Below are 221,945 nucleotides of genomic sequence, written 5' to 3' on the forward strand. Positions count from 1 at the left end.
GTCGGCGTGTTGCGGCCGGTCGCGACATTCACCGTCGAGAGCACCACCGGCAAGCCGTAGAGCTTCGCCGTCCTGGCGACCGCCACGACATTGGCGATCAGCTCACGCCGTTCCATCGAGACGATGGAGGCGACTTGTACCGGCTGGAAGTCGATGATCACCAGCGCCGCGTTCTGGGGCGTCAGCAGTTCGTCGGCGAGCGGATCGCGAATGGTAGCGGGCGAAGTCATGGCACATCCTTTCTTCGAGCCGCGCCGCTGTGGGGCTTCGGACGAGAAACGCTGGAAACGTAGGTGTCAGGGCTTGGCGGTGTACCGCGTGTCGGTTGGGCCCCAGCCGCTGATATAGACGATCGCCGGCTGGTCGCGGGTGAGCGCGAAATGAGGGTCGTCGGCGGGCTCGGTATAGAAGCTGCCCGGCGGCAGCGCCTTTACCCGCGCTTCGCCGGCCGTCGCGCCATAGCCGAAATACCAGGTCCCGCTGACCACGACCGCGCTACGCGCGTCACGATGGGCATGCGCCGCGATCCGGGTGTTCGCCGGCACGCGGATCTCGATCGTATAGGGGCCCGAGACGGTCGGGTCGCCAAGCAGCACGGTGGTCTTGATACCGGCGACCCCGGACGTGCCCGGGCCCGCGCCGCCCTTGGCCAGGGCTTCGATCTCCGTCGGAGTCAGCCGTGCCTGCTGGGCATGCGCGGAGACGGCGAACAGCAATGCGCAAGGCGCGAGGGCGGCTGCGAGGTACCGCTTCCTCACTTGCCGGACTCCAGGAAGGGCTTCACCAGCGCGACGACCGCGGCGGGATTCTCCTCCATGATCCAGTGCCCGGAATCGGGGACGATACCCTCGGTCACGTTCGTCGCCGCCGCGCGCATCACCGCGGCCATGGTCAGCCCGAACGACTTTTCCCCGCCCAGCGCCAGCATCGGCATGGTCAGCTTCTTGCCGGTCGCGAGCCAGGCGCGGTTGTCGATCGCATCCTGGTCGAAGGCGGCGAACTGGGCGAAGCCCGAATGCATGCCGCCGGGCCGCGCATAGAGTGCCGCATAATGCTGGCGCGACAGCTCGTCGAAGCGCGCCGGGTGTGCCGAGAATTCGTTCCAGAAGCGGTCGAGATAGATCCGCTCGCGCCCGGCGACCAGGCGCTCCATGTCCGGCCCGCCGAAGCGGAAATGCCAGAGCAGCGGGTTCTTGAGGATCTCCTCCCACGGTCCGACGCCCGGCACCGGCGCATCGATCAGCACGAAGTGGCCGACCCGGTCGGGCACCTGGGTGGCCAGCGCGAACCCGACCATGTTGCCGATGTCATGCGTGACGAGATCGAACTTCTGGACGCCCAGCGCGGCGAGCACGCCCTGCATGTCGCGGCCCTGGGTCATCTTGTCGAAGCCGCCTGCGGGATGATCGGAGAGCCCCATGCCACGCAGGTCGGGGACAATGACCGTATGATCATCGTCGAGCGCGTCGGCCAGCGGCGCCCACATGTCCCCGGTCTCGCCATAGCCGTGGAGCAGCAGCACCGCCGGTCCATGCCCACCCACGCGCACATGGATGGTCGTGCCGTTGGTCTTGATCTCCTGCGTCTTGAACGCGGCAGGAAATGGCGCCACTTGCGCGACTGCGGGCGCGGCGAAGCATAGCGCCGTTGCCAAGAGAAGAGATTTGAACATCGGCCCTCCTTGAGCCCTTGAGGGCCGGGTGATTGCCGGATGACAGTGTTCTCTTCGCTGGACAGGCTCAATGCTAGCCCGGGCGCGAAGACGTACCCGGTCGGGTAAAGCCGATCGCAGGCTGGCCGGCAGGCCCCGGCACCTCGGATAAGCAGCACGCAGGGCCGGGCATCGGCGATCGCAGGCCCGCCGCCGGCAGCTCGACCGGCCGGGAACCCATGGCCCGAGTTTTTCCGGCCGGCACCCCGACCGCGACCGAGACCGCGTGGCACGCGATCGCGGCGTCGAACGCGATACGATGTCGGGCCGCGTCTTCGATCGACCCGGCGCCTCCCGCCAGGGGCTCGACCACGGCTCCTATGGCGGCGGTTTCTCCGGGCAGGGGGCGCGGTGGCGGTGGCGTCATGCGCGGTGGCTGGGGTATGCGCGGCGGGCGGATTCCGACGTCGGGGCCCCGGCAAGTCGATATGCGGATTAAAGCCGCACCCCGGCCGTACGCCGGTCACCAGGAAATCGCCAATGCCGTGGAAATGTGATCGTGCCGCCCACAGGACTCGAACCTGTGACCCCCGCATTACGAAGGCACGAGCTCGGCTCTGACGAATTCAGATTTGCGATAGATTTTCGGGGTCCAACCGATTTGACAAACTTCAGGCTCGGCTTTGCGCGTTGCCCAGATTCCGGATGATGGGGAGCGTCCCGATCCAATCAAGAACCGGCAGGCTGCGGGAGCAGTTCGGGCCGGGCTTCACCGCTGACTTCCAGCAGATTGCCGTCGACGATCATGGCCACGCGATCCGCTGCCGAAATCGATTGCGAGCGATGGGCGATCACGATCCGGGTGATGTCGAGTCTCGAAAGAGCTTCGAGCACTTTCGCTTCATTGGCCGGGTCGAGATGGGCCGTGCCCTCGTCCATGATCAGCAGCCGGGGCCGCGGATATAGCGCCCGCGCCAGAAGCACGCGCTGCTTCTGGCCTCCCGACAGCACCGAACCCATGTCGCCAATCAGCGAATTGTAGCGCAGCGGCAGCTTCTCGATCTCGTCGTGGATCGCCGCCAGCCGCGCGGCTTCCTCGACTTGGGCCATGTCGATATCCGGATCGAAGAACGCGATGTTCTCCGCCAGCGTGCCCGCATAGAGCGTATCGTCCTGCGCCACGGAACCGATGCTCTGGCGAAAGCCGCGCTTGCCGAAGGACGAGATCGACCTTCCACCGATCAGCACGTCCCCCCGGCTCGGCTCGAACAATCCCATCATCACTTTCACCAGCGTCGTCTTGCCGCCCCCGCTCGGGCCGACCAGCGCGATCATTTCGCCAGGCCGGATCGTCAGCGAAATGCCCTTCAGCACGTCGGCCTCGCCCATGGCGTAACGATAGAAGACCCCGCGCAACTCGATCGGCTGGGTAAAGTCGGGCCGGTCGGCAGAGGCGAGCTCCCCTGCATCTTCCGGCCTGCTCACCGCGATGTCCGCAATCCGGGCCAGGTGAACCTTGACGAGGTTGAAGTTGATCGCCTGCTCGATCAGCCGCATGCTCGCGTCCAGGAATTGCTGCTTATAGGCCTGGAACGCGAAGATCATGCCGATCGTGATATATGCATCCAAAGCGAGCCTGACGGCGACATAGACGAACAGGACCCGTTCGACCGCGATCACCAACTGGCCGGCAGCGTCGAAACCGGCACCGAGCCGGCCCAGGCGGATCTGCGAATTGACCGCATCGGCCTTGGCCTTTTGCCAAAGGCGCTGGCGGTTTCCTTCCTGCCCGAACGCCTTGATCGCCGAAATGCCCCGCACCGATTCGATGAACGCGCTGTGCTCGCGCGCGGCCGTCGTGATCGCATCGATATTGCGATAGCGCAGCGTCTGGATGAACAGCAGGCGGACAACCGCATAGCTCGACAATGCCGCGACGGCGACGCCGGCCAGGATCGGTGAATACAGGAACATCATGGCCAGGGTCAGGATCACCATCGCGCCGTCGATGAATCCTGCGATCATCCCCTGGCTCAGCAGCTGGGTGATCGGCTGGGTCGATCCGAAGCGCGAGATCACGTCGCCGACATGGCGCTTCTCGAACCAGGCAAGCGGCAAGCGCATCAGGTGGCGGAAGAGGTTGACCACCACCTGGTAAGACAGCGAATTGTTGAGCGTGACGAGCACCAGCGCGCGCAACCAGCTCGCCAGCATGCTGATGATCGCCAGTCCGCCAAATCCCAGCGCCAGCATCAGCAGCAGATCGCGATCGAAGCTCGGCGCGACTGTATCGATCGATATCTGAAGGAAGAAGGGCGCGGCCAGGGCGGTGAACTGCAGCACCAGCGACAATAGCAGGACCTCGCGAAGCGCCTGCCAAAAGCCGGACATGGACGACCAGAGCTGGGTAATTCCAAGCTTGGTCTGCTCCGTCCTTGGGCGGAACGCCTCCGATTTCAGCAGGTCGAGCGCGACACCGGTGAAACTGCGCGAAACTTCCTGACGGGTGAGGCTGAGCGCACCTCGCGCAGGATCATGGACATGATAGCGCTTGCCTCCCAGGCCATGGCTGATCCCCACCAGCACCACGAAATGGTTGAGGTTCCAATGCAGGATGGCCGGCAGCGACAGATGCGGCAGATCGTCGATCTCGCCGCGCAGGGGTCGCGCGTTGAAGCCGATGTCCTCCGCAACCTGGATGACCTGTTTCAACGTCGCGCCCTTGAGCGAAAGGCCATAGCGCTGGCGCAACGCCGTCAGATCGGTCTTGTAGCCATGATAGCCGGCGACCATCGCCAGGCAGGCAAGCGCGCATTCGCTGGCTTCGCTTTGCGGGATATAGGGCGCGCGCCGCCGGCCGCGAAGCTCGATAATGTCGGCCACGCTGCTCATGCGACACCGCTCCGCACGGCCTTGAGCGGCCTGAGCAACCAGTCGAGAAAGCTCTGCCGTTCGAGGATGATGTTCGCATCCAGCGTCATGCCGGGCTGGAGCGGGGTCCTTTCGCCATAGGCATCCACCACCTGCTGGTCGAGCACGACGGTGACGCGGTAGACCGGCTCTTCCAACTTCAGGGGAACATCCGTCTCACGCGGATCGATCACGATCCTGGAGACCGATTGGATCCGGCCGCCGAATGAGCCGAAGCGCTGATAGGGAAATGCATCGAACAGCACGCGCGTTTCCTGCCCGGGATGCACGAAGCCGACTGCGCGGCTCGGGGCATATAACTCGGCCTTCACCGTGCCTTCGGGCACGATCACCATCATCGGAACATTGGCAGTCGCGGTGCGCCCGTTCGCTACCTGCAGCGCCGTGACACGCCCGGAAATCGGGGCGGTGACGATATAGGCGCGCTGTCCCTCGAGTTGCGCGCTTTGCTGGGCAAGGGCCTGCTGCCCGGCACGCAGATCCCCCAGATCCCGTGCCGACTGAACCGTCAGGCTGGCAAGTTGCGCCCGTGCCTCGCCGACATCCTCGGCTTTGGCGGCGAGCTGCTGCTGCAGTCCCGCCAGTGTCTGCCGGGCAGCGATGAGCGCCTGGCGCTTGCGTTCATAATCGACCTTCGAGACGATGCCGCGATCGACCAGCGCACGGCTCTGGTCGAACAGCATCTCGTTCGACGCGACCATTTCCTTCTGGAGCGCGAGCTGGATCCGCAAGCTCGCCCGCTGGTCTTCCCCGGCGCGGATCGCGTTTGCGAGCCTGGCGCGTTCATTGCCATCCCGCGCCTTGCTTAGCGCGATCTGCTCGGCGCCGATCTGGCGCCGCGCTGCAAGCGCAGCGAGCCCCTCTTCCGCGACCATGCCTCCGGAAGCGACCGCGCGATCAAGGCTGACAACGGCGATCCTGTCGCCCTTGCGCGCCAGGCTGCCCTCCTTGACCAGCAATTTGGTCACCACCCCGGCGACGGGAGCGTAGACCTTCGCGCTCGGTTGCTCGGTGACCAGGATGCCCCGCACATTCTCGATCCGGGCATAGGAACCGTTGAACAGCCAGACCATCGTGGCGCCAACGATCCCGACAAGCACCAGGACGAGCATGCGGATCGATAATGGCTGCGTGAGCACCACCTCGCCGTGCAGGCGCGTCTTGAGATGCTCCGCAACTTCCTCGCGAAACAAGGACATGCATGATCCCCGGAAAAGTGTCGAAAAATGAATGAATTGAGAGAAGGCGCGCGTGGCGGATTCAATGTCCCCCAGGGCGCCCGGCCGGCCCTCGCGGCTCCGGCCAGGCCATCTTCCTTGCGATGTCACGCTCCACTTCCGCCAGATTGGCGACCATGCCGTGAGTCGAAGCGACGACCATCACCGAGGGGTCACCGCCAAACGACGCCGGAAGATCGCCCGGTTGCGATGTCCCGTCCTTGCTGCCAAAATAGAAGGACATGCGCGGCGACGGTCGCAACTGGCTCACCTCGGCGCGGAGATCGGCAACGAAGCGCGCCCGCCCGGCATCGCCGCCATATATCGACGCTTCGAACTCGCGCTGGCTTTCCGGCGACACCTTGTTCCCCGCGAACCCTTCGCGATTCCGTATCGTGTCTTCCGCGGCATGCAGCGTCAGCGCCGGCGCACGGAAGAACATGTGGTCAAACAACGCGGCGTGGTGCCGGGCAGCCAGCACGCCCGGCACGCCGCCAAAGCTGTCCACCAGCAGATAGCGCCGCCGGAACGCGCTGCGTTGCACCCAGCGCATCACCTGATCGACGTCCTGGCGATAGGCGGCGATGCCGAGCCGGGGTAATCGTTCCGAAAGCGCGGCGCCTGCCCCCTGCATGCCCGAATATTCGACGACGAGGAGCGAGATCCCGTCCGCAGCCGCATCGCGGACCGCCCGGGGCACCGCATCGAGCGAATAGGGAATGGTCGGGCCGCCATGGAAATAGACGATCAGCCTCCCATCGGCATGGACAGGGCGATAGAGGGTCGCGAAGGCGCCCGCCGTGCCCGGCCCGAAGCGCACCTCGCTGCGGACAGTCGGCGTTTCGACGGGTAGCGCGTTCTCGATCGGCAACGCGATGGGGAGCGGCAATTGCTTCTTCTCGCAAAGCCTCCAGCTGCTGATCCGGCCGCGCTTCACCCGAACGATGCGGCGCTCCCGCTCGAGATCGACGAGCGCAAACAGGGTTTCGCCGTTTGCGGCGACGTCGGTGATCACCGTGAGCTGACCGAAATGCCTGCCCAGATCGATGGCCGCGCCGCGCAGCGGCTCGATCCGGGTGAAGCCGAACCGGCCGGCGATGCTTCCCCGCGCCCGATCGAGAAATGGCTGCGCATAGGGCAGGAACGAACGGCCCGCCTCCTGCTCGCCAAGCTGCCGCACCTTCGTCGTTCCCGGCATCAGGAGCGGTGCCGATGTGAAGGCGATGTTCTTGCCGGTGTCCCACCGCTTCGCGCCGGCATAGGCGGTCAGCCGGAACCGGTTGCCCCAGTGAAAGGCAAGCAAGGTTGCCGATGTCGCCCCCTGGGCGAACAGCGCCCGCCTCGGCGCGCCGTCGGCATTGGCATTGCGAAGCAGCGTCAAGGCTTCGGGCTGCTGGTGGAAGCCAAGGTCACCATTCGCCACGGCCTCGATCTTCACCTGCTCCCATAGCGGGTCCATGCGTGGCCCCGCTTCCACGACCTGCCGGTCCGCGGAATAAAAACCCGTGCCGCGGCTATCGACGCGGAAGAGCAGCCGGTCCCCGCCTTCGCTCCAGCGCAACGGCTCAACCCGCGCGTTGGTGCCTATCGTGATCGCGGACGCCGCCGCCGCCCCGCTTTCCGGCAGGCTCGTGACGACGAAGGAAGATGGTTCGGTGGCATCGAAGTCGCGCAGATCGCGCGGCGAGACCCAGGTCGCTACCCGGCTCGACGTGGGATCGACCATCAACCGGTTCGCGTAGCATTGCGGGTCGGGCTTCGCGATGACGTGGACCGCGAAGCCCTCGATCTCGACAGGGGCATCCTGCCCCGCCGGCATAGCGGCCAGCGGCGTCAGCAGTGCCGAAAGAAGCAAGCGCATTCGCTGTTCCTTGTGCAGGGGCGAGCACTAGGCCCGCCCCTGCCCGCGCGGATCAATGGAAGTTCGGCGGCGTGATGATGAAGATGGTCGGGCCGCCCGGATCATTGTCATGGGTCCAGTGCGTGCCGTCACCGGTCATGTCCCAACCGCCGTTGGCGGAAGGGCGCCATCCCATGTCGTAGACGTGATCACCATCGAAATCGACCAGCACAAAGCCATTCGTCTGAATGACTGCGCCGTTCGGCGACAGGTTCTGAACGCTGCTCGGATTGATCAGCGAGTTCACGCCCGAATCACCGCCGGGATTGGGATCAAGCTGGTTGGGTTCTTCGGTTCCACCGACGACGACCGAAAGCTCGTCATCGGTAAGCGTGCGCAGAGTCGATGCAACTTGCATGAAATCTCCTGAATATTGAAGAATTGAGAAATTTTAGCGCGATGATCGATTTTTTGCTTCCCCGATGCGGCAATAGATCTTTTCGCTTCCCGGGTTGTAAAGGCGCGATAGCACGATAGTGGTTGTTTCAACGCTCAGGACGATCGCAAGCATTCCGAGTTCGGCGCGCTTGGGATCTCCGCGTACGGAGTGGATCCGACCTCCTGGCGAAAGTCGCCCCCCGCGCGGTCGAGCAACCAGGCGCTTACCGCCATGGGTGAGATCAGCGGCGGCGCTATTGCCGAGTAGCATATCTTGCAGCCAGGTCACCGCAGACACCCTTGCTACGGTGGCGGCAGTGATCGCGGTAGGGCAAGCGGCCCGCTAGCCGTCAAGCCCGCGTCTCCCGACAGCCGAAAGCGCCTTCCGCGAACCCTCCGCCAGCCAGCCCAAAGCGCCACCCACGCGGTACCGAAGCCACGACCCAGCCGAACGCCCGCCCGCAAGGGAGCGCCCGCAGGTCCTTGTTTCAACGCTGGAAAGGTGATGGCGCCGCCTACAGGACTCGAACCTGTAACCTCCGCATTACGAAGGCCTGTGACGCGGAGGCACAAAAGACATTATTATCAATGCACTAGGTGCATATTTCGGTCGCCCTAACAACTAGACCCACACGATCCCCAAACGTGCGCGAGATCGCCGCTGACCAACATCCTATCGAACGTACTTTGGCTGGACGAAAGTTCGATAGGCGACCTGCGCTATACCCGTAAACGCAGTGCGACGATCAGCGGCGACGTTGGAGGTTTGATATTAAGGCATGGTCGCTGCCGGGCGGCTGCCGAAACGCGCGTAGAGCGTCGGCAGCACGAACAGCGTCAGCAGCGTCGCGGTTACGAGTCCACCGATCACTACGGTGGCGAGCGGCTTTTGCACCTCTGCGCCAGCCCCATGCCCTAGCGCCATCGGGATAAAGCCTAGGCTCGCGACCAATGCGGTCATCGCCACCGGGCGCAGACGCGCGAGGGCGCCCTCTCTCGCTGCCGTCGCGCGGGCGCGGCCCTCGGCAACTAGCTGGCGAATCGAGGTTAGCATGACCAGGCCGTTGAGCACCGCGATGCCCGATAGCGCGATGAAGCCCACGGCGGCCGAGATCGAGAAAGGCATGCCCCTGAGCAGCAGCGCCAGTACGCCGCCGACCAGCGCGAGCGGCACACCGGTGAACACGATCGCGGCATCGCGAACATTGCCCAGCGCTCCGTAGAGCAGCAGCAGGATCAGCACGAAACAAGCTGGCACGACGATCGCCAGCCGATCGCGCGCGGAGGCGAGGTTCTGAAACTGGCCGCCCCATTCGAGCCAGGTGCCGGCCGGCAACGCGACGTTGCGTGCAATGCCCGCCTGTGCCGCCGCCACCACGCTTGCCACGTCTCGCCCGCGCACATTGGCCTGAACGACGACGCGGCGCTTCCCGTTCTCGCGACTGATCTGGTTTGGGCCATCGAGCAAACGGATGTCCGCGACCGAAGATAGCGGTACAAAGGCGCCCGAGGGCGTTGGCACCGGCACTTGGCCCAGCGCTTCCAGATCAGCGCGCGCGGCGTCATCGAGGCGGATGACAACCGGAAAGCGCCGATCGCCTTCAAAGATCATACCGGCTTCGCGCCCACCGACTGCGGCAGAGACAGTATCGGCCACGTCCTGGGCACGCACACCAAGCCGGGCAGCTGCATCATGGTTGAAGGCGATGTCGAGCATCGGCAGGCCTTCGGTTTGCTCGACCTTCACATCCTCGGCGCCCGGCACCTTGCGCAACACCGCGGCGATCTTCGTCGCAGTGGCGTTGAGCTCGCCGAAATCCTCGCCGAAGACCTTTACCGCCACGTCCGAGCGGACACCGGCGATCAGCTCATTGAAGCGCATCTGGATCGGCTGGGTCACTTCATAGGCATGGCCCGGCACCTGGGCGAGCCGCGCCTCGATCCGCTCGACCACCGCCGCCTTGTCCTCGGACGGGTTGGGCCAGTCCTTGCGGTCCTTGAGCATGATAAAGGTATCGGTGGCGTTCGGCGGCATCGGGTCGGATGCGACCTCAGCGGTGCCAGTGCGCGAGAAGACGGTGCGGATCTCGGGCATGCCCGCCAGCGCCTTCTCGATCTGCGCCTGCATCTTCTGGCTCTGCTCCACCGAGGTACCGGGCACGCGGAAGGCCGAGACAAGCACATCGCCCTCATCGAGCTGCGGCAGAAATTCCTGGCCAAGCGTGGTGTAGACGGCGCCCGCCAGCGCGAGTGCGCCAACCGCAACCCCGATAGTCAGCTTCGGGCGCTTCATTGCCCGATCCAGCCCCGGCTCGTAGCGGCGGCGAAGCCAAGCGACGATGCGCCCTTCCTTCTCCTCCACCGGCTTCGACAGCGCGATCGCCACTGCGGCAGGCACGAAGGTGAGCGACAGGACGAAGGCGAAAGCGAGCGCGATGATCACGGTCAGCGCCATCGGTTCGAAGGTCTTGCCTTCGACGCCGGTCAGTGTGAGCAGCGGCAGGTAGACGAGCATGATAATCGCCTGGCCATAGACCGAGGGGCGGATCATCTCGCGTGCCGCGGCCGATACGGTGGCAAGGCGCTCGGAGAGGTCGAGTGTGCGACCCTCTTTGTGCTGGCGCCCAGCGATGCGGCGCAGCGCGTTCTCGACAATGATCACCGCGCCATCGACGATCAACCCGAAGTCGAGCGCGCCGAGGCTCATCAGGTTCGCCGACACGCCCGCCCGGAGCATCCCGAAGCCGGTAAGCACCATGGTGATGGGGATGACTAGCGCCGCGATCAGCGCCGCACGGAAATTGCCGAGCAGCAGGAACAGCACGACGATGACGAGCAAAGCGCCCTCGGCGAGGTTCTTGGACACGGTCGTGATCGTGGCGTTGACCAGCTTGGTGCGGTCCAGCACCGGCTCAATCACGATGTCGCGCGGCAGCGAGGGCGCGATCGCCTTGAGCTTGGCATCGACGCCGGTGGAAACCGTGCGGCTGTTCTCGCCAATCCGCATGATCGCCGTGCCGGTGATCACTTCGCGGCCGTTCTCCGATCCGGCACCCATGCGGATACCCTGGCCGAGTCTCACGTCAGCGACCTGACCGAGCGTGATCGGCACGTTCTCGCGGGTGGCAACCACAGTGCCCCGCAGCTGCGCCAGGCTGCGGATGCGGGCATCGGCACGGACCGACAGGCCCTCGCCATTGCGGTTCACCGTGCCGCCCCCGGTGGCGACGTTGTTGCGCTCGAGCGCTTCCGAAAGATCTGCGAGCGACAACCGCAAGCCGGCGAGCCGCTGAACGTCCGGGACAACCAGATATTCCTTCTCGAACCCGCCCAGCGAGTCGATGCCGGCGACGCCATCTACGGTCTTCACCTGCGGCGCGACGATCCAGTCCTGCACGGTATGGAGATAGGTTGCCTTGTCCGCCTCGCTGGCGAGCCGGTCGCCTTCGGGGGTGATGTAGCTGCCGTCGGGCTGAAGGCCGGGCTCGCCGGGGCGATGGCCATCGTGCCCGCGCTCGGCATAGCGGAGCGTCCAGATATAGACCTCGCCCAAGCCCGTCGCGATCGGACCCATCTCCGGGCGAGCGCCGGCGGGAAGATCTTCCTGCGCCTGCGTCAATCTCTCCTGTACCTGCGCCCGCGCGAAATAGATGTCGGTCGAATCCGAGAAGATCGCAGTGACCTGGACGAAGCCGTTGCGGCTGAGGGAACGCGTGCTCTCCAGGCCCTTGATCCCAGCCAGCGCAGTCTCGATCGGGAAGGCGACCTGTTTCTCGATCAATTCGGGTGAGAGCGCAGGCGCGAGGACGTTCACCTGCACTTGGTTGTTGGTGATGTCCGGTACGGCATCGATGGGGAGCCGCCAGAGCGCGGCGGCGCCGACGACGGCGGCGATGAGGGTGAGCAGGAGGACGAGCCAGCGCTTGTCCACCGCCCAGGCGACGATGCGATCGATCACGGCCTCAGTCCTCGTCCGCTACCGCGCCGAGCGCGGACTTGAGCGTGAAGCTGTTCGCGGCGGCAATCGTCTCACGACCAGCGAGGCCGGAGGCGACGATCACCATCCCACCGTCCTGATGACCGAGCGTGACCGGTGTGGCGCGAAATCCCTTGTCAGTGCGCACAAATACCACCGCGCGTCCTTCGACGGTCTGCACCGCCGTTGAAGGAACGCGGATCGAGCTATCGCCATCGCCGGAAAGCGACACCGATGCCGTAACCGGCTCTCCCGCGCGCCACTGGCCGGCACGGTTGTCGAGATCGGCAAGTACCGGAACTAGGCGCGTCTTGTCGTCGAGAACCGGGGAGACGAAGCGGATATGCGCCTGCCCGGCGCGCGCCCCGGCGTTCACCTGTACCGCGGCGCCGACATGCACGCGCGCAGCATCAGCCGGATTGAGCGAGAGCGACACGCTGAGCCTGTCGAGCCGGGCCACGCGGAACAGCTCGGTATCGGCTGCGTCTGCTGCGAAATTCTGCCCGAGTACGGCGGTGCGCGCGATCACCTGGCCCGAGATGGGCGCGGCGATGACGATGCGATTATAGCGCCCGCCGCGCGCCCCGCTGGCGGCCACCTGCTCGCGGGCAAGACGAAACGCCACGTCCGCCTGCCTGGCGGCGGCACGCGAGATCTCGACTTCGCGCACGGGGCGGAAGCCCTTGGCGTATAGCGCCTCATCGCGCGCCAACGTGGAGCGGGCCAGCTCTGCGCCGGCCGCGGCGCGCTGAACCTCGGCTTGCAGCCCGGCAGCCTCGCGGCTCTCCAGCACCGCGAGCGTTTCGCCCTGGCGCACATGGTCGCCCAGGTTACGGCGCAGCTCGACGATGCGGCCCGGCACGGTCGCGGCGACGATCCGCGTCGCCTGGGGATCGCTTTCCAGCAGCGCGGGCAACTCGATCGCACCGCCGCTGCCGCCGAGCGTCGGATGCGTAACCTCGATACCGGCCGTGGCGATTTGCTGCGGGGTCAACTCCACCACACCTTCGGCATGCGTAGCGGCGGCAGGCTCTGCCTGATTGGCCGGTGGTTTCTCGTTTCCGCCACAAGCGGCGAGCGTCAGGGTGAGCGGCAGTGCCGCGAGCATCATTCTCATCGATCAATTCCTCAGCCGGCAAGGCGGCAAGTGCGTCAGGGTGCAATGGCGCGTGGATGCGCGATTCAGCCCCTGGGAGGCCTTAAGGCGGGATCGATGGGCACGGAGGGCAGGTTGGCGGTGCACTGAGCGAAGTCGCCCTCGCTCGGCAACGGGCGGCGCGCTGGAGCCGTCGGATGGGCTTCGAGCGCCATGACATGCCCGTGGCAGCCTCCATGATGGTGCGGCACGCCCTGATCGGCATCAGCGGGGACTTGGTCGCGGTCGCCTTCCAAATGGATTTCGCCGCCGCAGGAGATCGCCGCACCGCCCAGTGTCTCACGAGCATGCACCGTCACGCTCGCCGTCAACGCAACGGCAAACAGAAGGAGCAGCAGGAGCCAGCCATGGCGCAGCATGATTCGTTTCCTACGGGATGACATGACACCTGTCATCGCAGCATCTCCGGAGGCACGGGCCGCGCTTCACGCCATGCCGGCAAGGCCGCAGCGAGCACGCGCCACGCTGATCGGAGCAGGATCAATGCGATTACACCGCCGACGACGATATCGGGCCACCCCGCCCCGGTCGCCGCGACGAGCCCTGCGGCAATCAGCACCCCACAGTTCGATGCGACATCGTTGCGCGAACACTCAAAGGTGCTGCTCATGTTCACGTTGGCATGACGGAAGCGCCAAAGCATCGCTAGACAGGCAAGGTTCGCCACCAGCGCGGCGCCGCCAAAGCCGAGCATGAGACCACTCGAAGGCGGCACACCGTTCGCCACCTTGTCCCGGATCTCGACCACCACCGCGATCGCCAGTGCCAGGATCAAGCCGCCCTTGGCGAGGGCAGTGCCTGCCTCCCAGCGCGGGCCGCGATGCAGCGCGTAGAGGCTCAGCGCATAAACAACGCCATCGCCGAGCATATCGACTGAATCGGCCATCAGTGCAGAGGACCGCGCCCACAGCCCGCCCCCAAACTCCGCTGTGAACATGCCGAGATTGATGAGCATCACGATCACGAGTATCCGCCGCTGGCCGGCCTTTTCCGCCAGCCGCGAGAGCGTCTCGCCCTTTTTCGAGCAGCAATCCTCTGCCATGCCGAACCTTCATTTCATCGTGTCCGGCTGGCCCATGCACCCTGAAGCCACTATAGGGTCAAGCCATGAAGATCGGCGATCTCGCACGCGCCACCGGCACGAAGGTGGAAACGATCCGCTACTATGAGGCGGAGGGGCTGATCCCCAAGCCTGCGCGGTCAGCCGGCAATTACCGGGTCTATGAGCAGGCGCATCTCGATCGGCTATCGTTCATCCGCCGTTCGCGCGATCTCGGCTTCACCGTGGAGCAGGTCCGCACGCTGCTGCGCCTGGCCGACGATCGCGATGCACCCTGCGGCGAAGTGGATGCAATCACCACCACGCATGTTATCGAGATCGATCGCAAGCTCGCCGACCTTCAGGCGCTGCGAAATGAACTGGTTCGAAGGTTGGATAGCTGTCGCGGATCAACGATCGCACACTGTCGCATCATCGAAGCATTGGCGCCGAACGCGCACGCGTAGATGGTGAGCATTGCCACCACCCGCTCAATGTCTGTTTTCGGCCGCTAAGTTGAGCGGCTAGATCACTGCTAATGGGGCGCAAAGCCGCCTGGAAGCTCAACGGACGTCGATATTTAGGCAAGCCGCCCGTGTTGAGTTGGTCACTGATGAGGTTCCCGGCCCGATCGCACACGTAGAAGCGCGACCGGGCCGGTGAGTTCAGGCCGCGTCGAGCAGATGATAGCGCCCGTCTGCATCGCACCGCCAAAGATGGATTCCCGCTACGTCGCCTGTGTTGTCGTCTAGCCGCGCGATAACGTTGCTCGCACTCAGACCCGCGACGCGGGTGCCCTTGAGGATTTTGTATCGCGTATCGAAGCCCTTTTCGATGCATGCGGCGATCAGCAGGATCGCGCGATCATGCCGATTGTAGTCCTCGCCAAGACTCCTCTTCAGGACCAGGAGATGATGGTAGACCGGTGAATCGGGATACGGTGAATACATGTTTCCTATGCTTTCGATAAAATAAACGGGACGTTGCCCCCACCCCGCGAACCGGATGAGGGCGAGTTTGATCAGGCAGCGAGATTGAGCTTGGCGGCGCCGGCCTCGACAGCAGCCATCAGCGTGTCGTCAGCGAGATGGCTATATCTGGCGCTGGAGGCGAGACTTGCATGACAAAGAAGCCTTCCAACTGTTGCAAGCCCAACACCATTGTTGATCCAGGCCGAGGCTGCCGAGTGCCGTAGGTCGTGGATGCGCAGGTCCGGCAGTCTTCCCCAAGGGCCTCCCCAACCCCCAGCCCAAAGCACCACCCACGCGGTACCCAAGCCACGACCCAGCCGAACGCCCGTTCGCAAGGCAACGCCCGCAGCTCCATATTTCAACGCTATAAAGTGGGTGGTGCCGCCTACAGGACTCGAACCTGTGACCCCCGCATTACGAATGCGATGCTCTACCAGCTGAGCTAAGGCGGCCAATTCGGGGCACGAAGCCTCGAAGGAGCGGCGCGCTTACCAGCAAGATTCCTGGCTGACAAGCGCCCCCAAAATCGTTGTGGCAGAAACCCCGTAAAACCACCGCCTTTACGCGACGTTTACCACATGGCGGGCACAAGGCGTTCTACAAATACAAAGGGGCGCGTTGGCCCCGAGTGGAGCATTTGGCATGGACATGGCGCGCGGCATAAACCACCCGCTCGACTCGCACCCCGAGGTCGGAGCGGACGACGCCGTCAACGACCGGGCGCTGGAAATCGGCACCGATGAGCGCCGCATGCACGTGCGCGCGTACAACCACTGGGTCTCGCTGCTCCACGGCCGCGCCTATCCGGCGATCGAGGACCTCGATCCCGATAACATCATCGATTTCGGGGCGCACAGCGTGCTGCTCGATTTCTCCAAAGGCGTCGACGATCCCGCGATTCGCTTCCTCGGCCGCGCGCTGCGCGAGGAGACCGGGCTCGACACCTCGATCACCCATGTCGCCCAGGTGCCCAGCCGCTCGCTGCTCTCGCGCCTGACCGACCACTATCTCCAGATCATCGCCAATCGCGCGCCGATCGGCTTCGAGGCCGAGTTCGTCAGCTCGCGCGGGCACAACACGCTCTATCGCGGCATCCTGATGCCCTTCTCGTCCGATGCAGATGCCGAGGGCAACACGATCGACTTCATCTATGGCGTGATCAACTGGAAGGAGCTGGTCGACGCCGAGACCCAGTCCAGGCTCGAGGCCGAAGTCGAGGAAGCCCGCCGCACCGCGCCGCGCAGCCTCGTCGCCGCACCCGTCTGGGCCGATGGCCCCAGCGCCGGCTTGGCGCCCACCCCGCCGGTCGAGGCCAAGGAGCCGCTGGTCCTCGATTCGCCGATCGCCAATGATGCCAGCCTGGGCGACAAGCTGCTGCTCGCCCGCGAATCGGCTGCCGCTGCCCGCGCTTCGGACACGCGCAGCCGCTCGGCGCTCTACCGCGCGCTTGCCCGCGCCTATGATTTCGCGCTCGCATCGGACGACGATGCCGAGACCTATGCCGAGCTGCTCGAAGATGCCGGGCTGACCGTCCAGGCGCGCGCGCCGATGACGCCGGCGGTGAAGCTCGTCTTCGGCGCCGATTACGACAAGACCCGCGTCACCGAATTCGCCGCGGTGCTCAGCCATGCCAAGCGCGCGAACGTGCCGCAGGGTGGGCTCGATGCGTTCCTCGATGGCGCCGAAGGCGGCATCAAGGGCGTGGTCAAGGCCGAGCGCGACTTCCGCCGCCCGGCGCCCAAGCCCGACCTGTTCGCCCAGATCGCCGCCGAGCTACGCAGCCGCCCGCCGCTGGCGCATGTCGATATCGAGATGCCGGCGCACGGCGAGTTCGTCGTGCTGCTCGCCCGTGCCGGCAAACAGGGCCTCGATATCGTCGCCCGGGTCGAGGACGAGCCGCTCACCGAGCGCGCGGTCCGCAAGGCCGCCGCATAAGATCCTGACCCCAGGGTCATCTCGCTTCCGACTGCCGACACTTTCGTGCGCGGCGCCTATAATGTCGGCACGATTGTAATTTTCGTGCGCGACGGTCTTGAGCCCGTCACGGCACAGGCGTAGGCGGTACTGCCATGAAGAACATGATGACGTCGCTGACGCAGGCGTTCGAGGCGCGGTTGCTCGAAGGGGCACTGCCGGGAGAGTTGGAAGACTTCGGAGAGGCCGAGCGGGCCGAGGCCGCGACGTTCGTCGCGGAAGCCGCCGCGATCCGCCCCCCCGATACCGCCAAGGTCGCGCTGGAGAGTGTCCAGGGCGAAGAGAGCCGGCGGATGCGGCTCGCGGTCGTCAATGACGACATGCCCTTTCTCGTCGATTCGATCTCGGGCGCGATCGCCGCGCACGACATCGCCGTCCACCGCATCATCCACCCGGTGATCGCTGTCGAGCGCGATCAAGCAGGCAAGCTCGAATCGATCGGCGCCGGCAAGCGCGAATCGATGATCTACATCGAGATGGAGCGCGCCGATGCGCGCACCCGCCGCAGCCTCGCCATGGAGCTCGAGCGCACGCTCGCCCAGGTGCGCGACGCGGTGCATGACTGGCGCGCGCTGCAGAGCGCGATCGGCGCCGATGCCGCCACGGTCGGCGCGCGCGAAGGCGCCAAGCTGCTGCGCTGGTTCCAGGAAGGCGCGATGACGCTGCTCGCGCATGAGAGCTGGACGCCGGCGAGCGGTTCGGAGGGTCAGCTCGGCATCGCCAGGCACGAGCTCGACACGCCGATCCTGGCAGAGGCCTCGCGCAAGGCCGCGATCGCCTATTTCAAGCAGGGCGGCGAAGTGCCGTTGCTGCTCAAGTCCAACTCGATCTCGCCGATCCACCGCCGCGTGCCGCTCGACATCGTCGTCGTGCCGATCCTCACCGGCAGCGAAGTCACCGGCCTGTCGATCCATGCGGGCCTGTGGACCAGCGCCTCGCTGTTCGCCAATCCCGAGGACGTGCCCGTGCTGCGCGCCCGCCTCGAAGGACTGGAGCGCAAGTTCGGCTTCGATCCCAAGGGCCATACCGGCAAGGCGATGGCGCACGCGCTGACCGCGCTGCCGCACGACCTGACCACCGCGTTCGATGCCGATTCGCTCGAGCATCTCGTGCTCACCTCGATGTCGGTCGCCGATCGGCCGCGCTCCAAGCTGGCGCTGGTCAAGAGCCCGCTCGGCCGGCACCTGTTCGCCTTCGTCTGGCTGCCGCGCGACGAAGTCGCCACCACCAGGCGCGAGGCGATCGGCGAGATGCTCGCCGAGGCCGCCAACGCCAAGATCATCAACTGGACGATCGCGCTGGAAGACGGCGAAGTCGCGATGCTGCGCTACACGCTCGACCTGCGCGCCGGCGGCACCATGCCCGATGCCGATGCGCTCGACCTGCAGCTCGAGCGGATGATGCGCGGCTGGGTGCCCGCCGTCGAGGCGGCGCTCGTCGATGAGGCCGGCAGCGGCGCGACGCGGCTGGCGCTGCGCTATGCCGCCGCCTTCCCGCCCGCCTATCGCACCACTGCCAGCCCCGAAGAGGCGGCGCGCGACATCCTGCGCTTCGCCAAGCTCGAAGGCCCCGGCGACCGCTCGGCGCGGATCACGCCCGTCGAGGGCAAGGCCGGCGAATATCGCGTGAAGCTCTATGCCCAGGGCGGCGCGATGGCGCTGTCCGACGCGGTCCCCGCCTTCGAGAATTTCGGCTTCCGCGTGATCGAGGAAGTGCCGACCGCGCTGGCCAGCGGCGCCTTCGTCCATGATTTCGCGGTCTCCGCCGCCGCGCTCAAGGGCGACGTCGCCGTGATCGAGGAAGCGCTCGCCGCCGTCCTCGAAGGCAATGCCGAGAATGACGCGTTCAACCGGCTGATCGTCGAGGCGGGGATGAAGCCCGCATCGGTGGTGCTGTTCCGCGCCTGGTTCCGCTATCTGCGCCAGACCGGCATGAACTTCGGCATGGCCACGGTAGTCGACGCGCTGCGCCGCGCACCCGCCGTCGCCACTGCGCTGATCGAGCGCTTCGATGCCGCGCACAACCCGGCCCGCGCCGGCGACGCCGCTGCCATCGAGGCCGCCACCGCCGCGATCGAGACTGGTCTCGCCCAGGTCCAGGCGATCGACGACGACCGCATCCTGCGCACGATCCGCGGCGTCGTCCTCGCGACGCTGCGCACCAATGCATACGCGCCCGCCGCCAAGGAAGCGCTGGCGTTCAAGCTCGACTCCAAGCTCGTCCCCGGCCTGCCCGCCCCGCTGCCCTGGCGCGAGATCTGGGTCTATTCACCGCGCGTCGAGGGCATCCACCTGCGCGCCGGCCCGGTCGCCCGTGGTGGCCTGCGCTGGTCCGACCGGCGCGACGACTTCCGCACGGAGATCCTCGGCCTGATGAAGGCGCAGCGCGTCAAGAACGCAGTGATCGTGCCGACCGGCGCCAAGGGCGGCTTCTATCCGAAGCACCTCCCCTCGCCCGCGACCGACCGCGACGCCTGGTTCGCCGAAGGGACCGAGAGCTACCGCATCTTCATCCGCACGCTGCTGTCGATCACCGACAACATCGTGTCCAACAAGGTCGTCCACCCCGAGGGCGTGACCATCCTCGACGGCGAGGACCCCTATTTCGTCGTCGCCGCCGACAAGGGCACCGCGACCTTCTCCGACGTCGCCAATGCCATCGCGATCGAGCGCAACTTCTGGCTGGGCGACGCCTTCGCTTCCGGTGGCAGCCACGGCTATGACCACAAGGCGATGGGCATCACCGCCAAGGGCGCCTGGGTATCGGTGCGCCGCCACTTCCTCGAGATGGGCACCGACATCCAGTCCGAGCCCGTCACCGTCGCCGGCTGCGGCGACATGTCGGGCGACGTGTTCGGCAACGGCATGCTGCTGTCCAAGGCGATCAAGCTGGTCGCCGCCTTCGATCACCGCCACATCTTCCTCGACCCCGATCCCGATCCGGCCGCTTCGTGGCAGGAGCGCGACCGCATGTTCGCCCTGCCCCGCTCCAGCTGGGCGGATTATAATCCGTCGCTGATCTCGAAGGGCGGCGGCGTCTTCCCGCGCACCGAGAAGTCGATCCCGCTCAGCCCCGAAGTCCAGGCATTGCTCGGCCTCCAGGTCACCGAGCTCGACCCGACTTCGCTGATCACCGCGATCCTCAAGATGCAGGTCGGCCTGCTCTGGTTCGGCGGCATCGGCACCTACATCAAGGCTGCCTCGGAGAGCCACGGCGATGTCGGCGATCCCGCCAATGACCGCCTCCGCGTCAATGCCGAGCATCTGCGCTGCAAGGCGATCGGCGAAGGTGCGAACCTGGGCGTGACACAAGCCGCGCGCATCGCCTTCGCGTCGCTCGGCGGCCGCATCAACACCGACTTCATCGACAATTCGGCTGGCGTCGATTGCTCGGATAACGAAGTCAACATCAAGATCGCGCTCAACCGCGAGATGATCGAGGGCCGCCTCGAATTCGAGGACCGCAACACGCTGCTCGTGTCGATGACCGACGACGTCGCGCACCTGGTGCTCGAGGACAACCGCCTGCAGACGCTCGCGCTCTCCTTCATGGAGAATGACGGCTATGTCGCGCTGCCCAGCTATGTCCGCGTCATCGAGATCCTCGAAGGCAGCGGCCGCCTTGACCGCGCGGTCGAGGGCCTCGCGCCCAACGAGGAGCTGCTCCGCCGCGCGCAGGACAAGAACGGCCTCACCCGCCCCGAGCTCGCCGTCCTGCTCGCCTCGACCAAGCTCGCGCTGCAGGACGCGATCGAGCACGCCAGGCTCGGCCACGACCCCGCCCTGGAAGCGGACCTCTGCAACGCCTTCCCCAAGGCGATGCAGGAGAAGTTCGGCAAGGCGATCGAGGAGCACCGCCTGCGTGGCGAGATCGTCGCGACCAAGCTCGCCAACCGCGTGATCAACCGCCTCGGCGTTCTCCACCCCTTCGAGCTTGCCGAAGAGGAAGGCGCCGCGATGGCCGACATTGCCGCGATGTACGTCGTCGCCGAGCGGCTGTTCTGCCTGCCCGCGCTGTGGGAAGCGGTCGAGACGGCCGATATCTCCGAGGGCGCGCGCATCGCTTTGCTCGACGAGATGGCAGTCGCCGTGCGCGGCCAGGTCGCCGATCTGCTCCGCGTCTCGCCGCCGGGCGCCAGCCCCGCCGAAGTGATCGCCCGCCTCAAGCCCGGCATCGACGCGCTCGACAAGGCCGCCAAGGGTCTCTTGCTCGACGAGGTCAAGGCGCAGTCGAACCGCATCGCCTCGAAGCTCGAGGCCGCCGGCGCGCCGAGCGAACTGGTCGCCAAGGTGGTCAAGCTCTTCGAGCTGGACGGCGCGGTCGGCCTGGCCGATCTCAGCGTCCGCATGGGCCTGGAAGTGACGCCGCTCACCAGGGCCTTCACCTCGCTCGGCCAGGCGCTCGGCCTCGACTGGGCTCAGTCGACCGCCGCGCGCATCACCACCGGCGATGTGTGGGAGCGCCTGCTGATCGCCGGTCTCGCCCGCGATTTCCAGCAGATCCGCCTCGACTTCCTCGGCCGCGGCCAGGGCGAGGATCCGCAGGCGTCGGTCGATTCCTGGGTCCAGGCCAATGCCGGCCGGGTCGATCAGTTCGCCGCGTTGGTCCGCCGCGCGCGCCAGTCGGCGGTGCCCAATGCCGCGATGCTTGCCCAGATCGCCGGCCAGGCGCGCGTGCTGCTGGGGCGCTGACATGAGAAACCCGGCCGATCGCCAGACCGGCCGGGTTCTCGCATTTCAACGCTGAAGCATCAGGCTTCCGGATCGGTGCTCCGGGCCGGCGTGGCCCGCAGGATCAGATACATGCCGCCCAGGCTGGCGATCACGCCAAGGCCACAAATCACCGCCAGGTCGATATAAAGTCCCGACATCCAGTCCTCCCCCAAGTCTTTTCTGAAAGAGAAGCTGCGTAATTTCTTGGAAGTCGGCAAGAAACATTCGTAGCTGCACTGCAACGCAACTTTGCTGCATGTGCGAGAAGATGTGTAGGCGCGGGACGCATTTTTCGGTGGTTCCTTGCAGCCAGGCCAGCAGGGCTGGGCCGCGCAGAATCTATCACCCAAATCGGCCGTGCGGGTTTGCAATTGCGAATCGTTCGCGTTATCGCGCCGTAACGAATCATACCCCGGAATCGCTCACCCAACATGCACGCCCCCACCGCCCAGGCAGAACAGGCCAAGGCCAAAGCCAAGCGCGCTCGCAAGAGCTTCTGGCTTAAGCAGCTGCACACCTGGCATTGGATGAGCTCGGCGATCAGCCTGGTCGGGCTGCTGCTCTTCGCGATCACCGGCTTCACGCTCAATCACGCCGCCGATATCGAAGGCGCGCCTACGTCGCTCGACCGCGCCGCCCAGCTGCCACCGCCGCTCTTCGCCAAGGTGAAGAGCGACGACCAGCCCGACAGCAAGAAGCCGATCCCGGCCGATGTCGCCAAATGGATCGAGGGCCAGGTCAAGATCAAGGCGAGCGGGACCGCTGAATGGTCCGCCGACGAGATTTATCTCGCCAAGCCGCGCCCAGGCGGGGACGCCTGGATCGCGATCGACCGCGCCACCGGCGCCGTCACGAGCGAGACCACCAATCGCGGCTGGATCGCGTACCTGAACGACCTCCACAAGGGCCGCAATTCCGGTGCCTGGTGGAAGCTGTTCATCGACGTCTTCGTCTTCGCCTGCCTCGTCTTCACGCTCACCGGCCTGGTGCTGCTCTGGATGCACTCAAAGCATCGCAAGAGCACCTGGCCGATCGTCGTCGCCGGGCTCGTCATCCCGGCACTCATCGCCATTTTCCTGATCCATTGAGGAAGGACCGTCCCATGCAGTTCCGTATTACCGGCCTGACCCTTGCCGCGATCGGCGGTGCCTTCCCGGCCGCCGCGGGCGCGCAGACGCTCGACGTCACGCTCACCCTGCCGCGCATCACCGTGGCCGAATATCACAAACCCTATGTCGCGGTGTGGCTGGAAAAGGCCGGTTCGCCCGCTACCACGCTCACCGTCTGGTACGACGTCAACAAGCGCAACGACGCCGGCAAGAAGTGGCTGTCGGACGTGCGCATGTGGTGGCGCGCCTCGGGCCGCACGCTGACACTGCCGGCCGATGGCGTCTCGGGCGCCACCCGTGCACCGGGCACCCACAAGCTCAGCTTCGTCGGCGGCCGCGGCAACGTCCCGGCACTCGGCGCGGGCGCTTACACGCTGGTGATCGAAGCGGCGCGCGAAGGCGGCGGCCGTGAGATGGTCCGCGTGCCGGTCACGATCGGCGCGAACGGCGCCGGCTCGGGCAAGGGCGCCGGCAAGGGCGAACTGGGCGCGGTCACCGTCGCCGCGCATCGCTAAGGAAGGGACAGCCATGCAGTTCTTCCGCCATCCGCTCACCACCATCGTCGCGATTGCCGCGATGATCGTGCCCCAGGTCGCCATGGCCGCCCCGCGCAGCTGGCTGCTGCCCTCGGGCACCAATTTCGGCGGGGATGCCTGGGTCACCGTCGATGCCGCGCTGTCGACCGACCTTTATTACCCCGATCATCCCGGCCAGCCCTGGGCGCCGATCGCCACTGCGCCCGACGGCACGACGGTCGAGGTCGAGAACCTCAGCAAGGGCAAGCTGCGCCTGACCTTCGATCTGCACCTCACGCAGAAGGGCACCTACAAGCTCGCCGTGATCAATAACGGCGTGATGGGCAGCTACATGCTGGACGGCGAGCGCAAGATGCTGCCGCGCGGCACCACCACCGATACGCTGGCCCAGGCGATCCCGGCCGGCGCCACCGAGGTATGGACCGCGGAGAACAACAGCCGCATCGAGACCTTCGTCACTTCGGGCGTGCCGAGCGACACGGTGTTCAAGCCGACGGGCAAGGGCCTGGAGATGGTCCCGGTTTCGCACCCGACCGATCTCTCGGTCCAGGATGCCGCGACCTTCCAGTTCCTGCTCGACGGCAAGCCGGCAGCGAACATCGATGTCAGCGCGATCAATGGCGGCGTGCGCTACACGCCCAGCCTGCAGCAGCTCGAACTCAAGACCGATGCCCAGGGCAAGGTCACGATCAAATGGCCGACCCCCGGCATGTGGTGGGTGAGCGCCGGCATCGGCGGCGGCCGCGGTGAAGGCGGCCCGGGTGGTCCTGGCGGCCCCGGTGGTCCGGGCGGTGAAGGCCGCCCCGCGGGCGCGGGCGCTCCCGGCGCAGGCGGCCCCGGCGCACAGGGCGAAGGCGGTCCCCGCCGCCCGATGGGCCCGCCCCAGCGCCGGGCGACCTATGCGATGACGGTCGAAGTGCTCGGCTGATCCAGCCTTTCCTTTCTTCGTCATCCCTCTACCTCGTCATCCCGGCGAAAGCCGGGCCCCAGAGCCAAGCAGGACAGCACTTGCCACCCTGGGCCCCGGCTTTTCGCCGGGGTGACGATTGAAAGATGAGCACGATACTCAGAATAGCCATTCCACAGGGGCTCTCGCCCGCGGCGTTCCATCGCCGCCAGGCGGGAGCCCCTGTCGTTTCCTGCGCCGGCGAGACGATGGGCACCAGCTGGTCCGCCCGCATCGTCGCCGCACCGGGCGACATCGCCGCCAGCATCCAGGCGGAGCTCGACCGCGTCGTCGCCGAAATGAGCCATTGGGATCCGGCCTCCGACCTTTCCCGCTTCAACCGCAGCGAACCCGGCCGCTGGCAACCCCTGCCCTCCGGCTTCGCGCATGTGCTCGCCGCCGCGCTCGACGTCGCCGCGAAGAGCGAAGGCGCCTTCGATCCGGCAATGGGCGCGCTGGTCGACCTATGGGGCTTCGGCCCGCAGGGGCCCCGCGCCGGTGTCCCCAGCGAGGAAGAGATCGCCGCCGCCATCGCGGGCCGCTCGCATATCGAGCAGGACGATCGCCGCGCCCGCCGTACCGCCCTCGCCACGCTCGATTTCTCCGGCATCGCCAAGGGCCACGGCGTCGACCGCGTTGCCGAAATGCTGCGCAGCATGGAACTGCCCGATTTCCTGGTCGAGGTCGGCGGCGAGCTGCGCGGCGAAGGGATCAAGCCCGACGGCCAGCCATGGTGGATCGATATCGAGCCCGTCCCCGGCAGCCGCCTCGCGCCCTTGCGCGTCGCGCTCCACGCCCTGTCGGTGGCGACCTCGGGCGACTATCGCCGCAGCTTCAGCCATGCCGGCCGCGACTATGCCCACACCATCGACCCGCGTACCGCCCGCCCGCTGGAAAACCGCGTCGCCTCGGTCACGCTGCTGCATCCCTGCTGCATGCTGGCCGACGCCTGGGCGACCGCGCTGAGCGTGCTGGGGCCCGACGGAATGGCGTTGGCCGAACACGAGAGGCTGGCCGCGCACATGGTGGTGCGCACCGAGACGGGCTTTGCGGAGCACCTTTCGCCAGAGCTGCGCGAGATGCTCGGCTAAGCCGCTATTGCAAAATAGGATTTCGTCTGCTGCCATCGCGCCGCGGCCTCGCGCCGCCGCTCTTTGAAAGGTCGAACTTTCGTCTTTTATTTCCCTCACAAGCGCGAGCTTTGTGAAGTTTGGGAAGATCAGGCGTCCGCCCAGCGACGCAGGAGGTTATGGTACACCCCGGTCAGCTCGATCACCGAGCGATCGGTGCCGCCCAGCTGCCCGGTCAGCCGCTGCACGCTCTGGTCGAGGTCGAACAGGATGCGTCGCGCCCCGTCGTCGCGCACCATCGACTGCATCCAGAAGAAGCTCGCCACCCGGCGCCCGCGCGTGACCGGCGTCACATGGTGCAGGCTCGACGAAGGGTAGAGCACCGCATGCCCCGCCGGCAGCTTCACCTGCTGCACGCCGAAATGATCCTCGATCACCAGCGCGCCACCGTCATAGGCCGCGGGATCCTCGAGGAAGACGGTCATCGACAGGTCGCTGCGGATGCGGAACTCGGTGCCGCGCTGGATGCGGATCGCATTGTCGACATGCGTGCCGAAGGTCTGGCCCTCGCCATACCGGTTGAACAGCGGCGGAAACACCTTGAGCGGCAGTGCTGCGGCAAAGAACAGGGGCGAGCGGCCCAGCGCGTCGAGCACCATCGCCCCGGCCCGGCGATGCGCATCGCCGCCTTCGGGAAGCTGCTCATTCTGCTTCGCCAGCGCCGACTGGCTTCCCGAGGTGACGTTGCCGTCCACCCATTCCGCCGCATCGATAACGGCCCGCACCGCCGCCACTTCTTGCGGCGAGAACAGGTCGGGAATGGCAATCAGCATCGGTTCTACCTCTTTCGCAGCGCGGCCGTGCCTTCGGTGCGCAGTCGCATGTCCGGGACGTGGGCCAGCCAGGCAAGCGCCTTGTCGCGAAACGCCGGCGTCGCCGCTTCGCCGCACCGCGCGATCCACAGCAGCGCCGCGTCCATGTCGCCGGCTTCGGCACGCATCCGGGCATGGTTGAACATGCCGCGGAAATCCCCGCCCTCGGCCGCCTGGGCGTAGCAATCCGCCGCCGCCGCCATGTCGCGCGGGAGGAGGTCGCCGTCCTCGTGGAAGCTGCCGACGAAGTTCCTGGATTTGGCGTGGCCCATTGCGGCCGCCTTCTCAAACCAGGCGAGCGCGGCCGCCTTGTCTTGGGTCAAACCCTGGCCCAGCGCCAGGGCCGAGCCGTAATTGTACATCCCCCAGTCGAGCCCGCCCTCGGCGGCGACGCGGAAGCACTCCGCCGCGCGCACCTTGTCCACGCGCGTGCCCCAGCCGAGATCGTAGCAGCGGCCCAGCATGTTGAGCCCCATCGGATGCCCCTGCTGCGCCGCCTTCCAGAACCAGCCGAACGCCTCCGCGGGCTTCTGCGCGTCGAGCAGCATCTGGCCATGGACAGCCTGCGCCTCGGCCAGGCCGGCCTCCGCCCCTTCGCGAATCAACGCCGCCCGCTCCTCCGGAGAACCGGAGAGGCGGGCGGCGATATCTTCGCTCGACAATGGATCGAGCTGCGTCATGTCGTGGCTATATCAGAACTTGTAGCTCAGCGTCAGGATCGCCGAGCGCGCATCGCCCGGCGTGGCCCAGCCATTATTGGCGCGGATGCGGGTGTAGTACAGCTTGTCGCCGATATTCTTGACGTTGAGCTGCGCCGACAGGTCGTGCGTGATGTTGTACGCAACCGTCAGGTTGTGGACGATATAGTCCTTCGAATAGAGCACCGTGCGGTTTGTGGCCGTGGGCAGATTGATCGCGAACTTGCCCTGATAGGTGGCGCCGTAACCGACCGTCAGGCCGAACGGGAAGGTATAGGCCGTGTAGATGCTGCCCGAATGCTCCGGGGTCTGCTGGAGCGCGGCGCCGCCAACCGGATCGGGATAGGCCACGCTGTTGGCGCAGCCGGTCGCACCCGGATGTGCGATGCAATAGTCGGACACCGACTGGATCAGCTTGCTCTTGAGATAGGTGTAGTTCGCGGTGATCTGCCAGGCCGAAGTGATGTGGCCGGTGGCACCCAGGGCGATGCCATCGACGCGCGAGTGGCCGTCGAGCTGCTGGTCCGGAATGGTCGGATCGTTCGAGGCGACCTTGTAGCTGTCGCGGTCGGTGCGGAACAGCGCCGCGGTCAGCAGCAGGCCCTTGTTGAACAGCTCGGCCTTGCCGCCGATCTCGTAGTTCTTGGCGTTTTCCGGCTTCACGTTGCAGGTCGCTGTCGAGCAGCTGCCATTGACCGTGCTCTGCGACGGCGTCTTCGAGTTGCCATAAGCGGCGTAGAGGCTGACCGCTTCGACCGGCTTGTAGACCGCACCGAAGCGGTAGGAGAACAGGGTGTCGCGGTTGCCCGAACGGGTCACCGCGGTGATCTGGCCCAGCGTCGCCGCAGCGGTCGAGATCGTATAGGCGGCGAACTCGCCGATATTGCGCTCCAGGCGCACGCCGCCGTTGAGCTCGAAATGGTTCGACAGCTTCATCGTGTCGAACAGGTAGACTGCCTGGTTCGCGACTTCGCTGTGGCTCTTCGCGCTGACGATGAAGTTCACCGGCCCGGTATAGACGTTCCGGCCGTTGAGGTTCGGATCGTTCCACGCATAGTTCGGGATGGCGACGGTGGTGCCATTGGCGTTGCGCTGCGAATTGCCCGAGCGCACGTCATAGAATTCGCGCGACAGCGAGAAACCCAGGTCGAAGCTGTGCTCGATCCCGAAGGTGTCGACCGTGCCCTTGAGGTCGGTCTGGTTGTAGATGACCTGATTGCGGGTATCGCGGGTATTGCCGCGCGAGCCGCCGCTCGGGACGAAGAGGCCCGGGGTGGCGCAGGCCACGCCGGCAGCGGTCAGGCTGGTCGGCAGGCAGAAAGTACCCTCCGGGCCATCCGCAATCGAATATTGCTCGACGTCCTGATAGCGGGTGAGGTTGCGCAGCGTGATCCGGCTGGTCACCTCCTGCTCGAAGATCGCCGTCGCCTGATCGACATTGCTGTCCTGCTTGTCGAGGTTGCGGAAGCCGTAATAGCCGCTGCGGCTGGTGCCCGGCACCTGGCCGGTGAACCCGTTGGTCACGCTGGTGACATAGGGCACGCCGAACTGCGGTATGTTGTTGTCTTCCTGGTGGAGATACAGGAGGCTCAGCTTGGTCGGCCCGTTCAGGCCGAAGGTGACCGAGGGCATCACGCCCCAGCGCTTGGCGTTCTCCACCTCGCGGCCGGGAACGTCGTTGCGGTGGAACATTCCGTTGAGGCGGACGCCGACGTTGTCGCTCAGCTTCTGGTCGATATCGACGGTGGCGCGGTAATAGTCATCGGTGCCGACACCGCCCTGCACCACGGTCTGGCTCCGGCCGGTCGGACGCTTGCTGACCAGGTTGATGTTGCCCGCGACCGAGCCGCCGCCCGAATAGACCGAGTTCGAGCCGTTGGTGACTTCGATCTGCTCGATGTTGAAGTTGTCGGAGCGCGTGTACTGCGCGCTGTCGCGGACATTATCGATCGTGATGTCGTTGTTCGCGCTGAAGCCGCGCAGGTTGATGCTGTCGCCATAGCCGCTGCCGCCTTCGCCGGCGCCGAAGGTGATGCCGGGCACCGTCGCCAGCGCGTCGCGCAGCGACAGGATGTTCTGCTGCTGCATGACTTCGGCGGTGATCACCGTCACCGTCTGGGGGGTATCGCGCAGCGGGCGCGTGTTCTTCGGGCTCTCCTGCTTGGGCTGATAGACCTGACCGTTGACGGTGATCTGGTCCTTGTCCTGCCCGTCTTCCGAGGTCGCGGCGCCCTTCTTGTCGTCGTCCGGACCGTTCGCGGCGTGAACCGGAGCGCTGGCGACGAAGCCGACACAGGCGAGCGCGAGGAAAGCAGGCGCAGCGGCGCCGGTTGAACGAGTCACGGTGGAACCCCCCATTAGGTTTGTTTCGCCGCCAGCTATTGAGAGTCAGTCGCAGTGTCAACGCTAATGCGAGTTGCTCGCAACTTTGTCGCGAAATTGTTGCGAAACGTTACTGAGCAGTCTGCGTGCGAAGCGATCCGCGGCGCGCCTGGGTGAGCAACCAGGTGCGGATCGCGCTGGCGAGGTTGGGCGGATCCTCCCCGGTGATTCGGGCGTGGTCGATCGCGGCGACCAGTGCGTTGAGAGGTAGTGCGCGCGCGTCGGCGGCGGCTTCCAGCGCGTCCCAGAACAGCGGTTCGAGGCTGATCGATGTCTGGTGCCCGGCAATGGTGACGGACCGCTTGATCGGCCCGCTAAAACCACCCTCGGGCGGGTCGAGCTTCATTCGGTATCGAACAAGGCCGCCAGCTGCTCGACCATCGTGCCGGCGAGCTGCTCGGCGTCCATGATCGTCACCGCGCGGCTGTAATAACGCGTCACGTCATGGCCGATGCCGATCGCGACCAGCTCGACCGGCGAGCGCGCCTCGATCCAGCCGATGACCTGGCGGAGATGCCGCTCCAGATAGGAGCCCGAGTTCACCGACAAAGTGGAATCATCCACCGGCGCGCCGTCCGAGATCACCATCAGGATCTTTCGGTCTTCAGGCCGGCCGATCAGCCGCTGATGCGCCCAGAGCAGCGCCTCACCGTCGATATTCTCCTTGAGCAACCCCTCGCGCATCATCAGCCCGAGCGCCTTCTTGGCGCGGCGCCACGGCTCGTCGGCCTGCTTGTAGACGATGTGGCGCACGTCGTTGAGGCGGCCGGGCTGGGCCGGGCGGCCATCGGCCAGCCACTTCTCGCGACTCTGCCCGCCCTTCCATGCTCGCGTGGTGAAACCGAGTATCTCGGTCTTCACCCCGACGCGCTCCAGCGTGCGCGCCATGATGTCGGCGCTGATCGCCGCGATCGAGATCGGCCGCCCGCGCATCGAGCCGGAATTGTCGATCAGCAGCGTGACCACCGTGTCCTTGAACTCGGTGTCCTTCTCCGCCTTGTAGGAGAGCGACAGCATCGGGTTGACGACAATGCGCGCCAGCCGGGCAGCATCGAGGATGCCTTCTTCCTGGTCGAAGTCCCAGCTGCGGTTCTGCTGCGCCATCAGCCGGCGCTGCAGCCGGTTGGCGAGCTTGGTCACGGCGCCCTGAAGATGGAGCAACTGCTGGTCGAGATAGGAGCGGAGGCGGTCCAGCTCCTCGGTATCGCACAAATCGGTGGCGGCAATCACCTCGTCGAACTGATTGGTGTAGGCGCGATATTCGAACTGGGGCGGCAGATCGCTCCACGGACGATTCGGCCGCACGGGCAGCATGCCCTCATCGCCTTCGTCGCCGGGCTCGCCGTCGCCATCCTCCATCGCGTCGGACTGCTGCTGCTCGCCATCCTCGCCCTCGTCCGACTCGCGCTGTTCGCCGCGCGCCTCGGCCTGGCCCTCGCTCTGGCTCGACTCGTCCTCGCCCTCCTCGTCGCCGGGCTGGTCCTGGTCGTCGGTACCTTCGTCCTCGCCGCCGCCGTCATCGGCTTCGTCGGGCAGCAGGTCGCCTTCGGTGAGTTCAAGATCCTGCAGCAGCTTCGACGTCAACGACGCGAACGCCTGCTGGTTGTCGATCGCCAGCGCCAGCGCGTCGAGATCCGAGCCGGCGCGCTCCTCCACCCAATCACGGATCAGCGCCATGCCGAGCGCCGCGGCGGCAGGCGATTCGCGGCCGGTCAGCCGCTCGCGGACCATCAGGCCGATCGCCGTCGAGAGCGGCACTTCCTCGCGGTTGCGCGCCCGGTTGATCGGGTCGGAACGCAGCTTCACCTCGAGCGCGGAATCGAGATTGGCGGCGATGCCGGCATAGCCGCGCGAGCCCAGCGCCTCGATCCGCGCCGTCTCCACCGCGTCGAACACCGCGCGCGCCACCGGCTCCCGGGGCGCGCTCTTCAAGTGCAGCGCATTGTCGTGATGGCGCAGGCGCAGCGCGAAGCCGTCGGCAAAGCCGCGCGCCTCGGCAACTTCCTCGGCCGGCAAGGTGCGCGACGGCGTCGGCACCTTGATCTGGCGACCGTCCTGACGCGGCGCCTCGCCGGTGAAGCTCAGCTCCGCCTCGCGCTCGCCGGAAAGCGCACGCGCGGCACCGCCCAGCACGTTGCGGAATTTCTCCAGGGGCGTGTCGGCGGCCATCAGCCCTCAGGCCTTGCCGACCACGCTCTCGGGCAGGTCCTTGCCGAATACGCGCTGGTAATATTCCGCCACCTGCGGCCGCTCCGCCTCGTCGCACTTGTTGAGGAAGCTCAACCGGAACGCGAACCCAACATCCTTGAAGATCTCGGCATTCTGCGCCCAGGTGATCACCGTGCGGGGCGACATCACGGTCGAGATGTCGCCGTTGACGAAGCCCTTGCGGGTCAGGTCCGCCACGCGGACCATGTTCTCGACCAGTTCCTTGCCGCCCGGCTTGTCGAAATCGCCCGACTTGGCGAGCACGATCTGCGCCTCGACCGCGGCGGGGAGATAGTTGAGCGTCACCACGATGTTCCAGCGGTCCATCTGGCCCTGGTTGATCTGCTGGGTGCCGTGATAGAGGCCGCTGGTGTCGCCCAGGCCCACCGTGTTCGCCGTGGCGAACAGGCGGAAATAGGGGTTCGGGCGGATCACGCGGTTCTGGTCGAGCAGCGTCAGCTTGCCCTCGGTCTCGAGCACGCGCTGGATCACGAACATCACGTCCGGCCGGCCAGCGTCATATTCGTCGAACACCAGAGCGGTCGGGGTCTGCAGCGCCCAGGGGAGCAGGCCTTCGCGGAACTCGGTGACCTGCTGGCCGTCGCGCAGCACGATCGCGTCGCGGCCGATCAGGTCGATACGGCTGATATGCGCGTCGAGGTTGATGCGGATGCACGGCCAGTTCAGGCGCGCCGCCACCTGCTCGATATGCGTCGACTTGCCGGTGCCGTGATAGCCCTGGACCATCACGCGGCGATTATGCGCGAAGCCCGCCAGGATCGCGAGGGTGGTGTCCGCGTCGAACACGTATGCGGGGTCCATGTCGGGCACGCGCTCGTCGGCCTCGCTGAACGCGGGCACTTCCAGGTCGCTGTCGATCCCGAACAGGTCGCGCACTTTCACCATCTTGTCCGGCGCGTCGAGGATCGTGGTTTCCCGGCTGTCGGGCTGGGTGTTGGGGATATCGGCCATCGTCTTCGGATCCTTGTGTCGCGAGAGCGACTAGAAGCTCCCGTGCCGCACTGCAACGGGGATCGCGCAAAACGCGCGACGGGCGGGTTCCGTCGCAGGCCCTTTCCTCGAATCGGCTTTCATGGGATCATGACGCCAAAGCAACGGTCGCGCGTGAACACCGATTCTGTCCTTTGGGGAAGACGATGAACAGGAAGCTGTTGTTCCTGGCGCTGCTCGCGCCGCTTGCGGCATGCGACTGGGGCCAGCAGCCTCCCCCACCCCCGCGCCGCCCCCCGCCGGTAGTCCGCCCGGTCGATCGCGAGCCCGACTGGCTGGTCGCAACACCCTATTGCGAGGGCGCGCTGCGCCGCGGCCAGTGGCTGATCTGCGACAACAAGGGCCTGAACTGGCTGCACCGCACGCTGGCCACCCAATGGGCGGAAGACCGGCAGGGTGCGAGCCGCCAGCAGCTCTGGGTGCAGCGCCAGCAGCTTCAGGCGCTGGCTAGCGAGCGCGACGCCTGCGAGACCGCGGATTGCGTCGCGACGGCCTATCGTCGCTACTTGCGGGCGCCGGTACGCTATTCGGAACCGTCGGAATGGACGCCGCGCCCCAGGCCGCGCCCGGTCTATCACCGGCCGCGAGAGAAGCGCTGGAACTGGCGCGACGACGGCGCGACCTGCGCCTCGAAGATCGGCTGGCAGAAGGCGGCGCTGCTCGCGCGGCAATGCTCGGTGGTCAATCCCGACGGCCAGTGCGGACCGCAGCGGACCTGCGGCACGCTCAAGACCATGATCCTCGACGGCTGCTGGGACATGGGCGAGCGCAAGCCTGGGTTCTGCGGGCGGGTCTAGCCCTGCCACCCGGGCGATTCGGGCCCGACGCGGCGCGCGGAAGTTTACGAAGTATACGCTACGGGGGCCCCCATTTCCCCTTCTCGGGCTCGCGCCCGTAGCCGGCGCGATCGGTGCGGAAAGGGAAGTCAGCTTGCATCCACCAGTATGAAGCAGGCGAAATCCTACATTGCAAGGCCGAACCCCACCCCCTTCGCGGGGATGACGGTATTGGGTTCGCGGGGCTGGCTGTGATTGTGAGGCGGACCTAGTCGTTCTCGAACCGCGGCAATCCGAACAGGTCGACGAAGCGCTGGCCGAGTGCGGCATCGCCGGTGACCGCCACCCGTCCCTCGCGGATCGACTCGGCCAGCAGCAGCGGGCCGTAGAAGGTCGCGGCGAGCAGGGTCGGCACGCCCTCGAAGGTCACGTCAGCCCCCGCTGGATCGCGGCGCTCGATCGCGAGCCGCCCATCGACGATCGCCGCGCGGAACGGCTCGCCGCCGACGCGGAAGCCCAGGTCGATCGACAAGCCGCGCGCCGGATCGCGCGCCATCATCGTCTTGAGCGAGAGCATGAAGGCACCGTTGCTGAGCGGCAGCGTCACGTCGTGCGCGGGCGACCCCGCCGCCCAGCGGCTGAGCGCGAAGATCGGCTCCTCGAGCTCGGCACCCCAGCGGGTGAGCGCATAGACCTGGGCGTTGACCGGCGAAGGCAGCTGCTTGCGGCGGATGATCCCCGCCTTCTCCAGGCCTTCGAGCCGCTGGGTGAGGACGTTCGCGCTGAGCCCTTCGAGCGCGCCGCGGATCTCGCCGAAGCGGCGCGGGCCCAGGAGCAATTCGCGCACGATCAGCAGCGACCAGCGCTCGCCGATCAGATCCATCGCCAGCGCCGTGCCGCACGCATCCTGATACCAGCGCCGCGCCTTCGCAAAATCCACGTTAGTTACTTTTTGTGACTCCATAGTTGCTTTTAATAACCACATCGGGCATCAGGATCAAGCAAGCGATTCGCAGACCGACCAAAGCGGAGGTTTATTCCGATGGCACTGGTTCCCGCCGAAGACCTGGCCGCGCGTGAGACGGTGCGCTGGCCGAATGAGAGCCCGGAATATCGGGCAGCGCGCACCGCTTTGCTCGCGCGGGAGATCGCGCTGCGCCGGCAGATCGAGGCCGTCGCCGAGCAGCGCCGCGCATTGCCGCCGGGTCCGGAAGTGACCGGCGACTATGTCTTCCAGGGCGAGGACGGGCAGGTCCGCTTCGCCGATCTGTTCGGCAAGCACGATACGCTGGTGGTCTACACCTATATGTTCGGCCCGCAGCGCGAGCGCCCTTGCCCGATGTGCACTTCGCTTCTCTCGGCTTGGGACGGCGAAGTCCCCGATATCCTACAGCGTGCGGGACTGGCGGTGGTCGCACGCTCTTCGATCGACAAGCTCAAGGCCTTCAAGGCCGAGCGCGGCTGGCAGCACCTCCCGCTCTATTCGGACACGAGCCAGGATTTCAGCCGCGACTATCAGTCGATCGCACCCGATGGCGGCGACATCCCGCAATTCATGATCTTCACCCGCAGGGACGGCGCGATCCGCCTGTTCTGGGCAGGCGAGATGGGCGGAGAGACCGCGGATCCCGGCCAGGATCCGCGCGGTGCGCCCGACCTGATGCCGCTGTGGACCATTCTCGATTCAACCCCGAAGGCCGGGCGGCCGACTGGTACCCGTCCCTCACCTACTGAACGATACCCAGGAGAGAAAACGATGCCCCAGATGATCTTCGTCAACCTGCCCGTCAGCGACGTGGCCAAGTCGACTGCCTTCTACGAGGCGATCGGCTGCACCAAGGATGCGCGCTTCAGCAACGAGCAGGCCTCGGCGATGCAGCTGAGCGAAGAGATCGTGTTCATGATCCTGAGTCGCGACTTCTTCCAGACCTTCACGCCCAAGCCCATCGCCGATGCGCATGCGGTGACCGAGGCGCTGATCTGCATCTCGCGCGACAGCCGCGGGGCGGTGGACGCGATCGTCGAGGCGGCGGGCAAGGCCGGCGGAAAGGCCGATATCCGCGAGAAGCAGGACATGGGCTTCATGTACGGCCGCAGCTTCGAGGATCCGGACGGCCATATCTTCGAGCCGATGTTCATGGACCTGGAAGCCGCGATGGCTGCCTTCCCCGAAGGCCCCGCGCATGAGCCGGCCTGAGCCCGTGAAGCGGGATCGCATCATCGGCTGGGTGCTGAGCGGCCTGGTCCTCCTGTTCCTGGCAATGGACGCCGGCGGCAAGCTGCTCGCGCCGGCGATGATGATCGCCAACAGCCCGCCGCTCGGCATTCCCGCCGAAGTCGGGCTCTACCAGCAGCTGGGCGTGATCCTGGCGGTCTGCGCGCTGCTCTATGCAGTCCCGCGCACCGCGGTGCTCGGCGCGATCCTGCTCACCGGGTATCTGGGTGGCGCCGTCGCAATGCACTTCCGCGTCGGCAGCCCGTTGTTCAGCCATACGCTGTTCGGCGTTTATCTGGGCGTGATCGCCTGGGGCGGAGTGTGGTTCCGCGATCCCCGCGTCCGCGCGCTGATCCCGATCGCCGCGTAATTCAGAGTCCAAAGGAGAGGACCGATGGCAGACAAGATCACGACCGTACTCTGGTTCGACCATGTCGCGGAGGAAGCGGCGAACTTCTACGTCTCGCTGCTGCCCGACAGCCATGTCGGCAAGGTGTACCGCGCGCCGGGCGACAATCCGAGTGGCAAGGAAGGCGCGGCTTTGGTCGTCGAGTTCACCCTGGCCGGGCGGAGCTATGCCGGGCTCAACGGCGGCCCCAATTTCAAACCGAACGAGAGCGTCTCCTTCCAGATCCTGACCGAGGACCAGGAAGAGACCGACCGGCTGTGGAACGCCATCGTCGGCAATGGCGGCGCGGAGTCCATGTGCGGCTGGTGCAAGGACAAATGGGGCTTCAACTGGCAGATCACCCCGCGCCGGCTGATCGAGATCAACTTCGGTGACGATCCCGAAGCCGCGCGTCGCGGCTTCGAGGCGATGATGACGATGAAGAAGATCGACATCGCGGCAATCGAAGCCGCGGCCAAGGGCTGAGGAGACAGAGCATGCGCTATATCGACGGTTTCGTGGCACCCGCGCCCGATCGGGAAGCCTATCGCAAAATGGCGGCCAAGGCCGCGCCCATCTTCATCGAGCATGGCGCGATCCGCGTGGTCGAGGGCTGGGGCCATGACGTGCCCCGCGGCAAGACCACCGACTTCTATATGGCGGTGAAGGCCGAGGAGGGCGAGAATGTCGTCTTCTCCTGGATCGAATGGCCATCGAAGGAGGCGCGCGACGCCGGCTGGGAGAAGGTGATGGCCGACGAGCGGATGAAGCCGGGCGAGGACATGGCGTTCGACGGCAAGCGGATGTTCTGGGGCGGCTTCGAGCCGATTGTCGACACTGCGGGAGACGGCAAGTGAACGCGCATGGAAGCTTCATCTGGTACGAGCTGCTGACAAAGGACGCGGCCAAGGCCAAGGCGTTCTATGACTCGGTGGTCGGCTGGAACATCGACGCCCAGCCCGCGCCGGGCGGCATGGACTATCGCATGATCAACGCCGCCGACGGCGCGGCGGGCGGGGTGATGCAGCTCAATGCCGACATGCTGGCGGGCGGCGCCAAGCCGACCTGGCTGGGCTATATCGGCGTCGATGACGTCGATGCCTCGGTCGCGGCGGTGGTCGAGGCTGGCGGGCAGGTCCATCTGCCTGCCTTCGACATCCCCGGCATCGGCCGGCTCGCCATGGTCACCGATCCGCAGGGCAATCCCTTCTATGTGATGCGCGGAGCGACCGAGGGTGCGAGCAGCACGGCCTATCAGCGCACCGGCCTCGGCCATGTCAGCTGGAACGAGCTGCGCACGTCGGACGACGCCGCGGCGCTCGATTTCTACGGGAAGCTGTTCAACATCACCGCGGCCGGCTCGATGCCGATGGGCGAGCTGGGCGACTACACCTTCATCGCCAATGGCGACAGCAAGGGCGAGGCGGTCGGCGCGGTGATGAAGGCGCCCCCCGGCGCACCTGCCGGCTGGGGCTTCTATTTCCGCGTGCCCGACATCACCGAGGCCCGGGCCAAGGTCGAGGCAGGCGGCGGCAAGGTGGTGATGGGCCCGCACCAAGTGCCCGGCGGCGAATGGACGCTCCACATCGTCGATCCCGAAGGCGTGATCTGCGGCCTCGTCTCGCCGGAAAAGCGCGGATGACGATCACGATCACCGCCTTCGAGCGCTCGCCCGACGGCGGCAAGGGGCTGGCGCGCGACACGCGGGTGCGCTGGGCGCTGGAGGAAGTGGGCCAGCCTTATGACGTCCGGCTGGTCTCCTTCGCGGCGATGAAGCAGCCGGCGCATCTGGCGGTGCATCCCTTCGGCCAGATCCCGACCTATGAGGAAGGCGATCTCGCGCTGTTCGAGACGGGCGCGATCGTCTTCCACATCGCCGATCGCCATGCCGGGCTGCTGCCGGACGACCCCGATGCGCGGGCGCGGGCGATCACCTGGATGTTCGCCGCGCTGAGCACGGTCGAGCCGCCGATCCTCGAGCTGGTGACCGTCCGATTCGTCGAGGGCGACAGGCCCTGGGCCGAGGAACGCCTGCCGCTGGTCCAGGCGCGCATCCGCGACCGGCTGATGCAACTCGCCGCGCGGCTCGGCGATAGCGAATGGCTCGATGGCGACTTCAGCGCGGGCGACCTGATGATGGCCTCGGTGCTGCTGCGGACACGACCCTCGGGCATTCTCGACGAATTCCCGACCCTTGCCGCATACGTGGCCCGCGCCGAGGCGCGGCCCGCCTATCGGCGGGCGTTCGCCGACCAGCTGGCGGTGAACACGCGCTAGGCGAAGGCCGGTGAGCCCTTCAGCGCCTGATACGCCTCGATCACCCGCTGGAGCCGGCCTTCATGGCTGCGGTCGCCGCCATTGCGGTCGGGGTGGTACCTCCGCACCAACTCCGAATAGCGCTTGCGCAGCGTGGTGCGGTCGGTGTCGATCTCGAGGTCGAGCACCTTGAGCGCCTCGCGCTCCTGGCCCGTAAGCGGCCTGCCGTCCTTGCGCTCGGCGCGGTCCTTCATCCGGTCGCGGAACCGCGCGCCGATCGCATCGAGCGGGTCGGCGAAGTCGGCCCAGCGCGGCGGGCGGTCGGCGCCGCCATTGCCGGAAAAGGCACGCGTCTCGCGCTCCCATCCGGCATAGGGCCGCTGGGCGTCGTGGATCTCGTCCGGGCTCATTCCCTTGAAGAAATTATACCCCGAATTGAACGCGCGGACGTGATCGAGGCACAGCCAGCGAAACTCGCCCGGCCCGTCATATCCGCCCCGCGTATGCCCCATCGGCGCACGGAATTCGCCCGGCTCGCCGCACCCCGGCTCGGCACAAAGCCGACCCGGCGCCTCGACCCGGCCATGGAACCGCGCATTGGGCCTGTCTTTCTTCTGCTGGCCGTCGGCCAACGCTACCTCCCTCGAGCAAACCGCCTATATAGGCGCGATGAACGACCCTGCCAGCGGCGGACTCGCCGAGATTATCACCGCCCGTCTGATCGCCGCGCTCTCCCCGGCGCATCTCGAAGTGATCAACGACAGCCACCACCATAGCGGCCATCTCGGCGACGACGGGACGGGCGAATCGCACTGGACCGTGGTGGTCGAGAGCGGGGCCTTTCAAGGACTTTCGCGCGTTCAGCGGCAGCGGATGATCAACGCCGCGCTCGCCGACCTGCTCGCCTCGCGCATCCACGCGCTTGCGATCAAGGCCCGCGCACCGGGAGAATAAGCATGGCGTACAAGCTCTGGTACTGGGCCGAAATCCAGGGTCGGGGCGAGTTCGTCCGGCTGGCGATGGAGGCGGCGGGCATCGCCTATCAGGATGTCGCCCGCGAGCAAGGCAGCGACAAGCTGATCGCCGACCTGAAGGCGCGGACGGACCGCCCGCCCTTCGCACCGCCCTATCTCGACACTGGCGACCAGGTGATCGCGCAGGTCGCCAACATCCTGCTGTGGCTGGGCGAGCGGCATGGGCTGGCACCCGAGGACGCGACGACGCGTACCTGGCTGCACGAGGTCCAGCTCACCATCGCCGATTTCGTCGCCGAGGTGCACCAGGTCCACCACCCGGTGGGCGTCGCGCTCTACTACGAGGACCAGAAGGCCGAGGCGGCGCGCTTCGCCGAGGAATTCCGCGGGGAGCGCATGCCCAAGTTCCTCGGCTGGTTCGAGCGCTCGGTCGAAGGCGAATGGCTGGCAGGCGATCGCTGGAGCTATGGCGACACCTCGATCTTCCAGTTGATCGAGGGGCTGCGTTACATGTTTCCGAGGCGCATGGCGGCGATCGAGGGCGATTACTCCAAGCTGATCGCTATCCATGACCGGGTCGCCGACCTTCCGGGCATCGCTGCCTATCTCGCCAGCGATCGCCGCATCGCCTTCAACACCCAGGGCATCTTCCGCCATTATCCAGAGCTCGACGCCGGCTGACTCGCCATCAACCCGAAAGGGTAGGTTTCCAAACTGGTGCTGTCCGTCCCACACGCCCCGAGCTATGCATTCGGGGACGAGAGGGCCACCATGACCGACGAGCTTTTCACCCAGATCATCACGCCGACCACCCATGATTTGGGCGGCTTCAAGGTTCACCGCACGCTGCCGTCCAAGCCGCGGACGATGGTCGGGCCGTTCATCTTCTTCGACCAGATGGGACCGGCGCGGCTGACGGTCGGCACCGGCATCGACGTGCGCCCGCACCCGCACATCAACCTGGCCACAGTCACCTATCTCTACGCCGGCGCGATCGATCATCGCGACTCGCTCGGCACCTTCGCGACGATCGAGCCGGGGGCGGTGAACCTGATGACCGCCGGCCACGGCATCGTCCATTCCGAGCGCTCGCCCAGCGCCGAGCGCGCGAAGGGGCCGGAGCTTTCGGGCATCCAGACCTGGCTGGCGCTCCCCGAGGCGCAGGAGGAAATCAACTCGGCCTTCGAACATGTCGGTGCCGCGGACCTGCCGATCGTCGAGGATATGGGCGCGCGCTGCCGGGTGATCATGGGCGAGCTCTGGGGCGTGAAGGCGCCGACGACGACCTATGCCCAGACCATCTATGCCGACATCGCGCTGGAAGCGGGCGGCGCGGTGCCGATCGACCCTTCGGCGGACGAGCGGGCAATCTACCTGGCATATGGCGATGCCAGCATCGACGGCATCGAGATGGAAGTCGCCACGCTCTACGTCCTGCGCCCCGGCATCACTGCGATCCTGCGCTCCGGCGGCGGCGGCCGCATCGCGCTGTGCGGCGGCGAGGATTTCGCCACGCCGCGCCACGTCTGGTGGAACTTCGTCTCGTCGAGCCGCGACCGGATCAACCAGGCCAAGGAAGACTGGAAGGCAGGCAACTTCCCCAAGGTGCCGGGCGACGACAAGGAATTCATCCCGATCCCCGAAGTGCCCAAGACGGTGAGCTATCCCTAGCACGAAGCTCAGCGTCTGCCGGCGCAAGGCGCGCTACCCTTCGCGCGAGGAAGCGCTGGCGGCGATCGCGAAGAGCGGCTGGGAGCTGCGCCCCTATCGCTGCGACCGGTGCTTTCAGTACCACCTCACCAGCCGGACCAAGGGCAAGCGGCCGCTCACTTCCCGATGACGCGCATGCGGAGCAGGGGCAGCACCTTGTCGATAGTGCCGCGCGCGGTGGCGGCGTCGTTGGCGACCGAGCGGATCGTCAGCAGGTCGCCGTTCCGGATCAGGATCGCCGTCGCGCCTTTGCTGCGCCCAAGGCCGTAGCTGCTTACCCAGCCAACCGCCGGCGCGACATCGAGCGGTTTCAGCCGGCATTCGGGGCTGCGCGCCTGGCACTGTTTCTCCAGGTCTGCGATCTTCGTCTGGCCGGAGCGGACGCGCTGCTCGGTGCCGTCCGCCTGGCGACCGATCTCGATACCCAGGATCGGCTCGCTCGCGCATTTCGGGCAACTATAGGCCAGCTTCCCCGGCCGCGGCGCGCCGATGAAACCGGGACCGAGCAGCTCCAGCACCGCGCCGTCCACGCCGTTCAGATCGGTGGAGACGAACCCGTCCGCCGGCATGGCGAGCCCGAGCATCCATGGCAGCAAGGCAAGCATGTCTCTCTCCTTCTCGCCCGGTCAACGTGCGCCCCGGCGATCGGCTCCGCTTGCGGGACGGCCCATGATCGCTAGGCTCCGCCAAAACAGGAGAGGCGCCATGGCCGAGTTCGAACTCCAGCGTATCGCACTGCCCACCGGGGTGGAGCTGAACGTCGCCATTGCCGGCGACCCTGCCAATCCGCCGATCGTGCTGCTCCACGGCTTTCCCGAGTCGCACCGGACCTGGCGCCACCAGATCCCGGCGCTGGCCCGCGACCATTACGTCATCGCGCCCGACCAGCGCGGCTTCGGCGGCTCCTCCAGGCCCAAGGGCGTGGCAAGCTACACGCCCGACAAGCCGGTGGCGGACCTGCTCGCGCTCGCCGATCATCTCGGCATCGGGCCGTTCACGTTGGTGGGGCATGACTGGGGCGGCGCCATCGCCTGGATGGCGGCGCTCCAGAACCCGCAGCGCATCGCTCGGCTGATCATCGTCAACGCGCCGCACCCGCTCGCCTTCCAGCGCAGCCTGTTCGACGATCGCGCCCAGCGCGCGGCGAGCCAGTACATCACCGCCTTCCGCAACCCGGATTTCGAGAAGTTCATCGATCGGATGGGCCTGGAGGCATTCTTCGACACCAGCTTCGCCAAGCATGCCGATACCGAACTGCTCGCGCCGGAAAAGCCAGCCTATCTCGCCGACTGGAGCGAGCCCGGCGCGATGACCGCGATGCTCAACTGGTACCGCGCCAGCGCGATCCTGGTGCCCGGCCTCGACGAGACGCCGGCGCGACCGCCCTGGCTCGACGCGCCCTTCCCACCCGTCACCCAGCCGACCCTGGTGATCTGGGCGATGCAGGACACGGCGCTGCTGCCTTGCCAGCTCGAAGGGCTGGACGCGCTGGTGCCGGACCTGACGCTGGTCCGCATCGCAAATGCCGGGCATTTCGTGCCCTGGCAGAAGCCCGAGCTGGTGACCGAGGCGATCCTGGAGTGGCTGGCCTGACGCGGGCGCCGGCGGCAAAGTGAAGGGAGTCGAGGCAAATCGTTCACTTTGCCGGCTTGCCTGGCGCTGCGATCCGAGAGGGGCCGGAATCGCGCTGCCTGTGGCATGGCCATGGGGCTACAGCAACAGACGAAATCCTACATTGCAAGGATTGTCTGTCCGGCACCCCAGCGATGGAGGATCAGGCCGGAAACGCATAGCCGTCAATGGCTGAGATTCGGTGGAAAGCCGCCATTCCAAGACGAGCGCCCTATCCGGGACAAATTCCATTCCGCACGGGCTTCTTCGCTCGCAACCCTGCCCTGAGGGAATTTGACTTCCCGGCACGCTGGGCAAATGGTGGCGCTCATGTTCATTGACGACGAAGGCACTGCCCAGCCTGTCACCCCGGCCTCGCTGCTGGCACACCTTGAAGCCGTCCGCGATAGTTCGGGAAGCGAGCTCCTGTTCACCCCGTTCGTGGCGATCCACAAAGACACGCCGGCGATGATCACCGTGCTCGGATCCTCCATCGCCCAAGACCGTGCAGACTGAACCCGCGCCGTCCCACCTCGCGGAAGATGTCGATCGCGGGCATCGCAATCGCGGGCTGGATCAGGTCCGCGGCGTGGCCATCCTGTTCGTTCTCGCGGTCCATACATACGATCCGTGGTTCCCGGGAGGCGGTGCGGGGGTTGGCGTGTTTCTCGCGCTATCGGGTTACCTGACCGCCTCGAAGCTGCTCCAGGCCGACCATCTATCGTACCGCGCGGCTGCGGCATTCCTGCTTCGGCGCGCGCTTCGACTTTATCCCGCTTTCGTCGTGACCATGGCAGCTATAGCCGCCATCATTGCAATTTGGGTACCGAGCCGCCTGCCATTATTTGTGGATGCGATACCCGGTCTTATGTTGTTCTGGCGACCGGAGCATTGGGAGCCACTGGGCATTGGAATCGGCATCCTATGGTCCGTGCACGTCGAGGTACAATTTTATCTGTTACTCCCGATCGGTATGCTGTTGCTTGGAGCGAAGCGAGGCATGCTCTTAATCGCCGCCTGTGTCGTTCTTTCCTCTCTCGTCCTCGCGCTACTTGGCATCGACATTAACAATGGGATGAGCATTTTCTATTGCGGGACCAGCATGGGGTTGGGTAGCTTGCTCGCATATGCCGAACGGCATCGGCTAGAATGGTTCAGCAGCAGGCATTGGAATTGGGGCTGGTATATCGGTTGGCTCGTCATCGCGGCGCTGCTGTTTATCCCGCAGATGAGTTCGATAATTTGGTGGTGGGAATTGACCGCCGCGGGGCTTGCGACCTGCGGGATCATCGCCGCCCTCATATTCCGCCCGCGGCGCATGGTTATTCCCGGGCTGCCTGCCGTCGGTCTGCTCGCCTATTCACTGTACCTCGTCCACGGCCCGGTGATCGATTGGATGCGGCCAGTCCTTGGCGTGTCGATGTTGGGAAAGATCGTGCTGTTCTTCCCACTCACCTTCGGCTTCTCGTGGTTGCTATATCATTTCGTTGAACTGCCGATGATGCACCTGGGGAGCCGCTGGGCGAAGCGTCTCGACCGCTCGCCTGATCCGCGCTGACTCAAATAAGCGAACGGCCGCAATTGGGGCGGGAACGACCATTCGGGTTTGTCGGTCTACGGCCTAGCGCTTACGCCGCATCCCCGGCGTCTTCTTGACCGCCGGATCGTCGAGCAGCTGGCGATATGCCGCGCTCTCCATCCCGAGCAGCGCAATGCGGCCCTCGGCATCGTGATGCACGCCCCAGCCATATTGCTTCACCAGCGGCGAAGCGCGGAGACACGCTTGCGGCTTGGCGAAGAATTCGTCGCGGCTCTTCTCCCCGCCGCGCGCCGAGTGCGCCGCATGGAGCAGGTCGTCGCTGGTCATCGCATAGGGCCTGGCGAGCAGCGCGTGCTGGACCGCCGCCACCGCGCCGGCCTTTTCAGGGATGGTACCCGCCGACACCGGGCTGTCCGACGAAGCGGTGATCAGCGTGTCGCGATAATTGGTCGATTTCATAGCCGCACCTCGGCCGCCGCATCGAGGAGGATGCCCTGCTCGCTCGAGCGTTCCTCGCCCGGGCGGACCCAGGCGGCATGGGCGTGGGCGGTGGCGACCACCACGCGCGGGCCGCCATCGGGCCAGGTTCGGACGCTCACCACCTGTTCGCCGAGCGCGCGGTCGGGCTCCATCGCCACCCAGGCGAGCGGGCGCTCGGCACTGGCCTGCGCACCGGCAGCTTCCATCGCTGCGCGGATGCGGGCGGTGCTGGCGTCGGGGACATACTGCCAGACGACCGAGTGCATCAGCACCCGCGTCACGCCCTCCGCCTGCGGCTCGGCAAGACGCGCCTCGACCCAATCGGCGGCATCGGCGCACTCCAGGTCGACGCCCTTCCCGCGGATCATCGCGATCGCGCGCTTCAGCCGTTCGAGCCGCATCGGCGTCTCGGCCCAGACATAGGCGGAGAGCCGCGCTTCGACGGCGGGATCGGTTACGTCGAGCGGCGCCACGTCGCAGCCGCGGGTGGAAACGATCTCCAGCGGCGGCAGCTCGGGCGGATCGCCGAGCCAGGCAGGCGCGATAGTGACGGGAGAATCTGCCGGGCCGAGCATCGCCCCGCCCAGATCGAAGCGATAGCGGTCGATCAGCAGGTTGAGCCCGCCGCTCGATCCGATCTCGAGGATCTCCAGTCTGGGCCCGAGCCGCCGCGCGACTTCGATCAGGCCGACGATCAGCGCACCCGAGCGACCCGGCTCGTTGGTCTGGGGCGGCCCATCGAGCCAGGGGAGCAAGGCCGCGTCGTTGCGCGCCAGCACGCGGTTGAGCGCCTCCGCGCGCACCTGCCCGGCAAAGACCTCGGCCAGCTCCGCGTCCGCATTTGCCAGCACAAGCGCGTGCAGTCCGCCGATCAGCCGCAGCGGCAGCGCGTCGCGGGTCGGCTCGCCCGGCCAGTCGAGCACGCGGCGGCCGGTTGCGCTGCCACGATCCAGCCCCTCGGCCAGCGCCGCGCAGATATCGGCATAGATCGGCGCCTCCATCTTGCGGCAATAGAATTCCTGGATCTTGAACGCGCCCCGGTTGGTCTCTTCACTGGCCACAAGAAATACCTCCGCGGCGGGTCTGTTGCGCCTTGAAGGTGCCCCGAGTAAAGCCCCGGCTTCCATGGCCGAACCGCTGATCCTTGCCGTCCCCAAGGGGCGCATCCTCGAAGAGGCGCTGCCGCTGCTCGCGCGCGTCGGCATCATCCCCGAGCCCGACTTCGCGAACGAGAGCTCGCGCGCGCTGCGCTTCAAGACCAACACACCCGCGATCGACCTGATCCGCGTGCGCGCCTTCGACGTGGCGACCTTCGTCGCGCATGGCGCCGCGCAGCTGGGCATCGTCGGGTCGGACGTGCTCGCCGAGTTCGATTATTCGGAGCTCTACGCCCCGGTGGACCTGGGCATCGGCCATTGCCGCATCTCGGTCGCCGAGCCGGCCGACCTGGCCGAGAAGGACGATCCGCGCGGATGGAGCCATGTCCGCGTCGCCACCAAATACCCGCACATCACCCGCGCCCATTTCGAGGCGCGTGGCGTGCAGGCCGAGTGCGTGAAGCTCAACGGCGCTATGGAGCTGGCGCCGGTGCTGGGGCTGGCGCCGCGCATCGTCGACCTTGTCTCCTCGGGACGGACGCTCAAGGAGAATGGGCTGGTCGAAGTCGAGGTGATCGCCGAGGTGACATCGCGGCTGGTGGTCAACCGCGCGGCGTTCAAGATGCGCGCCACCGAAGTCGTCCCGCTGGTCGACAAGTTCCGCAAGGCGGTGGCGCAATGATCCGCCTTACCTTCACCGACGCGCGGTTCGCCGCGGCGTTCACCGAGCTGGTCAACGCGCGGCGCGAAGCCGACGAGGATGTCGCCCGTGACGTGACCGCGATGATCACGCGCGTCCGCACCGAAGGCGATGCCGCGCTGCGCGACCTGACCCAGCGCTTCGACAAGTTCGACCTGGATACCCAGGGCTGGAAGATCGACCGCGCCGATTGCCTCGTCGCCTGGGAGGGGCTCACCCCCGAGCTGCGCGACGCGCTCGAGCTCGCGGCCGAGCGGATCGCGACCTATCACGCCAAGCAGAAGCCCGAGGATCGCGACGAGATCGACAACGTCGGCATCCGTCTGGGTGCGCGCTGGCGGGCAGTCGATGCCGCGGGGATCTATGTCCCCGGCGGGCGGGCGGCCTATCCGAGCTCGGTGCTGATGAATGCGCTGCCGGCGCGGGCAGCGGGTGTCGGCAGGCTGGTGATGGTGACGCCCACGCCCAATGGCGAGATCAACCCGCTGGTGCTGGCTGCCGCGCATCTCGCCGGCGTCGACGAGATCTGGCGCGTCGGCGGAGCGCAGGCGATCGCCGCGCTCGCGTACGGGACTGACAAGATCGCGCCGGTGGACGTGATCACCGGCCCCGGCAATGCTTGGGTCGCCGAGGCCAAGCGCCAGCTCTACGGCGTGGTCGGCATCGACATGGTCGCCGGGCCGAGCGAGATCGTGGTGGTCGCCGACGCGAGGAACGATGCCGACTGGATCGCCGCCGACCTGCTCAGCCAGGCGGAGCATGACCCGACCAGCCAGTCGATCCTGTTCACCGACGATGCGGGCTTCGCCGACCGGGTTGCCGAAGCGGTCGAGCGCGCGCTGACGCAGCTCGCCACCGAGAAGACCGCGCGCGCCAGCTGGGATGCCAATGGCGCTATCATCGTCGTGCCCGACCTCGTCGCCGCGATGCCGCTGGTCGATCGCCTGGCGCCGGAGCATCTAGAGCTTGCCTGCGAGCAGGCCGAGGGACTGTTCGAAATGGTCCGCCACGCGGGATCGGTGTTCATCGGCCGCTACACGCCCGAGGCGGTGGGCGATTATGTCGCGGGGCCGAACCATGTGCTGCCCACCGGCCGCCGGGCGCGCTTCGCCTCGGGCCTGTCGGTGCTCGACTTCATGAAGCGGACCAGCTTCCTGTCGCTCGACAAGGAAGGGCTGGAAGCGATCGGCCCTGCCGCCGTCGCGCTCGCCCATGCCGAAGGCCTGCCGGCGCATGCCGAGTCGGTCGCCATTCGCCTGAGGAGCAATTGATGCGCGCACCCGATCTGGACGAGGATGGCTGGGCACTCGAGAGCGCGGTCGATTATCACCAGCTCGAAGCGGAGACCTTCGACATTCCCGACGAAGCGGCGCGGCGCGGGCTGGAGCCCGGCGACTTCGCCAAGCTGATCTTCGTCATCGCGGTCGAGGAGAACGAGGAGCCGATCGTCGACCGGATGTGGGTGGTGGTGCGCGAAGTGGCGGGCGACAGCTATTTCGGGCTGCTCGATAATGAACCCGACATCGACGAGAATGACGAGTTCTGGCTCGGCACAGAGCTTCCGTTCGGCCCGGAGCATGTCATCGAGGTGCAGGCGGGCAATGCCGAGAGCCGCGAATATGCCGCGCGGACGCCGCTCAGGCGCTGGCCGCGGGGTTAAATACCCCGTCACCCTGACCTTGTTTCAGGGTCCAACGTGCCGCAGGCGATATCGCTGGTGGAGGGTTGGATGCTGAAACAAGTTCAGCATGACTAAGGAGTAGATGCAGGGCTTTCGGCCTAGTTGATCGCACCCCTTTGCCTTTGGCGCCGCACGCGCCTATCTGCGCGCCATGCCTAGCCCTACCGCAAAGTCCCGTTCCAAGGCCCGCGCCGCCGCGCGCCTCGCTGCCGTGCAGGCGCTCTATCAGCATGAGATGGAAGCGACCTCGATTCCCGCGCTGCTCCACGAATTCCACCAGCACCGGCTGGGCGCGACGATCGAGGACGTGGAATATGCCGAGGCGGACATTCCTTTCTTCGACGATATCGTCGTCGGCGTGCACGAGCGCCGGGAGGAGATCGACCGGATCATCGCCGCCAAGCTGACCGCCGACTGGACGCTCGACCGGCTCGACAAGCCGATGCGCCAGATCCTGCGCGCCGGCACCTATGAGCTGATGGCGCGCAAGGACGTGCCGGTCGGCGCCGCGATCAGCGAGTATCTCGACGTGACCGACGCCTTCTACGACCGCCGCGAAAAGGGCTTCGTCAACGGCATCCTCGACGCCGTCGCCAAGGAAGTCCGGGGTTGATCCCATTCCTCCCTCGCGAAGCGGGGGAGGTGGCGCGCGCAGCGCGACGGAGGGGGCTTAACCCTGAGCCGCGTCGCTTGCGGAGCGCCCCCCTCCACCACGCTCCGCATGGTCCCCCTCCCCCGCTTCGCGAGGGGGGATTCGAGAGTTGAACGAAGCCGCGTTCATTGCCGCGCTGCGCACCTTGCCGCTCCATCCCGGAGCGGAAGGCCTGCGCGACGATACCGCGACGTTGCGGATCGGCGGCGAGACCCTGGTCCTGACGCACGACGCGATCGCCGAGGGGGTCCATTACCGTCCCGGCACCGATCCGTTCGACATCGCCTGGAAGCTGGTGGCGGTGAACCTGTCGGACCTCGCCGCCAAGGGCGCCGAGCCGCTGGGCGTGCTGATCGGCGCGGTGCTGGTCGAGCGTGCCGAGCGCTTCGTCGAGGGGCTGCGCGCGGTCCTCACCGAATATGACGTGCCCCTGCTTGGCGGCGACACCATCTCGGTGAGCCCCGCCACCTTTGGCTGCACTGCGATCGGCCGCGCCACCACGCCGCAGGTTCCGCGCCGCGACGGCGGGCGGCCCGGTGACGGGCTGTGGATCACCGGCCCGGTCGGCGCCGCGATGCTGGGCTTCGAGAGCGGCAGCGGCACCGCCTATCTGCGCCCCCGCCCCCGGCTCACCGACGGACGCGCGCTCGCCCCGCACGTCCATGCGATGATGGACGTGTCGGACGGGCTGCTGCTCGATGCCAGCCGCATGGCCGAAGCGAGCGGCTGCACCGCCGAGATCGTGCTCGCCCGGGTGCCGCTGGCGGCCGGGGCCGACCCGCTGCGCGCGGTCACCTGGGGCGATGATTACGAGCTGCTCTTCGCCGCGCCCGCGGACTTCGCGCCGCCCGTGCCGGCCGCCCGGATCGGCAGCCTGGCGGCGCGCGGCGGTGCCGCGCTGCTGCTCGATGGCAAGGCCCCGGAAATCCCGCTTGGCTACCAGCATCGCTGAGCGGCTTGCGCTGAAGCCAAGCGCTCGATAGCCTCCCCCATACCGGGCCCTTTAACTAATCCGGCACACAGACCGGCGCGGCTCGATATCCAATAGGGGAAGGGCTTGAACGCATGACGATTGTGTACATCGCCATAGCCTGCGGCGTGCTCGCAGTGCTTTATGGCTTGTTGACGAGCCAGCAGGTGCTGAAGGCGCCGGCGGGCAACGAGAAGATGCAGAGCATCGCCGCTGCCATCCAGGAAGGCGCCAAGGCCTATCTCGGCCGGCAATATATGACGATCGCCATCGTGGGCGTGATCGTTGCCGTGATCATGTTCTTCACGCTGGGCACGCTTTCGACGATCGGTTTCGTCGTCGGCGCGGTGCTTTCGGGCGTGGCGGGCTTTGTCGGCATGAACATCTCGGTGCGCGCGAACGTCCGCACCGCGGAAGCCGCACGCGGTTCGCTCCAGGGCGGTCTCACGCTTGCGTTCCGCTCGGGCGCGATCACCGGCATGCTGGTGGCGGGCCTCGGCCTGCTCGCGATCTCCGTGCTGTTCTGGTATCTGGTCGGCGTCGCCGGCGAAGCGCCGAACAGCCGCAAGGTGATCGAAGTGCTCACCGCGCTCGCGTTCGGCGCCTCGCTGATCTCGATCTTCGCGCGTCTCGGCGGCGGCATCTTCACCAAGGCCGCCGACGTCGGCGCCGACCTGGTCGGCAAGGTCGAGGCCGGCATCCCCGAGGATGACCCCCGCAACCCCGCCGTGATCGCCGACAATGTCGGCGACAATGTCGGCGACTGCGCCGGCATGGCCGCAGATCTGTTCGAGACCTATGTCGTGACGATCGGCCTGACCATGGTCACGCTCGCGCTGCTGGTGAAGAACCTGGCGTCCGAGCAGCTGCTCAAGCTGATGGCGCTCCCCCTCATCGTGGGCGGCGTGTGCATCATCACCTCGATCATCGGCACCTATATGGTCCGCCTGGGCAAGAGCCAGTCGATCATGGGCGCGCTGTACAAGGGCTTCTGGACCACGGTGATCCTGTCGATCCCGGCGATCTGGTTCGCCACCCAGTACACGCTGGGCGACATGCACGCCGTGATCGGCGCGCTGCCGGTCGATCCGAGCGCCTTCCTCGACGCAGGCGACACCGTCTCCGCCGAAGCCGCGCTCGGCCTGGCCGCCGGCCCGCAGTTCACCGGCATGAGCCTGTTCTACTGCATGATGATCGGCCTGGCGGTCACCGGCCTGCTGGTGTGGATCACCGAATATTACACCGGCACCAACTATCGCCCGGTCAAGTCGATCGCCAAGGCATCGGTGACCGGCCATGGCACCAACGTGATCCAGGGTCTCGCCATCTCGCTGGAATCGACCGCGCTGCCGACGCTCGTCATCGTCGTCGCGGTGATCGCGGCGTTCCAGATCGCGGGCATCATCGGCGTGGCCTTTGCCGCGACCTCGCTGCTGGCGCTGGCCGGCATGGTCGTCGCGCTCGACGCCTATGGCCCGGTGACGGACAATGCCGGCGGCATTGCCGAGATGGCCGGCCTGCCCGACGAAGTCCGCCACAAGACCGACGCGCTCGACGCGGTGGGCAACACCACCAAGGCAGTGACCAAGGGCTATGCGATCGGCTCGGCCGCACTCGCCGCGCTGGTGCTGTTCGGCGCCTACACCACCGACCTCAAGGAGTTCTTCCCGACCGTCATCGTCGATTTCAGCCTGAACAATCCCTACGTGATCGTCGGCCTGCTGCTCGGCGCCTTGCTGCCCTATCTGTTCGGCGCCTTCGGCATGACTGCCGTCGGTCGTGCGGCGGGTTCGGTCGTCGAGGACGTCCGCGCGCAGTTCCGCGACGATCCGGGCATCATGGCAGGCACCAGCCGTCCGAACTATGCCCGCACCGTGGACATCGTCACCAAGGCGGCGATCAAGGAAATGATCATCCCGTCGCTGCTGCCGGTGCTGTCACCCATCGCGATCTACTTCATCATCACCGCGGTGGCGGGGCAGGCCCAGGGCTTCGCCTGTGTCGGCGCGATGCTGCTCGGCGTGATCGTCTCCGGACTGTTCGTGGCCATCTCGATGACCTCGGGCGGCGGCGCCTGGGACAATGCCAAGAAGTATATCGAAGACGGCAATTACGGCGGCAAGGGATCGGAAGCACATAAGGCAGCCGTGACCGGCGACACCGTGGGCGATCCCTACAAGGACACCGCGGGGCCGGCCGTGAACCCGATGATCAAGATCACCAACATCGTGGCGCTGCTGCTGCTCGCGGCACTGGCGGCCCACGCCGCCGGCTGACCAGCGCCGAAACGAAGCAAAAATACCCCGCCCGGAGCCTATCCGGGCGGGTTTTTGTTGCGCGATCGCAATAGTTGCCCGGGCCCGACTTGTCTCGGAAACACCATCTTCATAGAAACCCCGTTCGAAACGTGAATTGGGGGAATTCGATGATTTCGCGCAGCCTGTGCGCCGCGGCGCTGGCGTCCGCTTGCCTGTCCTGTCCGGCCGTAGCCCTGGCCCAGACGGATGCCGACACCACGCCGACCCAGGCTCCGGCCACCGGCCCGGCCAAGCCTTCCCAGCAACGGGCGCCGCACACGACCGAAGCCTTTGCCGAACTCCCCTTCATCGATCGCCCATCGATCTCGCCCGACGGCAAGCTCGTCGCGGCCAAGGTCGCGTCGAACGGCAAGCAATTCTTCGCGATCGTACCGCTCAATGGCGACAAGACCCGCTTTATCGGGCTGGGCAAGTCCGAGCTGAACTGGTGGCGCTGGGTCAACAATGACTGGCTCGTCATCGGCTATGGCGCTTCGGTGCCGATCGAAGGCGGCGAGGAATGGTATCTCCAGCGCGCCGCCGGGGTAAAGGCGGACGGGAGCAAGCTGGTCACGCTGGCGCGCGACGCGGCGCAGGACGCCGACGACGTGATCTGGATCGCGCATGACGGAACGCCCCGCATCCTGCTCGCCGCCCAGCATTCGATCTATTCCAGCGATGCCCGTTTCTATCCCAACGTCGCCGAGATCGATGTGTCGACGGGCAAGTCCAGGACCGCGGTTCCGGAACGCGACGGCGTGATGCGCTGGGTGGCCGACGGCAAGGGCATGGTGCGCATGGGCTTCGCCACCTCGCTCGACGGGCGCGAGTCCCGCGTATTCTATCGGGGGCCGGCCGGCGGGAGCTTTCGCGAGATCGTTCGGCAGAAACGCGGCGATTCCTCCGATCGCGTGCTCCCCGCGCTGTTCCTCGCCGATCCCGGAAAGGCAATCGCCTATGCCGACGATGCCAAGGGCTATGGCGGCATCTACGAATATGATCTCGCCTCGCTGAGCATCGGCAAGCTGCTCTATGCCAGCAAGGGGTTCGACATCGGCGCGATCACCCCCACCCGCGAGGGCGATGCCATCGCCGCGATCGACTATGACGAGGTTTCGTCGCGCACCGAATGGATCGATCCCGATCTCGCCAGGCTCCAGGTCCAGGTGTCGGGCATGATCAAGGGCGGGCGGGCGTCGATCACCTCGTACAGCGACGATCACAGCCGCGCGATCGTCCAGGTCGGCGGCGCGGACTCGCCCGGTGCCTATTTTCTGTTCGACCGCGCCGATGGCTCGATGACGATGCTGTCGCTGCGCAATCCGGCGATCAAGATGTCACGCCTCCACCCGGTGAAGACGATCACCTACCGGGCGCGCGACGGACTCGAGATCGCCGCGGTACTCACCCTTCCACGCGATCGCCCAGCGAAGGACTTGCCGCTGATCGTCTATCCCCATGGCGGCCCGGGCGCGCGCGACGACGAGAGCTGGGATTGGTGGGCGCAGTTCCTCGCCGATCGCGGCTATGCGGTGGTCCAGCCCAATTATCGCGGCTCGACAGGCTATGGCACCGAGTTCAATCGCAAGGGCTATGGCGAGTGGGGCCTAAAGATGCAGGACGACCTCAACGATGCCGTGACCGCACTCGCCCAACAGGGGATCGCCGATCCCAAGCGGGTGTGCATCACCGGCGGCTCCTATGGCGGCTATGCGGCGCTCCGCGCGGCGCAGCGCGACGGCAAGCTCTATCGTTGCGCGGTCTCTTTCGCGGGCGTCTCCGATCTCGGTGCAATGAAGCGCTATGACGGCCGCTTCCTCGGCGGCGAGGCCACCGGCGACTGGCTCAGGAAGCAGGCACCGGACTTCAAGGCGGTGTCGCCGATAAGCGCGCCCGATCAGTTCTCGATCCCCGTGCTGCTCATCCATGGCAAGGAAGACGTCGTCGTCCCCTATGCGCAGTCGCGCGAAATGGCCGAAAAACTGCGTCAGGCCGGCAAGCCCGTGCTGTTCATCACCCAACCGCAAGGCGACCATCATTTCACCCGTGGCGAGGATCGGCTGCAGTTCCTCAAGGCGATGGAGGACTTCCTGAAGCAGCATAACCCGGCGGACCCGGCACCAGCGGCGAAGTAAAGGTGCTTGCCGCAACCGCGCCGGCCGCCCATATCGCAAAAATGGGCGCATGCGTTGCCGCGCGCCTCAACTCCTTCCCTTTTGCCGCGCGTCGCTGTAAAGGCACCGCCACTTTAGGCGCGCGCTGATCCACGAGGTATTTTTTGGCCAAAGAAGAACTGCTTGAAATGCGCGGACAGGTCGTTGAGCTTTTGCCCAACGCCATGTTCCGCGTTCGGCTCGAGAATGATCATGAGATCCTCGGCCATACTGCCGGCAAGATGCGCAAGAATCGCATCCGCGTGCTGGTCGGCGACGAAGTGCTCGTCGAGCTCACGCCCTACGACCTGACCAAGGGCCGTATCACCTACCGCTTCAAGTGATCCGGGGCCCAGCCACGGATCATCCCGGCGCAGGCCGGGATCCAGAAGCCTGAGGCTCCCGCTGCGTGCGGCTCGTGCTTGCTTCCACATCGCCTCGCCGGCTCGATCTGCTCAAGCGGATCGGCGCGGAGCCGACGCGTGTGTCCGCTCCCGATGTGGATGAGGACGTCCGCCCGGGCGAGAGCCCGCGCGCCTATGTGCTGCGCGTCGCGATCGACAAGGCGCATGCGGTGGCGCGCGGCGAGGACGAGATCATCCTCGCCGGCGACACCACCATCGCCGTCGGCACGCGCATCCTCGCCAAGCCCGAGGACGAGGCGGATCTGCGCCGCATGCTCGCCTTGCTCTCCGGCCGGCGCCACCATTGCCTGTCCGCGGTCTGCCTGATCGGGCTGGACGGCAAGGCCCGTACCCGCCTTTCCGACACGGTTGTCACCTTCAAGCGGCTGAGCCATGCCGAGATCGACTGGTACGTCGCCAGCGGCGAAGGCATGGGCAAGGCGGGTGGCTATGCCATCCAGGGCAAGGCCGAGGCGTTCGTCCGCGCGCTCTCCGGCAGCCATTCGGGCGTGGTCGGCCTGCCCGTGTTCGAGACGCGCGCTTTGCTCGAAAGCGCCGGCTACGCGCTTGGCTGAGTGGCTCTACGAAGCCGGGATCGGCGAGAACCGCGCCGCGCTGGTTTCGCGCGGTGGCATCTGGAAAGCACGGATCGAGCTTGAGGGCACCCGCCCTCGCGTCGACGCGGTGCTCGAAGCGCGGCTGATCGACAAGGCCACCAAGCTGATCGCGCTCGACGGCGGCGGCGAGGCGCTGTGCGACCATCTCCCGAAGGCGCTGACGCAAGGCGCGAAGCTGCGCGTGAAGATCGTCCGCGAGGCGATCCCCGAGCCCGGCCGCGCCAAGCTGCCCAAGGCCGTGCCGAGCGACGAAGCGCTGTCCGACGGGCCCACCCTGCTCGACCGGATCACCTCCACCGGCCTGCCCGTTCGCGTGATGCGCGCACATGAGCCGGACCTGCTCGAGGAAGCCGGCTGGTCCGAAGTCCTCGACGAGGCGATCACCGGCGAGATCGTCTTTGCCGGCGGCGCGCTGCGCCTGTCGCCCACGCCGGCGATGGCGCTATTCGATGTCGATGGTTCCGGCCCGATCGAGCCGCTTGCCGTCGCCGCGGCGCATGCGGTAGCCCGCGCCATCGAACGGCACGGCATCGCCGGCTCGATCGGCATCGACTTCCCTACCCTCACCGGCAAGGGCGCGCGCAACGCCGTGGCGGAGGCGATCGACGCCGCCCTGCCCCAGCCCTTCGAGCGGACCGCAGTCAACGGCTTCGGCTTCCTCCAGATCGTGCGCCGCCGCACCCGGCCCTCGCTGCCCGAGCTGCTGCGCGCGGACCTTATCGCCGCGGCGACGCGCGCGGAGTTGCGGCGCATGGAGCGACTTCCCCCGCCGCCGCCGACTACCCATATGGTGACCAGGAACATCGCCCGCCGCCTCGCCCAGCAGCCGAACTGGACCGTGGAGCTGGCGCGGCGAATCGGCGGCGTGACCGAATTCACGTCTGCTAAGGACTGAAATGACCAAACAGCATAGCTGCCCCGTGTGCGGGCAGTCGACGAGCCCCGAAGACAAGCCTTTCTGCAGCCGCGGCTGCAAGGACCGCGACTTGCTGCAATGGCTGGGTGAGGGCTATCGCATTCCCGGCGAGGCAGTTGATCCCAACGCACATTCAGGGGTGGACAGCCCCGATTCGCGCGACTAAGACGCGCGCTCCCCGGCACTCGCCGGGCATGCCCGGGTAGCTCAGTTGGTAGAGCATGCGACTGAAAATCGCAGTGTCGGCGGTTCGACTCCGTCCCCGGGCACCACTTTCTCCCAGCATCCGTGAACGCAACGCCTAGCTGGCAACGCGCGCCGCTCAGCGGTTGTCGGGGCCTGCGACATTGGCGCTGTTGCCGACGGGCTCGCCTTCCTTCAGCTGCTTGTAGTGGCTGAGGTTCATGCCGACGAAGATCACCACCACCAGCGCGAGGATGGCGATCACGACGACGAGCAGCCCACGCCGCTTGCGGGGCGTGAGGGGCGGCGATTCTTCAGGCGGTTCCATGCAGGTTGATACCCGCAACCCGGTCCTCCGGTTCCGCGCCTAGCGGGCGAGCAGGGTCATCCATTCGATCGGCCGACGCTTGCTGCGCTCGGCGAGCTTGACCGCGAAGTCGCGGTAGCCGGGGTCGAGCAGCGCGGCGAGGGCATAGGTGTTGACCGCGTTGCCCGGATCCCAGTCGTGCGGCGCATATTCCTTCTGTCCCGCCGCTGCCCGCTCGCGATCGAAGGCGATCTGCGAGTTGGCGAACTCCACATGCGTCTTCTCGCCCGTGGCATAGGGCTCGAGCCACTTCAGCGCGCCGGCCAAGCTGGATCCGCTCGGGCTCTTCCAGCCAAACCAGTCCTCGCCATGCGCCTTGGCCGCAAGCGCCGCCATCATCATCGGATCGACATTGTAGGTGACGTAATGCAGCGCATCGCGCTCATGAAAGTCGAATACGGACCCGTCCGCCTGGATGTTCGAACCGACATGCTTGCGGAACGCCCCGCGCGCCCTCGCGATCAGCTTCGCATCGCCGGTCTGGAAGGCAGCCATGGTGGCGAGCTTGATGCGGTGGCTCTGCCAGTTGGTGTGTCCGTTCTTGGGCTTGCCGTCCATTGCATCAAGGTAGCCGCTCGCCATCTTCCACCAGAAGCCGGTGAGCTTGATGCGCAGCGCCGGCGAGAGATCCGCCTCGGCCAGATCGGTGGCGAGCAGCAGCGTGTCGAAGCCGGTCTCGTCGATCGGGTTGAACGACATCTGATAGATGTCGGCCCAATTCTCCAGGTAGCGCGCTGCCTGGTCGAGATAGCGCCGGTCGCCGGTGAGGCGCCAGGCAAGCGCCAGCGCGATGACCACGGCCTGGTCTTCCTTGGCCTTCAGGCTGATCTCGCGGATGCCCTTGCCCGGCAGCGTGCCTTCGGTGTGGAGCTGCGGGATCGCCCCCGGAACGCGGGTGAGCGCCGCATCGGCGCGCGCCAGCACGCGCCGCACCTCGGGATCGGTGCGCGCGACGTCCCTGGCGAAGCCGGCCCCCAGGATCGCATGTTCCTGCGCCGACGCGGGAACGACGCCGAACGCCAGAAGGGCGGCGGCGCTGCACAGGAATAGCTTCATCGGGGCAGACTCATCGAAAAGGATACGGGACGGCCGGAAGATAGCCGCCCCGCACCGAGTTACGCTAGAAGTTGCTGCGGACCGTCAGCGTATAGGTCCGCCCGTCATAATCGATACGCCGCGGCAGCATCGGGTCGTTCTCATATTCCGATCGAGTCGCATTGGTCAGGTTGAACGCGTCGAGCGAGATCGAGAAGTTCTTCATGATGTTGAGCGAGGCCGAGGCATCCAGCTGGCTGCGCGCCTTCACCGTGCGGGCATCGCCGACGAAGCTGTTGCCGGCGGCCAGGTCGTATTTTCCGCGATGGTTGAACACCACGCGCAGGCCGAACAGTTTGGTCTCGTAATAGCCGATCAGGTTGATGTTGTGCTTGGCGACGCTCGGAAGGGTGATCGCGTTGCCCTGGGCGTCCTTCCCGTCGATGTTGGTATAGGTATAGTTCGCAGCACCGCCGAGATACTTCAGGAAGCCCGGCAGGAAATCGAGGTTCTGCTGCACCGAAACCTCGACGCCGCGCACGCGCATCGGCTTCTGGTTGGTGATGCCGCTCGCCTGCACCCGCGCTGCCGGATTGCTGCCGACGATGTTGCAGTTGACGCCGTCGTCCTGGAGCGTGCCAAGGCCGAAATCGATGCCGTTATATTGGCCGCTGGTAGGGCACAGAATCCGGCGATCGGTGATCGGCCCGACATAGCCGTCAATGTCCTTCTGATAGACCGCCACCGCGAACGCGCCGCCCGGGCGGTTATACCATTCCAGCGATACGTCGTACGAGTTGGATGTGTAGGGGCTCAAGCTGGTGGCGCCGATGATCACGTTATAGGTCGGCGTGCCGGCAACGGCGGGATCGGGGATCTGCAGCGACGTGGTGGGCACGTTGTCGCGCGGCTGCGGGCGGACATAGGTTTTGTAATAGGCGCCGCGCAGGACGAGGTTCTTGGCCAGATCCGCCGCGAACATCGCCGAGGGCAGCCAATAATCGTAATCGTCCTTGTAGGTGCGCGTCGCCATGCTGTGGTTCACCGGCAGCGGCAGCACCGAGAGCCCGGCGGCGCAGTTGCGGCAATCGAGCGCGTCGATCCTGAGCGTCGTGCCTTCGTAGCGCACGCCGGCATTGCCGCGGACGCGGATGCCGAACAGGTCGCCGTCGAACTTCGTCATCGCATAGGCCGACATCACCTTGCGGGTGTTGGTGAAGTTGTTGTTCCAGTAATTCGGATCCCAATAATTGTTGGTCAGCCCATAGGGGGTGAGGAACACGCCGCCGCTGCCATAGACGAACTGGTTCGGCAGGCCATTCGGATTGGCGGTGGTGCGCGGCGCGGTGTTCACCGGGGTGATCGCCGCCAGCACCTGGTTCACGTCCAGGTTGCGCCAGTTGCCGGTATAGCCGCCCGCCGTGCCGCCGAAGAAGTCGCCGACATAGGGGTTCACCTGCGACATCGCCGGGGTGACGTTGACGGTGTTCGCGCCCAGCGAGGTGTTGCGCGAGCCGATCGAGGTGTACTTGTTCGCTTCGTAGCGCAGGCCGACCTGCACCCCGGACACGAAACTGTCGGCGAAGCTGCGCTCGAAATCGAGCTGGATCGCATCGAGCGCATTCCACGACTGGCCGTTGGTGCCGGTCACGCCGAAGCGGTCGCCCTGGGTGTTCGCCGGCGCGCCCGGCATCTGCGCACCCGCCTGGGTGGCCTGGCTCGCCGCCGAGGGCAGGCCATAGCCGCCGGTCGGGATGTGCGAGGCGTTGGGCGTGTTGAGCACGAACACCGCGTCCTGCAGGCTGGTGCCGCCGGTATAGACCGAGGCGGTGATGCCGTTCAGCCCCGCCGAGCCCAGGTTTCGATACGGGTTCTCGATGATGTCGAGCTCGATCTGGTTGGCGAGCACCTGCGCGCGCGAGATCGTCGCCTGCGCGGTGGCGCGCCACTGATCGTCCTTGAACTCGACCGTCGGGTTGATCGCCCAGGTCTTCTGCTTGGCCGGCTCCGAGCGGATCGAGTCGTAGGTCTGCAGATTCTCGGCGCTGAACTTGTTGATATAGGCGCGCGGCCCGCTCGGCGTCTGGACGACATAGGGGGTGCCCAGGCTGGTGAAATGCGCCACCGCCGAAGTCGCCGCGAGCGCGCCGGTGCCGTTATTGCCGGCCGAGGTATCGATATAGAGCAGGTGGTTGGTGCCCTGATCGAGGTTGCGTTCGGTGTAGAAGCCGGTGGCGCCGAACTTGATCGTGTCGGTCGCCTGCCATTCATAGCCGGCGGCGCCGGTGAGCAGATGGCCCTTGTTCAGGCGGACGAACTGGCGGACCTGGGTAGGATAGTACACGCCGCCCGGATATTGCGTCATCAGCGCCTGATAGGTCGGGTTCGAAGCCGGAACCGCCTGGTTGCCGACCTGGATCGAGCCGAGCTTGTTGGCCCAGCTATTGACCGAGATCGAGTCGCGGCGGAACTTCTCGTCTTTCCAGGCGACCACGCCGAACACTGCGAAATTGTCCGTGATGTGCGCGTTGTAGCCGGCCGAGATCGCCGGGCTGCCCAGGTCGCCCAAGTCGTTATATTCATACGATGCCTTGGCCCAGCCGCCTTGCTTGCGGCCCAGCGCCGGCGCGATCTTCAGGTCGACATTGCCCGAAAGGCCGCCAGCCAGGTTCGCCGCATTGGGCGACTTGATCACGGTGATGGCCGTGAAGATGTCGGAGTTGAACGCGCCGAGCGGGGTCGATGAGGTGTTGGTCGCGCTGCCCAGGATCGGATCCGCGAAGCCGCCGCCGTTCAGCGTGGTGCGTGCGAACGAGCCGGGCAGGCCGCGCAGCGAGATCGTCGCGTTGCGCGAATCCGCCTCCCGGTTGATCTGCACGCCCGGAATACGCTGCACTGCCTCGCCAACGTTCAGGTCGGGAAAGCGGCCAAGGCCGTCAGACGAGATCGAATCGGTGATCTGATCGGACTCGCGCTTGATGTTGAGCGCGTCGGCATAGGCCCGGCGGAAACCGGTGACCACGATCTGGTCCCCCGGTGCAGGTGCCGGCTCCTCGGTCTGCGGCGTCGTGCTATGCGTATCGTTGTTGCTGGTCTGCGCGAGCGCAGGCGTAACCATCAGGACGGCGCAAAGCGCCGAGCCGGCATAAAGAGCAGTCTTCATGACTCTCCCTCCCCATCTGTTTTACCCGGCTTGTTATGTTGCCAGTCACGCTGGCACCGGTGTCAGGCCAATAAGGCCTATACCTGCGCGACTGTCAATAGAATGGTCAGGCCACATTGTATTATTGGTCGGGCACTCGGCGCACGCACAGGCGCAGGCTGCCTTGGCAGCGCGCAGGCACAGTTGGTCACGCCCACAGGTGGCCTGTCCAGCTACCCTTTCGAGTGAGGGATGGAGTAGAATCAACCGCGCCCCCGCGCGCCTTGTGGCACGCGGGGTCGCGGGGGCGAGGGCCGGGCTATCAACCCTGGGGTGGCTGCTGCCAGCCCCCGCCAAGCGCAAGGAACAGAGTGACCGTCGCGTCCGAGAAGCTTGATTCGGCCTGGGCGAGCAGCAGCTCGTTGCTCGCCTCGGAGCGTTCGGCGTCGAGCACGGTCTGGAAGCCTTCGGCGCCGGCGCGGTAGCGCAGCCGCGCGATCCGTGCCGCTTCGGCGCTGGCGGTACGCGCGCGGCGCAGCGCCTCGACGCGCTGGCCCTGCGCGACATAGGCGGCGAGCGCCGTCTCGGTATCCTGCAGTGCCGTCAGCCAGGTGCCATCGAAGCTGGCCAGCGCCGCGTCCGCCCCGGCCTTCGCCTGGGCGATGCGCGCCCGGGCAACGCTCATGTTCGGGAAGCTGAACGAGAGCAGCGGCCCGATACTGAAGTTCAGGCCCGAGCTCTTGAACAACCCTTCCGGCGAATTGGCGGTAGAGCCGATCGAGCCACCGATCGAGACGTTGGGGTAGAGGTCCGCGGTGGCGACGCCGATCTGCGCGGTGGCCGAGGCGAGCCTGCGCTCGGCGGCGCGGACATCGGCGCGGCGCGCGAGCAGGGTGGCGCCATTGCCGACCGGGATCGCCTGGTTCACCACCGGGGGCACTTCGCACGCGGCGACGTCGGCGGGGAACTCAGCCGGCGGCTTGCCGGTGAGCACTGCGAGGCGGAACAGGGCCGCCTTGCGCTGCGCCTCGAAGACCGGGACGGTCGCACGCGTCTGCTCGAGCAATGCCTGACCCTGGCTGGTCTCCAGCCCGGTGCCACGCCCGCCCGATTCCAGGCGGCGGGTCAGGTCGAACGTGTCTTCCTGGAGCTTGAGCGTGCGCGAGGAGACAGCGAGCTGCTGCCCGGCCGAGCAGGCATCGGTATAGGCGCGGATCGTCTCGGCGACCACGGTTACGCGCGTCAGGTCATAGGCGGCCTGGCTGGCCTCTAGGTCCGCCCTACCCGCCTCGATTGCGCGGGTGATCTTGCCGAACAGATCGACCTGGTAACCTAGGTCGAAGCCGAGCGAGTAGCTGTCACCGCGCGGGCCTGCGCCGTCGATGCCCAGCGTCGAGCCCGAGGTCTGGCCATAGCCGCCCTGCGCGTTGATCGTCGTGCTGGGCAGGCGTGCCGAGCGCGTCTCGCGCAGCACGGCCCGTGCCTGGCGCAGGTTTGCCGCAGCAACGCGCAGATCGGTGTTCGCCGTCAGCGCCTCGCCCACCAGCCGCTCGATCACCGGATCGTTGAACAGCCGCCACCAATCGGCGGGCGGTTCGTCGGCGACGAAGCCGGGGGCGTTCGCCTGGCTCAGATCGCCCTGGGCAGGTGCCTTGGCCGCGGGCGAGACATAGTTGGGGCCGACGACGCAGCCCGACAGCGTCAGGCCGGCGGCGAGGAGAGTGAGGGTCCGCTTCATTGCGCTTCTCCCGTCGCGGGTGCCGGAGTTTCGGGGGGCGTCCCGGTCGGCTGCGTCGGCGCTTCCTTGCTGACCTTCCCGCCGCCCCATTTGCGCATCAGCACATAGAAGATCGGGGTGAAGATCAGGCCGAACAGCGTGACGCCGATCATGCCGAACACCACCGCGGTGCCGAGCGATTGGCGCATCTCCTGGCCCGGGCCACTGGCGATCGCGAGCGGTATCACGCCGAAGATGAAGGCGAACGACGTCATCAGGATCGGGCGAAGGCGCGAGCGGGCGGCATGGATCGCCGCGTCGAACCGGTTCATGCCCTCTTCCTCGCCCTGCTTGGCGAACTCGACGATCAGGATCGCGTTTTTCGCGGCCAGCGCGATGAGCACGACCAGGCCGACCTGGGTGAGGATGTTGTTGTCCATCCCCCGCAGGTTCACGCCGAGCAGCGCCGCGAGGATGCACATCGGCACGATCAGGATCACTGCGAGCGGCAGCGTCAGCGCTTCATACTGGGCCGCCAGCACGAGGAAGACGAACACCACCGCCAGCACGAAGATCAGCGCCGAGCTGCTCCCCGCCGCCTTTTGCTGATAGGCGAGGCCGGTCCATTCATAGCCATAGCCCTGGGGCAGCACCTTGCTCGCCATCGCTTCCATCGCCGCGAGCGAATCGCCCGAGGAGACGCCCGGCGCCGCAGCACCCTGCAGCTCCACCGCGGGCAGCAGATTGTAGCGCACCACGCGCGACGATCCGGAATCGCGGTTGAAGGTCGCCACTGCCGAGATCGGCACCATCGCGCCACCCTTCGAGCGGACTTGGAGACGGCCGATATCGCTGATGTCGTCGCGCGCGCTCGGCTCGGCCTGCGCGGTCACGCGGAAGGTGCGGCCGAGCAGGTTGAAGTCGTTGACATAGGTCGAGCCGATATAGGTGCCGATCGCATCGAACACCTGGCCCGGCTCGACGCCGAGTAGCTGCGCCTTGTCGCGGTCGACATCGGCACGGATCTTGGGATTGGCGGTGTTGAACAGCGAGAAGACCTGGGTGACCTTCTTCTCCTGCATCGCCGCGCCCATCATCGCGCCGGTCACGCCTTCCAGGCCGCGCCAGCCGCCATTGGCCGCACGGTCCTCGATCATCATCACGAAGCCCGAGCCGTTGCCCAGGCCCTGCACTGCGGGCGGCGAGATCATGAAGATGTTGGCGCCGCTGATCTGCCCGGCGATCGCGCCGGTCAGCTGGCCGGCCAATGCCGTGGCGCTCTGGTTGGCACCGCGCTCGGACCAGTCCTTCAGCTTGATGAAGAACACGCCGGCATTCGATGCCTGGCTGAAGCTGGCGCCGTCGAGGCCTGCGAACGCCGCGCCGTCCAGGATGCCGTCGGTCTTGGCGGCGATCGCATAGGCCTTGTCGACGACTTCGCTGGTGCGCTCGAGCGACGAGCCCGGCGGCAGCTGGACGATGCCGATCAGGAAGCCCTGATCCTGCTCGGGAATGAAGCCGGTCGGCGTGGCGGTCAGGCGCCAGCCGGTGAGCGCGAGCAGGCCGGCATAGATGATCATCATGATCAGGCCCATGCGGATCACTCGGCTGGTGACGCGGCCATAGCGGTCAGACAGCCAGTCGAAGCCCTGGTTGAACTTCTCGGCGCCGACCTTGATCGGGCGCATCCAGCGCGGGCCGGAGTCCGCGTCGATATCGTGGTGCGGCTTGAGCAGAAGTGCGGCGAGCGCCGGCGACAGGGTCAGCGAGACCAGCAGCGAGATCGCCGACGCCGCGGCGATCGTCACCGCGAACTGGCGGTAGAAGATGCCGGGGATGCCGCCGACCATCGCGGTCGGGATGAACACCGAGACGAGCACCAGGCCGATCGCGACCAGCGCGCCCGAGACTTCGCGCATCGTGCGGTGCGCAGCCTCGCGCGGCGCAAGCCCCTCGCGGATATGCTTTTCCACTGCCTCGACCACGACGATCGCGTCGTCGACGACGATGCCCACGGCGAGCACCAGCGCGAACAGCGACAGCGAGTTGATCGAGAAGCCGAGCGCCAGCTGCACCGCGAAGGTGCCGACCAGCGCGATCGGGATGGCGACGATCGGGATCACCGCCGCGCGCCAGGTCTGGAGGAAGATGATCACCACCACGACGACGAGGATCACCGCTTCGAGCAGCGTGTGCTGCACGGCTTCCACCGACGCCGAGACATATTCGGTCGGGTTGTAGGGGATGCTGTACTGAAGGCCCTGCGGGAAGTCCTTCTTGAGCGTGTCCATCTCCTTGAGCACCAGGTCCGCCGCGCTGAGCGAGTTGGCGCCCGGCTGCTGGACGATGGCGAGCGCGATGCCGCGCTTGCCGCCGAACGAGCCGCGGATCGAATAATCCTGGCTGCCCAGCTCGATCCGCGCGACGTCGCTCAGCTTGGTGAGGCTGGCGCCGGCCGGATCGGACTTGATCGTGATGTTGCCGAACTGCTCGACGCTGGCGAGGCGGCCCTGCACATCCACCGGCACTTCGAACGAGGGATTGTCCTTGGCCACCGGCGCCGATCCGAGCGCGCCGCCCGCGACCTGGACGTTCTGCGCCTGGAGCGCCGCGATGATTTCCGCCGCGGTCAGGTTGCGGGCCGCCGCCTTGTCCGGATCGATCCAGACGCGCATCGCGTAATTGCCGCCGCCGAATATCTGCACCGTGCCGACGCCTTCGAGGCGCAGCAGCCGGTCGCGGATCACCGTGTTGGCGTAATTGCCCATGTAATCGACATCGAGGCTGTTGTCGGGCGAGGTCAGCGCCACGATCATCAGGAAGCCCGATTCCTGCTTGTTCACCGTCACGCCGATCTGGCGGACCTGGGTAGGCAGGCGCGGCAGCGCCAGGTTGACGCGGTTCTGCACCAGCACCTGCGCGGCATCGAGATCGGTGCCGGGCTTGAAGGTGACGGTCACCTGGCCCGCGCCCTGGGTGGAGGACGAGCTCATGTAGAGCATGCCCTCGACGCCGTTGATCTCTTGCTCGAGCGGCGCGGACACCGTCTCGGCGATAATCTCGGGCGAGGCGCCGGCATAGGCCGCCTGCACCGAGATCGTCGGCGGCGCGATCTCCGGGTACTGCGAGAGCGGCAGCAGCGGATAGCAGAAGGCGCCGATCAGGGTGATGAACACCGCGATCACTGCGGCGAAGATCGGCCGCTCGATGAAGAAGCTGGAGAAGCCGCCGCGCGGGGCGGCCTCAGGCGTGGAAGCCTGGGCGAGAACCTGATTGTCGCTCATTGCGCCGCTCCTCAGCGGTTGCCGGCGGGCAGCGCGGTGGCGGCTGGCTGATCGGACGGCGGCGCCGACGCGGCGGCCGGAGCCTGCGCGATCTTGCCCGGCTGCGGCGTGACCTTCACGCCCGGGCGCGCGCGCTGGGTGCCGTCGATGATAACGCGGTCATCCTTGGTCAGGCCCGAGCGGATCACGCGAAGGTTGCCGCGCAACGGCCCGGTCTGCACCGGGCGCGCCGTCACCGTGTTGGTCTTGTCGACGACGAAGACGATCTGGCGCGCGGCATCGGCCATCACCGCCGTGTCCGGCACCAGCAGCGCCGGATAGGGCTTGCTCGCTTCGAGACGGGCCGAGCCGAACATGCCGGGCTTCAGGAAGCCGCCCGGGTTGCTCACGATCGCACGGGCACGGATCGTGCCGGCACCGGCGTCGAGCGCGTTGTCGACGAAGTCGAGCGAGCCGCTATGGGTATAGTCGCTCTCGTCCGAGAGCTTGATCTTCACCGGGGTGCCGTTCTGGGCGCCGGTGCCCTGGCGCTGATACTTGAGCAGCAGCGCTTCCGAACCCTGGAAGACGAAGTGCAGCGGATCGACCGATACGATCGTGGTGAGCACCGTGGTGTCCGTGGCGACCGTGTTGCCGACATCGACATTGCGCTGCGAGATGCGGCCGCTCAGCGGCGCGGTGACGCGCGTGAAGCCGAGATCGAGCTGGCGGGCGCGCAGGTTCGCTTCGGCCGCCGCAACCTGTGCGGAGCCCGAACGCAGTGCGGCGCGGCGCTGCTCCAGCTCTTCCTGGCTCGCGGCGCGCTGGGCAACCAGCGCTTCGGAGCGGGCATATTCGGTCTGCGCATTGGCGAGCGTCGCCTTGGCCTGGGCGACCTGCGCCGCGGCCTGGGCGACGGCAGCCTGGGCCGGGCGCGGATCGATCGTGAAGAGCAGCTGGCCCTTGCGGACGAACTGGCCGTCCTTGAACCACACGCCCTGCAGATAGCCGGTGGCACGCGGGCGCACCTCGACATTCTGAATCGCTTCGAAGCGGCCGACGAACTCGTCCCAATCGACCACATCCTGCACCAGCGGCGCGGACACAGTGACGGGCGGCGCACCCTGTTGAGGCTGTTGCTGACCGCCCCCGCCGCAGCCGGTAAGAACAAGCGCGGCTGCAAGAGCCGGGATAAGCAGCTGGCGGTTCTTCGAGTGCATGTTCGATCCCTAAATCCGTGCCCCTGGCCGGACATCCTCCGCGGCGTCGTTGCTTGAAACGAACGACTTCCGATTTCGCCCCGCTAGGCCCGTTCATGGAACTTGTCAACGACTGTAGACATATGTCCACATCGGTTGACTATGCTCACTGCCATGTTAGGGAAATTGCCCATGATCCCGCCGGTCCAGGCCCCGTCGCGGCATCGCAATGCCATTGCCACGCGCCAGGCGATCCTTGCCTCGGCACGCCGCCATTTTGCGCGCGAAAATTACGAGAATGTCGGCCTGCGCGAAATAGCGGGCGATGCCGGCGTCGATCCGGCGCTGGTCAGCCGCTATTTCGGCAGCAAGGAAGCGCTGTTCCGCGAGACGCTGCGCGACGACGACAAGGACATCATGCAAGGCGTCACCCGCGAGGGGCTCGCCCAGCATTTCGCCCAGCTCTTCCTCGACAAGGATGACGTGCCGGAGGGCCAGCGCGACATCCATATCGAGAGCATCCTGATCCTGCTCCATTCGATCGGCTCGCCCAAGGCCGGGCAGATCATCCGCGAGACGATCGACGCCGATATCCTGGGCCCGGTCGCGCGGGAAGTGGGTGGCCAGGATGCCGATATGCGCGCCGCCATGGCCTTTGCGGTGCTGATGGGCATGGGCATCATGCACAACACGCTGGCCGTCGATCCGAGCCAATGCAGCGAAGCCGAAGGCCAACGCTTCGAGAAGCGCCTGACACGCATCTTCGCCGCCGCGCTGGAGCCGGCGGACGACTGACATGGCGACCACGCCGGTCCGCAAGATCATCCATGTCGACATGGACGCCTTTTACGCGTCGGTGGAGCAGCGCGACGATCCGGCCCTGAAGGGCAAGCCCGTGGCGGTCGGATATGCAGCTGCTCGCGGCGTGGTGGCGGCGGCGAGCTATGAAGCGCGCAAGTTCGGGGTGCGAAGCGCCCTGCCCTCGGTCACTGCGATGCGGCGCTGCCCCGAGTTGGTGTTCGTGAAACCCCGCTTCGAAGTCTACCGCGCCGTCTCCAGGCAAATCCATGCGATCTTCGCCGACTACACCCTACTCATCCAACCGCTCTCGCTCGACGAAGCCTATCTCGACGTCACCGCTAACCTGCGCGGGATCGAGACTGCCTGGGCCACCGCCAAGGAGATCCGTGCGCGCATCGTCGAGGAAACCGGGCTTACCGCTTCGGCCGGCATCTCGTACAACAAGTTCCTCGCCAAGCTCGCCTCGGACCAGCGCAAGCCCAACGGCCAGTTCGCGGTGACGCCGGAGATGGGCGCGGCCTGGGTCGAGACGCTGCCGGTCAAGCGCTTTCACGGCGTCGGGCCGGTGACCGCGAAGAAGATGGAAGGGCTCGGCATCGAGACCGGCGCGGACCTGCGCGCCAAGCCGATCGAGTTCCTGCGCGCGCATTTCGGCAGTTCGGCGGACTGGTATTACGCCATCGCCCGGGGCGAGGACGACCGCCCCGTCGATGCCGAGCGCATCCGCAAGTCGTCAGGCTCGGAAACCACCTTCGACCGCGATTTGGTGGCGGCGGCGGAGATCGAGGCTGGCGTGCTGGAGATGGCCGAGGAAGTCTGGACCTGGTGCGAGAAGGCCCAGGAGTTCGGTCGCACCGTGACGGTGAAGATCAAATATGGCGACTTCCAGATCATCACCCGCAGCCGCAGCCTCACCGCCGGCCTGGTCGATCGCCGCGAGGCGCTGCGCGACATGAGCCTGTCGCTGATCCGCTCGGTGCTGCCGACCCCCAAGGGGATCAGGCTGGTGGGGGTGACGGTATCGAACTTCGAGGAGCGGCTGGGGGAAGAATTGCCGTTCTAGGCCCTGCCCCTACCGCGTGAGCCCGGCCGAGCGATAGAAATCCGCCAGCGCGCGCGGGGTCGCCAGCAGGACCTTGGGAAGCGCGATCCGCTCGAACAACGCCCGGTACCGCTTCCGGCTTGGTGGAGTCGCGACGGTGATGTGGCGGATCATCACCCATTTCACGCTGTCGCTTCCGCCTTCCAGCGCGCCGCGCCGGTCACGCTCGAGCCAGGAGCGGCGCAGATAGCGGAAGAGGCTGGTCCAGGTGGATGCATCGAGCAGGATCACGCCCGTCGCCCGGGCTAGGCGCTCCGCCAGGCATCGGCTGTAATTTCCTTCCATGACCCAACACTCGCCCGCGATCGCCTGGTCGTGGAGCGCGAGGAATTCCTGCTCCGGGCGCGGCTGCCAATCGGTATTCGGCAGGTGATGAAGCTGATCGAGATGCACCACGGCGAGGCCCCGCGCGCGCCCGATCGCCTCCGCCAGCGTCGATTTGCCGCTTCCCGATGGGCCCAGGATGCAGATGCGTGGGCCGAGATCGTCAAGGGTCATGGCGCTTTGGTACATCCGCGACGCCAATGGCGGCAATGCCTCCCCGCTCGCAGCGGCAGGGAGGAATTGCCGTCCCGCGGCAGGGTGATAGGCTGCCCCGATGCTGGACCCCGGTTTCTTCGAACGCGATGCGGTGACCGTTGCCCGGGCCCTGATCGGCGTCGAAGTGCTGATCGACGGCATCGGCGGCGCGATCGTCGAGACCGAGGCCTATGACGCCAGCGACCCCGCCTCGCACAGTTTTCGCGGGCCGACGCGGCGCAATGTGGTGCTCTTCGGCCCGCCCGGCCATGCCTATATCTACCGCATCTATGGCCTGCACTGGTGCATGAACTTCGTGTGCAGTCCGGTCAGCGCGGTGCTGATCCGCGCTATCGAGCCGCGGCACGGGCTCGATGTGATGGCACAGCGGCGCGGCACCGAGGATCCCCGGCTGCTCTGTTCGGGGCCGGGCCGGTTGTGCCAGGCGTTGGGAGTGGATCACACGTTGGACGGCGCGCCGGTCGATGCGCCGCCCTTCGCGCTGCATCCCGCGGACGCGCCCCGGACTGTCGTGGCCGGGCCCAGGATCGGCCTTACCAAGGCGGTCGATACGCCGTGGCGGTTCGGCGCGGCTGGCTCGCGCTTCCTCAGCAAGCCGTTCGCGCTGCAATGACCGGCGATCCGATCCCGGTTTCCGACGCCGCGCATGTCCGCGCCCTGCTGATCGACGCGACGCGCGAGCACCGCGCGGTCAGCTATTCCGAACTGGTCGCGCTGCTCGGCCACCGCTTCACCCGCCCGCTGATGCGCGCGCTGTGCAAGACGCTCGATGTGATCGACGAGACGGCGGCGGCAAACGGCGAACCCGAGCTGGCCGTGCTGGTGGTGCGCGAGTCCGACGCCATGCCGGGGCAAGGCTGGTGGGTGAGCCCGCGCGGATGCCTCGCGGCATATGAAGGCCCTTGGGAAGGCCCGTCCGCACGCGCCTTTGTCGAAAGGCTTCAGCGCGAGGCCTTCGATTACTGGTCTTAGTCTCCGGGCCGATACGTCCGCTCGACATGCCCCTTGAGGTCTTCGGGGTAGAAATAGACCGGCCGCGAGTCCCCCGCTGCATAGCGCCCGGCCTGATCGGCAAAATGCTTCGTCCCTGGATGCCCGCTCTCGCCGCCGGCTGTCACTGCCCAAGCCTTCACCTTCGGCCCGAACTCCACAGTCGCCACGAAGCTGTTGCCGCTGGTGCCATAATAGCGCTTGGTCCCCGGATACCGCCTGGCGCCGAACGAAGCGAGCGAGCCCCATTGCGCCGAGGTGAAGGGCACCGGGATGCTCGGCTTGGCATCATCGAACTTCTGGACGATCGCCCCGTCATTGCGCTGGAAGCGGTTGATCTCGCCCCAGGGCACTTGCCAGCTGCCGAAGTCCTGGGTCAGCCGGTCCACGGCATAGGCCAGCGCATCGATCCGCTGCCCATCGGTGGCGCGCTCGGCCATGTAATCCCACACGGAAACGCCCGCCTCCTTGGCCGGCTGGGCCGAGAATACCCACAGCACCTCGCCCCAGAACACCGCCAGCGAAGTCGCGGTCGAACCCGCGCCCCAACGCCGGTCCCAGTCCCTGAGCAGCGCGACCGGCTCGACGAACCTGGCCTTGCGCGCATCATCCTCGGGCAATTTCTCCCACGCCGCGACCAACCCGGGCAGCAGCCGGTCGAAGGCCGGCAGGAAGCTGTCATAGGCCGCCTGGCGCAACGTCTCCGGGGTGAAGTCCTTGCGCGCGTTCAGCACCCTGAGCGCATGCGCGCCGCGCGGGTTCTCGCCAACCTGGTCGAAATAGCGTGGGAAATCGGCGGCCTTGGGGCTGTCGGCTCCAGCCGCGGTCCAGGGCCAGTTGTTCGAGTTATAGGCCCAGCCATTTTTCGGGTTCACCACCTGCGGCAAGCTGGCGAGGGCGTGCAGCCCCTTCCAGTCGGTCGCCGGGTCGCTGCCGTCCACCGACTTGCGATAGTCGAAGCGGTTGTCGCGCACCGGCATGAACTGCGGCATCAGGAACGCGATCTCGCCCTTCGAATCCGCGAACAGCGTGTTGTTCGAGCTGTTGGCCTTCAGGTCGGCGATCTTCATGAAGCTGGCATAATCGGTCGCCTTGGTCCGCAGGAAGCTCTGCTGCAGCGCCTCGACCGGCTTGTTCATCAACGCGACCGCGATCCACTTGCCGTCCGCCGTCTCGCGCACGATCGGGCCGTGATGCGTGGCATAGGTCTTGAAACTGCGCTGCGCCTGCGATCCATCCGCGGCGCGATAGGAAAGCGCGATCGTCTTCACCGTCAGCGGGCGCGCCTCGCGGCCATAGTGATAGAAGCGGTCGCCCGGTACGTTGGTCACGATCGCCTCGGCGAACTCGTCGACATTATCGACGCCGCTCGAGGTGTGCATCCAGCCGGCCTGCGCGTTGAACCCCTGGTAGATGAAGAACTGCCCCCAGGTCGCGGCGCCATAGGCGTTGAGCCCCTCGCCACTCGTCACCTGCTGCTCGGAACGGAAGAAGAAACTCGTGTGCGGGTTGATCAGCAGCAGCGCATGGCCGTCGCGGGTGTGGCTCGGCGCGATTGCCATGCCGTTCGATCCCCTGGGCTCCTTGAACACCAGGCCCTTCTCGGCCTCGGTCATCGTCAGCTTCCGCTGCTTGCCGTAGAACGCCTCGAGCTGGCTAAGCGGCACTCGCTCGATATCGCCGCCGATGCTGCCCTCGGAGAAGCTCAGCGCCATCCATGGCTCGAAATGCGTCAGCACGCGCGGCTTCACCTCGGGGTGCGTGGCGAGATAATAGTTCAGCCCGCCCGCCCAGCTGTCCATCAGCTTGCGTAGCCAGGTCGGGCTCCTGGCATAGTCCGCCTTCAGCACCTCGGGATCGACGAACAGCCGCTGGCGCAGGTCCTGCCAGATCGCACCCTCGCCCTCGGCCTCGGCGAGCCGCCCCAGGCTGACCAGATAGTTGGTCTCGATCCGGTTGAAATCGTCCTCGGCCTGGGCATAGATCATCCCGAACACCGCATCGGCATCCGTCTTGCCCACGATATGCGCGACACCCCAATCGTCGCGCGTGATCGTCACCTGCGCCGCCTCGGCCTTCCAGCGGGCAGTGTCGGGCTGCGCATGTGCTGAGGTGGACGCGAGCAGCGCGGCGGCGAGCAGGATGCGAGTCATGCCCGCATCCTATGCCGAGTTTGACTCAGTCCGGAATCGTTTCGATATCGAGGATCTCGATCGCGCCCGCGCGCCCGCTAAAATCGACCTTCTCGCCCTCCTCGGCACCAATTAGCGCATGCGCGAGCGGCGCCGCGAAGGAAAGCCGGTCCGCCGCGGGATCGGCTTCGTCATGTCCGACTAGGTCGATCACCCGCGCCTTGCCGTTCATCCGGATGCGCACGCGCGAGCCGATCCCGACCACGCCTTCCTCGGGCACCGGTGCGATCTGCGCGGTGGTGCGGCGAGTGTTCCAGTAGCGCAGTTCGCGCTTGAGCACCTCGCGCGCCTCGTCCGCGCGCTCGACAGCGATAGCCGCTTCGAGCGCGGCCACCTTCGCCTCGATCAGCGCGAGCCCGCGCGCAGTCACCAGGTTCGGCCCCGCCGGTAGCGGGATCTCGAACTTGGGTTCCTTATGTTCCTCATCGCTCTCGCGACGGAAGGCGACGCTCATTGGCCGGGGAGTTCCTCGATGCTGGACGAGACCTTCCAAAGATCGAGCGCGCCATCGGTTGCATGGGTGTCGATCTCGGCCAGTTCCTCGGCGCTGAAATCGAGATTGTTCACTGCGTCCAGCGAGTTGTCGAGCTGCTCGACCGTGCGCGCCCCGATCAGCGCCGAAGTCACGCGCGGGTCGCGCAACACCCAGGCGATCGCCATCTGCGCCAGCGTCTGTCCGCGCTTGCCCGCGATGTCGTTCAGCGCACGGATGCGGGCGAGATTGTCGTCCGACAACAATCGTTGATTCAGCGAGCCGCCCTTGGCCGCACGCGCGCTCTCCGGAACGCCGTTCAGGTACTTGTTGCTGAGCATCCCCTGCGCCAGCGGCGAGAAGGCAATGCAGCCGGTGCCGAGCTCGCCCAGCGTGTCGAGCAGCTCAGCCTCCACCCAGCGGTTGAGCATCGAGTAGCTCGGCTGGTGGATCAGCAGCGGTACCTTGTGCTCGGCCAGGATCACCGCGGCCTGGCGGGTCAGCTCGGGCGAATAGCTCGAGATGCCGACATAGAGCGCCTTGCCCTGGCGGTGGAGCTGGGCGAGCGCGCCCATCGTCTCCTCGAGCGGGGTCTTCGGATCGACGCGGTGCGAATAGAAGATGTCGACATAGTCGAGCCCCATCCGCTTCAGGCTCTGGTCGCACGAGGCGATGAGGTACTTCTTCGACCCGCCGACATCGCCGTACGGGCCCGGCCACATGTCCCAGCCCGCCTTGGTCGAGACCACCAGCTCGTCGCGATGCGAAGCAAAGTCGCTCGCCAGCACGCGCCCGAAATTCTCTTCGGCCGAGCCGTAGGGCGGGCCGTAATTGTTCGCGAGGTCGAAATGGGTGACACCCCGGTCGAACGCGCGGCGCAGCATCGCGCGGCCGGTCTCGAACACGTCCGCACCGCCGAAATTCTGCCACAGCCCCAAGCTGATCGCCGGCAAGTCGAGCCCCGAACGCCCGCAGCGGCGATAGGGCATGCGCCCGTCATAGCGGGCGGGATCGGCGTGCCAGGGCATAGGGGTCGACATGGTTCTCTCCTAGGGAAGCAAGCGCTCTATCGCGCCGCGACACGCGCGTCACCCAAAACGGATGGGACCAGATCGGTCCCATCCAATTGACAGTATAGCGCCGGCAATGAGAGCGTTCCTCCCATGATCTGGGGGATGCTGGCAACGACGATCAAAGTCACCCTTCTCGGGTGGTTCGCGATCATTGCGCTGCGCGTTCTTGGCCAGATCATGACCGGTACGATCGAAACCAGCGGCATGGTCCGTCATGCAGGGCAGGAAAGCTTCGGCTTTCACCGCCTGCAGCTGGTTGCAGTCACGCTGCTCTTCGCAGCCGGCTATGCCATTACCGCGCTGCGCCAACCGGCGGGCATGGGAATGCCCGATATCTCGACACCGTTGCTCGCGGCGCTGCTCGGCAGCCACGCCGCCTATCTCGGGGGCAAGCTGCTGAACGAATAGGGGGGAATATGGTCACGGGCTTTTGGGGATATATCTCGGCCGGCATCGCCATCGCGATCGCGCTGCTGATCATCGGCATCGCGCTGGCCGTGCTCAAGGCGCTGTTCGATGGCACGATCAGCCTCAGATACCTGATCGCCGAGCCCGCCGATCCCACTGCCCAGGCCATCGCCCAGGCTAATAACGAGCCGCACCTTCGCCCGCCCGAAATCCCTAAGGCAAGCATGTCGCGACTGCAGCTGCTGATCTTCACCTTCGTGATCGCCGGCGTCTATCTCGTCCTCTGCCTCGAATCGGGCACGCTGGTGCAGATTCCGGAGAATGTGATCCTGCTGCTCGGCGTGAGCGGCGGCACCTATGCAGCGTCCAAGGGGATCAAGGCAGCAGGCGACAGCAAGAAGGCGACGGCAGCAGCCGCAGCCGCTGCTCCCGCGCCAGCCGCTACCGATCCGGGCGCCTGAGCCATGGGCAAGACCAGTAGCGCCGCGCTGGTGATCGGCGCGCTCGCTCCGATCGCAGTGGCCGGGATCGCCAAGATCCCGGGCCCGCCGACGGGGCCGGCGCCTGCCAACCGGATCGTCGTGGTGCAGCCGACACCCGCGCCGCAGCCCCAGCCGGCCGGCCCTCCGATGCCCGGCACCACCCCCGCCGCAGCGCCGACGCCGCCCCCCGCAGCGGCACCGGTACCGGCAATCGTCAGCGACTTCGACGTCGCCACCTGCCTGGCGCGCTACAAGGACCTGAGCCTGCCCTTCACCCGCGGCGACGATGCCGCGACGACACAGCGCATCGTCTGCCGGCGCGGCTATATCCTGTCCTACAACAGCGCGACGCACAGCCCGGACTGGGTGGTCGAACGGCTCACCGCCGCCGATCTGCGCGGACCCGCCAAGCGCAAGGACAATTTCAAGGAAGACCCGCTGCTGGGCACGGTCGATGCCGACGACACCGATTACGTCCCCCGCCTCTATGACCGCGGCCACCAGGCCCCGGCGGCGGACGCGGCGTTTGACCAGAAGGTCAACGACCAGAGCTTCTTCTTTTCGAACATGTCGCCCCAGGTCGGGCTCGGCTTCAACCGTGGCATCTGGCGGGTGCTGGAAGACACGGTGCGCGGCTGGGTGCTGTGCGGCGGGCATGACGAACTCTTCGTCATCACCGGCCCGATCTACGAGAATCCCAAGGGCGTGATCGGCCATGACAAGCTGGTCGTGCCGGGCAGCTTCTACAAGATCGTCTACGACCCCAAGAGCGTGCGCGTCGTCGGCTTCGTGCTGGAGAACACCAAGATCGGCTCACGCTTCGACGAGCCGCAGAAATATGTGAAGTCGATCGCGGATATCGAGACGGACACCGGCATCGATTTCTTCCCCGCCTGGCCGCAGCGCCAGCAGCGGCTGCTGGAAGCCTCGCCGGGCACCGCCTGGGGCCGGGTGGAGAATTGCAAGGTGGGGACGGACTGAGCGCCTCCGTCCTTCGCGGGGATAACGGGCGTTACCGGCAAGGCGCTCGGCCTAGACCGTAAAGCTCTCCCCGCACCCGCAGCTGCCCTTGGCATTGGGGTTCTGGAAGGTGAAGCCGGCAGTGAAGTCGTCTTCCACCCAGTCCATGGTCGAGCCGATCAGGTACAGGATCGAGCTGCCGTCGACATAGAAAGTGCCGCCAGGCGTCTCGATCTTCTCGTCGAACGGCTTGGCCTCGGTGACGTAATCGACCGAATAGGCCAGGCCCGAACAACCGCGCCGCGGGGTCGAGAGCTTGATGCCCACCGCGCCCTCGGGTGCCTTGGCCATCAGGTCGGCGATACGCTGCTCGGCCGAGGGCGTGAGATTGAGCGCAGCGGGGCGTTCACGGACGCTGGCCATCACAGCATCCCCAGTTCGAGCTTGGCGTCGTCGGTCATCTTCTGCGGGTCCCAGGGCGGATCCCAGACGAGATTGACTTCGGCATGGCCGATCCCCGGCACCGAGCCGACGCGCAGCTCGACTTCGCCGGGCATCGATTCCGCCACCGGGCAGTGCGGCGTGGTCAGCGTCATCTGCACCGCGGCATGGCCATCGGCGGTGATGTCGACGCCGTAGATCAGGCCGAGATCATAGATGTTCACCGGGATCTCGGGATCATAGATCTCCTTGAGCGCCGTGATCACGGCCTCATAGAGCTCGCCGCCCGGCTCGGTGCCCGACAGCGATTGCGGCTTTTGCGACAGGAAGCCGGAGAGATAGTCGCGCTTGCGCTCGAACGTCTCGCCCACACCCTCGCTCACGTCTTCGACGCGCGCCTTGGGCGGGGCCGCTACGGCCTGCACTTCCTCGACTTCGATCTTACGCTCTTCGTTCACCCGAAAATCCTCGTGACCCGTTCTATCCCAGCGACCAGCGCGGCGATATCGTCCGCGCCGTTATACACCCCGAAGCTTGCCCGCGCGGTGGCGGGCACGCCCAGCGCATCCATCAGCGGCTGGGCGCAATGGTGCCCGGCGCGGATCGCGACATTGCCTTCGTCCAATATGGTGGCGACGTCGTGCGGGTGCACCCCCTCCACCGCGAAACTGACGATGCCGGCGCTGTCCTCGGGGCCGAACAGCCGCACCGAGTTGAGCTGCGACAGCGCCTCGCGTGCCTGGGTGACGAGCGCGGCCTCATGCGCATGGATGCGCTCCAGCCCAATGCTCGCGACATAATCGATTGCGGCATGCAGGGCGACCACGCCTACGATATGCGGCGTCCCGGCCTCGAACCGGCCCGGCGGCGGGGCGTAAGTGGTCTTCGCGAAGGTCACCCGGTCGATCATCGATCCGCCGCCCTGGTAGGGCGGCATCGCGTCGAGCAAGTCATAGCGCCCCCAGAGCACGCCAATGCCGGTCGGGCCGTAGAGCTTGTGGCCCGACATCACATAGAAGTCGCAGCCGATCTCGGCGACGTCGACGGGCATGCGCGGCACGGCCTGGCAGCCGTCGAGCAGGATCTTCGCACCGACCTTGTGCGCCAACTGCGTCGCGCGCTTGGCGTCGAGCACCGATCCCAGCACATTCGAGACATGCGCCAGCGCCACCAGCTTGTGGCGCTCGGTGAGCATCGCCTCCATTGCGTCCAGATCGATGCGCTGGTCGGCGGTGAGCGGCACCACGTCGATCTCTGCGCCGACCCGCTCGGCGACCATCTGCCAGGGCACGATGTTCGAATGATGCTCGAGCGTGGAAAGCAGGATGCGGTCGCCGGCCTTGAGCTGCGTCGCCGCCCAGCACTGCGCGACCAGGTTGATCCCCTCGGTCGCGCCGCGGACGAAGACGACTTCGTTCTCCGCACCGCCGAGAAACCGCGCCACCCGCTTGCGCGCCGCCTCATAGGCGAGCGTCATGTCGGCCGAGCGCTGGTACACCCCGCGATGCACGGTAGCATAAGTCTCGCCGTACGCGCGGTTGATCGCGTCGAGCACCGGCTGCGGCTTCTGCGAAGTCGCCGCGGTGTCGAGATAATGCCAGCCCGGCGGGATCGCCGGGAAATCGGCGAGCAGGTCGAGGGGGCGGGTGTCGGTTGCCACACTCATTTCGCCATCTCCCGCACCGCAAAGTGAAGGGAGTCGAGGCAAATCATTTCACTTTGCCCGAGCCGCCCGGCACCGCTTCGAACAAGGGCGCAAAGGGGCGTCGACTGAAACATAAGCAGAACATGTGGGGTGCCGGTCGGTGTTTGCAAGCGTGTCACAGCGCGCCCTCCAGCCACGCATCCGCGTCCGCCGCAAAGGCTTCGCGCACCGCATCCTCGCCGATCCGGGCCATCGCATCCGCCACGAAGGCGCGGGTGAGCAGCGCGGTGGCCCGGCTTTCGTCGATGCCGCGGCTCTGCAGGTAGAACAGCGCCATGCGGTCGAGCTCGCCCACCGTGGCGCCGTGCGCGCACTTCACGTCGTCGGCGAAGATCTCGAGCTCGGGCTTCAAATTCACCGTAGCGGTGCGCTGGAGCAGCAGGCCGCGCAGCGACTGTTCGCCATCCGTCTGCTGCGCGCCGCGCGCCACTTCGACGCGTGCGGCCAGGCTAGCGGTCGACTTGTCCGCCGCCACCGCTCGCCACAGCTGGCGCGACGTGCCTTCGATATTCTCGTGACGCACCGTCACCGCGGCTTCCTGGCGCAGCGCCCCCGAAGTAAGCAGCGCGCCGCCCATCTCGGCGAAGCCGCCCTTGCCGGTCACGACCAGCGAACCGTCGATCCGGCTGCCCATGCCGCCGGCGCCGAGGAACACCGAGACCAGGCTCGCCGCTTCGCCGATTTCCGCTTCCTCGCGCAACGACACGAAGCCTTCGGACTGCAACAGCCGCACCGAGCGCATCAACCGCGCCCCACGCTCGAGGCACAGGATCGCCAGCCGGTTGGCCCAGCCGACGCCCGCATAGGTCTCGACCACGCTTGCCACCGCATCCTCGGCCAGCATCATCCGCGCCGGCACGTGGCTTTCGCCGCCGGTACCGAGATGGACGATCTGGATCGACGTCGCGGCATGTTCCTTGCCGAGATGCAGCGACCAGCCCTCGCCATCGGTGAGGCTGCCGAGCGGATGGTCGGTCGTCGCCAGCTGCTGCGTCACCTGCACCGGGCCCGGCCTGGAATGCGCGGGCTCGAAGCGGCCATCGACGAACAGCAGCCGCGGCCCTTCGATGTCGAGGAACAGGCTGGCAGGATCGATACCGGTCTCACGCTGCGGCGCCTCGGCCGCGGCCTTGAGCGCCCCCATGTCGGCCCAGCGCCATTCCTCCTGGCGCGGCGTGGGGAGTTCGAGCAAGGTCATGCGCCAACCTTCCGTGCCGCGACGCGCTTGTCGGCAAGTTCGCCGATCATAGCCTCGCGCTTGGCCATTACACAGGCGCCGAGCGCCTGGTTGAGTTCTGTCGTCTTCGCCGCGCGGTCCTGCGCGCTGATGCCCTTGGCGCGCGTCGCCTCGAAGGCCGGCATGAATTGCGGCCAGCATTGCTCCATCGCCGTGCAGCCGATCCGATCGATCTCGGCATCGCCGGTCGATTGCTTGATCCTGCAGCTGGTGCTCTTCTTGCCGAAATCGATCTTCGCCCGCCACGTCTTGAGTTTCTGGCCGATCACTACGATTTCCTGCGCGGCGTCGGAATCGGGTGCCGTCTGCATGGCCAGCGCGAGCGCGAGTGCGAGCATCACTGGCCGGCCCTCCAGCTGCGCTTGAAGTCGGCGAGCAGCTCGGGCTTGCGCTTGTCGATGCAGCTTCGCACCGCCGCCTGCTCGCGCGCGCCCTCGCGGACGCACTGTGTGGCGGTGCGGCAAAGCTGCGCGTCCAGCTTCGCATAGCCGCTCGACGCGCTCAGCGCGCAGCCGAGCTTGCCGCCGGCGCCCTGGCTGACCGTCGCCGAGATCGCGGCGAGCCTGCGCCCGACGACCTCGATATTGAGTTCGTCCGCAGGCGCATCCTGGACCAGAAGGAGCAGGGCCAGGATCACGCGGCCACCGTCCCATAGCCTTCGCGCTCGAGCTCATGCGCCAGCTCGGGCCCGCCCGAGCGGACGATGCGGCCATCGGCCAGCACATGGACGAAGTCCGGCTGCACATAGTCGAGCAGCCGCTGGTAATGGGTGATCAGCAGCACGGCCTTGTCCGGCGCGCGCATGATCCGGTTGATCCCCTCGCCCACTGCCTTGAGTGCATCGATGTCGAGGCCCGAGTCCGTCTCGTCGAGGATCGCCAGCTTGGGCGCGATGATCCCCATCTGGACCATCTCGTTGCGCTTCTTCTCGCCACCCGAAAAGCCGACATTCACCGGGCGCTTGAGCATTTCGATGTCCATGCCCAGCGCCTCGGCCTGGGCCCGCGCGAGCTTCAGGAACTCGCCGCCCGACAGCGGCGTCTCGCCGCGCGAGCGGCGCTGGCTGTTGAGCGCCTCGCGCACGAACTGGAGGTTGGAGATGCCGGGGATCTCGACCGGATACTGGAAGCCGAGGAACAGGCCCGCCGCAGCGCGCTCATACGGTGCCAGCTCGAGCAGCTCCTGCCCGTCGAAGCTGACGCTGCCGCCGGTCGCTTCATAGCCCGGGCGTCCGCCCAGCACATAGCCGAGCGTCGACTTGCCGGCGCCGTTCGGCCCCATGATCGCGTGCACTTCGCCCGCGTTCACTTCGAGGCTCAGGCCCTTGAGGATTTCCTTGCCGTCGATTTCGGCGCGGAGGTCGGTGATCTTCAACATTGCGTCATTCATTCCTTGGGCGCGAAAATGGGGCCCTTGTCGGTATCGTCGCGCGGCTTGTCGTTGCCGTTGGTGAAGCGCACCACCGGCCCGTCCGAAGCAGGGTTCACCGGCGGCGCGATCTTCTTGACGCGCTGGCGCTCGGTCTCGCGGCTTTCCTCGCCATTCTCGTTCGGCCCGATGATGCTGGCGGACAGCACCGGCTTGGGCTGGACCAGCTTGGGCAGCTCGAAGATCGCCGGCTTGCCCGCGGCCGGCGACGTGGCGGCGCCGGGCGCACCGATCGTCGCGGCCTGGTCGAGCACGGTCATCTCGGCGCAGTCGGTCACTTCGTCGGCGGTCTTGGCGTAGCAGATCGGCGTCGCCTGGCAGGCGGTCGTGTCGCGCCGCTGGCTGCCGCTTGAGACCATCACCCGGCAATTGCGCAGGCGCCCGTCGGCGCCCTTGTCGAACAGCATCATGGTGCGCCCGAAGCTGGCGCGCACGACGATCTGGGCATCGTCCTCGACGGGCGCGGCGACGGCCTGGGTGGCGGGGACGTCCTGGACGCGCGCGGCCTCGGCTGGAACCGTCTGGATCGACGAGAAGAGAAGAAGGACGGCGGCGAGGATCACCCGACGCTGCCCTCCAGGCTGATCCCCAGCAGCTTCTGCGCCTCGACGGCGAACTCCATCGGCAGCTGCTGCAGCACTTCCTTGGCGAAGCCGTTGACGATCAGCGCCACCGCGGCCTCCTGGTCGAGCCCGCGCTGCATCGCGTAGAACATCTGGTCCTCACTGATCTTCGAGGTGGTCGCCTCATGCTCGATCTGCGCGGTCGGGTTCTTCACTTCGATGTACGGCACGGTGTGTGCCCCGCACTGGTCGCCTAGCAGAAGCGAATCGCACTGCGTGAAGTTGCGGACATTCTCGGCGCCGGCATTGACCAGCACGCGGCCGCGATAGGTGTTGTCGCTGCGCCCCGCCGAGATCCCCTTCGAGACGATCGTCGAGCGGGTGTTCTTGCCGATGTGCAGCATCTTGGTGCCGGTATCGGCCTGCTGGCGGCCATTGGTCACGGCGACCGAGTAGAACTCACCCACCGACCCGTCGCCCTTGAGCACGCAGCTCGGGTACTTCCAGGTGATCGCGCTGCCGGTCTCGACCTGAGTCCACGACACCTTCGAGTTCTTCCCCTCGCACAAGGCGCGCTTGGTCACGAAGTTGAAGATGCCGCCGACGCCGTTCTCGTCGCCCGGATACCAGTTCTGCACCGTCGAGTACTTGATCTCGGCATCGTCGAGCACGACCAGCTCGACCACGGCGGCGTGGAGCTGGTTCTCGTCGCGCATCGGCGCGGTGCAGCCCTCGAGATACGACACGTACGCGCCCTTGTCCGCGACGATCAGCGTGCGCTCGAACTGGCCGGTATTCTCGGCATTGATCCGGAAATAGGTGCTCAGCTCCATCGGGCAGCGCACGCCTTCGGGCACATAGACGAAGGTGCCGTCCGAGAAGACCGCCGCGTTCAGCGCCGAGAAGAAATTGTCGCGCACCGGCACGACCTTGCCGAGCCACTTCTTCACCAGCTCGGGATATTCGCGGATCGCTTCGCTGATCGAGCGGAAGATGACGCCCGCTTCCTCCAGCTCCTTGCGGAAGGTAGTGGCGACCGAGACGCTGTCGAACACCGCGTCCACCGCGATCTTGCGCGCGCCTTCGACCCCGGCGAGCACCTTCTGCTCCTCGATCGGGATGCCGAGCTTCTCATAGGTCCGCCGGATCTCGGGATCGAGATCGTCGAGGCTGTTGATCGTCTTCTTCTGCTTGGGCTCGGCGTAGTAATACGCATCCTGGTAATCGATATGGGGGATCTGCAGCTTCGCCCACTCCGGCAAAGTCATCTCCTGCCAGATGCGGAACGCCTTCAGGCGCCAGTCGAGCATCCATTCGGGCTCGTTCTTCTTGGCCGAGATGTAGCGGACCGTGTCCTCGCTCAGCCCCTTGGGCGCGAACTCCTGCTCGACGTTCGAGGCGAAGCCCCATTCATACTTCTTGTTGGCGGCTGCGAGCGCCTCGGCATTCTTGGTGGCCATCAGGCAATCTCACTCACATTTGCGCTCACACCGGCGCCACTCAAACTGGCGAGGCTCACCCCCGCGAGCGCGCCCTTTACAGCGCCGTTCACGACATTCCAGTGCGGCTTCACCCGGCACGTCTCCTCGACGCAGCAATCATGCTTGCCGCCATCGACGCACGCAGTGAGCGCGATCGGCCCCTCCACTGCCTCGACGATGTCAGCCAGCGTGATCGCCGCGGCCGGACGGGCGAGGCGGAAGCCGCCGCCGGTGCCGCGCGCGCTCTCGATCAGCCCGGCGGCGGAGAGCTTGCTGACCAGCTTCTGCACGGTGGGAAGCGGCAGTCCCGTCTCCTCGGCGAGCTGCGTCGCGTTGAGCCGGCACGTCGCACCACAATGGCGCGCCGCGGCGGACATCATCACGACGGCATAGTCGGCAAGGCTGGAGAGCTTCACACCGTTCCTTCGCTGGCCCGGGGGGACCGGGCTCAATCGGACAAAATCGTTCCGATTGCGCAGATGGGCTCAGCGGCGGCGAAGGTCAACCGATTCGGGGATCACGTCGGGCAGGAAATGGAAGGTCTCGTTGTCGAGCGTCACCGCGAGCACCGGGTCGATGCCCGCGCGCAGCGAGGTCGGGGTGTGGCCGGTGAAGTGGCGGACCTCGTTGATCATGTGCGACTGGTCCGAGAAGGGCTCGACCACTTCGTCCACCGACGCGCCCTGGTAGAGGCGCATCGCCGCACCGATCGCGCGGAACTTGCGCTTCAGATGCGCCGGCGACCCGGCGAAATAGTCCTTGCACAGCCGCTGCACCTGGCGCTCGCCGATGTTCGAGCTCTGGCGGATGCGCGCATAGAGATCGTCGATCGTCGGATCCTTGGTCGCCGCCCATTCGCGCACGGCGCGCAGGAAGATCAGGTGCGCCTTGGGCACCGGCTTCACTTCGTACTGGCGCAGCTTGAGCAGCGGTTCGATCGCCTCGACCATCTCGTCGAGCGTGTCCATCTTGTGGAGGCGTTGCCACAGCATCGGCGCCTGCTCGCAGAACAGCTTCTCGCCATCGATGATGTGGTCGGTGACCTTATAGGCCGGGATGCCGATCAGCGCCTTCCAGCCGATCGCGCGCAGCGACACGCCGAAGCAGTGGAACGGCCCGCGGATGCGATACTGCGCGGCGGCGGTGCCTGGGCCGTTGATCATCACCTTCTTGGTCGGCTCGGAGCGGCCGTCGGGGAAGATCACTTCGCCCTCGCCCTTGATCACGAAGCGCAGCTGCCCCAGATCGACGCGCTCGATCCCCTCGATATCGTCCGCGTCGTGGCGATAGAGATAATAGGATTCGACGTGCGGCAGCAGCGCGCCTTCCGCCTTGCGGAAGTCGATCTGTGGCCGCGGATCGCGGTCATTTTCTGCGGCCGGCTGGGCCGTCGTCATCCTGGGTGCGCCCCGCATATTTCGCCCTGTAGATCCGAGTGCTTCCCCTCCTCGGATTCTCTTTTCTTGGTGCAAATATACCGGATAGTCGGCGAATAGAAAAGTGGCCCGGCCAGCCGAAGCTGGACCGGGCCAAAAGGAAAGGGTTCCCCCATAAAGCGGAAACCCCTCGGGTCGCAGATCCGAACTAGCCGGGCCCCTGTCACGGGTATTGGAAGGAATCGACATACGCAGCTTTACGGAGGGAAAATCCGATGCGAAGGCCATGCCCATGGCCTATACCCTCCGTTCCGCGCTGTTCGCGCTCGATGCCGAAAAGGCGCACCGCGCCGCGATCCGCGCGCTCGCGCTATGGGGCTCGGTCGGCACCGCTTTTAGAACCGAAATGGTGCAATCGCCGATCCAGTTGGCAGGCCTGACCTTTCCCAACCGAATCGGGCTCGCCGCCGGGCTCGACAAGGATGCCGAGGCCATCCCCGGTCTGTTCGCGCTTGGTTTCGGCGCAGTCGAGGTCGGCACGCTCACTCCGCGCCCACAGCCCGGCAACCCCAAGCCGCGGCTGTTCCGACTGGTCGAGGACGAAGCGGTGATCAACCGCATGGGCTTCAACAATGGCGGGATCGACGCAGCGCTTGCCCGCATCGCGAAGCTCGGTCCGCAAAAGGGCGTGCTCGGCATCAATGTCGGCGCCAACAAGGACAGCACCGACCGCGTCGCCGATTACGCGCTGGGCGTGACCAAGGCGGCGGCCCGCGCCGATTACATCACGATCAATGTCAGCTCGCCCAACACGCCGGGCCTGCGCGACCTGCAATCGCGTCCCGCGCTCGACGAGCTGCTCGCCGCCGCCGATGCCGCGCGTGCGGGCACCCCGATCTTCCTCAAGGTCGCTCCCGATCTCGACCGCGCCGGGCTGGAAAGCGCGATCCAGGCGGCGCTCGACAATCATATCGATGCGCTGATCGTCTCCAACACGACGATCTCGCGCCCGCCGCTTCGCTCCGCGCATGCGGGCGAGGCAGGCGGCCTGTCGGGCAAGCCGCTCACCATGCTGGCGCGCGAGAAGCTGATCGAAGCCGCGGAGATCGCCGCCGGCGCGCTGCCGCTGATCTCGGCCGGCGGGATCGACGGGCCGGACGAGGCGAAGCGCCGCATCGATGCGGGCGCCACGCTGGTCCAGGTCTATTCGGCGCTGGTGTTCAAGGGGCCGGGGCTTCCCCGCGCGATCGCGAAGGCGCTGGCTTAGACTCCCCTTCCGCTTGCGGCAGGCGTCGGGGGAGGGCCTGAAATGCGATAGGGAGGGACGTCCCCTCCCCTAGCCCCTCCCGCAGGCGGAAGGGGGACAAGCTTCGCCCATGCCAGGCCGGCATAGCCCCACACCCCCTCCCCGCTTGTTGACCGGCCCACCTGCCGCTACGGCTTGGCACATGAAGAAGCTGTTCCTGCTGTTCGCGTTCCTGTTCACGCCGGTCGCGGCGTCCGCACAGGGAGTGGTGAGCGCCGCGGATCCCCGCGCTGCCGCCGCCGGTACCGAAATCCTGCGCGAAGGCGGCAGCGCCACCGATGCGGCGATTGCGACGATGCTCGCGTTGAACGTGGTCGAGCCGCAGAGCGCCGGCATCGGCGGCGGTGCCTTCATGCTCCAGTACAATGCCAAGACCGGCAAGATCCGCACCGTCGACGGCCGCGAGGCCGCGCCGATGGCCGCGACCGATCACTGGTTCTACGGCCCCGACGGCCAGCCGCTCGACCATAGGGCCGCAGTACCCGGCGGGCGCAGCGTCGGCGTGCCCGGCACGCTGCGCGCGATGGCGCTGGCGCATGCCCGTGGCGGCAAGCTGCCCTGGGCCAAGCTGTTCGAGCCTGCGATCAAGCTGGCCCGCGACGGCTTCGACGTCTCGCCCCGCCTCGCCAATGCGCTGCGCAGCTATGCCCCGCATGTCGATGCCGGCGTTCGCGCCATCTATTATGGCACCGACGGGACTCCGCTCGCTATGGGTGCGCATGTCACCAACCCCGCCCAGGCCGCGCTGCTCGAGCGCGTCGCGAAGCTCGGCCCCGACAGCTTCTATGTCGGCCCGCAGGCAGCGAAGCTCGTCGCCGCGGTCAACAACGCCGCCCGCAATCCGTCGAAGATGACGACCGGCGACCTCGCCTCTTATGCCGCCAAGGACCGCCCGGTGCTGTGCGGCAAATATCGCGGCTACAAGATCTGCTCGATGGGCCCGCCCTCCTCGGGCGGCGTCACCGTGCTGATGATCCTGGCGCAGCTCGAGCGCTTCGACATGGCGAAGCTCGGCAAGGACAATCCGGTGTCCTGGCACCTCTTCGCCGAGAGTTCGCGCCTCGCTTATGCCGACCGCGACCTCTATGTCGGCGATCCGGATTATGTGCAGGTGCCGATCGCCGGCCTGCTCGACCGTAGCTATCTCGCCAGCCGTTCGGCACTGATCAACCCGGACAGCTCGATGCCGAAGATTGCCGCCGGCCTGCCCCCGGGCGCGCCGAAGCGCGTCAAGTCGCAGAGCCAGGAAGTGCATGGCACGACATCGCTCTCGGTGGTCGATAGCGCCGGCAACATCGCCCAGGTCACCACCACGATCGAGAGCCCGTTCGGATCGGGCCTGTCGGTGGACGGCACGATGCTCAACAACGAGCTCACCGATTTCGACATCGTGCCCGAGAAGGACGGCTATCTCGCCGCCAACCGGGTCGAGGGCGGCAAGCGCCCGCGCAGTTCGATGGCGCCGACGATCGTCTATGGCCCGGACGGCAAGGTCCGCCTAGCGGTCGGCGCGGCCGGCGGCTCGACGATCATCGCCCAGGTCTCCAAGGCGATCATCGGCGTGATCGACTGGAAGCTCTCGGCGCAGGACGCGATCGGGCTCGGCCTGCTCTACGCGCCCGGCGCGGTGGCCACCGCCGAGAAGGGCACCCAGCTCGACGCGATGATCCCGGCGCTCAAGGGCCTAGGCGAGAACGTCCAGTCGGCACCGCTCGGCCTCAAGGCGAATGCCGTCGAGCGCGTCAAGGGCGTCTGGACCGGCGGCGCCGATCCGCGCAGCGAAGGCGTGGTGATGGACCAACAGGGCAAGACGACCGTTATTCAGCGCGTGGGCGCGCAGCCGAACCGGCCGTCGGAATAAGCGGGACGCTCCAAAGGGGCGCCCGGACTAGGAGTGGGAATGCGCAAGCTCGAACGTTTCGACAATCTCGTACAGATGTTCTTCGTGCGAGCGAAGGAGAAGGGCGACGCGCCCTTCCTGTGGAACAAGGCCGGCGGCAAGTGGCAGCCGACCAGCTGGAACGAAGCCGCGCGACAGGTGGCGAGCCTGTCGGCAGCGCTCACTGCGCTCGGCCTCAAGCGCGGCGACCGGGTGATGCTGGTTTCCGAGAACCGCCCCGAATTCTGCATCAGCGACCTGGCGATCATGGCGGCGGGCTGCGTGACCGTGCCGACCTACACGACCAATACCGAGCGCGATCACCAGCACATCATCGAGAATTCGGGCGCCTGCGCGATCATCGTCTCGAACACCAAGCTGGCCAAGACGCTGCTCCCCGCCGCGATCCGCGCCTCTTCGGCCCGGATGATCATCGGCATCGACGAGGTCCGCGTGGCGCAGCAGGGCAGCCTGGAGTTCCATGACTGGAACGAACTGATCGCCAGGCACGACACGGATCCGCGCGGCCTCTCCTGCACCTTCCGCCGCGAGGACCTGGCCTGCATCATCTACACCAGCGGCACCGGCGGCTCCCCGCGCGGCGTGATGCAGCACCACGGCGCGATCCTGTGCAACGTCGAGGGCTGCTGCACCGTCATTTCGGAGGATTTCGGCTGGGAGGACGAAGTGTTCCTCTCCTTCCTCCCGCTCTCCCACGCCTATGAGCATACCGGCGGGCAATATTTCCCGATCGGGCTCGGCGCGCAGATCTATTATTCCGAAGGGCTGGAGAAGCTCGCCTCGAACATCGAGGAAGTCCGCCCGACGCTGATGGTCGTCGTCCCCCGCCTGTTCGAAGTGCTGCGCACGCGCATCGTAAAGCAAGTCGAGAAGCAGGGCAATTTCGCCAATTTCCTGCTCGACAAGGCGGTGGCGATCGGCGCCCGCAAGGCAGCGGGCAATTCGGGGATCGGCGATTTGCCGATGAACCTGCTCCTGGGCGCCACGCTCAAGCCCAAGCTCTCGAAGAAGTTCGGCGGACGGATCAAGGCGATGGTCTCGGGCGGCGCACCGCTCAACCCCGAGGTCGGCATCTTCTTCCAGAGCCTCGGCATCACCTTCCTGCAGGGCTATGGCCAGACCGAAGCCGCGCCGGTGATCTCGTGCAACCGCCCCAAGGCGGGCCTCAAGATGGACACGGTCGGCCCGCCGCTGGACGGCGTCGAGGTCCGCATCGCCGAGGATGGCGAGATCCTGGTCCGCGGCGAACTGGTCATGCACGGCTATTGGCGCAACGAAGAGGAAACCAAGCGTGTCCTCAAGGACGGCTGGCTCCACACCGGCGATATCGGCCTGATCGACGCCAAGGGCCGCATCCAGATCACCGACCGCAAGAAGGACATCATCGTCAACGACAAGGGCGACAATGTCGCGCCCCAGAAGGTCGAGGGCATGCTGACGCTGCAGCCCGAGATCGTCCAGGCGATGATCGCCGGCGACAAGAAGCCCTACATGTCCGCGGTGATCGTCCCCGATCCCGAATGGACCGCAGAATGGTGCGCGCGCTCCGCGACGCCGTGCAACTTCAGGGACCTCTCCCACGACCCCGATTACAAGGCGGCGCTCGCCCATGCCGTGGAGCGCGTGAACAAGGACCTGTCGGTGATCGAGCGCGTCCGCAAGTTCATCGTCGCCGACGCGCCGTTCACCATCGAGAACGAGCAGCTGACGCCGAGCCTCAAGATCCGCCGGCATGTGCTGAAGGTGGCCTATGGCGAGCGGCTGGACGCGCTGTACCGACCGTAGAGGAGCAGGCGACCAGCCCCCTCTTCTTCGTCATGCTGAACTTGTTTCAGCATCCAACCCTCCCCCGGCGATATCGCTTGAGGCGCGTTGGACCCTGAAACAAGTTCAGGGTGACGGCGGAATTTGCAGCCGGGTCAGCACACTAGGCCACCAAAGGAAAAGGCCGGGGCTCTCACCCCGGCCTTTCCTTTTTCATCGAAGCCGAAGCCTTACTTCTTCTCCGGCACCACCTGGAGCGACCAATCCTTGTCCGGGCGCAGATACTTCATCGCCAGGCCCTGCACGTCCGCCGGGGTCACCAGCGAATAGTCCTGGGCCAGCGTCTCGACGCTCGCGATGCGGGCGGGATCATAGGTGCCGCCCTCGACCAGCCGCATCCAGAACATGTTGCCCGACGACATGCGCAGGATCTGCTGCTTGAGCGGCGTGATCGCGCGGTTGAGTTCGTCGGCCTCGATCGGCTTGGCGACCAGGTCGGCCGCGATGCCGCGCACCAGCGTGAAGAAGAAGTCGACCTTGTCGGGCGGGACCATGCCGAGCGCGATGATCTTGCCGCCCGCCGGCAGGCCGAACGGCCATGCGCTCGCCACCTGCGGCGAATAGCTGGCACCCGCCTGGCTGCGCAGCTGGTCGAGCAGCCGGTCGCGGAACACCGCGGCGAGCACTTCGAGCTTGCGGCTCTCGCTGATCCCGCCATCGGCCGTGCCGCCACCGGTCGGCCAGGCGATCACCGCCGCGGCCTGGTTGGGCTGGCCCTTGTGGGTCAGCGTCACCGGCGTCGCGACATGCGCGGGGAATTCGACCGGGGCGAGCGGCGCCTTGCTGGCGACACGCGGCTTCAGCGCACCGAAAGTCGCAGCGACTGCCTTGACGGTCGCCTCGGCATCCATGTCGCCGAACACTTCGACTTCGATCGGCCCGCTCGCGAGCAGCGGCTCCCAGAACTTGCGGAAGCTCGCCGGCGTCGTCGCCTGGATCGTCGCCTGGGGCGGGATGCCCCAGCGCGCATCGCCATTGTGGAGGAGCCGCTCCAGATCGCGGTTGAGCACCGCGTCCGGCGATGCGGACAGCCCGGCATAGGAGGAAAGCGTCGCCACCTTGGCGCGCTGTACCGGGTTCGGGTCCCAGGCCGGCGCGGCGAGCTTCACCGCGAGCAGCTTGAGCTGGTCGAGCAGATCGTCCTTGGTGGTCTGCGCCTTCAGCGTGAAGGCATCGTCGTCCACGTCGAAATTGGCGCCGATCTGGCGGCGGCCGGTGAGCGCGTCGAGCTCCTCCTGGCCATATTTGCCGAGACCGCTCGCCATCAGCGCGCCCTCGCCGGCCCAAGCCGGCGTCTGCGCCGTATTGGAGAAGCCCGAAAGCCCGCGGCCGAAACGCACGTTCACATAGACCTTGCCGGTCTCCGACGGATCCTGGCGGATGAGCAGCGTGACGCCGTTCGAAAGCACCAGCTTCTCGATGCCGGTGCCGGGCAGGATAGCCTCGCGAGTCACCACCTTGCCGGGTATGCCGAGCTTGGGCAGCGCATCGAAGCTGACATTGCCGACCAGCTTGCGCTTGGCGTTCGCCGCGACATTGGCCTCGAGCGCCGCAGCCACCTTGGTGGTGATCGCCGCATCAGGCGTGTGGAGGTTGACCATGGCGCGGGTCGCCGTGCCCTCGAACACCTTCTTGGACGAAGCGAGCACCGTTGCGGGGGTGAACATCTTGCCGTCCACCGCGCCCTTGAAGATCGCGTAGGAGAATTCGGGCGTCGTCACCGTCTCGTTGATGTCGACTGCCTCGGCGAGATCGTCGGCCAGCTTGGCTCCGGCCTCGACCGGCGCGGTGTTGATCCGCTGCTTCATCGAGGCTTCGATCTCGGCCACTTCGCGGTCGATCTCGGCCTGGGTCGGCGGCGTCGCCTGGGCATCGGCGATCACTGCGCGCACGTCGCGCAGCGCCGCTTCCCAGTCGTCGCCGACGGGGAGCACCTGCACCGTGGTGATGTTGGCCGAACGCGCGATATCGCTCAGGTCCGCGCCGGCGGCGATGAAGGTACCGCCCGAGCGCGCCCGGGTCTCGAGCCGCCGGTTGATGATGCGGATCGCGACCAGGTCGATCATCCGCTTCTGGTTGAAGATCACCGTATCGCCATCGACAGTCCAGGGGCGGACGATCGCCATGGTGGTGAGCACCGGCAGCGCAGGCTCGACGATGCTGGCAGCGACCGGCTTGCCTTCGACGGGCTTGCCGAAATCGGGGCTCGGCACGGCGGGGCCGACGCCCTTCCAGTCGGAGAAATGCTTGATCACCATCTGCTCGAGCAGCGCCGGATCGACATCGCCGCTGACGATGACGGTGGCGCGCTCGGGGCGATACCAGCGGTCGTGGAAGGCCTGGACCGTCGCGGGGGTGCCGCCGGTCAGCGTCTCCACCGTGCCGATCGGCTCGCGCTGTGCGACCAGCTGGCCGGCGAACATCAGGTCGAGCATCATGTCCTGCATCCGCACCTGCGGGCCCGGCTGTTCGCGCTGCTCGGCGAGCACCACCGGCCGCTCGGAATCGAGGATCTTCTGGGTGATCTCGGGGCCGGACATCATGCCCGCCAGGATCTTGAAGCTCTCGTCCAGCCCCTGCGGCGTCGCCATCGGCAGGTCGAGCTTGTAGGTCGTCGCGGTGAAGGTCGTGCTCGCGTTCGAATCGGAGCCGAAGGTCACGCCGAGCCGCTGCCAGATACGCTTCGATTCGCCGTCCGGCACGTGCACCGATCCGCGGAACGACAGATGCTCGAGAAGATGCGCGAAGCCACGTTCGCTGTCGGTCTCCATCAGCGAGCCGACATCCATCCGCACGCGCACCGAGACCTGGCCCGGCGGCACGCCGTTCTTGCGGACGGCATAGCGCACGCCGTTGGGCAGCCGCCCGAATTTCCAGGCATCGTCATGGACGAGGTCGCTCTTCTCGTAGAGCCACGGATCCCTGGCGGTCTGCACCGGCCGGCCCACCGTCTGCGTGTCGGTCACGCCCGGCGGGTTGGTATTGGTCTGCGCCTGGGCCGGCAGAACCGGCAGAACTAGGGCGAAGGCAAGAAGGGCGAGCGGTACGCGCTGGAAGGGGTGCATAGAGGTCCATCTAAGGGCGAAGGCTCCCGCATGCCAGCGCGAACCTTTCCGCCACATGTACGGACTTCTTCTCCCTCTTCCCTTGTGGGAGAGGGAGGGAGCCGACGTAGTCGGCGGAAGGGTGAGGGGGACAGAGGTGCGTGTCTCACTCCCCCTCATCCTTCCCACGCGGCTGCGCCTCACGGGCCCCTTCCTTCTCCCACAAGCGGACAAGGAGTGAAGGGCATGTCCTCCGCAATCCCGAGCGCCAAATGTCACGATGTCGCCTTCTCGCGCCGCGGCAGGGCCATGTTTCCGACCAATCGCCCGGCTAGTCGAAGGGGGTGCGGGCGCAGACTCGCCGTCGAACAGGTGGTGCAACAAGCAAGGTCAAGGACAGTGAAGGTCGAGCCGAGCGCTGGGGGCAGCGCAATGTGGCGGGACGCGGGCGAAATCGAACCCGCCCAAGCACGCGAGATGATCCCCGATCTGACGATGATGTCCGGCGCGACGATGCCGGATGCGCCGCTGCGCGCCGACCGCGACCGTCCCTTCCTGATCAAGCACGGCAAGCATCTGCGCGGGCTCTTCGACCGGTTCATCGCCCGTTTCTCGCTGGTCCCCAACGATCCCGTGCTCGACGTGCGCGACTTCGCCTGGACCCAGGCGCTGCGGGCGAACTGGCAAGCGATCCGCGCCGAGGCGATCGCCGCCGCCTTCGACCAGCATATCGCCCCATCGCTCTCGATGATCTCGCCCGATCACCGCGCGATCGCGCCGATGCACAAATGGCGCAGCTTCTTCCTCTACGGCTATGGCTATTTCGTGCAGGAGAATCTCGATCGCTGCCCGGTTACCACCCAGCTGGTCGAGGCGATCCCGGGGCTCAACAGCGCCTTCTTCTCAATCCTGGCGCCGGGCACGCACATCCCCGCGCACCGCGGCGTCACCAAGGGACTGATCACCTGCCATCTCGGCCTGATCGTCCCGCGCGACGGCGATGCCCGCATGCGGATCGACGACCGTGTCGTCCGCTGGGCCGAGGGCGAGACTTTGGTATTCGACGATACCTATGATCACGAAGTGTGGAACGATACCAGCGGCACCCGAATCGTCCTGCTCATCCAGTTCCGCCGGCCGCTGCGCGGGCCAGGCAAATGGTTCGCCGACAAGTTCCTCGCCTGGATCCGCCGCTCGGCCTTCGTCCAGGATGCGCGCACGAACCTGACCCGCTGGAACAGCGTGGTCAATTCGACCAATTGAATAGCGCTGCCCCCGCGCCCACATGCGGCGGCGAAAAGGAGCTGCCGACATGGCTACCAACAACGCCAAGGCCTGGGCCGAACTCAAGCGCATGTTCGTCTGGATCGCGCTCGCCGGCGTAGTGATGGTCATCGGCGCGCTCTGGTATCTCTCGCTTTACGATGCGCTCTATCCTTCCGCCATCGCGGCGACGGTCGGCGGCGTGTTCATCTCGACGCTTCTGGGCTGCGGCCTGTTCGCCGCCGCCTTCTTCAGCGACAAGAGCGGCCACGACCAGAGCGTGACCGACGCGACGACGCATGACGACGCGCAGGGCTGAGACCTGCCCCGCCCCGCGAAAGGCAGGCCCGTCACCCTACGCCGTCATCCCCGCGAAGGCGGGGATGACGGCGTAGCTTGGGATATTCGATGCAATTGAACAGGGGATAGTCGGACAGGTCAGGACGATCCGCGCGCGCTTGGCCCCTTGGCTCTGGATCCCCGCCTTCGCGGGGATGACGGGGTAAGGTGCGGCCGCGGCGTCAAGGGTGACGGTTTGGATATTACGCACCCGAGGAAACCTTTCGTTTCCCCCTTCCAGCTTGATCCGTGACCTCCAAGCGCCCAAATGGCGCCTATGCTGATCGAGACGGAAGCCACGCCCAACCCGGCGACGCTCAAATTCCTGCCCGGACGCCCGGTGATGGAAGCGGGCACGCGCGACTTTGCGAGCCCTGAGGAGGCGGAGGCCTCGCCGCTCGCCGAGGCACTATTTACTCTGGGTGATGTGACCGGCGTGTTCTTCGGCCGCGACTTCATTTCGGTGACCATCGGCGCCGGTGCCGAGTGGCGCGACGCCAAGCCCGATGTGCTCGGCATCCTGCTCGACCATTTCTCCGCCAACATGCCGCTGTTCCGCGCCGCCTCGGCGGGCTTCAGCGTTCCGGCCGAGAGCGCCGATTTCGGCGACAATCCCGAAGACGCCGAGATCGTCGAGCAGATCAAGGAACTTATCGAGACCCGCGTCCGCCCGGCCGTCGCCAATGACGGCGGCGACATCATCTATCGCGGGTTCGACCAGGGCAAGGTCTACCTCCAGATGCAGGGCGCCTGCGCCGGCTGCCCCAGCTCGACCGCCACGCTCAAGAACGGCATCGAGCAGCTGCTCAAGCATTATGTTCCCGAAGTCACCGAAGTCCGGGCCGTCTGAGCCCAATCGCCAACGAAAGGACTGTTCAAATGGCCCAACCGCTCGATGACGCGGCGCTGGATACGATCTTCCGTACCGCGCGCAGCTATAACGGCTACACCGACGCCCCGGTGACCGAATCCGACATCCGCAGCATCTACGAACTGCTGAAATGGGGCCCGACCTCGGCCAACAACCAGGCCGCGCGCTTCGTGTGGGTGACCACGCCCGAGGCCAAGGAAAAGCTCGCGGCGCTGTCGAGCAGCACCAATGCCGACAAGATCCGCAAGGCGCCCGCCACGGTGATCATCGGCATGGACCTGGCGTTCAACGAGCAGCTGCCCTGGCTCTTCCCGCACGCGCCGACCGCCAAGGACTGGTTCCCGAGCGAAGAGATCCGCTACACCCACGCCTTCCGCAACTCGTCGCTGCAAGGCGCATACCTGCTGATCGCCGCCCGCGCGCTCGGCTTCGACACCGGCCCGATGTCGGGTTTCGACAACGCCAAGGTTGACGAGGCGTTCTTCGCGGACCAGCCGGGCGTGAAGTCCAACTTCATCGCGACGCTGGGACATGGTGACCCCTCCACCATCTTCGACCGTCTTCCGCGCCCCGAATTCGAGCAGTTCAATCGCGTCCTCTGATCTGACACTCGTCATCGAGACTGCGACCGCCGCCTGTTCGGTAGCGCTGCTCAATGGGACGACAATGCTGGCCGCAGCCCATGAAGTCGTGGGTCGCGGCCATGCCGAGCGGCTCGTCCCGATGATCGCGTCGCTGCCCGGTGAAGGTCGGGCGGCACGCATCCTGGTCGATGTCGGCCCGGGCAGCTTCACCGGCGTGCGCGTGGGGCTAGCCGCCGCGGTCGGCCTGTCGATCGGCTGGGGCGTGCCCGTGCAAGGCTATTCCTCGCTCGCCCTCCTCGCCGCCGCCGGCTTTGCCACCGATCCGGGTAGTACCCAGCTTGCCGTGGTGCTCGAAGGCGGGCACGGTGAGGTGTTCATGCAGGCGTTCCACTCCCAGCCTTTCGCCGAAGACGGGCCGTTCCGCTCGCTCGCCCCCGCCGCCGCGCTCGATGCGCTGGCCGGCCGCCCCGCGCTCGGCAGCGGCGTGCGCCACCTCGCCGCGCTCGCGGACGGCCTCGACCTGCGCGAGACCCTGCCCGCCGCCGCGGACGCCCGGCTGCTCCCGTCCGACTTCACGACGCTTCCCGCCCGCCCGATCTATGGCCGCGCCCCCGATGCCAAGACGCTCGCCGAGCGGGGCCTGGCATGAGCAGCACGCTCAATATCGTCGAGCTGCGCGAAGGCGGGTCGCAGGACCTGCAGAGCGTCGGCACGATCATGCAGGAAGCATTCGACGCGCGCTATGGCGAGGCGTGGACCAGCGCCCAGTGCCTGGGGATGCTCTCGCTTCCCGGCGTGTGGCTGGTGATCGCCAGCGTCGATGGCCGCGACGCCGGCTTCGCGCTTGCCCGCGTGATCGCCGACGAAGTGGAGCTCCTCCTCCTCGCCACCCACCCCGCCGCACGCCGCCGCGGCATCGCCGGAGCACTGCTTCGCGCCGTCATCGATGAAGCGCGCGGCCGCAGAGTCGTTCGTATTCATCTGGAGGTACGGTCAGGAAACGATGCCGTATGGCTCTACCGTCGCGAAGGATTTGAAAAGGTCGGCGAACGCCGGGAATATTATCGGGGACGTAGCGGCCAGTTGTTCGACGCCCATACCTATGCACGGGATCTCGACTGAGACTTGCGGGTATTTGCAAGATTGATCTTGCGTTTGATCCGAAATGGTCCGATAGATTCTTCGCAGAGGGCAACTTATAGTCACTCCCGATCGGGTCGAAAGGAAAAAAATGGAAGCGCGCACTGAGATTGATGAAACGCTTGTTACATTGACGGCGGATATTGTTGCAGCACATGTCAGCAACAACAGTGTGTCGGTTTCCGACCTTGCCACTCTCATCCAGAACGTGCACGGCGCGCTCTCGGGTCTTGGCCGCACTGTTGCCGAGCCTGAAGTGAAGCAGGAGCCGGCGGTTTCCATCCGCTCGTCGGTGAAGCCCGACTTCATCGTCTGCCTGGAAGACGGCAAGAAGCTGAAGATGCTGAAGCGCCACCTGATGACGCATTATCAGATGACCCCCGAGCAGTACCGCGCCAAGTGGAACCTGCCGGCCGATTATCCGATGGTCGCTCCGAATTATGCCGAGCAGCGCCGCACCCTGGCGAAGAAGATCGGCCTGGGCACCAAGCGCCGCAAGCGCTGAGCCCCGACAGCCTGAAAACCGAAAGGCCGGTCCGGATTGCTCCGGGCCGGCCTTTTCGTTGCTGGCATCTTCCAACTTGGCCCCGTTGACGTTACATCCCGCGCATGGGCCGTAAGATCGATCTCGAAGCGCTGTGCCACGAAAAGGGCCTGCGCATTACCGAACAGCGCAAGGTTATTGCGCGCGTGCTTTCCGATGCCGAGGATCATCCGGACGTCGAGAAAGTCTATGAGCGCGCCTCCGCGATCGATCCGGGCATCTCGATCGCCACGGTCTATCGCACCGTGCGCCTGTTCGAAGAGGCCGGCATCCTCGACCGCCATGATTTCGGCGATGGCCGCGCCCGCTACGAGCCGGCGCCCGAGGCGCATCACGATCACCTGATCAATGTCGAGACCGGCGAAGTGATCGAGTTCGTCGATCCCGAGCTCGAGCAGCTGCAGAAGCAGATCGCCGAGCGGCTGGGCTTCCGTCTGGTCGATCACCGGATGGAGCTCTACGGGGTCACGCTCGACCGCAAGAGCTGAGGTGCCGGGCACGCAGGAGAACCGGGCCGAACGCGCCGCGCGCCGCCGCGAAGAGGCGACGCAGGGTATCGACGCACCGCTGACCTTCACCGAACAATGCCGCATCTGGGCGCGCGTCGCGATGCTGGTGCTGGCGGTGCTGTTCTTCGTGCCGCTCCATTATCTCTTTCGGCTGTTCCGCCTGCCCTCGCCCTGGCCGCGCCATTTCCTCGGCACCGCGGCCCGGATCTGCGGCGCGCGCGTCCACCGCGTCGGCACGCACCTCAAGCGCGACGTCTTCTACGTCTCGAACCATCTCAGCTGGATCGACATCCTGGCACTCGGCGGCGCGAGCGGCACGGCGTTCATCGCCAAGGCCGAGATCCAGAGCTCGCCCGTGGTCGGCTGGCTCGCCGGGCTCAACCGCACCGTCTATGTGAAGCGCGAGAACCGCCTCGGCGTCGCCGAGCAGATCAACGAGCTGCGCGACGCGCTGGCCGAGACCTGGGCAGTCACCATCTTCCCCGAAGGCACCACCACCGACGGCAAGTCGCTGCTTCCGTTCAAGACGCCGATGCTGCGCGTGCTCGAGCCGCCGCCGCCCGGCGTGATGGTCCAGCCGGTGATGCTGAACTACGGCGCCGCCGCCGACGAGATCAGCTGGATCGGCCAGGAACGCGGCCTCAGCAACGCCAAGCGTATCCTGGCCCGCAAGGGCAGCTTCCGCCTCGACGTCCATTTCCTCGAACCCTTCCACCCCCGCGACTTCCCCGGCCGCAAGGTCATCGCCGCGGAAAGCCGCCGGCGGATCGAGGACGCTTTGGTGAAGGTGCTGGGCCAGCCGCTGCGCCCGTTCCGCTTCGCCGAGGAAGCGATCGGCTACAAGCCGAAGCCGGAAGCCTGACCCTAGAACTCCCCTCCCTTTCAGGGAGGGGTGTAAATCGGTATAGCCCCGCCAAATGAACGCCCCGAAAAACCCCAAGACCTTCCACGTCAAGTCGTTCGGCTGCCAGATGAACGTCTATGACGGCGAGCGCATGGCCGAGCTGATGGCCGCGCAGGGCATGACTGCCGCCGCCGAGGGCGAGGCCGCCGATCTCGTCGTGCTCAATACCTGCCACATCCGCGAAAAGGCGACCGAGAAAGTCTATTCGGACATTGGCCGCCTGCGGAAGGATGCCCGCCAGGCCGACCGGGCCGAGCCGATGATCGCGATAGCCGGCTGCGTCGCGCAGGCCGAGGGCGCCGAGATCGTCCGCCGCGCCAAGGTCGATGTCGTGGTCGGCCCCCAAGCCTATCACAACTTGCCCGAGCTGGTGGCCAAGGCCGCCAGCGGCCAGTCGATGCTCGACACCGACATGCCGGCGCTGAGCAAGTTCGGCGCGCTGCCCAGCCGCCGCAAGGTCGGCCCCACCGCCTTCCTCACCGTGCAGGAAGGCTGCGACAAGTTCTGCACCTATTGCGTGGTGCCCTATACCCGCGGCGCCGAGATCAGCCGGCCGTTCGCCGAGCTGGTTGACGAGGCGAAGGCGCTGGTCGATGCTGGCGCGCGCGAGATCACCCTGCTCGGCCAGAACGTCAACGCCTGGGACGACGAGGCCGGCACCGGCCTGCACGGCCTGATCCACGCGCTCGACCGGATCGAGGGCCTCGCCCGCATCCGCTACACCACCAGCCATCCCAACGACATGCGCGAGGGCCTGATCCGCGCGCATGCCGAGGTCGGGAAGCTGATGCCCTTCCTGCACCTGCCCGTGCAGGCCGGCAGCGACCGCATCCTGAAAGCCATGAACCGCTCGCACACGCGGGACAGCTACCTGAAGATCCTCGACCGCGTCCGTGCGGCGCGCCCGGACATTGCGCTGTCGGGCGACTTCATCGTCGGCTTCCCCGGCGAGAGCGACGCCGAGTTCGAGGAGACGCTGAGCCTGGTCGACGCGGTCGGCTATGCCCAGTGCTTCAGCTTCAAGTACAGCCCGCGCCCCGGCACGCCCGCGGCAGAGATGCGCGACGTCTTCATCGCCCCCGAAGTGATGGACGAACGCCTCCAGCGCCTCCAGGCCGCGCTCAACCGCGACCAGCTCGCCTTCAACCAGGCAACGATCGGCAAGGCCTGCGCCGTGCTGATCGAGCGCCAGGGCAAGCTTCCCGGCCAGATGCTCGGCAAGTCGCCCTGGCTCCAGTCGGTCTACCTGAACACCGATGCGAAGGTCGGCGACACGCTCGAAGTCGAGATCACCGGCGGCTATGGCAATTCGCTGACGGGCGTCGAGCGGGTGAAGGCAGCCGCCTGATCCGGCTCAGCCCAGCGCCGCGCGGCGTGGCGGGCTCAAGCGCAGGCGCATCGTCCGCAGCGCCGGCAGCCGGTGGGCGTTCACCACCGCGATTGCCAGCGCGATGCCGCCGATCACGTCGATCAGGTAATGCGTGCCCTGCACCGGCGTGACGAGCAGCATCGCCCCATTCACCGCCAGGCACGGCCAGCGCAGCCAGGCGAGCGGCCAGGCCGCCCAGATGAACAGCACCGCGGCGACCGCATGGAAGCTCGGAAAGGTGATCATGCCCGATAGCGAGGCGACATCGATCACGCGCATCTCGCCCGAGCGCAGCTGGTCGATCGCTGCCAGATGGCTGATGCCGGTGGCGGGCATATAGGGGATGTCGCTGCCGATATAATGTGCGAGCGCCGAGCGCGCCGGGCAGAAGCAGAAGATCGCCAGTGCAATGCCGAGCGCGATCCCGAACGCAGCGACGAGCGCGCGGGCACGCTCCGCTCGGCCAGAGAGCGCCAGCCCGGCCAGCACCACCATCGGCGAGAAGAAGATGCTCAGATAGGCAAGCTCGCCGATGCGCGCGAGCCATGGCCGCGCGGCGGTGAAGCGGTAGGCGGCAATCCAGTCGAACCCGAGCAGCTGGTCGATCCCGGCGAGGAACGCATCGGCCTGGCCAGTGGTCAGGCGGATCACCGCATAGCTGGCGAGCGCGCCCATCAGGCTGACCAGGGTCATCAGGCCCCAGCATTCGGCGAGCTCGGCCAGGCGCGCTTCCCGCATACTGCGCGCCCAGGGCCGGGCGAAGGCTCCGGCGATCGCGAGCAGCCCGAGCAGCATCGGCCGTGTCGCATGCGACGCATCGACACTGAGCTGCGCCGCGGCAAGCAACATCGCCAACAACGCCCCCGCAATCGCGACGCCGGCCCACAACGCCCCCCGAGAAACCCCCATGCCCCGCCTCCTCAAACTTGGCGGGATAAGACCTTGCAGTAATTGTTTAAGGAATGCTGTCCGCAGCGAGGATGTTACTTGCGCCTGAGCCTGGAAAGTGTCTTGATCCAGATCAATAGGCTGAGATGCCTCGGGGCAACGCTGTCGGCCGCTACCCGCACTATGGCCCTGCTACAGCGCAACGCTCGCGCATCTTCGCAGCATGCCGGCAAGACACTGCCCGCTCATCGCCGGCGCGACTCGTTCCACCGCATTAACGATTCCCGGCAAGCTTCGGGTAAGTTTCGCGATCCTACCCCGCTTTCCAACCAGCGCGCCGCCCCGTCCGGGACGGTCGACAGCAAAACGGGGATCGCACAGGCATGCGTTTTTATCTCGCGACGCGGTTTCTCTTCCCGCGCCATTTCCACTTGCGCATCTTCGCGATATGCTTCGCCGCGGTCCATCTGCCGCTGATCGTGTTCGTCGCCAGCCAGGCGGCGCTCGGCGAATGGCAATGGCGCGTGTTCGTGCCGCTGCTGCTTGCCACTCTCGCCGGTACGATCGGCGCGATCGTCGCGCTCGGCGCCCTGCTTGCGCCGATCCGCCAGGCCTCGACGATGCTGCGCCAGGTGCAGGACGGCAAGCCGATCACCGACATCCCCGCGGGCGGCCGCGACCTGGCCGGCGAGCTGCTCGACAGCGTCGGCCTTGCCGCGCTCGCCACCAACACCCGGATCGGCCAGCTGCGCGACGCCGCCGAGCGCGACCTGCTCACGGGCCTGCGCAACCGCCGCGGCTTCCTCGACGCCGCCGCCCATCTGCGCACCGGCACCCACGCCACGCTCGCCTTGGTCGACATCGACTTCTTCAAGCGGGTCAACGACATCTTCGGCCATGACGAAGGCGATCTCGTCCTCCAGGAATTCGCCCACCGGCTGAGCGAGACGATGCGCCGCTCGGACCTGATCGCGCGCTGGGGCGGCGAGGAATTTGCGATCCTCATCCCCGGCATGGGCCCGCGCGAAGCCAGGTCGATGATGGAGCGGCTGCGCACCGCGCTCCACGCCGATCCGATCGGCCCGGATCCCGACGAGCCGGTCACCTTCTCCTGCGGCCTCGCCTTCCTGCGCGGCCCGGAACAGATCGCAGTGGCTATGCAGCGTGCCGACAAGGCGCTCTATGCCGCCAAGCATGCCGGGCGCGACCGGATCGAGTTCGACACCGAGCTGGCGCTCCTGAACTGACCTTGGCGTTGCAAGGGAGACACGGCGCGGCGCCGATTGCGTGCCCGTGTCTTTCCCCCTGTCAAAGTTGGAAATCCTCTGCCACTCTTCCCATATCGCATGCGACAGGGAACCGCCCGCATCGTCTTCGCTTTGACACGCAGTGCCGCTACGCGCCTTGGCAAGCCGGCGACCGCGCGCACGCGTGCGACTACCAAGAGATTCAACATTTTCCAGCGTGAAGGAGCAGCATGAGCCGCAAGCCTGTCCCCGCCCAGTCCGGTGAACGCTCCCGTGCAGAGGTGAATTTCGACAAGCCCCAGCTCCTGCCCCAGCTCTTCGGCGAGTTCGACAGCAACATATTGGCGCTGGAGGAACGGCTGGGCGTCTACATCCATGCCCGCGGCCAGCGCGTGCAGATCGAGGGTACCGCCGAGGCCGTCGCCCATGCCCGCGAAGTGCTGCAGGAACTCCACGCCCGCGTCATTCGCGGCGAAGTGATCGACACCGGCCTGATCGACGCGGTGATCGCCATGTCGAGCGAGCCGATGTTCACCGGCATCGTCAAGGCGGATCATGGCGATGCGTCGGGCCAGATCATGATCCGCACCCGCAAGAAGACGATCGTGCCGCGCTCGGTGGCGCAGGCGGCCTATATGCGCGCGCTCGTCTCGCACGACATGATCTTCGCATTGGGGCCGGCCGGCACCGGCAAGACCTATCTCGCCGTGGCGCAGGCCGTGGCGCAGCTGATCACCGGCAGCGTCCAGCGGCTGATCCTTTCCCGTCCGGCGGTGGAGGCCGGCGAGAAGCTCGGCTTCCTGCCCGGCGACATGAAGGAGAAGGTCGATCCCTATCTCCGCCCGATCTACGACGCCCTGTACGACTGCCTCCCCGCCGAGCAGGTCGAGCGGCGCATCGCCAGCGGCGAGATCGAGATCGCCCCGATCGCCTTCATGCGCGGCCGCACCCTTGCCGACGCGTTCGTCATCCTCGACGAGGCACAGAACACCACACCGGCGCAGATGAAGATGTTCCTCACCCGCTTCGGCCAGAACAGCCGGATGGTGATCTGCGGCGATCCCAACCAGGTCGACCTCCCCGGCGGCCCGCCTGCCTCGGGCCTCAACGACGCGACCCGGCGGCTCGAGGGCGTGGAGGGCATCGCCTTTTCGCGCTTCTCCACCGCCGATGTCGTCCGCCACCCGATCGTCGGCCGGATCGTCGACGCCTATGAGGGCCCGAATGCTTGAAACATGGGATATCCTCGCATAGGATAAGGATATCCCCGGAGGAAATCATGGCCTCTTTGTACATCAAGGATAGCGAGACGGCGGCGTTGGCGGCGGAAGTCGCGACAATGCTCAACACGACCAAGACCGACGCGGTGCGGGACGCCTTGCTGCGGCGGAAGGCGGAAATAGAAGCCGGGGCGCCCAGGCTCGACCTGGTGGCCTGGCTCAAGGAATATCGGGCGCGCAATCCCTTGCCCGCCGCTTCCGGCATGAAGATGGACAAGCCCTTCTTCGATTGGCTCTCCGGCGAAGAGAATGTGCCCGAAGCATGAGTACGTTCGTCGACGCCTCCGTGCTGGTGTCCGTGCTGGGGGATGAAGCGGATGCGCTCGATCAGGCCGCGAGAGTGCGGGATTCGAGCGCCCCCTTCACCTCCCAGGTCGCGATCTGGGAGGCTGCGATCGCGCTCGTCCGCTCGGGCCGGCGATCGCCGGACGAAGCCCGACAGGATATCGGAGCGCTGCTGGAGGCCGGGCAGATCCGCGTGGTCTCGATTGGCCCGGATGAGGGCGCGCTCGCCGTTCAGGCGTTCCTCGACTATGGAAAGGGGCGCCACGACGCCAATCTGAACATGGGCGATTGCTTCGCCTATGCCTGCGCCAAGGCCAACCAGGCAAAGCTCCTCTACAAGGGCAACGACTTTGTTCACACGGATCTCGCCTGATGCTTGACGTAGCCGCCCTGGTCGAATCCCCCTGGCCCGACGCCGACTGGGAGACCCTCGCCAACCGTGCCGCCGAGGTTGCGATCAAGCAGACGCCGTACCTGGAATGGCTCGACCATCCCGCGACCATCGAAGTCGCGGTGCGCTTCACCTCGGATGCCGAGGTCCATGTGCTCAACCGGCAATATCGCGACAAGGACAAGCCGACCAACGTGCTCTCCTTCCCGATGATCCAGCCGGACCTGATGGAAGCAGTGACCGAGAATAGCGACGATGGCGAGGTGCTGCTGGGCGACATCGTCCTGGCGCACGGCATCTGCGCGGCCGAGGCGCTGGAGCGCCAGATCTCGGTCGAGGATCACGCCACGCACCTGATTGTCCACGGCCTGCTCCATTTGCTAGGCTATGACCATATGGACGACGCCGAAGCCGAGGCGATGGAGGACAAGGAGCGCGCCGCGCTCGCCAGCCTCGGCCTGCACGACCCCTATCTGATACGCGAGGACTGAACACCGAACATGCCCGAGGGCCCTAGTAGCACCAGCAACGGCGACAACCACGAAGGTGGCGGGATATGGCGCGGGATCCGCACCCTGTTGTTCGGGGATGACCAGGAAGAGACGCTGCGCGATCGCCTGGAAGACGCGATCGACGAGCATGAGGAAGAGGGCGGCAAGGCTCCGGCCGGCGACCTCGCCCCGATCGAGCGGCAGATGCTGCGCAACCTGCTGCACTTCGGCGAGCGCGATGCCGGCGATGTCGGCGTGCCGCGCGCCGACATCATCGCCGTCGACGAGAAGACCAGCTTTGCCGACCTGGTGAAGCTGTTCGAGGAGGCCGGCCACAGCCGCCTGCCCGTCTACCGCGATGAGCTCGATACCATCATCGGCATGGTCCACATCAAGGACGTGTTCAACATCCTGGCGAGCGGCGCCCCGCACCCGGAGAGCCTGGCCGGGCTGATCCGCCAGCCGCTCTACGTCCCCCAGTCGATGGGCGCGCTCGACCTGCTCGCCCAGATGCGCCTGCGCCGCACCCATCTCGCCATCGTGCTCGACGAATATTCCGGCACCGAGGGGCTGATCACGATCGAGGATCTGATCGAGGAGATCGTCGGCGAGATCGAGGACGAGCATGACGACGCGCCGACCGCGCTGCTCGTACCGATCGAAGGCGGCGGCTGGGACGCCGATGCCCGCGCCGAACTGGAGGACGTCGCCGAGACCGTCGATCCGCGGCTGGGCGAAGTGGACGGCGATGTCGACACGCTGGGCGGCCTCGCCTTCGTGCTTGCCGGACACGTGCCGGAAGCGGGTGAGTGCCTGGAGCATGACAGCGGCTGGAAGCTCGAGATCGTCGAGGCCAATCCCAAGCGCGTCACCCGGCTTCGCCTCCATCCCCCCGCCGAAAAGGCGCTGGCGGAGGAATAGGCACGCCGCGCCGGGCCTCCCAACCCGTCATCCCCGCCCTATAACCGTCATACCCGCCCTTTAACCGTCATCCCCGCTCTTTCATCGTCATCCCCGCGCAGGCGGGGATCCAGGGTCACGAAGGACGTCGCTCTGCCACCCTGGATCCCCGCCTGCGCGGGGATGACGGGGCAGAAGCGGATATTCTGCTTGACAAAACAAACCAAATAGGTAATAAGCCGCGCCATTCCTCGTACCAGGCCAGTACGAAGATGCGGAAGGCCGGTGGCGCAACAGCGTCGCCGGAGGATCGGCGCGGAGTCGTTCGGCTACGGTAAGTCGAAGCTTCGCCAGTTGAATGCGCTGTGAGCCCCTTGCCTTTAAACTACCCCTGACTGCTTCTCCACGGCCGCGATACAGGGGAGGCTCGCCACAGCAGAAAGTCTCGACGCGACAGAACACGAATACCAAATGCAATCGTCGTCGAGCCCGAGCGCCCGAGAAGAGAACGCGCCGGTCCTTTCCTTCTGCCCATCCCCCGGGTGCCCAGGCACGCCGGGCCATCGGCGCATCCGCTGCGTGACAACGGCGTGTCGTAAAAATCACCCGGTCGATCAGTGACCGTCAACTAATCCATTTCTTCGATTGCGCCTGAAGTGGCATCCATGGGCCATAAATTCAGCAAGGAGATCGGGAGATGGACGCGAAGACAGGATCGATCGACGGTGGCGGTTGTCCGATGGGTGGCGCAAGCGGCGCGCGCGCACTGCTCGGCCGCACCAACAAGGACTGGTGGCCGGAGATGCTCGCCACCGAGATCCTCGATCCCAATGGCCCGTCCAACCCGATGGGCGCCGACTTCGACTATGCCGAAGCCTTCAAGCAGCTCGATTATACCGCGCTCAAGGCCGATCTCACTGCGCTGATGACCGACAGCCAGCCATGGTGGCCGGCCGATTACGGGCATTACGGCCCCTTCTTCATCCGCATGGCCTGGCACGCCGCCGGCACCTATCGCACCGCCGACGGGCGCGGCGGCGCGAACAGCGGCCAGCAGCGCTTCGCCCCGCTCGATAGCTGGCCCGACAACGGCAATCTCGACAAGGCGCGCCGCCTGCTGTGGCCGATCAAGCAGAAATACGGCAAGCACATCAGCTGGGCCGACCTGTTCATCCTCACCGGCAATGTCGCGATCGAGAGCATGGGCGGGCCTGTGTTCGGCTTCGGCGGCGGCCGCCCCGATGTGTTCGAGCCCGAGCGCGACATCTATTGGGGCTCGGAAGACAAATGGGTCAACGAGGGAGTCCAGACCCGCATCTCTCCCGAGCATGGCATGCACGAGCTCGAAGGCCCGCTCGCCGCGATCCAGATGGGCCTGATCTACGTCAATCCCGAAGGCCCCGGCGGCAACCCGCATGACGACGCCGGCATGGCGCGCGACATGAAGGAGACCTTCGCGCGCATGGCGATGAACGCCGAGGAGATCGTCGCGCTCACCGCCGGCGGCCACACCTTCGGCAAGGCGCATGGCAATGGCGACGCCTCGCTGCTCGGCGCGGCGCCTTCGGGCGGCGACCTCGTCGCGCAGGGCTTTGGCTGGGTCAGCGGCCATGAGAGCGGCGGCATCGGCGAGCATACCGTGACCAGCGGCATCGAGGGCGCCTGGACCAACACGCCGCGCGAGTGGAGCGAGAACTTCTTCCGCCTGCTGCTCGACTATGACTATGAGCTGGTGAAGTCGCCGGCGGGCGCCAACCAGTGGCAGCCGATCGACCAGAAGGAAGAGGACAAGGCCCCGGCGGCCTGGGACCCCAACCTCCGCGTCCCGACGATGATGACCACCGCCGACATGGCGCTGAAGCGCGATCCCGAATTCCGCGCGATCAGCGAGAAGTTCCGCACCGACCATGAAGCGTTCAAGGACGCCTTCGCCCGCGCCTGGTTCAAGCTGACCCACCGCGACATGGGCCCGAAGATCCGCTACCTCGGTCCGGAAGTCCCCGCGGAGGACCTGATCTGGCAGGATCCGATCCCCGCCGGCACCAAACCTTCGGACGCCGACGTCCAGGCCGTGAAGGACAAGATCGCGGCGAGCGGCCTGACGGTCAGCCAGCTGATCAAGACCGCCTGGGCTTCGGCCAGCACCTACCGCAAGTCGGACTTCCGGGGCGGCGCCAACGGCGCGCGCGTCGCGCTGGCCCCGCAGAAGGACTGGGAAGTCAACGAGCCCGAGATGCTCGCCAAGGTGATCGGCACGCTGAACGGTCTGCGCGGCTCGCTGTCGCTGGCCGATGCCATCGTGCTCGGCGGCGTGGTGGGCCTCGAAAAGGCGATCCGGGACGGCGGCTCGAATGTCGCCATACCCTTCGCCGGCGGCCGCGGTGACGCGACCGCGGAGCAGACCGACGCCGACAGCTTCGCGGTAATGGAGCCCGAGGCGGACGCCTTCCGCAACTATGTCGGCAAGAAGAAGCTGCTGGTGAAGACCGAGGAAATGATGCTCGACCGCGCCTCGCTGCTCGGTCTCTCGGTGCCCGAGATGACCGTGCTGATCGGCGGGCTGCGCGTGCTCGGCGCCAATCACGGCGAGCGCGGCCATGGCCATTTCACCAAGCGGCCGGGCCAGCTGACCAACGACTTCTTCGTCAACCTCTATGACATGACCAATGTCTGGGCGGCGGCCGGCGAAGGCGACGACGAATATGTCGCCACCGACCGCAAGGAGGGCCATGAGACATGGCGCGCGACCCGCGCGGACCTGATCTTCGGCTCGAACTCGGAGTTGCGCGCGGTCGGCGAGATCTATGCCGAGAAGGGCAATGAGGAGAAGTTCGTCCAGGACTTCGTCGCCGCGTGGACCAAGGTGATGAACGCCGATCGTTTCGATCTGAAGTGACCCTCTGAATTCCTCCCCGAGCTTTTGCTCGGGGAGGGGGACCATTGCGAAACAATGGTGGAGGGGCCGGCGCACCGCGCCGGTGCCCGGCGTGCCCCTCCACCCCCGCCTTCGGCGGCGGTCCCCCTCCCCCAGCAAGCTGGGGGAGGATTTGATTCCATCATTGGCTTCCCCCTTCCCCGCCCCTATCCTCGCCCGCATGCTCAAACGTATCCTCATCGCCCTCCTGATCGTCGCCGTGGCGGTCGCTGGTTTCCTCTTCTGGGCTACGCGCCCCGACGTTGCGAAGCTCTCTGAACAGGCCGTCACCGGCGTGGTCCCCCAGCTCGGCGAGGCACGCAGCCAGGACTTCCCCACCGTTCGCATCGCGACTCCGGTGGGCTGGGCGAACGGCGCCAAGCCGGTCGCAGCGGCGGGCCTCAATGTTGCGCCCTTCGCCGACAAGCTCGATCATCCGCGCTGGCTCTATCGCCTGCCCAACGGCGACGTGCTGGTAGCCGAGAGCAACTCGCCGCCGCGCGACGGCGGCGGAATCACCGGCTGGATCATGGGGCTGATGATGAAGCGTGCCGGCGCCGGCGTGCCCTCCGCCAACCGCATCACCCTGCTGCGCGACACCAATGGCGATGGCGTGGCCGATCAGCGTTCGGCGCTGATCGAGGGCCTCAATTCGCCGAGCGGCATCGCGCTGGTCGGCGACTGGCTCTATGTCGCCAACACCGATGCGCTGGTCCGCTTCCCCTACAAGGCGGGCGACACCAGGATCACCGCCAAGGCGGAGAAGGTCATCGATCTGGCCGGCGGCGGCAATCATTGGGCTCGCAACATCCTTCCCTCGAAGGACGGCAAGAGCCTGTTCGTCGCGGTCGGCTCCTCGTCGAACATCGCCGAGAACGGGCTCGAGCAGGAAGGTGACATCTACACCGCCGAGACGCCGTTCGATGTGGCCAAGAAGCTTGATGCGGCCAAGCGCACCCGCGCCGCGATCCTCGAAGTGGTCCCGGAAACCAAGTCGTCGCGCGTCTATGCCTGGGGCCTGCGCAATCCCAACGGCATGGCGCTGGAACCGCACACCGGCGCGCTGTGGACCGTGGTCAACGAGCGTGACATGCTCGGCTCGGACATGCCGCCCGACTATCTGACCCAGGTCGATTTCGGTGCCTTTTATGGCTGGCCGTGGAATTACTGGGGCGGCTATGTCGACAAGCGCGTGACGCCCGAGCGGCCGGACCTGCGCGAATATACCAAGCGCCCCGATTTCGCGCTCGGCGCCCACACCGCGCCACTGGGCCTCACCTTCGCCGCCGACGCGAAGCTGGGCGACACGTTCGCCAATGGCGCGATCGTCGCGCTGCACGGCTCGTGGAACCGCGAGCCGCCTTCGGGCTACAAGCTGGTCTTCGTGCCGTTCGGCGACAATGGCTTCCCGCTCAAGACCGCCAAGCCGATCGACCTGCTCACCGGCTTCCTGGGCAAGGACGGCAAGACAGTGAACGGCCGCCCGGTCGGCGTGATCACCGATGCGGCGGGCGCGCTGCTGGTCGCGGACGATGTCGGCAACATGATCTGGCGGGTGAGCGGGCCGGCGGCTCCCGCAGCAGTTGCTACCGCCCCCGCCAAATAGCCCATCCCGTCACCCCGGCCTTGTGCCGGGGTCCACCGGGGAGGCCAGGGCGATGCGCGGAACATCGTCTGCGCGCTGGCCGATAGTCGCGTGCTACTGCCCTGGTCTCGGCCCGAAACCGGCGTTGCGCTTGCAATGTAGGATTTCGCCTGCTTGGCTCACACGGTCGGCTCCTGGCCGGCCGCTCTTTGACTCCGTGGAACGGATAGGATCACGCCTGCTCGGGCACGGCGCGAGACGGCTCCATACCGGAACGCAGAATGCGCATGCGGTCCCCGGCATAAGGCCGGGGACCGCAGTGCGCAAAAATCGCGAACCTGTTTACGCCGCCGGGATCTGCTGGCTGATGCAGTGGAAGCTGCCGCCCCCGGTCAGGATATGGTCGGCGCGCTGGCCGATGATCGCGCGCCCGGGGAAGAGCTTGGCCAGCGCGTCGATCGCCGCCTGGTCGTTCTCCTGCCCATAGAGCGGCACCACTACGGCGGCGTTGCCGATATAGAAGTTCATGTAGCTCGCGGGCACGATCTCCTCGTCGTCGTTGAGCACGCGACCCGGCGAGGGAAAGCGGACGACTTCCACCCCGAACGCCTCGGCACGGCGCGCGGCATCCTGGTAGATGCGCCAATTGGGGTCGTTCTCGGCGGCCTCGGGGATCAGCAGCCGGTTCTCGCCGACGAAGCGGGCGAGATTGTCGACATGGCCGTCGGTATGGTCGTTGAGCAGCCCGTCGCCCAGCCACAGCACGGCGTTGTAGCCAAGGTCGCGGTGCAGCAGTTCCTCGACATCGGCCTTGGTCAGCTGCGGATTGCGGTTGCGGTTGAGCAGGCATTGCTCGGTGGTGACGACCAGGCCGGTGCCGTCGCCGTCGATCGCGCCGCCTTCCAGCACCCAGCCATGTTCCTCGACCCTGAAGCGCGCGCGCTCGGCGAGTCGCAGGCCGATATCGTCATCGCCTTCCAGGTCGTATTTCCCGCCCCAGCCATTGAAACGGAAGTCGTGCGCGATGCGGTCGCCGCCGATGATCGCGGCGGTGTCGCGCAGCCAGATGTCGCCGAACGGCTCGACGACGATCTTGGCGGCGTTGCCGACCAGCAGCTTGGCGGCGGCGGCGGCCTCGTCATCGGCGGCGACCAGGATCACCTTCTCGCCGCGGCCTTCGGCATGCACCGCCTTGGCAAAGGCAGCGACTTCGATCCGCGCGGAGGGCAGGTCCTCCAGCCACAGTTCGGGGTGGCTGGGGAATCCGATCCACACGGCGTCGTGATGCGCCCATTCGGGCTTGGGGGGCAGAATCGTCATTTTGCCCCCATAATCCCGTTCACTGCCCCGCGCGAGACTTGTCGCGAACCGCGCGGAATTCTGCCGTGGGATACCAGTTGGGCCAAGCGGTGCCGTCGGCGAGCTGGCGGCCAAGGCCGTAATAGATGTTGAGGTCGGAAACCGCGCCGCTCCAGTCCCAGCTCGGGTTATATTGGTCCTGGGGCTTGTGATAGCGGTTCTGGACATAATCCTCGGCCGCCTTCTTGCCGGCTTCCTTGCCGCCATTGACCAGGTCGTCGCCGCTCTCGCCGTAGAGCATCGGCACGCCCAGCTTGGCGAAGCTGAAATGGTCGGAGCGGTAATAGCTGCCCGCCTCGGGCCGCGGCTCGGCGACGATCACGCGCCCCTCCGCAGCGACGAAGGGCTTAACCAGGTCCTCGAGCTCGGACTTGCCCGCGCCGGTGAGCACGAAATCCTTCGTCTTTCCAATGACGTTGAGAGAATCCATGTTCACGCCGCCCACCGTCTTGGCCAGCGGATAGACCGGGTTCTCGGCATAATATTTGCTGCCCAGCAGGCCCGATTCCTCGGCGGTGACGGCCAGGAAGACCACGCTGCGCTTCGCCGGGCCCGCCTTGGCATGCGCCTCGGCCAGCGCGACCAGGCCGCCGATGCCCGAGGCATTGTCGACTGCGCCGTTGCAGATGTCGTCGCCCTTCACCGCGTCGCAGCGGCCGAGATGGTCCCAATGCGCCGAATAGAGGACGACCTCATCGGGCTTGGCGGTGCCGGGCAGGATACCGACGACGTTCTTCGAGGCCTGACGCCGAATCGAATTATCCCAGCTGACAGAGGCCTTTACGCCCAGCGGCACCGCCTTGAACCCCTTGTGGGTGGCGGCGGCGGCGAGCGCGTCGAAGTCCTTGCCGGCGGCGGCGAACAGTTCCTTGGCCTTGTCCTTCTGCATCCAGCCGATCGCCTGGCTCTGATCCATGTGATCGCCCGGCGTGTCCTGCTCGAGCTGCGGGCCGGTCCAGGAGGATTGGACCACCCCCCAGGGATAGGAAGCCGGGAAGGTGTCGTGGACGATGATCGCGGCGGCGGCGCCCTGGCGTGCGGCTTCCTCGAACTTGTAGGTCCAGCGGCCGTAATAGGTCATCGCCCGACCCTCGAATAAGCCTTTGGCTTCAGGGGCTTGATAGTCGGGGTCGTTGACCAGGATGACGACCGTCTTACCCTTCACGTCCAGGCCGACATAGTCGTTCCAGCCGCGCTCGGGGGCGTTGATGCCGTAGCCGACGAAGACGACGTCGCTGTCCTTGATCGCTACCTTGGGGACCACCCGGTAGGTGGCGATGACCAGGTCCTTGCGATAGTCGAGGCTGACGGGGGCCTTGCCGCCCGAGAAGACCAGGGGCTGGACGTTCTTCGCGGAGATCTCGACCAGCGGCACGTCCTGGGTCCAGCTACCCTTGTTACCCGGCTTTAACCCAGCCTTTTCAAAGCGCTGGACTATATAGGCAATCGTCTTGTCCTCGGCCGGCGTGGTCGGGGCGCGGCCCTCATAGCTGTCCTGCGAAATCTCCCTTGTGACCTCCTTCATCGTGTCGGCGGAGATGGTCTGGGCATTGGCAGCGGTGCCGGCGAGCAGCAGGGCGGCAGTCAGGAGATGGCGCATGGGATCCCTTTCGGAACGAATGTAGGGCGATGTTGGCGAGAGTTGCACCCAATCGCAATGCGAGGCAGGCTGGTAGCGATAACAAAGGAGAGGAATCCGTGCGCTACCGGACGCTTTGGGCGCCGTTGTTGGCACTTGCCCTGCCGGCGGCCGCGCAGCAGCAGGATTACACCGCCGCCAATGCCGACCGCCAGGCGATGCTGGATCAGCTGGGAATCACGCTAATCCGCCCCGGCGCGGACGGCTTCAACCCCAATGCTCCCAATGCCGTGAACTATGACGAGGCCAAGGCGGGCACGCCCGAACTTCCGAGCCTGATGCGTCTGAACGACGGCCGGCTCGTCAAGAACAGCAGGGACTGGGACCGCCGCCGCCGCGAGATCACCGAAGCGTTCGACCGCGAAATCTATGGCCGGGTGCCGCTAACTGTCCCGAAAATAGCGTGGAATCTCGTGAAGACGGAAAAAGCCGTCGAAGCCGGGACTCCGGTGATCAGGCGCTGGCTGGAGGGCAAGGCGGACAACAGCGCCTGGCCGCAAGCCTCCGCGATCCTGTCCGTCCGCTACACGCTCCCCGCCGGCAAGACGCGCGTGCCGGTAATGCTCTCCTTCGGCTTCCCCGAAGGCTTCACATTCCCCGGACCGCCCCGCCCCGCCGACCCCGGCCCGCCCTATACCGAACAGCTGCTCGAGCGCGGCTGGGGCTATGCCGTGGTGGTGGCGAATTCGATCCAGGCGGACAATGGCGGATCGCTGAAGACCGGGGTGATCGGCATCTCGCTAAGGGGCCGTCCGCGCGGCCCCCAGGACTGGGGCGTGCTGCGCGCCTGGGCCTGGGGGGCGAGCCGGGCGCGCGAAGCAATCGCTTCGGACGCCAAGGTTGACGTACGCCGGATCGGCATCGAGGGGCTGTCGCGCTACGGCAAGGCGGCGCTGGTGGCGATGGCCTATGACCCGCACTTCGCGATCGGGTTCATCGGCTCCTCGGGCGCGGGCGGCGCGGCGCTGTACCGGCGCAACTTCGGCGAGCGGATGGGCAACCTCGCCGCCGGCGGCGAGTATCACTGGTTCGCCGGCGCTTTCCTGAAATATGCCGGGCCCCGGACCGAATTCGACCTGCCCGTGGACGCGCACATGCTGATCGCGCTTTCCGCCCCCCGGCCCTTGTTCATCGGTGCGGGCACGGTCGACACCGGGGACGGCTGGGTCGATCCCAAGGGCAGCTTCCTGGCGGCGGTGGCGGCATCGCCGGCCTGGACGATCGGCGGCGCGAAGGGGCTGAGCGCGACTGCGTTCCCGCCCGAACTGACGCCGGTGACGAACGGCGACCTCGCCTTTCGCCAACATCGCGGCGGGCACAACAACCGCGACAACTGGCCGAGCTTCATCGATTTCGCGGTTCGGAAGCTGGGGACCTAGGAACGGGCGCCCCTGCGCTTATCCCGGCCCCGGCATGGCGAGTTGGCGGTCGCCATCGAACAGCGGGCCGCCATGCCGTGCCAGCTCCTGTTCGGCGAGCGTGATGAGCGGCGCGCATGTGCCGGACGCGAAGAGCTGGCGGAACGCGTGGTCGAACCGCTCCGCCAGATCAGGATCGATCGCGGCAAGCGCACGCGGCACCCATTTGCTCGTGGCGTTCCAGCGCCCGCGCCCGCGCAGGGCGAGTTCCACCAGCCGGGGGTGGAGCATGACGCCGATCGCAAGATACTCCGCCGGGCTGCGATCGCCGCGCAGGTCATCGACGGCCTCGGTGATTGCATAGCGTATCGCATCGACCTGATCGGAACCGATCGGCGGCGGCCCCTTGTCAAGAAGCACCGCCATGGCTTGGCGCAGCCGCTCTCCCCGCTCCGCGGCCGGCCCGATCACCTCGCCTTCCGCGACCATCGCGGGAAAGCTGGGGCGCCCGCGCGCCGCACCCATGTTGACGAAACGGGCCAGCGTGGCTTCGTCATGGACGAAGACCTGCACCGGCAACGCACCGAAAAGGAAGGAATCGCGCCGCGCGACGGGCACGCGATCATAGACGATGATCAGGTCGAGATCGGAATGGGCCGTGCCCTCGCCGCGCAGGAGCGAGCCCGCGGCAATGCCGAAGGCGGCACCCTGGTAGCGCTCGGCCATCACGGCCGTGGCAATCGCCAGGGCCTCGGCCGGCGTCGGATTCGCCGGTTCGGTCATCGCGCGAACCTAGGCCCTGCCGGACGCGGATGACAATCCGTAGCCGCGCCTCAGCCGCCGACCGCGCGCAGGACCTCCTCTGCGCGGTCGGCGATATGGGAGGCGGCTTCGATGCGGTCGAACATCGCCTGCTGGAGCTCGGTCAGCGCCGGGACGAGTGCGTCGCGGCGCGCCTCGGCGGCGCGGACCATCGGCAGGAAGCGGCGTTCGAGCTTCTTCAGCCGGACCATGTCCGCCGCCGTCTCGACATGCACGATCAGGTCCGCATCGCCATCGAAGCAGGTCGCGGACGGAATCTCCCGCTCGGCATCGCGGTAGCGCTCGCGCAGGCCCTGGACTTCGGCCTCGGCGGCGATGAACCGGTCGAGCGCATCCGCCTTGGTCAGCGGCACGAACACCTGGGGCATGGCCGGGGGCCAGTCGAGCGGGTAATTCTGCACCGGATCGACGGCGAACGCCGTGCTGCCCACGCCCCAACCGGTGACCGGGTGCGGCGAGATATCGGAGAGCATGCCCGAAGGCGCCTCCCACACGGCATGGTGCCACCCGAACAGCGCTACGCCGGGTATCTCCACCAGCATCCAGCCGAACACGCATTTGCCGCCCTGCGCGCGCACCTGATCGCGCACGTTCCAATAGCAGCGGCCGTTGCGGTTGCCGGCCAACGGATAGCGCGGCACCGCCACGGCGCGCACCGCGGCGAGCCTGGCGAGCAATATCGCCAATCCCGGATGATCGAGAGACGTATCCCGATGAAGCAGTCCCAATGTTCGGTCCCCCCGGACTTTCAAGCGAATGGATACGCGAACACGGACTCTGCGGGCGACACACAGGCCCTCGTCCACCGGAAACGACCCGGCGCGATGAAAGGATGAACCAGTGCGACCCGGGGTTTTTGTTTGCGGAAATGTTACAGAAACATGCAGGAAAAGCCAAATGCCGAGGCGCCGAAATGGGTCAATCGGGCCGCCAGGAACCGCAGTTTTCCGCCAATTCGGGTAGAATGGTTCGGAATCGGTGTGGTTCACAGCCTGGGCCGTGCAGGCGGCAGAATACTTGCCCTAGATCGATCCCGGCGAGTCCCGCGCGCCTCGGCTTAAATACTGCACGAAGTTCGGCGCGTTGCCGGGTAAAGGATTTACAACCAAATCGGGGGTTTTGCCTGAATTGTTCAGGCTATTCGCTGCCATGGTGATTTGCTATGGTTGTCGGCTTAAGCCGTTCTTAGGTCCGGATATTTCGGGCGCGGTCACATCATTGGCAGCACGGGATCCGGAATGCACGGCAACTCGTTTTCAGGCGTGATCCAGGGATTCTTCGTAGGCGCACCGCGCCGGCCGGGGCCTGTGCCGGCCACCGTGGCGCGGCACGGTACCGCGCCCGCGATCGGCCAGCATCGCCCCGGCGCGCCGGCCCCCGCCTTTGGCAGCCAGCGTGGCGCCGTGCAGGCCAAGCCAGCACCTGGCCGTCCCCTGCTCGCGCATCAGCGCGGCGGCACCGCGATGCAGGCGCATGGCGTGGCCGAGAGCTTCGAAGTCGATCCCGTCCAGATCGGCCTGTCGCGCGGTGGCGGAAACCCGCTGCCCCAGGCACTGCTCGCCAAGATGGAGGCGGCATTGGGCGCCGATTTCTCCGCAGTGCGGGTGCATGTCGGCCCGCAGGCATCGCGGATCGGGGCGCTGGCCTTCACCCTGGGCGAGCAGCTCTATTTCGCGCCCGGCCAATATCAGCCGGAGACGGTGAAGGGGCAGCAGCTGATCGGGCACGAGCTGACCCATGTCGTCCAGCAGCGCCAGGGCCGCGTGCGCGCGCCGGGATCGGGCGTGTCGGTAGTGCAGGATCGCAGCCTCGAGGCCGAGGCCGACCGGATGGGCGCGCGGGCCGCGGCGCATCGGGGCTTTGCTTCGCCGCAGGCGGGTGCGGCGCGGCCGGGCGCACCGGCGCGGGCCGCGGCGATGCAGTGCAAACCTGTGGTGCCGGGGCGGATCGTGCAGCGGGCGCAGCAATTTTCGGCCCCGCCCTTCAAACTCAATCAACTGGGGATCGACTTGGTCGAAACCATGTCCCCGACCTACACCGGCAAGAGGGCTTTCAAGACCTATTCGCAGGACGACCTGTTCCAGGACCCGAACAAACCCAAATCCACGTCCAAACGATCCCAGGGAAGAAAAGCCGTCCGCGGCACGACCGTAAACGTCACGGCTTATTTTGACGTCCGCGAAGAAGATGCCCGCGCAGGTGGCAAGGTAGTTTCCTACATCAAGGCAAATGGCAAGCTGGTGGCGCTGGGCGACAACAATAAGGCCGCAAAAGGTGTGAAATTTCAGTCAGGCGTTTACAACCAAAGCACCAAAGGCGGGAATAGCGAAGGACTCAAAATCAACTTTCACGCTGAAGATTGGGCGATAAAGACCTTTAAGGATAGGTATAGCCAGAGCGGCTACGACAGCTTGGACCAGTGGCTTGAATCAAAGTCATCAAAAAATAACAATGTCGGGAACAAGCATTTTATAAGCATGGCGGTTAGTGCCTGCCCGTGCATGGGCTGCGCGATAAGTCTGCGCGGTTTCAAACAATATCTTGACCGCGAACTTGGCGCCGACAATTTTATATTCCGATTGAAGTTCCTTCGCCCGTATAGTCTGTCGAGCAGCATCACCAACTCCGACAGCAACAGTTCCGAGAATTTCACCTCCACCTTGGGGATACTGACTGGCGCCCATATTTCCGTTAGATTCCAGAATCTTCGTTCGGCGAAGAACCTGATGAACAGAAATTTGAAAACCGCCAAGCCGATCACCGAGGCCATGGAGGACGGCTTCGCCTTCAACCATCCCGGCGTGAACAATTCCCTCAACGCGGATCAGTTGCTCTATCTCAACAAGACGTGGACGCAGCAGGGCTTCAATCGGAAGCCTGTGCCGGGCACCGTGACCGTCCAGGCACCCGTGTTCGTGCTTCCTCCACCGACAATGGCTCCGCCCCCGCAGCCGCAAGGCGGGATAGGCAACGTCCCCCAGTTCCCCCCTGGCCTCGGCCAGCCGGCGCCCTTCCAATTCAATCCGGCGCAGCTGCCGGTGCAGCACAACAATGCTCCGCCTCCGGCACCCCTCGTCTATGCCCCGTCGGCTCCGAACCCGAACCGCGTGACCAATGGGCGCTATGCTCCCTACTGAAATCGACGGTTGCTCATAGATAAGCGTCCGGTTCAGGCACGCCCACGAAAAAGGGCGGCCCCGAAGGACCGCCCTCTTTTTCCTGTTCCCGAAGGAAGCGACCTTTAGCGCGAGTAAAACTCGACGACCAGGTTCGGCTCCATCTTCACCGGGTACGGCACCTCGTCGAGGGTCGGCACGCGGGTGAAGGTGATCTTCGAGGCGCCGTCCGGCGACACGTAATCGGGGATGTCGCGCTCGGCGAGGCTCTGCGCTTCCATCACCAGCGCCATCTCCTGCGCCTTCGAACGCAGCGACACGGTCTGGCCCGGCTTGATGCGGCGCGAACCGATGTTGCACTTCTCGCCATCGACCATCACATGGCCGTGGTTGACCAACTGGCGGGCCGCGAAGATCGTCGGCGCGAACTTGGCGCGGTAGACGATCATGTCGAGGCGCTGCTCGAGCAGGCCGATGAGATTCTGCGACGTATCGCCCTTCATCTTCGAAGCGTCCTCATAGGCACGCTTGAACTGCTTCTCGGTGACATCGCCGTAATAGCCCTTGAGCTTCTGCTTGGCGCGCAGCTGGATGCCGAAGTCCGACATCTTGCCCTTGCGGCGCTGGCCGTGCTGGCCGGGGCCGTATTCGCGCTTGTTCACCGGGGACTTGGGACGGCCCCAGATGTTCTCGCCCATGCGGCGATCGAGCTTGTACTTTGCGCTGGAACGCTTCGACATATGTAATCCTTGCAATCGCTGACAACGTTTTTCCCGGTATCCGCCTGCTTGTCTCTCGAAGGAGGGCAGGGCCACCGCTTCACCGGGGTGCGGGGCCATTGCGAAGGCGCGCGGTTAGCGGCGGGCGGCACGGGAGTCAAGCTGGACAGCGCCGGAATGCCCCGCCAAGGAGCGGGCATGCATGATATGATCGATCCGCAAGCCTGCACCACGATGACCGAAGTTCGCGCAGGCGTAGACGCCGTGGACGCGGCGATGGTCCAGCTGCTCAAGCGGCGCTTCGGCTATATGGACGCAGCGGCGCGCATCAAGCCCGAGCGCGGGCATGTTCGCGACGAGGCGCGCAAGGCGCAGGTGATCGCCAATGTCCGCGCGCACGCCCGCGCCGCCGGCGTGCCCGAGGATGTGGTGGGCGCGCTCTGGGAGCAGCTGGTCGAGGCCTCGATCGCGTACGAACTGATGAAGTTCGACGCGCGCTAGGCACGCGCCGGCCTGGTGCCGGCGCGGCCGAACAAGCTTAGCCGCCGGTGTTGGGGGAGGAGATCCCCGTGCCGCCCGGACGACCGCCATAATCGCGGTTGAGCTTGTCGCGCGCGGCGGCCGAGCTGTTGGACAGCGCTTCCCACTCGGCCTTGGTGTGGCACTCGCGCTTGGTCATGATCGAGCCCGTCTGCGGCATCGGGCGGCAGATCTTCTTGTCGGTGGGCTTTTCGGCCGCCTGCTTGCCGCCGGCATCTGCCGTCTGGGCGAGCACGGGCGTGGAAAGGACAAGCAAGGCAAGCACGGGCACGAAACGCATTGAAAACCCCATCCGCTGAGAAAGATTCGGGCAATATAACGGCGTTTCGCATCTGCGAAAAGCAGAAGCATATTTCCGCTATGTATCAGCCGCTGCGGTGGCGCTTCCTGCCATCGAGCGCGGAGAGCACGCCGCGCAGGGTGCGCAGCTCATAGGTCGACCAGCCGGGCTTGGTGAGCAGCGTGCGCAGCGTCCGCCGGGTCGAGGGGACGCGGTCGGGCGGGAAATAATAGCCCGAATCCGCCAGCATCGCCTCGAGCTGGTTGATCATGCCCTCGAGCTCGGCGTGCGGCGCGGGCGGATGGAGCACCTCCTCGGTCGGCTGCACCAGCGCCTCACCCTTCGACCATTCATAGGCGACGAGGATCACCGCCTGGGCCAGGTTCAGCGAGCCGAATTCGGGGTTGATCGGCACGGTGATGATCGTGCGGGCGAGCGCGACGTCATCGGTCTCCAGTCCCGAGCGCTCGGGGCCGAACAGGATCGCCGAGCGGCCTTCCTCGGTGTGGATGGCGCGGGCGGCTTCCTCGGGCGTGACGACGGGCTTGGAGACGCCGCGCTTTCGCACCGTGGTGGCATAGACATGCGCGCAGTCGGCGACGGCATCGGCGACGCTCTCATAGACCTGCGCCTTTTCGAGCACGATGTCCGCACCCGAGGCGGCCGGGCCGGCGCTGGGATTGGGCCAGCCGTCGCGCGGGGCGACGAGGCGCAGCTCGAGCAGTCCGAAATTGAGCATCGCGCGGGCGGCCTTGCCGATATTCTCGCCGAGCTGGGGACGCACGAGGACGATGACGGGGGGCTGGCTCATCCAGCCTTCCCGTTTTCCTGGCCCATCTCGGTGACGTTGCCGGCGAATTCCTCGAAATCCTTGGCCTCGCGGAAGTCCTTATAGACGCTGGCGAAGCGGATATAGGCGACCGAATCCAGGCCCTTGAGCCCCTGCATCACCAGCTCGCCGATCTTCTGCGAGGGGATTTCGGTGTCGCCCAGGGTCTCGAGCTGGCGCTGGATCCCCGAGACGAGCTTCTCGACCTGCACTGCGGTGATCGGCCGCTTGCGCGTGGCGACCGAGACCGAGCGGACCAGCTTGTCGCGGTCGAACGGCTCGCGCCGGGAATCTCCGGTTGCCTCGCTCTTGAGCACGGTGAGCTCGCGCAGCTGGATGCGCTCGAACGTCGTGAAGCGCGCGGCGCAGGCCTCGCACTGGCGCCGGCGGCGGATCGCCGCCCCGTCTTCGGTGGGGCGGCTATCCTTTACCTGGCTGTCTTCATGTCCACAGAAAGGGCAGCGCAATTACAGCTCCGGATAGATGGGGAAGCGCTCGCACAGGGTGCGGACGCGCTCGCGGACATTGGCTTCGACCTGGGCATCGCCCTGCTCGCCATTCTTCTTGAGGCCGTCGAGAACGTCGGCGACCATGTTGCCGATCTCGCGGAACTCGGCCGGACCGAAGCCGCGAGTGGTGCCGGCCGGCGAGCCGACGCGGATGCCGCTGGTCTTGACCGGGGGCAGCGGGTCGTTCGGGATGCCGTTCTTGTTGCAGGTGATCGCCGCGCGCTCGAGCGCTTCGTCGGCGTCCTTGCCGGTGACGCCCAGCGGGGTGAGGTCGATCAGCGCGAGATGCGTGTCGGTGCCGCCCGAGACCACGGCCGCGCCGCGCTCCTTGAGCGTCGCCGCCAGGACCTTGGCATTCTCGACGATCGCGGCGGCGTAGCTCTTGAACTCGGGCTGGAGCGCCTCGCCGAACGCGACTGCCTTGGCGGCGATGACGTGCATCAGCGGGCCGCCCTGCAGCCCCGGGAACACCGCCGAGTTGATCTTCTTGGCGATCGCCTCGTCATTGGTGAACACCGCGCCACCGCGCGGGCCGCGCAGCGTCTTGTGCGTGGTGGTGGTGACGACATGGGCGTGGCCGAAGGGCGTCGGGTGCACGCCGCCGGCGACCAGGCCGGCGAAGTGCGCCATGTCGACCATGAAGATCGCGCCGACTTCATCGGCGATCGCGCGGAACTTGGCGAAATCGATGTGGCGCGGATAGGCCGAGCCGCCGGCGATGATCAGCTTGGGGCTATGCTCCCTCGCCTTCGCCAGCACTTCGTCGAAGTCGATCAGGTGCGAGACCGGGTCGACGCCGTACTGGACCGCGTTGAACCACTTGCCCGACATCGCGGCCTTGGCGCCGTGGGTCAGGTGGCCACCCGAATCGAGGCTGAGGCCCATGATCGTGTCGCCCGGCTTGACCAAAGCGAGCATGACCGCGCCATTGGCCTGCGCGCCCGAATGCGGCTGGACGTTGGCGAAGTCGCAGCCGAACAGCTGCTTGGCGCGGTCGATCGCCAGCTGCTCGACTTCGTCCGACGGGTGGCAGCCCTGGTAATAGCGTTTGCCGGGATAGCCCTCGGCGTACTTGTTGGTGAAGACCGAGCCCTGTGCTTCGAGCACGGCCTTGGAGACGATGTTCTCGCTGGCGATCAGCTCGATCTGATATTGCTCGCGCTTCAGCTCATGCTCGACGCCGGCGAAGACCGCGGGATCGGCATCCGCGAGCGAACGGGTGAAGAAGCCATCGGGCTGGACGCCGGCGTTGATCGGATTGGTGCTCATGCAGAAGTCCTTTCGGGATGGCTGAGCTTGTCGACCCGACGCTGGTGGCGGTCGCCGAGAAACTCGGTTGCAAGGAAAGTGGTGATGCACGCCTTGGCCATCTCGATCCCGACCAGGCGGGCGCCGAGCGCGACGACATTGGCGTCGTTATGCTGGCGGGCGAGGCTGGCCGAGAGCGGCTCGGCGACGAGCGCGCAGCGGGCGGCGGGGTTGCGGTTGACTGCGATCGAGATGCCGATGCCCGAGCCGCAGAGCGCAACGCCCTTGTCGGCCTGGCCGTCCTCGATCGCCTTGGCGAGGCGATAGCCGTAATCCGGATAGTCGACGCTCTCGGGTCCGTTCGTCCCGAGATCGAGCACTTCGTGCCCTTCGTTACGCAACCATTCGGCGAGTTCTGCCTTCATGGCGTAGGCGGCATGGTCCGAGGCGATTGCGATGCGGTGCGACATGCGCGCTCCCCTACGACGCGAGGGCCCGGCTGGCTAGACCGACTATTCGGAGAGAAAGATGCGCAAGACGATTTTCGCCCTGATCCCCGCCGCGGCGCTGGGACTCGCCGCCTGCTCGCCGAGCGCGGAGAATAATTTGAGCAACTCGCTCGACCGCACCGGCGATTCGCTGAGCAATGCCGCGAACGACTTGGGCAACAGCGTGGATGCCGTGGCCGACGATGCCGGCAACACGCTCGACAATGTCGGCGAGGATGTCGGCAACCGCGCCGAGCATGTCGGCAATGCCATCGACGAGGCGACCCGCTGATGCGCGCGCTGCTGATCCTCGCGCCGGCACTGGCGCTGGCCGCGTGCAACACCGCCGACAAGGCTGCGGACGCGACCGCCAACGCCACCGAGACCGCCGGCAATGCCGCGGAGGCGGTGGGCGGATCGATCGCCAACGCCGTGAGCGAAGGCGCTTCCGACCTGAAGAACCAGGTCTCCACCAAGCCGGTGGACCGGGATTCCTGGGTCGGGCGCTGGAAGGGCGTCGAAGGGACCTATCTCGTCGTCTCGAAGGGCAAGGATGCCGGCACCTACCGGCTCGAGATGCAATATACGCTCGACGACCGCGGCACGTTCGACGGCAAGGGCAGTTCGGAGGGCATCTCGTTCACCCGGCCCGATGGCGACCTGACGCTGCATCCGAGCGACGGCGATGCGACGGGATTGAAGTATCTCGCCGGAAAGAAGGACTGCCTGACGGTGAAGTCGGGTGAAGGATATTGCCGGGATTAAAGGCTGACGGCCCTCCGAACCCTCAATTCCGTCATCCCCGCGAAGGCGGGGATCCAGGGTTACTCTGCCCCGCCAGTCCTGCTTGGCTCTGGATCCCCGCCTTCGCGGGGATGACGGTTAGGGTACGGCGCACGGTACTAAGCCACCCCCGCGCCCGCGCTTCCGCGGCATAGGTCGCGCTGACCGGCACGCTCCCCCCGCCCGCCAGCAGCAACCGCCATTTCCGCCCTTCGCGGGCGGCACCTTCCACCGCGGCGGCGGCCACCCACGCTCCGCGGTGCACCTGCGTGCCGTCGATCCCCGCGACCTCCTCCAGGGCGTCGCCGAAGCGGTAGTGGATCAGGTCGCTGCGCCCGTCGCGGTGGTGGACGCGGCAATAATGGTCCTCCGCTTCGATCGCCGCGAGCGCGTCGGCGGCGATGCGGGCGCGGGCGAGCAGGCCGGTCTCGGCGCGGACCGGGCGCGTGCGGCGAAGCAATATCCAGGCGACCAGCGCGCATACCGCGAAGATCGTCGCGCTGATCACCGCCGCCCTGCCCCATATGTCATGCGGCATCGCCTGCATCTCGACGCCGACCAGTCTGCCGCACAGCCAGATCTCCAACGGCAGCGGCAGGTTGAGCGGGAGGGTGCCGAGCAGCGATACGCGCGGCCAGTCGGTCGGCTTGCGCACGCCGAGCGCGAAGAGCAGCTGCCATTTGAGCGAGTTCCAGCCCATCAGCAGCAACCAGAAGGCGATACGCGACCCGAGCGGAAGCGCGCCGGTGTTGAACCCCCCGGTGACGATCATCAGCGCGGCGGCGGCGAGGCACGCGATCCACAGCAGCGGGAAGCCGGGTATCGGCTTTCTGGGCCATGCACGTTTCGCGAAGGCCAGGACGCGCTTCGCGAAACCGGGCTTGCCGGCGGTGCGGGCTGTGGAGCCAGTGCGGAGCGACCGGGCGGCGGGCATGGCGGACAGGCTGCCATGTGCGAGGCTTGGCGACAATCGGGAGATCGGAATGCGCGGCTACTTAAAGTTCGTCACCCCGGCGAAAGCCGAGGCCCAGGGCCACAAGCGGAACGGCAGAGAAACCCTGGGTCCCGGCTTTCGCCGGGATGACGGTTTGCGGGGTGGCTGGCGGTTGGCTCTGGCGCTGGCCGCCCTCGCCCTCCCCGCCGCTGCGCATGCCCAGGCCGCCGACACCGCCGCGCTCGCCGCCCAGGCCGAGGCGATGCACAAGCTCGACTGGATGCACGGCAAATGGCGCGGCGAGGCGCGGATGCAGACGCCGAAGGGCGAGTTGGTAGTGACGCATACCGAGCGTGTCGGCACCTTTCTCGACGGGACGATCACGCTGGTCGAAGGCAAGTCGTTCGGCGCGGACGGCAAGGTGCCGTTCAATGCCTTTGCCGCCATCTCCTATGATGCGCGCACCAAGAGCTATGCGACGGCGAGCTATGCCGGCGGCCGCGCGGGCAGCTTCCCGATGACAGTGACGGACAAGGGCTATGCCTGGGAAGTGCCAGCCGGGCCGGGTGCCAAGGTGCAATACAAGGCGTGGTTCGACGGCACGACCTGGACCGAGACGGGCGATTTCGTCGGCGAGGGCCAGCCACCGCATCCCTTCTTCAAGATGACCCTGAAGCGCATCGGCGACACCGACTGGCCGGGTGCCGGAAGCGTCACACGGGATTGATTTTGCAGCACTCCTGACCCAAGGGTTACTCCGGTTCGTCACATTGAGGTAATAGGGCGTGACGAACCGCCGCCGGCCCGCCGGGCGTCCATGGAGTCACTAATGGGTTCGATCACCAAGACGCCGAAGAACGTCGCCGTGCGCGGTGCAGTGCATCGTCACGAGCATATGACCAAGGAAGGCCTGCTCGAGCGGGCCTTCACCTTCGCCTTCCGGGGGTTGGTCTATCCGCAGATCTGGGAAGATCCGGTGATCGACATGGAGGCGCTGCAGCTGCAGAGCGACCACCATATGGTCACGATCGCCTCGGGCGGGTGCAACGTCTTCTCCTACCTGACTGCGAACCCGGCCAGGATCACCGCGGTGGACCTCAACCCGGCGCATATCGCGCTCAACAACCTCAAGAAGCAGGCGGCGCTGAACCTGCCCGATTATGCGGCGTTCCACCGCTTCTTCGGGCTGGCCAACAAGGCGGAGAATGTCGAGGCGTACCGCGAATTCATCGCGCCGCACCTCGATGCGCCCTATCGCGACTATTGGGAGCGCCGCGGGCTGAACGGCACGCGCCGCATCGAAGCGTTCAAGCACGGCTTCTATAAATATGGTCTGCTCGGGCGGCTGATCGGCTTCGTCCACTGGCTGGGCAACCGCTACGGCATCGACGCGCGCGAGATCCTCAAGGCGAAGACCATCGAGGAGCAGCGCGAGATCTTCGAGACGCGCTATGCCCCGTTCTTCGACAAGAAGTTCCTGCGCTGGCTGGTCGACCAGCCCGCCGCGCTGTTCGGCTTCGGCATCCCGCCGGCGCAGTACGACCTGCTCAAGATCGACGACCAGGCGGGCATCACCGGCGCGCTGCGCAGCCGCCTGCGCAAGCTGGCCTGCGACTTCGACCTGAAGGACAATTACTACGCCTGGCAGGCGTTCGGCCGCGGCTATGGCGAAGGGCCGGACGCGCCGCTGCCACCCTATCTCGAGGCGAAGAACTGGGACGTGGTGCGCGCCCGCGCCGACCGGGTCGAGATCCGCCACACCAATTACGCCGATTATCTCGAATCGATGCCGGCCCAGTCGCTCGACCGCTATATCCTGCTCGATGCGCAGGACTGGATGACCGACGAGCAGCTCACCCGGATCTGGAGCGAGATCACCCGCACTGCCAAGCCCGGCGCGCGCGTGCTCTACCGGACCGCGGCGATCCCCGATGTGGTGAAGGGGCATATCCCCGACGAACTCATGTCCCAGTGGGAATATGAGGACCAGGCCAAGCTCGACGACTGGACGCGCCGCGACCGCTCCTCGGTCTATGGCGCGACGCACGTCTGGACGCTGAAGCCGCACGCATGAGCGCTGCCACCGGCGACCAGAAGGGGCTGATGGACGCGACCTATGCGCTCCATCGCCACTTCTATGACCTGACCCGCAAATTCTACCTGCTGGGGCGCGATGCGCTGATCCGCGGGCTGAACCCGCCCAAGGGCGGGACGGTGCTCGAGGTCGGCTGCGGCACCGCGCGCAACCTGATCGTCGCGGCGAAGCGCTTCCCGGACGCGCGCTTCTTCGGCTTCGACATCAGCGAGGCGATGCTGGAGACGGCGCGGGCTTCGGTGGCGAAGAATGGCCTGGGCGGCAAGATCACTCTCGCACAGGGCGATGCCGGCAATTTCGACGTGAACCGGCTGTTCGGCGTCGAAAAGCTCGACCGGGTGTTCATGAGCTACACGCTCTCGATGATCCCGCCCTGGGTCGAGGCGATCGAGCTGGGAGCCAAGGCGCTGGCGCCGGGCGGCAGCCTGCACATCGTCGACTTCGGCCAGTACGAGAAGCTGCCGAAATTCGCCAGGAAGCTCCACTTCAAGTCGCTGAACGACTTCCACGTCTACCCACGCGCCGAACTGCCCGCAGTGCTCAGGCGCGTCGCCGAGGAACAGGGGCTGCGGCTCGACTTCCGCTCTTCGTTGCGCGGCTATGTGTGGAACGCGACGATGACGCGCGGCTGACCGGCATGTGGCAGCGCGTCCTGCTGTACGGCGCGATGCTGGCGGGCGGCACGCTGCTGCTGGAATGGCTGGATTACCAGCGAATGGTGCGATCGCATGCCGGCGAAGCCTATATCTTCGTGATCGCCGCCGGATTCCTGGCGCTCGGCGTGTTCCTGGGCGCGAAGGTGATCGCCTCCCCCAAGGCGAAGCCGTTCGACGGCAACCCGCAGGCCTTGGCGACGCTCGGCATCTCGGCGCGCGAACTGGAAGTGCTGGGGCAGATCATGGCTGGCCGATCGAACCAGGAGATCGCCGACCGGCTCGGCGTGTCGCTCAACACCGTGAAGACGCATGTCGCGCGGCTGCTGGAGAAGCTCGGCGCCAAGCGGCGGACCGACGCGGTGGCGCGGGCGCGGGAATTGGGGATCGTGCGCTAGTTTCGCGCAAATCATCCTTTCGGGCGATTGCCGGCTCGGCTTGTCCTTGGCCTGTTCGAGGCGCAACTTGAACCAAGGGGAACATCAATATGCTTCGAACCATCCTGGTCTACGGCGCGATCGGCGGGCTGATCGCCGGGGGCGCGATTTCGGTCACCGTGCTCGGCCTGGGCATCCAGTCGATGGCGGTCGGCTATCTGACGATGCTGATCGGGCTGAGCACGGTCTTCGTGGCGATCAAGCGCAGGCGCGACCTGGAACAGGGCGGCGTGATCGGATTCCTGCCTGCCTTCGCGATGGGCCTGGCGATCAGTGTCGTCGCCGGCATCCTCTATACGCTGACCTGGGAAGGCGCGCAGACGCTGGTCGGATCGGATTTCGACATCGACAAATATGCGGCAAGCCAGCTGGCGGGGCTAAGCGGCCAGGCGCTCGCCCAGAAGACCGCCGAAATGCAGGCGCTGGTCGATAACTATCACAACCCGCTCTACCGCCTGCCGATGACCTTCATGGAAATCTTCCCGGTCGGCGCGCTGGTGTCACTCGTCTCGGCAGGGCTGCTGTGCAACCGCCGCTTCCTGCCGATCCGGGTCGAGGCCTAGGCGGCGCGGCGCAGTTCCAGCCGTCCCCAGATCTCGACCAGCGCCTGCGTCAGCTCGCGCATCATGCCCTCGTCATGCGCGGGGCCGGGGGTGAAGCGCAGGCGCTCGGTGCCGCGGGGCACGGTGGGGTAATTGATCGGCTGGACGTAGACGCCGTACTCGGCGAGCAGGATGTCGCTGATCTTCTTGGCCTTGACCGGATCACCGACCATCAGCGGCACGATGTGCGTCGTCGATGCCATCACGGGAAGCCCGGCATCGGCCATCATCGCCTTGAGCTTCGCGGCCGACGCCTGCTGACCCTCGCGCTCGGCGGTGGAGCCCTTCAGATGCTTCACGCTGGCCAGCGCGCCGGCGACGAGCACGGGCGAGAGCGACGTGGTGAAGATGAAGCCGGGCGCATAGGAGCGGATCACGTCGATGATCATCTGGTCGGCGGTGATATAGCCGCCCATCACGCCGAAGGCCTTGCCGAGCGTACCTTCGATGATCGTGATCCGGTCGGCGACGCCGTCGCGCTCCGAAATGCCGCCGCCGCGCGCGCCGTACATGCCGACGGCATGGACTTCGTCGAGATAGGTCAGCGCATTGTACTTGTCGGCGAGGTCGCAGATCTCGGTGATCGGCGCGACATCGGCATCCATCGAATAGACGCTCTCGAACGCGATCAGCTTGGGCACTGCCGGATCGTCGGCGGCGAGCAGCGCTTCGAGATGCGCCAGGTCGTTGTGGCGGAACACACGCTTCTCGCAGCCCGCATTGCGGATGCCGGCGATCATCGAGGCGTGGTTGAGCTCGTCCGAATAGATGATGCAGCCGGGCAGGATCTTGGCGAGCGTGGAAAGCGTCGCTTCGTTCGAGACATAGCCCGAGGTGAAGAGCAGCGCGCCGTCCTTGCCGTGCAGGTCGGCGAGCTCATGCTCGAGCTCGATATGATAATGGGTGTTGCCGCCGATGTTGCGCGTGCCGCCCGAACCGGCGCCGACATTGTGGAGCGCCTCCTCCATCGCCGCGATCACCTTGGGATGCTGACCCATGGCGAGGTAATCGTTCGAGCACCACACGGTGATCGGCTTGGGCCCGTTATGCCCGGCGAAGCAGCGCGCATTGGGGAACGCTCCCTTGTTGCGCAGGATATCGATGAAGACGCGGTAGCGGCCCTCGGCATGGAGCCGGTCGATCGCGGAGGTGAAGACCCGGCCATAATCGACGGGCACAGGGCTGTCGGCGCTGCTCATGTTGCGGTTCCTATCGCCAAAGTCCGGCGATTTCCAGTTGGACATAATGCCTAATCGGATCGGCCTCGCCCTCCTTTGCGCGAAAACAAAACTCAGTCGGTGCAAAATTGATGTGGATCGTGATCGAGCGGGGCCAGATGTGGTAAAGCGGTGCAATCGCGAGCGACTCGGCATTTCAAGCGAACTCGCGGCTGAGAGACTGGATGCGCTCCCCGCTTGAAGTCGGAGCATCAGGCTATGACCACGAGGGACATAGAATATTTCGCGAGACGCGAGCGCGAGGAACGTGAGCACGCCGAGCGTGCCGACGACATGACCGCACGCCGCGTCCATCAGGAGATGGCGGAGCGGTATTCGGCCCGGCTGCGCGACATGACCGTCGCCAGCCAGCCCGCCATGCACGCCTGAACCACCCGAACAGAGGTCGTATCGCCTAGAGCGATTCGACCTCGACCAGGCCGTACCGCGCCAAGGCAGGCGCCAGCATATCGGTCCGCGCGCTCCGCGCCGTGAACACCGCCCTTCCCGGCAACGCTGACGCGGGCCATTCCTGGCCCGTGGTGAGGTGCACCACGCGCCGGGCGATCCCCGGCCCGCCATCGACGAAGCACACGGGATGCGGCGCCGCGGCGGCCAGCTCCGCCTCGACCAGCGGGAAATGGGTGCAGGCGTTGACGATCACGTCGATCCGCTCGCCGCCCGGCTGCTCGAACAGCCCGGCAAGCACCGCGCGCATCCGCTCAGGGATAGGCGGCACCCCCTCCAATGCAGCTTCCGCGATCTCGACCAGTTCCGCCGAGCCATGGCGCAGCACGGTGCAATCCCCGGCGAAGCGCATCGCGAGATCGTCGACATAGGGCTGGCGGACCGTCGCCTCGGTGCCGAGCACGCCGATCACGCGCGTTTCACTCAGCAGTCCGGCGGGCTTGATCGCGGGGACGGTGCCGACGATCGGCACGTCCAACGCGGCGCGGACGTGCTGGAGCGCGATCGTCGAGGCGGTGTTGCACGCGATGACGATCAGCCGGGGATCGTAGCGCTCGGCCAGGCGCCCAAGCAGCGCCGGCACGCGCGCGGCGATCTCGCCTTCGCTGCGGGTGCCATAGGGGAAGCCCGCCGAATCCGCGACATAGACGAGCGGCGCCTGGGGCAGCAGCGCTGCCGTGGGCGCAAGCACCGAAAGCCCGCCCATGCCGGAATCGAAGAACAAGATGGGGCGGCTGTCGGTCATCAGAGGCGGGGCATGGCTCCGCGCCCGATGCCCGTCAACCGCCCCGAGTTCGGGAAACGCCATTCCTATGCCGTCGTCCCTTCCTATGCCGCATCCCTGCTATTGCCGTCGTCCCGCGAAGGCGGGGATCCAGAGTCAGGCAGGACGGTCCGGGGCCGGGTAACCCTGGATCCCCGCCTTCGCGGGATGACGAAGGAAGGCGATCATCAGACTATCAGGCGATAGGTCAGCTCGGCTTGCGGTGCGCGACCGGAATGCCGTTCCTGTCGAGCGAGGGGCGCATGAAGCGGATCCACTCGTCGCGGCTCACCTTGCCGTCTCCGTCTGTATCGTTGCGCGCGATGAACATCGCGCCGGCGCGCTTCGGATCGACGTCACGCGCCCTGGCCTCCCCCTGCGCGCGCATCGTGGTGCGCGGCGCTTCCGCGGCTTCGAGATAGCCTGAATGGTCCTTGTCCATCAGCGCGAAGCTCTTGCCCAGAAAGGCAGTGACTTCCTCGGGCGTCGCCTTCCTGCGCTCCGTCGGAGCGGGTCCTTCCTGATGCGCCGGCGTGCCGTGCAGCGCGAAACCGAGCGCCGCCGCGATGATGATGCTCATGGCAATTCCTCCAATCCACCACCGGCGCCTGTCGCCGGGAACGGGATCGGCATGCGGCGTGGCCAAGCCCGCGGCGAGGTCCGGCGCATGGGGTACCAGCGGCTGGGACTCGGCCTGGACGAGCAGGCGCGCCGCCTGGAGCGAGGAAGAGACGCCCAGCTTGGTGCGCGCCATCTTGATGCGCTTCTCCACCGCATGGGGCGAGACGCCGAGCTCCAGCGCCATTTCCTTGGCGGTCTGGGGCAGCAGGCGGCGGCGCAGGCATTCCTTCTCATTCTCGGTCAGCCGGGCGATCGCCGCCCGCATCCGTTCGTCCAGCTCCACGCCTCACTCCCGCCCACAGGCGCATGAGGCTAGGGCAAAGCGCAGTTTCGCCCAAGTCGGAGCGATTGGTACCCCATCCACATTGCGCACTTGCCGCCAGCCATTATGTTGTCGCGGGACAGGGGGAGCGTTTCTTGACGATCGATACAGTCATCGGGCCGGTTGGCGTTCTACTGCTCGGCTATCTGCTGGGCTCGATCCCGTTCGGCCTGCTGCTCACGCGTTTCACCAATGCCGGCGACCTGCGCCAGATCGGTTCGGGCAGCATCGGCGCGACCAATGTGCTGCGCACCGGCCGCAAGGGGCTGGCGGCGGCGACGCTGCTGCTCGACCTCGCCAAGGGCGCGGCGGCGGTGCTGATCGCCGGCTCGATCCTGCCCGGCGGCGGCATATTGGGCGGGCTCGCGGCGTTCATCGGCCATTGCTATCCGGTGTGGCTGAAGTTCAACGGCGGCAAGGGCGTGGCGACGATGATGGGCGTGGTGCTGGCGCTGCACTGGCCCTCGGCGATCGTGTTCGCGGTGGTCTGGCTCGGGCTGCTGGCGCTGCTGCGCATCTCCTCGCTCGCGGGCATGAGCGCGGCGATCAGCGCGCCGGTGAGCGCGGCGTTCTTCGGGCGGATCGACCTGGTGCTGATGTTGCTCGCGCTGGCGATGATCGTGCTGTGGAAGCATCGTTCCAATATCGACCGGCTGCTGAGCGGCACCGAGCCGCGCGTCGGGCAGAAAAGTGGCTGACACGCGCGAGGCACGGCTAAGGCTGCTGCGCTCCGCCAATATCGGGCCGGTCACCTATGCCCAGCTGACCCGGCGCTTCGGCAGTGCCGAGGCGGCGCTGGACGCGCTGCCGATGCTGGCCGCGCGCGGCGGCGGGCGGGCGCCGGTGATCGCCGAGCTGGGCGCGGTGCGGCGCGAGATCGCCGCAGTGGAGCGGCTGGATGCGCGCTATCTGTTCCTGGACGATGATGCCTATCCGCCGCTGCTCGCAGAGCTGGAGAGCGCGCCGCCGGCATTGATCCTGCGCGGGCGTGTGGAGCTGCTGGCGCGTGCGACGGTGGCGATCGTGGGCGCGCGCAATGCCTCGGCCGCCGCGTGCCGGTTCGCGCGGCAGATCGCCTTCGGGCTGGGCGAAGCGGGCGTGACGGTGGTCTCCGGGCTGGCGCGCGGGATCGACACGGCGGCACATATCGGATCGATCGGCAGCGGCACGGTGGGCGTGATCGCCAGCGGGATCGACATCGTCTTCCCGCCTGAAAATGCCGAGCTGCAGGAACGAGTAGCGCGCGAGGGCCTGCTGGTCGCCGAGCAGCCGCCGGGCACCGAGCCGCTCGCCCGCTTCTTCCCGTCGCGCAACCGGATCATCGCCGGGCTGGCGCTGGGCACGGTGGTGGTCGAGGCGGCGCCGCGATCGGGCTCGCTGATCACCGCGCGGATCGCCGGCGAGGCGGGGCGCGACGTGATGGCGGTGCCGGGCTCGCCGCTCGATCCGCGGGCACAGGGCTGCAACCTGCTGATCCGCGAGGGCGCGACCTTGGTGCAGGGCGTGGACGACATCCTGGAGATGATCCGGCCGATCGATGCGCGTTCGGTACGCTCGCCCGTGAGCGGCTGGCAGGGACCGCCGCCCGAGGATGCCAGCGATGGCGACCGGCGCGCGGTGACCGGGCTGCTCGGGCCGGTGGGAGTTTCGGTGGATGAGCTGATCCGGCAATCGGGGCTGGCGCCTGCGGTGGTGCAGACGGTGCTGCTCGAGCTGGAGCTGGCCGGGCGGCTGGAGCGACATGCGGGGGGACGGGTGTCACTGGGTGGCTGAAAGGGGAATATGGACCGGAAGATCGATGCCGCGCTCATCCTGCGGAACAGCTTTGCGTTGGCAGGCACGAACCTGATGGCGACGCTCGTCGCGCTGCTGGGATTGATCGCCCTGTCCACTACGGTCGATATTTTCGGCGCGGACAATGGCGGCCTGAACTTGGCTGTCGCCATAGTGACGATCTTCGCGCAATTCGGCGTTACGCGCGCTGCGCTTCGCGCGGCAGGGCTGGATGGGACGCCGGGGCGTGTCGGCGCTTTCGTGGTTGCGCTGATCGTCACCAGCCTGGGCTCGATCATCGGCTTCCTCTTCCTGATCCTGCCGGGAATCTATCTCTGGGTCCGCTGGTCGCTGGTGGCGCCGCTCACCCTGGGCGAAGGCATGGGCACCGGCGAGGCGCTAAGCGAGAGCTGGTCGCGCACCTAGGGCCTGGTGGCGCCGATCTCAGCCGCGCTGCTGCTGTTCAGCGTGCCCACATTGCTCTTCTTCGGGACGCTCGTCTTCTATCCCGAATATGGCGCAGCGCCGATCGGACTGGCGCTGATCTCCAATCTGCTCGCTTACGGTGGGCAGGTGCTGATGTGGAACTGCGCGGTGGCGATCCACGCGCTGACGCAGGAACCCTCGGCCGGCCTGGAACAAGTCTTCGCCTGACGGGGCTGGCAAGTTACGGGACCGTTCCTACATCGCTGCGGCAACCCTCCTCCCAAGGAAACCCCCGCATGGCCGACGCCCCCGATCCCGCGAACAACCAGCCCGCCGGTTACGTGCCCCCCCAGGTCTGGGTGTGGGAGCAAGGCAATGGCGGGCAGTTCGCCAATATCAACCGGCCGGTCTCGGGCGCGACGCACGAGGCGCCGCTGCCGGTCGGCGAACATCCGATCCAGCTCTATTCGCTCGGCACGCCGAACGGGCAGAAGGTGACGATCCTGCTCGAGGAACTGCTCGCCGCCGGCCATGCGGGCGCCGAATATGACGCCTGGAAGATCAATATCGGCGAAGGCGCGCAGTTCGGCAGCGGGTTCGTCGAGATCAACCCCAACTCGAAGATCCCGGCGCTGGTCGACCGTTCGACAGATCCGGCGATCAATGTGTTCGAGAGCGGCGCGATCCTGGTCTATCTCGCCGAGAAGTTCGGGGCGTTCCTGCCGACCGACCCGGCGAAGCGCGCGCAGACGATGAGCTGGCTGATGTGGCAGATGGGATCGGCACCGTTCCTGGGCGGCGGCTTCGGCCATTTCTTCGCCTATGCGCCGTTCAAGATCGAGTACGCGATCAACCGCTATGCGATGGAAGTGAAGCGCCAGCTCCACGTGCTCGACACGCATCTGGCGACGAACAAGTTCATGGTGGGTGACGACTACACGATCGCCGACATGGCGATCTGGCCCTGGTACGGTGCCGTGGCGCGCGGCGATGCCTATGCCGGCGCCGCCGAGTTCCTGAACGTCGGCGAATACACCCACTTCAATCGCTGGGCCGAGGAAGTCGCGGCGCGCGAGCCGGTGCAGCGCGGGCGGCTGGTCAATCGCGGCTCTGGGCCCGAGGACGAGCGCGTGCCCGAGCGGCACAGCGCGGCGGACATCGACGCGGTGCGGGCGAAGATGCGGGGCTAACGCCCGGGCAGATACTCCACCCGCGCCGTGCCCGAGGCCCAGACGGGCAGGTAAAGCCCCTGCCCGGCGGCCTTCAGCTCGCCGGTGCGCACCTGGCCGATCTCGGCATGGATGACGAAGTCTCCGGCACGCTTCTGGACGATGGCGCGCTGGACCTTGCCTAGCAGCTTGTCGAAGTCGTGGGTGAAGTTCTGGGTGAGCGATTCGGCAAGCACCTCGGCGATCGCGGGCGCCTGGACGAGGCGGACGAGCAGGTCGCCGCCGATCCCGTCGGTATCGCCCGACACGGTCAGCTGCTCGAAATGGACGCGCTGCGAGCCCGGCGCATTGACCGGCCGGGCGGTGAGCCAGACCAGCCCGTGCGTCTCCGCCCCGCCGCTTTGCGGGCGCGCGGCGATCGTCAGGCCGACGGCGATCTTGCCGCCGGTGGTGCCATAGCCGGTGATCTTGTCGAACCGCGCGACGACCGGGCCGATGCCGGGCACGTCGAAGGGCCGCTTCGAGCGCTTGGCCAGCGCCTTTTGGAGCACGGGCTCGAGCTGGGCATAGTCGGCGATGACCGGGATGAAGAATTCGAGCTTCGATCCGTGCGCGTCGTGGCCGAGCGGGGGCAGCGGCGTGGGCTTGGGATCTTCAGGGCGCGGGCCGACAAAGGTCTCGGTGATCGCCGCGAGACCGAGACGCAGGCGCAAGCGGTTCCCCGCCAGCGCATAGCCGCCATAGTTGAGCTTCTGCGGCGTGATCCGCATCCACACCGGCGGATTCTCCTGGTTGAGCTGGAGCGAGGTGAAGCTCTGCCGCCAGGCATCGGCGACGCGGACACGGATGTTGAGCTTGGCGATCTCCTGCGGGAGGCTGCGTTCGAGCTCGCGGATGACGGGTGCGAGCTTCTCGTCGGCCTTGTCGGTGAAGGTGATCCGCTTGCCGAGGAAGTCGATGCCCGGCGCCGTCGTCCAGCTATAGGCGAGGCGAACGGTGGCGCGGGGCTGCCAATTCTCGGTCATCGACAGGCGGATGCGGGCGCGGACCATGGCCGATCCCGTCGCGGTCTCGCCCTTCAGGAAACCGCCGACATGGCGTGCGGAGATGTTCGCATGGATCGGCACGTCCGCGACGATCTCGTCGCCTTCGCCGCGCAAGCGAATTGCGGAACGGTTGACCATGCCCACCACGGTGCAGCCGAGATCCGGGCTGACCTTGATCTTGGCCTTGAACAGCTTCACCCGCTGGGCGGGCACGCATTTGTCGACCTGCTGGTTGATCGTCCAGAGCGTGCGCGGCACGGCCTTTTCGAGCGCGCGGCTGAGGACCGAGACATTGACGTCGAGCGGCACGTCGATCGCGGAGAGCTGGTGCGGCACTTCGACAGCGTCGGTCGCGTGCGGCGGCGCCTCAGCCTTGGTCCCGCCCAGCAGGAACAGCATGGCCGCCAGGCCGCCCGCGAGCACCACGAGCAGAATGCCGATGATCCAGAGCCGCCGGCTGCGAAACGCGCTGCGGGGCATGGGCTTGTCGTCGGGCAATCTTCTGTTCCCCCAAAGCCTATGGACGTGATACCCGCGAAACGACCCCGAGGTTCCAGACAAGTTCGAGATCAGCCGGCTTGACGGCCCCCGTCGCCACTCCCCACCTTACACGCGTACACGTGAGGATCGCTTACCCCCCATGCAGCTCGTCATCGTAGAATCGCCGGCAAAGGCGAAGACCATCGAGAAATATCTCGGCAAGGACTACCGCGTCCTCGCTTCCTACGGCCATGTCCGCGACCTGCCGGCGAAGGACGGATCGGTCGATCCCGATGAAGGGTTCGCGATGGAGTGGGAGACCTATGCGGACAAGTCCAAGCAGCTGAAGGCGATCTCGGACCTCGCCAAGACCGCCGACCGCCTGATCCTCGCGACCGACCCCGATCGCGAGGGTGAGGCGATCAGCTGGCACGTGCAGGAAGTGCTGCGGAACAAGAAGGCGCTGCCCAAGGAAGTGGAACGCGTCACCTTCAACGCGATCACCAAGCCGGCGGTGCTGACCGCGATGGCGAACCCGCGCGAGCTCGATACCGACCTGATCGACGCATACCGGGCGCGCCGCGCGCTCGACTATCTGGTGGGCTTCACCTTGTCGCCGGTGCTGTGGCGCAAGCTGCCGGGCGCCAAGTCGGCCGGCCGCGTCCAGTCGGTGGCGCTACGCATCATCGTCGATCGCGAGCGCGAGATCGAAAGCTTCAAGAGCCAGGAATATTGGTCGGTCATCGCCGAGATGGAGCAGGACGGCACGCCCTTCCAGGCGCGCATGGTCAAGTACAAGGGCGACAAGCTCGACCGCCTGTCGATCGGCGACGGCAAGACCGCCGCGGCGGCGAAGCTGGCCGTCGAGGAAGGCCGCTTCACCGTGGTCTCGGTCGAGACCAAGCCGGCGATGCGCAACCCCGCCGCGCCCTTCACCACGTCGACGCTGCAGCAGGAAGCCGCGCGCAAGCTGGGCTTCTCGGCCAGCCACACGATGCGGATCGCGCAGGGCCTCTATGAGGACGGCGCGATCACCTACATGCGTACCGACGGCGTCCAGATGGACCCGAGCGCGATCCAGGAGGCCCGCAAGGCGGTCGCGAGGCGCTATGACGGCTCGTACGTGCCGGACAAGCCGCGCGTCTACACGACCAAGGCGAAGAACGCCCAGGAAGCGCACGAGGCGATCCGCCCGACCGACTTCGGCAAGGACAAGGCGGGATCGGGCGACCACGGCCGGCTCTACGAGCTGATCTGGAAGCGCGCGCTGGCAAGCCAGATGGCCTCGGCGCGGATGGAGCGCACGACGATCGACCTGGAGGACGCGACCAGCCAGCACGGGCTGCGCGCCACCGGCCAGGTGGTGATCTTCCCGGGCTATCTCGCGCTCTACGAAGAAGGCCGCGACGACGAGGGCGACGAGGATTCGCGCCGCCTGCCGCGGATGAACGAAGGCGCGACGCCGGCCAAGAAGGCGGTCAACGCCGAGCAGCACTTCACCCAGCCCCCGCCCCGCTTCTCGGAGGCCTCGCTGGTCAAGCGGCTGGAAGAGCTCGGCATCGGCCGGCCTTCGACCTATGCCTCGATCATCCAGGTGCTCAAGGACCGCGCCTATGTGCGCGTCGAGAAGAACCGCTTCTTCGCCGAGGAGAGCGGGCGTCTGCTGACGGCGTTCCTCGAGCGCTTCTTCCAGAAATACGTCAATTACGACTTCACCGCCGAGCTCGAGGAGGAGCTGGACGACGTGTCGGGCGGCCGCGCCCAGTGGCAGGCGGTGCTGGAAGCGTTCTGGAAGGACTTCAAGCCGCGCACCGCCGATGTGATGGAACAGAAGCCTTCGGACATCACCGCGGCGCTCGACGAGTTCCTGGCACCCTATCTGTTCCCCGAAAAGGCGGACGGCAGCGATCCGCGGGCCTGCCCCAATTGCGCCGGTGGCCGGCTGGCGCTGCGCGGCGGCAAGTTCGGCGCATTCATCGCCTGCTCCAACTATCCCGAGTGCAAATACACCCGCCGCTTCGCCCAGCCGGGCGGGGAGGAAGGCGCGGACAGCGGACCCGAAGTGCTGGGCAACGATCCCGACACCGGCCTGCCGGTCGAGCGCAAGTCGGGCCGGTTCGGGCCCTACATCCAGCTTGGCGAAGGCAAGGAAGCGGCGCGCGCCTCGATCCCGAAGGACGTCGAGCTCGACCTGGAGCTGGCGCTCAAGCTGTTGAAGCTGCCGCGCGTGATCGGCGACCACCCGGAGACGGGCAACCCGATCACCGCCTCGATCGGCCGCTATGGCCCGTATCTGGCGCATGACGGCAAGTATGCGCGGCTGCAGGGCACGATGGAGGTGTTCGAGACCGGCATGAACGCCGCAGTGGTCAAGCTTGCCGAGGCTGCGGCGAATGCGGGCCGTCCGGCGCGTGGGGCCTCGCGCGAGCCGCTGAAGGTTCTCGGCAAGCATCCGCGTACCGAAGCCGAGATCAAGCTGATGGAGGGGCGCTACGGCGCGTACGTCACCGACGGCGAAACCAACGCGACGCTTCCCAAGTCGGTCGACAAGGACCAGCTGACGCTCGAGGAAGCCGCCCAGCTGATCGACGCCCGCGCCGCGGCGGGTCCCGCCAAGGGCAAGGGCAAGAAGAAGGCCGCGCCCAAGAAGGCTGCGGCGAAGAAGCCGGCGGCCAAGAAGGCTCCGGCGAAGAAGGCTGCTGCCAAGAAGGAAGCGTAAACTCTACACCGTCACCCCGGCGAAAGCCGGGGCCCAGGGTTACTCTGCCCAGATGGTCCTGCTTGACCCTGGGTTCCGGCTTTCTCCGGGATGACGAGGTGTGGCTGGCGTCGCGATCATCGCGACGACATTAGCCCGCGCTCGTCCGGAGGATCAGGCCGCCCGCACCTCGAAGCCCCGGAGCCACGCACGCGCGGCCTTCTGCGCCTCGATGATCTCGCGTGCCGTCATGTCCTCGGCGATCTCCGCGCGGCATTCCTGCGCGCGGCCGTCACCGGTGACGGCGGCAATGTTGAACCATTTATGCGCCTCGACCAGATCGACGCCGACACCGTCGGCGCCGCTCGAATAGACCATGCCGAGATCGTAACACGCGTTGGCATCGCCGCGGGCCGCATCACGCAACCGGCTCTCGATAAGGAAACGCGCACTCTTCAGGCTGCTGCCCATGTCGCTCACCCCAAGTTAACCACACCCTTTCGTGGTGGCTTGGGGTTTGGCACCTGAATTCGAAACAAATGGTTAACGGCGTTAACCGTATTTGTTCAGGTCCGTACTATTCGGGTACCGCGATATTATCGATGAGCCGGGTGCCGCCGATGCGCGCGGCGGCGAGCAGGCGCATCGGCCGGCCGGCCTCGGGCACACCCAGGCTCTCGGCATCGGCGAGCGCGACGTAATCGACGTCGAAGCCGGCCGCGGCAAGCGTCTCGCGGGCCTGGGCGAGCGCCGCCTCGGCATCGCCGCCCTCGGCGATCGCGCGGGCCACGGCGCCGAGGGCGCGCGGCAGCGCCACGGCCTTGGCGCGATCCTCGGGCATCAGGAAGGCGTTGCGCGAGGAGAGCGCCAGCCCGTCGTCATCGCGCTGGGTGAGCACCGACTGGATCTCGACGGGCAGGTTGAGATCGGTGGTCATGCGGCGGATCACGGCGAGTTGCTGCCAGTCCTTCTCGCCGAAGAACGCCACATCGGGCTGGACCTGGTTGAAAAGCTTGGAGACCACGGTCGCGACACCATCGAAGTGGCCGGGACGGTGCGCACCTTCGAGCACGCCGCTCACGCCGGTGACCGAGACATTGGTCGCGAAGCCTTCGGGATAGACGACTTCGACCGGAGGCATCCACAGCACATCCACGCCGGCATTGGTGAGCAGGCGCGAATCCGCGGCTTCCTTGCGGGGGTACTTCGCCAGGTCCTCGTTCGCGCCGAACTGCCTGGGATTGACGAAGATCGAGACGACCACGCGGTCCGCCGCGCGCTTCGCGGCTTCGACCAGCGCCATATGCCCGTCATGCAGCGCCCCCATGGTAGGAACCAGGGCGATACGCTCACCGGCCTGGCGCCAGGCGGAAATCGCCTCACGAAGGACTTCGAGCTGACGGACTGTTTGCACGCGTTAACACTTTCGATAAGACGGAGCGCGGCCTTCTATGGGGGGCAGGCCGTTCGATCAATAAAGGATGTTGGGACGTTGAGCGACGGGCCGAAGCGACTGCACGTTCTGGTGTTCGCGAATGAGAAGGGCGGGACGGGCAAGTCCACCACCGCCGTTCACACTGCGATTGCCCTTGCCGCGAAGGGAGCGCGTGTCGCTTGCTTCGATCTGGACCACCGCCAGCGGACGATGGGGCGCTATCTCGACAACCGCGCCGCGACGAGCAAGCGGATGGGTCGCGAGCTGCCGATGCCGGTCTATGACACGCATGACGGCGAGAGCATGTCCTATTTCTCGGAGGCGCTGGACAAGCTGGGCGAAGGCGCGGACTTCCTGGTGATCGACACGCCGGGCCGCGACGACAAGTTCGCGCGGATCGCGGTGACCAACGCTGATACGCTGGTCACGCCGATGAACGACAGCTTCGTCGACTTCGACCTGATCGGCCAGGTGGATCCCGATACGTTCAAGGTCGTGCGCCCCAGCTTCTATTCCGAGCTGATCTGGGAATCGCGCAAGCGCCGGGCAAAGGCGGACGGCGAGACGATCGACTGGGTGGTGTTGCGCAACCGCATGCAGCACATCGAGGCGCGCAACATGAAGCGCGTGTCCGAGGCGATCGACCAGCTTTCCAAGCGCGTCGGCTTCCGGGTGATCTCGGGGCTTTCGGAGCGCGTGATCTACCGCGAGCTCTTCCCCAAGGGACTGACCATGCTCGACAGCCGCGAATTCGGCGAGATGGGCCTGGCGCATGTCGCCGCGCGCCAGGAGCTGCGCGAGATGATGGCCGGCCTGGCGCTGCCCGAAGTCACCATGCCGCTGTTCGCCTGATGATCTTCAAGCTGCTCATCGCCGCCGCGGTTCTATACGCGCTCTACCAGCTCGTGCTGAAGCCACGCTCCAAGGGGCCGCGCATGCCGGAGGACGAGGCGCGCGCGATCCTGGGCATCTCCGCCGAGGCCGACGAGGCCGCGATCCGCGCGGCGCATCGCCGGCTGGTCAGCGCGGTGCACCCCGACAAGGGCGGCTCGGCCGAGCTGACCCGCCGGATAAATGCAGCGCGCGACACCTTGTTACGCCTGCGCAATTGAACTTTCCGCCCCGCTCGGGAATTAGGCGGACAACCATTCCCCGGGAGGCAGTATGACGCATATCTTCAACCCCACCTCGCTGCGCGAGTATGACATTCGCGGGATCGTGGGCGAGTCTCTCGGTCCCGATGACGCACGCGCGATCGGCCGAGGCTTCGCGACGCTGCTGCGCCGCGCCGGCGGCACCCGCGTGGCGGTGGGCCGCGACGGCCGCCTGTCCTCGCCGATGCTCGAAGCGGCGCTGATCGAGGGGCTTACCCAGTCCGGCTGCAGCGTGGTGCGCACCGGCATGGGGCCGACCCCGATGCTATATTACGCCGAGGCTACGCTGGAGGTGGATGGCGGCATCCAGATAACCGGCAGCCATAATCCCGGCCATTACAACGGCTTCAAGATGGTGTTTCAGCACCACAGTTTTTTTGGCGAGAAGATCCAGGAACTGGGCAAGATGGCCGCGGAAGGCGACTGGGACGAGGGCGACGGCAGCGAGACGGTGACCGACGCGGACGTCGAGGACCTCTATGTCAGCCGGTTGATCGCGGGATATGCCGGCGGCGCCTATCGCGTCGGATGGGATACGGGCAACGGGGCCGCCGGCCCGGTGATCGAGAAGCTGGTGAAGCTGCTGCCGGGTGAGCATCATACGTTGTTCACCGAAGTGGACGGCAATTTCCCCAATCATCATCCCGATCCCACCGAGGAAAAGAACCTCGCCGATCTCAAGAAGCTCGTCGCGGAGAAGCAGCTCGATTTCGGACTTGCATTCGACGGCGATGGCGACCGCCTGGGTGCGATCGACGGGCTGGGCCGCGTGGTTTGGGGCGATCAGCTTCTGTCCATTTTGGCTGAACCTGTCCTGCGCGTGGAGCCGGGCGCGACGATCATCGCCGACGTGAAGGCCAGCCAGATGCTGTTCGACCGAGTCGCGGAGCTGGGCGGCAAGCCGCTGATGTGGAAGACCGGGCACAGCTTGGTGAAGACCAAGATGAAGGAAACCGGCGCGCCGCTCGCCGGCGAGATGAGCGGCCACATCTTCTTCGCGCAGGACTATTACGGTTTCGACGACGCGCAATATGCGGCGATCCGGCTGATCCAGGCGATCCATGTGATCGGCAAGTCGCTGACCGAGCTCAAGGACGCCATGCCCAAGCTGGTCAACACGCCGGAGATGCGCTTCCAGGTCGACGAGAGCCGCAAGTTCGCGGTGGTGGACGAGGTCCTGGATCGCCTCGAGGCTTCGGGCGCGGAAGTGGACCGCACCGACGGCGCGCGGGTGAACACCCCCGATGGCTGGTGGCTGCTGCGCGCCTCGAACACGCAGGACGTGCTCGTCGCCCGCGCCGAGGCCAAGGACCAGGCCGGGCTCGACCGGCTGCTCGCCCAGATCGACGACCAGCTCGCCCAGAGCGGACTGGTGCGCGGCGAGCAGGCTGCGCACTGAACTTCTGAAAGCCCCTCCCCTTCAGGGGAGGGGTTTAGGGTGGGGCTGCGTCTCACCGAGACCAGCCTTCGCGGAGAGTCCCCACCCCAACCCCTCCCCTGAAGGAGAGGGGCTTATTGTTTTGACTCGCATTTCAGCGTTTCCGCCCCCATTTGGGGGCCATGGCGTCATCTGCCCCGTCCATCATCCGCGTCATCGATCTCGAGACCACCGGCGACAAGCCACCCGCGCATGCCGTGGTCGAGATCGGCTGGCAGGACGTCGCGCTCGGCAAGGACGGGCGCTGGGAGCTGTATGGCGAAGGCGGCAACCGGATGGTCAATCCGGGCCGGCCGATCCCGCCGCTGACCATGGCGATCCACCATATCCGCGACGAGGACGTCGCCCACGCGCCCTGGTGGCACGACGTCGCGCGGCCGATCCTCGATCCCTGGCCGCGTCGCATCGCGCTGGCCGCGCACCGGGCGACCTTCGAGGAGCAATATTGCACCCCCGCGCTCACCCGCGGCGCCGACTGGATCTGCACCTGGAAATGCGCGCTGCGGCTATGGCCGGACAGCGGCGGCTTTTCGAACCAGTTCCTGCGCTATTGGCGCCATCCCGTGGGCCTGGAGCATGAGCGCGGCCTGCCCGCGCACCGCGCCTTCCCCGATGCCTATGTGACCGCGCACCACCTGCGCGACATGCTCAACGAAGCGAGCGTGGCGCAGCTGGTCGAATGGTCGAAGCTGCCGGGGCTGCTGCCTCGCGTCCGCTTCGGCCCCGACCGCGGCAAGGAATGGAGCGAGATCGACGACGATTCGCTCGCCACCTTCCTGGGCGACCGCGACGAGGATATCCGCTTCACCGCGCAGACCGAGTTGGCGCGGCGCCGTGGCGGGGGGCCGGTCGGGCGCGACCTGCCGGCACAGGACCTGCTGTTCTAACCTACCGCTTCCCCGCGATCAGCCAGCGCACCCCTTCGAGCACGATGCCATAGACCAGATGCGACGCCGCGCCATAAGCGTGGGTGGCGAGCGGCGTTTCCTCCGGCCCCGGCGCCAGTCCCGCGGCGGGCACGGCGACTTCGTCGAGCAGGGCGCTGGTGGCGATGCCATAGGCACTGCCGAAGCCGGCACTCGCTTCGGGCTTGTACTCGGTGATCAGGCCATAGATGCCGCCCAGCACAGCGCCGGTGATGTAATGGACCGCCTGGCCCGCCTGTTCGCGATAGTCGTCGGGGACCGGCGCATCGGTCAGTGCCTCGCTCGCCTTGTCGGCGGCCTTCACCGTGGCGGGATCCTCGTCCGTGCCGTCTTCGGGCAGCAGCTTTCCCGCCTGGTGCTGGAAAGCCGCCATCGCCGCCGAGGCGACGAGCCCCGCGGCGACGCCGGCGAGAAGACCGAGAAGGGGACGGGGCTTTGCCATTTTCGGTCTCCGGGCAGGAATGGGCTCAACGCACCCACCCCTGCCCGGCTCCCGCCGTCACATCAATATCGGGGCATTAATATTGGATGCGCTCGGCCTTGAGATTGTGCTTGGCGAGATAGGCCTGGACGCTGTCGCTGCCCGCGAGATGGCCGGCGCCGACGGCGATGAACACCGTGCCTGGCTTGGCCATGCGCGCGCTGATCCAGTCGGCCCAGCGGGCGTTGCGGTCGGTGAGGAGCAGCTTGCCCAGCTCGGGCGTCTTGCGCATCTCTTCGTTCATCGTGTTGCCCAGCGCCACGGGATCGCCGGCCGCCCATTGCACGACCATCTTGTCGAGCACCGGCCCGGCCTTGGCGTAATCGGTGATCGTGCTGACCAGATACTTGATCTGGAGGTCGGCCGGCATCGTATCGAAATAGCCGAGCTGCTGCTCAACGGTCTCGAGCCCGACCATCTGCTTGTTCGCCGCCTTGGCGGCTTCGGTGATCGCGTGCTCGGCGCCGCTGTTCGGATCGTAGCCGAGCTTCTGGAGCGGGGCGATGCTGAGCGTCATCGCGGCGAACCAGGGCTCCAGCCGGTCGAGCGTGTTGGCGGGCATGCCGAGGTCGGCGAGCGCGGCGGCGTAAGGCGCGCGCGCGGACTCGGGCAGCTTCTCGGTGAGCGTGGGATCGGTGGCGGGGGCGAGCGCCATCTTGCCGACCAGGCCCTGCATCGTCGCCATGTCGGGCTGGATCATCTCGAGCACCACCGTGTCGCTCTTGTCGAACGCGGCCTTCACCGCTTCGTCGAACCAGCTGAGGCCGGGCTTGAGCACATGGACCGTGCCGAACAGATAGATGGTGGTGTCGGCATCCTTGACCACCCAGATCGCCGGATCGGCATCCTTGGCGGGCGCCGGCGCGGCCTGCGCCGCAGCCTGGGCATAAGCGGCCGGCATCGAGGCAAGCGCAGTGAACCCCGCCAGGACGGCGAGCAGCTTCTTCTTCAACATGTGAAACACTCCAATTGCGCGGCCTTCACGGCCGGAGCTTCTTCCAGAAATAGGCAGCGGCCATGACGATCATGGTCGCGATGAAGAGGGCCTCGTGGTCGGGCTCGCGGACCACCGCGCCCTTCCAGAGGAAATACCAGTTGGCGTAGAGGATCAGGTAGAAGTTGAGCGCGATCGTGCCGGCGACGTAATTGTCGCGCCGCTCGACCTCATCGACGCTGCTGAGGAAATACCAGGTGCCGCCGCCGACGCAGAGCGTCAGGACGACCGCCAAGCCGATCGCCACCGCCGCGGGCAGCATGCCGGTGTTGTGCTCCATGACGACCAGGCCCGCGCCGACGAAGCCGCCGAGCAGCATGAACCCGGCCATCAGGCCCCAGAAGCGGTTGTGGCGCGATTTCTCGGCGCGCTCGCCCGGACCTTCAGTCATCTTCGCCTCCCGAGCCCTCATCGGAAAATACCTCCTCAATGGGCATGGCGAACAGGCGCGCGATCTTGAAGGCGAGCGGCAGCGACGGATCATATTTGCCCGTCTCGATCGCATTCACGGCCTGGCGCGACACGCCGAGCCGGCCGCCAAGCTCCGCCTGGCTCCAGTCGCGTTCGGCGCGCAGCACTTTCAGCCGGTTTCGCATTCGCTGTTCTTGCCATGTCCCCATGACCTGACACTCTGTCAGGCACCCCTTACATAGCGAGTCGCGCGAGGTTGTCAACAAGACCTGACACAATGTCAGGCTTGGCTAGCCAAGGAGCTCCTTGATCGGGAGGCTGGAGTCAGCGATCCGCGCCGGATCGATGGCGAGCGCCTCGGCCACCAGCTTGCGGCCCTGGACATAGTCCTTGACCGCATTGACGCAGTCGAGCGCGATCACCCGGCCCTCGCGGTAATAGACCAGCGAGAAGCTGCGCGTCGCCGGATCGCCGCGGACCACCGCCGCGTCATGGCCGGCCGACAGGCCGACGGTCTGGAGCTTCAGGTCATACTGGTTGGACCAGAACCAGGGCACGGCGTCATAGCCCGCCTCGACGCCGCAGATCGTCTTCGCTGCGACGGTCGCCTGGTCATTGGCGTTCTGGACCGACTCGAGGCGGATCGCAGTGTCGGCGGCGTAGCGGTTCACATGGAGCGCGCAGTCGCCGATCGCGAAGATGTCGGGCAGGCTGGTGCGGGATTGGTCGTCGACCAGCACGCCATTGCCGCCCGCGGCGCCTGCGTCGAGCAGCGGTGCCACGGCCGGGACGATGCCGATGCCGACGATCGCCATGTCGGCGGCGACGACCTCGCCGCCGGCCAGGCGGATGCCAGTGACTTTCGTCTCGCCCTCGATCGCCTCGACCTGGACGCCCAGGCGGATCTCGACGCCGTGCGCGCGATGCTCGGCCTCGAAGAAGCGCGACAGCGGTTCGCCGGCGACGCGGGCAAGGACACGGTCCTGCGCTTCGAGCACGGTGACCTGCTTGCCGAGCTTGGCGAGCACGGCGGCTGCCTCGAGCCCGATATAGCCGCCACCGATCACGGCGACGCCGGTGACGCCGTCCAGTTCGGCCATCATCTGGTCGACATCGGCGCGGGTGCGGACGGTATGGATGCCGGCGAGGTGGTGGCCATCGCAGGACAGCCGGCGCGGCTTGCCGCCGGTCGCCCAGATCAGCTGGCCATAGTCGATGCTCTCGCCATTGGCAGTCACCTTGTGGGCGACGGGATCGACCGCAGTCACGGTACGGCCCGGCAGCATCGTGACCTGGCGCTCTTCCCAGAAGGCGGCATTGCGGATCAGCAGCCGCTCGAAGGCCTTTTCGCCCGACAGATATTCCTTGGACAGCGGCGGGCGCTCATAGGGCAGCTCGGGCTCGTCGCCGAGCAGCGCGATCGTCCCTTCGAACTTGTTCTGGCGCAGCGCGATCGCCGCCTGGGCGCCGCCATGGCCGGCACCGACGATCAGGACGTCGAATTTCATGCCTTGAGCCGCTCCGCATGCCAGGCGATGTGCTCGCCGAGGAAGGTCGAGACGAAATAATAGCTATGGTCATAGCCCGGCTGGAGCCGCTGCGTGAGCGCGATGCCGGCCTTGGCGCAGGCAGTGGCGAGCAAGTCGGGCCGGAGTTCCTTCTCGAGGAACGGGTCGTTGGTACCGGTATCGACGAGCAACTCGGGCACGCGCGCACCGTCCTCGATCAGCGCGACAGCGTCATGCTGGCGCCAGGCAGCGCCTTCCCTGCCGAGATAGCCGGCCAGCGCCTTCTGGCCCCAGGGCGCCTGGCTGGGCGCGACGATCGGCGAGAAGGCGGAGACCGAGCGGAAGCGGTCGGGATTGCGCAGGCCGATGGTCAGCGCGCCGTGGCCGCCCATCGAATGGCCGGTGACGCCCTGGCGGGCCATGTCGGCGGGGAATTCGGCGGCGATCAGCGCGGGCAGCTCGGTCTCTATATAGGAGCGCATCTGGAAATGCGTCGACCAGGGTTCCTGGGTCGCATCGAGATAGAAGCCGGCGCCCTGACCGAAATCATAGGCTTCGTCATCGGGCACACTGGCCCCGCGCGGGCTGGTATCCGGCGCGACCAGGATCACTCCATGCTCGGCACAGGCAGCGCGATACTCGCCCTTTTCGGTGACGTTGGCGTGGGTGCAGGTGAGGCCGGAGAGATACCACAGCACCGGCAGCGTCGTGCCGGGCGCATGCTCTGGCACGAAGGCCGAGAAGCCCATGTCGGTGCCGGTGACGGCGGAGGCGTGGCGATAGACGCCCTGGGTGCCGCCATGCGCCTTGTTGGCCGAAAGCTGTTCCATCAGAGCGCCTCTATCTGGGTGGCGGTGGCTTCGTCGCCGGTGTTGGGCGTGCCCGTCGGCTCGATCACGATCATCTTCACTTCGCCGTGGCGGGCGACCGGGCGATGCTCGACCCCGCGCGGCACGACGAAGATCTCGCCCGGTCGGAGCGTCATAATGCGGTCGCGCAACTCGATGTCGAGCACGCCTTCGAGAACGAGGAAGAAATCGTCGGTCTCGGGATGGCTGTGCCAGACGAATTCGCCGTCCACCTTTACGATGCGGACGTCGTTGTCATTGTAGCGCGCAACGATGCGCGGTGCCCAATGCTCGGTGAAGGTAGCGAACTTCGCTTCGAGGTTCACGACCTCGCTCATGCCGGCACGCGCCACATCCCGCACAATTTGTTGCCGTCGGGGTCGCGCAGATAGGCAAGGTACAGCGAGCCGAGCGAGCCGCCCTCGCGCACGCCCGGCGGGTCCTCGATCGCGGTGCCGCCATGCGCGAGGCCGGCCGCATGGAACGCCGCCGCCTGTTCGGCCGAGGCGCACTTGAAGCCGATCGTCGCGCCATTGGCGCAGGTCGCCGGCTCGCCGTCGATCGGCTCGCTGATGCAGAAACTGCCCCCATCATGCCGATAGAACAGCCGGACCTGGCCGGTGGCGTTGACGTGCCGGAACGGCTCGCCCGCCCCGAGGACCCCAAGCACCGCATCGTAGAAAGCCTTGGACCGCTCGATGTCGTTGCTGCCGACCATCACATGGCTGAACATCTCAGTAGACCACCACGCTGCGGATGCTCTCGCCGGCGTGCATCAGGTCGAAGCCCTTGTTGATCTCGTCCAGCGTCAGGACGTGCGTGATCATCGGGTCGATCGCGATCTTGCCGTTCATGTACCAGTCGACGATCTTGGGCACGTCGGTCCGGCCCTTCGCCCCGCCGAACGCGGTGCCGCGCCAGTTGCGCCCGGTCACCAGCTGGAACGGGCGGGTGGAGACCTCCTTGCCCGCCTCGGCCACGCCGATGATGATGCTGGTGCCCCAGCCGCGGTGGCAGGCCTCGAGTGCGGTGCGCATCACTTCGGTGTTGCCGGTGCAGTCGAAGGTGTAATCCGCGCCGCCATCGGTGAGCGCGAGGATCTCGGCGACGGTCTGCTCGCGCGACTTGCCGCGGCCGTCGATGAAGTCGGTCATGCCGAACTGGCGGCCCCAGGCCTCGCGGTCCGGGTTGATGTCGACGCCGATGATCTTGTTCGCGCCCGACATCCTCGCGCCCTGCAGCACGTTGAGGCCGATGCCGCCCAGGCCGAACACGACGATATTGTCGCCGACCTGGACCTTGGCGGTGTTGACCACCGCGCCGACGCCGGTGGTGACGCCGCATCCGATATAGCAGCTGGTCTGGAACGGCGCGTCCTCGCGGATCTTCGCCACGGCGATCTCGGGCAGCACGGTGAAGTTCGAGAAGGTCGAGCAACCCATGTAATGGAAGATGGTCTGGCCCTTGTAGCTGAACCGCGAGGTGCCGTCGGGCATCAGGCCCTTGCCCTGGGTGGCGCGGATCGCGGTGCACAGGTTCGTCTTGCCGCTGAGGCACGACTTACACTGGCGGCATTCGGGGGTGTAGAGCGGGATGACATGATCGCCGGGCTTCACGCTGGTGACGCCCGGGCCGACTTCGCGGACGATGCCGGCACCTTCATGGCCGAGCACCGAGGGGAAGATGCCTTCCGAATCCAGGCCGTCGAGCGTGTAGGCATCGGTGTGGCAGATGCCGGTCGCCATGATCTCGACCAGCACTTCGCCGGCCTTGGGGCCTTCGAGGTCGAGCTCGACGATCTCGAGCGGCTGTTTCGCTTCGAAGGCGACGGCGGCGCGGGTCTTCATGGGATAGGTCCTTGGCTTTCTCGGGGTCGCCCGGGCTCATCGGCCAAGACGGCGCGAGGCGCAAGCTTGGCCGGGCGGCCGAGTTGGGCCTATGGGCGGCGGAATGGCCTATTTCGAAGCCCAGCACCGCGACCTTGCAGCCCTTGCCCAACAAAGCCGCGCCCGCCGGCTGAACGCCCGGGCAGGGAGGGATTTCTCCTCGAACGACTATCTCGCGCTTGCTGGCGACTCGGCGCTGGCGGCTGCGGCGCGCGACGCGATCGAAGCGGGCGTGCCGATCGGATCGGGCGGGTCCCGGCTGCTGCGCGGCAATCACGAGGCCCATGAGCGGCTGGAGGCGGATGCCGCGCGCTTCTTCGGGGCGGAGAGCGCGCTCTATTTCTCCACCGGCTATGCGGCCAATGCGGCGCTGCTCGCCACGCTGCCCCAGCGCGGCGACCTGATCGTCTACGACGCGCTGATCCACGCCAGCGCCCATGAAGGCATGCGGCTGGGCCGGGCGGAGACGCGGGCGGCCGCGCATAACGATGTCGATGCGTTCGAGGACGTGATCGCGGGGTGGCGGCGCGAAGGCGGCACCGGGTGCGTATGGATCGCAGTGGAGAGCCTCTATTCGATGGACGGCGACCGGGCGCCCCTGGAGGCGCTCGCGGCGCTGGCCGACCGGCACGAGGCGATCCTGCTGGTAGACGAGGCGCATGCCACCGGCGTGTTCGGGGAGCAGGGGCGCGGGCTGGCGGCGGGACTGGCCGGGCGCGAGAACCTGATCACGCTGCACACCTGCGGCAAGGCACTGGGCTGCGAAGGGGCGCTGCTGTGCGGGCCGCAGGTGGTGCGCGATTTCCTGGTCAATCGCGGGCGCGCCTTCATCTTCTCGACCGCGCCGTCGCCGCTGATGGCAGTGGCGGTGGGCGCCGCGCTCAGGCTGATCGCCGAGCCGGGGCGGCGGGAACGGCTGCACGCGCTGATCGCGCGGGCGGAGGCATTGCTGGCGCCGGTCGGGGTCCAAGCGACGGGCTCGCAGATCCTGCCGCTGGTGCTGGGCGACGATGCGCGGACGATGGCGGCGGCGGCAGGGTTGCAGGAACTGGGCTTCGACGTGCGCGGCATCCGCCCGCCGACGGTGCCGGCGGGGACATCGCGGCTGCGCATCTCGCTGACCCTCAACGTGCGCGAGGATGACGTCGCGGCGCTGGCCGATGCGCTGGGGACGCTCGCATGCGGATAGTCGTCACCGGCACCGATACCGATATCGGCAAGACCGTGTTCGCGGCCGGACTCGCCGGGGCGCTCGGCGCCAGCTACTGGAAGCCGATCCAGAGCGGGCTGGACGGCGGCAGCGATGCGGAGCGCGTCGCGGCGCTGGCGGGCGTACCGGTGCTGTCCGAGGCCTATCGGCTCACCACGCCCTGCTCGCCGCACCTCGCAGCCGAGATCGACGGCGTGACGATCGATCCGGACCGGCTGATGCTGCCGCCGATCGACCCGCTGGTAGTCGATCCGCTGGTGATCGAGGGCGCGGGCGGCGTGCTGGTGCCAGTGACCCGTGCGCTGCTCTACGCCGATCTGTTCGCGCGCTGGGGCTTTCCGACAATATTGGTCGCGCGCACCAGCCTGGGTACGATCAACCACAGCCTGCTTTCGATCGAAGCGCTCCGCGCGCGGGACGTGCCGATCCTCGGCGTGGCGTTCGTCGGCGAAGCGAACGAGGACAGCGAGGCGACCATCGCCGCGATCGGCCGGGTGCGCCGGCTGGGCCGCCTGCCGATTCTGCCCAGGCTCGACCGCGACACCCTTTCCACCGCCTTCGCCCAGGCGTTCGACCTCAGGGACTTCGCGGCATGACCTCGCCCGTCTGGCACCCCTTCACCCAGCACGGCCTGGGCGAGCCGATCCCCGAGGTCGTACGCACCGAAGGCGCGGCGCTGCACACGCGGGATGGCGGGCGCTATGTCGATGCGATCTCGTCCTGGTGGGTGACGACGCATTGCCATTGCCACCCGCGGATCATGGCCGCGATCGCCGAGCAGGCGGGCCGCATGGACCAGATCATCTTCGCCGGCTGGACCCACGAGCCCGCCGAGACGCTCGCCCGCGAACTCGTCCGGATCACGCCCGAGCCGCTTAGCCACGTCTTCTTCTCCGACAGCGGCTCGACCAGCGTCGAAGTGGCGCTCAAGATGGCGCTAGGCTTCTGGGACAATCGCGGCGAACCCAGAAACCGTATCGTGGTGCTCGAGCATGGCTATCATGGCGACACGATCGGCGGCATGTCGGTCGGCGCGCGCGGGGTGTTCAACCGGCCCTACCAGCCCTTGCTGTTCGACGTCGCGACCATCCCCTTCCCCGAGCCCGGCCACACCCAGGCGACGCTCGATGCGCTCGAGGCGCAATGCCGCGACAAGCCCGCCGCGCTGCTGGTCGAGCCGTTGGTGCTGGGCGCGGGCGGCATGAAATTCTACTCGGCCAGCCTGCTCGCCGAGATGCGCAAGATCTGCACGGCGCATGATGTCCTGTTCATCGCCGACGAAGTGATGACCGGCTGGGGGCGCACCGGCACGCTGCTCGCCTGCGAGCGGGCGAACGTAGTGCCGGATATCCTTTGTCTTTCGAAGGGACTGACCGGGGGCGCCATCCCGCTGGCGGTGACAATGGCGACCGCGCCGATCTACGAGGCGCACCTGTCCGACGACCGTGCGCGGATGTTCTTCCATTCGTCGAGCTACACCGCCAACCCGATCGCCTGCGCCGCCGCCAATGCGAACCTGGCGATATGGCGCGAGGAGCCGGTGCTCGACCGCATCGGCGATCTTGGCGACCGCCAGCAGGACCGGCTCGACCGGCTCGCCGCCCATCCCCTGATCCGCAACCCGCGCCGGCTGGGCACGATCGTCGCGGCCGAGATCGGGTCGAGCGAATCGGCCTATCTCAATTCGGTGGGTCCGCGGCTGAAGGCGTTCGCGCTGGAGCGCGGCGTGCTGCTCCGCCCGCTGGGCAACACGATCTATGTGATGCCGCCCTATTGCATCGAGGATGGTGACCTCGACGCCGTCTACGCCGCGGTGACGGAGTTTCTGGAGCGGGAGCCCCGTATGGGGGATTTATTCGCGTTCTGAAGGGCGAATGGTGCTGCCGGTGAGGATTGAACTCACGACCTCAGCCTTACCAAGGATGCGCTCTACCACTGAGCTACGGCAGCACTCGCTCGACCAACCGGCGGTGCCGGGTCCCAAGCGGGAGCGCGCCTATGTGCTTGGGCAGGACCGATTGTCAACCCGCGTGGGGACGGTTTATCGCAGGAAGATGAGCGATACGGAAAAGAAAGCCCGGCTGGCCGAGGCGCTGCGGGCCAATCTGAGAAAACGGAAAGCCCAGGCGCGCGAACAGGCCGCGCCCGGCAATCCCGGCGATTCTCAGAGCGACCCGAACCAGAGCGAGACGCCCTGAGCCGCGTCATAGGCGTTGCGCGCGATCTCATGCGGCCCCTGGAGGTACATCGCCATCGTGACCGCGCCGGCCAGGAACCACATCACCCGATAGGTGCGCATTTCGCTTCTAACCATTTCAACTCGTCCCCGCCCAGCTGCGGTCCCAAAATCCGCATAACTTCAGCATGATAGGAATTAATCCAGGCGAGTTCCTGCACGGTTAGCAAAGATGGTAAAATTAGCGTTCGCTCGATCGGTGCGAAGGTGAGCGTCTCGAAGCCGAGCATTTGTTGTTCCGCACCCGAAACCAACTGCTTGGTGACCAGCACCAAATTCTCGATCCGGATGCCGAATTCCTGCGCCTTATAGTAACCGGGCTCGTTCGACAGGAACATGCCCTCGCGCAGCGGCTCGAGGCTCTGGCCGCCGGGATAATAGGGTTGGGCGATGCGCTGCGGGCCCTCGTGCACCGAGAGGTACGAGCCGACGCCGTGGCCGGTGCCATGGCCGTAATCGAGGCCGACTTCCCACAAGGGGCGACGCGCGAAGCTGTCGAGCTGGGCGCCGGTGGTCCCGTCGGGGAAGATCGCGGTGGCGATGGCGATGTGACCTTTCAGGACGCGGGTGAAGCGGTCCTTCATTTCCTCGCTCGCCTCGCCCACCGGCATGACGCGCGTCACGTCGGTGGTTCCGTCGGCGTACTGCCCGCCCGAATCGACGAGGTAGAGCTGGCCGAGCTCGATCTTCAGGCTCGATTCGTCGGTGACCTTGTAGTGCGGGATCGCGCCGTTGGGGCCGGTCGCCGAAATGGTGTCGAAGCTCAGGTCCTTGAGCACGCCGGTCTGGTCGCGGAATTCGCGCAGCTTGTCGGCGGCGGACATTTCGGTGAGGCCGCCCTGGGGCGCGGTTTCCTCGAACCACTTCAGGAAGCGGCTGAGCGCGGCGCCGTCGCGGGCCTGCGCGGCCTTCTGCCCGGCGATCTCGGCGGGGTTCTTCACGGCCTTGGCGAGGATCACCGGATCGCGCAGCGAGAGCACCTTGGCGCCGCCGGCATCGAGCGCATCGAAGATCGCCGAGACCGCGCTGCCCGGATCGGCGGCAACGCGCTTGCCGGCAAAGCCCCGGAGCGCAGGGGCGAATTCGCTGCGATCGTGGATACGGATCGCGTTGCCGAGGTGCTTGCGGACTTCGTCGGTCACCTTTTCGTCGGCGACGAAGAAATCTGCGGTGCCGTCGGCATTGACCACGGCATAAGCGAGCGCGACCGGCGTGTGGCTGACATCGGTGCCGCGGATGTTGAACGCCCAGGCGATCGAATCGAGTGCGGAGAGGACGACGGCATCTGCCTTGCGCTCGGCCAGCCAGTCGGCGATCTCGGCGCGCTTGGCGGGCGAGGACTTGCCGGCAAGGTCGTCGCTCTGGACGGCGAGCGTGGCGTCGCTGGGGGCGGGCTTGTCGGGCCACACCGCGTCGATCGGGTTGGTATTGACCGCGACCAGCTCGGCGCCCTTCTCGGCGAGCGCCTTGCGCGCTTCCTCGACCCAGGCGCGGGTGTGCAGCCAGGGATCATAGCCGATGCGGCCACCATCCGGGGCGTGATCGCCCAGCCAGCCCGCGACGCTGGTCGCGGGGACGCCGACATATTCCCAATCGTCGCCCGAGACCTGCTGGCGGACCTGGATCGTGTAGCGCCCATCGGTGAAGATCGCCGCTTCCTGGGGCAGCACGACCGCGGTGCCGGCCGAACCCTGGAAGCCGGTCAGCCAGGCAAGGCGCTGCGCATAGGCGCCGACATATTCGGACATGTGCTCATCGGTGAGCGGCACGACGAACCCGTCGAGACGGTCGCGCTTCAGCTGCTCGCGAAGGGCCTGGAGGCGGTCGGCATAGCTGGACATCGGAACTATCCTTCAAACTTTACATTTCGCGCCAAACTTCACGTTCATTCCCCATGTGGGGAATAAAAATGGCGTGTGAAGTTGGCGACTCCGCATGCCGTGGTGTTGGCCTATGAAATCCTACATTGGAAGCGCTATGGCCGGTCGCATGCTGCAACCGCCCCTGCCCCGCACCGACCTGGCCACCCCCGCCCTGCTGCTCGATGTGGCGGCGATGGACCGCAATATCGCGGCGATGGCCGAATTCGCCCGGTCGCGGGGCCTGGCGCTGCGGCCGCATGCCAAGACGCACAAGAGCGGCGAGATCGCCCGGCGGCAGATCGCGGCGGGTGCGGCGGGCATCTGCTGCGCCAAGCTGGGCGAGGCCGAGGCGCTTGCGGCAGACGGGGTGGGCGACATCCACCTGACCTCGCCGGTGGTGACGGCGGGGGCGATCCGGCGGCTGACCGCGCTGGCGGGCAAGATCCGGCTCTCGCTGGTCGCCGACCATCCGGATGTGGTGCGAGCGCTGGCGGGATGCGGCGCGACGGTGTTCGTCGACGTCGATCCGGGCAAGCACCGCACCGGGGTCACCTCGCCCGAGGCGGCGGTGGCGCTGGCACAGGCGATCGTCGGTGCCGGGCTGACGCTGGGCGGGGTGCAATATTATTGCGGATCCGAGCAGCACATCACGGCTTATGCCGACCGGCATGCGGCGATCGTCGAGAAGACCGACTATCTGCGCACCGTGCTGGCCGCGCTGGCGGATGCGGGGTTCGCCATTCCCGTGGTGACCGGGGCGGGTACCGGCACCTTCGCGATCGATGCCGAGCTGGGCGTGCTGACCGAGCTGCAGGTCGGCAGCTATATCTTCCTCGACCGCGAATATCGCGATTGCGAACTGGCCGGGCCGGTATTCGAGCAGGCGCTCTGGGTGGATTCCACCGTGGTCAGCGCGAACACGCCCGGCATGGTGACGATCGATGCGGGATTGAAGTCGTTCGCCACCGATGCCGGGGTGCCCATGGTCGCGTCAGGCACCGCGCGCTTCGCCTTCATGGGCGACGAGCAGGGTGCGCTGATCGGCGAGGAACTGCCAGGCCTGGCGGAACGCGTTACGCTCGTTCCGCCGCACTGCGACCCGACGGTCAACTTGTACGATCGCTATCATCTGGTCGACGGCGCGACGATCACCGGCGCGTGGCCGGTGACCGCCCGCGGTCGTTCCACCTAGCTAGCGGGGCTTAGCGGCGGACGTAATAGCAGCGATGCTTGGCGCTGATCGTGCGGTCGATCGCACGGCCGCCAAAGGCGCCGCCGACACCGCCGACCGCTGCACCGAGCAGGCCGTGGCCGATGATCGCGGGACCGGCGAGCACACCGACCGCCGCACCACCGATCAGGCCGGCATGGCCGGGCGAACGGCGGCATTTCTTGTAATAGGCGCGCGACTTGCTCGACTTGCCCTTGTAATGGGACTGGGCCGAAGCGGGGGCCATCGGAATAGCCGCGACGGGCATGGCCAGCGCAAAGGCGCTGAGCGTGGCAATCATCTTACGCATGACACTCCTCCTGCGTTGATCAGGACATGATGGGACAACCTGCACGGGCGCCCGGGGTTGCATGAACTGAAAACAACGACGCGTTCATCGGCTCGTTCCCGGGATCGTTCGGGCCGGACCAGGCATTGAAAGGGCATGGATCGACGCGCCGGCATCTCTACTCCGCGCGAGCGGCTGGGCGGCGCGCTCGGTGCGCTGGCGATGGTCGCGCTGCTCGGCTGGCTGCTGCTGAGCGGGCTGACGGTTCGGATGGGCGGCGCGCAGGTGCCGGCGCTGCAGCTGCTGCGCTTCACCTTGCCCCCACCACCGCCGCCCGAGCCCGAAATCGCGCCCAAGCCGAAGCCCCAGGCACCCAAGGAGGAGGGCAAGGCCTCGCCGCCCAACAAGGTTTCGCGCGCCACCGAGGTCGTGGCGCCGTTGCCGGCGCCCACCCCGCCTCCAATGCCCGCTGCGCCCAAGCCGGCGCAGGGGAGCGACAACAGCTCGGGCAATGCACCGATAGCGGGGCCGGGAACGGGCTCCGGCGGAACCGGCGACGGTACCGGTAGCGGCGGGCGCGGCAATGGCGCGGGAGGCGGCGGAGGCACGATCCTGCGGCTGCTGCGCGGCGACATAACCGATCGCGACTATCCCAAGGCGGCGGCGGAGGCGGGCGCGCAAGGGACGGTGGAGATGCGCTTCACCGTCGGCGTGGACGGGCGGGTGAGCGACTGCCGGGTGACGCGGTCGAGCGGCAACGCCGACCTGGACGAGACGACCTGCCGGCTGATCCTCAAGCGCTTCCGCTACGAACCGAGCCGGGACGCAAGCGGCAAGCCCTATGCCGATGTGGTGCGGGGCGAGCAGGTATGGGAGCTGTACGACCGGCCGGATCGGTGAAGGTGGATGATCGACAGGCCGTCACCCCTGAACCTTCATCGTCACCCGGCGAAAGCCGGGGCCCAGGGTTTCTCAGCCGTTCCGCTTGTGACCCTGTATCCCGGCTTTCGCCGGGATGACGGAATGAGTCAGGGGCGCACCAGTTTCTCCACCAGGAAATCGACGAACACGCGCACCCGCGCCGGGCGGGTGGCACCGCCGACATAGAGCGCATGGATATCCTCGCGGTCGCCGGGGTTGAACGGCTCGAGCAGTGCCAACAGGCGCCCGGCGGCGATATGATCGGCGGCGTTGAAGCTGCCGACCCGGGCAATACCCACGCCGTCGAGTGCGAGCTGGACCAAGGTCTCGCCATTGTTCGCTTCGACATTGCCGCCCACCGGCAGGGCATAGTCGCGGCCGTCCCGGCGGAAGGGCCAGACCGGCTCGGCGCGGCGGAAGTTGAAGTTGAGGCAATTGTGAGCGTGCAGGTCCTCGGGCAGTTGCGGCGTGCCGTGCCGGGCGAGATAGCCGGGCGCGGCGACGATATTGCGCCCGGTCTCGCCGATCTTGCGCGCGGTGAGCAAGCTGTCCGCCAACGGGCCGAAACGGATCGCGACATCGGCGCGGCCGCCGGCGACGTCCTCGAGCATGTCGCTCAGGCTGATATCGACCAGGATGCCGGGATAGCGCGCGACGAACTCGCCGAGCAGGGGCACGATCGCGATCCGGCCATGGGCGAGCGATGCGCTGACCCGCAGCCGGCCGCGCGGCGCGGCCTGGTCGGCGAGCGCGCCTTCGACTTCGGCGATGTCGGCCAGGATGCGCTGCGCGGCGTGGAGATAGGCATCGCCCTCGGGCGTCAGCACCAGCCGGCGGGTGGTGCGAGTGATCAGGCGGACGCCGAGGCGCGCTTCGATCCGGGCGAGCGCGCGGCTCACGGCCGAGGGGGTGAGATCGAGCCGGCGCGCGGCGGCGGACAGGCTGCCCTCGCGCACCGCCGTCACGAAGACCTCCATCTCGCCCGAACGATCCGCAAGGGTACGACTCATTCGTGATTCCAGTGCACAGATGCTTCCCCTATTGGGTATCTACCGGAAGGCGGTTCGGCAGTCCATTTACACTGCTGCACAAATCCGGAGCCAATGCATGAGTCCCCGCCCCGCCCTTCTCGCGCTCGCCATCGGTGCTTTCGGCATCGGCGTCACCGAATTCACGCCGATGGGGTTGCTGCCCGTGATCGCCGGCGACCTTGGCGTGTCGATCCCCACCGCGGGCCTGCTGGTCAGCGCCTATGCGATCGGCGTGCTGATCGGCGCGCCGCTGATGACACTGACCACCGGCCGGGTGCCGCGCCGCACCCTGCTCATCGCGCTCGCCGGCATCTTCACCATCGGCAATCTGCTGGCGGCGGTATCGGACAGCTATGCGATGCTGATGGCGGCGCGGATCGTCACGTCGTTCAACCATGGCGCGTTCTTCGGCGTGGGATCGGTGGTAGCTGCCGGGCTGGTCGCACCCGAGCGCCGCGCCGGGGCGATCGCCACCATGTTCATGGGCCTGACGATCGCGACGATCGGCGGCGTGCCGCTCGCCACCTGGGCGGGTGAGGCGTTTGGCTGGCGCACGGTGTTCGCCGGGATCGCCGCGATCGGCGTGGTGACGATGGTCGCGCTACGGCTGTTCGTGCCGGCACTTCCCGGCCAGAAGGACACCGACATGATGGCCGAGTTGCGCGTGCTCGGCCGCGGACCCGTGCTGTTCGCGCTCGCGCTGACCATGGTCGGGTTCAGCGCGATGTTCACCGTGTTCACCTATATCGCGCCGATCCTGCGCGAGGCCTCGCACGCCTCGACCTTCTGGGTGACCGCAGCGCTGGTGCTGTTCGGCGTCGGCCTGACCGCGGGCAACTGGCTGGGCGGGCGCTATGCCGACAAGTCGGTGGAGGCCGCGCTGATCACGATGATGGCGGCGCTGGCGGTGCTGCTGGTGGCATTCGCCTTCGGCATGTTCTCGCTGCCGCTGGCGATGATCCTGCTGCCGCTCTGGGGCGCTGCGAGCTTCGCGCTGGTGCCGCCGCTGCAGATGCGGGTGATGGACGCCGCGCACGAGGCGCCCAACCTCGCCTCGGCGATGAACATCGGCGCGTTCAACCTGGGCAATGCGATCGGCGCGGCGCTGGGCGGCGAAGTGATCCGCGAGGGGCTCGGCTATCCGGCGGTGTCGCTTGCCGGCGCTGCGATGGCGCTGGCGGGGCTGGCGATGGTGCTTGTGCCGAAGCTGGCGCGGCGGCGGGCAGTGGCGGTGGGCTGAGTGGCGCGCTAGGGAAGGCCGATGACCGATCTTCCCAAGCCGCCCGTCGCCGCCACCCGCCCCCATAGCTTCACCGCCCACGGTGTCACGATCGAGGACCCCTGGGCCTGGCTCAAGGACCCCGCCTATCCCACCGTCACCGACAAGGACGTGCTCGCCTATCTCGAGGAAGAGAATGGCTATTTCGCCCAGGTGATGGAGCCCTTGAAGCCGCTCTCCGAGGCGCTGTTCAAGGAGATGCGCGGGCGGATCAAGGAAGACGAATCCTCGGTGCCGCAAAAGGACGGCGACTGGTTCTACTGGACCGACTACGAAACCGGCGGCGAATATCCGCGCTGGTGGCGCAAGCCGGTTGGCGCCAAGGACGATGGCAGTGAGGACGTGCTGATCCTCGATGAACCCGCACTGGCGGCGGGCAAGGAATATTTCCGGCTCGGCGCCTTCTCGATCAGCCCCGACGGGCGGCTGCTCGCCTATGCCGTGGACGACAATGGGTCGGAGCGGTTCGAGGTCCGAGTGAAGGACCTGGAGAGCGGCGAGCTGCTGGCCGACGTGATCCCGGGCATGCTCTCCGAGATCGTGTGGACTTCGGACTCGAAGGGCTTCCTCTACGGCTTGGCCAACGAGAATTGGCGGACCGACAATGCCCGCTGGCACAAGCTCGGCGAGCCGATCGAGAAGGACGTCGAGCTCTTCAAGGAAGCCGACGAAGGCTACCGCGTCGGCGTGGGCGAGACCCAGTCGCGCAACTACCTGCTGCTGTCGACCGGCGATCATGTGACGAGCGAAGTCTATCTGCTCGACCCCGCCGACCCGTCCAGGCCGATGGTCTGCGTGTCGCCGCGGAAAGAGGGCCGCGAATATGACGTCGACGAGCATGACGGCACGCTGTTCATCCACACCAACGATATCGACCCGCAATTCCGGCTGGTCACCGCCAGGGTCGACAACCCCGGCGAATGGGTCGAGCGGATTGGGCCGTCGGCGCATTTCTACATGACCGGCGTGACTTGCTTCGCCGACTATTTCATCGTCGAGGGTCGCGAGGACGGGCTCGATGCGATCGAGCTGCATCGCTATGATCCCGCTGTCGCACCGACACGGCTCGCCTTCCCCGAGGCGAGCTATGTCGCCGGCCTGGGCGACAATCCCGAATACGCCATGGACAAGCTGCGCATCGGCTATGAGTCGATGGTCACGCCGGGAACGGTCTATGACTATACCGTCGCGACCGGCGAACTCGAGACGCTGAAGGTACAGGAGATCCCGTCGGGCTATGACGGCTCCAAGTATCGCACTGAGCGGCTGAAGATCGCCGGCCGCGACGGGACCGAGGTGCCGGTGTCGGTGGTCTATCCGAAGGACTTCCCCAGGGACGGTAGCGGCAAGCTCTATCTCTATGCCTATGGCGCCTATGGCTATGCGATCCCGCCCGGCTTCTCGACCAGCCGCATCTCGTTCCTCGACCGCGGCGTGGCCTTTGCCATCGCCCATATCCGCGGCGGCGACGATCTGGGCCAGCAATGGTATCTCGACGGCAAGCTCGAGAAGCGCACCAACACGTTCAACGACTTTGTCGATGTGGCGAAGGGCCTGATCGACAAGGGCTTCACCCATGCGGGCGGCATCGCCATTGCCGGGCGCTCGGCGGGCGGCGAGCTTATGGGGGCGGTGGTGAACTCCGATCCCGAGCTGTGGGCCGCGGTGGTCGCCGATGTGCCGTTCGTCGATGTGCTCAACACGATGCTCGACGAGAGCCTTCCGCTCACTCCCGGCGAATGGCCCGAATGGGGCAATCCGGTGGAGGATCCCGCCGCGTTCGAACTGATCCGTTCCTATTCGCCCTACGACAATGTCACTGCCCAGGCCTATCCGCCCTTGTTCATCTCGGGCGGCCTCAACGATCCGCGAGTGACCTATTGGGAGCCCGCCAAGTGGGCGGCGAAGCTCAGGGCGACCAAGACCGACGGCAATGTCCTGGTGCTCAAGACCAACATGGGCGCCGGCCATGGCGGCAAGTCGGGCCGGTGGGAGAGCCTGAAGGAAGCCGCGGACGAGATGGCGTTCGTGCTGTGGCAGCTGGGAGCGACGGCATGAGCCTGATCCTCGCGCTTGCCCTGTTCGCCGCGCCCGATCCCACGCCGGAGGCGCTGGCGCTCGGCCGCACGCTGGCCGAGACCGGGTCGATCGCCGCGCTGCTCCCGGCGATCCTCGGCAAGGAGCGCGAGGAACTGGCCGGCGAGCATCCCGACTGGAGCGACGCCGACAAGGCCGCGTTGCGTACCACCGCCGACAGGGTAGCCAAGGCCGGGACCGAGCGACTGACGGCCGCGATCGGCCGCGCCTATGCCGAGCGGCTGTCGCTCGACGATCTCAAGGCGCTGGTCGCCTTCAACCAGAGCCCGGCCGCGCGGCGCTGGCGGGCGGCGACGCCCGAGGTGATGGGCGCGGCGCTCGCCGGGGCGCAGTTCGACTTCAAGGCCGATGTGCGCAAGGCGTTCTGCGCGCAGACCGGCAAGGGCTGCGAGAAATAGCATCCAAGGGAGGGATCGAGCGGTGCATTGTCTGCCACGCCGACCCTCCCCGCGAAGGGAGACGAGAGCGCCCCTCCCCTAGCCCAGATCCCGCGCCACCAGCCGCGTCTCGCGGTGGCATTGGTGGCAGAAGGCGAAATCGAACGTTTCGCTGAGCACCCAGGCCTGGGCGCTGACGTCCCATTCGGCCCAGGCGTCGCGCGTGACGGCGATGCCGCCGCACCGTTCGCATGCATGTTCGACCCGAGGAGCTTCGCCTTCTGCCACGCCGCGCAGGATAGGCGATCCTTCCTCCGTTTTGGCGGCGACCATATCCGAAATGGACACGATTCGCCGGCCATTGCCGCCGCCCGCCGCCGCGCCTAGCCTGCTCGCCTCCGACCAAGGGAGAAGGCCATGCGCACCCATATCCTCGCACTCGGCGCCGCTGCGGCGCTGTTCACCACTGCCGCCGCCACTGCGCGGGACAGCCATGCCGTCGCTATCGCTCCCGCCGACCCGGCCGCCCCAGATTCCGCCGACATCATCGCCGGGCGCAAGGCGGCGTTCCTGCTGTCGGGCGCGCTGTCCGGCCAGATCAAGGCCGGCATCGACCGGGGCGACGATCCCAAGACCCTGGGCTTCGCCGCCCGCGCCCTCTCCCGCTGGGCCACCGCGATCCCGGGCATGTTCCCCGCCGGCAGCACCGCGGCCAATTCCGATGCGCTCCCCACGATCTGGAGCGACCGCGCCGGCTTCGAGGCCAGGGCCGCCGACTATGCCGCCGCCACCGCCAAGCTCGCCGACCTCGCCAAGGCCGGCGACAAACCCGGCTTCGCGGCGCAGTTCGCGGTGGTCGGCGGGACCTGCAAGGCGTGCCACGACACGTACCGCAAGCCCCAGGCCCACTAGCTCGCCCCCTGCTCCGCCGCCGCCATGGCATAGGCCATGCGGGTGAGCGCCGCGTCGATCTGTCGCCCGATATCCGGATCGAGCGCAGGATCGGCGGCGAGCGCCATCCGCATCGCGCCTGACCATTGGCCGGCCAGATCGGGCGTGAAGCCGCGTATCCGGTGCATCCGCATGATGCAGGTGCCCGGACGCGCGGCGAACCAGTCGCGCGGCCCGCCCAGCCAGGCGGTGAGGAAGCCCGCCAGCGACTCGGCGATCGGCGCCAGATCGGAACCGTGCACTGCCCGTAGCCGAGCGAATTCGGGTTCGCTGTCGAGCAGCGCATAGAAGCGCTCGGCCAGCGCCCGTACCGGGGCCGCGCCGCCGATCTGCTCGTAAGGCGTGGCTTCGCTCATGCTGGCGCGCTGCCCTGCCGCTGCCGCCCCTGCCTTGACCGCCGTCAATCGCGCGGCGTCCCAATCCGGTTCAGCTCCCCTAAAGCGCCGCTTCGCGATTCTACGGAGCGGTGTTAACCATAATTGCCTGTGCACTGCGCTTGCCTGCAAAAGGCGCATGTTCGGGGAGTATTGCCGATGCACGATTGCATGAAACGCCGCCTGCTCTACGCATCGAGCCAGGCCTATCAGCCCGCCATGTTGATCCAGGGCCGGGGTGTCGGCTGGATCGAAGCGCCGTTCGTCGTGCGCCGCGAGACCGCGCTCGGCCAGCGACAGATCGACCAGGCGCTGGTCGGCCGCACTGCCGAAGGCGTGGTCGTGGCGTTCCGGGGCTCGCTCCCTCCCTTTTTCGGCGGCAATCATGACGGCTGGGACGTCGTGCTCGACTGGCTGAACGACGCCTTCTCGCTGTGCATCGAGGATTCGCATTATGGCGGCGGCGTGCATTTCGGCTTTGCCGAATCGATGCGCCGGCTGTGGAGCGACGCGGGCTCGGGCCCCGGCGTGCGCACCGCGATCCAGGCGATGCTCGACCAGAGCCTGCTCGACCGCAAGGCGCGGCGCCACCTCTTCGTGACCGGCCACTCCAAGGGCGGCGCGCTCGCCAACCTGGCCGCGATGCGCGCGGCGCGAGTCGGCGAATGGAGCGACGTGCCGGTGAGCGTGGCGACGATCGCCGCGGCCCGCGCGGGCAATGCCGACTTCGCCGCCAGCTATGACGAGACCCGCATCGCGTGCCTGCGCTACGAAATGCCGGGCGACGTGGTGCCGCATTTGCCGCTGAGCCCCAACACGCCGGGCTGGGCGCGCAAGATCGCCAAGGGCGTGTTCCCCAAGCTGGCGCTTGCCGATTACCGGCCGGTTGGCCTGCTCGTGACGCCGCCCGCGGCGCCAAAGGCCGGCCATCGGGCCTGGGCCGGCTCGCGCCGCCCGGTACGCCGGCTACTCGACCGGCGCGGATCGGGGCTTGAGGCGCTGACCCCGGCGATCCTGACCGCGCACGCGATCTGCCCGGGCAGCGGCTATGACAGGCTGATCTGCGAGGGCGAAGCGCTGTGCGATCATGGCGAGGGTGGCGCGCGCAAGCGGGCCTGAGGTTCGCGGCGCAATGCGACGCTGAAGAAGCTGGTTTCACGCGGAGGCGCGGAGATTTGGGCTTCGCCGCGCGGAGCTCGCTTCCACCCTTTGGACTGGCATTGCCGCTGACGCGGCAGACAACCAGCGCCACGCATCCAATCTCTCCGCGCCTCCGCGTGAAAAAACTCCTTACTTCTTCACGCCGCCCGCGGACCAGATCCGCGCGGAAAGTCACAAAAGTCACGACACCTACGCGCGTGCGCGAGGCACCCTCCTCGTCGAGCGGATCGGGTAGATCGGCCGCGGCTGTGCGGTGTAGTCGCGTGCGGTCAGCGGATCGGCGATCTCGTCATTGTCGTCCGCCCATTTGTGGAAACGCCCCCAGGCGCCGCGCGTCGCCGAGGTGGAGACGAGGTCCGGGCCGGCACCATTCGGCGCGCAGATGCTGGAGCGGGAACTCGGACTGATGGTCCATGGCTTCGACTCCTTCAGTTCATGAGGAGCCGAAGCAGGAAATCATATCGGTTCGTGCAGGAAAGCGTGATCTTACCGACAGCGCACGGGCGACGCCTGCGCGCCGCCCGCACCCGTGTCAGCCCAGCGGCATGTCGACGCAGATCAGCTTGTCGAAGATGTAGAAGCAGCCCGGCGGCAGCGGATCGTCGAACGCCATCGCAACCGAAGGTGCGACGGCAGACAGCGCGAAGAACAGGGCGACTGCAATCTTCTTCTTCATGGTTTCCTCCCGATTGCTGGAAGGTCTCAGGCTATCTCAGGTCGAGGGATCCACAAGTTGGCGTGACCGCTTTATTGGCACCGAAACGGCGGACAATCCTGGATTCGTCATGCTGAACTTGTTTCAGCATCCAACGTGCCTCGGACGATATCGCCGGTGGAAAGTTGGACCCTGAAACGAGTTCAGGGTGACGAGACGCAAAAACGGCGGCGCGATCCCGAGGACCGCGCCGCCGCCCCTGAGTAACCTTAGAAGTGCGCGATCACGCCGGCCATCGGGCGGATGCTCTTGGCGCTGTTGAAGGTGTTGATCTCCATGCGCAGGCGCACGCCGCTGTTGCCGGTGATGCCGCCTAGGCCGATGTCCTTCGGGCCGACCTCGACGCCGGCACCATAGGTCATTGCGTGATAGTCGCGGCTGTTATTGCCGAGCGCGTCGAAATTGACCCACTGATAGCCGACCTTGCCATAGATCATGCCGCTCTCGCCGGCGCGGAGGCCGAAGCGCCCGGCGGCGCCGTACTCCCAGTCGATATCGCCCTTGAAGCCCTTCACGACATTGCCTTCGGCGCCGACGAAGACGGGGCCGAGCGGTACGTTGAAGCCGGCGACGGCCGAGACCAGCCCGCCATCGAAGGCGCGGCCATTGCCCGAGGGCGGGATGCCGGCATTGGGCTGCTCGTCGAAGCGCTCATAGCCGCCCAGGATGCCGACATAGGGCTCGAAGCCGAACGCCTTGCTGCCGTCGGGCGCGGTTTCGGTGACGGTGGTGGTGGTGCTGGACGTGTCGGCGTCCTGCGCATGGGCGGCGGAGACGGCGAAAGGCGCCACGGCGATCGCCGCAGCTGCAAGAAGGATACGCATGTAGGGAAATTACCTCGTGACTAACTCAGGACCCGCCCCGCCATGGCCCGGATACGCTGGGCGCTGGCGGCGGGGCTGTGGGGTCAATGCACGAGGGGTCCGCTTGGTTGCATTGCAGCATGGATGGGGGCGGGGTATTGCCATGAAGCAACATCGAGTATCGACTATTTAAAGTTAAGTATAACGTTGTTGATTAGATCAACAATAACGTCATCTGCCTGAGCTTGCGTTATCCTTATTGAAGAAGGGTGAGCAGCAGCATTTCTACGCCTGAGTTTTTCTCTAAGCATTGTTTCAATATTTTTATTAATGAGCTTCGCTGTAGATAAAATATCTATTGCTTGAGATTCTTTTATTTCGTCAAAATCATCAGCGACCTGAAACGAAAAATTCGATTTCGCAAATCGCGTTTGAGAAGCCGCATTTATGGCAGCAATACGATTAGGTTCAGAAAATACCCACTGCCTCAGGTGATCGTATGCCAGATTCCAAGCCATAACGATAGCAGCACGAAACGCAGATGCCCTATAACATCTTATCGTCTCATCAAGAAAAACCTTCTCTTCTTGATTTCCAACCTTATCAACTAATTCGGCTAAGAGCTTAGTTACGATAACGGTACCAGGAGAATTCCCAATAAGGTCATCTAGGCTCTTTCGTACTTTGCCCTCTAAGTAGAACCCTCGCCTATCGCGTAGTAATATTGGCGGCTTACGCTCGGCCATGCGCGGCAAATAGACGCTGGTTTGCGGAGGAGATAGATGTAGATCCTTATAGAAGCGATTTATCGCATGTGTATCCACGCGCTCGCGACCAACGTATCGGTGATAGTACCAAGAGATTCTAGCGAGCTGGTCTATAGTTGACAAACCCGAAAACCGACTTTGGCTTTCGTAGAACTCCTCTTCGGTCACATCACCCCCGCTTCTTTTTCTCGATCTTCCCCGCGCCTATCAAAGTCAGGGAGAAGCCGTCCTTTGCTCCACCCTTCATGGACTGTTCATCCCTTAGGTTTCGAAGGGGCTTAGAAAAATCAGTCGAAGACGTGCTCCAACTCAAACTACGAAAACAAGTATATACATGATCGACCGTTATCGACGGGGTATTTCTTGTATCACGGAACCAGAGAGCGATAACGAGATATCTATCTACATCCGTTTTCAGGTCAAACCCTGCAACGAAATCCGAAAGACTGGGAGGAGAACTAAGGTCTATATCGTCCAGAACCGTGGGCGTTTTGGCAACTCTGGGTTTAGAAGGGCGAGCAGGTTTCGGCTTTTGAAGCTCTTCAGGCTCCTCGAAACCATCCTCCATTTCATCAATATCTAGATCTACACCATCATCCGCTAAAGTACGCGAAGATGGGGCTTGAATGAGGCGCGTAACCTGCTGCGCGGGCTTCAAAGCATTCTGGATCGCCTGAGTGACTTGCGAAAGGTCACCTTCGCTCAGATCCGCTTCAAGCATTATGAAGCGTATCTTGGAGCTGCCAGACTTCGGAGTTGAATTCCTCGCCACCGCCCCGACTCCGCTTTCGTTCCTTAAAGGTTCCCACTAACCAGAATCGGGACGGTTGCGCAACTACTCCGCCGCAATCCCCGCCTTCGAGAACATGTCCGGCCCGCCCTCGCTTGCGCCGTCCTCGTTGGCCACCGGGACCTTCGCCTTCTGGCGCTTGTCGAACGAATCCCACACTTCGTTCCAGGCGCCGCGGGTCGCGGCCTTGGAATATTCCGTCGCGCGGGTCTCGAAGAAGTTGGCGTGCTCGACGCCGTTGAGCAGTGGGGCGAGCCAGGGGAGCGGGTGCTCCTCGATCATGTAGATCGGCTTGAAGCCGAGCTGGCCCAGGCGCCAGTCCGCGATGTAGCGGACGTACTTCTTGATCTCCTTGGGCGTCATCCCGTTGACCGGGCCCATCTCGAACACCAGGTCGATGAACGCGTCCTCGATGCGCACCGTCTTCTGGCACATGTCGAGGATGTCATCGCGGACCGACGGGGTGAGGCAGTTGCGCTCCTGGCAGAAGGCGTGGAACATCTTGATGATGCCCTCGCAGTGCAGGCTCTCGTCGCGCACCGACCAGCTGACGATCTGGCCCATGCCCTTCATCTTGTTGAAGCGCGGGAAGTTCATCAGCATCGCGAAGCTGGCGAAGAGCTGCAGCCCCTCGGTGAAGCCGCCGAACATGGCGAGCGTCTTGGCGATGTCCTCATCGGTGTCGACGCCGAAGGTGGCCAGGTAGTCGTGCTTGTCCTTCATCTCCTTGTACTGGAGGAAGGCAGCATATTCGGTCTCGGGCATGCCGATCGTGTCGAGCAGGTGCGAATAGGCGGCGATGTGCACCGTCTCCATGTTGGAGAAGGCGGTCAGCATCATCTTGATCTCTGTGGGCTTGAACACCCGGCCGTATTTCTCGTGGTAGCAATCCTGCACCTCGACATCGGCCTGGGTGAAGAAGCGGAAGATCTGGGTGAGCAGGTTGCGCTCGTGATCGGTGAGCTTCTGGGCCCAGTCGCGGCAATCCTCGCCAAGCGGCACTTCCTCCGGCAGCCAGTGGATCTGCTGCTGGCGCTTCCAGAACTCGAACGCCCAGGGATATTCGAAGGGCTTGTAGGTCTTGCGGGCTTCGAGAAGCGGCATTGGGGTTACTCCGTGACGAACTTTAGAAAGTGATGGGGGTGATGCCGTCGACCGGGCCGAACAGGCCGAAGGTCAAGGCAGCGACGAAGAGCCACATCGCCGGGGCGGCGATGAACATGGTGCGGGCGAAACGGCGTACGGCGGCGGGATCGGCGCCGCCGGGCAGCGACGGGGCACCGATGCCCTGCTCGGCCGCATCCGCCCTGCGCAGGAACCAGAGCGCGATGGCGAGGTCGCCCAGGACGATCAGCGTGACGATGCCGAGGAACGACGCGCCGCTCATGCCGCCCCTCCCGCAGCCACGAACACGGCCGCGAAGCCGCCCAGGAAGAGGCCGAGCGCAAGCAGCATCATGCCGGCGATGCGCAGGGCATAAATGGTCGCCTCAGCCTCGGGCAGGCGCAGCAGGGCACGCGTAGCCGCGGGCTTCACCAAGGTGGCGAGGCCCGCGGCGCCCGCCGCTCCGGCAATGCCGGCCATCAAGGCAAGGCTGCGCGTCATTCGTGGTCGATCACGCGCTCGCGGCCGTCGCGGCGAACGACTCGGTCGCGATAGACCACCTTGGTGACCTTGGAACCGCGATTGGCGCCGACGCCGAACACGCAGATGCCGAGGAAATAGCCGAAATCATACCAGCCGCCATTATTGGGCACGGCATAGACCGCGACGTCCGGCACGATCAGCGACAGGAACCAGGCGACCGGGAAGATGAAGCCGTGCCACAGCCCGAGCAGGAAGCCGGGCGCGGCGGGCTGGACGGTGCTCGGCAGCTGCTGGGCGCAGGCGGCGAGGGCCAGGAAGGCGCCGAGCGCCAGAGTGCGGGCGAGAGCGCGAAGCTGCTTCATGCGATCCCTCTTTCGGGTGAGTGACAGAGTGCGCGCGCCGCTGCATCGTTTCGGCGCCGCGCGCGTTGTGCGTGCGAACCATTTCCCAAAGGAGACCCCCGATGACCGACGCGACTGCAATCAAGGAACATATGGAAGTGATCGGCGCCGACGGCGTGCATGTCGGCACCGTCGACCATGTCGAGGGCGACCGCATCAAGCTGACCAAGAAGGACTCGGGCGCCGAAGTCGAGGAAGGCACCGGCAGCCATGCCGGGCATCACCACTTCATCTCGCTCGGCCTGGTCGCCGAAGTCGAGGGCGACAAGGTGCGCCTGTCGGCCAATGCCGACGTGGCGGTGCAGATCTTCGAGGAAGAAGCCTGAAGCATACCACTCTCCCTCTCCCCTTGTGGGAGAGGGAGGGAGCCGCGTAGCGGCGGAAGGGTAAGGGGGACGCATCACGCGACCCCCCCCCGCAGGTCGAAGGGCAGATTCCGGGCGATCTCGGCAACGACGCCTTCGATATTCGTCATCACATCGTTGTTCCAGAAACGCAGCACCTGATAGCCTTCAGCATTCAGGAAACGCGTCCGCACCGCATCGCGATCACGGCGCTCGGCATGCGTGGCGTCATCCACCTCGACGATCAGCTTCGCCGCATGCGAGCAGAAATCGGCATGATAGGGGCCAAACGGCGCTTGATGCCGGAAACCCGCATCCGGTAGCCCGCGACGAAATGCCACCTTGAGAGCTAGCTCGACAGGGCCAGCATTCCGACGCAATTCCCGCGAGCGAGATACCGTTGTAGCGGGAAGCAGCTGGCGCTTGGTCAGGCCCGCAGCATTCCCCCTCACCCTTCCCACGCGCTTCGCGCGCGGGCCCCTTCCCTCTCCCACAAGGGGAGAGGGAGATTGGGCATCGGCCGGGCGTCCTAGCTCCGCCACCTCACTGGCACGCCAGGCATTCGTCATAGTCCGTCGATTCGCCCAGGTTGAACTGCGGCTTGTCGATCGTGTTGTCAGCCTCGACGCCGCCCGCGAAGCCGGCGCGCTGCACCGACTTGGAGCGGAGATAGTAGAGCGACTTGATGCCGAGCTCCCAGGCGCGGAAGTGGAGCATCAGCAGGTCCCACTTCTCGACGTCGGCCGGGATGAACAGGTTCAGCGACTGGGCCTGGTCGATATAGGGCGTGCGGTCGCCCGCGAGCTCGAGCAGCCAGCGCTGGTCGATCTCGAAGCTCGTCTTGTAGACGTCCTTCTCTTCCGGCGAGAGGAAGTCGAGGTGCTGGACCGAGCCGCCCTGCTCGAGGATCGTGTTCCACACCGCATCCGAGTTCTTGCTCTTCTCGCTGAGCAGCTTCTCCAGATACGGGTTCTTGACCGAGAAGCTGCCCGACAGCGTCTTGTGCGTGTAGATGTTGGCCGGGATCGGCTCGATGCACGCCGAAGTGCCGCCGCAGATGATCGAGATGGAAGCGGTCGGCGCGATCGCCATCTTGCAGCTGAAACGCTCCATCACGCCCATGTCGGCCGCATCCGGGCACGGCCCGCGCTCGACGGCGAGCTGCATCGAAGCTTCATCGACCTGCGTCTTGATGTGCTTGAACATCCGCAGGTTCCAGCTCTTCGCCATCGCGCCTTCGAACGGGATGTTGCGCGCCTGGAGGAAGCTGTGGAAGCCCATCACGCCGAGACCGACCGAACGCTCGCGGCTGGCCGAGTAGGCGGCGCGCTCCATGCCCGGCTCGTGGCGGTCGATAAAGTCCTGCAGGACGTTGTCGAGGAAGCGCATCACGTCCTCGATCAGCGTCTTCTCGCCCTTCCACTCGTCCCAGGTCTCCAGGTTGAGCGACGACAGGCAGCACACAGCGGTACGCTCGGCGCCGAGGTGATCCTTGCCCGTCGGGAGCGTAATCTCGGAGCAGAGGTTCGACGTCGAGACCTTGAGGCCCAGATCGCGGTGATGCTTGGGCATGTTCGAGTTCACGTGATCGGCGAACACGATGTACGGCTCGCCGGTGGCGAGACGAGTCTCGACCAGCTTCTGGAACAGTGCGCGGGCATCGACGCGGGCGCGCTCGGACTGGTCCTTGGGCGAGCGCAGGATCCATTCCTCGCCGCCCCGCACCGCTTCCATGAACGCGTCGGGGATGAGCACGCCGTGGTGGAGGTTGAGCGCCTTGCGGTTGAAGTCGCCCGAGGGCTTGCGGATCTCGAGGAACTCCTCGATCTCGGGGTGCGAGATGTCGAGATAGCAGGCGGCCGAACCACGGCGCAGCGAGCCCTGCGAGATGGCGAGCGTCAGGCTGTCCATCACGCGGACGAATGGGATGATGCCGCTGGTCTTGCCGTTGAGGCCGACCGGCTCGCCGATGCCACGGACATTGCCCCAATAGGTGCCGATGCCGCCGCCGCGCGAGGCGAGCCAGACATTCTCGTTCCAGGTATCGACGATGCCGTTCAGGCTATCGGGCACCGAATTGAGGAAGCAGGAGATCGGCAGGCCGCGGCCGGTGCCGCCGTTCGACAGAACGGGGGTGGCGGGCATGAACCACAGCTTCGAGATGTAATCATAGATGCGCTGGGCGTGCGGCTGGTCGTCGGCATAGGCCGAGGCGACGCGCACGAACAGGTCCTGGAACGACTCGCCGGGCAGCAGATAGCGGTCGCGCAGCGTCTCCTTGCCGAACTCGGTGAGCAGCGCGTCGCGCGAATGATCGACCTCGACATCATATGCCTGGGGCGTGACGGACTTGCTGTCGTTCTTCTTGCGTGCCTTGGGCGCAGCCTTCTCGGCGACATCGGGGCCAGCCTTGACGGCGGCGGGGGCTTCGGTGACGGTATCGTTCACGCTGTTTTCCGTGTCCCTGAATTCCATGACTCTCACCCCTGACAAAGCTTACTGGCCGGCCCCACAAGGGCGGCTTGAATTTCGACTCAAGGGGCTGCCGACCTTTAGCATCGGCATGGCCGTGCGCGAAGAACAAAACATGTCCATCGCACTCGGCCTCAGGCACGAATCGACCTGTTCCGCATATGGGTATGCGGCGGCGAGTCCACCAGTGCTTGAGCTTGCCCCTCAGTGCAACCACTACAGATTGTGCCAAACCGAGTCCGGGCACAAGAGTGGAAATGGTTAATATCCACAACGCTTCGTCGCTAAAATGACTCGCTTCACAGCAGCTGCGCAAGTGTTGCGATGCCGCGACGCGCGGACTTTCCTAGGGTTCTCGAAAGGCAAGGGAACGAACGCGGAACATTAATTTTTTTCGTGTTACGGACTCAAGTCGACCACAAGCAGTTGTGGTTGGTGTTTGCGACCCACCGTATGGTGTGGGTTTGTCGAAGGGGCGTGTCGCGAGCGAATCTGCGACTGTGGCTTGCGCCATGCGCCCACTCGAATGGGCAGTTGCACTTCGCGCAACCGAGCGTTGCCGATTGCGCGATATTCAATCAAGGTTCCGCAGGTCTACAGGCACCCCTTTGGCGGATCGATCTGCCGCAAGCGGAATTATGTCGGGATGGCAACGAACGGGGCAGTGACGGACGAGCGGGCGGCATGGCAGCCGGCCCCGCACGAACGCTCGCCGATGCCCGGGTCGCCACCCACCCCCTGGCATCCCCCTGCCCGCCGCGCCGCCTATTTCTGCGTGGCGGTGCTGGTGCTGCTTTCGGGCTCCCTGGGCAACGCGATCGTCACTGCGAACCTGACCAGCCTGCAGGGATCGCTGGGGCTCTATTCGGCCGAGATCCAGTGGCTGCCGACCGTCTATGTGATGACCAATGTCTGCGCCAACTTGGTGCTGATCAAGTTCCGCCAGCAATTCGGCATAAGGCTGTTCACCCAGATCTTCCTTGCCGCCTTCGCGCTGACCACGGCGGGGCATCTGGTCGCGCACAGCTTCGCCACCGCAGTGGCGGTGCGCGCGCTGAGCGGGATCGCGGCGGCGGCGTGCAGCACCGTCGGCCTGCTCTACATGATCCAGGCCTGGACGCCCGAGCACCGGCTGAAGGGGCTGGTCGTGGCGATCTCGCTGTCGCAGATCGCCGTTCCGCTCGCCCGGCTGTTCCCCAGCGAAGCGTTCGAGCCCGATCGCTGGCAGACCATGTATTTGTTCGAACTGGGCCTGGCGCTGTTCTGCCTGGCCGGCGTGCGCCTGCTCGTGCTGCCGCCGGTCGAGCGGCTGAAGGCGTTCGAGCCGCTCGATTTCGTCACCTTCCCGATCTTCGCCACCGGCATGGCCTTGCTCTGCGCAGTGCTGGGGCTGGGGCGGACGCTCTGGTGGTTCGAGGCGCCGTGGATCGCGCCGGCGCTGATCGGGGCGATCGTGCTGCTGCCGATCGCCTGGCTGATCGAGCATCACCGCGCGCGGCCCTTGCTCAACACGCGCTGGCTGGGGAGCCGCGACATATTGCGCTTCGCCGGAGTCTCGATCCTGGTGCGCGTGGTGCTTTCCGAGCAGACGATCGGCGCATCGGGGCTGCTCAGCGTGGTCGGCATGGGCAACGACCAGATGCGCATGCTCTATCTGGTGGTGCTGCTGGCGACGCTGGCGGGCATCGCGATCGGCGCGCTGACCATCGATCCCAATTTCCTGGGCGGGCCGATCCTGATCGCATTGGCGCTGATCTGCGTCGGCGCGCTGCTCGATTCGGATTCGACCAACCTCATCCGCCCGCACGACATGTATTTCAGTCAGGCGCTGCTCGGCTTCGCCAGCGCGCTGTTCATCGGCCCGGCGATGCTGATCGGGCTGACGCGTGCCTTGAGAGAAGGTCCGACGCACTTCGTCAGCTTCTCGGCACTGTTCGGCATCACCCAGAACCTGGGCGGGCTGTTCGGATCGGCGATGCTCGGCACTTTCCAGGTGATCCGCGAGCGCGCGCACAGCAGCGCGATCGTGTCGCAGCTGATGAGCGGCGATCCGCTGGTGGCGCAGCGGCTCCAGCAGAATGCCGGCGCCTATGGCCGCGTGCTGATCGACCCGAGCCTGCGCCAGGCCGAAGGTGCTGCGATCCTTTCGCAGACGGTGACGCGGGAGGCGAACATCCTGGCCTATAACGATACGTTCCTGCTGATCGCGGCGATCGCGGCGGGAACGCTCCTGTGGGCCTTCATCCCGATCATGCGGATCCGGCGCGCGAACCTCGCGCGCGCGGCCGCCGAGCAACAAGCAGCAGGAGCGAATAATGGCTGAGCCGGAAGCGCCGGTGACCGAGGCGGCGCCGGAGACCCAGGCGGTCGCGGCGCGTAGCGAAGGCGGCGATCCGCCGCCCATGCCCGAAGTGACCGCGCGGCGCTGGGTGCCGCCCAGGCTCTCCTGGGTCGCGATCCTGCTCGCCGCGCTGCTGATCGTGGCCGGCGTGACCGCGGTGCTGATGGCGTGGCGGGTCTGGCCGTTCGCCGGCACCGTCCAGTCGACCGAGAATGCCTATGTCCGCGGGCAGGTGACGATCATCAGCCCGCAGGTGAGCGGCTATCTGACGACCGTGCCCGTGCAGGACTTTGCCGGCGTCAAGGCCGGCGACGTGCTCGCGACGATCGACGACCGCATCTATCGCCAGCATGTCGACCAGGCCAAGGCGAACCTGGCGAGCGCCCAGGCGGCGCTCGCCAACAATCCCCAGCAGGCGGCGTCGAAGACCGCGACCCTGGGCTCGCAACAGGCGGCGGTCGGATCGGCCCAGGCACAGCTCGCCAAGGCACAGGCCGATTTCGCGCGGATCGATTCGCTGGCGCAGCAAGGCTTCGTGACACGGCGTGACCGCGACGCGGCGCTCGCCACGCTGCGCACCGCGCAGGCGGCAGTGGCGCAGGCCCAGGCATCGCGGACCATCGCCACCGAGGATATCCAGACCGTGCGGGTCAACAAGGGCGGGCTGGTCGCGTCGGTGGATGCGGCCAGGGCGGCGCTGCGGCTCGCCGAGATCGACCTGGCCAACACGGTGATCCGCGCGCCGGTCGCCGGGCAATTGGGCGAAGTCGGCGGGCGGCAGGGGCAATATGTCACCGCCGGCACGCAGCTGATGGCGCTGGTCCCGCAGACGCTCTGGGTGACCGCGAACTTCAAGGAAGCGCAGACCGCGAAGATCCGGCCGGGCCAGAAGGCGAGCTTCAAGGTCGATGCGCTGGGCGGGATCAAGCTCACCGGCGTGGTCGAGCAGCTCTCGCCGGCGGCGGGATCGGAATTCGCAGTGATCCGCAGCGACAACGCCACGGGCAATTTCGTCAAGATCCCGCAACGGATCGCCGTGCGGATCCGGATCGATCCGGACCAGGACGCGGCGGCGCGGCTGCGGCCGGGCATGTCGGTCGAGGCGAGCGTCGCAGTGGGGAACTGATGCTCTATCTTGCGATCAAGGCGGCGCTTTCGGGGGTGATCATCGCGATCGTATCCGAGCTGGCCAAGCGCTATCCCGGCTTCGGCGCGCTGGTCGCCTCGCTGCCGCTGGTCTCGGTGCTCGGCATGATCTGGCTGTGGCGCGACAAGCCAGACACGGCGAACATGGCGGCGCATGCCGAGGCGACCTTCTGGTACGTGCTGCCCTCGCTGCCGATGTTCCTCGTCATCCCCGCGCTGTTGCGCGCCGGCATCGGCTTCTGGGCCGCTTTGCTGCTCGGCTGCGCGCTGACGATCGCGCTTTACCTTTTGATGGCCTGGACCGCGCCGCGCTTCGGCTTGCGGCTCTAGGCACGTACGCTAGGCTGGCCACGTAACGGGATTCGGGGGACGGCGCATGCGGACGGGAATGACGGCTCTGGCGGTCGCACTGGCTTGGACATCGCCCGCATGGGCGCAGGCGGCGGCGACCGCGCCGACGATCACCCCTGCCCCGCTGCCCGCGGACGCAGTGGTGGTCAGCACGGACGATACGCCGGCCAACCTGGTCACGGAGAAGTCCATCGACGATCTCCAGGCAATGCTCGCCGCCGGCCGGGTCGAGGCGTGGAAGCTCGCCGATCTCTATGTGGAGCGGATCGGCAAGATCGACCGCGACGGCCCGACCCTGCGCGCGGTGATCGTCACCGCCCCGGCCAAGGACTTGCGTGCCGATGGGCGCGACAGCGATGCGCGGCGCAAGGCGGGCAAGACGCTGGGCCCGCTGGACGGCATCCCGGTGCTGATCAAGGACAATATCGAGACGCAGAACATGCCCACCACCGCGGGCAGCCTGGCGCTAACCAACAACGATACCGGCCGCGACGCGCCCCTGGTCGCACGGCTGCGGGCGCAGGGCGCGATCATCCTGGGGAAGACCAACCTCAGCGAATGGGCGAACATCCGCTCGAACCACTCGATGAGCGGGTGGAGCGCTATCGGCGGCCTGGTCAGGAATCCCTATGCGCTCGATCGCTCGGCCTGCGGCTCGTCCAGCGGCTCCGGCGCGGCGGTGGCGGCCAGCCTGGCGGCGGTGGCGGTGGGTACCGAGACCGATGGCTCGGTGGTGTGCCCGGCATCGATGAACGGGCTGGTGGGCCTGAAGCCGACGCTCGGGATGGTCAGCCGTACCGGGGTGGTGCCGATTAGCCACAGCCAGGACACGCCGGGCCCGATGGCGCGCTCGGTCAAGGACGCGGCGATCCTGTTCGGCGCGATGGTCGGTAGCGACCCCGCCGATCCTGCCACCAGGGACGCGGACAAGCACAGGAAGGACTTCGCCGCCGGGCTGAGCCCCGATGCGCTCAAGGGCATGCGGGTCGGCTATTGGAAGCCCGAGATGGCGGCCGATCTCGCCGCGCGCTTCGACAAGGCGCTCGAGGAGCTGGCCGCGGCGGGCGCGGTTCTGGTCGAAGTGAAGGTCCCCGAGCTCAAGGGGCTGGGCGAGGCCGAGAGCCTGGTGCTCTACACCGAGCTGAAGGCCGACATGGCGACCTATCTCGCCACCACCCCGGCCAGCGTGGGCCCCAAGACGCTCGCCGACCTGATCGCGTTCAACGACGCACACAAGGATTCGGAGATGCACTTCTTCGGGCAGGAGACCTTCCTCAAGGCCGAGAAGACCAAGGGCCTCGACGATCCCGACTACAAGGCGGCGCGCGAGAAGTCGGCGCGGATGGCCGGCCCCGAGGGGATCGACGCGATGCTGAAGGCGGCGGACGCCCAGATCCTCGTCACCCCGACCTATGGCACGCCCTGGCTAAGCGATCCGGCGCATGGCGACCAGTTCACCGGCCCCTCGGCAAGCGAGCTGCCGGCGGTGTCGGGCTATCCGCACCTCACCGTACCGATGGGACTGGTCAACGGGCTGCCGGCCGGGCTGTCGTTCATCGGCACGGCCTGGTCCGACGGGCTGCTGCTCAAGGCGGGCTATGCCTATGAGCAGGCGACGCATGCCCGGGTCGTGCCGCAGTACCTGCCGACGATCCCGGCCGACCTGGGGCCGCGCACGCCCTAGCCGAACCGCCGCGCGATCCGCGCCTGCCAGAGCAGAATGAGTGGAACGACGCCCAGTTCGATACCCAGCGCGGTACAGTGCTGCCAGCTAGGCGCACCGGCGACGATCAGCGAGAGCAGGCGCGCGAGCCCGCCGGTGATCGGCAGCACCGCGACCAGCCGCAGCCGCGCACCCTTGCGCTCGATACCTGGCAGGCAGCTGGCGAACAGCGCGACCATCGCCAGCAGCAGTCCGGAGAGATACCGGAAATGGCTGTCGAGCGTGACGCCGGTGGCGGTGCGGTCGAAGCCTTCGGGGCCGTGCAGAACACCGTCCAGGCTGCCGATCAGCGGCACCAGCAGCACGACGACCATCGCCCCCTGGAGCAACCGCTTCTCCGCGGCAGGGCTCAAGGCTTCTCGCCGAGCTCAAGCAGTTCCTGGCGGACATGGATCGCCTCGAGCGACATGCGCACCTCGACGAGGAAATAGATCAGCCCGGCCATCAGCAGCATCATCGAGACGATGAACGCACCCGCCACCCACAGCCCGACATGGAGATTCGCCAGCCGCGCGACGAACATCAGCGCGACGACGCAGCAGATCGCCAAGCCGCTCGATGTACACAGGAAGATCGCATTGTTGATCACGGAGATGCGGCGATCGATGATGCGCAGCTCCCAGACATGCCGGTCATGCTCGGGGCCGGTCGAGCGCGGGTGGAGCTGTTCGATCGAGCGCGCCCGATCGACGATTCGCGCCAGCCGCCCGACGATCACGTTGAGAAACGCGCCGATGCCGGCGAGCAGGAACACCGGGGCAATCGCCGCCTGGATGGTTTCCGAGACCGTGGAGAGATAGGGACCTTCCATCCGTTGACCTTATGCCGGGTGCGAAACGAGGAGTGAAGTGCGTATGATGACGTTCGAGACCGATACGCAGGCGGGCGTGGTCGAGTTCCTGGTCGATGGCGGCGTGACGCGCGCAGAATATGATTCAGGCGTCGCCGCGATGGACGCCGTGATCGCCGACAAGGGCACGCTTTCCGCGCTGGCGGTGATCCGCAATTTCTCCGGCATGGAGCTGGGCGCCTGGTGGAAGGATATCAGCTGGGGCGTCACCCATGTGAACAAGGTGCGCCGTGCCGCGGTGGTGACCGACAGCGGATGGATCGAGACTGCGACCAAGGCGGGCAGCATGATGGTCTCCGCCGATGTGAAGCTGTTCAAGCCCGATCAGCTGGACGAAGCACGCGCCTGGGTGCGCGGCGCGTAAATTCGTCATGCTGAACTTGTTTCAGCATCCAACGCGCGGCGGGCGACATGGCTAGATGGGATGGGCTTCGCCCGGCCCGACCTTGGACCCTGAAACCAGTCAGGGTGACGAAAAGGAAGGCGTTGCCACCATCACGGGTTGGTAACGGGTGCCGCGCTAAGACCACGCCCATGTCGAAGCCGATGCTGCTCGAGGAATTCACGCGCCTGCCGCCGGTGCTCACCGTCGATTGCGTCGACGGCCTGTCCGGCGCGATCGACGCGGTAGCGGCGAAGGCCGCGCCCTCGCACCGTTTCCTGCGTTATGGCTGGTTCGCCGCGGCGCTCAAGGCCTATGGCGGCCATGCCCGCACGTTGACCGTGGCCCGCGAAGGTGAGGCCGTCGCCGCGCTGCCGATCGTCTCGACCGGCCCGGTTTGGGCGAAACTGGCCTCGGTGCCCGGCTGCTACTGGCCTTTCCGCAGCTTCCCCGTGCGCGAGGATGCCGGCGTCGAGGCAGTGGAAGCATTGCTTCCCAAGCTCGCCCGGGAGGCGCGCGCGCTGCGGCTGGGGCCGGTCTATGACGGCGATCCGGGCCTGGAGCTGCTCAAGGAAGCCGCCCAGGCCAAGGGCTGGGCCGTGCTCGACCGGTTCGTCGCGGACAGTTTCCTGCTCGATATCGGCGCGCGGCATACCGAAGGGCCGTGGCCGCGCAATTCCACGCTCAAGAAGAACCGCTTCCATGAGAAGCATCTCGGTTCGCACGGCGAACTCGACTGGAGTTTCGTGCACGGTGCCGCGTGGAACGACGCCGCCTTCGATGCGCTCGCCGAAATCGAGGAAAAGAGCTGGATCGCGGCGAAGACCGACGGCTCCGATGCCAAGTTCACCGCGCGCGGCCATGGCGGCTTCTGGCGCGCCGCGGCCGAGGATCCGATCATCGCGGGAATGATGTGGACCGCGCTGCTACGCATCGACGGCGCGCCCGCCGCCTTTTCGTTCGACATGAATGCCGGCGCGCTGAAATATGCGATCGCTAACAGCTATGACCCGCGTGTCGCCAAGCATTCGCCGGGCAAGCTGCTCTATTATCGCAATCTGGTCCGCGCGATCGAGGACGGCATCGCGACCGTCGACTGGGGTGCCGGCGACAGTGGCTATAAGCAGGTGATCGGCGCCGAGAAGGGACCGGCGATCCGCGACTGGCTGTTCATCCGGCCGGGGATCGACGCGCTGGCAGGCAAGCTGCTGCGCGGTGCCTGGAAGCGCACCGGCCGGGCCGAGGCCGCCTCAGATGCGGCGGAAGCGAACGGCGTCCTCGGCGCTGCAAAAGCTGACGACGGCGATGAAAAGCGTACCGGCGGCGAAGACTAGGTCGAGGAACATCGGATCACTCCTGATTGGGTGTGACCTTCCGCTGCGCCCTGGGACAATCCGTCGCTTTGACGATCATCAAAGCTCCGCGGTATAAAGCCGCATGCTGGCTGCCCATACCTGCTCCGACTGCGCCGTGCGCGACCGGGCGCTCTGCGCCAGCCTCGCGGATGCCGAGCTGAACGCGCTCAACGCGCTCGGCCAGAAGCGCAAGCTCGAACGCGGGCAGACGCTGCAATGGGCGGGCGAGGAAAGCCTGGTCTGCGCCAATTTGCTCTCCGGCGTGCTCAAGCTCAGCGCCACCACCCCCGATGGCCGCGAGCAGGTGGTGGGCTTGCTCTACCCCGCCGATTTCGTCGGCCGCCCCTGGGCCGAGCTCGCCGATTTCACCGTGACCGCATTGGGCGATGCCGAGCTCTGCGTCTTCCCGCGCCAGCCCTTCGAGCGCGTGCTCGAGGATCATGCCCGGATGGAGCGGCTGCTGCTGCAACGGACCCTGGCCGCGCTGGACGAGGCGCGGGCGCGGATGCTCACACTGGCCCGGATGTCGGCACGCGAGAAGCTGGCCGGGCTGCTGATCGACCTGGCCGACCGCGCCCAGGGCTGCCGCGCGACGGCGTTCGGGCCGGTGACCTTCGACTTGCCGCTGACTCGCGGCGAGATGGCCGAAGTGCTCGGGCTGACGATCGAGACGGTGAGCCGCCAGCTGACCAAATTGAAGGCCGAGGGCGCGATCAACCTGATGGGCGCGCGCGGGATCACGATCCGAGACCGGGCGAAGCTGGAAGCGGTCGCCTGACTTTTCATAATTCGTCATCCCCGCCTTCGCGGGGATGACGGAATTGAGGTGGAACCCTTAAGCGCCCACCGCGTCCAACCGGACGTGAAGATCGCAACCTACAACGTCAACGGCGTCAACGGCCGCCTCCCCGTGCTGCTGCGCTGGCTGGCGGAAGCGCAGCCCGATGTGGTGTGCCTGCAGGAGCTCAAGGCGCCGCAGGAGAAATTCCCCGAAGCTGCGATCCGCGACGCTGGCTATGGCGCAGTATGGCACGGGCAGAAGAGCTGGAACGGTGTCGCCATCCTCGCGCGCGGCTCCGATCCGGTCGAGACGCATCGCGGGCTGCCCGGCGATCCCGAGGATGTGCAGAGCCGCTATATCGAAGCCGCGGTGAACGGGGTGCTGATCGGCGGGCTCTATCTGCCCAATGGCAATCCGAAGCCGGGCCCGAAGTTCGACTACAAGCTCAAATGGATGGAGCGCTTCGCCCTGCGTGCGGCGGCGCTGGTGGGGTTGGACGAGCCGGTGGTGCTGGCGGGCGATTACAATGTGATGCCGACCGATCTAGACGTCTACAAGCCCGAGCGCTGGCTGGACGACGCGCTGTTCGCGCCCGAGGCGCGCGCGGCCTATTTCCGGCTGCTGGAGCAGGGCTGGACCGATGCGCTGCGCCACCTCCATCCCGGCGAGACGATCTACACCTTCTGGGACTATTTCCGGAACGCCTATGGCCGGGGTGCCGGGCTGCGGATCGACCACCTGCTGCTCAACGCGCGCGCGGCCAAGCGGTTGAAGGCGGCCGAGGTCGATAGCCATGTGCGCGGCTGGGAGAAGACCAGCGACCATGCGCCGGTCTGGGTGGAGCTGCGGGACTGAGCAGCCCTCCCCTTCAGACGCGGAGGTAGCGGAAATACCAGACTTCGTGGCCCAGGCGCCGGGCCTTGCGCTCATAGCGCGTCTCGGGCCAGTCGTCGGGTCGGGTGAGGAAGTCCTGCGCGGTCTTGGCCTGCCACTCGAAGTCGCGGCGCTGGTCCATGATCATCATCGCCCAGCGGACATAGACCGGATGGTCGGTGCCCAGCCGGAACTCGCAGCCGGGCTTCAGCTTGGCGGCGATGATGTCCATCGGGCCGTGATTGACCATCCGGCGCTTGGCGTGGCGCGCCTTCCGCCAGGGATCGGGGTGGAGGAGATAGAGCCGGTCGAGGCTGGCATCCGGCAGCCGCTCCAGCACTTCGAGCGCGTCGCCCATGTGCAGGCGGACATTGGCGAGGTCCCCGTCGCGGATATGGCCGAGCGCGCCGACCACACCGTTGAGGAAGGGCTCGCAGCCGATGAAACCGTGATCGGGACGCATCGCGGCCTGGCCGGCGAGATGCTCGCCCGCACCGAAGCCGATCTCGAATTCGAGGGGGCGGTCATCGCCGAAAAGAATCTGCGAATCGAGCGGGCCCGATTCGGGGACGCTCACTTGCGGAAGGAGAGTCTCGACGAGTTCGGACTGGCCCTGGCGGAGCTTGTGGCCCTGGCGGCGGCCATAGAGGCGACGGATGGAAACGGGATCAGACACGCGCCGCCTGTTAGCGGACCGCGCGGGGAGAACAAGGGTTAGAGCGCGTGGGCCAGCGCCGTGGGTGCCGCGGGACGCGTGGTGGCGGCGCGCTGGTGTGCGGCGAGGCGGCGGTGCTGCGGCACGGTGGTGCGCGGCTCGCGGCGGGCGATATGGGCAGGCGGCAGCGGGCGGCTGAGCGCCGGGGCGATCCAGTCGCCCTGCATGTGGCGGATGCCCATCGTGCCGAGCATCGCGAGATCCTCGCGGCGCAGGATGCCGTTGGCGATCAGGGTCACGTCCATGTTGCGCGCCAGGCGCAGCACGCCTTCGACGATGACGCGGCGCGAGCTGCTGTCGGAGATGTTGCGGACAAGGCCCGAGTCGAGCTTGACGAAACGCGGGGTGAAGCGGCCGAGCAGGCGAACGGCGAGCGGGCCGACGGCGAAGCTGTCGAACGCGATGGCGATGCCGCGGTCGACACAGGCCTGGGCGAGCGCGGCGACGCAGGCAATGTCGCCGCGCTCGTCGGCGTTGATCTCGACGACGATGCTGGCCAGCGGCACGCGGTGTTCGATCGCAGTGCGGAAGAGATGGGCGAGGATCGCCTCGGGCGCCCCACCGGCGGCGCCGACGGGGATGGCGAGCAGCGCCTCGCTCTCGACCAGCCCGGCTTCGGCGGCGCCGGCGATCGCGGCGCTGATCCGCGCCATTTCGAGCTGTGGGCGCGCTTCGGGCACGAGGGCGGCGGCGATCTGGGAGAAGCTGCGGCCGCTCGAAGTGGCGACCGCCTGCCAGGCGAAGGGCAGGCCCGTGGTAGTGGCGATCATCGGCTGGAATGCGATGGCGAGACCGGTGTCGTGGTTCGCAGCGTCGATAGGCATAGGGCGCTTCCTTTCTGCGGCCCTTTAAAGATGGTTAACGCTATCAACTCCATTCCGTGCGTCGCCGAAGGGGGATTCTCCCCATGGGGAATCTACCAAGGAAACAGGCCCAGATTCCGCTTGCCGCACGTGATTCCGCGAGTCGCGATCGAAGGTCGCCGGGTCCCATCCGTAATCAACCCGAGGGAAGTCGAGGGGCCGGGCCAAATATGCGCGCGGCGAATCGCCCGCGAATCAGGCGGCTTTGCGCAGCGCCTGCGGCAAGACACCCGTGGCGGGCTCGCCGACATAGCTGCCCTGGACCAGCGGCACGCCGAAGCTGCGCAGCCGCTCATAGACCGGCTCGCTGTCCACGCCGGCCGCGACGATGCGCAGGCTCAGTGCCTGCATGCGCTGGACCAGGTCCTCGATCGCGATCCGGCGCGACCAGCTGGAGGCGACGGTGCTGATCAGCTCGGGCTCGACCGTCACCGCGTGCGGCGCGAACTTGCCGCAATAGGCGAGACCCGATTCATTGGGGCCGATGCCGTGGAACGCGACGACCGGGCCGAGCTTGTTGAAGACATGCATGATGTCGGCCAGCTGCGAGCTGGTGATCGCCTGATAATGGTGCAGCGTGAACACCAGCCGTTCGGCGACGATACCGTACTGGCGCGCGGTGAGCAGCGCGGGCTGGATATGCTCGGCCGGATCGCCGATCGCCGGCGCGCTCAGCGGAATGGCGAGGCGCCCGCCCGAATTGGCGAAGCCGGCGGTGGCGGCCCAGCGGATCGCGGCGACGGCGCAGCGGCGATCGACGTCGCGGCGCGATTCGGCGGAGAGCTGATCGAAGTCATGCGCGGCCGGCACGCCATCGCGCAATACCTGCGCCTCATAGGCGTGGATGCGCCCGCCGGAAATCTGGGCGATCGGCTGAAAGGCGATCGCAAGCCCCGAACTCGCCGCAGCCGAAGCCGCCGTTTCCTGGCCCATCATCGAATTTTCCGTTTCCACCGACTCGCCCCTTTCTCTGCCTTCCTTGATGAAGAAGTGCAGTTGCTCGGTTCTTTATAGGATGACCCGGACGAATACGTAGGATCGGATGCGTCCGGAGGGCGATTCCCCGGTCCCGGACCCACCGCTGCCTGTGGAAAAACCGTTACGATGCCGCACGGATACGAAAAGCCCCGCGCCGGACGGTTCGGCGCGGGGCTCTCGATTATCAGTCGCCGAAGCGAAGGATCAGGCCAGGGCGGCCTTGAGATCCTCGACCAGGTCGGTCTTCTCCCAGGGGAAGAAGTCGCCCTCGGGCTTGCGGCCGAAATGGCCATAAGCGGCCGTCTTCGAATAGATCGGCTTGTTGAGCTGCAGGTGCGTACGGATGCCGCGCGGGGTGAGGCCGCCCAGCTTCTCGATGCTCGCGATCGCCGCTTCGATCTTGTCGTCGCCGACGGTGCCGGTGCCGTGCGTGTCGACATAGAGCGACAGCGGCTTGGACACGCCGATGGCATAAGCCAGCTGGATCGTCACGCGCTGGGCGAGGCCCGCGGCGACGATGTTCTTGGCGAGATAGCGGGTGATGTACGCCGCCGAGCGATCGACCTTGGTCGGATCCTTGCCCGAGAAGGCGCCACCGCCGTGCGGAGCCGCGCCGCCGTACGTATCGACGATGATCTTGCGGCCGGTCACGCCGGCATCGCCGTCAGGGCCACCGATCTCGAACGATCCGGTCGGGTTGATGTGGTAGACGGTCTCGTCCGAAAGCAGCGCGGCCGGGATCACATCGGCGACGACCGACTTCACATAGGCGTGGAGCTCGGCTTCCTTATCACCCTCGTCATAGCCCTTGCCATGCTGGGTCGAGACGACGATCGCAGTGGCCGCGACCGGCTTGCTGCCTTCATAGCGCAGCGTGACCTGGCTCTTGGCGTCGGGCTCCAGGAACGGCGCCTTGCCCGAATGACGGTCGGCCGCCATCTGCTCGAGGATCTTGTGGCTGTAATAGAGCGTCGCCGGCATCAGCTCGGGCGTGTCGTCCGCCGCGTAACCGAACATGATGCCCTGGTCGCCGGCGCCTTCGTCCTTGTTGCCCGAGGCGTCGACGCCCTGGGCAATATGGGCCGACTGCGGGTGCAGGTTGTTCTCGAAGCGGAAGGTCTCCCAGTGGAAGCCGTCCTGCTCGTAGCCGATGCGCTTGACGGTATCGCGGACGGTCTTCTCGACTTCGTCCTGAACGCCCGGGGCCCAGTTGCCCTCGGTGTCCATGATGCCCTTGCCGCGGATCTCGCCGGCGAGGACGACCAGCTGGGTGGTGGTCAGCGTCTCGCAGGCGATGCGGGCTTCGGGATCCTTGGAAAGGAACAGATCGACGATGGCGTCGGAAATCTGGTCGGCGACCTTGTCGGGATGGCCTTCCGAGACCGATTCGGACGTGAAGAGATAATTGGAACGCATGGTTTTCCTCAAACAATGGGAGGAAAGCGCGGCCGTTGCCATGCCATATAAAGCTTTCCTTATATGTCGCCCTAGCGGGCCAGGCGCCGGAACGCAATTGCCAAGACTACGGAGGCCAGGGCGACGATCCCCGCCAGCCAGTTGCCGAGCAGCGCGAACGGCGTAGGCGGCAGCGCCATGGGGAGCGGCGCTTCGACGGCACCCTCCTGCCCCGCCGGCACCGTGCCGAGCAGCCGGCCATGCCCATCGATCACCGCAGAGATGCCGGTGGGGGTGGCGCGCAGGATCGGCAACCCCTCCTCGATTGCGCGCAGCCGCGCCTGGGCCAGATGCTGCACCGGGCCCCAGCTGCCGAACCAGGCATCGTTCGAGGGGTTGAACAGGAAGTCGGGCCGGTGCGCCTTGTCGACGATCTGGCCCGAGAAGATGATCTCGTAGCAGATCGCCACGCCCGCCTCGCCAAAACCCTGGACGGGGATCGTCCTCGGGCCCGGGCCGGGCAGGAAATCCACCTCGCCCATCACCAGCCGTGCCAGGCCGAGCGGCGCGAGCAAGGTGCGCATCGGCAGATACTCGCCGTACGGCACGAGATGCGCCTTGTCGTAGCGCGCGCCCAGCACTCCGGCGGAATCGACCGTCCATACCGAATTGCCGGCACCGGCGAGCCTGTCGCCCGAGAAGAACAGCGCGTTGCCGCCGACCATCGCGCGGTCCTGGGGGCCCAGCAGCGCGCCGATCCGCCCGCGCACCCAGCGTGGATCACCGTCGCGGTAATATTGCGGCGGATAGCCGTCCTCGATGAAGTAATTGACCATGCCCTCGGGCCAGACGACGAGGCGGGGCACGGTGCCGGGCTGGCCGCTCCATTCGGCAAGCTTGGCGAGGACGCGAGCGGGATAATCGGGCGCGCTGACGCCGTCCTGGCCGATATTGGGCTGGACGATGCGGACATGCGGGCGCGTCATGTCCTCGACCGGGCGGCCGGGATTGAGCGCGAATCCGGCTGCGAGCAGCAGCGCGGCGATCGCCGCCGGCACGCGATATTGATGCTGGCTGGCGAGATAGAGCGCACCAGTCGCGATGACCGTGAGGCCGGACAGCGCATAGGTGCCGATAAAGGCCGCGAGTTGTGCGATCGGTGTCGGCACCCAGATCGCCGCCATCGGGTTCCACGGATAGCCGGTGAACAGCGTGGAGCGCAGATATTCGCTGAGGATCCAGGCGGAAGCCGCCGCAAGGACGAAGGCGATGTCCGGCTCGTTCCACCGCGCCTTCACGCTGCGGGCAAAGCGCCAGGCCAGGCCCATCGCGATCGCAGGGTAGATCGCCAGATAGAGCGCAACCAGCGCCACGGCGAAATAGCCGAGCACCGGCGGCATCTTGTCCTGATAATCGAAGGCATGCTGGATCCAGTTGTTGCCCAGGGTGAAATGCCCGACGCCGAACACCCATCCGCGCAGCAGCGCGGACTTGAGGCTGGACGCATGCCAGGTCAGGTGCAGCAGCACCGCGAGGCAGGCGAGCGTCACCGGCCACCAGTCGAGCGGGGCGAATCCGGTGGCGGAGAGGAAGCCTGCGGCGAGCGCGGCGAGCAGAGGGCGGGTCAGCATCGCCCCGGTGCTTAACCGATCCCTCCCCCAGTCGTCATCCCCGCGAAGGCGGGGATCCAGAGCCAAGCAGGGCGGTCCTTTGTTACCCTGGATCCCCGCCTCCGCGGGGATGCCGGCTGAAGAGCGCGGACGGAGGTAGCGAAACTGCCCGGGCCACATTATGTGCCGCGCCATGACCGAGATCACCGTCGCCGCCCTGCAGCTCGCCTTCTCCAACGATATCGACGCGAACATCGCGAAGGTCTCCGCTTATGTGCGCGAGGCCGCCGCGAAAGGCGCGCAGGTGGTGTTGCCGCCCGAGCTGTTCGAAGGCGAATATTTCTGCCGTGTCGAGGACGAGGGCCTGTTCGCCAACGCGAAGCCGACGGCCGAGCACAAGGCGGTGCTGGCGATGCAGGCGCTTGCCGCCGAACTGAAGATCCACATCCCGACCAGCTTCTTCGAAGCCGACGGGCCGCACCACTATAACAGCCTCGCGATGATCGGCCCCGACGGCAAGGTCGCCGGCGTCTATCGCAAGAGCCACATCCCCGACGGCCCGGGCTATGAGGAGAAGTTCTACTTCCGCCCCGGCAATACCGGCTTCAAGGTGTGGGACGGGCCCGACAAGACCACGCTCGGCGTCGGCGTGTGCTGGGACCAATGGTATCCCGAGACGGCGCGCGCGATGATGCTGATGGGCGCGCAGGTCCTGTTCTACCCGACCGCGATCGGCAGCGAGCCGCATGACGACAGCCTGGACACCGCGCGGCTATGGCGCCGTGCGATGGTGGGGCATGCCGTCTCCAACGTCGTGCCGGTGGTCGCCGCCAACCGCGTCGGGGTCGAGCATGGCCAGACCTTCTACGGCACCAGCTTCATCACCGACGAGCGCGGCGACATCCTCGCCGAGCTGGACCGCGAGGAAGAAGGCGTGATCACCGCCACGCTCGACCTCGACCGCGTGAAGCGCCACCGCGCCGCCTTCGGCTTCTTCCGCGATCGCCGGCCCGAGTTGTACGGGCGGCTGGTGCAGGATATCTGAGGCGGGCCACATTCAGGCTTTGAATATACTTCCGTCATCCCCGCGAAGGCGGCGATCCAGGGAAGTATGGGACCATCGAAGCAATCGCGCGCGTAGTCGCCGGAGACGCTAAGCGAGCATCACGCGCGCTGCCCGGGGCTCTGAATCCCCGCCTTCGCGGGGACGACGATGAGAGGAATGTGCCCCCTTTGGGGCGTTCGCTTGAGCGCCCGGCATGTCTGCACGCGCGGCTTGCAATGTGGGATTTCGCCTGCTTGGCTTCCGCAGCCGGGCCTGACGCCGACCGCTCTTTGAGAATGTTGGAAAGATAGGAACCCGCCCACGCAAGGATGTTGCGGGATGCGCGGCATTCCCGGGAAAACAGGGAAAATAGCGCGCCGAAAAGCCTGCCATTCGCGTGACCTTCGTGTCCTTTGGCGAGTCGGCGCGGCTAGCGATGTTGGAGCGCACCACCCGTTCGAGTGCTTGCACCACCAGGCCGGTACAACGCATCCTCGGCGCCCGATCAGGAGCCGAGTCGATGGACGATCCCGAGCCGCCAGAAGACAGCAAGCTCACCCGCTCCAAACAGGCCTGGGCGGAGCAGGGCAAGTTTCTGACCGGCGTCCATACGCGTCCCGAGGAGGACCGGCTGCCGCCCGGCCAGCACCTCACGGTCAAATGGCCGGTGCTCGATCTCGGCCGCCAGCCCGATGTCGCCCGCGAACGCTGGAAGCTCGAAGTGACCGGCATGGTGGCGCGGCCGGTTACGCTCGACTGGGCCGGGCTGATGGCGCTGCCGCAGACACGCCTGCGGAGCGACATCCACTGCGTTACCAGCTGGTCGCGCTACGACAATGACTGGCAGGGCGTGCTGACCCGCGACCTGCTTGCCGCTGTCGAGCCGCGCGACGAGGCGCGGGCGGTGATGCTCCACGGTTATGACGGCTACACCACCAATGTGCTGCTGGCCGACTTCGCCGCGGCGGATGCGCTCGTCGCGCATGGCTGGGCCGGAAAGCCGCTGGCGCGCGACCATGGCGGGCCGGCGCGGCTGGTGATCCCACACCTCTATTTCTGGAAGAGCGCCAAGTGGATCAAGCGGATCGAGCTGATCGGCGCGGACAAGCCCGGCTTCTGGGAGGTCAACGGCTATCACATGCGCGGCGACCCTTGGGACGAGCAGCGCTACAGCCGGGATCCCTAGCGCGGCCCGCGGCATGCGTTCGCTCGTGCATGAAGCGACGCGCTTCTCTATGCTCGCGGCCATGCACATCACCGGAAGCTGCCACTGCGGTGCCATTCGCTACGAAGCCGAGGCGGACCCCGCCCGCGTCGCGCTCTGTCATTGCACCGACTGCCAGAAGTTGAGCGGCGCGCCGTGGCGGGCGTCGGTGCGCGTCGAGGCCGCCGATTTCCGCATCACCGGCGAGCCCAGAATCTATGTGAAGACCGCCGACAGCGGCACGAAGCGCGGCCAGGCCTTTTGCCCGAACTGCGGCTCCGGTCTCTATGCCTTCACGCCCGCCGATCCGCGCGTCTATGCACTGCGCCTGGGCACGGTCGACCAGCGCGCCGATCTGCCGCCGCAAAGCCAGATCTGGTGCGAATCGGCGATCCCCTGGGCGCTCGACGTCAAGGACTTGCCGGCAATCGCGCGCCAGGCCTAGGTTCGGCCCCAAGGGGGACCACGACATGCTTATCAGCCTGGCCGCGCTCGCGCTCGGCACTGTAGCGCCGTCGCAGGGAGACGATCGCTTCGCCGAATCGCGCTGCATCTTCGAAGAGGCCGAGCGGATCGCGCGCACCGGCGATCATGATCCGGTCGCCAAGGCGGAGCCGATCTGCGTGGCGCGCTATCACTGGACCGCCGGCGACGCCTCCCGTGCGCGGCTGGTCGGCGCGAGCCTGACCGAGATCTTCTCGGCACGCAGCGAAATCCTCAAGGCCGGGATGAAGGCCGCCGATGTCGACGCCATCGTGAGCGCTGTCGGCGAGGACGACCTGGCCACGCTTGGCGATCCGGCCACGCCGGAGGCGGCCCGCAGCCCGATCGTCATCAAGCTCGGCATCGCCACCGCGGCCAAATACGGCGTCGGCGAGAAATCGGACAAGGCGCGCCGCGTGGTCCTTGGCTATGCCGCGCTGATGTATGCCGCCCATGCCTTTGAAGAACGGTACGGCCAGGCGAGCTGATCAGCCGGCGGCCAGCGCCACTGCGCGCGCCAGCACCGCCTGGAGCATCTCGGGTGTCAGCCGGCCGGTATTCTGGTTGTAGCGCGAGCAGTGATAGCTATCGATCAGCCACGGCCCCCGGTGCATCCGGTGCTCGGCGCCGTGCGCGAAGCGATGCTTGGGCAGCTTGCCGCCCATCGCCTTGACTGCCGACTGGTGCGCGATCTGGCCCAGCGCGATCACCACCGGCGCCTTGAGCTCGGCAGCCAGGAAGGGGCGGCAGGCATGGATCTCGGCCGGCTCCGGCTTGTTGTCGGGCGGAAGGCAGCGCACCGCGTTGAGGATCACCACGCCCTTGGGCTCGCCGCCCTCGGCCAGCCCGAACTTCTCGAGCGTCGCGAAGAGCAGGTCCCCGGAGGCGTCGCCGGTAAAGGCGCGGCCGGTGCGGTTGGCGCCGTGCTTGCCCGGCGCGAGGCCGACGATGGCGATCGGGGCGGCCAGGTCGCCGAGCGCGGGCACCGGCGCGTTCCACCAATCGGGGTGCGCGAGGCGCAGTTCCTCGCGCAGCGCCACCAGGCGCGGGCAGAACGGGCAATCGTGGCTTGGCTCGAGCATGCGTGCGCGATAGGCCGCCTGGCATGGCGAGGACAAGCTATGCCATCGCGATCGGATCGAACCGCCGGGGGCGCCATGGCAGCCCGGCACGCGAAGTGGCGGCCGCGATCCGCGCGCTAGGCGGGGTGATCGCGATGTCGCGGATCCTCCACACCTCGCCGCTCGGCCCCTCCAAGCGCCGCTTCGCCAACGCCGTCGTGCTGATCGAGAGCGACGAAGCTCCCCCCGCCCTGCTCCAGCAGCTGAAGACGATCGAGCGCGTATTCGGCCGCCGGCGCGGGCAGAATTGGGCGGCGCGGGTGATCGATCTCGACATCGTGCTTTGGTCGGGCGGCAGTTGGGGCGAGCCCGGGCTCACCGTGCCGCATCGCCTGTTCCGCCAGCGCGGCTTCGTCCTCGCCCCGCTGGTACAGGTGGCACCCGCCTGGCGCGATCCGGTCACGGGTCAGAGCATCCGCCAGCTCCACACCCGGTTGACCCGCCGATTGCCCACATCTAGGGGCAGGGCCGGTGTGGGTCCGTAGCTCAGTTGGTAGAGCAAGCGACTTTTAATCGAGAGGTCATGGGTTCGAATCCCATCGGACCCACCACCGTCCCGGCGCCGCAGGTATTCGGATACGCCGTTCGGATCGGAGGCGAGCCCAAGGGCGCGCCCCGAAGCGGAGTATCTATCTCGTCGATCTGGAAGCGCAACGCGGCAAATGCGCTGCTGCGATCCGCGCTTTTCACCAGCGGAGGAAGCTCCAGGCAATCAATCCACCGCTGCTCCGCTACGCCGGCGACGGAGCATCGGCGTCAGCGAGATTCTTCGAACGCGCGCCGACATAGGGCAGCAGGAAATGATTGAGTGGAAGGATGGCGGCGCCCAAGGCGGGGGCCTCCAGGGAGAAGGAGGCGCGTTGCACGGAGCATATCACCGGTAGCGCGGGACGATGGTTCACGAGACGCTGATGCACGGCGTCGGCGAGTTGATCGATGACGGCGGGTGGCAAGCGTCCGCCGATCAGCACCGTCGCAGGATTGATCAGGCAATTCACCGCGGCGAGCGGCCCCTGCAGGCGGCGTGCTGCACCTTCGATCCACTCGCGCACCGCCGACATCGTCTTCGCCGCCGGGATCGAACGGCCATCGAGATCGGCGAGCGACAGCCCCCGCCCGTTCAGTAATGCCCCAAGCCCCGAAAGCGAGACATAGGATTGGATCGCCTCGTCTCCATCGCCCTGCGACGAGGGAAGGAAGCCGAGCTCGCCGCTGCGGCCATTGGTGCCCCGGAACAACGCCCCATCGATCACCAGGCTGCCGCCCAGGCCCGACGACACCAGGATATAGAAGAAGCTCTCATGCCGCTGGCCAAGACCGAATTGGAGCTCACCCAGGGCGGCGGCGGCGGCGTCATTCTCGACGAACACCGGAAGGCGGAACGGCTCGGCGAGCAATTCGGCGAGATTGGCATTCGCCCATTTGGCATAAGCCGCGGGGCGACCGGCGAGGTTCACGACGCCGAGGTCGTCCGGGACCGCAACGCCGATGCCGATCAGCGACGCGGGCTGGATGCCTGCCTCGGCCATCAGATCGGGGATCGTCTTGCGATAGAAGTCGCGCACCTGCTCGGGCAGTGCATAGTCGGCGTTGCGCGTCGCACGGGCCAGAATCTTGCCGACAAAATCGACGACGACGAGGCTGACGTGATCGCGGTCGATGTTCAGGCCGATCGCGTGGCGCGCCCCCGACACGACCTGCAGGCGTGTGGCGGGCTGTCCGCGGCCGCCGCGCCGCTGTCCACTTTCGATGACGAGTCCATCATCCAGCAGGCGACGCGTGATGTTCGAAATCGCCGGAGCGGTGAGCCCGGTAATCGCGGCGAGCTCGACGCGGGTCAGCTCGCCATGCACGCGGATCGCGTGGAGCGTGACCCGCTGGTTGTGGTCGGCTGCGCGCTCCTGGTTGCTCCCCGCCCATCGCGGCTCGGCAGCGTCGATGAACTTCATCGCGTCGGGGTCCCGCAAAGGGTGGGAAAGGTGCGCACCACCAGGTCCATAGCTCTCATTCGGCCTCGAAGACCAGCCTGCCGCCCGCCATGAGATCGGCATGCTCGATACGGCGCGAGGCGAGCACATGTCCGTCGCGCGACACGGACCTGGCAGCGTCGCCGTCTCGCCCTCTCCGCTCAATCACCAGCGTCTTCCCTGAAGCTAGCAATAGCGTGCTGCGCTTCGCGGCGGGCATGCTCAGGATATACTGGGGCTCCCCCGGCACGAGCGGATAGAGGCCGAGCGAGGCCCAGACATACCAGGCCGACATCGCCCCACCATCGTCGTCCATCCCCTCGGCAAAGCCATCCGCGAGCGAGAAGCTCTTCTGGGTGATCGGCTTGTCGTATTTGCGCGCGTTCTCGTACCAATGGTCGATCGGCCGATCGCGCAACCGTGCGACGAGACGGTCCATCCGGTCGGGCCGACCGGCGAGCGCGAACAGATATGGCACGTGGATGTCCGGCTCGTTGGTCATGTTGAACAGGGATTCGTCGAAGAACCTGTCCAGCTCCTGCGCGAACCGCTCCCGGCCGAGTGCGGAGTCTTGCAGCCAGTCGAGGTCGAATACCGGGGCCCAACGATATTGCCACAGCGTGCCCTGGTAGAGACCTCGCGCCTTGACCACGTCCGCATCGGCGCCAAGGTCGCGGAAAACCTCGGTCCATAGTGGCCGATAGGCCAGCGCGCGGGCGCTGAAATCCTTCGCAAGCGCTGTGTGCCCGGCGCCGGCGGCCAGCTGTGCGACTGCCCATTGATCATAGGCGAGCTCCAGCTTCTGGTCCGGGGTTTCTTGAGGCAGCCTGATGGTCTCGTCGGCCATGGCGGCAAGCGCGGCGGAGGGATTCTCGTTGCCGAGCTTCTTGCGATGGAGGTCGAGCAAGGCGATGCCGGCATGCTCGGTGCGCACGCTCAGGAACGGCTCGCTGGGCCCGGCCCATTGCGGCTTGTCCGACTGAAACAGCAGCACGAGCGAATCCGCGATATCCGCGGCGACATCGGGTGCGACCAAAGCAACCAGCGGCACCTGGGTGCGGTAATTGTCCCAGAGCGACCAGCCGGCGTAACGGTGGTGGCCGTTCGGGGCCCGGTGCAGTTTGCCGTCCGAGCCGCGGAAAGCTCCCTCGCTGTCATCGACGCGAGCGGGCATCTGCAGGGCGCGGAACAGGCAGGTGTAGAACAGCTTGCGACGATCCAGCGGTGCGTCGAACGCGATCCGCGAGAGCTGCGCATTCCAGGCGGCGCGGGTTTGCGCGACCAGGCGCTCGATCGGCATGTCGCCCAGCTCGCGCGCCAGCGTCTTCGCGGCGGAATCGGTATCGACGGTAGACAGCGCGACACGCAGCTCGAGCCGGTCGCCGGCGCGCACCGGTACTGCGAAGTGCAATATCCCCTTGGCATCGGGCGTGCCGACATCGGCGAGCGTGCGGTCATTGAGCGTCAGCCGCGCCGCGATCGAAAGGTGATAGACGCCGCGGCTGCACACGGTGGCGTTGGCGAGCTGGAGGCGAAGGCCAGCCGCGTTCGAGGACAGCCAGCGATGCTCGCCCTGCTTGGCGTAACTGTGCCGTGGGTCGAGCGCGACGTCGAGCGTGCCCGAGCGCGATGGCGTGAAGCGGCTGATCGAGACCGACTGGCCGGCCGCCAGGTCGGCGGTGATCGGCGTCGCGCCGTAGCTGACATGATACCAGCCGGCGCCCGCGCGCTCGGCCCTGCGATCAATCGGGGCGAGCCGCGGCGCCCCGGCATAATCGACACTGGCAAGCAGATCGCCGCCGCCGCCATGACAGCCGACGCCCTGCGCGCGCGTCTGGGAGAACCCCCGAAGCAAGTTCGCGGCGCGGTCATAGCCAATATGGTTGGCCGGATCGGTGTCGGGCGCGAGCTGGACCATTCCGAACGGCGCCGCTGCGGCGGGCGATAGCTGCCCGCGGTCACCGCCGGTCCCCATAAAGGGATCGACCAGGTCCGCAGGCGAGGGCGTCTTCGCCCCGGCCGGCGCGGCAAGGACGAGCGAGATCGGCAGCAGCAGGTTGAGCTTGTTCTTCACAGCGCGATCTTCCCGGATGTGATGCGTTCGAAACGTGCGAGGGGGCAGGCAAGCGGCGTAGGCGCACAGGCCGGGATGGGCAGCACGGTGGTGGCCGTGTCGGCGGCCAGCGGCGCTCCCGACCGGATCTGCTCAAGCGTCGGCGAGCGGAAGATCGCGCGCACGAAGCGCCTGCCCTTGCCATCGACCAGCAACTCAAGCCCGATTGCGCCGCTGGGCGGAGGATCGTCGGCCGCGAAGCCCGGTACCTTCCAGTGAAGGTCGAGCAGACCTGCGACAGCCGCGATGTTGCTGTCATGACCAACTAGCAGGACAAGGCCGGGGGCATCGGCAGGTGCTACGATCGCATCGGCCATCGCCCGCAGCGTCGTCCCGCCGAACGCAGCCGCGACCCGGGGTACCCGGTAGACTTGGCGGTAGAGGTCGGCGCGCAACGCGCCGAGATTCTCCAGGTCGCTCGGGCCCACCCTGCCCCAGCCTATCGTCGCAATCGGCTGTCCATCGGCATAGGCGAGCAGCAGCGTCTGTGCCGCAATCGCCGCATCGGCCAGGCCGCCGCGGATCGCCGGCTCGTGCTTCGCATCGCCCGGATCGAGCGTGTCGAGCCGGGCCGATACGCCACACCCCTCTACTATCGGATCGCCGCACAGGATATGATCGACACGGGCGAGCAACGCTTGCCGTCTGGCGGCGATCGACGCCAGTCCACCTGGCGGCAGCGCCTTGCGCACCGCGTCAGCCGCCGCCGCGGAATCGAAGACGATCGCGCCCGTGCGGATCGGCGCGAACAACGGATTGGCACCCTTTGCCGCCACGCGCTCGGGAGCCACGTCGCAACCAGGAGCGAACCCGTCGAGCCAGGCCCGAGCGGTCTCGAAGGTGCGCTGATCCTTGTCGGCGACAACGCGGATCGCACCCGGCGCGGGACAGCCTCCAGCGAAGCGCACAACGCCTTGGGTCCGATCATAGGCGCCCAGTTGCCGCACGGCAGCAAAGCCTTGTGGAGTCAGCCCTGCCCTGCCCACTTGCCATGCAGGCCAAGGCTCCCGGGCACTGCCCGCCGGCAGCGGCGGGTCGGCCAGCGGTGCGCGGACGCCATGCCGCATGAGCATCACAGTGCGGACGACCTGCAGCGTCGGCGCGGAGCCCCGCGAGCCAGGCCCTGCGGTCGCACCCGTCGCCATAGCCAAGAGTAGGGCCGCACCGACCTTCATGAGTATGCCCCGCATGGATTTACCCCTCAATCCGCATCTCAAGTGTCGCCAACATCCGTGCCACCAGCATCTCCGCGTAGCCGTTTATTATATTAATTGACTTTATTTATTTGCCTGTCACCGTGTTTCCATTGAAGGGAGCACTCAATGCCAGCACGCCAGATTCGCCCGCTATCCGGATCGCCGCTGCTGGAGCTTGCCCGGTGACCGGGGCAGCTTATTCGGGCCTTGTCGCGGGCGTTGAACTCGGCGGCACGAAATGTATTTGCACGCTCGGCATCGCGCCCGACCTGATCGTCGATCAGCAGACCTTCGCCACCACCATGCCCGCCGAGACGCTGGGCGCCATCGCAGACCAGCTGTCCCGCTGGCATGCCGAGCATGGCTTTCACGCGATCGGGATCGGCAGTTTCGGGCCGCTCGACCTCGACCCAGCTTCGCCCGACTTCGGGCACATCCAGCGGACCGCCAAACCAGGCTGGGATGGCGCTGATGTCCTGGGCGTGATCGCGGGCCGCTTCGACCTGCCCTGCCGCCTCGATACCGATGTGAATGCCGCCGCGATCGCCGAGCTGCGCTGGGGCGCCGGACATGGCGCAGAGCGGCTCGCCTATATCACGATCGGCACCGGCATCGGTGTCGGCTTTGCCAGCCGTGGCCAGAAGAACGCCAACCGAACGCATGCCGAACTCGGCCATGCCCGCGTGGCGCACCGCGCGAACGATACGCGCCCCAGCGTATGCCCCTTCCACGATGATTGCATCGAAGGCCTGGCATCGGGCCGGGCGATCATGGCGGCGATGGCCGGCGCGGTTCCCTCGAGCGTGGCGTTCGACGATCCGCGCTGGGCCAACCCGATCGACGCGCTCGGCCAGCTTTGCCACACCATCCTTTGCACGCTCGGCAGCTGCCGCATCGTTTTCGGCGGCGGCGTCACCATCGGCAATCCGGGGCTGGTCGCACAGATCGAGAAGAGCGCGCGGCAGAGCCTCAATGGCTATCTGACGCTGCCCGATCAGAAGCTGATCGCCCGTGCGCTGCTCGGCGCCCAGGCTGGACCACTCGGCTCCCTCGGCCTCGCGCTCGATGCGCTTGCAAGCGCGCCTCATGATGCGGTCTTTTCGCAGCGATAGAGGAGAGCGGCACCGCGCTGCATCGCGTAGTCGCCGATCCTGACGACGGGCTCGGTCGAACGCTCCTCGAAATGCGAGCGGTCCTCGCCGGCGTCCGCGTCGTAGACGATCCGGTCCCAGATGCTGATCGCGCCATTGCCCAGCGCGTAGCGGCCGGAGGCTCCGGTCGCGAAATACTGACCGTTCGCCAGATAGGTGATCGCGCTCGGCATGTCGCAGGGGGCGCCGCCCACGCCCTCGTCGTCGCGCAGGCTCCAGGTGCCCATCAGCCAAGCCTGGGTAGCCACCGCGGCGCGCGTCGGAGCCACGAATACAGGCTGCGCTGCCGACGGCGCCGCGATGCGGACCAGGCCGGCCGGCGCGACCGCAGGCGAACGGGGCGCTGGCCAGCCGAACCAGGCGGCGATCGCGATAAGCAGGATCATGGTGAGCGAAAGCGCGATGCGACGAGACTGGGCCATGCCATTCCTTCAGCTGCAGCAACGCGGCCGGGTAACCGCGGGATGCCCGGCCGCGGACGCGTTCAGGGGGTGAGCAGATTGTTGAGCAACGCGGCGAGGCGATAGCCCGCCTGCTTCAACCGCTGGGCGACCAGCGGGTATTTGGAGGTCGTATAATTGCTGGGCAGCGTCACCGGCGTGCCTGGGCAATAGGGGGTCTTATAGTCCCAGCAGCTCGGCATGATGTCGTAGATGTAGTCGCGCGCCATGTTGCTGCTCTCGGTCGCCCAATCGCGTGGCGTGCCGCCGAGGGTGACCGTCACATTATTGTTGATCAGCTCTTGCGCGAGCAGGGCCGAGGCGACGCCGTGACTGTCGATGATCGTGTCGTCCCAGATCGCGTGGATGATCGTGGATGTGCCACCGAAGGTCACGGTGTTGTAGCCGATCGGATCGGAACCATGCAGCGGCTGGTGAAGATCCCCGACCAGGTGGATGATGTACTTCAGCGCGACTTCGCGTGCGGCGTTCGACTGGGTGCGGTCGGCGAGAATCGTGCTGTAATAGGCGATCGCCTCGTCCGCGCACATCGCCGTGCCGGTGCAGGCATGCGCGGGTGCTGCCGAACCATCGATCGGGATGCGCGTGGTGTGCGTCGGGTCGCCCGCCGCGCGCTGGGTGTCCGCCCAAGACGCGACCTTGGACATATGGGTGACGCCGTCCACGGCGAGCAGCCCCTGAATCTCGGTCCAGACGGCTGCCTGCAAGTTGAGCTCGGCGATATTGGCGATGGCCGCATGGCCGGTCGTACCCCAGGCCATCGCGGATTGCGGAACGGCAAACAGTGCCGCTGCGGCGAACAACAGAGCTTTGGAACGCTGTCTCACAGACTTCTCCTTCTCACGTCGTTGCTGCCTCTTCTCGTCACCGGATCGGCGGCAGCGGTTCCGTCCGGCAAGGGCGTGCGGGCGCTGCGCCCTGCGCGGTGGCGCAGGGCCCGGCCGCCGCATTCTGGGTCGTGTCGTTAGCTGGGCGCGAACAAAGTGAGCGGCACCGCGCGGCCCATCGCTTCGTACCCGCTGTCACCGGGATGCAGGCGGTCGCCGGAGTCGAACACCTGCTTGATCATCGGCGGCGTGCTGGTGTCGCGGACCGCGGCCTCGAAATCGATCACGCCGTCGAAAGCGCCGCTTGTGCGGATCCAGCGGTTCAAGTCCTGGCGAAGCTGTTCCATCTCGGGCGTGATGTATTTGGAGCCGAAGCCCGGGGTGAGCGTGCCGCCGATCACTCGGATACCGCGCGCATGTCCCGCCGCGATAAGCTTGCGATAGCCAGCGATCAGGTCCGCCGCCGCCACCGGCTGCTCGCCTTCACTTGCGGCCTTCCAGATGTCGTTGATGCCCTCGAGCACGACTAGGTGCGACACGCCCGCGACCGATGCCACGTCACGATCGAACCGGTCGACACCTGCGGTCCCGCGGCCCTCGCGCAATAGGCGATTGCCGCTGATCCCCATATTGACCACGCCGCAATGCGGCTTCGTCTCGGCGACCAGCCGCTTGGCGAGCATGCCCGGCCATCCGCGCCAATCGGACCGCGTGCCGCGCGCACCCTCGGTGATCGAATCGCCGAAGGTCACGATCGTGCAGGTCGACGGGGGATTACGCACCGCGATCTGGGTCACGAAGGGCCGGATCTTCTGTGCCTCCATGCCCGCGCCTGCGGCGTCCGTCGCCCTGGCTGCGAAGCCCACCGGAAAGGCGGCGTTGCCCGCCACGGTCGAGCTTTCGGCGCTGGTGGTGACACTGATGATCACATCGTCTCCGCCCTTCACCGGTAGGTCGATGGCTTCGGTGACAAACGTGGCGCCGCCGGTGATGCTGATACCCTCGCCGCCTTCGAACCGGACCGGACGCTCGGTCGCGGGGTCGATCGCGAAGTCCTTGCCCGCTTTCGCCACCGTGGCGCTGGCGATCCGCAGCGGCACGGCGCCTTCGGGGTTGGTGAAGGTCAGCTTCAGGCCGTCACCCGCCTGGCTGAGCCGCATGCGATAGCGATAGGTGCCCGCGGGCAGCGATCCGCGCACGGCCTTGGTCGCAGGCGAAGTCGCATAGCCCCAGGCGCCACCCCAGCGCTCGGGCTGGGGCGTGCGGCCGGCCTGGCTCGGGCCGGCAAGGGCGGTGAGTGCGAGCGCGGCGAGCGCCGCGATGGCAAAGCGGTTCATGCTTCCCCTCCCCCTCAATATTTGAAACGCAGGGCAGCCGAGTAGACGCGACCCTCGAAATAGACGCGATCGGTCACTTCGGTGCCGGCCCAATAGGCACGCTGCGGCTTGGCGAGCAGGTTGCTGCCCTCGATCGTCAGCATGATATTGCGGTTGAACCGGTAGGTCGCCGAGGCATCGAACCGCGAGATCGGGTACCATTTCAGGTCGTTGTTGCGATCGGTCAGCGTGTAGCCGAGCACGAAGCCGCTGCGGATGCTGTAGGCCAGTTTCGCGCGGAACGGGCCGTCATCGTAGAAGATGCTGCCGTTGAAGCTCGAGCGCGAGATGCCGGTCGCATCGCCGGTGAACGCCACGCTGACCGGAGTCGCCGGCAGCTCCTGCTTCGAATCGATTAGCGTCAGGTTCGCCGCTGCACCGAAATTGCGCAGCATGCCCGGCGCGAAATCGAAGAAGGTGCTAGCGTTGAACTCGACGCCCTCGATCGTGCCCTTGCCCGCGTTGATCGGCTTGGTAACCGTGACGGTACCGGTCGCACCGGGGATCGCCGTCTCGTCCAGCTTGGTGCTGACGATGAAGCCGTCCACGTCGCGCTGGAACAGGGCGATGCTGAACGCGCCCGCCCGTCCGTAATAATATTCGAGCGAGGCGTCCCAGTTGGTCGATCGGATCGGCTGCAGGTCCGGGTTTCCGGTGGTCGCCGCAGCGACATAGGCTCCGCTCGCCGCCGTGACCTGCGCCAGGTTCATGCTCGGGTTGAGCTGCGAGAAATCGGGACGGCTGAAGGTCTTGGTATAGGCCAGCCGCAGCTGGAGCCTGCGCGAGAAGTGGAAGACCATGCTCGCACTGGGATCGACATCGACATAGTTCTGCCGGCCGTGGATCGGGGCATTGGTCACCACCGTGCCGGCCGGCGTACGGGCAGTGTTGGTCTGCGTGCCGTCGATGGCAAGTGCGGTGTTGACGATTCGCGCGCCGACGATGCCGTCCACCGCCACGCCGCCCAGCGCGAAGCCGTATTTTGCCTGGCCATACCAGGCATAGCTGGTCTCGCTGCCGTGAAAGGCCTTGAGCGGGTCATAGGCCGGACGGCCATTGTCGCTGAACAATGCGCTTTGCCCGGGTCGCGCGCGGACATAGTTGTTGAGCGCCAGCAGCGTGGCGGGGTCGCTCAAATTGCTGCCACGATAGCCGACCCATTGGCTGGGCAGCACCGCGTCGTCGCCGCCGAAGCCGGCGTCGATCACCAGCGGATCGGCACCGCCCGGAAGAGACGACAACGGCAGCAGCTGGCTGTTCAGATCGGCCAGGCTGGTGCCCTCGCGATAGTCGGCAGTGCGATTGGCATAGCGGAAGCCGGTCTTGATCGAGCGGATCAAGCCCTCGCCGGTATCCAGCGTCAGGTCGGTGCGCCATTGCAGTCCGTCCCCCTTCGCGCGGTTGCGCGTGTCCGAATAGGCGCGGACGTGGAACAGGTTCGGATTCGTCATGTCGACATTGTCGTAGGTGTACGAAAGGCCACCATATTTGCTGTCGCTCTGAAAGGCGGCGCGGATCACCGGTGCCGTGTTGAAGGCGAGCAGGACGAGCTGCTGATCGGTGTTGATCCGGGACAGGGTGTAGACCGCACTGGTGGTCAGCGTGGCGATGCCCGAGGTCCAGTCTGCGCCGAATTCGATCTGGGTGGTGTCGAGCAGCTGGCGCGTGTTCGACGAGCGCGGGCCCGAATTGGCGGTGGCGGTGAAGGTCGCACTCTTGATGATGTTGGTGCCGGGCACCAGCACGACGTCGCGCAGCGCAGTGCCGGCGGCAATGTTGGTCTGCAGGTCGTTGTCGTTATAGCGATTATCGTCGGTGATGTTGGTCGCACGCAGCTTGAAGCCGAGATTATAGGCCGGCCGCCACTGGATCTCGCCGGTCAGGACCGGTCGCTCATAATGCCCGTCCACATGCTTCACCAGGATGCCGATCGGGTAGTTCAGCCCGGTGCCTTGCCCGGCCGGCGTCACCGACTGGGTGGCGGTGGTATATTGGCGCTGCAGGTTCTCGCGATAGGATTCCAGATAATCGCGGCGCAGATAGGAAGCATTGGCCAGCACGCCGATCTCGCCGATCCCGGTGGCCCATCGGCCGCTGACCAGCAGGTCGACATTGTAGAAGGGCTTCTTCGCCTGATCGTCATAGCTGCCGCGTAGCGTGCCGGCGATGGTGATGCCCTTGGAGAAGTCGAGCGGCTGGCGAAGCTGGACGTCGACTGCGCCGCCGATCCCGCCTTCGATCAGATCGGGGGTTAGCGCCTTGTAGACCTTGATCGATCCGATCATGCTCGACGGATAGGAATTGAGCAGCGTGCGGCGCGACGAACCGGTATAGGCTTCCTGCCCGTTGAGCGTCGTCACCACCTGCGAGATACCGCGCACCGTGACCGCCTGGCCCTCGCCGCGGTTGCGGAAGATCTGCACGCCCGGCAGCCGCGCGAGTGCCTCGGTCGCGCTGTTGTCGGGAAGCTGGCCGATATCCTCGGCGGCGACGACATCGACGATCGCGTCGGACTTGCGCTTGGTTTCGCGCGCGGACTGGAGGCTGGCGCGAAAGCCGCTGACGACGATGGGGTCCGCCGCGGCATCGCCACCCGGCGCAGGTACTTCGTCGGCCTGGGATGTCGCCTGCGGCGCCTGCTGACTGAGGATCACCGTGCGGCCATCGTCGCTCGTGATCTTGAGCCCGCTCCCCGCGATCAGCCGATCCAGCGCCGCGCGACCCGACATCGCGCCTTTAAGCGCGGCGGACTGCCGGCCGCGGATCGTCTCGGTCGGGAAGAAGATCTGGACATGCGCCTGGCGTGCCCAGGCAGTAAGCGCGCTCGCCAGCGGCTGCGCCGGGATGTCGAAGCCCTGGCTGGCGGCCTGCCCGCGCGCATGTGCCGGCGCCGCCAACACGCACGTGGACAACAGCATCGCCGCGAACTGCGGACGTCCGAAATGAGCCGTCATGGAAACCCTCTCCCCTGCATTTCCGGGCGTCGCTTCCGCGCCCTCACCTTGCCGGACGAGCGGGAAAGGCCGAACCGCCAAGTCGCGGGAAAAAAATTTAGTGAAAAAACTTATTTGCGCAGATGCGCTCCATTTGCGGCACGTATCACGCGTACGCCAAGGCCAGCGGAAACTGCCTTGAGGAAGTCGGTGGGGTTCGAAGAAAGGAAGCGCCCGCCGATCCGGATGGAACCCACTGCCGCATCGTCGATCACGATCTTCTGCGGCAGATAGCGATTATATTCGGCGACTGCGTCGGCGAGCGGAGTATCGACGAACAGGATGTCACCGCTCTGCCAGGCGAGCACACTTTCTACCGCCTCCCCCGAAACCGGACTGATGGTCGGAGCGGCACCGCCCAGCGAAATGCGCTGATAGGCCCCCGCCTGGGATCCTGCATCGCTGCCGGTCGCCGCGCCGCGCAGCACCACCAAGTCCAGCGCAGCGGCGCGCAGCCGCGCGTTGAAGCGTCCGGGTTGCAGCGACGCGTCGGCAGCCTCGGTCGATAGCCGAGCCGCGGCCCCGGGCCGCAGATCGAGCGCCACTTCGCCGCGATCGAGCCAAAGCTCGCGCCGCGCCGAGGAGAAGCGCCAGGAAAGCTTGCTGTCCGTATTGAGCATCGCCGCGCTGCCATCGGGCAGGCGCAGCCGGCGGGTCTCGCCGATCCGAGTCGATGCGCTCTCCCAAGCATAGGCACGCGTCGCGATCAGCCCGGTTCCCGCCGCGATCACCGCCGCGCCCATGATGCCGCCGCCGCGTATCAGCCGCCGCCGCGTGATCGGAGCCAATTCTTCGGGAGCGCCCGCCACGCCACCGGCAGCCTCCCAGGCCGCGGTCACCCGCGCAAAGGCGAGCGCGTGCGCGGGATCCGCGTCACGCCACAAGTCGAACGCCTCCTCATCGATCGTCCCGGCTTGCCAGCGGGCGAGCCAGGCGGCCGCCGCACGCGTATCCGCATCGCGCTGCCGCTCGGAAAATCGATCGCCCCTCAAATTCATTCCCGATGCGTTCCCGAAGTCTTCCACCCTAGAGACGAACGAGGCGCCGCCCACCGCCAACTTTATCGCGCGTGCGCCAACAATTCTCAGCCGACTGCCCGGCTGTCTCCATCTTCGCCGGGCTCCACCGGGTCCGGCGGACCCGCATCACCAGGATCGAGCGCCCGGGTAAGCAGGTACAGGGCACGGGCCAGGCGCTTCTCTAGCGTCGAAAGGCTGATGCCCAGCTCCTCCGCGATCTCGCTCGGAGACTGGTCGCGAAACCGGCGGCGGACGAACACCGTCCGACATCGTTCGGGCAGCATATCCAGAGCCCTGCCTAGCTGCGTCATCTGATCGCGCCCGGAGACGACGCGAAACGCATCGGGCGCATCATCGCTGAGATCCAGGGTGTCGATCTCGGTCAATTGCTGGAACGCCACTACTTTCGCGCGGCGCATGCGCTCCATCGCGATATTGCGGATTGAGCGAACCACATAGGCGCGAGGATCGGTGATCGCCGCCCAGCCATCCAGCGCAATCAGCCGAACGAGCGCTTCCTGAACAAGATCGGCCGCTTCCTCACTGCCCCTGGTGAGACGCCGCGCCGTCGCCAGGTACCGCCGCTCGTGCGGCAGCACTTGGTCGATCAGCCAGCGATCTTGTGGGCGTGTAACGGCCATGTTCCCCGCGGCGATATAGCTGCATTGGCGGCGCGGTAGCCGCGATCAATTTCAGTTTCGCGACTCAAATCCATGCGCCGGGAGTTTGAACCCTAGCCGAGCCATGTCAATTGCCGGCGAGTTGTCGCTGTTGAGACTAAGATGACGCCCCCGCGGAGGGCGACCCGCTATGGGCGGCCGTCGACGTCGCATCGCCACCCACAAGTCCACATCCCACGCGGCACTCAGCGAATAAGACTTTGCCCGCCAGTGCCAAATTTGCCCCGGCCAACGCAACCGACTGAAATCTCGCGCATTATGCAGGCCTATGCCGCGCTATACCTTCCGTATCCGGACCGCTGATCACGCCAGCCACTTGCCCGAGACGTTCGAGTTGCCCGGATTAACCGAAGCGCTCATCGCGGCCAATGGTGCCGCACGTACCCTGCTCCGCCGCCAGTGTGCGGCACTGTCGAAAATTCGCGGGACGCTCGACGTCGAGGATGAGCGACAGATACCGGTTGCACGGCTCCTTCTTGCAGATGTGGCGCGTCAGATCTCGTGAAAGAACGCTCTGGCGGAGGAAAATTGCTCGCTTACGTTCGCCGCCAAGCCCCCAGCGCGCCACGTGCAGCGTTCAGCCCGGGCCGTTGCCCATCATCTCCCCCAAGCGTACTGACCGCTCCGGCTGCCAATCCGCGTTGAAGTCGATGGCACCGTTCCTGAACAGCATCACGATCGTCGAACCGAGAAGGAAGCGGCCCATTTCCTGGCCCTTCTCCAACACGATGTCCTGATCGCCATACGTCCACTCCGAAAGCTTGCCGGTACGCCTTGGATTGACCACGCCGTGCCAAACCGTAGCCATGCTTCCGACGATGGTCGCGCCGACCAGCACCATCACGAAGGGCCCGTGTTGCGGCGATTCAAATACGCAAACCACGCGCTCGTTGCGTGCGAACAGGTTCGGCACGCCGCGCGCGGTGGTCGGGTTCACGGAGAATAGCGCGCCCGGCACATAGATCATGCGGGTGAGCCTGCCGTCACAGGGCATGTGCAGGCGGTGATAGTCCTTGGGAGACAGGTACAGATTGGCGAAGCTGCCATGGCGAAACTGGGCAGCCAGCCCGGCATCGCCGCCGACCAGCTCGGTGGCGGTAAAGCGATGGCCCTTGGCCTGCAGCATGCGACCATCGTCGATCGCGCCGAACTGGCTGATCGCACCATCCACCGGGCAGATGAAATCGGCCTCGGCCAAGGGGCGGATCCCGACCTTGAGCGCGCGCGCGAAGAACGCATTGAAGCTGCCGTAGCTGGCGATGTCCGGGTCCTCGGCTTCGTTCATGTCGACGCCGTACTTGCGTACAAACCAGCGGATCACCGGAAGCGTCATCGCGCTTCCCTGCACGCTGGCGAGCCGGCCGGCAAAGAGGGTCAGGTGCCGCTTTGGCAACAGATATTGAAGCAGAATCTTGAGATGATCGGACATGGTAGGGTTCGAATAGTGGACACCACCACAAGTGTCACGAAATGCACTATGTGCCTTTCGAGAAATGCGCTGGTGCCTGGCATCGCCCGGCAATATTCTTCCCGTGCAAATCATACGAAAACGGGAGCGGCGCAGATCGCCGCTCCCGTCTATGGTCGTTCGAAATGACCTAGAAGTCGAGCTTCGCGCCGACCCGGAAATAGCGGCCCATGATGTTCGGACCAGCCCATGCTGGGTTGTAGCCATAGCTGTAATAGGCAGCATTCGGATCGAACGGCGGCTTGGTGTCGAGCAGGTTGAGCACGTTGAGCGACAGCGAGAACTGGTCGTTCAGCTTGTGCTGGATCGTGAGATCGACGTTCCAGATGTCCTTCGAACGGCACTGAACCGGGGTGCCGTCGTCATAGGTTTGCGCATAGGCATCGACTGCGCTCGCGCAATCGAACGGCGTGGCGCCGAAATCGACCGCCGAGACGTGATAGCCCGCCGTGTAATAGGCCGTCGCCGTCACGCTCGTGCCGCCGAACTGCACGGTGTTCTGCCAGCTGGCGCGCCAGCGCGGCGAACCCGAGCAGGACGTCGTGTTGCACGGGCTGAGCGTGTCCTCATACTTCCACGGCTCCTGCGCCTCGCCGGTGACCGGATCGACCAGCGTAAGATGGTTCTTGTCGAGATACGAAGCCTCGAAGGAGCTGATCCAGCGGATGCCGTCGGTCACCTTCATGTTGGCGTTGACGCCGACGTCGATGCCCTGGACCACCTGCTGGTTGGCATTGGCATAGGACGCCTGGACGAAGCCGATGTGCGGCAAAGCATTCGGGTTGGCCGGATCGACCGGGCCCGGCCGGACGATGAAGCCCGGAATGTTCACCACGCCGTTGTTCGAATAATATTGTTCGACGACGGGCCCGATGCCGCTGACACCCACGATCTGGTCGCGCACCTTGATGCGCCAGAAGTCGAGCGTGAAGCTGAGGCCGCGGATCGGCTCGATGATCAGCCCGGCGGTGATGTTCTGCGACTTCTCCGGCTTCAGCGCCGGATTGCCGGTGTTGGTCAGGCCGACCGAGAACGGCGCGGTGGCATAGGCATTGTTGTCATGCGCCGCGCAGAACGCCGCATAGTTCTGGCAGAACTGGGCATTGCCGCCCTGCGAGACATAGCCGGTGGTCGGCAGGCCGAACGCCTCGTTGAAGCTCGGGATGCGGAAGCCCTGCGACCAGGTACCGCGGAAGGCGAGCTGCTTGATTGGCGTGAACTTGGCGCCAACCTTGGGCGAGAAGTTCTTCTGGCCGGTCGAATAGGAGTCGTAGCGGCCCGAAAGGTTGAGCTCGATCTTGTCGAGCGCCGTCGCCTCGAGTTCGCCATAGGCCGAGAACACCTTGCGGCTGCCCGAGGTGCCGACCGAGTTGACGTCGTAGTAACGCTCCCACGGACGGGCGTCATTGCCCGCATTGGCGCTCGGTGCATCGATCGCCTCATAGCGATAGGCAATGCCGGCCGCGGCGTTCAGGCTGCCGCCAGGAAGATCGACTATCTTGCGAGAGACGTTCGCGGTGGCCTGCCAGAGATCGGAGGTCGATACCGTGTTGTTGTCCGGCGCGATATAATCCCAGACGCTCTGCGGGTTCGCGGCCGGATTGACGAAGTTGAAGGTGCCGCGCGCCAGCACGTCCATGATGCGCTGCGGCATCAGGTAATTATATTGGGTGCGGCTCAGCTTCGAATTGGCGGCGACGAAATTCGCCGAATAGTCGAACCCGCCGATAACGCCCGACAGGCCGATCGTGCCACGGATCGTGCGCGAGACCGCTTCGTCGCGGCGGACGCGATCGGAACGGAACAGCACCTGCGCGGTCTGGCCGGCAGCGGCGTAGGGATTCTGCGGGTTGAGTACGCCGTTGGTGGCGTCGCAGCCCGTGTTCAGCCCGTTCGGCGTACCGACGCCGGCGGCGCAGACATAGACCGGCATGATCACATAATAGCTGCCGACAGTGGTGGGCGGCGGCATATTGTAGTTAAAGCCCTTCGGCGTGGCGGTCGCCACGGTCGAGGTCTTGTAATAGTTCGCCTGCGCATAGAGCTGGTGCGATTCACCGATATTGGCGGTGAAGCGCGAGGAGAAGCCGAAGCGCTCGACGTCCGGCAGCAGCATCAGATAATCGACCGGATTGGCTTCGCACACGACGCCGCTCGCGGGTGCCGAGGCCAGCGCGGCGATCTGGGCCGCAGTGAGCTGACGGCGCGTCGCGCTGCCGCAACCGGCAGCCGGGTTGAGATAGGAGAAGCGGCCCGATCCGATGTTGCTGCCTGCCGTGGTGACCGGGCGAACCAGCGCGACATTGGGCACGGCGGCCATGCCGTTCACCGTGCCGTCGGGGCTGATGCCGTTCCAGTTGAGGTTGTGCATACAACCGCCGCTGGGGTTGCAGATCTTGCTCCAGTCGGAGGTGTTGAACGGATAGCCGCGGTCACGCGCATAGAGCGGGTTCTGCTTCAGATACTCGCCACTGACGTAGAAGTTGAAGCCCTGATCGTTCAGGTCGCCATAGCCCCAGGTCACGTCCGCGCGCTGCTCGCCCGCATCGCCGCGCTGCGAGACGCCGGCGGAGACATTGGCGTGCAGGCCCTTGATCTCCTTCTTGGTGATCACGTTGATCACGCCCGCCACCGCGTCCGCGCCATAGGTGGAGGAGGCGCCATCGCGCAGCACGTCGATGCGCTCGATGATCGCGTTCGGGATCGTGTTCAGATCGACGAAGTTGCGCTGCCCGTCGTCCGCCAGCGGATAGGGCGCCATGCGCAGGCCATCGAAGATCGTCAGCGTCGCCTGCACCGTCAGGCCGCGCAGCGATATCGCGCTCGCGCCCGCCGCGAAATTGCCGCCGGCGTTCCAACCCTGGGTGATCGTGCCGGCATTGCCGGCCGAGAGCCGCTGCACTGCCTCGGTCACGGTGTTGAGGCCACGCTGCTCGAGCGTCTCGGCGGAAAGCACGGTGACCGGCGATGGCGTCTCGGCGTTGGTGCGGCGGAACAGCGAGCCGGTGACGACGATTGCGTCGCCCGTTTCCTCGGCCTGCGCCTCGGGTACCGGTGCGGCGGTATCCGGAACCGCCTGGCCGGCGGTGTCCTGTGCGTGCGCGGGCGCTGCGAGAAGGATCAGCCCGGCCGGCAGCGCGCCGCAAAGCGCGGTGGAGCCGATCAACAGGCGATGGAATAGCGTGCTCTTCTTGATCATTATCTGCCCTCTTTCTGGCGGACCGCCGATCGTGCAGGCTCCCTGAAGCCCTGTCGGCGGTTCTTCCCTTGCGCGCGACGCGTGCCTCTCGATGCAGCCCTTCGATGGGATTCGGCTGCTCCCGCAGGGAGCGACGATCGTCGGGTGAATGCCCCGCGGCACGCGCCGCGCTGCACCCGCCTTCGGAACGGGTGCGATCGAGAACTGTGGGCGGAAGCGACGCAGCGCCTGTGTTTCGCGACCAAGGCCGCGCATGCCGCGACAAGGACCGCCCCCGAAACGTTCAGGCTATTCGGGGCGGAAGCCGGCCAGTTTCGCATCGCGCCGGCTGCGCGCGCGTCATGGCATTCCGGATATTATCGGTGCGCGCGGGCGAATGCATGGATGGCGCCCGCACGCATCAACCGCCGTTCGGCTCGGGCTTGCGGGCAGGTTTGGCGGCGAGTGTGGCCGAGGCCCGGCCAGCGGCAGCCACCCGATCCGCCGCGCTGGCCATGGGATCGGCCGATGCTTCCGGCGCGAAGAGCGGCACGGGCGTCGCAGCAAGGATCATCGCATGATGGACTTTCCCAGGGCGCACCCAAGGGGCGCGGGCGACCTGTTTGGAGACTAGGTCGCCCGCCACTTCCGGATCGAGGGATCAAGCCGGAAGCGAACCTTGTTGCGGGACCTTCTTGTGCCGTTTCCCGGTCCGCGGCACGCCGGATGCGACGAGGATGGAGCGGCGCTCGACGGCGCCGACGAATGCCGCCGGGCACGCGACAAGACTGGAATCACACGAGTTCGTCGATCAGCAGCTGCCAGGCCGCGCCGTTGCGGCGCCACACCCGCACATAATAGCTCGGCGATCCCGTGGCCGGGATGAAGCGGCCATAGCTCACTGCCAGATCGTCCGCCGCGGAGATCCGCGCCCCGAGCTGCTCTACCCGTACGAAAGCCCGCACATCAGGCGCGAGACGGCCAGCCGCTGCCTTGACGACGGGGGCATTGCGCGGACGAAGAAGATAGCCGTCTTCGGCCATCACCGGCAGCAGCGCCGCTAGCCCCTTGTCGAGAAACGCCGCGTTCAGCGCCTTCTCCGTCGCGTCCAGGCCATGCCCTGCGCCTGCGGCGGCGGGCACGCCGTCGACGAAGCGCGTCGCTTGCGTCGGCAGTGGCACGGCGTCGGCGGCCGCCTGTGGCGGGAGCCCATGATCGAGGAACCAGCGCCAGCGCCCATCCCCTCCGCGGAGCCAGATGGTCAGGAACTGCCCCGCGAGCACCCGGCCGCCGCGCGTCATCCGATAGGGGCCGCTGGTGAAGCCGAGATCGTTCGACCGGGCGATGCCTGCCATGGCAGGCTGCCACTCCAGCGTGAGACCGGGCGTATCGACCTGCTTCGCGAGGTGCTCCGGCGCCGATACCGGCTCGGGGACCAGCAGCACGCTGTCGCTGGCGGCATGGGCACGAAAGGCAGGCGTGATGCCCAGGCGCGTCGCATCGGCCGCGAAGGCGCGCTCGGCGGAAAGGAGCCCGGCAAAGGGGTCGTCCACCGATTGGGCCTGCGCCGGCGCCGAAAGGGTGAGGAGCAGCGCGGCGCCGGCAAGGCACAAGGCGGCGGCGCGATGGCGCGACATAGGTTTACTGAGCATGGCGAACTCTCGCCGACCGGCCGTCTCGCGCGAGCGCAATGCGACGGGGATCATATCCGATGCGACTAACTCACAAGCCGAGGCGCTGGACGACCTGGTCCTGGTAATTGGGCCCGACCTGAAGCCGGGTACCATCGTTGAGCAACAGGCGCAGCAGGCCCTTTCCGGGTCGCTCGACGCCCGTCACCGCCGCGAGACGCACCATGTGCGAGCGGTGGACGCGGACGATAACGCTCGGATCGATGCGTTGCTCGATCTCATTCATCTTGGCGCGCATGATGTACGACTTGTACGGCGTGTTGAGCAGCACATAGTCGCGCGCCGCCTCGATCCGATCGATGCTGTCGATCGGAACGCGAACCGAGCCCTGCCGCCCGGGAACCCAGATGCCGCTATCATAGGCCGGATGCGCCAGCTCGGACTGCACCTCGCCATCAGCGCGCAGTCCGGTCACGATGGTGGCGAGCTCGGCCGCCCGCCCCTCGGCATCCAGCATCCGCAGGCGGCGGCGCACGCGTTCGATGCCAACGCGCAGCCGATCGAAGCTGACCGGCTTGAGCAGATAGTCGACGGCCTCGACGCTGAACGCATCAAGGGCGAAGCGGTTGAAGGCGGTGACGAACATGACCTCGGGGGCCTTGGGGCTGTCGGCGAGGGACTGCGCCAGATCGATGCCGGAAAGGCCAGGCATCTGGATGTCGAGGATCGCGAGATCGGGCTTCAGCTCGGCGAGCTTCTCGCGCGCCTGGAAGCCATCATTCGCCGTACCGACCACCTCCACGTCCGGAATTGCCGCAAGCGCAAAAGCGAGGCGTTCGAGCGCGAGAGGCTCGTCATCGACCAACAGGATACGCATCATTCGGCCGCCCGGCGCACCGGCACCAGCCGCAAGGGGAGGCTCAACGTCACGAGAAACCCTTTCTCCGTCGCGCGCGCGTCGATGGCGCCCAGCGCGTCATAAAAGGCCGCGAGCCGTTTGCGGACATTGACCAGTCCGACGCCCAGGCCCGCCGGCTTCGATCCCAGGGCGTGCCGCCCGTCGTCCTGCACCACGAGCTCCAGCATGCCGCGAACCTCACGGGCGCGCAGCGATAAGGTCACGCGCTCACGCGACGGCGCCACGGCATATTTGATCGCGTTCTCGACGAGCGGCTGCAGCAGGAAGCTCGGCACCATCGCATCCAGCAGGCCGGCAGGGCAATCGAACTCCACGTTCAGCCGATCGCCGAAGCGCGCGGACTCGATATCGAGATAGGACTGGGCGTTGGCCAGCTCTTCATCGAGCGTGATCTCTTCCTGCGGGTCCGTCTCGAGCGACAGGCGCAGGAAATCGGCGAGCTTCATCGTCACGTGCTCGGCGTCGGCGTTGCGCCGGGTGACGATGAGCGAGGAGATCGCATTCAAGGTGTTGAACAGGAAATGCGGGTTGAGCTGGAAGCGCAACGCGGCGAGCTGGGCCTGGTGCGCCGCCTCATTGGCCTCCGCCAGCCGGCGCTGCGTCTCGCGCATCGCCATGTCGCTCAACGTCAGGCCCCAGGCGGTAGCGTAGAAGCCATAGATGAACACGAAGGGCATCAGGCCGCGATAGAAGATCTCCAGGACGGGCGGAGACTTGCTTGCCACCGCCATCGCATAATCGCGCACCTGATAGGCATCGATAGCGCCATGCGCGACGGAGATCGCAATCGCCGCGACCATGATCAGCGGCACCCGCAAGCGGCGCGGCGCGCGTCGGCATAACCAGATGATGCCGACCAGCACCGCCGACAGCAGCAGGCCGAAGACGAGCGTCTGGGCCAGCAAGAGCTTGTACGCCGAGGAGAAAGGCCCGCCCGCAGCGATATCCTGCGCCGACCACAGCACCAGCGCGATCAGCCAGAGGAATATCGTCATCCCCGCCGCGACCCACAGATCGCGAGGCTTCATGCCGGGCGGAAGGATGTCTTGCATGTTTGCGAACATAGCAGAGTTTGCCTGCGTGACGATCAATTCAGAACGGCGCGTCAAACGGCGGGAACGGGCCAGGCACCACAAGTACGAGCGAAGGCGCAACGCCGCGCCGGATGCACGCGGGTTTCGACGAAAGCCGATTTCGCCGCGACGAAGACCGACGCGCCGGCCCGGGCGGATATGCCCGGACCGGCGCGCCTTTTCCCGGATCAGAATGCAACCGAGAGGCCGGCATTCACGCTGTGGCGAGTGGTGTCACCGAACTTGTTACCGACACCCGCGCCATATTCGCCCGAGTAGCTGACGTTCAGGCGAACCCCCTTCGTCACCGGAGCAGTGAGGCCCAGTGCGAGATGCGCCATGGTATCGCCGCGGTCCGCAGCGTGCGCTCCCACCACGCCGCCGCTGGCCGCATTGGTGAAGTAGGCGTCGGCGACGCCGTTGTTGCCGCCGAGCTGATAGCGGAGTCCCGCCTCTGCCCAGGGGGCGACCCCGCCGAGATCGTAGCTTACCGAGAGTGCCGCATCGCCGAACAGGGCGTCGCTCTTGTGCCCGATCGCGGTCAGCGCGAAGTCCGAACCGTTCTCGGCCGCCTGTTCGCGGCGGCCCTGCACGAAGCTCAGGCCGACCCTCGGGGCGATCCGCAGCGAACCCAGCGATACCTGATAATCCGCCGAGACATCGACGAGTAGGCCGCCCAGGTCGTAGCGCGACGTTGCGGTGCCGCCCGGCACGCCCCGCCTGGTTTTCGCGCGCGACAGGTCATAGGCGAGCAGGCCTCGGATCGCGAAGGCGCCGGACTCTCCGCTCGCCGTGACGCCGACCTGCATGCCGTCAAGCTTGGTGGTGGCACCGAGGCCTTCGACCGTCTGGTTGGTCGAGAGGTTGCCGACGAACGCGCCGACCCGCGCATTCTCGGACATCCCAAAGCCGAGCCCGCCGAGCAGGCCGCGGCTGTCGCTGCGCAGGTCATGCGCACCGGTGAAGGCGTTCCCGTTGAGCGCGCCTTCCTGGTACAGGCCCTGCGCGAAGCCGTAGAAGCCGGTCTGTCCCTTGTTGCTCCGCTCGATGGAGCGTACCGCATCGACCATTGCCAGGCCGGTGTCGATGCTTGCCTGCTCCGCCGCCGCATAGGCTTCCGGGCTCAGCTGGGCGAAGCCCGCGGCGCGCGAGGTGCCGTTGGTCTCGACCAGTGCAGGCAGCGCGCCGGTGAAGGCCTGGACCATCTGGCCGCCGCCGAGCACGACGTTGGCGTAACGGATCGAGTCCTGCACGTTGGTGCCGAACGCGGTGTCGTTCTGGAATTCGCCGACCAGCTGGATCTTGTTGCCGCGCGTCGCCACGAAGCCGAACACCGTGTTCGACTTGTTGATCGTAGTGAAGCCGCCATTGATGCCGCCCTGCGCCACGACCAGGTCGAGCGCACCGCCCGGGGTGGACTGGAGCATGCCGGTGATGTCGAGCGTCGCACCGGTCTGGATGGTCATGTTGCCCGAGATGTTCAGGCGGTCGCTACCGGTCGGGGCCATCTCCAGCAGCAGGTTCGAGCCGTTGGTGAAGAGCACATTGCCGTTGACCGTCATCGTGCCCGGCGAAGCGCCTGGCGACAGCGTGCCGCGCACTTCGATATTGGCGTTGACCGTCCCGGCCGAGCCGAAGGTCGCGCCCTGCCCAACGACCAGCGTCTTGGCCGAGGTGATCGTCGTGCCCGCCTGACCGATCAGGCGGCCGCCGGTTACCGAGATCATGTCGTAGCTGACATTGCCGGTGAGCGAGACGACGCCGCCGGCGACGTTGAGCGCCTCGAACTCGCTATAGCCCTGGCCATTCCATGCGGTCGGCGCGGCATAGGTGCCCTGGGTGTTGAACTCGAGCGTGTCATAGCCGGCGCCACCGCTGGCGGTGCCGGTGACTGCGTTCGCACGGCCAAGCGTCAGGCGATCGTCGCCTGCGCCAAGCGCGACATTGCCGACCAGAATGCCCTGTACGTTGAGGGTGTTGGCACCGTCATTGCCCGCCAGAGTCGGCACGGTGAGCGTCGAGCCCGCCGCGATGGTCAGCTTGGCGCCGAAGAGATCGACCGTATCGAAGGCAGCATCGCGGTCGATGATCAGCTCGCCGGCATCGCCCGATTCGAGCTGCTCGAAGCCGGTGGCGTTGACGCTGCTCAGCTTGCGGACGGTGTTCGCCGCCTGGTTGAGCACCAGCCGATCATTGCCCGCACCACCGTCGATCGCGCCGCTCAGGGTCGCGCCGCTGGAGAGCGTCAGGACGTTGTCCGCCGCGCCGAAGCTGGTCTGGGTCGCCGTGACGTTGCTGCCTGCGGCCACGGTCAGGTCGCCTTCCTCCACCGAGATCGCCTGGAAGGTGCCGTTGCCGCTGATCGCGAGGTTGCCGGCGCCGCGCGCCAGGATGTCCTCGAAATTGAGGATCTTGGCGGTGGCGAGCGTCGCTGTCTGGTCGGCGAGCGTGTTGAACACGAGCGCGTCGTGCCCTGCCCCGCCATTGACCGTGCCGAGGATCGAGCCGCCATCGACGATCAGCTGGTTGTCATGCTCGTCGAAGTTCAGAACCTGATCGGCGCCGATCGTGCCGCCCAGGGTCAGCGCCGAACCACCCGCGACGTTGATCGTCTCGAAGCTGGCGATGCCGCCGGCGATCGTCGAGTCCCCGGCCAGGTTGAGGTTGAGCACGTCATTGCCCGCGCCGCCGTCGAGCGCGCCCGAAAGCGTACCGGCGAGGCTCATCGTCAGCGTATCGTTGCCGCCGCCCAGCGAGACTCCGCCGGTGAGCGCGGTGTTGAGGATCACTGATTGGTCGCTGTCGTCGCCGATGATGTTGCCGATATGATGGTTGCCGGTGCCTGGATTGAGCGTCAGGTCGGCGCCATTGCGCAGCGTCACCGCATCGAAGTCCTGGTTCATCCCGAGCGTCAGCCGGGCATTGCCCGAGACGTCGAGCGACTCGAAATTGATGACGTTGGGCAGGTCGCTGGCGTCCTGGGTGATGTCGAACGCCACGGTATCGATGCCCGCGCCGCCATCGACCAGGCCCGTGGCGGTACCGCCGGCAAGAACCAGGCGATCATTGCCCGCGCCCAGGTCGATACCTCCCTCCACCACACCGCCGGCGTTGAGCGTCACGACATCATTGCCGCCACCCATCGCGAGACCACCGCCGATCGCACCGGAGACATTGACCGACTCCGCCGCGTCCGAACCGACCAGCGCCGTGGCGCCCTGGGTCTGGAAGCGCGTGCCCGCCGCGACGGTGACGTTGGAGCCCGCCATGTTGAGCGCGTCGAGATCGGTGGTGCCGCGGATCGTGATCGAACCGCTGCCGCGCTGGGCCAGCGTCTCGAACTCGCGGAACTGGTCGAAGTTGATCGAGCCGCCGCCGGTCGCGTCCACCATCAACGTGTCGTTGCCGGAGCCGCCATAGGCCGTTCCCGTGAAATTGCCCGAGGCGGCATAGACGAAGCTGTCGTCGCCTTCGCCCAGGCGTAGATCGCCCTGCAGCGTGCCGTAATTCTCGAACACGTCATTACCGTCGGCCAGGTCGACATTGCCGATGATCGTGCCGCCCGCCAGGTTGCGGATCCTGTCGGTGGTGTTGATCGTCTGGATGCCGCCGGCGATCCGATAGGTGTCGCCCTCGCCATCACCCGGCGCATCGAGATCGACGCCGCTCGCATCGAAGTTGCGGTCGCCCTCCAGCACCGTGTCCGCACCACCGCGGATCATGCCGAGATTGTCGAGTTCGAAGAAGCGCAGCGCCGCATCGACGCTGGTGCTGCCATAGCCCTCGTCATCGACGCCCGCGACCAGCAGCGCGCTCGAAAGCCCGCCGGTCGCCTCGATCGTGCCGCCGGCCGCGTTGGTCATGCGGGCGATGCCATAATCGCCGCGCAGCATTGCGAACACACCAGTGGCGAGATCCGGCGCGGAACCCGCGTTGCTGCCGCCGCCATTGGCGCTGATCTTGCCGCTGTTGGCCAAGGTGCCGACCACCACCGGGGTGGGATCGATGCAATCCTCCTCGCCCAGGCCGCCGAATGCGGTGAGCAGCAGGCCGGTGCCACCCTTGCCGTTGGACTGGATCGTGCCGCTGTTGGTCACGTCATAGCTGTTGCCACGCACGCTCGCGCCGGCGGCATAATTGCCTGCCGCGGAGATCGTGCCGCTATTGCCCAGCTTCACCCCGCCATATTCGCTGTAGAGGTCGACGGCATCGTCCCCGCCGCTGTTGGCGCTGATCGATCCGCTGTTCGAGACTTCAATGCTGTTGCCCGCCGCCGCCGGGCTGGAATCGTCGCCAAAGCTTTCGGCGGCGACATAGAGGCCGCGGCCCTCGGTCGAGCTGATCGCGCCGCTGTTGGTCATGGTGAAGGCGCCGGCGCCATAGCGCTCGATATACACGGCGGTGTTGCGCGCCGTGATCGCGGCGGTGTTGACGAAGCTCGCCAGCGTGTTCGACGCGGTCACGCCGTAAAGCGCGCTCTTGATCGTGCCGTTGTTGACCAGCTGGAGGTTGCCCTCCCCGCGCGGATCGCTCGCCTCGATCGCAGCGGACACGCCATTGTCCGCATCGGCGATGTCGTAGCTGGCGTTGTTGGTCACCTTGCCGTTGCCGAGCACGCGCAGCGCCGTCGTCTGTGTCGCGGCCGAAGTGACAGTGACTTCGGTCGTCGCCCCGCTCGCCTCGACACCGTGCATCTCGAAGCCGGTGCCGGGCACGTTGGTGGCGAGATCGAAGGTGCCGCTGGCGGTGAAGGAGCGGCCATAGGCGTCGGCGCCGTCGCCGCCGGTCACCGTGCCGCTCACGTCGACCGCCGCGCCGTTACGCGTGAGCACGGTGTCGTTGCCGTCGCCCATGTCCAGGTTGCCGGTCACCTTGCCGCCGTTCGCGACGTAGAGGTCGTCGCCGCCTCCGAGCAGGACATGGCCGGTGATCGTGCCCGCATTCTCGACGATGTCGTTGGAATAGCCGGTGCCGACGATCGCCGCGCCCGCAGTGCCGATGACATAGCCGTTGCTATGGCCTTCGATCACACCATTCTTGTTGTTGATGATGCGATTGACGCCCGAGCCGGTCAGCTCGATCGCGTTGCCGTAGTAGCTTTTGATATTGCCCGTGTTGTCGAGGACGGAATCGTCCATCCGGACGGCCGTGCCCTGCACCGTGATCTGGCCGAGGCCGAGACCGCCGCGCTCGTTCGTGAAACTGCTGTCCCGCATGTCCACACCGGTCGCCAGGCTCTCCGCCGGCGGCGGCGTGGTCCGCAGGTCCTCGCGCAGCGTGGTGCGATTGGTGATGGTGCTGCCCTCGGCGTGAAGCAGCGTGCCCGACCGCGTGCCCGTCTTGCGGATTTCGGTGCTGTTCGACAGCAGCACCTCGGTGCCGTAGCCGGTCTTGAGGCCGATGCCGCCGGTAAAGCCGATGCCGCCCTTCTGCGCGAAGAGCTCGACACGGCGGGCATAGGTCGCATCGACTGCGACACCCTCCGTACCCCCGCCCACGACGCCTGCGATCACCAGGTCGAGACCCTGGCTGTTGTCGCCGAATTCGCTTGCTGTCGAGTTCTGCTCGACAAGGATCGACGGCCGCGCATAACCGCCATTATTGAACTGCATGTCGAGCACGACACGGCCGTCGCCGGTCAGGCGGAGCAGGCCGTCATAGCTCTGATGGCCGTCGCCATCGGCATCGAGCGGACCCTGGAGCGTCAGCACCGTGTTCGCGCCAGCCGCCTCGTAGATCGTGCCGCCCGAGAAGCCGGTCACCGGATCCTGGAGCACCGAGAAGGTCCGTGTGCTGCCGGCGCGCGCCTGGAGCACATTGTTGCCGGCGCCCATGTCGATGCTGCCCGAGACCAGGCCGCTGGTGTCGACGGTGCCGTCCTGCTTCAGGCGGCCGAGGTCGACGACCAGCTTGTCGTCGCCATCGCCGGTCGAGAGATTGCCCTGGATCGTGCTGCCCTCGGCCAGCCAGACCATGTCGTTGCCGGTGCCGCCGAGCACGACGTCGCCGATGATGCTGCCCTTGTTGGCGACCAGCGTGCCGGAAGGGGCATTGGCGTAGAGATCGATGGCAATGCCGCCCGTGCCGCCGCGGATCTCGCCTTCGTTGATGACCCGGTTCGGCGCGGTGTACTGACTGGTGTAGCCGGTGACCGCAGCATATTCGCCGGTGCTCGCGATCGAGCCGAGATTGGTGAGGCTCGATCCATATTCCATGTAGACGCCGGTGCCGCCGCGGATCACGCCGCCGGCATCGTTCAGGAAACTGGTGTAGCCGTTCTCCAGGCTGACCGCATATCCCTGCGCGTTTTCGTTCGAGATCGTGCCGCTGTTATAGCCCGAACCCTGCACGCCGACCGCGGTCTGCACTGCGCCCTCGGCATGGATCGTGCCGCGATTGGCGAAGCCATATTCATTCTCGGCAAACCCGAGGCCGGTCGCGCGGATGCCGTAAGCGGCATCGCCCGCCAGGTTGATCGTGCCCGCGGTGTCGTTGACGAAGCGGGTGTTGAAATCCTGGGCCTCAATCAGCGCATAAGGCGCATCGGCATCGGGAGTCTCGACGCCGGTGAAGCTCAGCGTGCCGCGGTTGACGAAGGTCAGGGGCGCGTACCCATCGCTGAAGTCATTGTACGAGCTGAGCGTCAGGCCCGCATCCGATCCGCTATAGGTGAAGCTGGCGAGGTTGGTGACGGTGCCGGGCCCGGTAATGTCGAGCGCGCTGGTCAGGTTTTCCGCCGCGATCGTCACGTTCAGGTCGCAACCGCACAGATCGACGCCGTAGCGCTCGAAACCGGTCGGCAGCGCGCCCAGGGCGAGCGTGCCCGAGCCGGTCATGCGATAGCCATAGGTGTCGGTGCCCAAGCCGCCATCCAGCGTGCCCGTAGGCAGGCCGGCCACGCCGTTCGCATTGGCCTCGCGCCAGAACTTGTCGTCGCCGGCTCCCATCGAGACCGCGCCGGTGATGCTGCCGCCGATGCGCTGGAAGATGCTGTCGTCAAACTCGCCGAGCTCGACCGTGCCGGCAACTTGGCCGGCATTCTCGATGCTCGCCGAGCCAGCGACGCGGATCGCCATGTCGCCCGCGCTGCGGATCACGCCGCCGGTCTTGTTGGCGAGATCGAGATATTCCGCTTCGATCGCGGGCGCCGTTCCGCGCGCTTCGATCGTGCCGCTGTTGGTGACGTCGGCATATTGGGTGGCGACGATGGTCGCCGCGCTGGCCGAGTTGTTGGCGACGGTGCCGCGGTTTTCGAGGCTGACATATTCCGAGCGGATCGCCGACGCGTCGCCGGCTTCGATCGTGCCCGCATTGGCGCCGTTCGTCTCATAGACGTCCAGCCCGCCCTCGATGCGACCGCCGGCGCGGTTCCGCAGGTCGAGCGAAGCCGAGCGGGCGCGCACCGCCGGGCCGTCG

The 221,945-nt window shown here is 66.5% G+C and carries 220 protein-coding genes and 4 tRNA genes (2 of these 224 cut by a window edge); 109 read left to right on the forward strand and 115 right to left on the reverse strand.

Features of this window, described 5'->3' with window-relative positions:
- The 11 genes from AC1RPL_RS08620 to AC1RPL_RS08670 all read right to left on the reverse strand — a co-directional run.
- On the reverse strand, positions 1–230 hold the 5' portion of the coding sequence (locus AC1RPL_RS08620) for a hydrolase (protein ID WP_493068830.1). The gene continues 382 nt to the left of window position 1, outside the view; 230 of the gene's 612 nt are visible here — the first part of the coding sequence; the start codon lies at positions 228–230; the stop codon falls past the left edge of the window.
- 66 nt (positions 231–296) lie between these two features.
- The gene (locus AC1RPL_RS08625; RefSeq protein ID WP_493068831.1) at positions 297–758 is read right to left on the reverse strand and encodes a cupin domain-containing protein; all 462 of its coding nucleotides are present in this window, start codon (positions 756–758) and stop codon (positions 297–299) included.
- Positions 755–1,672, reverse strand: a complete 918-nt coding sequence (locus tag AC1RPL_RS08630; protein WP_493068832.1) for an alpha/beta fold hydrolase — start codon at positions 1,670–1,672, stop codon at positions 755–757. Before AC1RPL_RS08630 ends, AC1RPL_RS08625 begins: the two co-directional genes overlap by 4 nt.
- A gap of 708 nt (positions 1,673–2,380) precedes the next feature.
- Positions 2,381–4,543, reverse strand: coding sequence for a peptidase domain-containing ABC transporter (locus AC1RPL_RS08635; RefSeq protein ID WP_493068833.1), 2,163 nt, complete (start codon positions 4,541–4,543; stop codon positions 2,381–2,383).
- Positions 4,540–5,781: an HlyD family secretion protein gene (locus tag AC1RPL_RS08640; RefSeq protein WP_493068834.1), complete on the reverse strand. Its 1,242-nt coding sequence runs from the start codon at positions 5,779–5,781 to the stop codon at positions 4,540–4,542. Before AC1RPL_RS08640 ends, AC1RPL_RS08635 begins: the two co-directional genes overlap by 4 nt.
- Positions 5,782–5,842: 61 nt before the next feature.
- A complete protein-coding gene (locus tag AC1RPL_RS08645; protein ID WP_493068835.1) occupies positions 5,843–7,660 on the reverse strand; it encodes an alpha/beta fold hydrolase in 1,818 nt (605 codons plus the stop codon).
- A 52-nt stretch (positions 7,661–7,712) separates the two neighbouring features.
- Positions 7,713–8,057, reverse strand: coding sequence for a hypothetical protein (locus AC1RPL_RS08650; protein WP_493068836.1), 345 nt, complete (start codon positions 8,055–8,057; stop codon positions 7,713–7,715).
- Between the two features lie 792 nt (positions 8,058–8,849).
- Positions 8,850–12,035, reverse strand: a complete 3,186-nt coding sequence (locus tag AC1RPL_RS08655; protein WP_493068837.1) for an efflux RND transporter permease subunit — start codon at positions 12,033–12,035, stop codon at positions 8,850–8,852.
- Positions 12,036–12,039: 4 nt separating this feature from the next.
- Positions 12,040–13,170, reverse strand: coding sequence for an efflux RND transporter periplasmic adaptor subunit (locus tag AC1RPL_RS08660; protein ID WP_493068838.1), 1,131 nt, complete (start codon positions 13,168–13,170; stop codon positions 12,040–12,042).
- Positions 13,171–13,235: 65 nt separating this feature from the next.
- Complete coding sequence (locus AC1RPL_RS08665; protein WP_493068839.1) at positions 13,236–13,568, reverse strand: hypothetical protein; 333 nt, start codon at positions 13,566–13,568, stop codon at positions 13,236–13,238.
- Between the two features lie 32 nt (positions 13,569–13,600).
- Entirely contained in the window at positions 13,601–14,251 is a 651-nt protein-coding gene (locus tag AC1RPL_RS08670; protein WP_493068840.1) for a cation efflux transmembrane domain-containing protein, read from the reverse strand.
- A gap of 65 nt (positions 14,252–14,316) precedes the next feature.
- Here AC1RPL_RS08670 and AC1RPL_RS08675 point away from each other — a divergent pair, with 65 nt between their 5' ends.
- Positions 14,317–14,715, forward strand: a complete 399-nt coding sequence (locus tag AC1RPL_RS08675; RefSeq protein WP_493068841.1) for a MerR family transcriptional regulator — start codon at positions 14,317–14,319, stop codon at positions 14,713–14,715.
- A gap of 198 nt (positions 14,716–14,913) precedes the next feature.
- On the opposite strand, the gene AC1RPL_RS08680 is transcribed toward AC1RPL_RS08675, so the two are convergent.
- The 3 genes from AC1RPL_RS08680 to AC1RPL_RS08690 all read right to left on the reverse strand — a co-directional run bounded on the left by AC1RPL_RS08680 (position 14,914) and on the right by AC1RPL_RS08690 (position 15,671).
- Positions 14,914–15,198, reverse strand: coding sequence for a hypothetical protein (locus AC1RPL_RS08680; protein WP_493068842.1), 285 nt, complete (start codon positions 15,196–15,198; stop codon positions 14,914–14,916).
- A gap of 71 nt (positions 15,199–15,269) precedes the next feature.
- Positions 15,270–15,509, reverse strand: coding sequence for a tyrosine-type recombinase/integrase (locus tag AC1RPL_RS08685; protein ID WP_493069109.1), 240 nt, complete (start codon positions 15,507–15,509; stop codon positions 15,270–15,272).
- Between the two features lie 86 nt (positions 15,510–15,595).
- A tRNA-Thr gene (locus AC1RPL_RS08690) sits at positions 15,596–15,671 on the reverse strand.
- Positions 15,672–15,861: 190 nt separating this feature from the next.
- Between AC1RPL_RS08690 and AC1RPL_RS08695 the strand changes: the two genes are divergently transcribed.
- The 6 genes from AC1RPL_RS08695 (at position 15,862) to AC1RPL_RS08720 (ending at position 25,587) form a co-directional block, all read left to right on the forward strand.
- A complete protein-coding gene (locus AC1RPL_RS08695; protein WP_493068843.1) occupies positions 15,862–17,154 on the forward strand; it encodes a PAS domain-containing protein in 1,293 nt (430 codons plus the stop codon).
- Between the two features lie 134 nt (positions 17,155–17,288).
- The gene (locus tag AC1RPL_RS08700; protein WP_493068844.1) at positions 17,289–21,884 is read left to right on the forward strand and encodes an NAD-glutamate dehydrogenase; all 4,596 of its coding nucleotides are present in this window, start codon (positions 17,289–17,291) and stop codon (positions 21,882–21,884) included.
- Positions 21,885–22,336: 452 nt separating this feature from the next.
- Positions 22,337–22,993 carry a PepSY-associated TM helix domain-containing protein gene (locus tag AC1RPL_RS08705; protein ID WP_493068845.1) on the forward strand — a complete coding sequence of 219 codons (657 nt, stop codon included), beginning with the start codon at positions 22,337–22,339 and terminating at the stop codon, positions 22,991–22,993.
- Positions 22,994–23,007: 14 nt separating this feature from the next.
- The gene (locus tag AC1RPL_RS08710; RefSeq protein WP_493068846.1) at positions 23,008–23,529 is read left to right on the forward strand and encodes a DUF2271 domain-containing protein; all 522 of its coding nucleotides are present in this window, start codon (positions 23,008–23,010) and stop codon (positions 23,527–23,529) included.
- 13 nt (positions 23,530–23,542) lie between these two features.
- Positions 23,543–24,478, forward strand: a complete 936-nt coding sequence (locus AC1RPL_RS08715) for a DUF4198 domain-containing protein (RefSeq protein WP_493068847.1) — start codon at positions 23,543–23,545, stop codon at positions 24,476–24,478.
- Positions 24,479–24,705: 227 nt separating this feature from the next.
- Complete coding sequence (locus tag AC1RPL_RS08720) at positions 24,706–25,587, forward strand: FAD:protein FMN transferase (protein WP_493069110.1); 882 nt, start codon at positions 24,706–24,708, stop codon at positions 25,585–25,587.
- Between the two features lie 128 nt (positions 25,588–25,715).
- Here AC1RPL_RS08720 and AC1RPL_RS08725 read toward each other — a convergent pair whose 3' ends face one another.
- The 6 genes from AC1RPL_RS08725 to cobS all read right to left on the reverse strand — a co-directional run bounded on the left by AC1RPL_RS08725 (position 25,716) and on the right by cobS (position 32,698).
- Entirely contained in the window at positions 25,716–26,399 is a 684-nt protein-coding gene (locus AC1RPL_RS08725) for a Fe2+-dependent dioxygenase (protein ID WP_493068848.1), read from the reverse strand.
- A gap of 5 nt (positions 26,400–26,404) precedes the next feature.
- Positions 26,405–27,118, reverse strand: coding sequence for a tetratricopeptide repeat protein (locus tag AC1RPL_RS08730; RefSeq protein ID WP_493068849.1), 714 nt, complete (start codon positions 27,116–27,118; stop codon positions 26,405–26,407).
- 12 nt (positions 27,119–27,130) lie between these two features.
- Positions 27,131–29,479: a TonB-dependent receptor gene (locus tag AC1RPL_RS08735; RefSeq protein ID WP_493068850.1), complete on the reverse strand. Its 2,349-nt coding sequence runs from the start codon at positions 29,477–29,479 to the stop codon at positions 27,131–27,133.
- A gap of 109 nt (positions 29,480–29,588) precedes the next feature.
- Complete coding sequence (locus AC1RPL_RS08740) at positions 29,589–29,864, reverse strand: ribbon-helix-helix domain-containing protein (RefSeq protein ID WP_493068851.1); 276 nt, start codon at positions 29,862–29,864, stop codon at positions 29,589–29,591.
- Positions 29,861–31,687, reverse strand: a complete 1,827-nt coding sequence (gene cobT, locus AC1RPL_RS08745) for a cobaltochelatase subunit CobT (protein WP_493068852.1) — start codon at positions 31,685–31,687, stop codon at positions 29,861–29,863. The genes AC1RPL_RS08740 and cobT overlap by 4 nt, the downstream gene beginning before the upstream one ends.
- 6 nt (positions 31,688–31,693) lie before the next feature.
- A complete protein-coding gene (gene cobS / locus AC1RPL_RS08750; protein ID WP_493068853.1) occupies positions 31,694–32,698 on the reverse strand; it encodes a cobaltochelatase subunit CobS in 1,005 nt (334 codons plus the stop codon).
- Positions 32,699–32,883: 185 nt separating this feature from the next.
- On the opposite strand from cobS, the gene AC1RPL_RS08755 reads away from it, so the two are divergent.
- The gene (locus AC1RPL_RS08755) at positions 32,884–33,534 is read left to right on the forward strand and encodes a hypothetical protein (RefSeq protein WP_493068854.1); all 651 of its coding nucleotides are present in this window, start codon (positions 32,884–32,886) and stop codon (positions 33,532–33,534) included.
- 247 nt (positions 33,535–33,781) lie between these two features.
- Here the strand turns inward: AC1RPL_RS08755 and AC1RPL_RS08760 are convergent, their stop codons facing one another.
- Positions 33,782–34,453: a winged helix-turn-helix transcriptional regulator gene (locus AC1RPL_RS08760; RefSeq protein ID WP_493068855.1), complete on the reverse strand. Its 672-nt coding sequence runs from the start codon at positions 34,451–34,453 to the stop codon at positions 33,782–33,784.
- Between the two features lie 102 nt (positions 34,454–34,555).
- Here AC1RPL_RS08760 and AC1RPL_RS08765 point away from each other — a divergent pair, with 102 nt between their 5' ends.
- The 6 genes from AC1RPL_RS08765 to AC1RPL_RS08790 are packed head-to-tail and all read left to right on the forward strand — an operon-like array spanning position 34,556 to position 38,393.
- The gene (locus AC1RPL_RS08765; protein ID WP_493068856.1) at positions 34,556–35,710 is read left to right on the forward strand and encodes a DUF899 family protein; all 1,155 of its coding nucleotides are present in this window, start codon (positions 34,556–34,558) and stop codon (positions 35,708–35,710) included.
- Positions 35,697–36,098, forward strand: a complete 402-nt coding sequence (locus AC1RPL_RS08770; protein ID WP_493068857.1) for a DoxX family protein — start codon at positions 35,697–35,699, stop codon at positions 36,096–36,098. The genes AC1RPL_RS08765 and AC1RPL_RS08770 overlap by 14 nt, the downstream gene beginning before the upstream one ends.
- A gap of 24 nt (positions 36,099–36,122) precedes the next feature.
- A complete protein-coding gene (locus AC1RPL_RS08775; protein ID WP_493068858.1) occupies positions 36,123–36,602 on the forward strand; it encodes a VOC family protein in 480 nt (159 codons plus the stop codon).
- Between the two features lie 11 nt (positions 36,603–36,613).
- A complete protein-coding gene (locus AC1RPL_RS08780; RefSeq protein ID WP_493068859.1) occupies positions 36,614–36,973 on the forward strand; it encodes a DUF1428 domain-containing protein in 360 nt (119 codons plus the stop codon).
- Positions 36,970–37,758 carry a VOC family protein gene (locus AC1RPL_RS08785; protein ID WP_493068860.1) on the forward strand — a complete coding sequence of 263 codons (789 nt, stop codon included), beginning with the start codon at positions 36,970–36,972 and terminating at the stop codon, positions 37,756–37,758. The genes AC1RPL_RS08780 and AC1RPL_RS08785 overlap by 4 nt, the downstream gene beginning before the upstream one ends.
- Positions 37,755–38,393 carry a glutathione S-transferase family protein gene (locus tag AC1RPL_RS08790; RefSeq protein ID WP_493068861.1) on the forward strand — a complete coding sequence of 213 codons (639 nt, stop codon included), beginning with the start codon at positions 37,755–37,757 and terminating at the stop codon, positions 38,391–38,393. Before AC1RPL_RS08785 ends, AC1RPL_RS08790 begins: the two co-directional genes overlap by 4 nt.
- On the opposite strand, the gene AC1RPL_RS08795 is transcribed toward AC1RPL_RS08790, so the two are convergent.
- On the reverse strand, positions 38,390–39,004 hold the full coding sequence (locus AC1RPL_RS08795; protein ID WP_493068862.1) for a J domain-containing protein: 615 nt from the start codon (positions 39,002–39,004) through the stop codon (positions 38,390–38,392). The genes AC1RPL_RS08790 and AC1RPL_RS08795 overlap by 4 nt on opposite strands.
- A 37-nt stretch (positions 39,005–39,041) precedes the next feature.
- Here AC1RPL_RS08795 and AC1RPL_RS08800 point away from each other — a divergent pair, with 37 nt between their 5' ends.
- From AC1RPL_RS08800 to AC1RPL_RS08810, 3 genes are all read left to right on the forward strand, one after another.
- Complete coding sequence (locus AC1RPL_RS08800; protein WP_493068863.1) at positions 39,042–39,326, forward strand: BolA family protein; 285 nt, start codon at positions 39,042–39,044, stop codon at positions 39,324–39,326.
- Between the two features lie 2 nt (positions 39,327–39,328).
- Positions 39,329–40,027 (forward strand): glutathione S-transferase, encoded by a 699-nt coding sequence (locus tag AC1RPL_RS08805; protein ID WP_493068864.1) that lies wholly within the window; start codon positions 39,329–39,331, stop codon positions 40,025–40,027.
- 90 nt (positions 40,028–40,117) lie between these two features.
- Entirely contained in the window at positions 40,118–41,017 is a 900-nt protein-coding gene (locus AC1RPL_RS08810) for a pirin family protein (RefSeq protein ID WP_493068865.1), read from the forward strand.
- Positions 41,018–41,172: 155 nt separating this feature from the next.
- Here AC1RPL_RS08810 and AC1RPL_RS08815 read toward each other — a convergent pair whose 3' ends face one another.
- Positions 41,173–41,661, reverse strand: coding sequence for a hypothetical protein (locus AC1RPL_RS08815; protein WP_493068866.1), 489 nt, complete (start codon positions 41,659–41,661; stop codon positions 41,173–41,175).
- Between the two features lie 100 nt (positions 41,662–41,761).
- On the opposite strand from AC1RPL_RS08815, the gene AC1RPL_RS08820 reads away from it, so the two are divergent.
- From AC1RPL_RS08820 to AC1RPL_RS08830, 3 genes are all read left to right on the forward strand, one after another.
- A complete protein-coding gene (locus AC1RPL_RS08820) occupies positions 41,762–42,649 on the forward strand; it encodes an alpha/beta fold hydrolase (protein WP_493068867.1) in 888 nt (295 codons plus the stop codon).
- A gap of 348 nt (positions 42,650–42,997) precedes the next feature.
- Positions 42,998–43,183: a hypothetical protein gene (locus AC1RPL_RS08825; RefSeq protein WP_493068868.1), complete on the forward strand. Its 186-nt coding sequence runs from the start codon at positions 42,998–43,000 to the stop codon at positions 43,181–43,183.
- Entirely contained in the window at positions 43,173–44,225 is a 1,053-nt protein-coding gene (locus AC1RPL_RS08830; RefSeq protein WP_493068869.1) for an acyltransferase family protein, read from the forward strand. The genes AC1RPL_RS08825 and AC1RPL_RS08830 overlap by 11 nt, the downstream gene beginning before the upstream one ends.
- A 63-nt stretch (positions 44,226–44,288) precedes the next feature.
- On the opposite strand, the gene AC1RPL_RS08835 is transcribed toward AC1RPL_RS08830, so the two are convergent.
- Together AC1RPL_RS08835 and AC1RPL_RS08840 are read right to left on the reverse strand one after the other, a co-directional pair.
- Complete coding sequence (locus tag AC1RPL_RS08835; RefSeq protein ID WP_493068870.1) at positions 44,289–44,666, reverse strand: DUF6157 family protein; 378 nt, start codon at positions 44,664–44,666, stop codon at positions 44,289–44,291.
- Positions 44,663–45,748, reverse strand: coding sequence for a DUF2332 domain-containing protein (locus AC1RPL_RS08840; RefSeq protein ID WP_493068871.1), 1,086 nt, complete (start codon positions 45,746–45,748; stop codon positions 44,663–44,665). Before AC1RPL_RS08840 ends, AC1RPL_RS08835 begins: the two co-directional genes overlap by 4 nt.
- A gap of 64 nt (positions 45,749–45,812) precedes the next feature.
- On the opposite strand from AC1RPL_RS08840, the gene hisG reads away from it, so the two are divergent.
- From hisG to AC1RPL_RS08900, 12 genes are all read left to right on the forward strand, one after another.
- Complete coding sequence (gene hisG / locus AC1RPL_RS08845; protein ID WP_493068872.1) at positions 45,813–46,466, forward strand: ATP phosphoribosyltransferase; 654 nt, start codon at positions 45,813–45,815, stop codon at positions 46,464–46,466.
- The gene (gene hisD / locus AC1RPL_RS08850; protein WP_493068873.1) at positions 46,463–47,755 is read left to right on the forward strand and encodes a histidinol dehydrogenase; all 1,293 of its coding nucleotides are present in this window, start codon (positions 46,463–46,465) and stop codon (positions 47,753–47,755) included. Before hisG ends, hisD begins: the two co-directional genes overlap by 4 nt.
- The gene (locus AC1RPL_RS08855; protein ID WP_493068874.1) at positions 47,755–48,144 is read left to right on the forward strand and encodes a hypothetical protein; all 390 of its coding nucleotides are present in this window, start codon (positions 47,755–47,757) and stop codon (positions 48,142–48,144) included. The genes hisD and AC1RPL_RS08855 overlap by 1 nt, the downstream gene beginning before the upstream one ends.
- A 172-nt stretch (positions 48,145–48,316) precedes the next feature.
- Positions 48,317–48,778, forward strand: coding sequence for a transcription antitermination factor NusB (nusB, locus tag AC1RPL_RS08860; protein WP_493068875.1), 462 nt, complete (start codon positions 48,317–48,319; stop codon positions 48,776–48,778).
- A gap of 148 nt (positions 48,779–48,926) precedes the next feature.
- Entirely contained in the window at positions 48,927–49,769 is an 843-nt protein-coding gene (gene thiL, locus AC1RPL_RS08865; protein ID WP_493068876.1) for a thiamine-phosphate kinase, read from the forward strand.
- Between the two features lie 113 nt (positions 49,770–49,882).
- Positions 49,883–52,063 (forward strand): sodium-translocating pyrophosphatase, encoded by a 2,181-nt coding sequence (locus tag AC1RPL_RS08870; RefSeq protein ID WP_493068877.1) that lies wholly within the window; start codon positions 49,883–49,885, stop codon positions 52,061–52,063.
- Positions 52,064–52,212: 149 nt separating this feature from the next.
- Positions 52,213–54,219: an alpha/beta hydrolase family protein gene (locus tag AC1RPL_RS08875; protein ID WP_493068878.1), complete on the forward strand. Its 2,007-nt coding sequence runs from the start codon at positions 52,213–52,215 to the stop codon at positions 54,217–54,219.
- Positions 54,220–54,362: 143 nt separating this feature from the next.
- Positions 54,363–54,581: a translation initiation factor IF-1 gene (infA, locus tag AC1RPL_RS08880; RefSeq protein WP_003049127.1), complete on the forward strand. Its 219-nt coding sequence runs from the start codon at positions 54,363–54,365 to the stop codon at positions 54,579–54,581.
- Positions 54,582–54,646: 65 nt separating this feature from the next.
- On the forward strand, positions 54,647–55,216 hold the full coding sequence (locus AC1RPL_RS08885; RefSeq protein WP_493068879.1) for a Maf family protein: 570 nt from the start codon (positions 54,647–54,649) through the stop codon (positions 55,214–55,216).
- A complete protein-coding gene (locus tag AC1RPL_RS08890; RefSeq protein WP_493068880.1) occupies positions 55,209–56,153 on the forward strand; it encodes a ribonuclease in 945 nt (314 codons plus the stop codon). The genes AC1RPL_RS08885 and AC1RPL_RS08890 overlap by 8 nt, the downstream gene beginning before the upstream one ends.
- Before the next feature lies 1 nt (position 56,154).
- Positions 56,155–56,340: a DNA gyrase inhibitor YacG gene (locus AC1RPL_RS08895; RefSeq protein ID WP_493068881.1), complete on the forward strand. Its 186-nt coding sequence runs from the start codon at positions 56,155–56,157 to the stop codon at positions 56,338–56,340.
- A gap of 30 nt (positions 56,341–56,370) precedes the next feature.
- Positions 56,371–56,446: transfer RNA gene (locus AC1RPL_RS08900), tRNA-Phe, on the forward strand.
- A gap of 50 nt (positions 56,447–56,496) precedes the next feature.
- On the opposite strand, the gene AC1RPL_RS08905 is transcribed toward AC1RPL_RS08900, so the two are convergent.
- From AC1RPL_RS08905 to AC1RPL_RS08930, 6 genes are all read right to left on the reverse strand, one after another.
- A complete protein-coding gene (locus tag AC1RPL_RS08905) occupies positions 56,497–56,685 on the reverse strand; it encodes a hypothetical protein (protein ID WP_493068882.1) in 189 nt (62 codons plus the stop codon).
- 39 nt (positions 56,686–56,724) lie between these two features.
- Complete coding sequence (locus tag AC1RPL_RS08910; RefSeq protein ID WP_493068883.1) at positions 56,725–57,780, reverse strand: alginate lyase family protein; 1,056 nt, start codon at positions 57,778–57,780, stop codon at positions 56,725–56,727.
- Between the two features lie 64 nt (positions 57,781–57,844).
- A complete protein-coding gene (locus AC1RPL_RS08915) occupies positions 57,845–60,922 on the reverse strand; it encodes a TonB-dependent receptor (protein ID WP_493068884.1) in 3,078 nt (1,025 codons plus the stop codon).
- A 301-nt stretch (positions 60,923–61,223) separates the two neighbouring features.
- Positions 61,224–62,639, reverse strand: a complete 1,416-nt coding sequence (locus AC1RPL_RS08920; protein WP_493068885.1) for an efflux transporter outer membrane subunit — start codon at positions 62,637–62,639, stop codon at positions 61,224–61,226.
- Positions 62,636–65,902: an efflux RND transporter permease subunit gene (locus tag AC1RPL_RS08925; RefSeq protein WP_493068886.1), complete on the reverse strand. Its 3,267-nt coding sequence runs from the start codon at positions 65,900–65,902 to the stop codon at positions 62,636–62,638. The genes AC1RPL_RS08920 and AC1RPL_RS08925 overlap by 4 nt, the downstream gene beginning before the upstream one ends.
- Positions 65,903–65,913: 11 nt before the next feature.
- Positions 65,914–67,101 (reverse strand): efflux RND transporter periplasmic adaptor subunit, encoded by a 1,188-nt coding sequence (locus AC1RPL_RS08930; RefSeq protein WP_493068887.1) that lies wholly within the window; start codon positions 67,099–67,101, stop codon positions 65,914–65,916.
- A 171-nt stretch (positions 67,102–67,272) separates the two neighbouring features.
- Here AC1RPL_RS08930 and AC1RPL_RS08935 point away from each other — a divergent pair, with 171 nt between their 5' ends.
- Together AC1RPL_RS08935 and dinB are read left to right on the forward strand one after the other, a co-directional pair.
- Positions 67,273–67,875 carry a TetR/AcrR family transcriptional regulator gene (locus AC1RPL_RS08935; RefSeq protein ID WP_493068888.1) on the forward strand — a complete coding sequence of 201 codons (603 nt, stop codon included), beginning with the start codon at positions 67,273–67,275 and terminating at the stop codon, positions 67,873–67,875.
- Between the two features lies 1 nt (position 67,876).
- Positions 67,877–68,944 carry a DNA polymerase IV gene (dinB, locus tag AC1RPL_RS08940; protein ID WP_493068889.1) on the forward strand — a complete coding sequence of 356 codons (1,068 nt, stop codon included), beginning with the start codon at positions 67,877–67,879 and terminating at the stop codon, positions 68,942–68,944.
- Positions 68,945–68,953: 9 nt separating this feature from the next.
- On the opposite strand, the gene AC1RPL_RS08945 is transcribed toward dinB, so the two are convergent.
- A complete protein-coding gene (locus AC1RPL_RS08945; protein ID WP_493068890.1) occupies positions 68,954–69,481 on the reverse strand; it encodes an AAA family ATPase in 528 nt (175 codons plus the stop codon).
- Positions 69,482–69,581: 100 nt separating this feature from the next.
- Here AC1RPL_RS08945 and AC1RPL_RS08950 point away from each other — a divergent pair, with 100 nt between their 5' ends.
- Positions 69,582–70,136, forward strand: coding sequence for a DNA-3-methyladenine glycosylase (locus tag AC1RPL_RS08950; protein WP_493068891.1), 555 nt, complete (start codon positions 69,582–69,584; stop codon positions 70,134–70,136).
- The gene (locus AC1RPL_RS08955; protein ID WP_493068892.1) at positions 70,133–70,495 is read left to right on the forward strand and encodes a ribose-phosphate pyrophosphokinase; all 363 of its coding nucleotides are present in this window, start codon (positions 70,133–70,135) and stop codon (positions 70,493–70,495) included. Before AC1RPL_RS08950 ends, AC1RPL_RS08955 begins: the two co-directional genes overlap by 4 nt.
- Here the strand turns inward: AC1RPL_RS08955 and AC1RPL_RS08960 are convergent.
- From AC1RPL_RS08960 to mgrA, 3 genes are read right to left on the reverse strand one after another with little or no spacing between them, the layout of a single operon-like run.
- A complete protein-coding gene (locus tag AC1RPL_RS08960; RefSeq protein ID WP_493068893.1) occupies positions 70,492–72,666 on the reverse strand; it encodes a penicillin acylase family protein in 2,175 nt (724 codons plus the stop codon). The genes AC1RPL_RS08955 and AC1RPL_RS08960 overlap by 4 nt on opposite strands.
- Before the next feature lie 25 nt (positions 72,667–72,691).
- Entirely contained in the window at positions 72,692–73,159 is a 468-nt protein-coding gene (locus AC1RPL_RS08965; RefSeq protein WP_493068894.1) for a GreA/GreB family elongation factor, read from the reverse strand.
- The gene (gene mgrA, locus AC1RPL_RS08970) at positions 73,156–74,217 is read right to left on the reverse strand and encodes an L-glyceraldehyde 3-phosphate reductase (protein WP_493068895.1); all 1,062 of its coding nucleotides are present in this window, start codon (positions 74,215–74,217) and stop codon (positions 73,156–73,158) included. The genes AC1RPL_RS08965 and mgrA overlap by 4 nt, the downstream gene beginning before the upstream one ends.
- 123 nt (positions 74,218–74,340) lie before the next feature.
- Here mgrA and AC1RPL_RS08975 point away from each other — a divergent pair, with 123 nt between their 5' ends.
- From AC1RPL_RS08975 to AC1RPL_RS08985, 3 genes are read left to right on the forward strand one after another with little or no spacing between them, the layout of a single operon-like run.
- Complete coding sequence (locus AC1RPL_RS08975) at positions 74,341–74,658, forward strand: hypothetical protein (RefSeq protein WP_493068896.1); 318 nt, start codon at positions 74,341–74,343, stop codon at positions 74,656–74,658.
- 8 nt (positions 74,659–74,666) lie between these two features.
- Positions 74,667–75,119 carry a hypothetical protein gene (locus AC1RPL_RS08980; protein ID WP_493068897.1) on the forward strand — a complete coding sequence of 151 codons (453 nt, stop codon included), beginning with the start codon at positions 74,667–74,669 and terminating at the stop codon, positions 75,117–75,119.
- Between the two features lie 3 nt (positions 75,120–75,122).
- Positions 75,123–76,121 carry a DNA/RNA non-specific endonuclease gene (locus tag AC1RPL_RS08985; protein WP_493068898.1) on the forward strand — a complete coding sequence of 333 codons (999 nt, stop codon included), beginning with the start codon at positions 75,123–75,125 and terminating at the stop codon, positions 76,119–76,121.
- A gap of 51 nt (positions 76,122–76,172) precedes the next feature.
- Here AC1RPL_RS08985 and AC1RPL_RS08990 read toward each other — a convergent pair whose 3' ends face one another.
- The 11 genes from AC1RPL_RS08990 to AC1RPL_RS09040 form a co-directional block, all read right to left on the reverse strand.
- Positions 76,173–76,523, reverse strand: a complete 351-nt coding sequence (locus AC1RPL_RS08990; RefSeq protein WP_493068899.1) for a HesB/IscA family protein — start codon at positions 76,521–76,523, stop codon at positions 76,173–76,175.
- Positions 76,523–76,999, reverse strand: coding sequence for an SUF system Fe-S cluster assembly protein (locus AC1RPL_RS08995; protein ID WP_493068900.1), 477 nt, complete (start codon positions 76,997–76,999; stop codon positions 76,523–76,525). The genes AC1RPL_RS08990 and AC1RPL_RS08995 overlap by 1 nt, the downstream gene beginning before the upstream one ends.
- Positions 76,996–78,207 carry a cysteine desulfurase gene (locus AC1RPL_RS09000; RefSeq protein WP_493068901.1) on the reverse strand — a complete coding sequence of 404 codons (1,212 nt, stop codon included), beginning with the start codon at positions 78,205–78,207 and terminating at the stop codon, positions 76,996–76,998. Before AC1RPL_RS09000 ends, AC1RPL_RS08995 begins: the two co-directional genes overlap by 4 nt.
- A gap of 154 nt (positions 78,208–78,361) precedes the next feature.
- Positions 78,362–79,444 carry a SufD family Fe-S cluster assembly protein gene (locus AC1RPL_RS09005; RefSeq protein ID WP_493068902.1) on the reverse strand — a complete coding sequence of 361 codons (1,083 nt, stop codon included), beginning with the start codon at positions 79,442–79,444 and terminating at the stop codon, positions 78,362–78,364.
- The gene (locus tag AC1RPL_RS09010) at positions 79,441–79,824 is read right to left on the reverse strand and encodes a hypothetical protein (RefSeq protein WP_493068903.1); all 384 of its coding nucleotides are present in this window, start codon (positions 79,822–79,824) and stop codon (positions 79,441–79,443) included. Before AC1RPL_RS09010 ends, AC1RPL_RS09005 begins: the two co-directional genes overlap by 4 nt.
- Entirely contained in the window at positions 79,821–80,120 is a 300-nt protein-coding gene (locus AC1RPL_RS09015) for a hypothetical protein (protein ID WP_493068904.1), read from the reverse strand. Before AC1RPL_RS09015 ends, AC1RPL_RS09010 begins: the two co-directional genes overlap by 4 nt.
- A complete protein-coding gene (sufC, locus tag AC1RPL_RS09020; RefSeq protein ID WP_493068905.1) occupies positions 80,117–80,860 on the reverse strand; it encodes a Fe-S cluster assembly ATPase SufC in 744 nt (247 codons plus the stop codon). Before sufC ends, AC1RPL_RS09015 begins: the two co-directional genes overlap by 4 nt.
- An 8-nt stretch (positions 80,861–80,868) precedes the next feature.
- On the reverse strand, positions 80,869–81,474 hold the full coding sequence (locus tag AC1RPL_RS09025) for a hypothetical protein (protein ID WP_493068906.1): 606 nt from the start codon (positions 81,472–81,474) through the stop codon (positions 80,869–80,871).
- Positions 81,471–82,934 (reverse strand): Fe-S cluster assembly protein SufB, encoded by a 1,464-nt coding sequence (gene sufB, locus AC1RPL_RS09030; protein WP_493068907.1) that lies wholly within the window; start codon positions 82,932–82,934, stop codon positions 81,471–81,473. Before sufB ends, AC1RPL_RS09025 begins: the two co-directional genes overlap by 4 nt.
- The gene (locus tag AC1RPL_RS09035) at positions 82,934–83,371 is read right to left on the reverse strand and encodes an SUF system Fe-S cluster assembly regulator (RefSeq protein WP_493068908.1); all 438 of its coding nucleotides are present in this window, start codon (positions 83,369–83,371) and stop codon (positions 82,934–82,936) included. The genes sufB and AC1RPL_RS09035 overlap by 1 nt, the downstream gene beginning before the upstream one ends.
- 69 nt (positions 83,372–83,440) lie before the next feature.
- Positions 83,441–84,352, reverse strand: a complete 912-nt coding sequence (locus tag AC1RPL_RS09040; RefSeq protein ID WP_493068909.1) for a DUF6597 domain-containing transcriptional factor — start codon at positions 84,350–84,352, stop codon at positions 83,441–83,443.
- A 271-nt stretch (positions 84,353–84,623) separates the two neighbouring features.
- Between AC1RPL_RS09040 and AC1RPL_RS09045 the strand changes: the two genes are divergently transcribed.
- The 3 genes from AC1RPL_RS09045 to AC1RPL_RS09055 all read left to right on the forward strand — a co-directional run bounded on the left by AC1RPL_RS09045 (position 84,624) and on the right by AC1RPL_RS09055 (position 89,322).
- The gene (locus tag AC1RPL_RS09045; protein ID WP_493068910.1) at positions 84,624–85,598 is read left to right on the forward strand and encodes a quinone-dependent dihydroorotate dehydrogenase; all 975 of its coding nucleotides are present in this window, start codon (positions 84,624–84,626) and stop codon (positions 85,596–85,598) included.
- 181 nt (positions 85,599–85,779) lie between these two features.
- Positions 85,780–87,498 (forward strand): gamma-glutamyltransferase, encoded by a 1,719-nt coding sequence (gene ggt, locus AC1RPL_RS09050; protein WP_493068911.1) that lies wholly within the window; start codon positions 85,780–85,782, stop codon positions 87,496–87,498.
- A gap of 39 nt (positions 87,499–87,537) precedes the next feature.
- Positions 87,538–89,322 (forward strand): AMP-dependent synthetase/ligase, encoded by a 1,785-nt coding sequence (locus AC1RPL_RS09055; protein ID WP_493068912.1) that lies wholly within the window; start codon positions 87,538–87,540, stop codon positions 89,320–89,322.
- 209 nt (positions 89,323–89,531) lie between these two features.
- Here AC1RPL_RS09055 and AC1RPL_RS09060 read toward each other — a convergent pair whose 3' ends face one another.
- On the reverse strand, positions 89,532–92,426 hold the full coding sequence (locus tag AC1RPL_RS09060; RefSeq protein WP_493068913.1) for a M16 family metallopeptidase: 2,895 nt from the start codon (positions 92,424–92,426) through the stop codon (positions 89,532–89,534).
- 411 nt (positions 92,427–92,837) lie between these two features.
- Between AC1RPL_RS09060 and AC1RPL_RS09065 the strand changes: the two genes are divergently transcribed.
- The 10 genes from AC1RPL_RS09065 (at position 92,838) to miaB (ending at position 99,907) form a co-directional block, all read left to right on the forward strand.
- Positions 92,838–93,668 carry an aspartyl/asparaginyl beta-hydroxylase domain-containing protein gene (locus AC1RPL_RS09065; protein ID WP_493068914.1) on the forward strand — a complete coding sequence of 277 codons (831 nt, stop codon included), beginning with the start codon at positions 92,838–92,840 and terminating at the stop codon, positions 93,666–93,668.
- Between the two features lie 49 nt (positions 93,669–93,717).
- Positions 93,718–93,987 (forward strand): hypothetical protein, encoded by a 270-nt coding sequence (locus AC1RPL_RS09070; protein ID WP_493068915.1) that lies wholly within the window; start codon positions 93,718–93,720, stop codon positions 93,985–93,987.
- Positions 93,988–94,284: 297 nt separating this feature from the next.
- Positions 94,285–94,857 carry a NifU family protein gene (locus AC1RPL_RS09075; RefSeq protein WP_493068916.1) on the forward strand — a complete coding sequence of 191 codons (573 nt, stop codon included), beginning with the start codon at positions 94,285–94,287 and terminating at the stop codon, positions 94,855–94,857.
- Between the two features lie 29 nt (positions 94,858–94,886).
- On the forward strand, positions 94,887–95,480 hold the full coding sequence (locus tag AC1RPL_RS09080; RefSeq protein ID WP_493068917.1) for a malonic semialdehyde reductase: 594 nt from the start codon (positions 94,887–94,889) through the stop codon (positions 95,478–95,480).
- 1 nt (position 95,481) lies between these two features.
- Complete coding sequence (tsaB, locus tag AC1RPL_RS09085; protein ID WP_493069111.1) at positions 95,482–96,111, forward strand: tRNA (adenosine(37)-N6)-threonylcarbamoyltransferase complex dimerization subunit type 1 TsaB; 630 nt, start codon at positions 95,482–95,484, stop codon at positions 96,109–96,111.
- Complete coding sequence (locus AC1RPL_RS09090) at positions 96,108–96,584, forward strand: GNAT family N-acetyltransferase (protein WP_493068918.1); 477 nt, start codon at positions 96,108–96,110, stop codon at positions 96,582–96,584. Before tsaB ends, AC1RPL_RS09090 begins: the two co-directional genes overlap by 4 nt.
- 109 nt (positions 96,585–96,693) lie before the next feature.
- On the forward strand, positions 96,694–97,107 hold the full coding sequence (locus AC1RPL_RS09095) for a Ros/MucR family transcriptional regulator (RefSeq protein ID WP_493068919.1): 414 nt from the start codon (positions 96,694–96,696) through the stop codon (positions 97,105–97,107).
- Between the two features lie 104 nt (positions 97,108–97,211).
- Positions 97,212–97,634, forward strand: coding sequence for a Fur family transcriptional regulator (locus AC1RPL_RS09100; RefSeq protein ID WP_180142660.1), 423 nt, complete (start codon positions 97,212–97,214; stop codon positions 97,632–97,634).
- Between the two features lie 121 nt (positions 97,635–97,755).
- Complete coding sequence (locus tag AC1RPL_RS09105; RefSeq protein ID WP_493069112.1) at positions 97,756–98,517, forward strand: lysophospholipid acyltransferase family protein; 762 nt, start codon at positions 97,756–97,758, stop codon at positions 98,515–98,517.
- A gap of 55 nt (positions 98,518–98,572) precedes the next feature.
- Positions 98,573–99,907: a tRNA (N6-isopentenyl adenosine(37)-C2)-methylthiotransferase MiaB gene (gene miaB, locus AC1RPL_RS09110; protein ID WP_493068920.1), complete on the forward strand. Its 1,335-nt coding sequence runs from the start codon at positions 98,573–98,575 to the stop codon at positions 99,905–99,907.
- A 6-nt stretch (positions 99,908–99,913) separates the two neighbouring features.
- Here the strand turns inward: miaB and AC1RPL_RS09115 are convergent, their stop codons facing one another.
- Entirely contained in the window at positions 99,914–100,837 is a 924-nt protein-coding gene (locus AC1RPL_RS09115; protein WP_493068921.1) for a phosphatase PAP2 family protein, read from the reverse strand.
- A 362-nt stretch (positions 100,838–101,199) separates the two neighbouring features.
- Between AC1RPL_RS09115 and AC1RPL_RS09120 the strand changes: the two genes are divergently transcribed.
- The 8 genes from AC1RPL_RS09120 (at position 101,200) to AC1RPL_RS09155 (ending at position 109,930) form a co-directional block, all read left to right on the forward strand.
- Entirely contained in the window at positions 101,200–102,063 is an 864-nt protein-coding gene (locus AC1RPL_RS09120; RefSeq protein WP_493068922.1) for a GGDEF domain-containing protein, read from the forward strand.
- A 230-nt stretch (positions 102,064–102,293) separates the two neighbouring features.
- Positions 102,294–103,295 carry a PhoH family protein gene (locus tag AC1RPL_RS09125; RefSeq protein WP_493068923.1) on the forward strand — a complete coding sequence of 334 codons (1,002 nt, stop codon included), beginning with the start codon at positions 102,294–102,296 and terminating at the stop codon, positions 103,293–103,295.
- Positions 103,296–103,342: 47 nt separating this feature from the next.
- Positions 103,343–103,609, forward strand: coding sequence for a type II toxin-antitoxin system VapB family antitoxin (locus tag AC1RPL_RS09130; protein ID WP_493068924.1), 267 nt, complete (start codon positions 103,343–103,345; stop codon positions 103,607–103,609).
- Positions 103,606–104,001: a type II toxin-antitoxin system VapC family toxin gene (locus tag AC1RPL_RS09135; protein ID WP_493068925.1), complete on the forward strand. Its 396-nt coding sequence runs from the start codon at positions 103,606–103,608 to the stop codon at positions 103,999–104,001. Before AC1RPL_RS09130 ends, AC1RPL_RS09135 begins: the two co-directional genes overlap by 4 nt.
- Positions 104,001–104,510 carry an rRNA maturation RNase YbeY gene (gene ybeY, locus AC1RPL_RS09140; protein ID WP_493068926.1) on the forward strand — a complete coding sequence of 170 codons (510 nt, stop codon included), beginning with the start codon at positions 104,001–104,003 and terminating at the stop codon, positions 104,508–104,510. The genes AC1RPL_RS09135 and ybeY overlap by 1 nt, the downstream gene beginning before the upstream one ends.
- A 9-nt stretch (positions 104,511–104,519) precedes the next feature.
- Positions 104,520–105,431 carry a hemolysin family protein gene (locus tag AC1RPL_RS09145; RefSeq protein WP_493068927.1) on the forward strand — a complete coding sequence of 304 codons (912 nt, stop codon included), beginning with the start codon at positions 104,520–104,522 and terminating at the stop codon, positions 105,429–105,431.
- A gap of 676 nt (positions 105,432–106,107) precedes the next feature.
- The gene (gene katG, locus AC1RPL_RS09150; RefSeq protein WP_493068928.1) at positions 106,108–108,306 is read left to right on the forward strand and encodes a catalase/peroxidase HPI; all 2,199 of its coding nucleotides are present in this window, start codon (positions 106,108–106,110) and stop codon (positions 108,304–108,306) included.
- Between the two features lie 199 nt (positions 108,307–108,505).
- Complete coding sequence (locus AC1RPL_RS09155; RefSeq protein WP_493068929.1) at positions 108,506–109,930, forward strand: PQQ-dependent sugar dehydrogenase; 1,425 nt, start codon at positions 108,506–108,508, stop codon at positions 109,928–109,930.
- 321 nt (positions 109,931–110,251) lie between these two features.
- Here AC1RPL_RS09155 and AC1RPL_RS09160 read toward each other — a convergent pair whose 3' ends face one another.
- A complete protein-coding gene (locus AC1RPL_RS09160) occupies positions 110,252–111,229 on the reverse strand; it encodes an agmatine deiminase family protein (RefSeq protein WP_493068930.1) in 978 nt (325 codons plus the stop codon).
- A gap of 19 nt (positions 111,230–111,248) precedes the next feature.
- Positions 111,249–112,868: a M28 family metallopeptidase gene (locus tag AC1RPL_RS09165; RefSeq protein WP_493068931.1), complete on the reverse strand. Its 1,620-nt coding sequence runs from the start codon at positions 112,866–112,868 to the stop codon at positions 111,249–111,251.
- Between the two features lie 98 nt (positions 112,869–112,966).
- On the opposite strand from AC1RPL_RS09165, the gene AC1RPL_RS09170 reads away from it, so the two are divergent.
- Positions 112,967–114,286: an alpha/beta hydrolase family protein gene (locus AC1RPL_RS09170; protein WP_493068932.1), complete on the forward strand. Its 1,320-nt coding sequence runs from the start codon at positions 112,967–112,969 to the stop codon at positions 114,284–114,286.
- A gap of 18 nt (positions 114,287–114,304) precedes the next feature.
- Here the strand turns inward: AC1RPL_RS09170 and AC1RPL_RS09175 are convergent, their stop codons facing one another.
- Together AC1RPL_RS09175 and AC1RPL_RS09180 are read right to left on the reverse strand one after the other, a co-directional pair.
- On the reverse strand, positions 114,305–115,048 hold the full coding sequence (locus tag AC1RPL_RS09175; RefSeq protein ID WP_493068933.1) for a nucleotidyltransferase domain-containing protein: 744 nt from the start codon (positions 115,046–115,048) through the stop codon (positions 114,305–114,307).
- A gap of 50 nt (positions 115,049–115,098) precedes the next feature.
- Positions 115,099–115,773, reverse strand: coding sequence for a hypothetical protein (locus tag AC1RPL_RS09180; protein WP_493068934.1), 675 nt, complete (start codon positions 115,771–115,773; stop codon positions 115,099–115,101).
- A gap of 552 nt (positions 115,774–116,325) precedes the next feature.
- Between AC1RPL_RS09180 and AC1RPL_RS09185 the strand changes: the two genes are divergently transcribed.
- Entirely contained in the window at positions 116,326–118,224 is a 1,899-nt protein-coding gene (locus AC1RPL_RS09185) for an eCIS core domain-containing protein (protein ID WP_493068935.1), read from the forward strand.
- A 104-nt stretch (positions 118,225–118,328) separates the two neighbouring features.
- Here AC1RPL_RS09185 and rpsD read toward each other — a convergent pair whose 3' ends face one another.
- Complete coding sequence (gene rpsD / locus AC1RPL_RS09190; protein WP_493068936.1) at positions 118,329–118,943, reverse strand: 30S ribosomal protein S4; 615 nt, start codon at positions 118,941–118,943, stop codon at positions 118,329–118,331.
- 177 nt (positions 118,944–119,120) lie between these two features.
- On the opposite strand from rpsD, the gene AC1RPL_RS09195 reads away from it, so the two are divergent.
- Positions 119,121–119,423 (forward strand): chorismate mutase, encoded by a 303-nt coding sequence (locus AC1RPL_RS09195; RefSeq protein WP_493068937.1) that lies wholly within the window; start codon positions 119,121–119,123, stop codon positions 119,421–119,423.
- Between the two features lie 37 nt (positions 119,424–119,460).
- Here the strand turns inward: AC1RPL_RS09195 and AC1RPL_RS09200 are convergent, their stop codons facing one another.
- From AC1RPL_RS09200 to rpiB, 5 genes are all read right to left on the reverse strand, one after another.
- On the reverse strand, positions 119,461–119,742 hold the full coding sequence (locus AC1RPL_RS09200) for a hypothetical protein (protein ID WP_493068938.1): 282 nt from the start codon (positions 119,740–119,742) through the stop codon (positions 119,461–119,463).
- Positions 119,743–119,827: 85 nt separating this feature from the next.
- Entirely contained in the window at positions 119,828–120,553 is a 726-nt protein-coding gene (locus tag AC1RPL_RS09205; RefSeq protein WP_493068939.1) for an RNA methyltransferase, read from the reverse strand.
- Positions 120,550–121,038 (reverse strand): transcriptional regulator NrdR, encoded by a 489-nt coding sequence (gene nrdR / locus AC1RPL_RS09210; protein WP_493068940.1) that lies wholly within the window; start codon positions 121,036–121,038, stop codon positions 120,550–120,552. The genes AC1RPL_RS09205 and nrdR overlap by 4 nt, the downstream gene beginning before the upstream one ends.
- On the reverse strand, positions 121,039–122,349 hold the full coding sequence (gene glyA / locus AC1RPL_RS09215) for a serine hydroxymethyltransferase (RefSeq protein ID WP_493068941.1): 1,311 nt from the start codon (positions 122,347–122,349) through the stop codon (positions 121,039–121,041). It lies immediately after the preceding gene.
- Positions 122,346–122,798 (reverse strand): ribose 5-phosphate isomerase B, encoded by a 453-nt coding sequence (gene rpiB / locus AC1RPL_RS09220; protein WP_493068942.1) that lies wholly within the window; start codon positions 122,796–122,798, stop codon positions 122,346–122,348. The genes glyA and rpiB overlap by 4 nt, the downstream gene beginning before the upstream one ends.
- A gap of 58 nt (positions 122,799–122,856) precedes the next feature.
- On the opposite strand from rpiB, the gene AC1RPL_RS09225 reads away from it, so the two are divergent.
- Both AC1RPL_RS09225 and AC1RPL_RS09230 read left to right on the forward strand, forming a co-directional pair.
- Positions 122,857–123,108 (forward strand): putative periplasmic lipoprotein, encoded by a 252-nt coding sequence (locus AC1RPL_RS09225; protein WP_493068943.1) that lies wholly within the window; start codon positions 122,857–122,859, stop codon positions 123,106–123,108.
- Positions 123,108–123,581, forward strand: coding sequence for a hypothetical protein (locus tag AC1RPL_RS09230; protein WP_493068944.1), 474 nt, complete (start codon positions 123,108–123,110; stop codon positions 123,579–123,581). The genes AC1RPL_RS09225 and AC1RPL_RS09230 overlap by 1 nt, the downstream gene beginning before the upstream one ends.
- 31 nt (positions 123,582–123,612) lie before the next feature.
- Here the strand turns inward: AC1RPL_RS09230 and AC1RPL_RS09235 are convergent, their stop codons facing one another.
- Positions 123,613–124,533 (reverse strand): LytTR family transcriptional regulator DNA-binding domain-containing protein, encoded by a 921-nt coding sequence (locus tag AC1RPL_RS09235; RefSeq protein WP_493068945.1) that lies wholly within the window; start codon positions 124,531–124,533, stop codon positions 123,613–123,615.
- A 49-nt stretch (positions 124,534–124,582) separates the two neighbouring features.
- Between AC1RPL_RS09235 and AC1RPL_RS09240 the strand changes: the two genes are divergently transcribed.
- The 5 genes from AC1RPL_RS09240 (at position 124,583) to AC1RPL_RS09260 (ending at position 128,281) form a co-directional block, all read left to right on the forward strand.
- Positions 124,583–125,260: a DUF1579 domain-containing protein gene (locus tag AC1RPL_RS09240; protein ID WP_493068946.1), complete on the forward strand. Its 678-nt coding sequence runs from the start codon at positions 124,583–124,585 to the stop codon at positions 125,258–125,260.
- Positions 125,261–125,362: 102 nt separating this feature from the next.
- Positions 125,363–126,607, forward strand: a complete 1,245-nt coding sequence (locus tag AC1RPL_RS09245; RefSeq protein WP_493068947.1) for a BtaA family protein — start codon at positions 125,363–125,365, stop codon at positions 126,605–126,607.
- A complete protein-coding gene (locus AC1RPL_RS09250; protein ID WP_493068948.1) occupies positions 126,604–127,260 on the forward strand; it encodes a class I SAM-dependent methyltransferase in 657 nt (218 codons plus the stop codon). Before AC1RPL_RS09245 ends, AC1RPL_RS09250 begins: the two co-directional genes overlap by 4 nt.
- On the forward strand, positions 127,233–127,679 hold the full coding sequence (locus tag AC1RPL_RS09255) for a helix-turn-helix transcriptional regulator (RefSeq protein ID WP_493068949.1): 447 nt from the start codon (positions 127,233–127,235) through the stop codon (positions 127,677–127,679). Before AC1RPL_RS09250 ends, AC1RPL_RS09255 begins: the two co-directional genes overlap by 28 nt.
- An 89-nt stretch (positions 127,680–127,768) precedes the next feature.
- A complete protein-coding gene (locus AC1RPL_RS09260) occupies positions 127,769–128,281 on the forward strand; it encodes a DUF4199 domain-containing protein (protein ID WP_493068950.1) in 513 nt (170 codons plus the stop codon).
- On the opposite strand, the gene hemA is transcribed toward AC1RPL_RS09260, so the two are convergent.
- Entirely contained in the window at positions 128,278–129,519 is a 1,242-nt protein-coding gene (gene hemA / locus AC1RPL_RS09265; RefSeq protein WP_493068951.1) for a 5-aminolevulinate synthase, read from the reverse strand. The two genes, AC1RPL_RS09260 and hemA, sit on opposite strands and share 4 nt — an antisense overlap.
- Positions 129,520–129,756: 237 nt before the next feature.
- Between hemA and AC1RPL_RS09270 the strand changes: the two genes are divergently transcribed.
- The gene (locus AC1RPL_RS09270) at positions 129,757–129,927 is read left to right on the forward strand and encodes a hypothetical protein (RefSeq protein WP_493068952.1); all 171 of its coding nucleotides are present in this window, start codon (positions 129,757–129,759) and stop codon (positions 129,925–129,927) included.
- 25 nt (positions 129,928–129,952) lie between these two features.
- On the opposite strand, the gene murI is transcribed toward AC1RPL_RS09270, so the two are convergent.
- Together murI and AC1RPL_RS09280 are read right to left on the reverse strand one after the other, a co-directional pair.
- Entirely contained in the window at positions 129,953–130,750 is a 798-nt protein-coding gene (gene murI, locus AC1RPL_RS09275; RefSeq protein WP_493068953.1) for a glutamate racemase, read from the reverse strand.
- Positions 130,751–130,976: 226 nt separating this feature from the next.
- Complete coding sequence (locus AC1RPL_RS09280) at positions 130,977–131,672, reverse strand: sigma factor-like helix-turn-helix DNA-binding protein (RefSeq protein ID WP_493068954.1); 696 nt, start codon at positions 131,670–131,672, stop codon at positions 130,977–130,979.
- A gap of 134 nt (positions 131,673–131,806) precedes the next feature.
- Between AC1RPL_RS09280 and plsY the strand changes: the two genes are divergently transcribed.
- From plsY to yghU, 5 genes are all read left to right on the forward strand, one after another.
- Positions 131,807–132,409 (forward strand): glycerol-3-phosphate 1-O-acyltransferase PlsY, encoded by a 603-nt coding sequence (plsY, locus tag AC1RPL_RS09285; protein WP_493068955.1) that lies wholly within the window; start codon positions 131,807–131,809, stop codon positions 132,407–132,409.
- Positions 132,402–133,484: a DNA-processing protein DprA gene (gene dprA, locus AC1RPL_RS09290; RefSeq protein ID WP_493068956.1), complete on the forward strand. Its 1,083-nt coding sequence runs from the start codon at positions 132,402–132,404 to the stop codon at positions 133,482–133,484. The genes plsY and dprA overlap by 8 nt, the downstream gene beginning before the upstream one ends.
- 9 nt (positions 133,485–133,493) lie before the next feature.
- A complete protein-coding gene (locus AC1RPL_RS09295; protein WP_493068957.1) occupies positions 133,494–133,910 on the forward strand; it encodes a hypothetical protein in 417 nt (138 codons plus the stop codon).
- Positions 133,911–133,916: 6 nt separating this feature from the next.
- On the forward strand, positions 133,917–134,138 hold the full coding sequence (locus AC1RPL_RS09300) for a hypothetical protein (protein ID WP_493068958.1): 222 nt from the start codon (positions 133,917–133,919) through the stop codon (positions 134,136–134,138).
- A gap of 68 nt (positions 134,139–134,206) precedes the next feature.
- A complete protein-coding gene (gene yghU / locus AC1RPL_RS09305) occupies positions 134,207–135,100 on the forward strand; it encodes a glutathione-dependent disulfide-bond oxidoreductase (RefSeq protein ID WP_493068959.1) in 894 nt (297 codons plus the stop codon).
- Here the strand turns inward: yghU and AC1RPL_RS09310 are convergent.
- Positions 135,097–136,605: a DUF4403 family protein gene (locus AC1RPL_RS09310; protein WP_493068960.1), complete on the reverse strand. Its 1,509-nt coding sequence runs from the start codon at positions 136,603–136,605 to the stop codon at positions 135,097–135,099. The two genes, yghU and AC1RPL_RS09310, sit on opposite strands and share 4 nt — an antisense overlap.
- 160 nt (positions 136,606–136,765) lie before the next feature.
- On the opposite strand from AC1RPL_RS09310, the gene topA reads away from it, so the two are divergent.
- Positions 136,766–139,324, forward strand: a complete 2,559-nt coding sequence (gene topA / locus AC1RPL_RS09315; protein ID WP_493068961.1) for a type I DNA topoisomerase — start codon at positions 136,766–136,768, stop codon at positions 139,322–139,324.
- A 153-nt stretch (positions 139,325–139,477) separates the two neighbouring features.
- On the opposite strand, the gene AC1RPL_RS09320 is transcribed toward topA, so the two are convergent.
- Both AC1RPL_RS09320 and panC read right to left on the reverse strand, forming a co-directional pair.
- Positions 139,478–139,774 carry a hypothetical protein gene (locus tag AC1RPL_RS09320; protein WP_493068962.1) on the reverse strand — a complete coding sequence of 99 codons (297 nt, stop codon included), beginning with the start codon at positions 139,772–139,774 and terminating at the stop codon, positions 139,478–139,480.
- Positions 139,775–139,880: 106 nt separating this feature from the next.
- Positions 139,881–140,717, reverse strand: a complete 837-nt coding sequence (gene panC / locus AC1RPL_RS09325) for a pantoate--beta-alanine ligase (RefSeq protein ID WP_493068963.1) — start codon at positions 140,715–140,717, stop codon at positions 139,881–139,883.
- Positions 140,718–140,828: 111 nt separating this feature from the next.
- Here panC and AC1RPL_RS09330 point away from each other — a divergent pair, with 111 nt between their 5' ends.
- The 4 genes from AC1RPL_RS09330 to AC1RPL_RS09345 all read left to right on the forward strand — a co-directional run bounded on the left by AC1RPL_RS09330 (position 140,829) and on the right by AC1RPL_RS09345 (position 144,217).
- Positions 140,829–141,590: a division plane positioning ATPase MipZ gene (locus AC1RPL_RS09330; RefSeq protein ID WP_493068964.1), complete on the forward strand. Its 762-nt coding sequence runs from the start codon at positions 140,829–140,831 to the stop codon at positions 141,588–141,590.
- Complete coding sequence (locus tag AC1RPL_RS09335) at positions 141,590–141,850, forward strand: J domain-containing protein (protein WP_493068965.1); 261 nt, start codon at positions 141,590–141,592, stop codon at positions 141,848–141,850. The genes AC1RPL_RS09330 and AC1RPL_RS09335 overlap by 1 nt, the downstream gene beginning before the upstream one ends.
- A gap of 52 nt (positions 141,851–141,902) precedes the next feature.
- The gene (pgmG, locus tag AC1RPL_RS09340) at positions 141,903–143,291 is read left to right on the forward strand and encodes a phosphoglucomutase/phosphomannomutase PgmG (RefSeq protein ID WP_493068966.1); all 1,389 of its coding nucleotides are present in this window, start codon (positions 141,903–141,905) and stop codon (positions 143,289–143,291) included.
- A gap of 161 nt (positions 143,292–143,452) precedes the next feature.
- A complete protein-coding gene (locus AC1RPL_RS09345) occupies positions 143,453–144,217 on the forward strand; it encodes an exonuclease domain-containing protein (protein ID WP_493068967.1) in 765 nt (254 codons plus the stop codon).
- A gap of 1 nt (position 144,218) precedes the next feature.
- Here AC1RPL_RS09345 and AC1RPL_RS09350 read toward each other — a convergent pair whose 3' ends face one another.
- From AC1RPL_RS09350 to AC1RPL_RS09390, 9 genes are all read right to left on the reverse strand, one after another.
- Positions 144,219–144,698, reverse strand: a complete 480-nt coding sequence (locus AC1RPL_RS09350; RefSeq protein ID WP_493068968.1) for a DUF1440 domain-containing protein — start codon at positions 144,696–144,698, stop codon at positions 144,219–144,221.
- A gap of 76 nt (positions 144,699–144,774) precedes the next feature.
- Positions 144,775–145,692, reverse strand: coding sequence for a TraB/GumN family protein (locus AC1RPL_RS09355; RefSeq protein WP_493068969.1), 918 nt, complete (start codon positions 145,690–145,692; stop codon positions 144,775–144,777).
- A gap of 25 nt (positions 145,693–145,717) precedes the next feature.
- On the reverse strand, positions 145,718–146,122 hold the full coding sequence (locus AC1RPL_RS09360) for a hypothetical protein (protein ID WP_493068970.1): 405 nt from the start codon (positions 146,120–146,122) through the stop codon (positions 145,718–145,720).
- A complete protein-coding gene (locus AC1RPL_RS09365; protein WP_493068971.1) occupies positions 146,115–146,327 on the reverse strand; it encodes a helix-turn-helix transcriptional regulator in 213 nt (70 codons plus the stop codon). Before AC1RPL_RS09365 ends, AC1RPL_RS09360 begins: the two co-directional genes overlap by 8 nt.
- A gap of 105 nt (positions 146,328–146,432) precedes the next feature.
- Positions 146,433–147,650 (reverse strand): NAD(P)/FAD-dependent oxidoreductase, encoded by a 1,218-nt coding sequence (locus tag AC1RPL_RS09370; protein WP_493068972.1) that lies wholly within the window; start codon positions 147,648–147,650, stop codon positions 146,433–146,435.
- Entirely contained in the window at positions 147,647–148,480 is an 834-nt protein-coding gene (gene fghA / locus AC1RPL_RS09375; RefSeq protein WP_493068973.1) for an S-formylglutathione hydrolase, read from the reverse strand. Before fghA ends, AC1RPL_RS09370 begins: the two co-directional genes overlap by 4 nt.
- A complete protein-coding gene (locus AC1RPL_RS09380) occupies positions 148,480–148,836 on the reverse strand; it encodes a cupin domain-containing protein (RefSeq protein WP_493068974.1) in 357 nt (118 codons plus the stop codon). Before AC1RPL_RS09380 ends, fghA begins: the two co-directional genes overlap by 1 nt.
- Positions 148,833–149,231: a VOC family protein gene (locus tag AC1RPL_RS09385; RefSeq protein WP_493068975.1), complete on the reverse strand. Its 399-nt coding sequence runs from the start codon at positions 149,229–149,231 to the stop codon at positions 148,833–148,835. Before AC1RPL_RS09385 ends, AC1RPL_RS09380 begins: the two co-directional genes overlap by 4 nt.
- A 1-nt stretch (position 149,232) precedes the next feature.
- Positions 149,233–150,345 carry an S-(hydroxymethyl)glutathione dehydrogenase/class III alcohol dehydrogenase gene (locus tag AC1RPL_RS09390; RefSeq protein WP_493068976.1) on the reverse strand — a complete coding sequence of 371 codons (1,113 nt, stop codon included), beginning with the start codon at positions 150,343–150,345 and terminating at the stop codon, positions 149,233–149,235.
- 103 nt (positions 150,346–150,448) lie between these two features.
- On the opposite strand from AC1RPL_RS09390, the gene AC1RPL_RS09395 reads away from it, so the two are divergent.
- The 3 genes from AC1RPL_RS09395 to AC1RPL_RS09405 are packed head-to-tail and all read left to right on the forward strand — an operon-like array spanning position 150,449 to position 153,461.
- On the forward strand, positions 150,449–151,573 hold the full coding sequence (locus tag AC1RPL_RS09395) for an 8-amino-7-oxononanoate synthase (protein WP_493068977.1): 1,125 nt from the start codon (positions 150,449–150,451) through the stop codon (positions 151,571–151,573).
- Positions 151,564–152,190: a dethiobiotin synthase gene (gene bioD, locus AC1RPL_RS09400; RefSeq protein ID WP_493068978.1), complete on the forward strand. Its 627-nt coding sequence runs from the start codon at positions 151,564–151,566 to the stop codon at positions 152,188–152,190. The genes AC1RPL_RS09395 and bioD overlap by 10 nt, the downstream gene beginning before the upstream one ends.
- Positions 152,187–153,461 carry an adenosylmethionine--8-amino-7-oxononanoate transaminase gene (locus tag AC1RPL_RS09405; protein ID WP_493068979.1) on the forward strand — a complete coding sequence of 425 codons (1,275 nt, stop codon included), beginning with the start codon at positions 152,187–152,189 and terminating at the stop codon, positions 153,459–153,461. The genes bioD and AC1RPL_RS09405 overlap by 4 nt, the downstream gene beginning before the upstream one ends.
- A gap of 8 nt (positions 153,462–153,469) precedes the next feature.
- Here the strand turns inward: AC1RPL_RS09405 and AC1RPL_RS09410 are convergent.
- Positions 153,470–153,544 (reverse strand) — tRNA-Thr (locus AC1RPL_RS09410).
- 104 nt (positions 153,545–153,648) lie between these two features.
- Between AC1RPL_RS09410 and AC1RPL_RS09415 the strand changes: the two genes are divergently transcribed.
- Positions 153,649–153,792, forward strand: coding sequence for a hypothetical protein (locus AC1RPL_RS09415; RefSeq protein ID WP_493068980.1), 144 nt, complete (start codon positions 153,649–153,651; stop codon positions 153,790–153,792).
- Here AC1RPL_RS09415 and AC1RPL_RS09420 read toward each other — a convergent pair.
- A complete protein-coding gene (locus tag AC1RPL_RS09420; RefSeq protein WP_493068981.1) occupies positions 153,759–153,893 on the reverse strand; it encodes a hypothetical protein in 135 nt (44 codons plus the stop codon). The genes AC1RPL_RS09415 and AC1RPL_RS09420 overlap by 34 nt on opposite strands.
- Complete coding sequence (locus AC1RPL_RS09425) at positions 153,875–155,671, reverse strand: aminopeptidase P family protein (protein WP_493068982.1); 1,797 nt, start codon at positions 155,669–155,671, stop codon at positions 153,875–153,877. The genes AC1RPL_RS09420 and AC1RPL_RS09425 overlap by 19 nt, the downstream gene beginning before the upstream one ends.
- A 148-nt stretch (positions 155,672–155,819) precedes the next feature.
- Between AC1RPL_RS09425 and AC1RPL_RS09430 the strand changes: the two genes are divergently transcribed.
- The gene (locus tag AC1RPL_RS09430; RefSeq protein ID WP_493068983.1) at positions 155,820–156,884 is read left to right on the forward strand and encodes a DSD1 family PLP-dependent enzyme; all 1,065 of its coding nucleotides are present in this window, start codon (positions 155,820–155,822) and stop codon (positions 156,882–156,884) included.
- Between the two features lie 10 nt (positions 156,885–156,894).
- Here the strand turns inward: AC1RPL_RS09430 and AC1RPL_RS09435 are convergent, their stop codons facing one another.
- The gene (locus AC1RPL_RS09435) at positions 156,895–157,212 is read right to left on the reverse strand and encodes a hypothetical protein (RefSeq protein WP_493068984.1); all 318 of its coding nucleotides are present in this window, start codon (positions 157,210–157,212) and stop codon (positions 156,895–156,897) included.
- Between the two features lie 135 nt (positions 157,213–157,347).
- Here AC1RPL_RS09435 and AC1RPL_RS09440 point away from each other — a divergent pair, with 135 nt between their 5' ends.
- A complete protein-coding gene (locus tag AC1RPL_RS09440) occupies positions 157,348–158,091 on the forward strand; it encodes an energy transducer TonB (protein ID WP_493068985.1) in 744 nt (247 codons plus the stop codon).
- Positions 158,092–158,219: 128 nt separating this feature from the next.
- Here the strand turns inward: AC1RPL_RS09440 and AC1RPL_RS09445 are convergent, their stop codons facing one another.
- Positions 158,220–159,122: a LysR family transcriptional regulator gene (locus AC1RPL_RS09445; RefSeq protein WP_493068986.1), complete on the reverse strand. Its 903-nt coding sequence runs from the start codon at positions 159,120–159,122 to the stop codon at positions 158,220–158,222.
- A 97-nt stretch (positions 159,123–159,219) separates the two neighbouring features.
- On the opposite strand from AC1RPL_RS09445, the gene AC1RPL_RS09450 reads away from it, so the two are divergent.
- Genes AC1RPL_RS09450 through AC1RPL_RS09460 form a run of 3 tightly spaced genes read left to right on the forward strand, consistent with a single transcriptional unit; the run spans position 159,220 to position 162,917 of the window.
- On the forward strand, positions 159,220–160,383 hold the full coding sequence (locus AC1RPL_RS09450) for an MFS transporter (protein ID WP_493068987.1): 1,164 nt from the start codon (positions 159,220–159,222) through the stop codon (positions 160,381–160,383).
- 21 nt (positions 160,384–160,404) lie between these two features.
- Complete coding sequence (locus tag AC1RPL_RS09455) at positions 160,405–162,480, forward strand: S9 family peptidase (RefSeq protein ID WP_493068988.1); 2,076 nt, start codon at positions 160,405–160,407, stop codon at positions 162,478–162,480.
- The gene (locus AC1RPL_RS09460) at positions 162,477–162,917 is read left to right on the forward strand and encodes a DUF2059 domain-containing protein (RefSeq protein WP_493068989.1); all 441 of its coding nucleotides are present in this window, start codon (positions 162,477–162,479) and stop codon (positions 162,915–162,917) included. The genes AC1RPL_RS09455 and AC1RPL_RS09460 overlap by 4 nt, the downstream gene beginning before the upstream one ends.
- 78 nt (positions 162,918–162,995) lie before the next feature.
- On the opposite strand, the gene AC1RPL_RS09465 is transcribed toward AC1RPL_RS09460, so the two are convergent.
- Positions 162,996–163,184, reverse strand: a complete 189-nt coding sequence (locus AC1RPL_RS09465; protein WP_493068990.1) for a hypothetical protein — start codon at positions 163,182–163,184, stop codon at positions 162,996–162,998.
- Positions 163,185–163,313: 129 nt separating this feature from the next.
- Here AC1RPL_RS09465 and AC1RPL_RS09470 point away from each other — a divergent pair, with 129 nt between their 5' ends.
- Positions 163,314–163,808: a c-type cytochrome gene (locus AC1RPL_RS09470; RefSeq protein ID WP_493068991.1), complete on the forward strand. Its 495-nt coding sequence runs from the start codon at positions 163,314–163,316 to the stop codon at positions 163,806–163,808.
- On the opposite strand, the gene AC1RPL_RS09475 is transcribed toward AC1RPL_RS09470, so the two are convergent.
- Positions 163,805–164,203: a globin domain-containing protein gene (locus AC1RPL_RS09475; RefSeq protein ID WP_493068992.1), complete on the reverse strand. Its 399-nt coding sequence runs from the start codon at positions 164,201–164,203 to the stop codon at positions 163,805–163,807. The two genes, AC1RPL_RS09470 and AC1RPL_RS09475, sit on opposite strands and share 4 nt — an antisense overlap.
- A gap of 189 nt (positions 164,204–164,392) precedes the next feature.
- On the opposite strand from AC1RPL_RS09475, the gene AC1RPL_RS09480 reads away from it, so the two are divergent.
- Positions 164,393–165,340 (forward strand): lipase family protein, encoded by a 948-nt coding sequence (locus AC1RPL_RS09480; RefSeq protein WP_493068993.1) that lies wholly within the window; start codon positions 164,393–164,395, stop codon positions 165,338–165,340.
- Between the two features lie 574 nt (positions 165,341–165,914).
- Here the strand turns inward: AC1RPL_RS09480 and AC1RPL_RS09485 are convergent.
- The 8 genes from AC1RPL_RS09485 to AC1RPL_RS09520 form a co-directional block, all read right to left on the reverse strand.
- A complete protein-coding gene (locus AC1RPL_RS09485) occupies positions 165,915–166,058 on the reverse strand; it encodes a hypothetical protein (RefSeq protein WP_493068994.1) in 144 nt (47 codons plus the stop codon).
- A 248-nt stretch (positions 166,059–166,306) separates the two neighbouring features.
- Complete coding sequence (locus AC1RPL_RS09490; RefSeq protein WP_493068995.1) at positions 166,307–166,921, reverse strand: outer membrane protein; 615 nt, start codon at positions 166,919–166,921, stop codon at positions 166,307–166,309.
- Between the two features lie 164 nt (positions 166,922–167,085).
- Positions 167,086–167,646 carry a hypothetical protein gene (locus AC1RPL_RS09495; RefSeq protein ID WP_493068996.1) on the reverse strand — a complete coding sequence of 187 codons (561 nt, stop codon included), beginning with the start codon at positions 167,644–167,646 and terminating at the stop codon, positions 167,086–167,088.
- A 190-nt stretch (positions 167,647–167,836) separates the two neighbouring features.
- Positions 167,837–168,388, reverse strand: a complete 552-nt coding sequence (locus tag AC1RPL_RS09500) for a hypothetical protein (RefSeq protein WP_493068997.1) — start codon at positions 168,386–168,388, stop codon at positions 167,837–167,839.
- A 114-nt stretch (positions 168,389–168,502) separates the two neighbouring features.
- The gene (locus tag AC1RPL_RS09505) at positions 168,503–169,561 is read right to left on the reverse strand and encodes a ribonucleotide-diphosphate reductase subunit beta (RefSeq protein WP_493068998.1); all 1,059 of its coding nucleotides are present in this window, start codon (positions 169,559–169,561) and stop codon (positions 168,503–168,505) included.
- A 22-nt stretch (positions 169,562–169,583) separates the two neighbouring features.
- Positions 169,584–169,844 (reverse strand): hypothetical protein, encoded by a 261-nt coding sequence (locus AC1RPL_RS09510; protein ID WP_493068999.1) that lies wholly within the window; start codon positions 169,842–169,844, stop codon positions 169,584–169,586.
- The gene (locus AC1RPL_RS09515; protein ID WP_493069000.1) at positions 169,841–170,062 is read right to left on the reverse strand and encodes a hypothetical protein; all 222 of its coding nucleotides are present in this window, start codon (positions 170,060–170,062) and stop codon (positions 169,841–169,843) included. Before AC1RPL_RS09515 ends, AC1RPL_RS09510 begins: the two co-directional genes overlap by 4 nt.
- Positions 170,059–170,406, reverse strand: coding sequence for a hypothetical protein (locus AC1RPL_RS09520; RefSeq protein WP_493069001.1), 348 nt, complete (start codon positions 170,404–170,406; stop codon positions 170,059–170,061). Before AC1RPL_RS09520 ends, AC1RPL_RS09515 begins: the two co-directional genes overlap by 4 nt.
- Before the next feature lie 101 nt (positions 170,407–170,507).
- Here AC1RPL_RS09520 and AC1RPL_RS09525 point away from each other — a divergent pair, with 101 nt between their 5' ends.
- Complete coding sequence (locus AC1RPL_RS09525; RefSeq protein ID WP_493069002.1) at positions 170,508–170,771, forward strand: DUF2171 domain-containing protein; 264 nt, start codon at positions 170,508–170,510, stop codon at positions 170,769–170,771.
- A gap of 74 nt (positions 170,772–170,845) precedes the next feature.
- Here AC1RPL_RS09525 and AC1RPL_RS09530 read toward each other — a convergent pair whose 3' ends face one another.
- Positions 170,846–171,130 carry an endonuclease domain-containing protein gene (locus tag AC1RPL_RS09530; RefSeq protein ID WP_493069003.1) on the reverse strand — a complete coding sequence of 95 codons (285 nt, stop codon included), beginning with the start codon at positions 171,128–171,130 and terminating at the stop codon, positions 170,846–170,848.
- 202 nt (positions 171,131–171,332) lie between these two features.
- Positions 171,333–173,264, reverse strand: a complete 1,932-nt coding sequence (locus tag AC1RPL_RS09535) for a ribonucleoside-diphosphate reductase subunit alpha (RefSeq protein ID WP_493069004.1) — start codon at positions 173,262–173,264, stop codon at positions 171,333–171,335.
- A gap of 643 nt (positions 173,265–173,907) precedes the next feature.
- Between AC1RPL_RS09535 and AC1RPL_RS09540 the strand changes: the two genes are divergently transcribed.
- Genes AC1RPL_RS09540 through AC1RPL_RS09555 form a run of 4 tightly spaced genes read left to right on the forward strand, consistent with a single transcriptional unit; the run spans position 173,908 to position 178,783 of the window.
- The gene (locus AC1RPL_RS09540; protein WP_493069005.1) at positions 173,908–175,584 is read left to right on the forward strand and encodes an MFS transporter; all 1,677 of its coding nucleotides are present in this window, start codon (positions 173,908–173,910) and stop codon (positions 175,582–175,584) included.
- Entirely contained in the window at positions 175,577–176,728 is a 1,152-nt protein-coding gene (locus AC1RPL_RS09545) for an HlyD family secretion protein (protein WP_493069006.1), read from the forward strand. Before AC1RPL_RS09540 ends, AC1RPL_RS09545 begins: the two co-directional genes overlap by 8 nt.
- Positions 176,728–177,078, forward strand: coding sequence for a DUF3147 family protein (locus AC1RPL_RS09550; protein WP_493069007.1), 351 nt, complete (start codon positions 176,728–176,730; stop codon positions 177,076–177,078). Before AC1RPL_RS09545 ends, AC1RPL_RS09550 begins: the two co-directional genes overlap by 1 nt.
- Before the next feature lie 58 nt (positions 177,079–177,136).
- Positions 177,137–178,783, forward strand: coding sequence for an amidase (locus AC1RPL_RS09555; protein WP_493069008.1), 1,647 nt, complete (start codon positions 177,137–177,139; stop codon positions 178,781–178,783).
- Here AC1RPL_RS09555 and AC1RPL_RS09560 read toward each other — a convergent pair.
- Positions 178,780–179,175, reverse strand: coding sequence for a DUF4345 domain-containing protein (locus tag AC1RPL_RS09560; protein WP_493069009.1), 396 nt, complete (start codon positions 179,173–179,175; stop codon positions 178,780–178,782). The two genes, AC1RPL_RS09555 and AC1RPL_RS09560, sit on opposite strands and share 4 nt — an antisense overlap.
- Positions 179,172–179,633 carry a DUF2721 domain-containing protein gene (locus tag AC1RPL_RS09565; RefSeq protein ID WP_493069010.1) on the reverse strand — a complete coding sequence of 154 codons (462 nt, stop codon included), beginning with the start codon at positions 179,631–179,633 and terminating at the stop codon, positions 179,172–179,174. Before AC1RPL_RS09565 ends, AC1RPL_RS09560 begins: the two co-directional genes overlap by 4 nt.
- A gap of 43 nt (positions 179,634–179,676) precedes the next feature.
- On the opposite strand from AC1RPL_RS09565, the gene AC1RPL_RS09570 reads away from it, so the two are divergent.
- From AC1RPL_RS09570 to xth, 4 genes are all read left to right on the forward strand, one after another.
- Positions 179,677–180,036, forward strand: a complete 360-nt coding sequence (locus tag AC1RPL_RS09570) for a SpoIIAA family protein (protein ID WP_493069113.1) — start codon at positions 179,677–179,679, stop codon at positions 180,034–180,036.
- A gap of 170 nt (positions 180,037–180,206) precedes the next feature.
- Positions 180,207–181,388 (forward strand): GNAT family N-acetyltransferase, encoded by a 1,182-nt coding sequence (locus tag AC1RPL_RS09575; protein WP_493069011.1) that lies wholly within the window; start codon positions 180,207–180,209, stop codon positions 181,386–181,388.
- Between the two features lie 103 nt (positions 181,389–181,491).
- A complete protein-coding gene (locus AC1RPL_RS09580) occupies positions 181,492–182,187 on the forward strand; it encodes a Crp/Fnr family transcriptional regulator (RefSeq protein WP_493069012.1) in 696 nt (231 codons plus the stop codon).
- Between the two features lie 84 nt (positions 182,188–182,271).
- Complete coding sequence (gene xth, locus AC1RPL_RS09585; protein ID WP_493069013.1) at positions 182,272–183,045, forward strand: exodeoxyribonuclease III; 774 nt, start codon at positions 182,272–182,274, stop codon at positions 183,043–183,045.
- A 13-nt stretch (positions 183,046–183,058) separates the two neighbouring features.
- Here the strand turns inward: xth and trmB are convergent, their stop codons facing one another.
- From trmB to lnt, 5 genes are all read right to left on the reverse strand, one after another.
- Positions 183,059–183,739 carry a tRNA (guanine(46)-N(7))-methyltransferase TrmB gene (trmB, locus tag AC1RPL_RS09590; protein WP_493069014.1) on the reverse strand — a complete coding sequence of 227 codons (681 nt, stop codon included), beginning with the start codon at positions 183,737–183,739 and terminating at the stop codon, positions 183,059–183,061.
- A gap of 38 nt (positions 183,740–183,777) precedes the next feature.
- Positions 183,778–184,602 (reverse strand): EAL domain-containing protein, encoded by an 825-nt coding sequence (locus AC1RPL_RS09595; RefSeq protein ID WP_493069015.1) that lies wholly within the window; start codon positions 184,600–184,602, stop codon positions 183,778–183,780.
- Between the two features lie 234 nt (positions 184,603–184,836).
- Positions 184,837–185,595, reverse strand: a complete 759-nt coding sequence (locus tag AC1RPL_RS09600) for an EAL domain-containing protein (RefSeq protein ID WP_493069016.1) — start codon at positions 185,593–185,595, stop codon at positions 184,837–184,839.
- A gap of 228 nt (positions 185,596–185,823) precedes the next feature.
- On the reverse strand, positions 185,824–187,035 hold the full coding sequence (metK, locus tag AC1RPL_RS09605) for a methionine adenosyltransferase (protein WP_493069017.1): 1,212 nt from the start codon (positions 187,033–187,035) through the stop codon (positions 185,824–185,826).
- A gap of 71 nt (positions 187,036–187,106) precedes the next feature.
- A complete protein-coding gene (lnt, locus tag AC1RPL_RS09610) occupies positions 187,107–188,645 on the reverse strand; it encodes an apolipoprotein N-acyltransferase (RefSeq protein ID WP_493069018.1) in 1,539 nt (512 codons plus the stop codon).
- Between the two features lie 172 nt (positions 188,646–188,817).
- On the opposite strand from lnt, the gene aguB reads away from it, so the two are divergent.
- From aguB to AC1RPL_RS09630, 4 genes are all read left to right on the forward strand, one after another.
- Entirely contained in the window at positions 188,818–189,669 is an 852-nt protein-coding gene (gene aguB, locus AC1RPL_RS09615) for an N-carbamoylputrescine amidase (protein ID WP_493069019.1), read from the forward strand.
- A 520-nt stretch (positions 189,670–190,189) separates the two neighbouring features.
- Complete coding sequence (locus tag AC1RPL_RS09620; RefSeq protein ID WP_493069020.1) at positions 190,190–190,855, forward strand: sulfite oxidase-like oxidoreductase; 666 nt, start codon at positions 190,190–190,192, stop codon at positions 190,853–190,855.
- Between the two features lie 13 nt (positions 190,856–190,868).
- Positions 190,869–191,318, forward strand: a complete 450-nt coding sequence (locus AC1RPL_RS09625; RefSeq protein WP_493069021.1) for a GFA family protein — start codon at positions 190,869–190,871, stop codon at positions 191,316–191,318.
- A gap of 25 nt (positions 191,319–191,343) precedes the next feature.
- A complete protein-coding gene (locus AC1RPL_RS09630; RefSeq protein WP_493069022.1) occupies positions 191,344–191,844 on the forward strand; it encodes a hypothetical protein in 501 nt (166 codons plus the stop codon).
- On the opposite strand, the gene AC1RPL_RS09635 is transcribed toward AC1RPL_RS09630, so the two are convergent.
- Positions 191,845–192,438, reverse strand: coding sequence for a uracil-DNA glycosylase (locus tag AC1RPL_RS09635; protein ID WP_493069023.1), 594 nt, complete (start codon positions 192,436–192,438; stop codon positions 191,845–191,847).
- A gap of 23 nt (positions 192,439–192,461) precedes the next feature.
- Here AC1RPL_RS09635 and folK point away from each other — a divergent pair, with 23 nt between their 5' ends.
- Both folK and AC1RPL_RS09645 read left to right on the forward strand, forming a co-directional pair.
- Positions 192,462–192,962: a 2-amino-4-hydroxy-6-hydroxymethyldihydropteridine diphosphokinase gene (gene folK, locus AC1RPL_RS09640; protein ID WP_493069024.1), complete on the forward strand. Its 501-nt coding sequence runs from the start codon at positions 192,462–192,464 to the stop codon at positions 192,960–192,962.
- A tRNA-Lys gene (locus AC1RPL_RS09645) sits at positions 192,953–193,028 on the forward strand. Before folK ends, AC1RPL_RS09645 begins: the two co-directional genes overlap by 10 nt.
- Positions 193,029–193,208: 180 nt before the next feature.
- Here AC1RPL_RS09645 and AC1RPL_RS09650 read toward each other — a convergent pair.
- From AC1RPL_RS09650 to AC1RPL_RS09660, 3 genes are read right to left on the reverse strand one after another with little or no spacing between them, the layout of a single operon-like run.
- Positions 193,209–194,426: an ROK family protein gene (locus AC1RPL_RS09650; RefSeq protein WP_493069025.1), complete on the reverse strand. Its 1,218-nt coding sequence runs from the start codon at positions 194,424–194,426 to the stop codon at positions 193,209–193,211.
- A gap of 55 nt (positions 194,427–194,481) precedes the next feature.
- A complete protein-coding gene (locus AC1RPL_RS09655; RefSeq protein ID WP_493069026.1) occupies positions 194,482–196,518 on the reverse strand; it encodes a glycoside hydrolase domain-containing protein in 2,037 nt (678 codons plus the stop codon).
- Complete coding sequence (locus AC1RPL_RS09660) at positions 196,515–197,747, reverse strand: histidine-type phosphatase (RefSeq protein WP_493069027.1); 1,233 nt, start codon at positions 197,745–197,747, stop codon at positions 196,515–196,517. The genes AC1RPL_RS09655 and AC1RPL_RS09660 overlap by 4 nt, the downstream gene beginning before the upstream one ends.
- A gap of 188 nt (positions 197,748–197,935) precedes the next feature.
- On the opposite strand from AC1RPL_RS09660, the gene AC1RPL_RS09665 reads away from it, so the two are divergent.
- Positions 197,936–198,865 (forward strand): ROK family protein, encoded by a 930-nt coding sequence (locus AC1RPL_RS09665; RefSeq protein ID WP_493069028.1) that lies wholly within the window; start codon positions 197,936–197,938, stop codon positions 198,863–198,865.
- On the opposite strand, the gene AC1RPL_RS09670 is transcribed toward AC1RPL_RS09665, so the two are convergent.
- The 6 genes from AC1RPL_RS09670 to AC1RPL_RS09695 all read right to left on the reverse strand — a co-directional run bounded on the left by AC1RPL_RS09670 (position 198,838) and on the right by AC1RPL_RS09695 (position 206,221).
- Positions 198,838–199,326 (reverse strand): hypothetical protein, encoded by a 489-nt coding sequence (locus AC1RPL_RS09670; protein ID WP_493069029.1) that lies wholly within the window; start codon positions 199,324–199,326, stop codon positions 198,838–198,840. The two genes, AC1RPL_RS09665 and AC1RPL_RS09670, sit on opposite strands and share 28 nt — an antisense overlap.
- Before the next feature lie 62 nt (positions 199,327–199,388).
- Positions 199,389–200,126, reverse strand: coding sequence for a S1/P1 nuclease (locus AC1RPL_RS09675; protein ID WP_493069030.1), 738 nt, complete (start codon positions 200,124–200,126; stop codon positions 199,389–199,391).
- Between the two features lie 203 nt (positions 200,127–200,329).
- Positions 200,330–201,529 carry an SGNH/GDSL hydrolase family protein gene (locus tag AC1RPL_RS09680; protein ID WP_493069031.1) on the reverse strand — a complete coding sequence of 400 codons (1,200 nt, stop codon included), beginning with the start codon at positions 201,527–201,529 and terminating at the stop codon, positions 200,330–200,332.
- Positions 201,530–201,543: 14 nt separating this feature from the next.
- Positions 201,544–204,522 (reverse strand): TonB-dependent receptor, encoded by a 2,979-nt coding sequence (locus tag AC1RPL_RS09685; RefSeq protein WP_493069032.1) that lies wholly within the window; start codon positions 204,520–204,522, stop codon positions 201,544–201,546.
- Positions 204,523–204,632: 110 nt separating this feature from the next.
- Positions 204,633–205,553: a FecR family protein gene (locus AC1RPL_RS09690; RefSeq protein ID WP_493069033.1), complete on the reverse strand. Its 921-nt coding sequence runs from the start codon at positions 205,551–205,553 to the stop codon at positions 204,633–204,635.
- A gap of 92 nt (positions 205,554–205,645) precedes the next feature.
- Positions 205,646–206,221 carry an RNA polymerase sigma factor gene (locus AC1RPL_RS09695; protein ID WP_493069034.1) on the reverse strand — a complete coding sequence of 192 codons (576 nt, stop codon included), beginning with the start codon at positions 206,219–206,221 and terminating at the stop codon, positions 205,646–205,648.
- A 307-nt stretch (positions 206,222–206,528) separates the two neighbouring features.
- On the opposite strand from AC1RPL_RS09695, the gene AC1RPL_RS09700 reads away from it, so the two are divergent.
- Complete coding sequence (locus AC1RPL_RS09700) at positions 206,529–206,765, forward strand: DUF6894 family protein (RefSeq protein WP_493069035.1); 237 nt, start codon at positions 206,529–206,531, stop codon at positions 206,763–206,765.
- Between the two features lie 72 nt (positions 206,766–206,837).
- Here the strand turns inward: AC1RPL_RS09700 and asd are convergent, their stop codons facing one another.
- From asd to AC1RPL_RS09735, 7 genes are all read right to left on the reverse strand, one after another.
- The gene (asd, locus tag AC1RPL_RS09705; protein WP_493069036.1) at positions 206,838–207,782 is read right to left on the reverse strand and encodes an archaetidylserine decarboxylase; all 945 of its coding nucleotides are present in this window, start codon (positions 207,780–207,782) and stop codon (positions 206,838–206,840) included.
- Between the two features lie 76 nt (positions 207,783–207,858).
- The gene (locus tag AC1RPL_RS09710; RefSeq protein WP_493069037.1) at positions 207,859–210,927 is read right to left on the reverse strand and encodes a TonB-dependent receptor plug domain-containing protein; all 3,069 of its coding nucleotides are present in this window, start codon (positions 210,925–210,927) and stop codon (positions 207,859–207,861) included.
- Between the two features lie 400 nt (positions 210,928–211,327).
- On the reverse strand, positions 211,328–211,480 hold the full coding sequence (locus AC1RPL_RS09715; RefSeq protein ID WP_493069038.1) for a hypothetical protein: 153 nt from the start codon (positions 211,478–211,480) through the stop codon (positions 211,328–211,330).
- Between the two features lie 220 nt (positions 211,481–211,700).
- Positions 211,701–212,558 (reverse strand): nuclear transport factor 2 family protein, encoded by an 858-nt coding sequence (locus AC1RPL_RS09720; protein WP_493069039.1) that lies wholly within the window; start codon positions 212,556–212,558, stop codon positions 211,701–211,703.
- Between the two features lie 70 nt (positions 212,559–212,628).
- Positions 212,629–213,414 (reverse strand): LytR/AlgR family response regulator transcription factor, encoded by a 786-nt coding sequence (locus AC1RPL_RS09725; RefSeq protein WP_493069040.1) that lies wholly within the window; start codon positions 213,412–213,414, stop codon positions 212,629–212,631.
- Complete coding sequence (locus AC1RPL_RS09730; protein WP_493069041.1) at positions 213,414–214,592, reverse strand: sensor histidine kinase; 1,179 nt, start codon at positions 214,590–214,592, stop codon at positions 213,414–213,416. Before AC1RPL_RS09730 ends, AC1RPL_RS09725 begins: the two co-directional genes overlap by 1 nt.
- A gap of 125 nt (positions 214,593–214,717) precedes the next feature.
- On the reverse strand, positions 214,718–221,945 hold the 3' portion of the coding sequence (locus AC1RPL_RS09735; protein ID WP_493069042.1) for a hypothetical protein. It continues 449 nt past the right edge of the window; the window shows 7,228 of its 7,677 coding nt (coding positions 450–7,677); its start codon lies off the right edge, out of view; it ends in the stop codon at positions 214,718–214,720.

It is taken from the genome of Sphingomonas sp. GW821-FHT12D09 (genome assembly GCF_058807215.1).

Excerpts from the sequence above, each read along its gene's own strand:
- AC1RPL_RS08630 (WP_493068832.1), bottom strand. The coding sequence starts at position 1,672 with ATGTTCAAATCTCTTCTCTTGGCAACGGCGCTATGCTTCGCCGCGCCC.
- AC1RPL_RS08635 (WP_493068833.1), bottom strand. The coding sequence starts at position 4,543 with ATGAGCAGCGTGGCCGACATTATCGAGCTTCGCGGCCGGCGGCGCGCG.
- AC1RPL_RS08640 (WP_493068834.1), bottom strand. The coding sequence starts at position 5,781 with ATGTCCTTGTTTCGCGAGGAAGTTGCGGAGCATCTCAAGACGCGCCTG.
- AC1RPL_RS08645 (WP_493068835.1), bottom strand. The coding sequence starts at position 7,660 with ATGCGCTTGCTTCTTTCGGCACTGCTGACGCCGCTGGCCGCTATGCCG.
- AC1RPL_RS08650 (WP_493068836.1), bottom strand. The coding sequence starts at position 8,057 with ATGCAAGTTGCATCGACTCTGCGCACGCTTACCGATGACGAGCTTTCG.
- AC1RPL_RS08660 (WP_493068838.1), bottom strand. The coding sequence starts at position 13,170 with ATGAGAATGATGCTCGCGGCACTGCCGCTCACCCTGACGCTCGCCGCT.
- AC1RPL_RS08665 (WP_493068839.1), bottom strand. The coding sequence starts at position 13,568 with ATGCTGCGCCATGGCTGGCTCCTGCTGCTCCTTCTGTTTGCCGTTGCG.
- AC1RPL_RS08670 (WP_493068840.1), bottom strand. The coding sequence starts at position 14,251 with ATGGCAGAGGATTGCTGCTCGAAAAAGGGCGAGACGCTCTCGCGGCTG.
- AC1RPL_RS08675 (WP_493068841.1), top strand. The coding sequence starts at position 14,317 with ATGAAGATCGGCGATCTCGCACGCGCCACCGGCACGAAGGTGGAAACG.
- AC1RPL_RS08680 (WP_493068842.1), bottom strand. The coding sequence starts at position 15,198 with ATGTATTCACCGTATCCCGATTCACCGGTCTACCATCATCTCCTGGTC.
- AC1RPL_RS08695 (WP_493068843.1), top strand. The coding sequence starts at position 15,862 with ATGGACATGGCGCGCGGCATAAACCACCCGCTCGACTCGCACCCCGAG.
- AC1RPL_RS08700 (WP_493068844.1), top strand. The coding sequence starts at position 17,289 with ATGAAGAACATGATGACGTCGCTGACGCAGGCGTTCGAGGCGCGGTTG.
- AC1RPL_RS08705 (WP_493068845.1), top strand. The coding sequence starts at position 22,337 with ATGCACGCCCCCACCGCCCAGGCAGAACAGGCCAAGGCCAAAGCCAAG.
- AC1RPL_RS08710 (WP_493068846.1), top strand. The coding sequence starts at position 23,008 with ATGCAGTTCCGTATTACCGGCCTGACCCTTGCCGCGATCGGCGGTGCC.
- AC1RPL_RS08715 (WP_493068847.1), top strand. The coding sequence starts at position 23,543 with ATGCAGTTCTTCCGCCATCCGCTCACCACCATCGTCGCGATTGCCGCG.
- AC1RPL_RS08720 (WP_493069110.1), top strand. The coding sequence starts at position 24,706 with ATGGGCACCAGCTGGTCCGCCCGCATCGTCGCCGCACCGGGCGACATC.
- AC1RPL_RS08725 (WP_493068848.1), bottom strand. The coding sequence starts at position 26,399 with ATGCTGATTGCCATTCCCGACCTGTTCTCGCCGCAAGAAGTGGCGGCG.
- AC1RPL_RS08730 (WP_493068849.1), bottom strand. The coding sequence starts at position 27,118 with ATGACGCAGCTCGATCCATTGTCGAGCGAAGATATCGCCGCCCGCCTC.
- AC1RPL_RS08740 (WP_493068851.1), bottom strand. The coding sequence starts at position 29,864 with ATGAAGCTCGACCCGCCCGAGGGTGGTTTTAGCGGGCCGATCAAGCGG.
- cobT (WP_493068852.1), bottom strand. The coding sequence starts at position 31,687 with ATGGCCGCCGACACGCCCCTGGAGAAATTCCGCAACGTGCTGGGCGGT.
- cobS (WP_493068853.1), bottom strand. The coding sequence starts at position 32,698 with ATGGCCGATATCCCCAACACCCAGCCCGACAGCCGGGAAACCACGATC.
- AC1RPL_RS08755 (WP_493068854.1), top strand. The coding sequence starts at position 32,884 with ATGAACAGGAAGCTGTTGTTCCTGGCGCTGCTCGCGCCGCTTGCGGCA.
- AC1RPL_RS08765 (WP_493068856.1), top strand. The coding sequence starts at position 34,556 with ATGGCACTGGTTCCCGCCGAAGACCTGGCCGCGCGTGAGACGGTGCGC.
- AC1RPL_RS08770 (WP_493068857.1), top strand. The coding sequence starts at position 35,697 with ATGAGCCGGCCTGAGCCCGTGAAGCGGGATCGCATCATCGGCTGGGTG.
- AC1RPL_RS08775 (WP_493068858.1), top strand. The coding sequence starts at position 36,123 with ATGGCAGACAAGATCACGACCGTACTCTGGTTCGACCATGTCGCGGAG.
- AC1RPL_RS08780 (WP_493068859.1), top strand. The coding sequence starts at position 36,614 with ATGCGCTATATCGACGGTTTCGTGGCACCCGCGCCCGATCGGGAAGCC.
- AC1RPL_RS08790 (WP_493068861.1), top strand. The coding sequence starts at position 37,755 with ATGACGATCACGATCACCGCCTTCGAGCGCTCGCCCGACGGCGGCAAG.
- AC1RPL_RS08800 (WP_493068863.1), top strand. The coding sequence starts at position 39,042 with ATGAACGACCCTGCCAGCGGCGGACTCGCCGAGATTATCACCGCCCGT.
- AC1RPL_RS08805 (WP_493068864.1), top strand. The coding sequence starts at position 39,329 with ATGGCGTACAAGCTCTGGTACTGGGCCGAAATCCAGGGTCGGGGCGAG.
- AC1RPL_RS08810 (WP_493068865.1), top strand. The coding sequence starts at position 40,118 with ATGACCGACGAGCTTTTCACCCAGATCATCACGCCGACCACCCATGAT.
- AC1RPL_RS08815 (WP_493068866.1), bottom strand. The coding sequence starts at position 41,661 with ATGCTTGCCTTGCTGCCATGGATGCTCGGGCTCGCCATGCCGGCGGAC.
- AC1RPL_RS08820 (WP_493068867.1), top strand. The coding sequence starts at position 41,762 with ATGGCCGAGTTCGAACTCCAGCGTATCGCACTGCCCACCGGGGTGGAG.
- AC1RPL_RS08825 (WP_493068868.1), top strand. The coding sequence starts at position 42,998 with ATGTTCATTGACGACGAAGGCACTGCCCAGCCTGTCACCCCGGCCTCG.
- AC1RPL_RS08835 (WP_493068870.1), bottom strand. The coding sequence starts at position 44,666 with ATGAAATCGACCAATTATCGCGACACGCTGATCACCGCTTCGTCGGAC.
- hisG (WP_493068872.1), top strand. The coding sequence starts at position 45,813 with ATGGCCGAACCGCTGATCCTTGCCGTCCCCAAGGGGCGCATCCTCGAA.
- hisD (WP_493068873.1), top strand. The coding sequence starts at position 46,463 with ATGATCCGCCTTACCTTCACCGACGCGCGGTTCGCCGCGGCGTTCACC.
- AC1RPL_RS08855 (WP_493068874.1), top strand. The coding sequence starts at position 47,755 with ATGCGCGCACCCGATCTGGACGAGGATGGCTGGGCACTCGAGAGCGCG.
- nusB (WP_493068875.1), top strand. The coding sequence starts at position 48,317 with ATGCCTAGCCCTACCGCAAAGTCCCGTTCCAAGGCCCGCGCCGCCGCG.
- AC1RPL_RS08870 (WP_493068877.1), top strand. The coding sequence starts at position 49,883 with ATGACGATTGTGTACATCGCCATAGCCTGCGGCGTGCTCGCAGTGCTT.
- AC1RPL_RS08875 (WP_493068878.1), top strand. The coding sequence starts at position 52,213 with ATGATTTCGCGCAGCCTGTGCGCCGCGGCGCTGGCGTCCGCTTGCCTG.
- AC1RPL_RS08895 (WP_493068881.1), top strand. The coding sequence starts at position 56,155 with ATGACCAAACAGCATAGCTGCCCCGTGTGCGGGCAGTCGACGAGCCCC.
- AC1RPL_RS08905 (WP_493068882.1), bottom strand. The coding sequence starts at position 56,685 with ATGGAACCGCCTGAAGAATCGCCGCCCCTCACGCCCCGCAAGCGGCGT.
- AC1RPL_RS08910 (WP_493068883.1), bottom strand. The coding sequence starts at position 57,780 with ATGAAGCTATTCCTGTGCAGCGCCGCCGCCCTTCTGGCGTTCGGCGTC.
- AC1RPL_RS08915 (WP_493068884.1), bottom strand. The coding sequence starts at position 60,922 with ATGAAGACTGCTCTTTATGCCGGCTCGGCGCTTTGCGCCGTCCTGATG.
- AC1RPL_RS08920 (WP_493068885.1), bottom strand. The coding sequence starts at position 62,639 with ATGAAGCGGACCCTCACTCTCCTCGCCGCCGGCCTGACGCTGTCGGGC.
- AC1RPL_RS08925 (WP_493068886.1), bottom strand. The coding sequence starts at position 65,902 with ATGAGCGACAATCAGGTTCTCGCCCAGGCTTCCACGCCTGAGGCCGCC.
- AC1RPL_RS08930 (WP_493068887.1), bottom strand. The coding sequence starts at position 67,101 with ATGCACTCGAAGAACCGCCAGCTGCTTATCCCGGCTCTTGCAGCCGCG.
- AC1RPL_RS08935 (WP_493068888.1), top strand. The coding sequence starts at position 67,273 with ATGATCCCGCCGGTCCAGGCCCCGTCGCGGCATCGCAATGCCATTGCC.
- dinB (WP_493068889.1), top strand. The coding sequence starts at position 67,877 with ATGGCGACCACGCCGGTCCGCAAGATCATCCATGTCGACATGGACGCC.
- AC1RPL_RS08945 (WP_493068890.1), bottom strand. The coding sequence starts at position 69,481 with ATGACCCTTGACGATCTCGGCCCACGCATCTGCATCCTGGGCCCATCG.
- AC1RPL_RS08950 (WP_493068891.1), top strand. The coding sequence starts at position 69,582 with ATGCTGGACCCCGGTTTCTTCGAACGCGATGCGGTGACCGTTGCCCGG.
- AC1RPL_RS08955 (WP_493068892.1), top strand. The coding sequence starts at position 70,133 with ATGACCGGCGATCCGATCCCGGTTTCCGACGCCGCGCATGTCCGCGCC.
- AC1RPL_RS08960 (WP_493068893.1), bottom strand. The coding sequence starts at position 72,666 with ATGACTCGCATCCTGCTCGCCGCCGCGCTGCTCGCGTCCACCTCAGCA.
- AC1RPL_RS08965 (WP_493068894.1), bottom strand. The coding sequence starts at position 73,159 with ATGAGCGTCGCCTTCCGTCGCGAGAGCGATGAGGAACATAAGGAACCC.
- mgrA (WP_493068895.1), bottom strand. The coding sequence starts at position 74,217 with ATGTCGACCCCTATGCCCTGGCACGCCGATCCCGCCCGCTATGACGGG.
- AC1RPL_RS08975 (WP_493068896.1), top strand. The coding sequence starts at position 74,341 with ATGATCTGGGGGATGCTGGCAACGACGATCAAAGTCACCCTTCTCGGG.
- AC1RPL_RS08980 (WP_493068897.1), top strand. The coding sequence starts at position 74,667 with ATGGTCACGGGCTTTTGGGGATATATCTCGGCCGGCATCGCCATCGCG.
- AC1RPL_RS08985 (WP_493068898.1), top strand. The coding sequence starts at position 75,123 with ATGGGCAAGACCAGTAGCGCCGCGCTGGTGATCGGCGCGCTCGCTCCG.
- AC1RPL_RS08990 (WP_493068899.1), bottom strand. The coding sequence starts at position 76,523 with ATGGCCAGCGTCCGTGAACGCCCCGCTGCGCTCAATCTCACGCCCTCG.
- AC1RPL_RS09000 (WP_493068901.1), bottom strand. The coding sequence starts at position 78,207 with ATGAGTGTGGCAACCGACACCCGCCCCCTCGACCTGCTCGCCGATTTC.
- AC1RPL_RS09005 (WP_493068902.1), bottom strand. The coding sequence starts at position 79,444 with ATGACCTTGCTCGAACTCCCCACGCCGCGCCAGGAGGAATGGCGCTGG.
- sufC (WP_493068905.1), bottom strand. The coding sequence starts at position 80,860 with ATGTTGAAGATCACCGACCTCCGCGCCGAAATCGACGGCAAGGAAATC.
- sufB (WP_493068907.1), bottom strand. The coding sequence starts at position 82,934 with ATGGCCACCAAGAATGCCGAGGCGCTCGCAGCCGCCAACAAGAAGTAT.
- AC1RPL_RS09040 (WP_493068909.1), bottom strand. The coding sequence starts at position 84,352 with ATGACGACGGCCCAGCCGGCCGCAGAAAATGACCGCGATCCGCGGCCA.
- AC1RPL_RS09045 (WP_493068910.1), top strand. The coding sequence starts at position 84,624 with ATGGCCTATACCCTCCGTTCCGCGCTGTTCGCGCTCGATGCCGAAAAG.
- ggt (WP_493068911.1), top strand. The coding sequence starts at position 85,780 with ATGAAGAAGCTGTTCCTGCTGTTCGCGTTCCTGTTCACGCCGGTCGCG.
- AC1RPL_RS09055 (WP_493068912.1), top strand. The coding sequence starts at position 87,538 with ATGCGCAAGCTCGAACGTTTCGACAATCTCGTACAGATGTTCTTCGTG.
- AC1RPL_RS09060 (WP_493068913.1), bottom strand. The coding sequence starts at position 92,426 with ATGCACCCCTTCCAGCGCGTACCGCTCGCCCTTCTTGCCTTCGCCCTA.
- AC1RPL_RS09065 (WP_493068914.1), top strand. The coding sequence starts at position 92,838 with ATGTGGCGGGACGCGGGCGAAATCGAACCCGCCCAAGCACGCGAGATG.
- AC1RPL_RS09070 (WP_493068915.1), top strand. The coding sequence starts at position 93,718 with ATGGCTACCAACAACGCCAAGGCCTGGGCCGAACTCAAGCGCATGTTC.
- AC1RPL_RS09075 (WP_493068916.1), top strand. The coding sequence starts at position 94,285 with ATGCTGATCGAGACGGAAGCCACGCCCAACCCGGCGACGCTCAAATTC.
- AC1RPL_RS09080 (WP_493068917.1), top strand. The coding sequence starts at position 94,887 with ATGGCCCAACCGCTCGATGACGCGGCGCTGGATACGATCTTCCGTACC.
- AC1RPL_RS09090 (WP_493068918.1), top strand. The coding sequence starts at position 96,108 with ATGAGCAGCACGCTCAATATCGTCGAGCTGCGCGAAGGCGGGTCGCAG.
- AC1RPL_RS09095 (WP_493068919.1), top strand. The coding sequence starts at position 96,694 with ATGGAAGCGCGCACTGAGATTGATGAAACGCTTGTTACATTGACGGCG.
- AC1RPL_RS09100 (WP_180142660.1), top strand. The coding sequence starts at position 97,212 with ATGGGCCGTAAGATCGATCTCGAAGCGCTGTGCCACGAAAAGGGCCTG.
- AC1RPL_RS09105 (WP_493069112.1), top strand. The coding sequence starts at position 97,756 with ATGCTGGTGCTGGCGGTGCTGTTCTTCGTGCCGCTCCATTATCTCTTT.
- miaB (WP_493068920.1), top strand. The coding sequence starts at position 98,573 with ATGAACGCCCCGAAAAACCCCAAGACCTTCCACGTCAAGTCGTTCGGC.
- AC1RPL_RS09115 (WP_493068921.1), bottom strand. The coding sequence starts at position 100,837 with ATGGGGGTTTCTCGGGGGGCGTTGTGGGCCGGCGTCGCGATTGCGGGG.
- AC1RPL_RS09120 (WP_493068922.1), top strand. The coding sequence starts at position 101,200 with ATGCGTTTTTATCTCGCGACGCGGTTTCTCTTCCCGCGCCATTTCCAC.
- AC1RPL_RS09125 (WP_493068923.1), top strand. The coding sequence starts at position 102,294 with ATGAGCCGCAAGCCTGTCCCCGCCCAGTCCGGTGAACGCTCCCGTGCA.
- AC1RPL_RS09130 (WP_493068924.1), top strand. The coding sequence starts at position 103,343 with ATGGCCTCTTTGTACATCAAGGATAGCGAGACGGCGGCGTTGGCGGCG.
- AC1RPL_RS09135 (WP_493068925.1), top strand. The coding sequence starts at position 103,606 with ATGAGTACGTTCGTCGACGCCTCCGTGCTGGTGTCCGTGCTGGGGGAT.
- ybeY (WP_493068926.1), top strand. The coding sequence starts at position 104,001 with ATGCTTGACGTAGCCGCCCTGGTCGAATCCCCCTGGCCCGACGCCGAC.
- AC1RPL_RS09145 (WP_493068927.1), top strand. The coding sequence starts at position 104,520 with ATGCCCGAGGGCCCTAGTAGCACCAGCAACGGCGACAACCACGAAGGT.
- katG (WP_493068928.1), top strand. The coding sequence starts at position 106,108 with ATGGACGCGAAGACAGGATCGATCGACGGTGGCGGTTGTCCGATGGGT.
- AC1RPL_RS09155 (WP_493068929.1), top strand. The coding sequence starts at position 108,506 with ATGCTCAAACGTATCCTCATCGCCCTCCTGATCGTCGCCGTGGCGGTC.
- AC1RPL_RS09160 (WP_493068930.1), bottom strand. The coding sequence starts at position 111,229 with ATGACGATTCTGCCCCCCAAGCCCGAATGGGCGCATCACGACGCCGTG.
- AC1RPL_RS09165 (WP_493068931.1), bottom strand. The coding sequence starts at position 112,868 with ATGCGCCATCTCCTGACTGCCGCCCTGCTGCTCGCCGGCACCGCTGCC.
- AC1RPL_RS09175 (WP_493068933.1), bottom strand. The coding sequence starts at position 115,048 with ATGACCGAACCGGCGAATCCGACGCCGGCCGAGGCCCTGGCGATTGCC.
- AC1RPL_RS09185 (WP_493068935.1), top strand. The coding sequence starts at position 116,326 with ATGCACGGCAACTCGTTTTCAGGCGTGATCCAGGGATTCTTCGTAGGC.
- rpsD (WP_493068936.1), bottom strand. The coding sequence starts at position 118,943 with ATGTCGAAGCGTTCCAGCGCAAAGTACAAGCTCGATCGCCGCATGGGC.
- AC1RPL_RS09195 (WP_493068937.1), top strand. The coding sequence starts at position 119,121 with ATGCATGATATGATCGATCCGCAAGCCTGCACCACGATGACCGAAGTT.
- AC1RPL_RS09200 (WP_493068938.1), bottom strand. The coding sequence starts at position 119,742 with ATGCGTTTCGTGCCCGTGCTTGCCTTGCTTGTCCTTTCCACGCCCGTG.
- AC1RPL_RS09205 (WP_493068939.1), bottom strand. The coding sequence starts at position 120,553 with ATGAGCCAGCCCCCCGTCATCGTCCTCGTGCGTCCCCAGCTCGGCGAG.
- glyA (WP_493068941.1), bottom strand. The coding sequence starts at position 122,349 with ATGAGCACCAATCCGATCAACGCCGGCGTCCAGCCCGATGGCTTCTTC.
- rpiB (WP_493068942.1), bottom strand. The coding sequence starts at position 122,798 with ATGTCGCACCGCATCGCAATCGCCTCGGACCATGCCGCCTACGCCATG.
- AC1RPL_RS09225 (WP_493068943.1), top strand. The coding sequence starts at position 122,857 with ATGCGCAAGACGATTTTCGCCCTGATCCCCGCCGCGGCGCTGGGACTC.
- AC1RPL_RS09230 (WP_493068944.1), top strand. The coding sequence starts at position 123,108 with ATGCGCGCGCTGCTGATCCTCGCGCCGGCACTGGCGCTGGCCGCGTGC.
- AC1RPL_RS09235 (WP_493068945.1), bottom strand. The coding sequence starts at position 124,533 with ATGCCCGCCGCCCGGTCGCTCCGCACTGGCTCCACAGCCCGCACCGCC.
- AC1RPL_RS09240 (WP_493068946.1), top strand. The coding sequence starts at position 124,583 with ATGCGCGGCTACTTAAAGTTCGTCACCCCGGCGAAAGCCGAGGCCCAG.
- AC1RPL_RS09245 (WP_493068947.1), top strand. The coding sequence starts at position 125,363 with ATGGGTTCGATCACCAAGACGCCGAAGAACGTCGCCGTGCGCGGTGCA.
- AC1RPL_RS09250 (WP_493068948.1), top strand. The coding sequence starts at position 126,604 with ATGAGCGCTGCCACCGGCGACCAGAAGGGGCTGATGGACGCGACCTAT.
- AC1RPL_RS09260 (WP_493068950.1), top strand. The coding sequence starts at position 127,769 with ATGCTTCGAACCATCCTGGTCTACGGCGCGATCGGCGGGCTGATCGCC.
- hemA (WP_493068951.1), bottom strand. The coding sequence starts at position 129,519 with ATGAGCAGCGCCGACAGCCCTGTGCCCGTCGATTATGGCCGGGTCTTC.
- AC1RPL_RS09270 (WP_493068952.1), top strand. The coding sequence starts at position 129,757 with ATGACCACGAGGGACATAGAATATTTCGCGAGACGCGAGCGCGAGGAA.
- murI (WP_493068953.1), bottom strand. The coding sequence starts at position 130,750 with ATGACCGACAGCCGCCCCATCTTGTTCTTCGATTCCGGCATGGGCGGG.
- AC1RPL_RS09295 (WP_493068957.1), top strand. The coding sequence starts at position 133,494 with ATGGACCGGAAGATCGATGCCGCGCTCATCCTGCGGAACAGCTTTGCG.
- yghU (WP_493068959.1), top strand. The coding sequence starts at position 134,207 with ATGGCCGACGCCCCCGATCCCGCGAACAACCAGCCCGCCGGTTACGTG.
- AC1RPL_RS09310 (WP_493068960.1), bottom strand. The coding sequence starts at position 136,605 with ATGCCCCGCAGCGCGTTTCGCAGCCGGCGGCTCTGGATCATCGGCATT.
- topA (WP_493068961.1), top strand. The coding sequence starts at position 136,766 with ATGCAGCTCGTCATCGTAGAATCGCCGGCAAAGGCGAAGACCATCGAG.
- AC1RPL_RS09320 (WP_493068962.1), bottom strand. The coding sequence starts at position 139,774 with ATGGGCAGCAGCCTGAAGAGTGCGCGTTTCCTTATCGAGAGCCGGTTG.
- AC1RPL_RS09335 (WP_493068965.1), top strand. The coding sequence starts at position 141,590 with ATGATCTTCAAGCTGCTCATCGCCGCCGCGGTTCTATACGCGCTCTAC.
- pgmG (WP_493068966.1), top strand. The coding sequence starts at position 141,903 with ATGACGCATATCTTCAACCCCACCTCGCTGCGCGAGTATGACATTCGC.
- AC1RPL_RS09345 (WP_493068967.1), top strand. The coding sequence starts at position 143,453 with ATGGCGTCATCTGCCCCGTCCATCATCCGCGTCATCGATCTCGAGACC.
- AC1RPL_RS09350 (WP_493068968.1), bottom strand. The coding sequence starts at position 144,698 with ATGGCAAAGCCCCGTCCCCTTCTCGGTCTTCTCGCCGGCGTCGCCGCG.
- AC1RPL_RS09355 (WP_493068969.1), bottom strand. The coding sequence starts at position 145,692 with ATGTTGAAGAAGAAGCTGCTCGCCGTCCTGGCGGGGTTCACTGCGCTT.
- AC1RPL_RS09360 (WP_493068970.1), bottom strand. The coding sequence starts at position 146,122 with ATGACTGAAGGTCCGGGCGAGCGCGCCGAGAAATCGCGCCACAACCGC.
- AC1RPL_RS09365 (WP_493068971.1), bottom strand. The coding sequence starts at position 146,327 with ATGCGAAACCGGCTGAAAGTGCTGCGCGCCGAACGCGACTGGAGCCAG.
- AC1RPL_RS09370 (WP_493068972.1), bottom strand. The coding sequence starts at position 147,650 with ATGAAATTCGACGTCCTGATCGTCGGTGCCGGCCATGGCGGCGCCCAG.
- fghA (WP_493068973.1), bottom strand. The coding sequence starts at position 148,480 with ATGGAACAGCTTTCGGCCAACAAGGCGCATGGCGGCACCCAGGGCGTC.
- AC1RPL_RS09380 (WP_493068974.1), bottom strand. The coding sequence starts at position 148,836 with ATGAGCGAGGTCGTGAACCTCGAAGCGAAGTTCGCTACCTTCACCGAG.
- AC1RPL_RS09385 (WP_493068975.1), bottom strand. The coding sequence starts at position 149,231 with ATGTTCAGCCATGTGATGGTCGGCAGCAACGACATCGAGCGGTCCAAG.
- AC1RPL_RS09390 (WP_493068976.1), bottom strand. The coding sequence starts at position 150,345 with ATGAAGACCCGCGCCGCCGTCGCCTTCGAAGCGAAACAGCCGCTCGAG.
- AC1RPL_RS09395 (WP_493068977.1), top strand. The coding sequence starts at position 150,449 with ATGGCCTATTTCGAAGCCCAGCACCGCGACCTTGCAGCCCTTGCCCAA.
- bioD (WP_493068978.1), top strand. The coding sequence starts at position 151,564 with ATGCGGATAGTCGTCACCGGCACCGATACCGATATCGGCAAGACCGTG.
- AC1RPL_RS09405 (WP_493068979.1), top strand. The coding sequence starts at position 152,187 with ATGACCTCGCCCGTCTGGCACCCCTTCACCCAGCACGGCCTGGGCGAG.
- AC1RPL_RS09415 (WP_493068980.1), top strand. The coding sequence starts at position 153,649 with ATGAGCGATACGGAAAAGAAAGCCCGGCTGGCCGAGGCGCTGCGGGCC.
- AC1RPL_RS09420 (WP_493068981.1), bottom strand. The coding sequence starts at position 153,893 with ATGCGCACCTATCGGGTGATGTGGTTCCTGGCCGGCGCGGTCACGATG.
- AC1RPL_RS09425 (WP_493068982.1), bottom strand. The coding sequence starts at position 155,671 with ATGTCCAGCTATGCCGACCGCCTCCAGGCCCTTCGCGAGCAGCTGAAG.
- AC1RPL_RS09430 (WP_493068983.1), top strand. The coding sequence starts at position 155,820 with ATGCTGCAACCGCCCCTGCCCCGCACCGACCTGGCCACCCCCGCCCTG.
- AC1RPL_RS09435 (WP_493068984.1), bottom strand. The coding sequence starts at position 157,212 with ATGCGTAAGATGATTGCCACGCTCAGCGCCTTTGCGCTGGCCATGCCC.
- AC1RPL_RS09440 (WP_493068985.1), top strand. The coding sequence starts at position 157,348 with ATGGATCGACGCGCCGGCATCTCTACTCCGCGCGAGCGGCTGGGCGGC.
- AC1RPL_RS09445 (WP_493068986.1), bottom strand. The coding sequence starts at position 159,122 with ATGAGTCGTACCCTTGCGGATCGTTCGGGCGAGATGGAGGTCTTCGTG.
- AC1RPL_RS09450 (WP_493068987.1), top strand. The coding sequence starts at position 159,220 with ATGAGTCCCCGCCCCGCCCTTCTCGCGCTCGCCATCGGTGCTTTCGGC.
- AC1RPL_RS09455 (WP_493068988.1), top strand. The coding sequence starts at position 160,405 with ATGACCGATCTTCCCAAGCCGCCCGTCGCCGCCACCCGCCCCCATAGC.
- AC1RPL_RS09460 (WP_493068989.1), top strand. The coding sequence starts at position 162,477 with ATGAGCCTGATCCTCGCGCTTGCCCTGTTCGCCGCGCCCGATCCCACG.
- AC1RPL_RS09470 (WP_493068991.1), top strand. The coding sequence starts at position 163,314 with ATGCGCACCCATATCCTCGCACTCGGCGCCGCTGCGGCGCTGTTCACC.
- AC1RPL_RS09475 (WP_493068992.1), bottom strand. The coding sequence starts at position 164,203 with ATGAGCGAAGCCACGCCTTACGAGCAGATCGGCGGCGCGGCCCCGGTA.
- AC1RPL_RS09480 (WP_493068993.1), top strand. The coding sequence starts at position 164,393 with ATGAAACGCCGCCTGCTCTACGCATCGAGCCAGGCCTATCAGCCCGCC.
- AC1RPL_RS09485 (WP_493068994.1), bottom strand. The coding sequence starts at position 166,058 with ATGAAGAAGAAGATTGCAGTCGCCCTGTTCTTCGCGCTGTCTGCCGTC.
- AC1RPL_RS09490 (WP_493068995.1), bottom strand. The coding sequence starts at position 166,921 with ATGCGTATCCTTCTTGCAGCTGCGGCGATCGCCGTGGCGCCTTTCGCC.
- AC1RPL_RS09495 (WP_493068996.1), bottom strand. The coding sequence starts at position 167,646 with ATGGCCGAGCGTAAGCCGCCAATATTACTACGCGATAGGCGAGGGTTC.
- AC1RPL_RS09500 (WP_493068997.1), bottom strand. The coding sequence starts at position 168,388 with ATGCTTGAAGCGGATCTGAGCGAAGGTGACCTTTCGCAAGTCACTCAG.
- AC1RPL_RS09505 (WP_493068998.1), bottom strand. The coding sequence starts at position 169,561 with ATGCCGCTTCTCGAAGCCCGCAAGACCTACAAGCCCTTCGAATATCCC.
- AC1RPL_RS09510 (WP_493068999.1), bottom strand. The coding sequence starts at position 169,844 with ATGAGCGGCGCGTCGTTCCTCGGCATCGTCACGCTGATCGTCCTGGGC.
- AC1RPL_RS09515 (WP_493069000.1), bottom strand. The coding sequence starts at position 170,062 with ATGACGCGCAGCCTTGCCTTGATGGCCGGCATTGCCGGAGCGGCGGGC.
- AC1RPL_RS09520 (WP_493069001.1), bottom strand. The coding sequence starts at position 170,406 with ATGAAGCAGCTTCGCGCTCTCGCCCGCACTCTGGCGCTCGGCGCCTTC.
- AC1RPL_RS09525 (WP_493069002.1), top strand. The coding sequence starts at position 170,508 with ATGACCGACGCGACTGCAATCAAGGAACATATGGAAGTGATCGGCGCC.
- AC1RPL_RS09535 (WP_493069004.1), bottom strand. The coding sequence starts at position 173,264 with ATGGAATTCAGGGACACGGAAAACAGCGTGAACGATACCGTCACCGAA.
- AC1RPL_RS09540 (WP_493069005.1), top strand. The coding sequence starts at position 173,908 with ATGGCAACGAACGGGGCAGTGACGGACGAGCGGGCGGCATGGCAGCCG.
- AC1RPL_RS09545 (WP_493069006.1), top strand. The coding sequence starts at position 175,577 with ATGGCTGAGCCGGAAGCGCCGGTGACCGAGGCGGCGCCGGAGACCCAG.
- AC1RPL_RS09550 (WP_493069007.1), top strand. The coding sequence starts at position 176,728 with ATGCTCTATCTTGCGATCAAGGCGGCGCTTTCGGGGGTGATCATCGCG.
- AC1RPL_RS09555 (WP_493069008.1), top strand. The coding sequence starts at position 177,137 with ATGACGGCTCTGGCGGTCGCACTGGCTTGGACATCGCCCGCATGGGCG.
- AC1RPL_RS09565 (WP_493069010.1), bottom strand. The coding sequence starts at position 179,633 with ATGGAAGGTCCCTATCTCTCCACGGTCTCGGAAACCATCCAGGCGGCG.
- AC1RPL_RS09570 (WP_493069113.1), top strand. The coding sequence starts at position 179,677 with ATGATGACGTTCGAGACCGATACGCAGGCGGGCGTGGTCGAGTTCCTG.
- AC1RPL_RS09575 (WP_493069011.1), top strand. The coding sequence starts at position 180,207 with ATGTCGAAGCCGATGCTGCTCGAGGAATTCACGCGCCTGCCGCCGGTG.
- AC1RPL_RS09580 (WP_493069012.1), top strand. The coding sequence starts at position 181,492 with ATGCTGGCTGCCCATACCTGCTCCGACTGCGCCGTGCGCGACCGGGCG.
- AC1RPL_RS09595 (WP_493069015.1), bottom strand. The coding sequence starts at position 184,602 with ATGCCTATCGACGCTGCGAACCACGACACCGGTCTCGCCATCGCATTC.
- metK (WP_493069017.1), bottom strand. The coding sequence starts at position 187,035 with ATGCGTTCCAATTATCTCTTCACGTCCGAATCGGTCTCGGAAGGCCAT.
- lnt (WP_493069018.1), bottom strand. The coding sequence starts at position 188,645 with ATGCTGACCCGCCCTCTGCTCGCCGCGCTCGCCGCAGGCTTCCTCTCC.
- aguB (WP_493069019.1), top strand. The coding sequence starts at position 188,818 with ATGACCGAGATCACCGTCGCCGCCCTGCAGCTCGCCTTCTCCAACGAT.
- AC1RPL_RS09620 (WP_493069020.1), top strand. The coding sequence starts at position 190,190 with ATGGACGATCCCGAGCCGCCAGAAGACAGCAAGCTCACCCGCTCCAAA.
- AC1RPL_RS09625 (WP_493069021.1), top strand. The coding sequence starts at position 190,869 with ATGCGTTCGCTCGTGCATGAAGCGACGCGCTTCTCTATGCTCGCGGCC.
- AC1RPL_RS09630 (WP_493069022.1), top strand. The coding sequence starts at position 191,344 with ATGCTTATCAGCCTGGCCGCGCTCGCGCTCGGCACTGTAGCGCCGTCG.
- AC1RPL_RS09635 (WP_493069023.1), bottom strand. The coding sequence starts at position 192,438 with ATGCTCGAGCCAAGCCACGATTGCCCGTTCTGCCCGCGCCTGGTGGCG.
- folK (WP_493069024.1), top strand. The coding sequence starts at position 192,462 with ATGGCGAGGACAAGCTATGCCATCGCGATCGGATCGAACCGCCGGGGG.
- AC1RPL_RS09650 (WP_493069025.1), bottom strand. The coding sequence starts at position 194,426 with ATGAAGTTCATCGACGCTGCCGAGCCGCGATGGGCGGGGAGCAACCAG.
- AC1RPL_RS09660 (WP_493069027.1), bottom strand. The coding sequence starts at position 197,747 with ATGCGGGGCATACTCATGAAGGTCGGTGCGGCCCTACTCTTGGCTATG.
- AC1RPL_RS09670 (WP_493069029.1), bottom strand. The coding sequence starts at position 199,326 with ATGGCCCAGTCTCGTCGCATCGCGCTTTCGCTCACCATGATCCTGCTT.
- AC1RPL_RS09675 (WP_493069030.1), bottom strand. The coding sequence starts at position 200,126 with ATGGCCTGGGGTACGACCGGCCATGCGGCCATCGCCAATATCGCCGAG.
- AC1RPL_RS09680 (WP_493069031.1), bottom strand. The coding sequence starts at position 201,529 with ATGAACCGCTTTGCCATCGCGGCGCTCGCCGCGCTCGCACTCACCGCC.
- AC1RPL_RS09685 (WP_493069032.1), bottom strand. The coding sequence starts at position 204,522 with ATGACGGCTCATTTCGGACGTCCGCAGTTCGCGGCGATGCTGTTGTCC.
- AC1RPL_RS09695 (WP_493069034.1), bottom strand. The coding sequence starts at position 206,221 with ATGGCCGTTACACGCCCACAAGATCGCTGGCTGATCGACCAAGTGCTG.
- AC1RPL_RS09700 (WP_493069035.1), top strand. The coding sequence starts at position 206,529 with ATGCCGCGCTATACCTTCCGTATCCGGACCGCTGATCACGCCAGCCAC.
- AC1RPL_RS09710 (WP_493069037.1), bottom strand. The coding sequence starts at position 210,927 with ATGATCAAGAAGAGCACGCTATTCCATCGCCTGTTGATCGGCTCCACC.
- AC1RPL_RS09715 (WP_493069038.1), bottom strand. The coding sequence starts at position 211,480 with ATGATCCTTGCTGCGACGCCCGTGCCGCTCTTCGCGCCGGAAGCATCG.
- AC1RPL_RS09720 (WP_493069039.1), bottom strand. The coding sequence starts at position 212,558 with ATGCTCAGTAAACCTATGTCGCGCCATCGCGCCGCCGCCTTGTGCCTT.
- AC1RPL_RS09725 (WP_493069040.1), bottom strand. The coding sequence starts at position 213,414 with ATGCGTATCCTGTTGGTCGATGACGAGCCTCTCGCGCTCGAACGCCTC.